A 229,961-nucleotide genomic window follows, 5' to 3' on the forward strand; every position below is an offset into this window, starting at 1 on the left:
AGCGCAGTGTCCAGGCGATCATGCCGCGATCACGTGGCAGGATCAGCAAGGGGTGCTCCCGTCTGTAAAGCACGATCCGGGACATCGCGGCGGTACCGGTTTTCGACATCGCTTCCCGAATAACCGAAAAAGCCTCCTGGCTGACCTTGTCGGCCGGGGCGAGGTAATGAGGGCTGTCAAACCAGATCCAGTCGATCGAGTCGATGTCAACGAATTTCGCGATATCGATCGTGCGGGTGCTCTCTAGCGCCACCTCCGCCAGTTCGTCGTCGGTGAAGAGCACGAACTTGCCGTCCTCATATTCATAACCGCGGCGCTGGTCATCGTCATCCACCGGCTTGCCGGTCGCCGCATCGACGTAGTCGCTCTGCACACGGTTGCCGGTGCGTCGATTGACGTTGTGGAAGCGGATCTTGCGGGATTCGGTAACGGCGGGTGTCATCGTCACCCTACACGTCACAAGCGAGAGCTTGAGGTAGCCTTTCCAGAAGACGCGCGGCGCCATGGGATTCTCCGAGAGACTGGATCTCGCACTCAACACGCCGGATGCCGAATGGGTTCCCTCAACGATTGTCGGCGAGGATCATCTCGGCCGCCTTCTCGGCGATCATGATCGTCGGAGAATTGGTGTTGCCGGAGGTGATCGTCGGCATGATCGAAGCATCGGCAATGCGCAGCCCGTGCAATCCTCTTAGCCGCAAACGCGGATCGACAACGCTGTCGGGATCTGCGCCCATGCGGCAGGTGCCGACGGGGTGGAAGATGGTGGTGCCGATGTTTCCTGCGGCTGTCCGTAACTCCTCATCCGACTGAAAGGCGAGGCCTGGTTTGAACTCTTCCGGGAAAAAGCGGGCGAAAGACGGCTGTTCTGCGATATTGCGAGCGATGCGGATCGACCGAACGGCGACCTCGCGATCGCCTTCCGTTGAAAGATAGCGCGGTGTGATCGCGGGCTGTGACGCAAAATCCGCCGATTTGATGTGGACGTGGCCGCGGCTCTCCGGCCGCAGATTGCAGACGCTTGCGGTGATCGCCGGGAAGGCGTGGACCGGTTCGCCGAACTTTTCCAGCGAGACGGGTTGGACATGGAATTCCAGATCGGGCGTCTCCTTGTCGGGACCGGAACGGGTGAAAATGCCTAGCTGGCTCGGAGCCATCGCCATAGGTCCCGAGCGACGCAGCGCATATTCCAGTCCAATGGCTGCTTTGCCGAGCAGCCGCGAAGCCTTTTCGTTCAGTGTAGGAACGCCGGTTACTTTAAAGGCGAGGCGCAGTTGCAGGTGGTCTTGAAGATTTTCGCCGACGGATGGTCGCTCCTTGATCACCTCCACACCCGCGTTTTGCAAGACGTCGCCGCGACCGATGCCGGACAGTTCGAGGATCTGAGGCGAGCCGATAGCTCCGGCAGACAGGACGACTTCCCGGCGCGAGAAAAAGCGTTTTGCCATCCCGTCGTGCTGAACCTCGACGCCTGTCACCACACCGTCCTCAACGATCAGGCGCATGACATGCGCCTTCGTGAGGACGTTCAGGTTTCCCCGCTTGACGGCCGGGCGAAGGAAGGCCTTTGCGGTATTCCAGCGTATGCCGGAGCGCTGGTTGACTTCGAAATAGCCTGAGCCCTCGTTGTCACCTCGATTGAAATCGCTTGTTCGCGGGATGCCAGCTTCTTCCGCCGCCTGCTGGAAGGCGTCGAGTACGGCCCAGCGAACGCGGGCTTTTTCCACGCGCCATTCGCCGCCCGCGCCATGCATCTCGTCGGCGCCCTTGTGGAAGTCCTCCGACTTGCGGAACAGCGGCAGTACGTCGTCCCAGCCCCAGCCTTCACATCCCATCTGGCGCCAGAGATCGTAATCGCGGGCCTGTCCCCGCATGTAGATCATGCCGTTAATCGAGGAACAGCCGCCGAGCACCTTGCCGCGCGGATAGTTGAGCGCGCGTCCGTTCAACCCCTCTTCCTTTTCCGTCTGGAAACACCAGTCGGTTCGGGGATTGTTGATGCAGTAGAGATAGCCGACCGGGATGTGGATCCAGTGATAGTTATCGCTGCCACCGGCCTCGAGGAGCAGGACGCGATGTCTTGGATCAGTGGACAGACGGTTAGCCAGCACGCAGCCCGCCGAGCCGGCCCCGATGACGATGTAATCATATTGCAGCATCCGTCTCCCTCCCGGCGGCCCGCGTCAACTGTTTCGGAGCCGCCCCTCAAGGAGGTCAAGTACGGAGCGTGCGGCATCCATGACATTGGTGCCCGGACCGAAGACGGCGGAGACGCCGTGCTCCAGCAGGAAATCATAGTCCTGGCGCGGGATGACGCCGCCGACGACCACGATGACGTCGTTCGCACCTTTAGCTTTCAGCGCTTTGACCAGTTGCGGAGCAAGCGTCTTATGGCCAGCGGCAAGCGAAGACATGCCGACGACCTGAACCTTGCTCTCGACGGCGAGATCGGCTGCCTCCTCCGGTGTCTGGAAGAGGGGTCCCGCCACGACATCAAAGCCGATGTCGCCGAAGGCGGAAGCAATGACCTTGGCGCCCCGGTCATGGCCGTCCTGGCCGAGCTTGGCGATCAGGATGCGCGGCTTGGAAGCGGCCTTGCCGTACTCCTTCAGACGATTGGTCAGCGTCTCCATTTCCGGATCGCCTTCATAGGCCTTGCCGTAGATATCATGCACGACCTCAGGTGTTGCGGCATGGTCGCCGAAGACGGCACGCATGGCATCCGAGATTTCGCCTACGGTGGCGCGGGCACGGGCGGCTTCGACCGAGGCTTCGAGCAGATTGCCCTTTCCGCTGCGGGCGATTTCGGTGAGGCGTGCGAGTGTCGCCTCCACCTGCTGTGGATCGCGCTGGCGGCGCGTCTGCTCGATGCGCTTGATCTGCGACAGCCGGACGGCGGTATTGTCGATTTCGAGGATGTCGATGGGTTCCTCGTTTTCCAGGCGGAACTTGTTGACACCGACGATCACTTCCTCGCCCCGATCTATGGCGGCCTGCTTGCGGGTGGCGGCTTCCTCGATCAGGCGCTTCGGCAGGCCGTCATCGACAGCCTTGGTCATGCCTCCCAGGCTTTCGACCTCCTCGATCAGCGCCCAGGCTTTTTCCGCGAGTTCGTTGGTCAGGCTCTCGACATAGTAGGAGCCGGCGAGCGGGTCGACGACCTTGGTCACGCCGGTCTCGTTCTGCAGGATCAGCTGGGTGTTGCGGGCGATGCGGGCGGAAAACTCCGTCGGCAGGGCGATCGCTTCATCGAAGGAATTGGTGTGTAGCGACTGGGTACCGCCAAGGGCTGCCGACATGGCCTCGAACGCGGTGCGGATGATGTTGTTGTAGGGGTCCTGTTCGGCAAGCGAGACGCCCGAAGTCTGGCAATGGGTGCGCAGCATCAGGGACGACGCCTTCTTCGGCTCGAATTCCTGCATGATGCGGGTCCAGAGCAGGCGGGCGGCGCGCAGCTTCGCCGCCTCCATGAAGAAGTTCATGCCGATCGCGAAGAAAAACGACAGGCGGCCCGCGAAGTCGTCGACATTGAGCCCCTTGGCTATGGCCGCCCGCACATATTCGCGACCGTCGGCCAGCGTGAAGGCGAGCTCCTGCACCAGCGTCGCGCCTGCCTCCTGCATGTGATAGCCGGAGATCGAGATCGAGTTGAACTTTGGCATCTCCTTCGCAGTGTATTCGATGATGTCGGCGATGATCCGCATCGAGGGTTCGGGCGGGTAGATGTAGGTGTTGCGGACCATGAATTCCTTGAGGATGTCGTTCTGGATGGTCCCGGACAGTTTTTCGCGCGAGACACCCTGTTCCTCGCCGGTGACGATGAAATTGGCGAGGATCGGAATGACGGCGCCATTCATGGTCATCGACACCGAGATGTCCTGCAATGGAATGCCGTCGAACAGGATTTTCATGTCCTCGACGCTATCGATCGCCACACCCGCCTTGCCGACATCGCCCTCGACGCGGGGATGATCCGAGTCATAGCCGCGATGGGTGGCAAGATCGAAGGCGACCGAGACGCCCTGCTGGCCGGCGGCAAGCGCCTTGCGGTAGAAGGCGTTGCTCTCCTCCGCTGTCGAGAAGCCGGCATACTGCCGGATTGTCCATGGCCGGCCGGCATACATGGTGGCTCGCGGTCCGCGCACAAAGGGGGCAAAGCCCGGCAGGCTGTCAAGATGGTTGATGCCAGCGATGTCGTCTGCCGTATAAAGCGGTTTCACCGGAATGCCCTCCGGCGTCTCCCAGACGAGACTCTCTGCCGGACGCTTCAATTCCTTCTCGGCAAGCGCCTGCCAGTCGGCGATGGTTTTCTTGGTCATCCGGTCTTCTCCCTGCTCCGCATGGACTGCGAACCGATCCATTCCTGCGCTTGGCGATTAGCCTTCGAACTCCATGATCAATTCATCCACCGCCAGGCTTTGGCCCGGCTTGACGACGATTTTCTTCACGGTGCCACGGCGTTCGGCCTTCAGGATGTTCTCCATCTTCATTGCCTCGACCGTGGCAAGCGCCTGGCCTGCCTCGACCATCTCGCCCTCCTTGACAGCAACCCCGGTGATGACGCCCGGCATCGGGCAGAGCAGCATCTTGGAGGTGTCCGGCGGCAGCTTTTCGGGCATCAGTTTGGCGAGTGCCGCGACACGCGGCGAGCGGACGCGAGCGGTCATATCCATGCCACGCCAGCGCAGCCTGATGGCGGGGCCCTTCAGGTCAACCTTAACGGAGAGTGTGTCGCCACCGATGTCGACATGGGCGAGTGTCTGACCCGGTTGCCAGTTGGTGGCGATCACAAGCTCGTTGCCGGCCGCGAATACGACGCGGGTATTGCCGGTGCCTTCGGTAATAGCCAGTGCATGGTCGCCACCGGCGAGATTGACAACCCAGTCGTGGCCGAGCTTGCGGGGATGGTTGCCGATCGTCCCTGAGATTTGGATCGCCCGTGCCTGGAGGCGGTGGTTGATCACGGCGGCGAGTGCAGCTAGCTTTTCGGCGGAAGCCGCATCCGGGGTCACGCCAAGAAAGCCGTCCTTGAACTCCTCGGCAATATAGGCGGTCGTGATCTTGCCGGAGCGGAACCGCTCCTGCTGCATCACCGCCGACAGGAAGGGCAGGTTGTGGCCGATGCCTTCGACCTCGAAGCTGTCAAGCGCTTTCGACATTGCGTCGATCGCTGTGAGACGATCGGGTGCCCAGGTGCAGAGCTTGGCGATCATCGGGTCGTAGTACATCGAGATCTCGCCGCCTTCGTAGACGCCGGTGTCGTTGCGAACAACGGTTCCGTCTGCCGTCTGGCCTTCCTGCGGCGGGCGGTAGCGGGTGAGGCGGCCGATCGACGGCAGGAAGTTGCGGTAGGGGTCTTCGGCATAGAGCCGGCTTTCGATCGCCCAGCCGTTGAGTTTCACGTCGTCCTGGCCGAAGCTGAGTTTCTCGCCGGCGGCGACGCGGATCATCTGCTCGACGAGATCAAGCCCGGTGATGAGCTCGGTCACGGGATGCTCGACCTGCAGGCGCGTGTTCATCTCGAGGAAGTAGAACTTGTTTTGCCTGCCATCGACGATGAATTCCACCGTGCCGGCCGAGTGATATCCGACAGCCTTGGCGAGCGCGACGGCCTGCTCGCCCATGGCCTTGCGGGTCGCGGCATCCAGGAACGGTGAAGGTGCCTCTTCGATGACCTTCTGGTTTCGCCGCTGGATCGAGCATTCGCGCTCGCCTAGATAAAGCGTGTTGCCGTGCTTGTCGCCCAGCACCTGGATTTCGATATGGCGCGGTTCGGTGACGAATTTTTCGATGAAGATGCGGTCGTCACCGAAGGAATTCTTCGCCTCGTTCTTCGACGACTGGAAACCTTCGCGCGCCTCATCGGCATTCCATGCAATGCGCATGCCCTTGCCGCCGCCGCCGGCGGAAGCCTTGATCATCACGGGATAGCCGATCTGGTCGGAAATCGTCACTGCCTCCTCGGCATCGGCAATCAGGCCCATATGGCCGGGCACGGTCGAGACGCCTGCTTCCGCAGCAAGCTTTTTTGATGTGATCTTGTCGCCCATGGCCTGGATCGCGTTCACCGGCGGGCCGATGAAGGTCACGCCCGCCTTTTCCAGCGCTTCGGCAAAGGCGGCATTCTCCGAGAGGAAGCCATAGCCGGGATGAACGGCATCCGCGCCTGTTTGCCTGATCGCTTCGAGGATCTTGTCGATGACGATATAGGACTGGTTGGACGGAGCCGGGCCGATGTGAACCGCCTCGTCAGCCATCTCGACATGCAGCGCATTGCGGTCGGCGTCTGAATAGACGGCGACCGTCTTGATGCCGAGCTTCTTCGCGGTCTTGATCACCCGGCAGGCGATTTCGCCGCGGTTGGCGATAAGGATTTTCTGGATCATGGCGTTTACTCGGCAGCTTGAGCAGGCGGGACGGCGCCGGGAGCGGCGCCTCCGATGATGAGCGCCTTGGCGCTGATGTATTCGTCGATGTCTTCCCAGCCGACGGCGTCACCAAAGGGGAGAATTTCACCCTTGGCACGCTGTTCGGGAGATGCTTTCGCAAGACGCGGATACCACCAGAGCGGCGCTACAATCCTGCGCCCGTCCACCATGTCAAAGATGATGCTGTCGTCCGTGACGTCCACGGAGCGGACCTGCAGCTGTCGCTCGTCAATGTCCAAAGTGGTCATTCCACCTCTCCTCGAAACCCTGCCGGTGTTCGGCGACAACCTTGAGGATAGCATTCACCTCATGGGCCGCGAAGCCTGCGTTGCGGGCAACACCGAGATCCCGCAACCACACTTTCAACTGCTTTCCGTCCTTCAGGACGTGAATATGTGGCGGCTCGCCGATCTCCTTCGAGTAGAAAAGAAAACGATGTCCTTTCCAGAAAAGGAGTGTCGGCATGCCCGCTAATCCCGCACCTTCTTCTTCAAGCCTTTCGCTACACTCTGCTCGTCCTTCACCTCGCCGAAGGCCTCCGGAAAGTTCTTCCCGGCAAGGGATTCGTTGAGCTTCAGCTTTGCGAAATATGACTGCGGATCGAAGCCGCGTTCGGCGGCGATCACCTCGCGACCGAACAGCCGGCAGAGGCGTTCGCCATCAAGATTTCCACGCTCGAAGGGTTCGGTGCCGAAAGCCTGCCAGAGCGCCTGGACGAAGCCGATGTCGGCAAGCGCCACCGTCTGGTCCATGGTGCGATGGCGCGGCCAGTTGCTGAGCGGGGTGACCTTCGGGTTTGCACGACGCAGGGTGTATTGCCATTGCGTGCCTGGCAGGCCGAGTGGAAAGCCCTGGTGTTTCGGCATGAGTGGTTCCTTCGCCATCCGTCAGACCTCGAACACGTCGTCGAAGGATTCGGGAAAGTTCTGCCGCGCCACCTTCTCGTCGATGACAAGCATCGCCTCGTATGACAGCGGGTCGAAATCCTTTTCCGCGGGGACCACTTCGCGGCCGAACAGCAGGCTCAGTCGAGCCGCATCCAGGTTGCCTCGCTCGAAGGGCTCCGATCCGAAGTGATGCCAGAGCGCATGAAGGAAGGCGGCGTCGATGCGGTGTTCCTTGGTGCCCGGCCGCGCCTTGCGCGGCAGGGCTTTCAGGGGCGTTACACCCCTGGGATTGGCGCGACGGATGGTGAACTGGACGCCGGTGCCCGGCATGCCTCCCGGAAATCCGCGATGTTTGGTCATGTCGGGCAGGTTCGCCATCCGCGTTCTCCTTACGCCTTGCCGATCTTGTCCTGCGTCTTCGTATCGAAGTCGGAGGCGTCGTGGCGTTCGTGCAGTTGTTCGGACGGGTCGCCCGAGGTCTTGTTGACCATGACGCCGCGCTTGACAGCGGGACGGGCGGCGATCTGCTTGGTCCAGCGCTGAACGTTCTTGTAGTCATCGACGGACAGGAACGTGCCGGCATCGTCATAGGCGCCATGCAAAGCGATGCGGCCGTACCAAGGCCAGATTGCCATGTCGGCGATCGTGTACTCGCTGCCGGCCATGAACTCGTTGTCGGCCAAATGACGGTCCAGCACGTCGAGCTGCCGCTTTACCTCCATCGCATAGCGGTCGATGGCGTACTGGATCTTCATCGGCGCGTATGAATAGAAGTGCCCGAAGCCGCCGCCGAGAAAGGGGGCGGAGCCCATCTGCCAGAACAGCCAGTTGAAGGTCTCGGCGCGGGCGCGCAGATCCGTCGGCAGGAAGGCGCCGAACTTTTCGGCCAGATACGTCATGATTGATGCAGACTCGAACAGGCGGATCGGCTTGCCGCCATCCTTGGGCGCGTGGTCCATCAGGGCCGGGATTTTTGAGTTCGGGTTGACTTCGACGAAGCCGGACCCGAACTGGTCGCCCTTGCCGATGTTGATCAGCCAGGCATCATATTCAGCGCCGGAATGGCCCGCGGCGAGCAATTCCTCGAGCAGGATCGTCACCTTCTGGCCATTCGGCGTCGCCAGCGAGTAGAGCTGCAGCGGATGCTTGCCAACTGGGCGCTCCTTCTCGGTCTGGGCACCGGCGGTGGGGCGGTTGATGCTGGCGAAGGCCCCGCCGTTGCCGGGCTCCCAGGTCCAGACTTTCGGCGGCACGTAGCCGGCAGGCAGGTTCTTCTCGGGCGGAAATTTCGGGTCGCTCATGGAAATCGGTCCTTTCTCGGTCAACGAAATTGCGTGACGTACCCCATATAGGTGGCTGTCGCTGCAATAGTTCGATCCGACCTCCCTTTTATCCGTCAATTCAAAATTATTCAGCCGTCGTTTCCGGTCCGCCTCTAGAGCGGTATGGTATCGTGTTTCTTCCAGTGCGTGCCGACCTGCTTGTTGCGCAGGCTGGCAAAGGCCCGCGCGATTCGCCGACGTGACGAGTGCGGCATGATCACCTCGTCGATGAAGCCGCGTTCTGCCGCCTTGAAGGGGTTGGCGAAGTTGACCTCGTACTCCTTCGTCCGCGCCGCGATTTTGTCGGCATCGCCGAGTTCCGAGCGGTAAAGGATTTCGGCTGCCCCCTTGGCGCCCATCACAGCGATTTCGGCGGTTGGCCAGGCATAGTTGATGTCGGCGCCGATATGTTTGGAGGCCATAACGTCATAGGCGCCGCCATAGGCTTTGCGGGTGATCAGCGTGACCATCGGCACGGTCGCCTGGCTGTAGGCGAAGAGGAGCTTGGCGCCGTGCTTGATGACCCCGCCATATTCCTGGGCGGTGCCAGGCAGGAAGCCCGGCACGTCGACCAGCGTGAGGATCGGAATGTTGAAGGCATCACAGAAGCGGACGAAGCGGGCCGCCTTGCGTGAGCTATCGATGTCCAGGCAGCCGGCGAGCACCATCGGCTGGTTGGCGACCACGCCGACGGTCTGGCCCTCGATGCGGATGTAGCCGGTAATGATGTTGCGGGCGAAAGCTTCCTGAATCTCGAAGAAATCACCCTCGTCGGCCAGCGCAAGGACAAGTTCCTTCATGTCGTACGGCTTGTTCGACGAGTCGGGGATTAGCGTATCGAGGCGGTTTTCGACCCGGGCGGGATCGTCGTGGAATGGGCGGACCGGCGGCTTTTCGCGGTTGTTCAGCGGCAGGAAGTCGAAGAGCAGGCGGACCTGTTCCAAGGCCTCGATATCGTTCTCGTAGGCGCCATCAGCGACGGAGGATTTTTTCGTATGGGTCGAGGCGCCACCGAGCTCTTCCGCCGTGACGATCTCATTGGTGACGGTCTTTACGACGTCCGGGCCAGTGACGAACATGTAGGAGCTGTCGCGGACCATGAAAATGAAGTCGGTCATGGCGGGCGAGTAAACGGCACCACCGGCGCAGGGGCCCATGATGACGGAGATCTGCGGGATGACGCCCGAGGCGTCGACATTGCGCTTGAAGACGTCGGCATAGCCGGCCAGCGAGGCCACACCCTCTTGAATACGAGCGCCACCTGAATCGTTGAGACCGATCACGGGCGCGCCCACCTTCATCGCCATGTCCATGATCTTGCAAATCTTCTGGGCATGGGTTTCCGACAGCGAGCCGCCGAGCACGGTGAAATCCTGGGAAAAGACATAGACCTGACGGCCGTTGATCGTGCCCCAGCCGGTGACGACACCGTCGCCCGGCACTTTCTGGTCTCCCATGCCGAAATCGACGCAGCGGTGAGTGACGTACATGTCGTATTCTTCGAAGCTGCCCTCGTCGAGCAGGACCGCGATGCGTTCGCGCGCCGTCAACTTGCCCTTGGCGTGCTGGGCGTCGATACGCCGCTGACCGCCGCCCAAATGGGCCTCGGCACGACGAGCGGCAAGCTGATCGAGTACGGCGTGCATGTTTCCTCCCGACATTCCCAAAAGCCTTTCCAAAGAGGTTTTACCCTCTCGATTTCTGCAGATAACCGGCCCTGTTGGCAAAGAAAATGATTGAACAGGTGCAACTGCGGAACTATAAATTTGCGAAGTGTAAATTGCGAAATTGCAAAATGGCTGTCGGCAAGCTCTTTATCGGTCGCAAGGTGCGGGAAATCCGCCAGACGAACGGCGCCACGCAGGGGCAGTTCGCCGACATGATCGGCATTTCGACCAGTTATCTCAACCAGATCGAGAACAACCAGCGGCCTGTCTCGGCGTCCGTGCTTCTGGCTCTGGCGGAGAAGTTCGGGATCGACATCACCGCGCTCTCCAGCGGCCAGGACGATCGGCTTCTTTCGGCGCTGAGCGAGGCGCTTTCCGATCCGCTTTACGAAACCTATTCGCCGAGCCTGCAGGAGTTGAAGCTCGTCACGCAGAACGCGCCGGGCTTCGCCCATGCGCTAATCGCCAGCCATCAGGCCTATCGCCGCGCCAGCGAGCAGATCGCAAGCTTCGACGACCGGCTGGGGGGCGTGGCGCCGGTCGAGCCGACGCCCTATGAGGAAGTGCGGGACTTCTTCCATTTCGTCGACAACTACATCCACGACATCGACACGGTGGCTGAAGCGCTCGCTGGTCGGCTTTCGATCGGCGGCGGCGATAACCAAGCAGTGCTGGTGTCCTATCTCGAAAGGGAGTATGGCGTCCGGGTCGCGCGCGGCGAGGCGGCGGACGAGACGCTGAGGCGGTTCGATCCGAAGACGAAGGTACTGACCCTGAACCGCTATGCGCCGGCCGCGACCCGCGACTTCCAGCTGGCGCTGGTGATTGCCCAGCTTGCGGCCGCCGACGGTATCGCTGCCGTTTTACGTCAGGCGGCCTTCCGCACAGAAGAGGCGCAGGAGATCTGTCGCATCGGCCTGCACAACTATTTCGCCGGCGCGTTGATCCTGCCCTATCGCCTGTTCCTGACCACTGCGCGCGAGTTGCGGCACGACGTGGAGCTGCTGGGCGCCCGCTTCGGCGCTTCGCTGGAGCAGGTCTGTCATCGCCTTTCGACCCTGCAACGCCCGGGGCTGAAGGGGGTGCCGATCTTCTTCGCCCGTGTGGATCGCGCTGGCAACATCACCAAACGGCACAGCGCCGCCAAGCTACAATTCGCGCGCTTTGGCGCCGCCTGTCCGCTCTGGAACGTGCACCAGGCCTTCGAGACACCGGGGCGGATCATCAGGCAGATGGCCGAGACGCCGGATGGGGTGCGGTACCTTTGTCTTGCGACGCAGGTGAACAAGGGCGCTGGCGGTTTCCGGACGACACATCCCAGTTACGCGCTCGCCTTTGGTTGCGAGATTTCCTACGCCGATGCCTTCGTCTACGCCGATGACCTCGATCTTGGCAACCGCGCCGGTTATGACCCGATCGGCATTTCCTGCCGGATCTGTGAGCGGACGAAATGCGCGAGCCGCGCGGTGCCGCCGATCAAGCGGAAGCTTGTGGTCGACCACACGGTGCGCCGGGCGATGCCCTACGACATCGTCTGATCAATCGACGAAAGTGGCGCTTGATCGAGGCGCCCCATACGCTTCAATCCGCATCAAGCATCATGGAGGAAGATCATGGACGAAGCGCCTGTTGTCGTCACGAAGGAAGGTTCTCTGGGCATCATCACGCTCAACCGACCGAGGGCGCTCAACAGCCTGAACCTGGAAATGGTGCATATCATGGACGCCGCCTTCGATGATTTCGAAGCTGATCCGGCTATCGCGGCGATCCTGATCACCGGGGCGGGGGAGAGGGGGCTGTGCGCCGGCGGCGACATCCGCATGGTGCACGAGAGCGGCAAGGCCGGGGACGGACAAGGTTTGCGGTTCTGGTGGGCAGAGTACCGCATGAATGCGCGCATTCCGCACCTTTCGAAGCCCTATGTCGCTTTCATGGACGGGATCGTGATGGGCGGCGGCGTGGGGGTCTCGGCCCACGGCAGCCACCGGATCGCGACCGAGCGTTTGAAGCTCGCAATGCCCGAAACGGGGATCGGTTTCTTTCCCGATGTTGGCGCAACCTGGCTTCTGACGCGGAAAGGCGGGGAATTGGGCACCTATCTCGGACTTACCGGCGAGATCATCGGCGCGGCGGATGCAATCCTTGCGGGGCTTGCTGATTTCTGCGTTGCCAGCGATCGGTTACCGGAGCTTCGCGGCGTTCTCGCAGCACTTTCTCCCGATTCAGGGAGGGTGGAGGTCGATGAGGTTATGCTGAGGTTCGCGACCGATCCTGGAACGCCTACGCTGACTGAGCACGTGGATCTTATCGACCGCGCCTTTGGCTTCGACACCATCGAGGACATCCTTGCCGCCCTGAATCGCGAACCGGGCGAGTTCGCCGCGAAGACCAGGGAGCGGCTGCTGACGCGGTCGCCAACCTCGCTGAAGATCACACTGAGGATGCTGCGGCTGGGGAGGGCGAGTGCCAGCCTGGAGGAGTGCATCAACCGGGAGTTCGCCGGTTCGGCGGCTATTCTCGATCTACCGGATTTCTATGAGGGCGTGCGCGCGGCGGTGATCGACAAGGACCGCAATCCGCGCTGGTCGCCGGACAGGATCGAGGCGGTCGCCGAAACGGACCTCAAGCCGTTTTTTGTGGCGCATCCGGACCCGCCATTTCCGCAAGTTTGAGGCAGCTTGCAAAGCTTCAATACGCCCCTATCTTCAAAAGCATGATCCGCCCTTCGGAACTGCTGATCCCGACTCCCGCGGGTCTCTATTGCCCGCCCGGTGATTTCCATATCGATCCGGTTCGTCCCGTCGGGCGCGCCGCGATCACGCATGGACATTCGGACCATGCGCGGTCCGGACACGCGAAGGTGCTTGCAACGACCGAAACGCTCGACATCATGGCGATCCGCTACGGCTCGGATTTTACCGGCGAGAGGCAGCCGGTCTGCTATGGGGAAACCGTCGACATAAACGGAGTCCGGGTCTCCTTCCATCCGGCCGGGCATGTGCTGGGCTCGGCGCAGATTGCCGTCGAGCACAAGGGGCTGAGGATCGTCGTATCAGGTGACTACAAGCGACGCTCCGATCCGACCTGCGCCACCTTCGAGGTGGTTCCTTGCGATGTTTTCGTTACCGAAGCGACATTCGGGCTGCCGGTCTTCACGCATCCGCCAGATGCCGAGGAGATAGGCCGGCTTCTGCATTCCGTCGAGCAGTTTCCCGAGCGCACTCATATCGTCGGCGCCTATGCGCTGGGCAAGGCGCAGCGGGTGATCGGGCTGCTGCGACGTCACGGGTACGAGAAGCCGATCTACATTCATGGCGCGCTTCAGAAGCTCTGCGATTACTACCAAGGCCTCGGTATCGATCTCGGTCTGCTCGAACCGGCGACTGTCGATCGGGGTGGGCGGGACGATTTCGCCGGCTCCATCGTCATAGGTCCACCATCGGCCTTTGCCGATCGCTGGGCGCGGCGGTTCGCTGATCCGATTTCATGTTTCGCCTCGGGCTGGATGCGAATCCGCCAGCGGGCAAAGCAGCGTGGCGTGGAATTGCCGCTCATTCTCTCCGACCATTCCGACTGGCCGGAACTGACGCAGACGATCCGGGAGACGGGCGCCTCTGAGGTTTGGGTCACCCATGGCCGCGAGGAAGCGCTGGTGCGCTGGTGCGAGCTCAACCAGATCCGGGCCAAGCCGCTGCACCTCGTCGGCTACGAAGACGAGAACGAGTGATGCGCGCCTTTTCCGAACTGCTCGATCGCCTGGTCCTCACGCCGTCACGCAACGGCAAGCTGACGCTTATGGCGGATTACTTCTCCGCCACATCCGACCCTGATCGCGGTTATGCGCTGGCGGCGCTGACGGGCGGGCTCGACATCGTCGGTATCAAACCGGCGGTGATCCGCGGACTGGCGATGGAGCGGATCGACGAGGTTCTGTTCGGCTACTCGTATGATTACGTCGGCGATCTGGCCGAGACGGTGTCACTGATATGGCCGGACGATGCGAGCGCGGACGATATGCAAGAGCCGACGCTTGGCGAGGTGGTCGAAACCCTACAGGCGACGTCGCGCAGCGCGGCGCCGGCCAAGTTTGTTGCTTTCATGGATGCGCTGGATACCTCGGGGCGCTACGCGCTGATCAAGCTGATGACCGGTGGCATGCGAATGGGCGTATCGGCACGGCTCGCGAAGCAGGCGCTTGCCAATATGGGCAGTGTCGATGTCACCGAAATCGAGGAGCTCTGGCATGGGCTGGAGCCGCCCTACCTTGAGCTTTTCGCCTGGCTTGAGGGTCGGGAGGCTAAGCCCGTCAGCGCGGCGGCGGCGCTCTACCGACCGGTCATGCTCGCCAATCCGCTGGAGACGGGCGACTATGACCGCGTAACTGCCGAGGATTACCGTGCGGAGTGGAAATGGGATGGCATCCGCGTCCAGGTCTCGTCGGAAGGTGGCGTCCAGCGTCTTTACACGCGTACTGGCGATGATATCTCCGGCACGTTTCCGGACCTGCTCGGCGCGATCGATTTCGAGGCGGTGCTGGACGGCGAATTGCTCGTCGGCGTACCGGGGCAGCATGTCGGCACGTTTTCGGACCTGCAACAACGCTTGAACCGCAAGACGGTGCCCGACAAGCTCATGAAACAGTATCCGGCCTTCGTGCGGCTCTATGACCTGCTGATGCTCGACGGCAAGGATACACGCTCTCTACCCTTCGACGAGCGGCGGAAGCTGCTCGAAGCCTTCGTCGATGGGCTGGACCAAACCCGGTTCGACCTCTCGCCGCAGGTCACCTATGCCGATGTGAGCGATCTCGACCGGCAGAGGCTGGCGCCCCCTCATCCGGTGATCGAGGGTGTGATGCTGAAACACAAGGACTCGGCCTATGTCGCGGGACGACCGAAGGGGCCGTGGTTCAAGTGGAAGCGCGATCCCTATACCGTTGATGCCGTGCTGATGTATGCGCAGCGCGGTCACGGCAAGCGGTCGAGCCTCTATTCGGACTTCACCTTCGGTGTCTGGGACGAGGGCGAAGACGGGCTACAACTGGTCCCTGTCGGCAAGGCCTATTTCGGCTTCACCGACGAGGAGTTGCGGCAGATCGACAAATATGTGCGCGACAACACAATCGACCGCTTCGGACCGGTGCGCTCGGTACGGGCGAACCGCGAGACGGGGCTGGTGCTGGAGATCGCCTTCGAGGGGCTCAACCGGTCGAGCCGGCACAAGTCCGGCGTCGCCATGCGCTTCCCGCGCATTTCGAGGCTGCGCTGGGACAAGCCATCCGCCGAGGCGGATACGCTTGACAGTCTGAAGGCACTGCTTTCAGACGCCTAGCCTGCTACACAAAAAACGCCGGGACGCCCGGCGTTTTCATATCGATCTCAGGCCTCGATCTCGACCTCGCCGAGAGGCCGCGAACAGCACGCGAGGATGTAGCCTTCGTCGATCTCGTCATCGAGAATGCCGCCATTGTGGTTCATCTCGACCTGCCCGGAAATCTTCATGACCTTGCAGGTGCCGCAGAGGCCAGATTCGCAGGCGGCACCGATCCGAACGCCGTTGGCGCGGGCGGCCTGGAGAAGCGTGTGACCCGGTTCGCAAAGGCCCGTCTTGCCGGACATCGAGAAGATGACCTTTGTCGGCTGGGCGCCGTCGGAGTGATCGGCGACAACGACCGGCAGTTCAGGCTTTACCGGCTGGAAGGCTTCCTCGTGATAGTTCTTCATGTCGAAGCCGGCACCGGCCAGCGCCTCGCGCACCGTCGCCATGAAGGGTTCGGGGCCGCAACAGAAGACGGTCCGGTCGAGGAAGTCAGGGGCCAAAAGCGCGATCTTCGCCTTGTCGATGCGCCCCTTGAGCCCCGACCAGAGCTGGCCGCGACCGAGCTGCTCGATGATCAGGCCAAGCGTGAAGTTCGGCATTTCCCGCGCCTTGGCCTCAAGCTCCCAGCGAAAGATGATGTCATCAGGAGAACGGGCGCAGTGCAGGAAGGTGATGTCGCTATCGGGAGCCCGGTCGCTCATGTCGCGGGTCATCGACATCATCGGCGTAATGCCGGAGCCGGCGGAGACGAACAGGTATTTCCGGCCGGGATGCTTTGCATAGGAGAAGTCGCCAAGCGCGCCGATCGCCTTCAACCGCATGCCGGGCTTCAGGTTGTCGAACATCCAACGGGTCCCGATCGACTCCTTCTGCGCCTTGACCGTCACTGCCACCGTGTAAGGCCGGGAGGGGCTGGAGGAGAGTGTGTAGGTGCGCATCACCGGTTCGGGAGAGACAGGAATTTCCAGCGTCACGAACTGGCCGGGAAGGTAGCGGAACCACAGGCCGGAGCGATCCGGCCTGAAGGTGAAGGTCATGACGTCAGGCGCTTCCGGCGTGACGGCGACGCATTCGAGCATGTGCTCCCGGTCCGACCAGGGGCGCATTTCGTCGACATGGCGATAGCTGGGAACGGCGATGTTCATGTCAGGCCACCGCGGACAGGCGGGACTTGTCGCCCTGCAAACGGTTGATCATGAAATTGACATACCATTCGACGAACTGCATGACGCCGCCCTCGTGTTCGACCGAGTAAGGGCCGGGTTCGTAGGCGGGGGAGCGAATGCCGAAGGCGTTTTCCTCGACGATGGCACGGTCCTGGTCGTTGGTCATGTTCCAGACGTGGGTCAGTTGATCGACGTCATAGTCGACGCCTTCGACCGCATCCTTGTGGACCAGCCAGGTGGTGGTGACGGCGGTTTCCTCGGCCGAGAGCGGCAGGACGCGGAAGGAGATCGCGTGATCACCCAGCATGTGGTTCCAGGTCGTCGGATAGTGAAACAGCAGCATCGTGCCGATGCGCGAGATTTTCACGTCGTCGGAAAGGGGTCTGCGAACGGCCGGCTTGCCGTCCATGGTGTAGCTGACCGCATCTTGAATGAGGGGCATGCGGGCGACGCGGAACTGGCCGGTCGGATCCATCCGGAATTCGCTCGGCAGGCCTCCGTCCTCGCAGTGTTTCCAGTGCTCGGCGATGAAGGGATCATCCTTCGCGCCCTGAACGCCTGTGGCGGTCGGTGCTTCCGGATAGGTGCGGCAGAGTTCCGGGTGGTTGCCGGCGCAATGGTAGCATTCGCGGTTGTTTTCCCAGACGAGCTTCCAGTTGCCCTTTTCGATGATCGTCGTCCGGGCGGCGACCTTCGCCTCCCAGAGGCGGTGCGGCGCCATGTAGGGCTCGATGGTGGCGCGGACGGGTGCGAAGTCAGTCGGCTCGTTGGCAAGGCAGATAAAGATGTAGCCGGCGACGCTCTCGCAGGCGACCGGCTTCAGGCCGAATTCAGACTTGTCGAAGGTCTCGCCCATCTGGCGTGCGAAGACGAGCGAGCCGTCAAGGTCGTAAGTCCACTGGTGGTAGGGACAGACGAGCTTGGCGGATGCACCCTTGTCCTGCGTGCAGACGCGGTGGCCACGATGGCGGCAGGTGTTGTGGAAGGCGCGGATGACGCCGTCCTTGCCGCGCACGACGACGACGGGATAATCGCCGATCTGGACGGTGAAATAGTTTCCGGCGCGCGGCACTTCGCAGTCATGGCCGATAAACAGCCAGTCGCGATACCAGATCGTTTCCATGTCGAGCTTGAAATAGTCGGGATCGATGTAAAAGGGCTGCTCGAGGGAGAAGCCTTCCCGGCGGTTCTTCAACTGCCGCAATACAGTATTCTGCAAGTCCATGTCTTCGTCCTCGTTTAAAAATGGACGGTGGACGAGCAGGACTGAACACGCGCGCAAAGGCACGTGGCCGACCTGTCCCCGACCGCCCACCGCGATCGTAATGAACTTATCTCCCGAGGCTGGTTTCCGGGCTCTGGAGCATCCTTGCGGATCAAACCGACGCCTTCCCAGGACTCCTCCCAGTGGCAATTTGCCGGTTCTTCACTCCACCACCGTTGCGGGGGCAGCGCCGGATTCTGACCGGCTTCCCAATTCTCCGCCCGTGTCCGGACGGCACCTCCTGTGATTGACAATAGAGCAGGTTTGCAGTGCACCCAATGCGGTGTTCGCGACGCGTCTCTGCTGGATTCGCGACACGGGCGCTGTCGTGTGATAAAGGGTGGCGTGACGACCGGCCTGGGGCCTTGCCCTTCACCGTGAGGATGGTATTCAGCGCATCTGGGCGGGTTCACAAGTTGTTGGTGAAAGAGCAGTCAACATGACGTTTTCAGGTGACGCCCGGCGCATCACTCTTGTTCGCGCCTTTCAGTTCGTCTTTGGCCTTTGCGCGGTGTTATCGCTAACCGCCTGTGCCGGCAGACCGGGGCCGGAGGCGCTGAGCCTGTCTCAATCGGCGCTGCCGGACACCAAGCAGGTCACCGTCTACGTCGCCACCACGCGCGAGAACAAGGAAGGCCTCGGATACACCGACGGCAAGGCACCCGAACTGAATTTTGCGGCTTATACCGTATCGGTTCCTCCGGGGCACAAGGCGGGCGAGATCGAGTGGCCGAAAGGCGGCCATCCCGATCCGGCCAAGACATTTGCAGTCACGGCGCAACGGACCTTGTCGGCGGACGAGTTTTACCGGGAAGTGGGCAATCAGGCTAAAATCGAAGCTTCGGATGGCACCGATGTCGGTGTATTCGTGCATGGCTTCAACTTCAACTTTCAGGAGTCTCTCTTCCGCGTGGTGCAGATGTCGGCCGATGCCAATGTCGAGGGCGTGCCGGTGCTTTTTGCCTGGCCTTCCCAGGCGGCGGTGACCGGTTATCTTGCCGACAAGGAATCCGTGACGTATTCGCGGGACTATCTCGCCGAGACGCTGACGCGTTTGACGGCCGGTCGCGGCAAAGGCCGGGTGCTTCTCTTCGGACATAGCATGGGTGGCTGGCTCGTGGTCGAGACGCTGCGGCAGTTGAAGCTGAGCGACCGGTCCGACGTGCTCGCAAAACTCAACGTCATGCTTGCGGCACCCGACATCGACGTCGATGTGTTCCGGCAGCAAATGGCAGTGATAGGTCCCATGTCGCCGCCGTTGACGATCCTGGTTTCCAAGGACGATCGTGCGCTGCAGGCGTCGCAGTTTCTGACCGGCAACGGCCGCATCGGCGCTCTCGACGTTGCCGATCCGGTGGTCGCGCAGGTGGCGGAACGAGAGAAAATCCTGCTCGTCGATGTGTCGGGTATCTCGCCGACCAATCCGCTGAACCACGATCGTTACGTCCAGCTTGCGGCTCTCTACCCGAAGCTCACCGCCGAACGGCAGGATCTGAGCAGCGTCGGCGGCTTCATCCTCGACGTCGCGGCCAACACCGTCTCCAGTCCGTTCCGGCTGGTGAAACTCGCGATCACGCCGCAATAACCATTTGTCAGATGACGGCGCACACCGTCTTGGTTTCCAGGTAGTTTTCGAGACCCTGGGCGCCGTTCTCGTATCCCCAGCCGGATTGCCTGTGGCCGCCCTTGGGCAGTTCCGGCGAAAAATAGGAATGGCAGTTGATCCAGATCGTGCCGGCTCTGACGCTGGCGGCAAGGCGGTGCGCCGAGGAAAGATCCTGCGTCCAGACGCTGCCAGCCAGACCATAGGGGCTGTCGTTGGCATAGGTGATGGCTTCCTCGACGTCGTCGAAGGGCGTGACAGCGACTACCGGGCCAAAGATTTCCTCGCGCATCAGGCGCATGTCGGGCCGGACCGATGTTACGACGGTGGGTTCGAAGAAGGTGCCGAATTCGCCGTCCTGCCGGCCTCCGGCTGCGATGTGAGCGCCATCGGCGGTTCCCTCCGCTATGAAGCTCGCGACCCGGTCCGACTGCTTGCGGTTGACGAGCGGTCCGAGATCGGTAGATTCATCCAGGCCGTGGCCTAGCTTCAGGGCGCTGGCAGCTTTCGATACTTTTTCGACGACTTCCTCGAAGACTGTCCGGTGCGCATAGACCCGCGAGCCTGCGACGCAAACCTGACCGGAATTTGAGAAGATGCCGCGTGCGATGCCCGGGATCGCCAGCGCCATGTCCGCATCGGGCATGACGATCGCCGGCGACTTGCCGCCGAGCTCGAGCGTCAGTTTCTTGAGGTTGCCCTGTGCCGCCCTGACGATCAGCTTGCCGACCTCCGTCGAACCTGTGAAGGCGACCTTGTCGACATCGGGATGGGCGGTGAGCGCCGCACCCACGGTTTCGCCGAAACCTGTGACGAGGTTGACGACGCCTTTCGGCAGGCCAGCCTCGATCATGAGTTCGACCAGCCGGATCGCCGTCAGCGACGTTTCCTCGGCGGGTTTCAGAACCACCGTGCAGCCGGCGGCCAGCGCCGGTGCCAGCTTCATGGCCGCCATCAGCATGGGCGAATTCCAGGGTGTGATTGCAGCCACGACTCCGATCGGCTCTCGGGTCGTATAGGCGAAGATCTGCTTGCCTTCGGGCTGGTAGGCGATGGACGTAGGGATGGTGGTCCCCAATATCTTCGTGCAAAAGCCCGCGTAGTAGCGAAACTGCTCGGCGGAGGCCGGAATCTCACCGAAGCGACCTGTCTTGTAGCTCTTGCCCTGGTCCAGCGTTTCGAGTTCCGCCAGTTCCTCGACATGGGCGTCGATCAGTTCGGCGATCTTCCAGAGTAGCTTGCCGCGGGCCGACGGGGTGAGGCCTTTCCATTCGTGGGAACCAAGTGCGGAGCGGGCGCTTGCGACGGCCGCGTCGACATCGGTGGCCGTTCCTCCGGCAAGCTCGGCAAGAAGCTTCCCTGATGCCGGATCGAAGGTCTCGAAGAAGTCGCCGTCGGACGCGTCCCGCCAGGTACCGTCGATGAACAACTGTTTCTTGCGCCTCGCGAGAAAGGTTCTCGCGCCTTCTGTGCGAGGCTCGGAGTTGGTGATGGCGATCGTCATGTCAGTCTCCGTTGGCGCGAGATTGCTCGCGAACGCGGCGGGCGGCATTCAGCGCTCCGCGAATAATGGAATGGTAGCCGGTGCAGCGGCAGATATTGCCTTCGATTCCGGCGCGGATGTCCGCTTCCGTCGCATCCGGCTTCTCGTCCAGAAGGGCGGTCAAGGCGATCGTGAAGCCCGGCGCGCAATAGCCGCACTGGAAGGCGTTTTCCTCTTCCAGTCCCGCCACGATGGCAGCACCGAGCGCGTGGCTTTCCAAACCTTCGATGGTGACGATCTGCGTACCGTCGATCTGGAAGGCCATCAGAAGGCAGCCGTTCGCCGCCTTGCCATCCATCAGCACCGTGCAGGCGCCGCAGCGGCCGACGGAACAGCCAACTTTCGTGCCGGTCGTGGAGAGGTGATCGCGCAGGATGTCGGCAAGGCGGGTGTCCGGCGCGCAGGCCACGACGACGGGCTTACCATTCAAATGAAAGCGTGTCGTCATGCCGTCACCGCCAAGGCTTCGAGAATCGCTTCGGGCGGGATGGGGGTCACGGCGGGCCAATAGCCGATCGCTGAGGCCACGGCATTGGCAATCGCCGGCGTGACCGCGCCGATGCCAAGCTCGCCGGATCCCCGGGGGCCGAGGTCATCGTCCGCATCCAGTCCCTCGAGCGCGAAGATTCTCATGGTTTCCGGGGTGTCCTGAATACCGGGCAGCATGTACGTGTCGAGGTTGGCGGTGAGATAGCCGCCATCGCGCATCGGCGCGTCCTCCGTCAGGGTGAAGCCCAGCCCCTGCACGGCGCCACCTTCGAGCTGGCCAAGATAGGCGGCGACGTCCATGACGGGACCTGCGGCGGAGTGCTGGTGGAGGTCAAGAACACGAACCTGTCCGGTGACGCGGCTGACGGCGACCCTGGCGATCGCGGCGCCGAATGCGAAGATGTAGCGGGCGTTCGCAGTTGGATAATCCGTCTTCGGAAATTCGTAGGCGACCGCCACGCACGGCAGGTCGGGTTCGGGTGTGGCCTTGGCGAGATCATGATAGGAGAGGAGGATGTCGCCGCTGTTGGAGCCGCGTTCGGCCAATCCGCCGGGGGCAAAGACGAGCGTTTCAGGGTCTCGATCGAGCAGCGCACCGGCGGCGGAACGGACTTTCCGCGAAAATTCCGGCGCCGCCCTTCTCGCGGATTCCCAGACGACATAGGTGCCGCGCGAGGCTGTGGTGGAACCGGATTCGGGCGCAATTCTGGTATCGCCAACCGTCGCTTTCACGTCTTCCCGGGCACAGCCGAGTTCGGCGGCGACCGTCGCCTGGATCAGTGGCAGCAGTCCTTGACCCATTTCATCCAGACCGTAGGCTCCTTCGATGAAGCCATCGGGGGTCAACGCCAGACGTCCGCCGGCGGGGTCGGGTACGACCGAACCCAAGCCGTTGCCCTGATAGTTCATCGCCATGCCGGTACCGATGATCCATTCGCCATCGGCGGAAGGCCTCTGCGGATTGCGCCACAACTCCGAGGCCGAGGCGGCATGAAGCATTTCGGCGATGCGCTCGGATTTCGAGACGACTTGTCCGAGATAACCGGGCGATCCGGCGGACCGGAGATTGCGGGCGCGAATTTCCACAGGCGACAATCCCGCGAGCCGCGCCAGACGATCCATCTGGCACTCGACGGCATAGGTCATCTGGTTGGCGCCGAAGCCGCGGAAGGCGCCGCAGGTGCCGTTGTTGGTATAGGCCAACCGTCCATGGGTGGACACGTTCGGCACCGCATAGGGACCGGTCGCGTGTTCGAGCGCTGTTTCCAGCACGCCGGGGCCAAGGGAGGCATAGGCCCCGGCATCCGCGAGCACCTCCACCTCCTGTGCGAGGAGCATTCCGTTCGCATCGCAGGCTGTCTTCATCCGGATGGTCATCGGATTGCGTTTCTGGCCGGCGAGCACGGACTCTGCGCGGGACAGTTGCAGCCGGACGGGCTTGCCCGATTTCAGCGCCAGCAAAGCCAGCGCCGGCTGGACCGACAGTTCGTCCTTGCCGCCGAAGGCGCCACCCGTGGGCGAGGTGACGACGCGGATCTTTTCCTCCGGCATTGCCAGTATCCGTGACAGCTGCAGCCGGTCGCGACCGCCGTGTTGGCCGCCGACGAAGACGTTCAGCGTGCCGCCTTCCTCCATGAAGGCGTAACCGCCTTCGGTCTCCATGAAACCGTGCATCTGGCGCGGGGTGACGTAAGTCTCCTCCACGACAAACGCGGCAGTTTCGAAGCCGACCGAAACGTCGCCACGGCGGAAGAACAGCTCCCGTTGCAGATTGCCACCATCGTGAACAAGCGCGGCATTATCGGCGAGCGCTGCCTCGGGGGTGTCGACGAGCGGCAGCGGCTCGTATTCCACTTTGATCAGCGCGAGTGCTCGTTCCGCCGTCTTTGCGTCGATGGCCGCCACCGCCGCCACCGGATCGCCCTTGTGGCGGACCTTGTCGTGACAGAGCGCCGGCTGGTCCTGGATGACAATTCCGAACGCGTTCGATCCTGCGATATCGCGATGGGTGACAACAGCGACGACCCCCGACAGGGCTTCCGCGGCAGTCGTGTCGATGGAGAGAATGCGGGCGTGTGGAATGCCTGCCCGCAGGATGCGACCGACGAGCATGCCATCCTCGCGCTTGTCCGTGAGGTAGCCGAGCCTGCCGCGTATCTTGTCAGCCATGTCCGGCCGTATGTGCCAGCGGTTGCACCGTCGCGCGCGGGAAAGCACGATTTCGCTGTCCAGCGGCTCTGGTTGCGGAAGCGGGGTGGTCGGATGTATCGAGCGTATCGGAGGCAAGGGGCCTCCCAATCCATGAACAAGTGCGTTTGCAGCGACGCGGCGACGGTAGCTCCCGGAGCGGAAATCGTCGTCCGGGGCGGTTATCTTATCGAGCAGACAAGCGTGCAGCGCGGCCCAATCGATGGAGCCGGCGTCGGATCCCGCCATCATCGCTTCCGCCTCGGCCAGGCGAGTGACAGGAACGACACCACCGCCGATCGTGAGGCGGGGTTCGGTGACGAGTCCTTCCTGAAGACGGAACCGTCCCGCGACGTTTATCACACTCGGCGTGAAGGCGGCGCGCAGCCCCGTCTTCCGGAATGTATAGCGTTCACTCGATAGCTGCGGACGGAGGTGTATCGCGACGAGAATCGTTGCGTGAACTGTTGGTTCCGAAAGCCACGCTGTGAGGAGGTATCTTTCGGCTCCGTTCGTGGTCGCGACTTCGAGCTCCGCATCGAGCGCCAGCAGAGCCGGCAGCAGGCAGCCGGTTCGCCCGCAGATATTGCCGCCGATGGTCGCGAGATTGCGGACCGCCGGTCCGGCGACGACCGTGAGAGCCGAATGGAGAAGCGGAAAATGGTCGGCTATGGCTTTTTCGCCGATAATGTCCGCAAGAGTGCACAGCGCCCCGATGCGGATCGAGTTCTCTTCCTGCGAAATCCCGCGCAATTCGGGCAGGTTCGCAAGAGTGATCATCGTCGACGGTTTCGGCAAGCCCCTGGCCCATTCAAGCTGCAGCGCCGTACCGCCGGCAATCAAACGGCTGTCGGGATCGGATGAGGTGATGCCGAGTGCCTCTTGAAGGGAGGTGGGCTTCAACACGCGCATGCGGCCCTTTTCCTTCTTAAGGTCATCAGTATCCTCCCGCGGTGGTGCCGAAGCGGATGCCTTTTTCCTTCAGCCAGCGGCGATACGCGATGGATGATGAATCCGCCCGCGTCGGGATCTCGGCGCGCGGCTCGAGCGGCAACAGCAGGGGACGCTGGTTTTCGACGATGATCCGGTCCTGCAGGAAAATGACCTGTTCGAAGTTCAGCAGTGACTTATGGGTCGAGGTCTGGTCAACGAGATACATCACCGGCTGAGCCCGGCAGAGGCCTTCCTCCATCGGCTGGATGAACAGGGCGATGGCGTCCAGCCGGTTCGGCGAGGTCGGACAGACGCGGTAGAGCATGACCACGAAAGGCGAGGGCACGCGGTAGGTCAGGTGGACGAAATCACCCTTGTCCTCGGTCGCTGCTATGCGCGGCTGGAAGAAGGTGCAGTTGGTCGCCCAGACCTCGTCGACATCGCGGCGGATCTCGCTCTGGTAGCCCGGAACCTCGGTGTGCGGCTCGGAGCCGAGAATGTCGGTATGGACGAAGGGGAAATGCGCCATGTCGAGGAAGTTTTCGACCACCCGCAGGCCCGAGGCGCGCATCGTAACCCAGCCGCAGGGCACGAAGCGGCGGTCTTCCTCCTCCGCCTCCTCGATATGGACGATATCCTTTCTCGGCGTACCGAGACTGGTGAACAGGCAGCCATATCGTTCCTTAACGGGAAGTGCGGGGCCATGCCGGCCGTCATCTAGGATTTCCCGAACCAGAGGCGAGCCGCCTTCGGACAGCATGTATTCGATGTCCTGACCGAGCAATCGTGTCCTGACGGTTCTGCTCGTCAGTTCGCTCGCGGTGGCGATCGCGTACCAGTCGTCCAGGGCTACCTGATCGGTGGTTTTCATGACGTGCCTCCTTTCTCGCTGATCCACTGCTTGGTGCCGCCGCCGTTCTCGGCGAGCCACTTGGCGCGACGGGCGAAATGATCCGGGGCCATGGCATGGATATCGGCAATGATTTCCTTGACGTCGCCGGTCTTCAGGAATCCGTCCTCGACGATGATCTCGCCGTCGACCATGGTCATGGCAACGTCTCCGCCGCGCACAGCATGGACGAGATTGTGCTGGAGATTGAAATAGGGGCCTTCGCCGAACAATGGTGTCATGCGCGGCGTGTCGGTTCTGATCGCGATGATGTCGGCCCGCTTGCCGCCCTCGAGGGAGCCGATCTCGTGGTCCAGGCCGATAGCCTTAGCGCCGAGGATCGTCGCCATGCGCAAGCATTGCCAGCTATCCATGGCGGCGGCGTCGCGGTGGCGCAGCTTGCCGAGGAGGGATGCGGCTTTCATCTCCTCGAACATGTCGAAATTGTTGTTCTCCTTCTCGCCGTCCGTGCCGAGGCCGACCGGAATTCCGCGGGCGAGCATGTCGGCAATCGGCGCGATGCCGGAGGCGAGCTTCATGTTGGAGACAGGATTGTGCGCTATGGAAACATTGTATTTCGAGATCAGTTCGATCTCCGCCTCGTCGAGCCAGACGGCATGGGCCAGCATGGTGCGCGGCGTTTCGAAAAAGCCGAGGTCCTCCAGCATATACATCGGCCGCTTGCCGTAGACGTCAATGAAGCCTTGGATCTCGACTTCCGCTTCTGAACAATGTGTGTGGAAGCCGGTATTGTGGCGCTTGGCCATCTCGATGGCACGGCGTTGGCCGGCCTCGTCCGCGTAAAACAAGTGCTCAAGCCCGACCCAGACATTGACGCGGCCATTGGCCTTGCGGTGCCAGGTTTCGATCATGGCCTCATTCATGTCGAGCGTGTCGAAATAATAGTAATCCGGATGCTCGCCGACATAGGGCACGGCGACCAGACGCGTGCCGATCGCTTGCGCGGCGCGAGCGCTGCCGTCCATGTAGCGCCACATGTCGACCACCGTCGTCGTTCCGGCGAGGGCGGACTCGGCATAGCAGAGCCGGGAAGCAACCTCCGCCTCGTGCGGCTGGAGCATTCGGTGCATCGGATTGATGTGGATGGTCAGCCAGTCCCACACAGGAAGATGTTCCGCCGTGCCGCGCAGGAAGCCGGAGTGGGCGTGGGCGTTGATCAAGCCAGGCATCAGGACGGCATTGTCGATCTTGCGGATAGTCAGATCCGGATGCTTAGCCTCAATCTCCTGAAGAGGGCCGACAGCGAGAATGCGCCCATCCTCTATGGCGGCTGCGCCTTTTGGAATGACGCTGTTTGCATCATCCATGGTCAGAAGATAGTCAGCTGTGAGGATCATGCCGGTCATCGTCATCCTTTTCCGCGACCTCTGGTCGACGGTTTCGTGCAAGCAAGTTTCAGGCCGCTCCCATGAGGAAGTCGGCCACGCGTTCGCCGATCATCGTCACCGGCGCGTGTGTGTTGCAGGTCGGGATTATCGGGATCACCGAGGCATCCGAAATCGTCAGGCCGTGCAGTCCATGGACCGAGAGGCGAGCGTCGACGACGGACATCTCGTCCTTGCCCATCTTCGCGGTCCCGCAGGGATGGAAGAAGGTGGAACAGCCGTTGCGGACGAACTCCACCGTTTCGGTTTTCGTCAGCCTTCGATCCGGGGCGACGAAGCCGTCAAAGATCTCGGCGAAGGCCGTTGTTTCGGCCAGATCCATCACCGTGCCGACGGCTGAGACGAGCGCGTCGAGATCGGATTGCTCGGCGAGGTAGTTTGGCTGGATTTCGAGCGGTCCGGAGGGATCGGCTGTCAGCATGCGGAGATAGCCGACACTCTTCGAGTGCATCAGACCGGCGCCCATGGAGAACACCTCACCGGACATGTCGTAGAGTTCGCGCAGGCGCGTCTCTGCGCTGTTGCCCTGGACGGGGAAGGAATGGACATCCGGCTGCTTGAGATTGGGCCGCGATTTCCAGTTCAGCATGGTGCCGCCGCCATTGTCTGTCTTCGGCCCCAGCGGCTTTTTCGAGCGGCAGACCACGGCCTGCACCAGCGGATGGTCCTGCAGATTTCTACCCACTCCCGGCAGGGCATGGATGAGAGGGATGCCGAGGCGGGCGAGTTCGGCCGGGTCGCCGATGCCGGAGAGCATCAACAGGCGTGGCGTGTCGATGGCGCCGGCCGCCAGCACGACCTGGGTCGTTGCCAGCGTTGTGACGGGTTTGCCGTCAACGAGGTGGCGCACGCCGGTGCAGCGACCGTTCTCGATGACAAGGCCGATCGCCTGCGAACCAGTCAGGATCGTCAGTCGTTCGTTTTCCAGGATCGGGTGGAGATAACCTTTCGCCGAACTCCAGCGCTTGCCGTCGAGCACGTTGAAGTTCGACGGGCAGGCGCCTTCATTGGTGGCAGCGTTCGGGTCGGCGATAACAGGGATGCCGACTTCGGGGGCGCCCTCCAGCATCGCGCGTGCGACTGGGTGCAACATCCTGCTCGTTGTGATCTTGAGAGGACCGCCAGCGCCGCGCCAGGTGGTTTCGCCGCCTTCCCAGTCTTCGGCGCGCTTGAAATACGGTAGGACATCGCGGAACGACCAGCCTTCGCATCCCGCGGTTTCCCAGGCGTCATAGTCGAGCGGGTTGCCGCGATACCACATCAGCGCGTTGGTCGCGGACGAGCCGCCGAGCACTTTTCCGCGGGGGATACCGATGGTGCGGCCGTTGACCAGCGGAGACGGGGCGTAGTCGTAGCCCCAGTCCCATCTGCCACGCCCAAGCGGTACCCATTCGCGCGGGTCCTCGATCTCGGCGACGCCGATGCCGGGTTCGCCGGCCTCGATCAGAAGCACCGTCGCGTCCGTGCCGTCTATCAGTCGGCGGATGACCGGCGAACCACCCGACCCGGATCCGACGACGATATAGTCGTAGGCCTTCTGCAGTGGGCGTATCGGGACGGAAGTCTCTGGCATGTCGGTCCTTGAACTGTCAGTTATGCTCGCTCGGACCCATGATGACGATGCCCTCGGTGGCCTCGACATGGCGGACGAAGATGTACTTGTCCTCGCGGCCGTCGGAGTGCTTGCGCTTAATGTCCGGCTGCACCGTTCCCGCCACCTTGGCGACGACGATGTAGGGCACGTCGGCCTTGAGGCCGGCCTCGCAATGGGCTTTGAATTCTTCCAGGGTTCGGGCGGTGTAGGCGTTGTCGACGCCGGCGCCACGGGCGATCGCGGCGATGTCGACGCGGCCGAAGGCGGTGTGGGTCGGCGGGCCGCCGATCGACTGATAGCACTCATTGTCCCAGACGACGGTGAACAGGTTCTTCGGCTGTTCATTGCCGAGGGTCGCTAGAATGCCGAGATTGAACATCATGCCGCCGTCGGTATCGAGCGAGATGATCCTGCGATGGGGAAGGCCGGCCGCAAGGCCGAAGGCCTGGGGCGTGACGCAGCCGAGTTGTTGCTGGAACAGGCTCGCCTCGCGCATGTGCGGTGCGGCGTTGTACCATTCGTCGACGGAGGCACCGAGCGAGAGGATGACGAGTTCGTCATTGAGGCGCGAGGCTAAAAGCTTCATGCAGTCGTAGCGTTTCATCGGACGATACTCCCGCCAAGCGCGATGGCCGAATGATAGTAGGCGTTGTAGGACCAGTTGTAGGCATCAACGATCGACTGCTCGATCTCGTCCTCCTCGCGAACGACCCGGTAGGGGATGCGCAAGGCGTTGAGCACCGGCTCCATGGTGATGCCATGGGGGATGGCCCACCAGTTGTTCTCACCCAGTTCGCCGCGATAGCTCATGAGCATGACGACCGGGATGCCGGCGCCGAGGCCCATGCGGGCGAGTGGCTCGACGGAGGCGCGCAGGCCGGAATTTTCCATCACCAGCGCAGCGCGCTTGCCGGAAAGGAACACGCCGCCGCAGATCGCAGCACCCTCGCCCTCGTTGGTGACGCGGATGGTGCGGATATCTGGATCGGCGTCGAGCGCCGGATAAAGCTCCTTGAAGAGCGAGTCGGGAAGGTAGCAGACGACGCTTACTCCCGCTTTCTTGAGGCCGCGGATGACGGCGTCTACGGATGACTGTTTCATGGCATTTCCTCGTTTCCGGGTGAGGAAAGCAAATCGAACTTGTTCCGAATAGAAGGTTGTTTTTGACGATATCGTTGCATCCTGCGCAACATCGTCAAATGCCGCTCTGCTCGTTCAAGCGAATGATCGACTGCTCCAGCAGATGGCCGAGCGCTGACGAGGCGTCCGAGGTTTCCTTTTCCGAACGCGAAAGCAGCATGAGCTTGCGGGGCGGGAGGCGCCCGTCGCGGAGCGGCACGAAGCGCAGCACGCCGTCGGCAAGTTCCTGCTCTATGCCGACCCGCGTCTGCAGCACCGTTCCTAGATCGCGCTTCGCGAGATCGACCATCAAGCCGATCGAGTTCGTGCGGGAGCGTTGCGTGAGGTCGACGAGCGAGCGGTTGAAGGCTTCTTCGACGGACGTCCCGAGCATTAGGCTCGAATCCGAGAGGATCACGCGCGCATTCGCCAGATCGAACAGCTTCAGTTCCCTGCGGTCGGCGAATTCGGAGCCGGGAAGGGCGAGCACGCCGAGGGGTAGCGATGCGGTTGCGATCCGCCGGAGCGTGCGGGGCACGCGAACATCGAAGACGACGGCGAGATCGCAGTCCCCGTCGCTGACGGCGGTCATCGCCTGCTGCGAGCCCATGACCTTGACGTCCACCGTAATGCCGGGGTGCTTGCTCCAGAAGGCCTCAAGCGCGGACGGCATCAGGCCGCGGGCGACGCTCTCGACGACCGCGATCGACACCGTGCCGCGGTGGAGTCCGTGCAGGTCGTTGATCTCGTTGCAGGCACGGTTGAGTTCCGACAGGCTGACCCGCGCGTGGTAAAGCAAAAGCTCACCGGCCGAGGTCAGCTTGAGACGCTGGCGAACTCGCTCGAACAGCAGCGTTCCCAACTCGTCCTCAAGCTGCCGTAGGATGCGGCTCACGGAAGAGGGGGCTACGTTCAGCGTCAGCGCGGCCTGCCGGATTGATCCCATCCGCGCCACCAGCTGAAAATAGTGGATGCGGGTGGCGACAAGTCCGAGGCGATACGGGTCCATGCTTTCACTCCGCCGCGTCGAAGAGCGGCACGATTTCCATCTGCGGAACGGTCACCAGACCCTTGTCGGTGATGCGGATTTCCGGGATGACCGACAGCGGGATGAGGTTGAAACCCATGTAGGGAATGGTGCATCCGGCCTTCTCCCACTCGACCTTCAGCGCCTGCACTTCCTTCGCCACCTCGTGAACGCGCTTATCCGAGAGGAGGCCTGCGATCGGAAGCGGCACCATGGCTGTCACCTTCCCGTCCTGCACGACGCAGGCGCCGCCCTGATGTTCCTCGATGGCTCGCAGCGCCACCTGCATGTCGGCTTCGTTGGTGCCGGCGATGATGATGTTGTGGCTGTCGTGTCCGACGGAGGAGGCGACCGCGCCGCTCTTCAGCGAGAAGTTTGAAAGCAGGCCAAAGGCGACGTTGCCCTCCGACTTGCCGTGACGCTCGATAACCGTGACAAAGCAGAGACCGTGGCGATCGAAATGGGTCTGCCAGTCGTTGGCAGGCTCCAGTTCCATCTTCACGTGGCCGAGAATGATGCCTGGAAGTTCGGTCTTGATGGTATTGACCGTGACCTTTTCCGTCGGGAGTTCGGGCGTGAGCTTCAGCGCCTTCGGCAGCTTGACCGTATGATAGGCGGCTTCCGGATAGCGCCAGAGGTTCGAAAGCGCTTCGTCGAGAACGGGCGTGATCTTCTTCTGGTCGACGACCAGTTCGCCGCCATACCAGGTGCTGACCGGATTAAGATCGTCGTCGAGCAGCACGAGGTCAGCGCGGCGGCTGCCGCCCATGCCGCCGATCTCGCCTTCCATGCCGTAGCGGGTCGCGCCGTGCAGGGAGCCCATCGCCCAGGCCTGCTCCGGCGTCATGCCGGCCCGCTTTGCTTCACGGACCACCCAGTCCAGACCGAAGGTCAGGAGGTCGTCGGCATCGCGGTCGTCGGTGCACACCGCGATGCGCTTGTGCGAGGCACCGAGTTCCGTGACGGTCCTGATGGCTTCCGGCAGCGAATGCCAGGGCGTGGTCGGCGGACCGCCGCGCAGGAATAGCCAGATACCGGCCTCCAGCATGTCGTCGGCGATGTCGCGGTCGATCGCTTCGTGGGTATCGGTTACGCCTGACGCCGCGTAAGCCGAGACGAATTCGCGGCCGTAGACATGGCCACAGACTGGGCGACCGCGCGACAGCGCTGCGGCAAGGAAGGCATGGCTGCGCTCGTCGCCCATGGCGACCTGCACGAAATCCATCTTCTCGCCGAGCGCCACGGCTTCCGGCCATTTGTCGAACAGGGCCGCGATCTTGTCGGGTGTCAGATCACCACCTGCGGTCTCCAGCTCCGGCGAGGTGGCCGGTACCGTCGAGGGCACGGTAAGGAAGATGGAGAGCGGTGCGTGGCGGGCATCCTCCAGCATCGCTTCGACGCCGGCGACATCCATCACGTTGCCGATCTCGTGGCTGTCGCAGAAGATGGTCGTGGTGCCGTTCAGCAGTGCTGCCTCCGCGTAGGCGCAGGCCGTTACCATCGAGCTCTCGATGTGGATGTGCGGATCGACGAGGCCGGGCGCGATGATGCCGCCTTTGGCGTCATAGAGCCTGGCTGTGCCGTTTCTGTACGTTCCGGCCGGTTTGACGGCGGCGATGCGGCCTCCCGAAATCCAGACTTCGCGATCTGGCAGGATGCGTTCGGAATAGGTCGAGAGGACCCTCGCGCCGGTGATAACCAGATCGGGCGAAATTCGCCCGGACGCGACACCCGCGAGCGTGCGGGTCATGCCGGAGAGCGGTGCGACGGAGAAACGGGTCAGCGCCATGTGGGGGTCCTTCTCTCTTTATGGAGGCAGGCCGGTACGGTCGGCCCACACGGATATCAGTGATAGTCCGGGATTCCGGGCATGGTGATGAAACCCGGAAGGGCGCGGAACCGGCGGATCCAGATGCGCAGCGCCGGGAATTCGTCATGGTCGATGCCGTAGTCGCGACTGAGCGCAAAGGCGGGAAAGAGCGTCAGATCGGCGAGCGTCGGGCCATCGCCGACGAACCAGTCCTTGGCGTCGATCTGCCGAAGCGTCATGTGATCGTCCATGATCCGGAACGCCTTGCGGCTCTGCGCTTTCAGCGTCTCGAAGTCACCGGGCAGCCCGAAGAGCGAAACCTGGCGTGCCGTCATGGCTGCCTTCAGCGGTCCGGCGGAAAAGGCGAGCCATTGCATGACTTGGCCCAGATGGGAGGGCTGCTTGGGCAACCAGGTGCCGGACGTATCGTAGGCGCCGGCGAGATAGGTCATGATGGCCTCCGCTCCATAAAGCGTCAGCTCGCCATCGGTCAGGATCGGAATCTCGCCGAGGGGATTGAGCGCCAGCATCGGCGGCGACTTGTGTTCATTGCCGGGAACCATGTCGACGGCGAATGTTGTGTATTCGAGGCCAAGCATCTTCAGCAGCAAGCGGACCCGGTAGCAGCTGTCCTCGAGTTCGTAATTGTAGAGAGTTATCGCGGCCATCAGGCGACCTCCGCCATGGCGGGCGTGGCCGAGTTCTCCAGCGCGTGGCGCAGCTGTTCCGCCCACCGGGCGAGAGGTGCGCGCAGCGCCGCCGTATGCGCGGTCGCGCCCAGCAGGACGATATGAAGACCGGTCCTGTTGTTGCCGATCGACTGACAGGCGATCAGAACCTCTGTGTTGCCGGCAGTCAGCCGCCAGCAATTGTGCAGCACGGCGTCGAGAGCGGCAGGAATTGCGGGTCCCGAGGGTTGCGGGAGCGAGGTCGTTTTCAGTGCCGCGAAGGCCGTCGCGGGCGTGCAGTCGACGTATAGGCTGCGAACCGGTGTTGCGTCAGCCGCCACATCGGGAACGCCGGCGATGTCGGCGCCCTCCGCGAGCGCGGTCCAGATGATCCCGTTCTTCTCGACGGTCGAGTAGGTCGGGATCTTGATGGTCTTCGGAACTTCCAGATCCGGATGGGCCGGAATGTATTGGCACTGGCCAGCCGTATCGTAGGCCCAGCCGTGGTAGAGACACGCGATGTGGTCGCCGCGCACGAAGCCGAAGCTCATGCGCATGCCGCGATGGGGACATCGGTCTTCCCACACATGTGCGGCGTTCTTGTTGTCACGCCAGACCACCACCTCGGCGCCGTCGATCACCGCTCCGGCAGAGGTTCCGGCCTCTATTGAGGCGGACAGTGCCACCGGTATCCAGCCGTGCTCGGTCATTTCCAACTCCTTCGCAACAGGTCCAATTCAGCTTGAGCGGTCGGTGCGCTCAATATCTGTAATCAGGCAATCATAGGGGCCCAGGCTGCACGCCATTTCGAACATGTCGACCAGAGCTTCGGCACCCGTCACGCTCATGCGCGCCGACGCGTCGTCGCAGCGGGCGATGTCCAGTTGCAAATCGAGCCGCGCCGCGCGGTGGCGGGCAAATCCCAGGAAGCTCTCGCAAACGAGGTTCCCCTTGAAGGTGAAGTCGGCGATCATATCCGTCACGCCCGCCGCTCCGCTTTAGAGAAGGGACAGGATGTCGACGACGTTTGGGGAGCAAAGGTTTGCACGCGCAAGGTCCGCTCTAATCGGGGCATTTGCCTAAAAAATAGACTTGATGTCATTTTGAGCATTCTAAGCGTTCGCGTTTGCGAAATTCAAGCGGATTTTTTTGTTAACTTGTTGCCTTTTGCGCACCGCTATCATCCACAATATCCGTCTATGCGGAACATATCCGGTTTGGAAGATTGCCTTATCGCCAGGGTTTTGCATCGCAACACGGTGTAGCGCGGCGCGTTTGCTCCGCGTGCGCAGCCTGTCCGGTAATACCCGGCGAGAATGCCTTGAAGGTTCCGTCGGCTGGCAGGCTTCGGCGGACCAGCATGCCAAAAACCCCTCAAAACGGGTTGGCACGCTAGTTGCCTGCTTAATCGATGGCCGACGCGACGGCGGGGAGCAACCTGCGTCGCAATTTCAGAACAGAAGGGGAAATCATGATCGACCTGCGTAACCTCTCCCGCCGCGGCTTCCTGAACATGGCTGCCGCCGGCTCCGCATCGCTGATGCTGCCGGGCGCACTGACGTCGCGCGCCTTCGCCGCCACGCCGCTGGCTGCCATCAAGGAAGAAGATGCCGTCATTGGCTTCGGCCATGTCGGTCCGATCACCGACGAAGGCTGGACCTGGTCGCATCACCAGGGGCTGCTCGCGGTAAAGGAGGCGTTCCCGAACCTGAAGAAGGTTCTTGAAGTAGAGAATATTCCCTACTCGGCTGACGCGACGCGCACCTATCGCCAGTTCGTCTCCGAAGGCGCCAACATGATCTTCGACACATCGTCGAACGGTGACTTCCTGCATGAAGTCGTCCGTCGCGCTCCTGAAGTCGCGTTCATGGAGTGCAACGGCCACGTCACGATGGATAATCTCGGCTGGTACTATCTGGCCCACTGGTATCCGACCTACGTACTCGGCGTCGCCGCCGGTCACCTGTCGAAGACGGGCAAGCTCGGCTATGTTGCTTCCTTCCCGGTCGCCTCGGTCTACGCCTCGACAAACGCCTTCCTGATGGGCGCGCGGACCGTCAATCCGGAAGCGACATTGCAGACCATCGTCATCAACTCCTGGTTCGATCCGCAGGCCGCTACCCAGGCCGGCACTGCGCTCATCGACAACGGTTGCGACTTCCTGTTCGGTATCATGGACGAAGCCGGCTACCTGCAGGTTGCGGAGAAGCGTGGCGTCTGGGCCGCGATGTGGAACACGGACATCCGTCGCTACGGCCCGAACTCGTATGTTTCCTCGATCATCATCGACTTCAAGGACTTCTACGTCGACCAGGTGCGGAAGCGTCTCGCCGGCGAATGGGTGCCGACTGAAAACCTGTTCGAGATGGGCAAGGGTGTCGATCGCGACGTCTGGGGCGAGAAGGTTCCTGCCGAGGTCGGCAAGGCCGCTGACGAGGTTCGCGCCAAGATCATGGGCGGTTGGTCGCCGTTTGAGGGCGAACTCAAGGACTCGAAGGGCAATGTGAAGGTCGCCGCAGGCCAGCGCATGACCGAACTCGAGCTCTACAATTGGGATTGGTCGGTCGAAGGCGTCACCGGCCTCTGATCCAACTTGCGCGAAACGGGGGAGGCCACGAAGGCCTTCCCCTCAAATGACAGCCCTCAACGGTATTGCGAATGATCGAAGGCCCGAACCGATACGTGGCGCCGTCAGGCACTCCCCCGCTCGTCCAGCTTAAAGGTATCGCGAAATACTTCCCCGGCGTGATCGCCAATGCCGATGTCGACGTCGACGTGCAGCCCGGTGAAATTCATGCGCTGCTGGGGGAAAACGGCGCCGGCAAGTCGACATTGATGAACATCCTGACCGGCATTTACCAGCCGGATGCCGGAGAGATCATCATCGACGGATACCGACAGGAATTCTCGTCTCCTCTGCAGGCGATCGCCGCCGGGATCGGGATGGTACACCAGCACTTCAAGCTGGTGCAGGCTTTTACCGTTGCTGAAAACATCCATCTCGGCTGGAGCGAGACGCCGCGTCGGGCGTCCGCCGCTTTGCTGGAGGCCCGTACAGCCGAGCTTGCCGCGAAATTCAATCTGCAGACCCGTCCGGCCGCAAGGGTGTCCGATCTTTCGACGGGCGAGCAACAGCGCGTCGAGATCCTGCGGGTGCTTGCCCGCAAGGCGAAGGTGCTGATCCTCGACGAGCCGACCGCCGTGCTGACGCCGGCCGAAGCGCGGGAACTTTTCAAGGCATTGCGCGATTTCGTATCGATCGGCAATTCGGTGATCTTCATCTCGCACAAGCTGGACGAAGTTCTGGAGATTTCTGACCGCATCACCATTCTGCGACAGGGGCGCAAGGTGGCGACAGAGCTTGCCGCCGACTGTACCCCCGCGAAACTCGCCCGGCTGATGGTCGGTCGCGATATCGTGCTCGCAGATATGCGCGAACGACCGGCCGGTGCGGCACCTGTGTCGGCCGAACCGATCCTCAAACTCGAAGCGGTGGACGTTCTCGACGATGCGGGCCATCTGGCCCTCTCGGACATTGATCTCGCCGTTCATGCAGGCGAAATCGTCGGTATTGCCGGGGTCGCCGGTAATGGCCAGCGCGAACTCTCCCATGTGCTGACCGGAACACGCGCGCCCTCATCCGGCCGCATCCTTCTTGAGGGAACGGCCATCACCAAAGCGGATGCCGCCGATTTTGTCGCTCGCGGCATCGGCCATATCCCGGAAGACAGACTTCACAGCGGCCTTGCGCCGGCGCTCAGCATCGCGGTCAATGCGGTGATGCGGGAATATGTGAAGCCACCCGTCAGCAGTGGCGGGCTCTACAAGCCTGCGGCTGCGACTGCACTTGCAAGGGAGATCGCGGCTGCGGCCGAGGTAGCAATCCCGGATTTCGGCATGCCGATCCGCAACCTCTCCGGCGGCAACCAGCAGCGTCTGGTTGCCCGGCGCGAGATGCGCGTGGCGTCAAAGGTGCTCGTCGCGGCCTATCCGAGCCGTGGCCTCGATGTCGGGGCGATCAACACCATGCTGCGCTACATCGTCGAGCTGCGCGACGCCGGTGCCGGGATTGTGTTGATCTCGGAGGAACTCGAGGAGTTGCTCAACCTCTCGGACAGGATAGCAGTTCTCTACGAAGGGAAGATCATGGGTGTCGTGAAGAACGACAATGTCGATATCGAGCAGATCGGCCTACTGATGGGTGGCCGGAGCCAGATCGCGCACGGGGTGTCCCATGGCCAATAACTTCCGCCTTCAGCGCCTTCCATCCTCGCATCCCGGCATGGCGGTCGGTGCCCGGATCGCCGCGATCGCGCTGGCGCTCGTCTTTGCCGGTATCATTCTCGCCTTTGCCGGCAAGAACCCGCTCGAACTCGGCTGGCAGGTCGTCAACTCGTCGTTTGGCTCTTCCTTCGGCATGGAAGATCTGGGCCTCTTGGTCATACCGCTGATTCTAACCGGATTGTCGGTGACCGTCGCGCAGCAGATCGGCGCATGGAACATTGGTGCGGAGGGACAATTTTATGCTGGCGCGTTTGCAGCCTCTGCGGTCGGGCTCTTCATTCCCTTGCCCGATGCATGGAGCCTGATCGCGATGTTCGTGGCCGGGGCTTTCGGCGGGCTCGTCTGGATCCTCGTGCCGACGCTGGCGCGAGCCTATGCCAACGTCAACGAGCTGATCACCACGCTGCTCCTCAACTTCGTCGCCATCCTTCTCGTCTTCTACGTCTCCACCGACGTCTGGCGCGAGCGTGGCGGTGTCGCCAACTCCGCAACGCCGCGCATTCCGGCCGAGATGCCCGAGTTCTGGGGCCTAGTTCACTGGGGTCTGCCGATCGCCGTGGCGCTTGCGGTCGTCATGGCTGTGGTACTCAGCTTTACGAAGTGGGGATACGAGGTTCGCCTCATCGGCTCAAATCCGTCGGCCGGCAAATACGCCGGCATCAAGGCGAAGAAGCATCTGATCACGGTGATGCTGCTTTCCGGCGCGATCGCGGGCGTTGCAGGCATGCTGGAAATCGCCGGCACGGTGCATCGTCTGCAGGGCGGCATTTCCAATAATTACGGCTATCTCGGCATTATGGTGGCCGTTCTGGCGCGGGGGTCGCCGATCGGCGTTATCTTCGCAGGTGCCTTGATGGCCTTCATCCTGAATTCCGGCATCATCCTGCAGACACAGGGGCTGACGACATCGACGGTTCTCGCCATCACCGGACTGATCCTGTTCCTCACCGCGATCGGCGATGAACTCTCCTACTACCGCATCGTCAAAGACAAGACCTGAGAGGGCTAGACGACCATGGATCTCTTGACCGGTCTTTTCACAACGGCCTTTCTCGCGGGCGGCGTGCTGGCGCTGGCTGCCATCGGAGAGGTGCTCGCCGAGCGCGTCGGCGTCGTCAATCTCGGTGCCGAAGGCCTGATGGCGATGGGTGCGGTGACCGCGGTTGCGACCGTGGTTGCGATCCCTTCGCCGCTGCTCGGTTTTATTGCCGCGTTGGTTGTCGGGGCGCTATTCGGCTCGTTATTCGCCTTCGCCACGGTCAGCCTGAGAGCCAATCAGGTTCTCTGCGGTCTCGCGCTGACGCTGATGGGAACCGGTCTGGCACAGACCATTGGCAAGGCTTACTCCGGCATGCCGGTGCCGGTTACTTTCCAGGGCGTCGAGATCCCGATCCTGTCGCAGATCCCGATCCTCGGGCCGGCCTTCTTCAGCCAGAACATTCTGGTCTACCTTATCTATATCATCCTGCCGTTCGGCCTTTCCTATCTGATGTTCCGCACGCGTCACGGGCTGAACCTCAGGGCCGTTGGCGAAAATCCGGCGGCGGCGGATGCGGCGGGTATTCCGGTCGGCCTGATCCGCTTCGGCTATGTCGCGGCCGGGTCGGCGCTTGCCGCCGGTGCCGGGGCCTACCTGGTGCTCGCTTTCGTGCCCTCCTGGTCCGATGGCGTGGTCGCCGGGCGCGGATGGATCGCGGTGGCTCTTGTGATCTTCGCCGGTTACCGGCCGATCCCGGCGGCACTGTCGGGCCTACTGTTCGGCTTCATCACGGCACTCGGCTTCGTCGGCCAGGCCCGTGGCTGGGCCATCGCGCCGGCCTTCCTGTCGATGCTTCCGTATCTCGGAACGATCGCCTTCATCATCGTCCCTGTTATCGCCTGGCAGCGCATGCGTCGCCTGATGGCAGCACCCGCCGCACTCGGTGAGCCGTATTACCGGAGCGTTCGCTGATGGGAACGCTGCTGGTCAGGAACATCGCCCATCTCGCGACCTTCGACGACGGAGCGCGCGAGCTTGAAAACGGGGCGATACTGATCCGCGACAACGTGATCGAGGCGGTCGGAACGACAGCGGAATTCGAACGCACAGAGGCAGACGAGGTTCTCGATCTGTCCGGCCATATCGTCATGCCCGGCATGGTGAACATCCATCACCACATGTACCAGAACCTCACTAGGGTAATGGTGCAGGACGACGAACTGCTTGTCTGGCTGAAGACGCTTTATCCGATTTGGTCGAACCTTGATGACGACGCAATCGGCGTTTCGGCTCGCATGGCGATGGCGGAACTCATCGCGTCGGGCTGCACCACAAGTTCGGACCATCTCTATATCCTCCCCAACAACTGCACGCTGGATGCGACCATCGACGCGGCGGCCGATCTGGGGCTTCGCTTCCACGCGGCGCGGGGCGCGATGTCCCGCGGCCAAAGTCAGGGTGGCTTGCCGCCGGACAATTGCGTGGAGAAGGAGGAGGATATCCTCAAGGATGCGGAGCGTCTGATTTCCGCCTACCACGACAATTCCCGGCATTCGATGAGCCGCATCATCCTCGCACCCTGCTCGCCGTTTTCGGTAACGCCTGGGCTGATGAAAGACGCTGCGGCACTGGCGCGCTCGCACGGCGGGGTGCATCTGCATTCTCATCTGGCGGAAGATCTGTTCGAAGAGGTCTATTGCCACGATATCTACAAGATGCGCCCGGTCGATTTTGCCGAAAGCGTCGGCTGGCTCGGTTCCGATGTCTGGTTCGCGCATTCGATCTTCATGACGTCCGAAGAGATCGACCTGTTTGCCTCCACCGGAACTGGCGCTGCCCATTGTCCCTCGGCCAACATGCGCTGCGGACAGGGGATCGCGAAGATCCGGGAGATGCTGGACAAGGGCGTGCCAGTGGGTCTCGGTGTGGATGGTTCGGCCTCGAACGATACCTCCAACATGTTCATGGAGGCGCGGCTTGCGATGATGCTGCAGCGGGTGGCGCCGAACAAATATCTGTCGGAGACCCCCGGCGGACGCGGCGGTTTCGGCGGCACGCCGTCTGCTCTGTCGGCCCGCGAGGCGCTGACCATGGCGACGCGTGGCGGGGCGAATATCCTCGGCCGCGACGATATCGGTTATCTCGCGCCAGGCATGAGCGCCGATTTCATCGCGGTAAAGCTGAAGCAGCTCGGCCTTTCCGGCACGCAGCGCGATCCGCTGGCGGCGCTCGTCATGTGCGGGCCGTTCAAGGTCGACTATTCTTTCATCAATGGCCGGAAGATCATCGACAAGGGCGAGTTTGTCTCGCTCGATGTCGAACGGCTGCTCGACAGGCATGAAGCGGTGATGCACCGTATCTACGAACAATAGAAGGACAGTCCCCATGAAAGCGACGGACAGAGCTTCTCTCGACCAATGGTATCCCATCGACACCGAAACGCTGATCCCGTTCGGTCGGTCGACAAATCGCCTGCTCGGATACGAGCTGACGGTGGTTCGCGCGCCGGATGGCAAGATAACGGTTACCGCCGAGGGTATCGATGGCCCGCTGCCGATCCGACGCCGCTTCGGTTTCCTCTGGACGACCGTCGGCCAACCGGCGGGCGAGATCTTTCAGCTTCCGGAGGCGGATGAAACCGATCGTCGTCACGTCAACTGCGGTGCAGTTACGGTCAAGGCATCCGGTCTGCGAATCGTCGAGAACTTCCTCGACATGGCTCATTTTCCCTTCGTGCACACGGATATTCTTGGCGCCGAGCCGAATACCGAGGTGATGCACTACAATGCCGAGATCCGTCGCGACGTCGATGAGGTCTGGGCCACCAACTGCCAGTTCTTCCAGCCGCAGGCCGCACTTTCGGCGAAGGACGGCATCATGACAGACTACATCTACCGGGTCATGACCCCGTTCACGACGCTGCTCTACAAGACCTGTCCGAACTCTGCCAATCGCTGGGACGTGATCTGCCTGTTCGTTCAGCCGCTCGATCCGGACTGTTGCCGCGCCCATCCGGTAATGTACCTGATCGACGACGAATCCACGACGACGGAACTTGTCCACTTCCAGCAACTGATCTTCCTGCAGGACCGTATCATCCTGGAAAACCAGCGGCCGGTCCTCCTACCGATGGAGCCGCGCAAGGAAATCCCGACGCGCGCCGACGCTTCCTCCATCGCCTATCGCCGGTGGCTGAAGGAAAAGGGCGTGACCTACGGCACGTCGATAATGGCAGCGTGAGAATGTCTTGATGCAGCAGATCGCCGCCGGGCCGGATATCGCCATCGTCAACGCGACAATCCTGCCGATGGGTGGGTCCGCCATGATCGAAAAGGGCAGCCTGACGATCCGGGGCGACAGCATCCTCGCCGTCGGTGCGGCAGCGGAGGTCGATCTCGCCGGCGCAGGAAAGGTCATCGACGCCGGTGGTCGGGTCGTGATGCCGGGCTTCGTCAATTGCCACACCCATATCGCCTCCAACATGCTGCTGCGCGGCCTGCTGGAGGATGTGCAGCTGTTCGAATGGCTGGGCACCATGTGGAAGCTCAAGCGCAATTTCGATCCGGAAACGCTTTACTGGGCGAGCCTCATGGGGCTGGTCGAGATGGTGAAATCAGGCATGACGACCTTCAACGAGCACTTCGACGCCTATTCCGTGACGCCGCAGACAGAGGCGTTAAAAAAGGTGCCGCTCCGCGCGACGCTCGGCTACGGTTTCGCCGACCGTGGCGTCTATGCCGATGTGAAGGACTGGGCCTGGAAGGCGCTCGACCGGTTTGACGACAAGGTTACGGCTCATCACCGCAGCGGTAACGATCGTATCCACGTGGCGCTCTCTCCGCACGCGCCCTATTCCTGCGGGCAGGAGATGTTCCGCAAGGTGCGCGAGGTGGCCGACGCCCTTGGGCTCGCCATTCACACGCACCTGTCGGAGGGGCAACAGGAGATTGCCTATGTGGCTGAAACCTACGGCACCCGTCCGGTGCAGTGGCTCAACGATCTCGGCTTTCTCAAACCCGATGTGACGGCAGCGCACTGCACGCAGCTCGATGATACCGACATCCGGATTCTCGCGGAAACGGGAACGAAGATCGCACACTGCCCCTGCTGCAACGCCAAGCTCGATTCCGGGACACTGCGGCTGCGTTGCGTGCGCGAGGCAGGCATCACGGTCGGGCTGGCGACCGACGGTCCGGCGAGCCACAACACGCTTGATATGTTCCAGGAAATGAAATTCGCGGGCATGATCCACAAGGACAAGACCCATGACGTCGAGTTCCTGAAAACGCGCGAACTTTTGGAGATGTCCACCTGCGAGGCGGCGAAGGCCATGAACCGGCCCGAGACCGGCGTGCTCGCGCCGGGCAAGAAGGCCGACGTAATTATCGTCGATGTCGACAAGCCGCATTGCCTACCGGTCTACGACGTCGCGGCGGCGCTCGTCTATTCCGCGCGCGCCGATGATGTGGTGACGACGATCTGCGACGGCCGGATCCTTATGGAGGACCGGCAGGTGGCCGGGGTGGACGAGCCGGAAATCCGGAGCCGTTTCCGCGAGGCGGCGCTGGCTCTGCGGAACCGCAGCCTTTAGAGCCGGTACGGCTTTGGATTTCGTATGGAGTGCGCATGACCGACATACGCGACACCGTTCTTCTGGCCTCCGGCTTTCATGCGCCGGTGGCGGGAGAGATCGACGTTCTCGAGGATGTGCTGATCGACGTGGATGCGGACGGTGTCATTCGCTCGGTGGTTCGGCCGGGTGATGCAGAATACGACACCTTGAAGACGCAAGCGGTCGACGAGGGGCGCCTGGAGCGGCTGCCGGAAGGCTCCTATCTTCTGCCGGGTTTCGTCGACTGCCACGTACACGCGCCCCAATATCCGCAACTGGGCACCGCGCTCGACGTTCCCCTGGAAGTCTGGCTGCAGAAGTACACCTTTCCGCTGGAAGCGCGGTACGCAGACATCGCCTTCGCGCGACGTGCCTATTCGCTGCTGGTGGAGGATCTGATTGCGAACGGCACGACGACGGCGCTCTATTTCGCCACCGTGCATCAGGACGCGACGCGTGTCCTCGTCGATACATGCCTGGAGAAGGGTCAGCGCGCCCTTATCGGCAAGGTCGCGATGGACAATCCCGACAGTTGCCCGGATTACTACCGTGATGCCTCGTCGGACGAAGCGATCGACGGCACGCGTGCGCTGATCGACTACGTTCGGGCGCATCCGGACAACAAGACGCGACGGGTCAATCCCGTCGTTACCCCACGGTTCATCCCTTCTTGCACCGATGCGACTCTGGAAGGACTCGGCGCGCTTGCCGGTGAGTGTGGCTGCCATGTGCAGACCCATTGCTCGGAAAGCGACTGGGAGCACGGTTATGTGCTGAAGCGCCACGGGATGACCGATACCGAAAGCCTCGATCGTTTCGGCCTGCTGGGCCGGCACACGATGCTGGCGCATTCCAATCTGCTAACTTCGTCCGATATGGAACAGATCAGGGTCCGCGAGGCGGCGGTCGCACATTGCCCATTATCAAATGCCTATTTCGCTGGCGCCGTCTTTCCATTGCGCGCGGCGCTGGAGAAGGGGCTCCATGTCGGCCTCGGCACGGATATTTCCGGCGGCCCCAGCGCATCGATGTTGGAAAACTGTCGCGCGGCGATCACCGTGTCGAGAATGCTGGAAAGCGGGGTCGATCCGGAGCGACCAGCCAATCTCAGGGCAAGCGGGACCTCGGCGCGCGTCGATTTCCGGATTGCCTTCCACATCGCGACAGTCGGCGGTGCGAGGGCACTCGACCTTCCGGTCGGCCAGTTTGCACCCGGCTACCGGTTTGATGCCGTCGTCGTGGATACCAGAGCACCACAAGGCTCGATGAGGCTGTGGGAGGAGTTTGATCAGGGAGATGGCATTCTGCAGAAGATCGTCTTCACCGCATCCAAGGCCAATATCGCCGATGTCTGGGTCGATGGCATGCAGGTGTCCACCAGACGACACTAGCCGCGACAAACGAAAACACCCGGCTGGAGACCGGGTGTTTCGTGTGGATCGGGGCAGGGAACTTGTGGGCGTTATGCCCGGCGGAAGAAACCGCCGACCAGCGACAGCAGGAACAGGACGATAAAGACGAAGAACAGGATCTTCGCGATACCGACGGACGCGCCTGCGATGCCGCCGAAGCCTAGAGCGCCTGCAATCAGCGCCACGACCAGGAATACCAGTGCATAATAGAGCATTGTCTTGCCTCCTTGATGAATTTCGACAGGAAAACGACGTCAACGCAGGTTTGTTCCATAAGGCCGTCGGGCGTGCTGAAACCGGGCTCGAAATTTCTTTGGTCGATGCTCGTCCTTGAATTTTCTATTTCGCTTGCCGCATTTTCGTTTTCCCGTAAGATCGAAGAAAAACGAAAAATGAGGGAGCGATGCACTTCAGCGGAAGGCAGATGGAAATTCTGGCGATCGCCAAGGCCGAGGGCAGGGTTCTGGTGGAGGAACTGGCCGCGCGGTTTCAAGTGACACCACAGACAATCCGCAAGGACTTGAACGATCTTTGCGACAGCCGGTCGCTTACCCGCATCCATGGCGGAGCGGTATTTCCGACCGGCAACGAAAACGTCAAATACGAGGCGCGGCGCTCGATGGCCGCCGCCGAAAAGCAGGCAATTGGCCGGGCTGCCGCCGCCATCATTCCCGACAATTCCTCTTTGTTCATCAATATCGGTACCACCACGGAGGCTGTCGGAGATGCGCTGAAAGACCATCACGAATTGATGGTTATCACAAATAACATCAATGTAGCCAACAGGTTGAGGACGTTTCCATCGATCGAAGTGGTCATCGCCGGCGGCGTTGTCAGAGGGTCTGACGGCGGCATCGTCGGCGAAGCGGCTGTCGACTTCATCCGCCAGTTCAAGGTCGATTTCGCCGTTATCGGCGTCTCCGCTATCGATGAGGACGGGGCTCTGCTCGATTTCGACTTTCGCGAGGTGAAGGTTGCCCAGGCCATCATTGCCAATGCACGACATGTGATCCTCGTAACCGACGCCTCCAAGTTCGAGCGAACCGCCCCTGTCAGGATCGGCCATGTTTCCCAGGTCCACACCTTCATCACGGATCACTGTCCGGTAGACGCGATCCGCCAGATCTGCGCCGACAGCGACGTGCGACTGGTTGAAACTTCTGCTGATATCCTCGACATAGGATGAGTCGGATATTCGTTTGACATTCGATTTTCTTTCGTTTTAGATAATATTGTCTTTCGCATTTGCGTGATATGTTGCAATGCGAAATGGGTGGAGCGACATGTCGGACGGTACGATTTTCGATCTTTTCGTTATTGGCGGCGGCATCAACGGATGCGGTATAGCGCGGGATGCTGCCGGTCGCGGCTACTCCGTCGCTCTTGCTGAAATGAACGATTTCGCTTCGGGTACGTCGTCAGGCGCAACCAAGCTCATTCACGGCGGTCTTCGCTATCTCGAGCATTATGAATTCCGTCTCGTGCGGGAAGCCTTGATGGAACGCGAAGTGCTGTGGGCCATGGCGCCGCACGTGATCTGGCCGCTTCGTTTTGTGCTCCCATACCAGAAGGGCGGCATCCGGCCAGCCTGGCTGATCCGCCTCGGTCTTTTCCTCTACGATCACCTGGGCGGTCGCAAGCTCTTGCCGCCGACCAGGACGCTGGACCTGAAGCGCGATGCCGCGGGCAAGCCTCTCAAGCCTGTGTTCGGCAAGGCATTCGAGTATTCGGACGGCTGGGTGGATGACGCCCGCATGGTTGTTCTGAACGCGCGCGATGCGGAAAATCGCGGCGCGGTCATCCATAGCCGCTCCATGGTGACCTCGGCGCGCCGCGATGGCGGTCTTTGGATCATCACCATGCGGCACGCTGACGGGGATATGTCTACCGTCAGGTCGCGCATGCTCGTCAATGCCGCCGGTCCATGGGTCGATAATGTTCTGACGGGCACGTTCGGCCGCAACAACGTCCACAATGTGCGCCTGGTGCAGGGGTCGCATATCGTTGTCCGCAAGAAGTTCGACGATCCGCGTGCCTATTTCTTCCAGAATCCGGACAACCGGATCATATTTGCGATCCCATACGAAAACGACTTCACGCTGATCGGCACGACGGACCGCGACTACAAGGGCGATCCCAAGGATGTGAAGATCAGCGACGAAGAGGTTCACTACCTCTGCAATGCCGCGAGCGAGTATTTCTCGGAGCCGATACGTCCTTCCGACATCGTGTGGAGTTATTCGGCGGTTCGTCCGCTTTACGATGATGGTGCCTCGAAGGCGCAGGAGGCGACGCGCGACTACGTGCTGAAACTGGAGCAGACGGACGATGCGCCGCTGCTCAATGTGTTCGGCGGCAAGCTCACAACGTACCGGCGGCTTGCGGAACATGCTCTGGAGAAAATCGCTGAGGCGATCGGCGCGAAGGGCGCGCCGTGGACCGCTGGAAGCAAGCTGCCGGGTGGCGATTTTTCAGTGCATGGCTACGCAGAGCAGGTGAAGTTCCTGCTCGGCAAATATCCTTTTATCGGAGACAGGCACGCCGAGCGCCTTGTGCGCTGTTACGGGACGGACGCGTCGACGATGCTTTCTGGGGTCACCGGAGCGGAGGGTCTTGGACGGCACTTCGGCGGGACGCTTTATGAGGCAGAGGTTCGCTGGCTTGTTGAGCGGGAGTGGGCAAGGACGGCGGAAGATGTCCTCTGGCGTCGCACGAAACAGGGATTGTTCCTGACGGCCGAGGAAGCCGCGGGTCTGGAAAATTACATGGCCGGTATTCGCCGCGCCGCCTGAGGCGGGTAGCGAACCGGGACGAACCGAGGGTTGGGAGGCCCGAGGAATGCTTGAACTGAAAAACGTGTCGAAGATTGCCGGTGGCGGATATCATATCCGCCCGACCGATCTGACGTTGCGGCGGGGAACGCTCAACGTCCTGCTCGGACCGACGCTCTCCGGCAAGACCTCCCTCATGCGTCTCATGGCCGGGCTGGACAGGCCAACTGACGGCACGGTGATGTTCGACGGCGTCGACGTGACCGGCTTCCCGGTGCAAAAGCGCAATGTTGCGATGGTCTACCAGCAGTTCATCAATTATCCGGCGCTCACCGTCTATGAGAACATAGCCTCCCCGATGCGGATCGCCGGCAAGGATAAGGCTACGATCGATCGCGAGGTGCGCAAGGCGGCCGAACTGCTACGGCTGACGCCCTATCTGGAGCGCACGCCGCTTAATCTTTCCGGTGGACAGCAGCAGCGTACCGCGCTGGCCCGCGCCATCGTCAAGAACGCCAACCTCGTGTTGCTCGACGAGCCGCTTGCAAACCTCGACTACAAGCTGCGCGAGGAATTGCGCGAGGAACTGCCGAAGATCTTCGCCGAATCCGGTGCGATCTTTGTCTATGCGACGACGGAGCCTTCCGAGGCGCTGCTGCTCGGCGGCAACACGGCCACCCTTAGCGAGGGTCGGGTCACCCAGTTCGACGAGACGATCAAGGTGTTCCGCAATCCCGTCGACCTGACCACCGCCCGGACCTTCGCCGATCCGCCGCTCAACACCATCGACCTCGTCCGTTCCGGTGACCAGTTCCTGCGAGATGGTCAGCCTGTCCTGCCCGTTCCAATCTATCTGACCGGGATACCGGAGGGACCGGTGACCCTCGCGTTCCAGCCTCATCACCTTTTCCTCGAAGCGCGGCCCTCCACACAGAAGCTCACCGCCTCGACCCAGGTCTCTGAGATCGCCGGGTCGGAGAGTTTCATCCATCTGGAATTCGCCGGATCGAAATGGGTGATGCTGGCACATGGCATTCACGACATCGATCCCGACCAGACGATCGATGTTCATCTCGACACCCGCCACCTGATGGCCTTCGACACCAAGACCGGTCGATCGCTCATCGGCGCCGGTCACGAGTCGGATTAAGGGGAGGCGGGGATGGCACGCATCAATCTCGAACATATCCGCCACGCCTACAGCGCCAAGGCCAAGGCTGCCGGCGATTACGCGCTCAAGGAAGTGCATCACGAATGGGATGATGGCGGCGCCTATGCACTGCTCGGTCCCTCGGGCTGCGGCAAGACCACGCTGCTCAACATCATCTCGGGACTTCTGCATCCGTCGGACGGCCGCATAATGTTCGACGGCGTCGACGTCACCAACCTGCCGACGCAGCAGCGCGATATCGCCCAGGTGTTCCAGTTCCCGGTCGTCTACGACACGATGACGGTGTTCGATAACCTGGCGTTTCCGCTGCGCAACCGGCATGTGCCGGAGGCCGAGGTCAAGCAGCGCGTGCAGCACATCCTGGAGATGACCGATCTCGCCGGCATGGCACAGAAGCGCGCAAACGGACTGACCGCCGACCAGAAGCAAAAGATCTCGCTCGGTCGCGGACTCGTGCGGTCCGACGTGAACGCCATCCTGTTCGACGAGCCGCTGACGGTGATCGACCCTCATATGAAGTGGGTGCTGCGCTCGCAGTTGAAGCGGCTGCATCGCCAGTCCGGCTTCACCATGGTCTACGTCACGCACGACCAGACCGAGGCGTTGACCTTCGCCGACAAGGTCGTGGTCATGCACGACGGCCAGATCGTGCAGATCGGCACGCCGGCGGAACTGTTCGAGCGTCCGAGCCACACCTTCGTCGGCTACTTCATCGGCTCGCCTGGCATGAATGTCATGCCGGCGCAAGTCGATGGGGCGATGGCGAAGGTCGGCGATCAAGCGATTGCGCTTGCGGGAACGCCAGAGGTCGGAAACGCCACGAAAGTCGAGCTGGGCATTCGCCCGGAATTCGTACGGCTCGGCCGCGAAGGCATGCCGATCAGCGTTGGCAAGGTCGAGGATATCGGGCGGCTCAAGATCGTCCGGGCGAGCTTCTGCGGACAGCCGCTCGCGATCGTGGTCCCGGAAGACGAGGCGATCCCGGCGGATGCGAAGGTGACCTTCGAGAAAGATGCAATCGGAATCTATGCCGATTCCTGGCGCGTGGGCATGGGGGGCTGACCGATGGAAAAGACCTGGAACAACAAGGCCTGGTTCATGGTGCTGCCGGTGCTGCTGCTGGTGGCCTTCTCGGCGGTCGTCCCACTGATGACGGTCGTGAACTACTCGGTGCAGGACACCTTCGGAAACAACCAGTTCTTCTGGGCCGGTACGGACTGGTTCATGGACATGCTTCAGTCCGACCGTTTCTGGGATGCGTTGGCGCGCAACTTGATCTTCTCCGCCATCATCCTGGCGATCCAGATCCCGCTCGGCATCTTCATCGCGCTCAACATGCCGAAGACCGGCCTCGGTGTGCCGGTGTGCCTGGTGCTGATGGCGCTGCCGCTGCTGATCCCCTGGAACGTCGTCGGCACCATCTGGCAGGTCTTCGGCCGCGTCGACATCGGCCTCCTCGGCCACTATCTCACCGCGATCGGCATCGACTATAACTATACGCAAGACCCGGTCGACGCCTGGATCACCGTCATCGTCATGGATGTCTGGCACTGGACAAGCCTCGTCGTGCTGCTGTGCTACGCCGGTCTCGTATCGATCCCGGACGCCTATTACCAGGCTGCCAAGATCGACGGCGCATCGCGCTGGTCGGTGTTCCGCTACATCCAATTGCCGAAGATGAAGCGGGTGCTGCTGATCGCCGTTCTCCTGCGCTTCATGGACAGTTTCATGATCTACACCGAGCCCTTCGTCGTCACCGGCGGCGGTCCCGGCAATTCGACCACCTTCCTGTCGATCGACCTGGTCAAGATGGCGGTGGGGCAGTTCGACCTCGGTCCGGCGGCGGCCATGTCGATCATCTACTTCCTGATCATCCTGCTGCTCTCATGGGTTTTCTACACCGTCATGACCAACAGCGACGCCGAGCAGAAGTGAGGAGGGAACCATGAGCCACGACAACCGCAGCCGCTACGCCTTTCTCGTTCCGACGATCTACATCATCTTCCTGATCCTGCCGATCTACTGGCTGGTCAACATGAGCTTCAAAACGAATTCCGAAATCCTCGGGACCTTCGCGCTCTGGCCGCAGAACCCGACGATCAGGAACTACATGGTGATCTTCACCGATCCGTCCTGGTATAACGGCTACATCAACTCGATCATCTACGTGGTGATGAACACGGTGATCTCGGTGACGGTGGCGCTGCCGGCGGCCTATGCCTTCTCGCGCTACCGCTTCCTTGGCGACAAGCACCTGTTCTTCTGGCTGCTGACCAACCGCATGGCGCCGCCTGCCGTCTTCGCGCTGCCGTTCTTCCAGCTCTATTCTGCCTTCGGACTGATCGACACGCATATCGCCGTTGCGCTGGCACACTGCCTGTTCAACGTGCCGCTGGCGGTCTGGATCCTCGAAGGCTTCATGTCGGGCGTGCCGAAGGAGATCGACGAGACGGCCTATATCGATGGCTATTCTTTCCCGAAGTTCTTCGTAAAGATCTTCATGCCGCTGATCGCATCGGGCATCGGTGTTGCCGCCTTCTTCTGCTTCATGTTCTCGTGGGTCGAACTTCTGATTGCCCGTACCCTGACGACCACGGATGCCAAGCCGATCGCTGCGACGATGACCAGAACGGTTTCGGCGTCCGGCATGGACTGGGGCGTGCTCGCCGCCGCCGGTGTGCTGACGATCATCCCCGGCGCGCTCGTCATCTATTTCGTCCGCAACTACATCGCCAAGGGCTTTGCCCTGGGCCGCGTCTGAGGAGGAAGCGACATGGATTTCTCATGGATGGCCTGGACGCTGCCCACGGCGCTGTTCTTCATCATCATCTTCGCCCTGATCGCCGGCATGGGCGTCTGGGAATACTTCGTGCCCGGCGGGAACCCGCGGGTCGGCATCCTGCGCTTCGAAACGACGCGCGGTGACCGGCTCTTCGTGTCTCTGCTCGGCTCCGCCTTCATTCATCTCGCATGGTTGGGTCTCGTCGGACCCAACCTGTGGTGGGCTCTCGCCTTGTCTGTGGTCTACGCGGTCGGCGTATTCCGCTTCGTCTGAGGCAAGCCAATGCGGTTGCCGGGTGGAGGCCCGGTGACCTTCTAAGCTGAACTGCAATCGCACAACCGGGAGGAACCTATGCGACGGCACCTTTTGACTTCAACGGCAGCCCTGCTGCTTGCACTGACCGGCACCGCCTTCGCCGGCATGGACGAGGCAAAGCAATTCCTTGACGCGGAAATCGGCGATCTTTCGTCGCTGTCGCGGGCGGATCAGGAAAAGGAAATGCAGTGGTTCGTCGATGCCGCACAACCCTTTGCCGGCATGGACATCAAGGTGGTCTCCGAAACCATCACCACGCATGAATACGAATCCAAGGTGCTGGCGCCAGCGTTTACCGCCATCACCGGCATCAAGATCACCCACGATCTGATCGGTGAAGGCGATGTCGTCGAGAAGCTGCAGACCCAGATGCAGTCGGGCGAAAACATCTACGACGCCTACATCAACGACTCCGACCTTATCGGAACCCACTGGCGCTACCAGCAGGTCCGCAACCTGACCGACTGGATGGCGAACGAAGGCAAGGACGTTACCAGCCCGACCCTCGACATCGATGACTTCATCGGCAAGTCGTTCACGACCGCCCCGGACGGCAAGCTCTATCAGCTGCCGACCCAGCAGTTCGCGAACCTCTACTTCTTCCGCTACGACTGGTTCAACGACGAAAAGAACAAGGCCGACTTCAAGGCGAAGTACGGCTACGACCTCGGCGTTCCGGTCAACTGGTCGGCTTACGAGGACATCGCCGAGTTCTTCACCGGTCGCGAAATCGACGGCAAGAAGGTCTTCGGCCACATGGACTACGGCAAGAAGGACCCGTCGCTCGGCTGGCGCTTCACCGATGCCTGGCTCTCCATGGCCGGCAACGGCGACAAGGGCATCCCGAACGGCCTTCCGGTCGACGAATGGGGCATCAAGGTCGACGAGAATTCGCGCCCGGTCGGCTCGTGCGTTGCACGCGGCGGTGACACCAATGGCCCTGCCTCGGTCTACGCCATCGAGAAGTATCTCGAATGGATGAGCAAGTATGCTCCTCCGGCCGCACAGGGCATGACCTTCTCCGAATCCGGTCCTGTCCCGTCGCAGGGTGAAATCGCCCAGCAGATGTTCACCTACACCGCCTTCACCGCCGACTTCGTCAAGGAAGGCCTGCCGGTTGTGAACGAGGACGGCACGCCGAAGTGGCGTTTCGCTCCGAGCCCGCATGGCGTCTACTGGAAGGACGGCATGAAGCTCGGTTACCAGGACGCCGGTTCGTGGACGCTGATGAAGTCCACCCCGGAAGATCGTGCAAAGGCCGCCTGGCTCTACGCACAGTTCGTCACCTCCAAGACCGTGGACGTGAAGAAGAGCCATGTTGGTCTCACCTTCATCCGCCAGTCGACCCTCGACCACCAGTCGTTCACCGAGCGTGCTCCGAAGCTCGGCGGTCTCGTCGAGTTCTACCGCTCGCCGGCTCGCCTGCAGTGGTCGCCGACGGGTACAAACGTTCCTGATTATCCGAAGCTGGCCCAGCTGTGGTGGCAGGCGATCGGCGACGCATCTTCGGGTGCGAAGTCGGCGCAGGAAGCCATGGACTCGCTCTGCGCCGAGCAGGAAAAGGTGCTTGAGCGTCTGGAACGCGCCGGCGTCCAGGGTGATATCGGCCCGAAACTTGCCGAAGAGCATGACCTGGCCTACTGGAACGCAGACGCGGTCGCCAAGGGCAACCTTGCGCCGCAGCTGAAGATCGAGAACGAAAAAGAACAGCCGATGACTGTCAACTACGACGAACTGGTCAAGAGCTGGCAGAAGTAACATACATTCTGTTTCTATAAAAAGACCGGGGCGCCCAGCGCCCCGGTCATCCGTTGTCCGGGCAAGGGAGAAAGCAATCATGGCAGGCTATATTCTCGCCATCGACCAGGGAACCACGTCCAGCCGCGCGGTCGTCTTCGACAAGGAGATGACCATTGTCGGCATCGGCCAGCAGGAATTCGCCCAGCACTTCCCGCAGTCCGGCTGGGTGGAGCATGACGCCGACGAAATCTGGCAGAGCGTGCTTTCGACGATCCGCACGGCGCTTTCCAAGGCCGGCGTTTCCGCCTCCGACATCGCCGCCATCGGCATCACGAACCAGCGCGAGACGACCGTGGTCTGGGATCGCGCGACGGGCGAACCCTTGCATCGCGCCATCGTCTGGCAGGACAGGCGTACAGCACGTTTCTGCGACGAGTTGAAGGACAAGGGGCTGGAGAAGCTTTTCACGAAGAAGACCGGCCTGCTTCTCGACCCCTACTTTTCCGGGACCAAGCTCTCCTGGATCCTCAAGAATACGGCGGGCTTGAAGGACCGGGCGGCGGCCGGCGAGGTGTGTTTCGGAACCGTCGACAGCTGGCTGATCTACAAGCTGACCGCCGGCAAGGCGCATGTGACGGATGCCACGAACGCCTCGCGGACGCTGATCTACAATATCGACGAGAACCGTTGGGACGACGAACTGCTTGACGTTCTGGAGATTCCGAAACCGATGCTGCCGGAGGTTAAGGATTGCGCCGCTGATTTCGGCAAGACCGATCCGTCGCTCTTCGGTGTGGAAATCCCGATCCTCGGCGTGGCTGGCGATCAGCAGGCAGCGGTGATCGGCAATGCCTGCTTCGAACCCGGCATGATGAAATCGACCTATGGCACCGGTTGCTTCGCGCTGCTGAATACCGGCACAGAGCGAGTCTCGTCCTCCAACCGGCTGCTGACAACCATCGCCTACCGCATTGATGGCGTAACGACCTATGCTCTTGAGGGCTCGATTTTCATCGCAGGTGCTGCCGTGCAATGGCTGCGCGACGAACTTGGCTTTATCCGTGTGTCCTCCGAGGTGGGATCGCTCGCGGCCAAGGCCGACCCGAACCAACGCATCTATCTGGTGCCAGCCTTCACCGGTCTCGGAGCTCCCTACTGGGATGCAGACGCACGTGGTGCAGTCTTCGGCATCACACGCAACACCGGCCCTGAGGAGTTCGCACGCGCGGCGCTGGAAAGCGTCGCCTACCAGACCTACGATCTCCTGGAGGCGATGAAGAAGGACTGGAGCGATGGGCGTGGTGACACGGTGCTGCGCGTCGATGGCGGCATGGTCGCTTCGGACTGGACCATGCAGAAGCTTGCCGACATCCTCGACGCGCCAGTGGATCGACCGGTCATCCTTGAGACGACCGTATTGGGAGCGGCATGGCTTGCGGGCTGGAAGGCGGGTGTCTGGCCGGACGCCAAGGGCTTTTCGGCCAACTGGAAGCGGGACCGGCGTTTTGCCCCCTCCATGGATGGCACTGAACGCCGCGAGGCGATCGACGGCTGGAAGGACAGTGTGTCGCGCGTTCTGACGCGAAAAACCTGAGTGTGAAGCACAATTTCTTACCGGGGCCGCATTCGATGATGTAGGTTCTGATAACGATGCCGCCCGAGGGGTTGGTGTCGCATCAACCTGAACGGATTCGGCTCTATGCGTTTTGTCCTCATAGGACTTGGGTGGCTGTCGGTGGCCATCGGCGTGATCGGCATCTTCCTGCCCGTTCTGCCGACGACGCCGTTCATCATTCTTGCGGCCGCACTCTTCGCACGCTCCTCTCCACGTTTCGAGCGCTGGCTGCTCGATCATCCACGGCTCGGCAAGCCCCTGATCGACTGGCGGCGCGAGGGCGCGATATCGCGTTCCGCCAAGTTCGCCTCCGTGAGCATGATGACCGCAAGCTACGGCGTCCTCTGGTTCGCGGGGTCGCAGTCGCCCTATGTCCGTATCGGCGTTGCGGGCGTGCTGGTGGCATGCGCGATCTTCATCATCACCCGTCCGGACCCGACCTGATCCGTCCCGCCCGTTTCCTCGTAGACTGGGGAGAGAAGCAGAAAGGATCAAACATGGCCGAGCAAAATGTCGTCTACGGTGATCGCGGTGTCGCCTGGGTCACTGGGGCGAGTTCGGGGATAGGCCGGGCGCTTTGTCTGGCACTTGTCGATGACGGCTGGACGGTCGTCGCCAGCGCTCGGGGCGAGGCTGCGCTGGCCAGCCTTGCAGCGGAGCGCACAGGCCGCATCGTACCGCTGCCGCTCGACATTTCGAACAAGGTGGCAGTCAGCGCGGCAGTTGCCCAGATCGAGGCCGCAAACGGCCCGGTCTCATTGGCCGTGCTTTGCGCCGGAACCTATGAGCGGGACGATCCCAAAGCCTTCGACAGCGCGAAGCTGCAAAGAATGATGGATCTGAATGTGGTCGGTACGGCGCATTGTCTCGAGGCGCTTCTGCCGCCGATGCTGTCCCGCCGCGCGGGCCGCATTTCCGTCGTCTCTTCGGTCTCCGGCTACACGGGCCTGCCGGGCGCTGCCTTCTATGGCGCCACGAAGGCGGCGCTTATCAACATGTGCGAGGCGCTCTACCCGGAACTCGAACGCAACGGCGTGAAGCTTAGCGTGGTGGCACCAGGCTTTGTCGAGACGCCGCTGACAGCCAAGAACGATTTCCCGATGCCGTTCATCGTCACCGCCGAGGAGGCTGCGAGATCGATCCTATCCGGCTTGAAAGACGATCGTTTCTTGATCTCGTTTCCCTGGAAAATGGCGCTGTCGATGCGTCTTTTGAGCTATCTCCCGTATCGCCTGAGGTTTGCGCTGACAAAGCGAATGCTCCGGAAAGATTGACCGGCCCCGTCAGGGCCGGTTCAGCTCGAACTGCACCACGTCCAGCCGCCCGGTGCGGAAACCGGCGGCGCAGTAGTGCAGATAGTACCGCCACATCCGGTAGAAGCGCTCGTCGAAACCCATCGGCTTGATCGTCGCCCAGTGGGCGACGAAGGCCTTGTCCCACTCAAGCAGCGTTCGTTCATAGTCGCGACCGAAGCGGAATGTTTCGGTGACGGCAAGCCCGTTTCCTTCGGCGCTTTGCCTGAAGGCCGTGATCGAGGGCAGCATGCCGCCGGGGAAGATGTACGTCTGGATGAAATCGGCGCCGCGACGGTAATGCTCGAACCTGCTTTCATCGATCGTGATCACCTGGATCATAGCCCTGCCACCTGGAGCCAGGAGGTCCCGGACCCGGCCGAAATAGGTTTTCCAGTTTTCCTCGCCGACAGCCTCGAACATCTCGATGGAGACAATCTTGGAAAACTGGCCACCGCAATCCCGATAGTCCTCGATGCGGATATCGGTATGATCGGCAAGTCCGGCTTTCTCCAGGCGGTCACGAGCAAAGGCCGCCTGTTCCTTGGAGAGCGTAAGGCCCGTCACGCGACATCCGGTGGTTCGCGCGGCGTGTTCGGCAAAGCCGCCCCAGCCGCATCCGATTTCCAGCACATGGTCGTCAGGGCCGATGCCAAGTTCCTGCACGATGCGCTCGTACTTCGCTGTCTGCGCATCAGAGAGGGGCTGGTCGGCCGAGGCGTAGAGAGCCGATGAGTAGGTCATCGTCTCGTCCAGCCATTTCGCATAGAAGCTGTTGCCTAGGTCGTAGTGAAAGGCGATGTTCTTGCGGCTGCCGGATCGGGAATTGCGTCGGGACAGATGCCGCAGGCGGGCGAGTGTCTTGAACACGCCGGCCGGCCTGGTGACGGTCTGCAAGCGTTCCTCGTTGGCGAGCGCGAACTCGAGGAAAGTGGCGACGTCCGGGCTATCCCAATCCCCGTCCATGTAGGACCGGGAAAAGCCGAGAGCACCACCCCAGAACAACTGCCAGACCGGGCGGGCGTTGTGCAGCCTCAAGACGGCGGAAGGCCCTTCCTCCTTGCCCTCGACGATCTGTTCGGAGCCATCGGGGTAGAGGATGCGAAGATGTCCGCGCGCTATACGACCCGCCCAGCGATGCAGCCGTCTCTGCCAGAATGGCGCCGCGGCCGCGATGAACGGTACGGTTTGTTGTTCGACGTGAGTCATGCTCTTTCGCTCCCCGCAGCCTGTGCCGGCAACACGATCGACGTTGCGATCGGGTCCCGTGCTTTCTTGTGTCGATGAACCGGAATTCGCTTCAGCCAAAGCCTCAGCGCTTCCCAGTGGATTGCGCCCATGATCTTCATGGTCATGAGCGGATATCTCAGCGCGGTCAGTATGAGACCGGTCTCCGTCAACGGCTTGCGACGGCCGGAGAAGCTCGCGAAAAGCAGCGACCCGTCCCGATCGTGTTCGTCGATGGCGATGAGGACCTTGTTGTCCGGCGGCACCACGCGGAAACGATAGTGGCAGTCCATCGGCATGAAGGGCGAGACATACATTTCCTTGTCGCAGCTATGGCGGATCGCAGTCCCCTTTGTCGACACCGGGATCACGTAGGTATGGCGCTCGCGGAAGGTGTTTGAGACTTCATAAAGTACGGCTGCGGTCGACCCGTCCGGGCGATTGCAGAAGTAGACGGTGAGCGGATTGAAACCGTAGCCGAAGACGCGCGGGTAACACAGAACCGTCACGTCGAGACTGTCGGTCGCAATGTCGGCTCTTGCCACCTGTTCCAGCACCCACCGCTTCAGATCGCCACGTTCACCCGTCCCGTGGTCGCGGTCATCGAAGGTGAAAGGTGCGAACCGGTTGTAGCCGAAGAAGCGGAACTTGCGGTCCAGGGACTCCAGTTCGTCGAGATGCAGGAGGAATGACACAACGCCGTAGCGCAGCTCGTGCGGACGAGGTCGGTGCCTTACATGCACGACCTCGCCGGGATAGAGCGCGGACTTCACCGTCATTCTGCCGCCACCAACTGTTGGTCAATGAATATGCGAGCGGATTCGTTTTCGACGCGCCACGGTCTTTTAAGCCCCCCCAACGCCTCGGCAACCGCAAGTCCCGACTGCAGTCCATCCTCGTGGAAACCGCTGCCGAAATGGGCACCGCAGAACCAGGTGTTGCGCCGGCCCTGAAGGTGCCACAGACGTTGCTGGGCGGAAAGAGCCTTCGCATCAAAGAGCGGATGGGCGTAATCGAACGTGGCGAGGATCTTGTCCTCTGAAATCGGGCGGCTTGGGTTCAGCGTTACGAAGACCGGAGGAACATCCTGGAGGTTTTGCAGCTTGTTCATCCAGTAGGTCACGCACAGCGCATTGCCGTCATCGTCTCCGGCCTCGCCGATATAGTTCCAGCTCGCCCAGACGCGCTTCCGACGCGGCATCAGTTTCTCATCGGTATGAAGGATGGTCGTGTTGCGCGTATAGTCGAAAGCGCCAAGTGTCTTCCGTTCGAGATCGTCGCCATCCTCAAGCATGGCGAGAGCCTGGTCCGCGTGGGTCGCGATGACCACCTGATCGAAACGATCGGCGTGACCGTCCATGCCGGTGACGGTGCAGCCATTCGCATCGCGGCGAACGCTTCGAACCGGCTGACCAAGGCGTACCTCTCCGCGAAAATCCGCAAGCAAGCGGCTGACGTATTCGCGGCTACCGCCACTGACAGTCCGCCAGGCAGGCCGGTCCTTCAGGACGACCAGCCCGTGGTTCACGAAGAACCTGATGAAGGCGATTAGAGGATAGGCGCGCATGTCCGCGGCGGTAGTCGACCAGATCGCGGCGCCCATCGGAAGCAGGTGATCCTCGACGAACCCGTGGTCATAGCCGTTCGCGTCGAGGTATTCCCCGAGTGTCACGCCATCAAGATCCCGGCGCTTCAGCAGTTCCGGCGCCTGACGGTAGAACTCGAGTATGCCTCTCACCATGCGCCAGAAACGGGGGCGGAATGCGTTGGTCCGCTGGCCGAGCAGGCCACCGAGCCCGGACCCCGAGTATTCGAACGTGCCGCCGCGCAACGAGGCGGAGAACGACATGTTGGACGGGTCTGTCTTCACTCCCAGATGCTCGAAGAGCGCCACGAGGTTGGGATAGTTCCGTTCATTGTAGACGATGAAGCCTGTGTCGACCGGGACCTTTCCGTTGGACCCTTCAATGTCCACCGTGTTGGAGTGTCCACCGGGGCGCTTATCCGCCTCGTACAGGACCACCTCGTTTCCCCGGGACAGCAGCCACGCGGCCGAGAGGCCGGATATGCCGGAACCGATCACCGCGATCCGGCGCCTGTGATGAAGGGGGACGATGTTGTGGAGGTGGTCCATTCGACGAATTCCTGGTTTCCAGATGCTTTACTTTACGTCGTGTCGGAGCGAGCGGATTGACGCCGAAAAATCTTTTTACTGCGGATGATCCGGCATATCTGGTGCCACGTAGAAGCCGGCATGACACTACTGTTTCCTTCAAATGGCCTTGCGTGCCACAATGACCGTCTAGGCCCTGTTCGGTTGAAAGCCGTGTCTGGGCCGAAACGCAGAGGTATTTCGAGGCCTATGAAGCAGGAAAACAGTGCAACAACGGAGCCGGATATGCCGGCCCTGCTTATGGCGGTGGCGCAATCGCGCGACGTGGAGGCATTCGAAACGCTGTTTCGTTACTTCGCTCCGCGCGTGAAGGCGTTCATGACCCGGCAGTGCCGCGATGGCCAGATGGCCGAGGAGTTAATGCAAGAGACCATGATGATGGTATGGAACAAGGCGGCGCTCTTCGATCCGTCGCGCGGGAACGTCGAGGCATGGGTCTTCACGATCGCCCGCAATCTTCGAATTTCAGCCTTCCGCAAGGCGCAGCGACCGGTCTTCGATCCGACCGATCCGGCATTCGTGCCTGATGACGAGCCTGCGCCCGATGCAGCCTACGACGCAAAAATCGACGCCAAACGCCTTCATGAGGCAATGGCAAAACTACCACCGGAACAACTGGAATTGTTGAGATATTCGTTTTTTGACGAGGTGTCGCACCGGACGCTTGCCGAACAGCTCGATATTCCGCTCGGGACGATCAAGTCGCGCATCCGCATGGCGTTCGGCAAGTTGAGATCGGCCCTGGAGGAACGCGAATGACCATCGTGCATCAGGTGAGCGACGAGCTTCTTCTCGAATATGCGACCGGTTCGCTCAGCGAGGGGTGGTGTATTGCTGTCGCGTCCCATCTCGCTTTGTCTCCCGAGGGCCGCAGGCGCCTGGCCGCCATCGAGGCCGCGGGAGGAGCGCTGTTGAAAGACATCCCAGTGGCCGAAGAGGATACCGACGACTCGTGGAGCCGGATGAAGGCTCGGCTTTCGGAAGCCGGCGGTGTTGCCATAAACGTTCCCATGCCCGCCCGGCGGGTGGAGGCGACGGAAGCGATCCTGCCTGAGCCGCTGCGGTCCTACTTCGGGGCTGATGTCGATGCCTTGAAATGGAAGGCGCTCGGCCGGGGTGCCTACCACATCAAGATCCCCACGGGGGACCCGACGACGAGCGTGCGTCTCTTGAAGATACCGGCGGGCAAGCCGGTTCCGGAGCATGGCCACGGGGGTCGGGAGTTGACGCTCGTGCTGAAGGGAAGCTTTAGCGACGGGCACGACAGTTTCGGTCGGGGCGATCTGGAGGAGGCCGATGAGGATCTTCAGCATCAGCCGGTGGCAGGCAAGGACGAGGACTGCATCTGTCTTGCCGTGACGGATGCACCACTGAAGTTCAAGAGCCCGCTGGTCCGGCTTGTTCAGCCGATACTCGGCATTTAAAGGGCGTAAAGGGGGAGTGAAACGATGACCTATATAGTGGCCTACGTGGCAGCGGCTGTTGTTTTCCTCGGTCTCGATTACCTCTGGCTATCAAGGGTAGCGATCGGGTTCTACCGGTCGCATATCGGCGATCTCCTCCTTGCCCAACCCAATTTCGTTGCGGCGGGCCTGTTCTACCTCTTCTTCATCGGGGGCATCGTCTATTTCGCGGTGGCTCCGGCGCTCAACAATGGAACCTGGATGACAGCGGCAGTCGCCGGTGCCATCCTTGGCTTCCTCGCCTATGGCACTTACGACATGACCAATCTTGCGACCCTCAAGGGCTGGTCTTTGACCATCAGCCTGGTTGACATGGCGTGGGGGACATTCCTGACGGCATCGGCTGCGACGGGAGCATATCTGGCGGCTTCGAAGCTGGCGGGCTAACGCTCGCAATCGGCGGAAACCCAAAGCGCTTGGAGTCCGGCATAGGGTTGCAGGGCGTACCGTATGCCGTGAATCGGCCCTTCAAAACCTCGCCCAACCGGCTAAAACACCTTTTCGGTCACAACCGTGGCTGTTACGACTGGAGAGGACGTGTCAGTCGGACAACCAGAGAGGTCAGGGGAGATGGGTTTGAAGATCGGGTCACCTAAGGAGATTTTTCCGGGAGAGGCACGCGTTGCCATGACCCCGGACAGCGCCATCCAGCTGCAGAAGCTCGGATATGAGTGCGTCATCGAAACGGGCGCCGGCAAGGCGGCCGGCTTTTCCGACGAGGCCTACAAGGCGGTCGGGGTCGACGTGGTCAAGACCGCCGCAGCACTCTACAAGGCAGCCGACGTGATTGCCAAGGTGCGCCCGCCGGAAAAGACGGAAACGGCCCGGCTGACGGCCGGCAAGACGCTGATCTCGTTCTTCTATCCGGCCCAGAACAAGGACCTGCTGGAGCAGGCCAAGGAGAAGGGCGCCAACGTCATCGCCATGGACATGGTGCCGCGCATCTCGCGCGCGCAGAAGATGGATGCCCTGTCGTCGATGGCCAATATCGCCGGTTACCGCGCCGTCATTGAGGCGGGCAACAATTTCGGCCGCTTTTTCACCGGCCAGGTGACGGCCGCGGGCAAGGTGCCGCCGGCCAAGGTGCTCGTCATCGGCGCCGGCGTCGCGGGTCTTGCGGCCATCGGCACGGCGACCTCTCTCGGCGCGATCACCTATGCCTTCGACGTCCGGCCGGAAGTGGCAGAACAGATCGAGTCGATGGGTGCCGAATTCGTCTTCCTCGATTTCACCGACCAGCAGCAGGACGGAGCGGCGACCGGCGGTTATGCCGCTCCGTCCTCGCCGGAGTTCCGCGAGAAGCAGCTGGCGAAGTTTCGCGAACTCGCGCCCGATATCGACATCGTCATCACGACGGCGCTGATTCCGGGTCGTGACGCGCCGAAGCTCTGGCTTGCCGACATGGTCGCGGCGATGAAGCCCGGTTCTGTTATCATCGACCTTGCGGCGGAGCGCGGCGGCAATTGCGACCTCACGGTGGCCGACCAGAAGATCGTCTCGGACAATGGCGTCACCGTCGTCGGCTATACCGATTTCCCGAGCCGCATGGCCTCGCAGGCTTCGACGCTCTATTCCACCAATATCCGCCACATGATGACGGACCTGACGCCGGCCAAGGACGGCGTGCTGGTTCACAACATGGAGGACGACGTCATTCGCGGCGCGACGGTGACCTATCAGGGCGAGATCACCTTCCCGCCGCCGCCGCCGAAGATCCAGGCGATCGCGGCCGCCAAGCCGAAGGAAAAACCGAAGGAATTGACGCCTGAGGAAAAGCGGCAACAGGAAGCTGCGGCCTTCAAGGCAGCGACGAAGCAGCAGTTCACGCTGCTTGGCGTCGGCGGAGCACTGATCCTGCTCGCGGGGCTTTTCGCGCCGGCGAGTTTCATGCAGCATTTCATCGTCTTCGTGCTCGCCTGTTTCGTCGGTTTCCAGGTGATCTGGAACGTCAGCCATTCGCTGCACACGCCGCTGATGGCGATCACCAATGCGATCTCCTCGATCATCATCCTCGGGGCGCTGATGCAGATAGGGTCCGGTTCCTGGCTCGTGCTTATCCTTGCCGCGCTCTCGGTGTTCATGGCTGGTATCAACATCTTCGGTGGCTTCATGGTCACCCGGCGCATGCTTGCCATGTTCCAGAAGTCGTAAGGGGGAGCGGACAATGGATTATGGTTTCACGACGGCCGCCTACGTCGTCGCGGCGGTTCTTTTCATTCTTTCCCTTGGCGGCCTTTCCGGCCAGGAAAGTGCCAAGCGCGCGGTCTGGTACGGCATTGTCGGCATGGGTCTCGCGATCTTTGCCACGCTGATCGGACCTGGCTACGGAAACTGGCTGCTCTCCGTCGTCCTGATCGCCGCCGGCGGGGCGATCGGCTGGGTGGTCGCGCAGCGCGTGCAGATGACGGAAATGCCGCAGCTCGTTGCGGCGATGCATTCGCTCGTCGGTCTTGCCGCCGTCTTCATCGGCTACAATGCCCATATCGAGGCGGTAAACGTTGCTGCTCTCGACGAGGCAAGCCGCGCGGCGCTTGACGGATTTGCCGCGATCCTCGCCCACAAGACGCCGGTCGAACTGACGATCCTGAAGGTGGAGGTTTTCCTCGGCGTCTTCATCGGTGCCGTCACCTTCACCGGTTCGGTCATCGCCTTCGGCAAGCTCGCCGGACGCGTGGACGGCAAGGCCAAGAAGCTTCCCGGCGGTCACATGCTGAACGCCGGCGCGGCGATCCTGTCGCTGATCCTGCTGTTCCTCTATGTCGGCGGCGCCGGCATTTGGACGCTGATCCTGATGACGCTGCTTGCCTTCTTCATCGGCTACCACCTGATCATGGGCATCGGCGGCGCCGACATGCCGGTCGTGGTGTCGATGTTGAACAGCTATTCCGGCTGGGCGGCAGCGGCGATCGGCTTCTCCCTCTCGAACGACCTCCTCATCGTCGTCGGCGCGCTTGTCGGTTCGTCGGGTGCGATCCTCTCCTACATCATGTGCAAGGCGATGAACCGCAGCTTCATCTCGGTCATCCTCGGCGGCTTCGGCAATACGACCGGACCGGCGATGACGGTCGAGGGCGAGCAGATCGCCATCGATGCCGAAGGCGTTGCCAATGCGCTCAACGACGCCGACTCGGTCATCATCGTGCCCGGCTACGGCATGGCGGTTGCCCAGGCACAGCAGTCCGTGTCGGAACTGACGCGCAAGCTTCGAGCTGCTGGCAAGGAAGTGCGCTTTGCTATCCATCCGGTCGCGGGTCGCCTGCCGGGACACATGAACGTTCTGCTGGCCGAGGCCAAGGTGCCCTACGACATCGTTCTGGAAATGGACGAGATCAACGAGGACTTCCCGGAAACCGACGTCGTCATCGTCATCGGTTCGAACGACATCGTCAATCCGGCCGCCCAGGAAGACCCGAACTCGCCGATCGCCGGCATGCCTGTGCTCGAGGTGTGGAAGGCCAAGCAGGTGTTCGTCTCGAAGCGCGGGCAGGGCACGGGTTATTCCGGCATCGAGAATCCGCTGTTCTACAAGGACAACACGCGCATGTTCTACGGTGACGCCAAGAAGTCGATCGACAGCCTGCTGCCGATGATCAAGTAGGTCAGACGACATTCCAAAATCGAAAGAACCGGCGGCAGGTGCTCCTGCCGCCGGTTCTTCTTTTTCGGCTATCATGGTCCGCCTGGTCCTGGGTCAGCCGAAGGAAACGCGCTCGTGGGACAACGCGCGGACGATGCCGCGCAGTTCGGCGAGGCCGCGCATGCGACCGATCAGCGGGTAGCCCGGATGGGTGCCGCGTCCGATATCGCTCAAGAGTTCGTGGCCGTGGTCGGGTCGGAAAGGAATGACATTGTCTTTCCTGCCTTCATCGCGCCGGCGCTTCTCCTCGTCGAGCAAGGCGCTGATCAGCGAAACCATATCGGTGTCGCCGTCAAGGTGGGCGGCTTCCTCGAACGATCCATCGGCATCCTTGCGGACATTTCGCAGGTGAGCGAAGTGGATGCGATCCGCGAAGCGCCGGGCAATCGCCGGTACATCGTTCTTCGGATTGGCGCCCAGCGAGCCTGAGCAGAGCGTAAGGCCGTTCGCCCTTTCGTCCTGTTGCCCCAAAATCCAGGCAATGTCGTCCTCGCAGGATACGATCCGTGGCAGGCCGAGAATATTGCGTGGCGGGTCGTCCGGATGGACGCAGAGGCGCATGCCGAGCTCCTCGGCGGTCGGGATGACCTCGGAAAGGAAACGCGCGTAGTTGGCGCGAAGCTCATCGCGGCCGATGCCGTCGTAGCGTTGCAGCGCTGTCTGGAGGCCCTTGACGTCATAACGGTCGTAGGCGCCCGGAAGGCCGGCCATGATGCTGTCGAGAAGGACCTGGCGGTCCTTCTCATCCGATGACTGAAACCAGACTGCTGCCTCGCGACGCACCTCTTCCGGATAGTCCGCTTCCGCTGCTTCGCGTTTCATCATGAAGAGCTCAAAGGCCGCCATTTGCGGCGCGGAGAACCGGAGGGACGTGCCGCCTCGGGCGACGGGCGTGTCGAGCCGGGTGCGGGTCCAGTCGAGCAGCGGCATGAAATTATAGCAGACGGTATAAATGCCGGCGGCTGCCAGATTGGCCAGCGACTGGCGATAGTTGGCAAACAGCGTCGAGAGGTCGCCCGTGCCTTTTTTTATGTCTTCATGGATCGGTAGGCTTTCCACGACCTCCCAATGTAATGCCAGCGATGTATCGCCGGCGATCTGTGCCTTGCGGGCCTTGATCGTCTCCACCGGCCAGATTTCGCCGTAGGGGATTTCGTGGAGGGCGGTTACGATGCCGCTTGCCCCGGTCTGGGCGATTTCAGCGAGGCTGATCTTGTCGTAGGGGCCATACCAGCGCCAGCTTTCAAGCATGTGTCATGTCTTTCACGGTCGCGCCCGCGCCGTTGGCGACAAGCCGCTCGTAGGAGCGGACCAGTTCGTCGCGCAGGCTTTTGTTCGATGCGAGTTGTTCAGGGAAAATCTTCCTGATGGAGAGCAGGCCATCGACCTTTTCGGCCGCAGAATGGCCCCGGTCGGAAATCTGCTTCAGTTCAGCGGCCAGGGGATCGCGGACGTCGATAGCCTGACCCTTTTCGTCGACGCCACCGACGTAGCGCATCCATGCCGCGATCGCGAGGCAGAGGCCTTTGGGCATCCGGCCCGCGGCGAGGTTTTCCGCGACCGTTCCGAGAATGCGTTGCGGCAGCTTCTGCGATCCGTCCATGGCGATCTGCCATGTGCGATGGCGGATGGCAGGATTTGCGTAGCGGTCGAACAGCGAGGCGGTGTAGCGGGAGAGATCGACGCCCGGTGGCGGATCGAGGACCGGCACGATCTCATCGGACCAGAGCCTTTTCACGAAGGCGGCGAATACCGGATCGGCGACAGTGTCGGCGATTGTTTCGTGGCCAGCGAGATAACCCAAGTAGGCGAGCGAGGAATGGGTGCCGTTGAGGCAACGCAGCTTCATGTGCTCGTATGGCGTGACGTCCTTTACCAGCTCGACGCCGACCGCCGCGAAATCAGGGCGTTCGCCATCGACGAAGTCGTCTTCCACGACCCATTGGCGGAAAGGCTCGTGCATCACCGGAGACAGGTCGAGAACACCGGTTTGCCCGGACAGGCGGTCGACGTCCTCGGGCTTGGTCGCCGGGACGATGCGATCCACCATCGTGGAGGGGAATCGGCCCTCGGCCGCGATCCAGTCCGCGAGGCCTTGATCGACCAGGGTTGCGAATTCCAGTACAATGCCGCGCACCACCCGGCCATTTTCCGGCAGGTTGTCGCAGCAGAGAACGGTGAAGGGCCGGATGCCGGCGGCGCGGCGTTTGGCGAGGGCCCTGACAAGAAAGCCGATCGTTGATTTCGGCGCTTCCGGATGGGCGAGATCGTGGACGATATCCGGGTGCTCGCGATTCAAGCGCCCGGTCGACGGCTCGTGGCAGTAGCCTTTTTCGGTGACCGTGGAGGTCACGATACGGGTGCCGGGCGCGGCCATGATCTCGAGCACGGCGGCCGGGTTTTCCGGCGCGACGAGGACGTCGTTCAGGACGCCGACGACTTGAGGCTTTTCCCCGTCCGGGCCAAGTTCGACCGCCGTATAGGCAAAGCCCTGCGGGGCAAGAAGATCGCGCTGGTCCGGTCGCACAAGGCTGACGCCGACGATGCCCCAGTCGCCGCCGGAGGCCTTCATCGCTTCCGCGATGTAGACGGCCCCGTGGGCGCGGTAGAAGGCGCCGAGGCCGAGATGGACGATGCCGGTCTTCGCCCGCGCGGTGTCGGGGCAGTGCAGGCGGGGCAGATCAGCGGGCAAGCCAGCCTCCGTCGACGTTGAGTACAGCGCCATGAATGTATTTCGCGGCGTTCGATGCGAGGAAGACGGCGGTGCCGCCGATATCCTCCGGCTCGCCCCAGCGGCCTGCCGGAATGCGGTCGAGGATCGCCTTGTTGCGAACAGGATCGGCGCGCAGTGCCTCGGTGTTGTTGGTCTCGATATAGCCGGGCGCGATGGCGTTCACATTGATGCCCTTGGCGGCCCACTCATTGGCGAGCAGCTTGGTGATGCCGGCGACGCCACCCTTGGAGGCAGTGTAGGACGCAACGCGGATGCCGCCCTGGAAGGAGAGAAGCGAGGCGATGTTGACGATCTTGCCCGTGCCGTTGCGGGCAAGGACGGCCTTGGCGAAGGCCTGGCTCATGAAGAAGACAGCCTTGAGGTTTACGTCCATCACCTCGTCCCAGTCGGCCTCGCTGAAGTCGACGGCGTCGGCGCGGCGGATGATGCCGGCGTTGTTGACGAGAATGTCGACCGGCCCGTTATCGACGAAGACGTCGCGTCCGGCCATCGGGTCGGCCAGATCGAGCTTCAGCCCGACGGACTTGCCGCCCTTGCTTCTGATGAGTTCAAGCGTTTCGTCGACCGAGGAGCGGCCGGCGCAGATGACCTCCGCGCCAGCGCCGGCGAGCGAGACGGCGATCGCCTGGCCGATGCCGGTGTTGGAGCCGGTCACCAGCGCCCGCTTGCCTTCAAGCGAGAAGATGCCGTTCATCGCAGGGTCTCCATGGAAACCATCTCGACGTCCTTGTAGTCGACATTGTCGCCGGCCATGGCCCAGATGAAGGTGTAGGCGCTGGTGCCGGCGCCGGAGTGGATCGACCACGGCGGCGAGATCGCGCCTTCCTCGTTCTTCAGCACCATATGACGGGTTTCGTTCGGCTCGCCCATCATGTGGAAGACGCGGCTGGTCTCGGGAAGATCGAAGTACAAGTAAGCCTCCATGCGCCGATCGTGCACGTGGGCGGGCATGGTGTTCCAGATCGAGCCGGATTTCAGCTTGGTCATGCCGACGACGATCTGGCAGGACTTCATGACGTCGGGGTGGACGAACTGATAGATCGTCCGCTCGTTTGAGGTCTCGGCCGAGCCGAGCGACATGTTCGCCGCCTCGTCGATCTTGATCAGCCGCGAGGGGTAGGTCTGGTGGGCGGGTGCGGAGAGGATGTAGAAGCGGCCGTCGCCGGAAAAGGTGATCGGTCCGGCGCCCATGCCGAGGTAGAGCATGTCGCCCTTGCCCATGACGTATTCGGCGTCGGCTTTCACGGTGCCGGTTCCGCCGATGTTGACGACGACCAGTTCGCGACGATCGAGGATCGAGGCGGTGCCGCACGGCTTGACTTCGTCGAGCCTTAGCGATCCGCCGGCCGGAACGGCGCCGCCGACAATCATGCGATCATAATGGGTGTAGATCAGCGTGATCTCGCCCGCGCGGAAGATGTCGCCGACGTGGAAGTTCCGCCGCAGTTCCTCGGTGCCGAAGGTCTTCGCCGTCTCGGGGCTGATGGCGTGGCGGATTTCTACGTTCAACATGGTTTGGTCCTTCTCAGAGAAAATCGTCGCGGCGGGGCGTGAAACAGTCGATCAGCGTTCCCGCCTCGATGGCGCGGCAGCCATGGGTCACCATGGTAGGGATGACGAAGCTGTCGCCGGGGCGGACGACGACGCGATCGTCGCCCACGGTGAATTCGAACACGCCAGACTGCACATAGGTCGACTGGATGTGCGGATGGTTATGGAGCGCGCCGACGCTGTCCTTCTCGAAGCGGAAGGCGACGACCATGAGTTCGGGGCTATCCGACAGGATCTGGCGCGTGACGCCTTCGCCGGTCGTGACGGTCGGAAACTCGCGTACGAGATGCGGCATCAGTATCTCCTAGTGGAACAGCGAGGGCAGCCAGAGCGACAGCGCCGGGACATAGGTCACCATCAGCAGGGCGAACACGGCAGCTCCGTAGAAGGGCCAGATCGTCTGCATGGCCTGCCAGATTGTGATCCGCCCGACAGCGCAGCCGACGAAGAGCACAGCTCCAACCGGCGGCGTGCACAGGCCGATGCCGAGGTTGAGGATCAGGATCACGCCGAAGTGCACCGGATCGACGCCGAACGCGGTGGCAACCGGCAGGAAAATCGGGGTCGTGATGACGATCAGCGGCGACATGTCCATGAAGGTGCCGAGGATGAGCAACACGACGTTGAGCAGCAGCAGGATGACGATCGGATTGTCCGAGATGCCCTGCAGCAGCGCCACCATCGCGGTCGGAACCTTGAGATAGGCGAGCAGCCAGCCGAAGGCCGCGGCGCAGCCGATGACCATGAGGACCATGGCGGTGGTGCGAACGGCGGCGAAGGTCGCTTCCTTGAAGTCTTCCCAGCTCAACGTGCGATAAACGAGCAAGGTAACAAGAAGAGCATAGACGACGGCAATGTTGGAGGATTCGGACGCCGTGAAGATGCCGGACCGGACGCCGCCGAAGATGATCGCGATCAGGATCAGGCCGGGCACGGCCGAGACGAACAGGCTGCCCATGGCGCGAAGGCCGGGGAATGATTCCGTCGGGTAGCCACGACGCTTGGCCACGAACCAGGCGGCGACCATCAGGCAGAGTGCCAGAAGGAAGCCAGGGATGATGCCGGCGGTGAAGAGATCGGCAATCGAGATCCTGCCGCCGGCGGAGATAGAATAGATGATCATGTTGTGCGAGGGCGGGATCATCAGGGCGATGATCGAGCCGACGACGGTGATGTTGACGGCATAGTCGACATCGTAGCCGCGTGCCTTCATCTGCGGCACCATCAGGCCGCCGACGGCCGACGCGTCAGCCGCTGCGGAGCCGGACACGCCGCCGAACATGACGGAAGCCAGGATGTTGACCTGGCCGAGGCCGCCGCGAAGATGGCCAACGAGGGAGCCGGCCAGGGCCACCAGCCGCCGGGCGATATCGCCGCGCACCATCAGGTCGCCGGCATAAATGAAGAACGGAATGGCCATCAGGGCGAAGACCGAGACGCCGGAATTCAGGCGCTGGAACACCACCACCGGCGGCAGCCCGAGATAGAGGATCGTCGCGAAGCTGGAGACGCCGAGGCAGAAGGCGACGGGCGTGCCGATCAGAAGGAGAAAAACAAACGAACCAAAAAGAACCCAGTATTCCATCGCTCAGTCCTCTACCTCGGCTTCGCCGAAGCGTGCAGTTGAAAGGCCCGCCGCGCGGCGCAGGACGCGCTCGATCGAAAAGAGCAGCACCAGAACACCGCCGGCCGCGATCGGGATAAAGTCGAAGGCGCCGGATATACCGAGGCTTGGAATGGCGTTCCCCGCCGTCTTGAGGGCAAGCTGGCTGCCGTAAAAGATCATGCCTCCGCCAAAAGCGGCGACGAAAAGGTCCGAGATGGTGTGCATCGCCTCCTTCCCGCGTTGTGGCAGAAGGTAGAGCAGAACGTCGAAGGACAGGTGATAGCCCTCGCGGATGCCGACCGCAGCGCCAAGAAAAATAAACCAGCCCATGATCATCACCGAGGCCGGTTCGCTCCAGGTGAGGCTGTCGTTCAGGATATAGCGCCAAAAGACCTGGGCGAAGATAAAGGCTGTCATGAGGACCAGGCCGATACCGGCTGTCCAGAGTGCAATCCGGCACACGACGTCCATCCATCGCGCCAGGCTTTTCATGGTGGTCTGCAAGGTCGTTCTCTCCAGGCAAGAAAACCTGCCGCCCAGTGGGCGGCAGGCGAAGGCATTGACTTACTGGGTTTCCTGGATGCGCTGGACGAGGTCCTTCAGCTTGTCCGAAGTGACATACTTGTCATAGACCGGCTTCATCGCCTCGATGAACGGCGTCTTGTCGATATCGGTGACGATTTCCGCACCGGCAGCGCGGATCTTTTCTTCCGACTTCTTCTCCTGCGCCTGCCAGAGGTCACGCATGTAGGGAACCGATTCCTTGGCGGCTTCCTTCACCGCAGCCTGGTCTTCGGCCGACAGGCTGTCCCAGGTCTTCTTGGACATGACGAGCACTTCCGGCACGATCAGGTGCTGGTCGAGCGTGTAGTACTTGGCAACCTCGAAATGGCCCGAGCTGTCGTAGGACGGCCAGTTGTTCTCGGCACCGTCGATGACGCCGGTCTGGATCGAGGAGTAAACCTCGCCATAGGGCATCGGCGTGGCGTTGGCACCGAGCGCGCCGACCATGTCGACGAACATGTCGGACTGCATCACGCGGAACTTCATGCCCTTCAGGTCATCGACCGACGTGATCGGCTTCTGCGAGTTGTAGAAGCTGCGCGAGCCACCATCATAGAAGGCGAGGCCGACGAGGTCATGAGCCTCGAACGCCTTCAGGATTTCCTCGCCGATGGGGCCGTCCATCACCTTGTGCATGTGATCGACCGAACGGAAGATATAGGGCAGCGAGGGAACCTGAGTTTCCTCGATGATGTTGTTGAACGGCCCGAGCGACACGCGGTTCAAGTCGATGACGCCGAACTGGGTCTGCTCGATCGTGTCCTTTTCCTGGCCCAGCTGAGCCGAATGGAACACCTCGACGCCGAGACGACCATTGGTCTTCTCCTCGAGCAGCTTGCCCATTTGCTTGACGGCCTCGACCGTCGGATAGCCGTCCGGATGCGTGTCGGACGACCGCAGAACGCGTTCTGCCGCCTGGGTAGAGACCGTTGCCATGACCATGGCAGCCGATGCCAGCATCGCCAGGCCGATTGTCTTCATCAATTTCATGTTTCACTCCTCCGTTTTAGACCGGCCGTTCCTCAGAGCCGGTATGCTTGCTTGGCAAGTCGATATGCGAGGTCGTGCGCGACCTCGCGGGCCTCATCCTCCGCGAGCCGCCCATCGGCCACGAGAGTTGCGAGATAGGCGCAATCCACCCGCCGCGCGACGTCATGACGCGCAGGTATCGAGCAGAAGGCACGGGTGTCGTCGTTGAAGCCGACGGTGTTGTAGAAGCCGGCTGTTTCAGTCGTCAGCTCACGGTAGCGGCGCATCCCCTCCGGGCTGTCGAAGAACCACCAGGCGGGCCCAAGCTTCAGCGCCGGATAGGCGCCGGCAAGCGGGGCGAGTTCGCGGGAATAGCTCGTCTCGTCGAGGGTGAAGACGATGACAGTCAGCTCCGGCTGCATGCCGACGGCGTCAAGCAGCGGCTTCAGAGCCTTCACATAGTCGGTGCGGGTAGGAATGTCGAAACCCTTGTCGCGGCCGTGGCGGGCCATGACTTCGGCGGAATGATTGCGCCAGGAACCGGGGTGGATCTGCAGGACAAGGCCATCCTCCAGGCTCATGCGCGCCATCTCGGTCAGCATATGCCCCCGGAAGACGTCGGCTTCCTCGGGCGAACATTTGCCTGCCAGCGCCTTCTGGAAAAGGGCGGCGGCTTCCTGCTGTGCCAGATTTTCCGTCCTTGCGGTCGCGTGGCCATGATCGGAGCTCGTGGCGCCGTAGGACTTGAAGAAGGCGCGGCGAATGCGGTGGGCCTCGAGATAGCCCGTCCACGTCGTCGCGTCGGTTCCCGCCAGTTCGCCGAAGCGCTCGATATTGGCGCGAAAGCCTTCAAATTCTGGATCGACGACGCTGTCGGGGCGGTAGGCGGTGACAACGCGGCCCTTCCAGCCGGACTTACGGATCATCTCGTGCCAGCGCAGATCGTCCAGCGCGCTTTCCGTCGTGGCGATCACCTCGATGTCGAACCGCTCGAACAGGGCACGCGGGCGGAACTCGGGCTTGGACAGGCAGTCGGCGATGTGATCGTAGTGATGATCGGCATTTTCGGCGGAAAGCCGTTGTGACAGGCCGAATACCGTCTCGAAAGCATGGTCCAGCCACATGCGGCTCGGGGTGCCTCGGAAGAGATGGTAGTTCTTCGCGAAGAGCCTCCAGATCTTCCGTCCGTCGGTTTCGGTCGGCCCGCCATCGATTCTCGGCACGCCAAGGTCGGTCAGCGCGATCCCCTGTGAGCACAGCATGCGGAAGACATAGTGGTCCGGCGTGACGAAGAGCTGCGCCGGATCCGGGAAGGGTTTGTTTTCGGCGAACCAGCGGGGGTCTGTATGTCCGTGCGGACTTACGATGGGCAGATCGCGAATGCCGGCATAGAGGTCGCGTGCAATTCCCCTTGTCCTTGATTCACTTGGGAAAAGCCGGTCCTCGTCGAGCATTCCGATGGCCTCCCAACCGATCGTAAAATACATATGAAGAAAGAGTTATTGCATTGGGCTGGTCATCTAATATGTTAGTATGCAGCATGAGTCAACGGAGGTTTGCATGGCTGACCAGGTACAGTTCCGTACGGTAGAGGTGAGCCGGCTTCCGTCCGTGACCGATCAGGTGTTCGAGAGCCTCTATCACCAGGTGGTCGAGCTCGAACTGCCGCCTGGAACGAAGCTGTCCGAGGTTGAGGTCGCGAAATACATGGGGGTGTCGCGACAGCCTGTCAGAGACGCCTTCTACCGCCTGTCGCAACTCGGCTTCCTGCTGATCCGTCCGCAACGGGCAACGGTGGTGACCTATATTTCCGTGCGGGAAGTCATGCAGGCGCGTTTCATCCGCACAGCGCTTGAAATGGAGACCGTCCGCGCGGCGGCCGAGCGTCTGACCGACGCCCAGATCGACCGCCTCGAGGCCTTGATCGTCGAACAGCAGAAGGCGGTCGATGCCGCCGACAAGGTGCTGTTCCACTCGCTCGACGACGATTTCCACAAGCAGATATGCGATCTATCGGAGCACGAGTTTGCCTGGGCGCTGATCCGCGACAGCAAGGCCCATATGGACCGCGTGCGTTATCTCAGCCTTTCCTTCGGCGCGCAGACAGCGCTCGACGACCACAAGATGATCCTGGAAGCCCTGCGCGCCAGGGATGGGGATCGCGCCGCCGCCGTGATGCGCGAGCATCTCTACCGAATCAAGTCGATCATCGGCCGCATCCGTGATAGTCACGGCAGCTATTTTGCAGAGGATGAACGATGACAGGCAGCATGGTTTCCATCGGCGAGTGCATGGTGGAAATGGCGCCCACCCAGGATGGGCTCTACAGCCGGGGTTTTGCCGGCGATACCTTCAATACGGCGTGGTATCTGGCGCGGCTGATGCCGGAAGGAACGACCGTCGATTATTACACGGCTGTCGGTACGGATGGCCTTTCGGACCGGATGATCGCGTTCATGGGCGATGGCGGCGTTGGCACCAGCCACATCCGCCGCCTTTCCGACCGTACCGTCGGCCTCTACATGATCGAACTCGCAAACGGCGAACGGAGCTTCATCTACTGGCGTGGCACGTCAGCCGCCAAGCGGCTAGCGTCAGACAGGGCGGCTCTCGCCGAAGCCCTTGCCGGACGCTCGCTCGTTCTCTTTTCCGGTATCACGATGGCGATCATTGACGCGGAGGATCGGGACGCCTTTCTTTCAGCGCTGCAAACGGCGCGGGGCAATGGCGCGACGATCGTCTTCGACCCGAACATGCGGGCGCGGTTGTGGCCAGATGCCCAGACCATGCGTGATACGATCACGGCTGCCGCCAGCGTCGCTGACATCGTGCTTCCGTCTTTCGACGAAGATCAGCGGGAGTTCGGTGATACCGATCCGCAAGCGACCATTGCTCGCTATCGGGCGCTTGGGGTGGGCTGCGTCGTGGTGAAAAACGGCGCCGGGACCGTTTATGCGCAGGACGGCGAGGAGGCCGCGACCTACGAACCGGTTGCCGTGAAGACCGTGGTCGACACGACCGCCGCTGGGGACAGCTTCAACGCGGGCTTCATAGCCGCGCGGCTTGGCGGTGCCGGACTTCGGACCTCGATCGAGAGGGGATCGCGTCTGGCCGCCCAAGTGGTCCAGAAGCGCGGCGCTCTCGTCGACATAGCGGACTGATCACTCCACCTGATTTGACCTGTAGAGGCGCCGCAGATAGGCCTGCGTCGCCTCGACCAGCACTTCGACGCTTTCCCGCGCGATGGCTTCGTCGTGCAACGCGAAATTCTGCAGAATCAGGCCGTCGATGCCGATCAACATGAAGCGGGCGACGGCGCGCGAAATCCGCAAGCGGTCCTCTTCCGACATGCGCGGATCATCCAGGATGAACTGGCTGTAGAAATCGATATAGGCGGCATACTGACGCTCGGCCAGCCATTCGGAGCCTTTGGTCCTCAAAGCGTAGAGCGTGAGTTCGATCTGCGCCAGCTGGCGATCTTTCGTCTCGCCGATGTAATACCAGATGAGCCGGAGCAGCGTGGCAATCCGCTCCTCCGGTGTCCCGACAAGCGGCGCTGTATGATAGCGGCTGCGCATATCCGCGATCATTTCGTCGAGAACGGCGAGCAGGATAGCTTCCTTGCTGTCGAAATAATAGTGCAGCGTCGCCAGGCGAACGTTTGCGCTGGCAGCGATCTTGCGCGTCGTCAGCGCCTCTATGCCGCCGCTCTCCAGCACCTCGCGGGCACCCCGGATGATCCTCGCGCGCGTTTCCACTCCCTTTCGGGTACCGCCGGCTCCCTTAAGGCCGGGCTTGCGGATTTGCGCGTCGGCTGGCTCATCCATCGTCGTCAGGCTGCCTCGTGGGTTATGCGACCGTCGCAGATCGTCATCCGTACCGGAATGTCGGCGATAGCTTCATGAGAGACTGAGTGGATATCGGCGGACAGGATCACGACATCCACGAGATAACCCGGCTTCAACATGCCCTTGCGATCCTCCATGAATTCGACCCAGGCGCCGGTCCGCGTGTAAGCCGTCAGGGTTTCCTCAAGCGTAAGACGATGATCCGGCATGTCGTCGGCCCAGGGCTTTCTGGTCATCGCGTCGCGGATGCAGCTCAGCGGCGGCAATGGCGAGACCGGCCAGTCGGTCGAAAAGACGACGGTCGCCCCTGCGTCCTTCAGCGCTTTCCAGGCGAAGGCATGCGGCCAGCGTTCTCGGCCGATATAGGTGAGATAGGGTTCCAGCGGCAGGCCGGCCGATCCCGGCGGATGGGTGGGCTGCATGGACGCGATGGTACCGGTGGCGGCAAAACGGGCAACATCGTCCGGGTGGACGACCTCGATGTGTTCAATGCGATTGCGGCGGTCGCTACGACCGTTTTCCTGCTGGGCCGCATCGTAGCCGTCGAGCACCATGCGGACTGCCCCATCGCCGATAGCATGGACCGCTATCGGGAGACCAAGGCGGTCGGCCTCCACGGCAACCCGGTTGAAATGCTCCGCCGAAAACAGCGGTTCGCCCTTCCAGCCGGGCTTGTGGCTGTAGTCATCGACAAAGACGGCCGTCTCGCCTTCCGTGACGCCGTCCATGAACATCTTGACGAAGTCGCAGCGCAGCTTGTCGCTGTCGAAGCGTTCGCGCCAGACTGCTGCCTTTTCTTGCAGATCGCTCAGCGGCATGAAGTTCTTCATGTGGTAGGGCATGCGGACCCGCACCGGAAGGCCTGTGGTGTCCTCGATCTCCTGCAGCATTTCCAGCTGGTAGAGGCTGCCGTCCATGTTCTGGAGCGAGGTGATGCCATGCGAGGCGCAATAGGCGAGGCCGCGCTTGATAACCTCGATGTCGCCGGCCCGTTCTTCCGGCGTGACGTGATTGGGGTCGCCGCCCGTGCCGACGCCGAGACCCTCGCGGCCACCCGTCGCGCTCATGCCGGAAACTGGCCTGATCGCGTTCGATTCCCGCAATTCTCCGGTTGCGAGGCCGTCATCGCCCATGACGATCTCGTTGCCGACGCCGACATCGCGGCCATGGAGGATCCCGGCCTTTTCCAAGGCTATCGTGTTCGCCCAGGCCGTGTGGTGGTCCGGGGAGAACATCAGAAACGGGCGGTCTGGGATGATGCGGTCGAGGTGATGGCGCGTGACGCGCTCCTCCTCCGACAGGATCGTATAGTCGGCCGATTGGGCGACCAGCAGTGGAAGTTCCGGGTTCTTGGCGGCGTAGTCCCGCACCTTCGCCTTGAGGGCATCGAACCCCTTCAGCTGAAAGAGCGACAGCTCGCCGAGACCGACGGAGCCGCCGAAGATGTGCATGTGGGCTTCGTTGAAACCCGGCATGACCGTCGCCCCGGCGGCGTCGACGATGCGTGTCGCCGATGTCCCGAGCGCCTGAATTTCCGCGTCGTCGCCGACCGCGAGAATGCGGTTGCCGGCGATGGCGATGGCCTGCGCCACGGGTGACGCCTCATCCATGGTCAGGATGCGGGCGTTGTGGATGATGATGTCGGCTGCTTGTCCCATGGTACTCTCTCAGGCCCGGTGCGTGATGCGTCCGTCGCAGATCGTGACGGCGGCGCGAACCGTATCCATGATCTGGTCCGCCGGCACCTTCTCGATGTCGTGCGTGAGGATGACAACGTCGGCGAGGAAGCCCGGCTTCAGCACCCCCTTGCGGTCTTCCATGAACTCCACCCAGGCGCCGATCGAGGTGTAGGCCTCGAGCGATTCTTCGAGCGTGAACCGCTGGTCCTTCAGGCCGTCCTTCCACGGCTTGCGGGTCAGGGCGTCCTGGATGCACTGGAACGGAGAGACGGGCGAGACCGGCCAGTCGGAGGCGAAGACGACGGTGGCACCGGCCTCCTTCATCGTCCGCCAGGCATAGGCATAGTCCCAGCGGTCTTCGCCGATTTTGTCGGTGGTCGGCTCCGCCGGGAAGCAGGTGCCGCCGGGATAGTGGACCGGCTGCATGGAGGCGACGATGCCGAGTTCGGCAAAGCGCGGGATGTCGTCCGGATGGATTACCTCGATATGCTCGATGCGGTGACGGTGGTCCTGCTTGCCATTGGCTTTCACGGCGGCCTCGTATCCATCGAGCGTCTGGCGGATGGCGGCACTGCCGATTGCATGCACGGCAACCTGCAGGCCCAGTGCGTCGGCCTTGGTCGCGATCGCGTTGAAGGCCTCGGCGGTGAAGAGGGGCTCGTAGGTATAGCCGGGGCGGTCGCCGTAACCGTCCAGCATGAACGCCGTCTGGCTGTCGAGCACGCCGTCCATGAAGACCTTGACGAAATCGCCGCGCAGCATGTCGGTCGCAAACTCTCGTTTCCACTCGGCCGCCTTGTCCAGTTCGGCGAGATCCATGAAGTTCTTCATGTGGAAGGGAATGCGGATGCGGCAGGGCAGCTCGCCCGCCTGTTCCAGGTCGCGCATGATGCGGAGCTGGTAGTGGTTGCCATCGAAGTTCTGGATCGAGGTGACGCCCCAGGAGGCGCAGTACTCCAGCCCGTTCTTCAGGATGGCGCGGTCGAGGGCGTATTGCTCTGGCGTCACGTTTTCCGGGTCCATGCCGGTGACCATGCCGAGTTCCTCGCGCCCGCCCGTGGAAGCGAGTGCAGCCACCGGGCCGAAGGCATTGCCCTCGCGCAGCTCACCGCTCGCCAACCCGTCCTCGCCCATGACCACCTCGTTGCCGATGCCGACGTCCTTCCCGTGAAGGAGGCCCGCCTTTTCGAGCGCCATCGTGTTGGCCCAGGCCGTGTGGTGGTCAGGCGCGAACATCATGAACGGACGGTCGGAGATGATGGCGTCGAGATGCTGGCGGGTGCAAGGCTCGTTGAGGCCGATGATCGAATAGTCGGCGGAAAAGCCCATCAGCAACGGCTCGTCGGGATTTTGGGCGGCATAGGCGAGCATCTTTTCCTTCAGGGCCTCGAACCCCTGCACGCCATGGAGGTTGAGCTGCCGCAGAGAGACGGAGCCCGGGAAGATGTGCATATGGGCCTCGTTGAAGCCCGGCATGACGGTCGCGCCGCCGGCGTCGAGGATCTTCGTGGCGGGCGACGCGAAGGCTTCGACCTCCGACAGACTGCCGACGGCTGTGATCCGGTTGCCGGAGAGCGCTAGGGCCTCGGCTTTCGGATTGTCCTTGTCCATCGTCAGCACGACGGCGTTCTTGATGATGATGTCGGCCTTGCTCATGTATCTCGTTCCGATAAAGCCTGGTCAGACGCGGCAGAGCGCGCGGAAGAAGGCGAAGTTGTCCTGTTTCAGTTCGTCGTCGAGCGGATTGGGCTGCGACGACAGCTTGACGACCACCGTCTCGGTGGACGGGTCGACATAGAGCCACTGGCCGTGGATGCCGATAGCGCAGAAGGCGCCGTCTTCGAGGCCCGACTGGTACCACTGGCTGCGATAGCGGCCTTCGGGCAGGAAGGTTTCGTCGCCGTCGACCCAGGCCTGATGGCTGCCGGCCGTCTGCATGTCCGCGACCCAGGCGGTCGGCACGACCTGATTGCCGTTCGCGACGCCATTAAGTCGGAGCATCTCGCCAACCCGAGCCAGATCGCGCGCCCGCATGCTCATGCCGCCGGCGGTGCGGGCGGTTCCGACGCCGTCGACGGTGATCGAGGCATGGCCCAGCGCACCCATCGGTTTCCAAAGCCGTTCCGACATCAGGTCGGCGATCCTGCGGCCGCTGGCGCGTTCAATGATGATGCCGAGCAGGTCCGAATTCGGTGACTGATAGTGGAACGGGCCGCCATGGGGTCCATCGCCCTTCTTCAGGCTCGTCAGCAGCCCCAGCATGGTATCGACCGGCTGCCCCGGGAGAGGCGGGTTCCACAGCATGGCCCGGCGGTAGCGACCGTAGTCGCCGTCGAGGTTCAGGTAGGATTCCTCGAAACGAAGACTGACCCGCATATCGAGCACGTCCCGGCAGGTGCAGTCGCCATAGGCGCTGCCGGCGGCCTCGGGCAGGTAGTGCACCACAGGCTTGTCGGCGTCCAGAACGCCGTCAGCCTCCAGAATGCCGAAGATCAGCGCGGTCATCGACTTGCTGATCGAAAAGATGATGTGGCTCTTCTCGATGCCGGAATGGGCAGCATAATATTCGGCGACGATCTTGCCTGCCTTCATCAGCACGAAGCCGTCCGTGTGGGCGTATTCGAGGAAAGCGCGCGGCGTGGTCGCCGAGGCGAGGCCGGTATCCATCGGCTGGTCGAGCAGGTCGGACACGACTTCCGTTTCAGGGGTCTCCACGCTGCAGGCGATCCGTGCCGTCGGCACGATCTCCTCGACATTGTGGAAGCTCCACCGGCTGTAGGGGGTGTTGCGCCAGTTGGCGAGCGTCACGTCGGCGCGGGCAAAACCGTAGCGCTTCTCGAATTCTGTTGTCATGGCAAAAGAAAATCCGTCGGGAGGGTGATGGCACCCTCCCGTGTCGTTCATATCGCTGGATCGGACGGCTTATTTCTGCAGTTCGGTCCAGATCTTCGTGTAGAGCTCCTGCACCGGCGGTTCGCAGCTCTGCAGGAATTCACCGGCTGACTCGAACTCGGCCGGGACGACGAGTTCCGGTGCCGTCTGCATTTCCGGCGGCATGAACTGTTCCGAACCCTTGATGCCGTTGGCATACTTGGCGAAGGCCGAGATCATCGCCGCGTTTTCCGGATCCATGATGAAGTTCATGAACAGCTTGGCGTTCTCGACGTTCTTGGCGTCCTTGAGGATCGCGACGCTATCCATGAAGAACGGGAAGCCTTCCTTCGGATAGCCGAACTTGACGTCGGCGTTCTTCTCGCGAGAGCGCATGATCGCGCCGTTCCAGTAGTAGACGGCGGCGTAGTCGCCGGTCGGCAGCTTCTCTGTCACGCTATAGTCCATGGCGAGCCACTTGGCCTTGGCCTCGACCAGCTTGTCCCGCACCTTGCGCAGCACGTCCTTGTCGGTTGTGCACCAGTCGCCGCCGAAATACTTGATGGTGGCGAACAGCACGTCGTTCATCTCGGGTGCGACGTTGATCTTGCCGACCAGCTCTTCCGGCGGATCGAGAAAGATCGCGGAGGTATTGATGTCGCCCTTGTAGACGGCCGTGTTGACGCCGATGCCGGTCAGGCCCCACTGCCACGGAACGGTGTAGTGACGGCCCGGATCCCAAGCGACATCGACCCAGCGGGGATCGACGTTCTTGAAGTTTTCCATCTGGTCTGGACGGGCTTCGAGAAGCAGGTCTTCCTTGACCCAGATCGGAACATAGTTGGCCGAAGGCACGACGATGTCGAAGCCGTGGCCGCCGGCGCGGACCTTGGCAAGCGCCGTGTCGTTGGAATCGTAGTCGGTGACCGTCACCTTCACGTCGAAGGTTTGCTCGAACTTCTTGATCATTTCCGGGCTGGTGTAGTCACCCCAGTTGTAGATGTTCAGTTCGCCGGCTGCCGAGGCGGTTCCGGCAAAGGCCAGCAGTGTGATCGCCGCTGTCGCGGTGGTCGTCATCCATTTCATTTTCATAGTCCGTTCCTCTCTTTTGCTCGGATGTCGGTTTGTTATTGTTTTCGTTTGTTGATGAAGAAGAAAATCATGACCAGCACCGCCGACAGGGCCAGGAAGACCGTGGCGATGGCGTTGATTTCGGGCGTGGTCTCCCGGCGCAGCTGGCCCAGCATGTAGGTCGGCAGCGTATCCTGTCCGCCCGATTTCACGAACTCGGTGATGACCACGTCGTCGAGCGAGGTGACGAAGGCCAGCATGAAGCCGGCGATGATGCCCGGCCGCAGCAATGGCAGCGTGACCCGCCGGAAGGTCATCCACGGCGTGGCGTAAAGATCCGCGGCGGCCCGTTCGAGCGTCAGATCCATGCTTTCCAGCCGTGCCCGGATTGGAAGATAGGCAAACGGGATACAGAAGGCGGTATGGGCGAGTACGAGGTAGCCGAGGCCCGAATAGCCGGTCCAGACCTTGATCCTGGAAAAGACGATCAGCAACGCCACGGCGGTCACGATTTCCGGCACCATGAGCGGCTGGTTGATGACCGCATATTTGAAGGTGAGACCGCGATAGGGTTCGGTCCGCGTCGTCGCCAGCGCCGCCATGGTCGCGGCGATCGTGGCGAGCGCTGCCGACCAGAGCGCGATCACCAGAGAGCGAATAGCCGCGCTCTGAACCGCATCGTTGTCCCAGGCCGAGACGAACCAGCGCGTCGAGAACCCGCCCCATTGCGAGAGAGACTCAGCGGAATTGAACGAGTAGACGACGAGGGCCGCGATCGGGAGGTACAGCGCGAAGAAAGTGAAGAGGGCGATGAAGCCGAAGCCGGGCTGTGTGCGGATGTTGAATTGGGTCTTACGCATGGCCGGCCCCCGATCGTGAGGCGTTGCGCACGTAGAAAAGCAGGGCGATCATCACCAGCGCCATCAGCGTGATGGAGATCGCAGCGCCGAGCGGCCAGTTGCGGCCCGCGCCGAACTGCAGTTCGATCAGGTTGCCGAGCATCATGTTCTTGCCGCCGCCGAGCACGCGGGGAATAACGTAGGCGCCGAGCGAGGGGATGAAGACGAGGATCGAACCCGCGATCAGGCCCGGCTTTACCAGGGGTATGATGATGCGCCAGAGCACCTGCAGCCGGTTTGCGTAGAGATCGTAACCGGCCTCGATCAGGCGGAAGTCGAGTTTCTCGATCGAGGCGTAGAGCGGCAGCACCATCAGCGGCAGGTAGACATAGGTCATGCCGAGCAGGTTGGCGGTGTCGGTATAGATGATCTGCAGCGGGCTATCGATGATGCCAAGCCAGATCAGCGCATTGTTCAGGAGGCCTTCGTTGCGGATCACCTGCTGCATGGCGAAGGTGCGGATGAGGAGATTGGTCCAGAAGGGGATCGTGACCAGGAACACCCATATTTCCCGGGTCCTTGCCGGCCGCGTCGCGATAAAATAGGCGGTCGGGAAGCCGAGGATGAGGGTGAGGATCGTTGTGTAGAAGGACAGCTTGATCGAGCGCCAGATGATGGCCAGATGCGCGTCGGCGATACCCAGCGTGTCGTCGAAGATATCGCGTGTGAAGAAGACGGATACCCAGCCTTCCGTAGAGAACTGCCAGAGTTTGACGTCGCCGTAGTCGCCCTTTTCCATGAACGAATAAAGCAGCATGACGAAGAGTGGTCCGATGGCGGCGACCAGGATGATGACGAGGGCCGGACCGCTCAGAAGCCAGCGATTGCGGATCGTTTTTGTTTTCGCCGCGGCGGCGGCTTTTTGTGCCCCGCTCATGGTCAGGCCCTTAGGATCTGTGCGGCGTCGCGCCCGAGCTGAACGGCAACGCGATCGCCCTTCTGGTGCTCTTCGCCTCCGGAACGGACATTCTGTTCGCGTACGATGAAGGCTTCGCCGCTGTCGAGGCGAACGTGAAAATGCGTGTCCGTGCCGAAATAGATTGCCTCTTCCAGCACACCGTCGAAGCGACCGGTGCCGGGTTTGCCGAGGCTCGCATGTTCCGGTCGGATGACGACGGTAACTTTACCGTCTGGCGCGCCGCCTTCCGGCAGTGTGGCCTCGATCTCGGCGCCGGCGGCGAGACCGACGGTCGCCGTCGTTGTATTCCGGGCCTTGATCGAGCCCTCGAGAAAGTTCGACTCGCCGATAAAGTCGGCGACAAAACGATCGGCTGGCCTGTCGTAGATTTCGCGTGCGGTTCCGACCTGCCGGACCTCGCCGTTCGACATGACGGCGATCCGGTCCGACATCGTCAGGGCTTCTTCCTGGTCGTGCGTAACGAAGATGAAGGTGATGCCGGTCTCTGCCTGAACGCGCTTCAGTTCGATCTGCATTTCCTTGCGCAGCTTGTAATCGAGTGCGGAGAGCGGTTCGTCGAGCAGCAGAACCTTCGGCTTGGGAGCCAGTGCGCGAGCCAGCGCCACGCGCTGCTGCTGGCCGCCGGAAATCTGGCTGACCTGCCGATCGCGCATCTGCGTCATGTGCACGAGTTCCAGCATCTCGTCGACGCGCGCCTTGGTCTCCTCCTTTGGTCGGCCAAGCATCTGGAGGCCGAAGGCGATGTTCTCCGCGACCGTCATGTGCGGGAAGAGCGCGTAGCTCTGGAAAACCGTGTTGACCGGCCGCTTGAAGGGCGGAAGCGGCGCGATGTCCTCGCCGTGCAGGAGGATTTCACCGTTTGTCGGGAAATCGAAGCCGGCGATCAGCCGGAGCAGCGTGGTCTTGCCACAGCCGGATGGTCCAAGAAGCGTGAAGAACTCGTTTTCGCGAATTTGAAGAAAGACACCGCCGAGCGCGGTCACCTGATATTCGCCATACCCGTAAATGCGGCTCACGTCCCGGATATCGATCGCCACGCTCTCTTTTGTGCTCAAGACTTTTCCCCGGTCTCGTTGTCGTTCCAGAATATTCCCGTTGGTTGCGCCAGATCTTTCGGTCCGTCGCTGCCTTGTCGTCCTTCGACGCAATTCACATGCCACTCATCGGGGTTTTCTGTTCACTCCCTCGAATGATCAGGGACGCTCGCGATTCCGGGCGGTGCGCCCTTTTGGAGCCGGTAGTTCCCCTGTCATTCCTGCGTCCGGCTCTTTCCTCCGGTCGTCGTTTGAAAGGGATGCTGCACTAAAATTGGTCGTTTGACCATTTTTATTTCTCAAGGTTCCGAAATTTTTTCCCGGGTGGTTTCCGGGCCGTCCGCGACCGCTTATTCCGGCCTTGACGAGCAAGACATCGGTCGGCGACATGTTGGTCAGCATGTCCTGATAGCGGCTTAAGGATTTTCCATGTCTGAGGTTACCTCGCTCGGCGGGTCGGAGCTGTCCGACGCCATTCACGGAAAGCGTCTGTCCTGTGAGGCGGTGATGGAAACGGTCCTGGAGAGGATCGCTGCGTTCAATCCCCGGATCAACGCGATCGTCAGTCTTCGTCCGGCCGAGGTTCTGCTGGCCGAAGCGAGGACCTGTGACCGGGAACTCCGGGACGGACATTCACGTGGCTGGATGCATGGCATGCCAATCGCCATCAAGGATTTGAGCGAGGCCAAGGGTATCCGCTGTACCTATGGCTCGCCGCTCTTCGCCGACTTCGTTCCAGACTACGACGACATCCAGGTGGAGCGGATCAAAAAAGCCGGCGCCATCGTCATTGGCAAGACCAATACGCCGGAATGGGGTTTCGGCTCGCACAGCTACAATCCCGTTTTCGGGGTGACGCGCAATCCGTACGATCTCGCCCGCAGCGCCGGAGGATCGAGCGGCGGTGCGGCTGCGGCTCTGGCCGCACGGCTCCTGCCCGTGGCGGATGGTTCGGACATGATGGGCTCCCTTCGCAACCCCGCGGGCTTCAACAATGTCGTCGGTTTTCGTCCGAGTTTCGGCCGCATCCCGTCGCTACCCGGTCGCGACGCTTATCTGAACCAGCTGGCGACACTTGGGCCGATGGGGCGTTCGGTGCGGGACGTGGCGCGGCTTTTCGAAACGCAGGCGGGCTTCGATCCCCGCGATCCGTCCTCGCTGCCGTCAGCGGCTGTCACGCTCACGGATCCCGACCCGAAGGACAAGCGGATCGCCTGGCTCGGCGATTTCGGCGGCTATTTGCCCTTTGAACAGGGAGTTTTGGATGTCTGTGGTTCGGCGTTGCCGGTGTTCGAGGCGCTTGGTTACCACGTCGATCCGGTGGTGCCGGAGTTCGACATGGGCAAGGTCTGGTGGGCCTGGACCACGCTCAGGAGCTGGCTCAGCGCCGGCAGTATGAAAGCATTGTACGAGGATCCGGCGAAGAGGTCATTGCTGAAGCCCGAAGTTCTCTGGGAGATCGAGTCAGGACTGCGCGTCCCCGCAGGCGACGTCTACGAGGCCTCGGCCATCCGCACCGCTTGGTACCAATATCTGCTTACCGTCTTCGAGCGTTACGAGGCGCTGGTCATGCCATCCGCCCAGGTCTTTCCGTTCGACGCGGAGCTGACCTGGCCACGCGAGGTCGGCGGTCGATCCATGGATACCTATCACCGCTGGATGGAAGTGGTGATAGGCCCCAGCATGGCGGGTCTTCCCGTCGTTGCGATGCCTACGGGCTTCGGCGGTCCCGGAATCAGCCTGCCGGCAGGGATCCAGATCGTCGGACGGCCGCGTGGCGACAACGGGGTTCTGTCGCTCGGCTTGCTTTATGAACGCAACACCGACTGGCTGTCACGTGCGCCTGCGCTTTGACAACGCCTGCCGGGCTTGAAATACCCTCTTCCTTCACCAGTCTATTGTTTTGACACAATTCTAACGGCAAAACCCGTTCCCAGTTCGGCCGGAATTGCTTTAGGCTGACATCATCGCTTTGCATTCACAGGTCTTTCCACATGAATCTGGTTTTTGACGGGCACAACGACGTGCTGTTGCGGCTATGGCGCGGACGCCATGCCGGGAGCGATCCGGTCGTGGAATTCTCCGAGGGCGCGCGGGAAGGCCATATCGATGGACCCCGGGCACGGGCCGGCGGCCTCACTGGCGGTCTCTGCGCGATCTATATCCCGTCGATGAAGGAATTTGCCCTGCAGGAAGCCGGTCCCGACGGGCACTACAACACGCCGATGGAAGCGCCGTTGCAGCGGGGTAGCTCGCTCGACATCGCGCTCGACATGGCGGCAATTGCCCTGCGACTTGATCGGGCAGGTGCCTGGCGCCTCTGCCGCTCGACCGGAGAGATCCGCAATGCGATGCGGGACGGCGTGTTCGCGGCGGTGCTGCACATGGAAGGCTGCGAGGCCATCGACGCGGAACTTGTCGCGTTGGAGGTCTTTCACGCTGCCGGCCTCCGTTCGCTGGGACCCGTCTGGAGCCGGCACAACATCTTCGGGCATGGCGTACCATTCGCTTATCCGATGTCGCCGGATACCGGACCAGGTCTGACGGACGTCGGGTTCGATCTGGTGCGCGCGTGCAACCGGCTCGGGATCGTCATCGATCTCGCGCACATCACCGAAAAGGGTTTCTGGGATGTCGCGAAGACCTCAGACCAGCCGCTCGTCGCGAGCCATTCCAACGCGCATGCACTGACGCCGGTCGCCCGCAACCTGACCGACCGGCAGCTCGATGCGATCCGTGAACGTAGGGGACTGGTCGGCCTCAACTATGCCGTGACCATGCTGCGGCCTGATGCGCGGGACAACCCGGATACGCCGCTCTCCGATATGGTGCGGCACATCGATTATCTCGTCGAACGCATGGGCATCGACTGCGTCGCGCTCGGCTCCGATTTCGACGGAGCGACCATTCCCGCCGCGATCGGCGATGCCTCAGGCAACCAGATGCTGGTCGATGCTCTTTCCAACGCTGGATATGACGACGATGCGCTCGCGAAGATCTGCCGCGAGAACTGGCTGAGGATATTCGCCTCGGCCTGGCACGAATAACAGACGGGGCGTCTCCCATCAGGAGACCCGGATACCCTCGCGCCAGATCTGCTTCGGATAGGGATGGCCGTCGTGCAGTCCGATCCGGACGAGGTCTGCCCGCTTGCCCACGGCGATCTCGCCGCGGTCGGTCAGGCCCGCGGCCTCAGCGGGCGTCTTCGTCACCATCCGCAGTGCCGCTGGCAGGTCGAAGTCGAGCTCCGGATCGTCCGCGATCATGAAAGCGGCATCTAGCATCGACCGCGGGACATAGTCCGAGGCCAGGATGTCGACGAGGTTTTGCAGAAGCAGGTCGCGAACGGCGATGTTGCCCGATTGCGAACCGCCGCGGACCACGTTCGGAGCCCCGCCCACGGTCAGCATGCCGCGTCGGCGGGCTTCGAGCGCCGCTTCCAGCGTGCAGGGGAATTCGGAAATCGTCACGCCTTCGTCGGCGGCCAGGTCGACATGCTCGATGTCGGTATCGTCGTGGCTAAGCAGTGGCATGCCATGCGCCTTGGCGAGTGCCACCACCTTCGGCCGCACCATGGCGCCGATATGGGTTTTTTCGGCCAGCAGGATCTCGATCTTGCGGCGGACGACCTCATGGCTCTCGCCGGTGGATTTGGATGCACGGTGTACGTAAGCGTCCATGTCGCGGCTCTGGCGGATGCCGGGCAGGTGCTCCATCACCGACATCATCTTCACGATCGGACGCTCGATATTGGCGGCAAGCAATGCCGGGGTTTCCTCGTCGGTGATCTCGCAGCGCAGATGCACCAGATGCTCGGCCCGCATCATCCCGGCTCCTTGCGCCTTCTCCAGCGCGTCGATCATCGGTTTCAGGATCTGGGCGCGTTCGGGATTGTCGGTCGTAGCGCCAACGCAGAGGCTGTCGAACACAGTGGTCACGCCGCCACCGATGATCTGGGCGTCGTGGGCCAGCGCGGCGCGCATGAAATCCCAGCGGACGTGCGAGCGCGGGTAGACGTGTTTTTCGAAATGGTCGGTGTGGATGTCGATGAGGCCGGGGATCAGGTAGTCGCCACCGAGATCGATGATATGGCCCTGATGATTTCCGGTTTCGACGGAGGCGATCCGCCCGTTTTCGATGACGACGTCCCCGTCGACGATCCTGTCGGCGAGAACAATCCGGGCATTGGTGAGCACCGTCCGCCCGTTGGAGCCGGCCGCATGATCCTGCGAGTTCATCTGCATCAGCATGGCCAGACCTTTCCGGTGAACGCATGGGAGAGGGCGGGGATCGACTCGACCCACCTGTTTCGGCCCCGTGCTTATCGCCGTCGCATGACGATTCTGTGTCGGTTTGCGCGCCGCCACTCACGTGAACAGGTCGCGCCAGGATTTCTGTGCATCGTCGTACGGGAGCGCCGTCGCCTCGAACACGCCACGGGCGATGGCGCGCGCGGTGACCACGGTTGCGAGGTGGCAAAGTTCTATGAATTCGGCGAGGTCCGCTAGCTCCCGTCGGCCGGTCGCGGCCGCGAACATGGTGTCGCCGTCGGCGGGCAAATGCGCGGGAAGAATGGCGCGGGCGAGGCCGTCATGGGCCATGATGGACAGGCGATGGACCTGTGCCTTCGTCAGCGTCGCATCCGTCACGACCGCGCCGATCGTGGTTGCCGTGATGTCTATGCCCTTGGCGCGCAACGCGGTGTCTGATGGGGTGAAGGTCTCCGGTAGTCCCTGTCCGCCGAACTCGCCGGCGCGCTCGAACGGTGCGGCCCAGAAATGCGGGCCGGTGCCGACGGTTGCCGAGCCCATGGCGTTGACGGCGACGATCGCCGCGATCCGGGTGCCGTTCCGCGTTTCCATGCTCGCCGATCCCAGCCCGCCCTTCATCGTGGCCGTGGTGGCACCGGTGCCGGCTCCGAGGGTGCCGAGAGGAAATGGCTCTTTCGATGCAGCCTTGAACGCGGCGTATCCCATGTCGCGGTAAGGAGAATGCAGACCCCAGTCCTTGTCTCCGCCGTTTAAGAGGTCCATCAGGATCGCCTGCGGCACGATCGGGACCTTGACCGGACCCACCGTAAAACCCCGACCGATCTCGCGAAGGCCGGCCTGCACGCCGCCGGCGGCATCAAGTCCGAAGGCTGATCCGCCGGACAGGACAAAGGCATCGACCTGCTGCACCACCATGGACGGGTCGAGAAGCGCCGTTTCGCGCCCGCCCGGCGCGCCGCCGAGTACCGTACCGGAGGCGGTTGCAGGCTCGTCGAAGACGATCGCCGTCACGCCGGAGCCGAGCGTCAGATCGGTCACATGTCCGACGGAGACACCGTCGATATCGGTCAGCAGGTTGTAAAGGGCCATGGTCGCCTCCTTTTTCGCACCTGTCTTAACGCGATTCTGCGGCGGACGCAGGAAAGCGTTCCGCCGCAGACAGAGGTCGGGTCGATATCAGCGCTTGGCCTTGGTGCCGCCGAAGTTGGCGGCGATGCGCATCTGCAGGTAGTCGTGCGCAGTCATCGGCTCGTACTTCTTCTCCGGTCCCTCGATCACCGCGTCGCAATTGGCCTGGCAGAAGAAGGCCATCGAATAGCGGGGGCCGTGGGATTCGTCAGGCTTCGGCATGCGCACCCGGTGCAGGGTCGACTGCAGCTTGTCATCGCTCCAGCGCATCAGCATATCGCCGATATTGCAGGTGACGACGCCCGGCAGCGGCGGGATCGAGGTCCAGGCCTGGCTTTCGTATTCCTGGCCGGGGCACACCTGTAGGCCGCCCTGGCCGGGGCGCTGGTGCAGGAGCGTCAGGCAATCGTAGTCGGTATGGGCGCCGGCGCGCCAGTAGGTGTAGTCCTCCGGCTTCGGATTGACGAGCGGCAAGTAGTGCAGGAGCCTAAGCGTGCTCTGGTATTCCTTCGACGACGGATCATGCAGCGTGGTGAAGAAGTCTTCCGTAAAGCCCAGCTTCATCGCGAAGCACGACAGCACCTTCATGCCAAGCTCCCAGTTCGCCCGCTCGAAGGCCATCATCTTGGCCTTGAAGTCGGGAAGTTCCTCCTCGCTTGGCCAGAGAACCGTCATGCGGGGAAGGGTGATCTGGTAGCTTTCCTTCTGGTCTGCCGTGCCGGTCGAGGGGCGCACCTGCGCTTTGTATTCCCAGCCCGAGTTCGTGCCCTTGAGCAGGGGATACTTGGCCTTGATCTCCGCCGGCAGGGCGAAGAAGCGCTCCTCGTATTCGAACGCCTCGTCGATCTGTTCCTGCGGAATGCCATGGTTGATGAGCTGGAAGAAGCCGACGGTTGTTGCCGCCTCCCAGAGCTGCTCGGCGATCTCCGCCTTGCGGTTTTCGAAATCGCTCATGTCGATCTGGAGGATCTGGCGGTCGGCCTCAAGTCCTTCTCCGCCGACGGTGGTTTCCTTGTTGAGTTCGGCCAGGCCGTAGTTTGCTGCACTCATTTCCTTGTCTCCTGTCAGTCGAACGACACCGGACGATCCGGCATCTTCCAAAAGGAGCAATGACCCGACGCCGGTATGGCGCCTGACTGCTTCTACTCCTGAACCGGCGGATATCGCCGCCGGGCAAGCGCGGCTTTCGCCGCCATCTCCCTTTTCGCTCACCGGCTCTGCGGCAGGCTCCAGGGGAAGAAGAGGCGCTGCACCAGCGATACCAGCTGGAACAGCAGGAGCGACATCAGCACCAGCACGGCCAGACCGGCCCAGGCCTGCGGCAGCTTGAAGAAAGATGTCGAGAACTGGATGAAATAGCCGAGACCCTTCTCCGCCGCCACGAACTCCGCCACCACGGCGCCGATCACAGACAGCGTCACCGATATCTTCAGCGCCGAGAAGATGTAGGGGATGGCATAGGGCAGCCGGATCTGGGTGATCTCGCGGTGCGTCGGCGCGCGCAGGCTTTTTGACAGCTCGATGAGTTCGGGCGGGGTGGCCAACAATCCCGTCGCGGTCGAGACGACGAGTGGAAAGAAGGTGATCAGGCAGGTGATGACGATACGGGGCGCGTCGCCGGTGCCGAGCACGACGATGATGATGGGTGCGACGGCGACGATCGGGGTCGACTGGACGACCACGAGAATCGGATAGAGCGCGTCGGAGAGCATCTTCGATCGTGTCAGCACGACGGCGATCGGCAATGCGATGACGATCGAAAGGAAATAGCCCATCAGCGCCACCCGCAGCGTCGCCCAGACATGGTCGAGCCAGCGTAGCGCGTCGATGTCGCCGAAACCGGTCATTAGGATGCGGCTTGGCGCCGGCAGGATGAATGTCGGGATCGCGAAGATATGGGTCGACGCCTCCCAGAGGATGACGATCAGGGCGAAGGTTGCCACGGGTAGCACGCCCGGCATGTCGATCCAGCGGCGCGTGGCGGAGGTTCCGGCCATGGTCAAACCTCTCTCTTCAACAACAGATGGCGCAGGTGCGCCGAGTAGGTCTGCATTGCCGGCGAGCTTGTGGTCTCGACCCCTCTCGGGCGGGGTATGTCGATCATGATGTCCTCCACCACGGTACCGGGTCGTCCGCTCATCACCAGCACCCGGTCAGCCAGAAGCACGGCCTCGCTGATCGAGTGGGTGATGAAGAGCACCGTCTTCGGCTGTGCCTCCCATATGCGGACGAGTTCGAAACCCATCTCCTCGCGCGTCAGCGCGTCGAGCGCGGAGAAGGGCTCGTCCATCAGCAGGATGTCCGGGTTCATGTGCAGCGCGCGGGCGATGCCGACGCGCTGCTGCATCCCGCCGGAGAGTTCCGACGGGAGACGTTTTTCGAAGCCGGCGAGGCCGACCTTCGCCAGCATGTCGCGCGCCCGGTCGCGATCCTCGGCCGAGACCCGGCCCGTCTTGTGGCGAACGGGAAAGACGACGTTGTCCTCGATATTCGCCCAGGGCAGCAGCGTCGGCTTCTGGAAGACGATGCCGATATCGTCGCGCGGTTCCGTGACCGGCAGGCCGAACACCTCGACCGATCCGGATGTCGGGCGGAGAAGCCCGGCGATGGATCGTAATAGCGTCGATTTCCCGCAACCCGAGGGCCCGAGGACCGCCACGAACTGATGGCGGGCGACCTCGAACTCGACATTCTTCAGGGCTTCAAGGGGGCCGGACGAGGTCTGGTAGACCTGGCCCATGGCCTTGAAGGACATCGCGGGAAAATTCGTGCCTGCCGTCATGAGGTCATTCTGCCAGGAAATCGCGGCTGACGACGCTTTCCGGGTCGAGCGCGCCCGCCTCGAACTTCTGGGCCGCGGCGACGCGCTTCCAGGTTTCCGCCAGTCGCGCGGTTTCGAAGACACCGAGACCATCCTTGTCGGTAACTTCGTTGAACTCCAGCACCATGGTGTCCATGATCGCGCCCTCGACCGTCTCCACGCCGAGTTCGGGCACCAGCTTGTTCACGGAAACCGCTGCCTCGTGCGGGTTTTCCTTCACGTATTCGAGTGACTTCTTGAACGCCTTCACGAAGCGCTTGGCGACATCGGGGCGTTCGGTGATGAACTTGTCGGAGGCGAGCAGCGAGGCGGAATAGAGGTCGAGGCCGGCGGCATACCAGGGCATGATCTCCAGTTCCTTGCCGGCTTCCTTGGCCTGGGCGTTGAAGATCGAGACATTGGTCATCCAGGCGATGATGACATCGGTCGCGCCGGTCATCAGCATCGGGCCAAGGGCGCCCGGATCGGATTTCGTCAGCGTGATGTCGCTCTCGCTCAAGCCCTTGTCGGCGAGCACCAGCGGCAGAAAGACGTTCGACGAGGTAAAGGGGGAGGTTGCAACCTGCTTGCCTTTGACGTCCTCGATCTTGGCGATGCCGCTGTCCTTCAGGGCGAAGAAGGCGTGCGGGCCCTTGTTGAAGATCGACATGACCGCCGTGATGCCGACCTTGTCGGTCACCTTGGCGGCCATCAGGGCGCCGATGTCGGCCGAGCCGATGTCGGAGGTGCCGGCGGCGAGGCGGGTGATCGCCTCGGTCGATCCGCGACCCGGCTCGACCTTTACGTCGATACCTTCTTCCGCACAGAAGCCCTTGTCCATGCAGACATAGATCGGGGCCTTGTCACCGCCCGGCAGCCAGTCGAGCTGGAAGACGACCTGATCGGCCGCATTTGCCGCACCTCCAAGGGAGGCGGCGATCACGGATGCTGCGGACAGACGTTTGCAAATGCTGGCGAATGACATGGCCATTCCTTCTCCTGTTTCGGTGCGTTTCTCGTTGAAAAGAGTGCAAGCGGCATCATCGGCTTCGAACTGGTGAGGCTTCAGGTGAGCAATGTCCCGGGATCACCCTGACCGCTTCTACTCGCCAACATCTTTGCAGAATTCGTGCCAGTTGATTTTGGTGGTGTGTGACGGCTTTTCGGGCCGGATCGGTTTGCCAAGCGATTAAAAAGAATCCGTCGGCGTTTGTTCTTAGATCAATTTTTAAGCAGAATTTATTTTGCTCAATATTTGGTCCGTGCAGCCTTGCTGCTTCCGGAAAATCGTCCTAGCTTCCCGGCGATTTTCCACGGACGTCCAGGGAGCAGCATAATGACGGAACCTTCCACAAGAGACATCGAGCTGCTTCGACTGTCGATCGAGGTCGCCAAACGCTCGCGGGCGCGGGGCGATCATCCGTTCGGGGCGATCCTCGCCGGTCCCGACGGGGAGGTGCTGCTCGAGGCGATGAACACATGCGGGACGCAAGGCGACCGGACCGGCCATGCCGAGCGCAACCTGATGACGGAAGCCTCGAAGAAGTACGACGTCGATTTCCTGCGCAAGTGCACGATGTATACCAGCGCCGAACCCTGTGCGATGTGCGCGGGATCCGTCTACTGGACCGGTGTCGGTCGTGTCGTCCATGGCATGAGCGAACGGGCGCTCAAGGATCTGATAGGCCCCGATCCGGAAAACCTGACCATGGATCTACCGTGCACGACCGTCTTAGCCAGCGGTCAGCGCTGCGTCGAGGTCGTGGGGCCGCTGCTGGAAGAGGAATCGGCCGTCGTGCATGAAGGTTTTTGGACCGGCTGACTCCGCACGGGAAATTTCCCCTGTAGTAACGCGCTAATACCCGCGCCAGTCGCGCCTTTGATAGCGTCCGACCGTCCAATGGAGGGAGGATGTCCATGTCGAAGAAGATACTGATGCTTGCCGGCGATTTCGCCGAAGACTACGAAACGATGGTGCCGTTCCAGACGCTGCTGGCGGTCGGGCATACGGTGCATGCCGTCTGCCCCGGCAAGAAAGCCGGGCAGACGATCGCAACCTCGATCCACGACTTCGAGGGCGACCAGACCTACAGCGAAAAGCGAGGCCACAATTTCGCGCTGAACGCCACTTTCGCCGATGTGAAGGCGGCGGATTACGATGCGCTTGTCATTCCCGGCGGCCGCGCACCGGAATATCTTCGCCTCAATCCGGAAGTCATCGCCACCGTGAAGCACTTCTTCGAGGCAGACAAGCCGGTCGCCGCCGTGTGCCACGGCGCGCAGATCCTCGCGGCCGCTGACGTGCTGAAGGGGCGGACGTGCTCTGCCTATCCGGCATGCCGTCCCGAGGTGGAAATGTCGGGCGGAATCTATGCCGACATCGCCATCGATGCGGCGGTCACTGACGGGAAGCTGGTAACGGCGCCCGCCTGGCCCGCCCATCCCGCGTGGCTGTCACAGTTCATCGCGGTGCTCGCTGCATGATGCAGCGGCGCCGGGCGGGGGCTGGCAAAGGCTGTCCGCCCGGCGTACTATCATGATGGGCATCTCGGGAGGACGCCATGTGCAAGCTTTTCATTCAGGCTGATCCGGCATTGTGGGACAGCGCTACGCGATCCCTCCGGATCGACGGCATGGTCACCAGCGTCCGGCTCGAAACGTTTTTCTGGACGGTTCTGGAGGAGATCGGCCGACGCGACGGGATGACGGTTATCCAGCTGATCACCAAGCTCTATCACGAATCGATCGATGCCGGGCACGATCTCGGCAACTTCACGTCGTTCCTCCGGGTCTGCTGCGGGCGCTATCTGGCGCTGCAGCTGTCCGGCGAGGTGCCGCAGGACACGCGGCTGCCAATCCGTTCGCTCGATGCCGACAGCATCCTGAGCGCCGAGCAATCGAAATACCACTGACGGTGCGCGGTGCACTACCACACCCGTCGTGACGGGTGTGGCGTGGCCTGCTATAGGCAAGTGACTTCCTTGAGGCGTGCGACGACCGTCGCGGCCGTCTTTCGAATCTGGAGCACTAGCCATGCCGGGTCCCCAAGTCGTTCCCGTTAGGGGTGATGAAACCCTGCCGTCGCGCGTCGATGTCGTCGTCATCGGCGGCGGCATCATCGGAACGTCTACGGCGCTCGAACTCGCCGAACGGGGTGTCTCGGTCGCCCTTTGTGAAAAGGGCGGGATCGGTGAGGAGCAATCGAGCCGAAACTGGGGCTGGGTGCGGATCTCGCAGCGCGATCCGCGCGAAGTGCCGCTGATGGCCGAGGCGATCCGCATCTGGCAGGGGCTCGATCAGAGAACGGGCCGCGATACGGGCTATCGGCAATGCGGTATCGTGTTCGTCTCCGCCGACGAGGCGGAGGAGGTGCAGAACGAGCGCTGGCCGGAAGAGCTTGGACGTTATCAGTTGAAGTCTCGGATGGTCGATCCGGCCGAGTTTCGCGGGCTTTATCCTGGACTGAAATTGTCGGTCCGAAGCGCCCTCTACACTCCATCCGACGGCCGTGCCGAACCGCAGAAGGCTGCACCCGCGATCGCCGAAGCGGCGCGCGACAAGGGTGCTCATATCCTCACGCAATGCGCCGTGCGCGGTGTGGAGACGGTCGGCGGCAGGATTTCAGGCGTCGTCACAGAGCGGGGACCGATCGCCTGCTCCTCCGTCGTGCTGGCCGGCGGCGCATGGTCGAGCCTCTTCTCGCGCAGTCTCGGGATCGACCTGCCGCAGCTCAAGGTGATGAACACCGTGATCCGCACGACACCGGTGGAGGGCGGGCCGGAGCAGACGCTCTACGCCAAGGATTTCGCCTTCCGCAAACGGCAGGACGGCGGCTATACGGTTGCCTCCGGTCATGACAATCTCGTTGATATAGTTCCGGACAGTTTCCGCTATGCGGGAAAGTTCTTTACGGCGCTGAAAAACGAGTGGAGTTCGCTCGGTTTCCGCATCGGACGCCGGTTCATGGACGAGGCATCCCAGCCGTCGCGCTGGGCGCTCGACCGTGAGAGCCCGTTCGAGAAGGTCCGCGTGCTTGATCCGGTCCCTGCGCCGAAGTGGACCGACCACGCGTTGAGGAAGCTCAAGGATGCTTATCCGGTGTTCAAAAATGCCGAAATCGCTCAACGGTGGGCCGGGCTCATCGATGTCACGCCGGATGCGGTTCCCGTGATTTCGGCAGTCGATGCCATGCCCGGCTTCTTCATCGCCACCGGCTTCTCCGGACATGGCTTCGGCATCGGTCCGGGTTCGGGGCGGCTGATGGCCGACATGGTCACGGGTGGCACACCCTGCGTCGATCCGCACGACTTCCGGCTCTCGCGTTTTTTCGACGGGTCGAAGATCGAAGTGGTCGGTTTGTGAACCGGAAGGGCGTCGGGGACGCCCTTCCGTCGTTCGAGATCAACGCCGGAGCGTTCTCGGGTCGAGCGCGTCGCGGATCGCGTCGCCGATATAGTTGACGCTCAAGACCGTGAGCGAGATCGCCAGGCCCGGCCAGATGACGCGCGATGGCGTGATCTGCAGGAAGTTTGCCCCGTCGAACAACAGGCGGCCCCAGGTCGGAAAGTCCGACGGGAAGCCGAGTCCGAGGAAGGATAGCGCCGATTCCGTGATGATCGCCGAGGCGATGCCGAGCGTGGCCGAGACCATGATCGAGCTCATCACGTTGGGCAGGATGTGCTTCAGGATGATGCGGTATTCCCACATGCCGCTGGAACGGGCCGCAAGCACGAATTCCTGGCTCTTCACCGCCAGCACGTCGCCGCGCACGATACGCGCGGTGTGCATCCAGCTGGTGATGCCGATGACCGTCACGATCAGGATGAAGATGCCGGTTTCCGGCCCGAAGGCGGAGCGAAGCGAATCCCTGAACAGCATGATGATGACGAGCAGCAGCGGCAACAGCGGCAAAGCGAGGAACAGGTCGGTGATACGCATCAGTAGGCCGTCGAGCCGGCGGAAGTAGCCGGCGAGAACGCCGACCAGCGTGCCGAGGAACAGCGCCAGAAGCATGGCGGTGATGCCGACGGCGAGCGAAATCTGGCCGCCGGCCATGACCTGCGCCAGCATGTCGTGGCCGAGATTGTCCGTGCCGAACGGATGGGTCCAGGACGGTCCCTGGTTCTTGGCGCGGATGTCGATCTTGTTCGGATCGATGGTGTGGATGAAAGGCCCGACATAGACCACGAGCAGGATCAGGATGAAGACGGCCAGCCCGGCAACGCCACCCGGATGAGCCCGGAACTGTTTCCACAGGTCGCCGAGGAAGGAGCCGGCTGGGCGTTCGTCGATTGTCGTTACGGTCGCGTCAGTCATAGCGGATCCTCGGGTCGAGAATGCCGTACAGAACGTCGGCGATCAGGTTGAATAGAACGATCAGGAAGGCGAAGATGAAGGTCAGCGTCTGAACCAGCGGCAGGTCTGCGCCCTGGATTGCTGTGATCAGCAGCTGTCCGAGGCCATTCACCCGGAAGATCTGCTCTGTGATGATCGCACCGGAGAAGATCGTGGGAACGCCGAGGGCGATGACGGTGACGACCGGTATCAGGCTGTTGCGCAGCACGTGCACGAGCAGAACGACCTTTTCCCTCACGCCCTTGGCGCGGGCGGTCCGCACATAGTCCATATGCAGGTTGTCGAGCATGGACGAGCGGACGAAGCGGCTGATCTGCGAGGTATTGTAGAGCGTCAGCACCAGCACCGGCAGGAACATCTGCTTCACCTGCGCCACGAAGGACGACCAGTCGTTGACCACGAGGTTGGTGTCGTAGACCGAAGGAAACCATTGCAGGTGCGAGCTGAAGATCACGATCAGCAGCACGCCGGTGAAGAAGGTCGGCACCGAATAGCCGACCATCGAGGCGAAGGTGCCGATCTGGTCGAAGATCGAATACTGCTTGTAGGCCGAGATCACTCCGATCGGGATCGCAAGCAGCACCCCGAAGAGGTAGGAAAGCCCGACGACCCAGAGCGTCTGTGGCAGGCGCTGGGCGATCAGGTCGACCACCGGACTGCGGGTTGCCCAGGAGAGCACCCGCAAGCGTTCGCCATCACCGACGACGATGCCGGTCATGCTTTCGAAAATGTTCAGCGGCTCGTTGATGAAGAATTGCTGCAGCCACAGGAGGTAGCGGATGAAGAAAGGCTGGTCGAGGCCCATCGCGGCGCGGATCTGTTCGCGGACCTCGGGAGGAATGGTCAGCGGCAGGTCGCTCAGCGGATCGCTGGGCGCGAGGTCGAGCAGGGCAAAGATGATGAAGCTGATAACCAGCAGCGTCGGGATTGCGAACAGCAATCGCCGAATGGTGTAGGTGAACATCGGATGGTCTCCAGACTGTCACGAAGACATGCGTTCGCCGGGCCTGTGGCAAGCACAGGCCCGGCGAGGCGGCATTACTTCTTGCGCGACCAGTCGGCGACGTTCCAGAGTTCGGAATCCCAGGCGTTCATCTTGACGCCGTCGAGGGTGACCGAGTGGGACGAGACGCTACCGCGGTGGATCAGCGGTATCTGGGCGAATTCGTCCGTCAGCATGTCGTTGAGCTTGATGGCGATCGCGGCGCGATCTTCCAGCTTTGCGGTTTTCCCGAGTTCAGCGACCAGTTTGTCGTATTCCGGATTGCAATAGCGAACGATGTTCTCGCCCTGCCAGCCATTGGCCGGAGACGGGATCTTGTCGCACATCCAGCCTGCCATGTACTTCTCGGGATCGGTGCCGTCGAAGTTGTTGGTGTACATCTGCACGTCGGCGTAGAACTTCTGGAAGGTGTCCGGAGACGCCGGGTCACCGCCGAAGAAGACGTTGGCGGCGATGTTGCGCAGCTCGACCTGTACGCCGATCTGGGCCCACATGTCCTTGACGAGCGCCTGCGTTGCCTGGCGAACCGAGTTGGTCGAGGTCTGGTAGAGGAAGGAGAGCTTGTAGCCGTCCTTCTCGCGCACGCCGTCGGACCCCATCACCCAGCCGGCATCGTCGAGCAGCTTGTTGGCGGCGTCGACATCGGTCTTCAGGCACCAGTCGACATTGGTCGACTTGTAGATATCCGGAGCAGGCAGGATGTTGCAGGTCGGCTGGCCGGCTTCGCCGTAGCCGACTTCGTCGATGACCTCACGGTCGATGGCGAGAGAAAGCGCCTTGGCGACGGCCGGATCCGTGAGCGCCGGATGCGGGCCGGCTTCCTTGGTCGAGCGCTTGTCGCCGAGCGAGGCGTCGACGGCGAAGTGGTTGAGGTCGATACGTTCGACCTGCGTGCCGAAGGCGGTCACGAGTTCGCCCTTGCCGGCGGCAACCATCGTCGCCAGGATTTCCGGCTCGACCTGCATGTTCCAGGCGTAGTCGAACTCGCCGGTTTCGAGAACGGCGCGGGCAGCCGAAGCAGCATCGCCGCCGCCCTTCAGCGTGGCGGTCGCAAAGGCAGGCTTGGCCGGATCACGATAGTTCGGATTGGCCTCGAAGGAGATCACGTCGTTCGGCTTGAATTCCTTGACGACGAAGGGGCCGGTGCCGATCGGGCCGAAGTTCGCCGATGTGCATTCCGGGGCCTTCGCACCCATGCAGTCCTTGAACTGGGCGGCCTGGATGATGGGCGACTGGGCACCAACGAAGGCGCTGTAGGGGTAGGGCTTCGGCTCGGCGAAGGAAACCTTGATGGTCGAGGGATCGACGGCCTCGACATTCGTCACGCCTTCGAAATAGGCGCCCTGGGCGCAGCCGCCGTCGGGGGCGGTGCAGTATTTCCAGGTGAAGATCGCGTCGTCGGCCGTGACCGGCGTGCCGTCCGACCACTTCAGGTCGGGCTTCAGTTTCCAGGTGATGCTCTTGAGGTCTTCGGCGACACCGCCGTTCTCAACCGTCGGAATATCGGCGGCGAGCATCGCAACAAGCGCGCCGGTTTCGTCGTAACGGGCGAGCGGCTCAATGACCATCGATGCGGCATACACCTCCTTGGTGCCGCCCGACAGATACGGATTCATGGTGGAGACCGCCTGCCAGAACAGGATTTTCAGGTCGCCGTCCGTGCCGCGCTCGGCAAGCGCCGGCGTGCCCGCAAGGGCGATCGCGGCGGCCGACGTGGCCAGCAGAATACGGAAGTTTTTCATGTTCAGTTCCCCTTTATTGATTTTTTGGTGGAGCTTCTTCTGCGTGTGCAGGCCGGCATGCTTCGAGGGATGCCGGTGTTCAAGGTCGCTTTGAATAAGGCGCTGACCTTAAAACGAAATTTTGATTTGCGTACCTCCGCTGATATTCGGTTTCCATCGTCTCCAGGTTGATCGCGATGGGGTAGCCGATCAAAATTTAGGCCATCTAAGCATACGGCTATTTTCCGTTCAAGCTGGAAAATTGGCGCTTGCAAAAGCGCTTTGGACAAGCGCAGTATCACGCGAAAAACAAGTGGGAACGATAAACAGAGGTCCTTTCATGCCGCTTCTGAACCGCGCCAGCGAACTTCAGCCGGAGGTCGCTTCCTGGCGTCGCCATCTTCATGAGAACCCCGAGATTCTGTACGAAGTGCACAACACCGCCGCCTTCGTGGCGCAGAAGCTGAAGGAATTCGGTTGCGACGTCGTGGAGACCGGGATTGGTCGGACGGGCGTTGTCGGGATCATCAGGGGAAGTCGTGGCGACGGTCCGGTGATTGGCTTCCGCGCCGACATGGACGCGCTGCCGATCCATGAGCAGAGCGGTGTGGAATGGGCCTCGAAGACGCCTGGCAAGATGCATGCCTGCGGGCACGACGGACATACCTCAATGCTGTTGGGTGCGGCCAAGTACCTGGCGGAGACCCGCAACTTCCGTGGTTCGATCGCTGTAATCTTCCAGCCGGCCGAAGAAGGCGGCGGCGGAGCGCTCGCGATGATCAAGGACGGCATGATGGAAAAGTTCGGCATCAGCGAAGTCTACGGCATGCACAATCATCCGGGCATGGCGGTCGGCACCTTCGCGACCCGCAAGGGTTCGGTGATGGCGGCGGCCGACCAGTTCGACATCGTCATAAGGGGCCGCAGCGGTCACGCGGCCCAACCGCACAAGAGCATCGACCCGGTGCTGGCTGCAGCCCAGGTGGTTGTCGCGCTGCAATCGATCGCGGCGCGGGAAACCGATCCGTTGAGTTCGGTTGTCGTGACGGTCACGAAAATCCATGGCGGCGACGCGTACAACGTCATTCCCGATACGGTAACCCTCTCGGGAACCGTCCGGACCCTGATGCCGGAGCTTCGCGACATGGCCGAAAGCCGCATTCATGCGGTGGCCACAGGCGTGGCGACGGCCCTTGGGGCGTCGGCAGAGGTGAAATACGGCCGCGGCTATCCCGTCACCTTCAACCACGAGAACGAAACGGCCTTCGCGCTTGACGTCATGCGAAAGGTCGCGGGCGACAAGGCCGTCAGCGACGAGTTTCCCCCGGCCATGGGTGCCGAGGATTTTTCCTACATGCTGGAAAGCAGACCGGGCTCGTTCGTGTTCATCGGCAACGGCAACACGGCGAACCTGCACAATTCGAAGTACGACTTCAACGACGAAGCCATTCCTTATGGCATCAGTTACTGGGTCACGCTGGCGGAGACGGCACTCGCGGCCTGATGTCCGCGACGCCGCACAGGCTTCTTTGCAGAGGGGAACGAGATGGAGAATTCCACCGTCAGCAATCATGTGTCAGCAGTCTCCCGCCAGCCGGTGCTGCGGGTCGAGAACCTGACGACATCCTTCAACGTGGGCGGCGAGTGGCGTTCGGTCGTCAACAATGTCAGCTTCGAGATCGCTCCGCGGGAAACGGTCGCGATCGTCGGCGAGTCCGGATCGGGCAAGAGCGTGACCTCGCTCTCGATCATGCGGTTGCTTCCCAAATATGCGAGCCGGATCGAGGGCAAGGTCTGGCTCGGTGACCGCAACCTGCTCACCCTCGGTGACGAGGAGATGCGCCGCGTTCGCGGCAACGACATCTCGATGATCTTCCAGGAGCCGATGACCTCGCTCAATCCGATCTTTCCGATCGGAAAGCAGATCGCCGAAGCGATCACCTGCCATCGGGATATTTCGAAAGCCGAAGCCAAGGCCGAGGTCATCCGGCTGCTCGAAAAGGTTCGCATTCCGAACGCGAAAAACCGGTTCGACGAATATCCGCACCAGTTTTCGGGCGGTATGCGCCAGCGGGTGATGATCGCGATGGCGCTCGCTTCTAAGCCCAAGCTCCTGATCGCCGACGAGCCGACGACGGCGCTCGATGTGACCATTCAGGGCCAGATTCTCGACCTCATCAAGGTGCTGCAGGAAGAGGAGGGCATGGCGGTTCTCTTCATCACGCACGATATGGGCGTGGTGGCCGAGGTGTCGGATCGCACGATCGTGATGTTCCGGGGCGATGCGGTCGAGGCGGGTCCGACTGACGATATCTTTAACCGGGGAAAACATCCCTATACGCGGGCTCTGTTGTCCGCGGTTCCGCGCCTGGGGTCGATGTCGGGCCTTGAGCGTCCCCGCCTCTTTCCCGTCATCGACATTGCCACTGGCGAGACGACGCGTCCCGAAGAAGACGGTACCTTGCCCGCCGCCGGCGAACGGCCGGTACTGGAGGTGAAGAACCTGACGACGCGCTTCAACATCCATTCCGGCCTGCTGGGTCGCCAGAGCGGCGCCGTGCACGCGGTGGAGGATGTGTCCTTCGACCTGAAGCCCGGCGAAACGCTCTCTCTGGTGGGCGAATCCGGCTGCGGCAAGTCGACCACAGGGCGCTCGATCACACGGCTTGTCGAGCCGACCGCGGGAGAAATCTCGCTCGACGGCTACAATGTGAGAAGCCTCGACAGGTCTTCGTTGCGCAAGATGCGGCGCAGCATCCAGATGGTCTTCCAGGATCCGTTCGCCAGTCTCGATCCGCGCATGTCCGTCGGTTCGGCCGTGATGGAGCCTTATATCGAGCACGGACTCGGCACCAAGGCGCAGGCCAGGGAGAAGGCGGCCGACCTCTTGGAGCGCGTCGGGCTCAAGGCGGACATGATGCGCCGTTTTCCGCACGAGTTTTCGGGTGGCCAACGGCAGCGTATCGCGATCGCTCGGTCGCTGATGCTCGACCCTAAGGTGATCGTTGCCGACGAGGCGGTGTCCGCGCTTGACGTGTCGATCAAGGCGCAGGTGTGCAACCTGTTGCTCGACCTGCAGCAGAGCTTCAATCTGGCCTATCTGTTCATCAGTCACGATATGGCCGTGGTGGAGCGCGTCTCGCACCGCGTCGCCGTCATGTATCTCGGTGAGATCGTCGAGATCGGACCGCGCCAGGCCGTGTTCGACAATCCGCAGCATCCTTACACGAAAAAGCTCATGGCGGCGGTTCCCGTGCCCGATCCGGCGCGGCGCAACATCAAGCGGATGGTGTCGACCGACGAGATCAAGAGCCCCGTTCGGCCCGTTGGCTACACGCCGCCAAAGCGAACCTACCGCGAGGTATCGGACGGTCATCTCGTTCAGGTTTGAGGCTGGCGCTGCGCCCTGTCTTTTCCTCTCCGGCATGCTAGAACGTCAGAGCCTCTGCGCGGGTTCTCGCGGGATGTATGTCGTCCCGGTCGCCCTTGTCGCAGGGTGAAATCTGCCCTTTTCACGGGCTTTGTTCTGCCGCCATCGGTCTCATGCGGATGACCCGGGGGCAAGCCAGGAGTCGTTTCATGCGTGTTTCCCTTCTCCAGATGCAGCCTGTTTCAGGTGATGTCGCCGCCAATCTCGAAAAGATCGGCCGAGCCGCGAAGGCAGCGTCGGCGATGGGGGCGACGCTTCTGATAGCGCCGGAACTTGCGACCAGCGGCTACGCTCTTGGAAGACGGTTCGAAGCCGTGGCCGAGGGACGTGACGGGAAAACAGTCGAGACCCTGTCGCGCCTCGCCTCTGACACCGGAATCGCGATTTGCGTCGGCTTTCCGGAAAGCGATGGAGAGGTGGTCTATAATTCCTCGGTTCTGGTTCGCCCTGACGGCACCAGTGAGTTCTACCGCAAGGGCCATCTCTATGGACCGGCGGAGCGCGCCGCCTTCCGGCCTGGATCGGAGCAGCCGGTGGTGTTCGATTTACTCGGAATGAAGACGGCGATGATCATCTGCTACGATGTCGAATTTCCCGAATATGTCCGCACCGCCGCGCTCGCCGGTGCGGAACTGCTTCTCGTTCCGACCGCGCTGCCGGTTGGCGAGATCAGCCGCCGCATCGCGGATCAGGTCGTGCCGACACGGGCGCTCGAGAACGGTATCTTCATTCTCTACGCCGACCTTTGCGGCGCGGAAGGCGAGACCGGGTATTGCGGGCGCTCCGTCATCGTCGGTCCAGATGGCGACGAGATCGCACGAGCCGGTCTAGGCGAGACGTTGCTGGTCGCGGATATCGATCCGGCCGGCTACGACGAGTGCCGCCGCCAGAACCCCTATCTTGAGGAGCGCCGGACGGAACTCTATCGGCTCGGCTGAGTTGCTGGCGGGATCGTCGTCTTGCGAGCCGTTGGCGGTCTTCCTACATGCGGCTGGCATAAACTTACGAGGCTGCGATGATTTTTGATGCCGCCGGATTGGCACTGCGCAATCTCTTTGCGCCGGAAACACGGTCCGTCTTTTGGAAGGTGCTGGGGTTGACGGCGCTTGTGCTTGCCGGTCTGTGGCTTGCCTTCCGCGAAGCCTTCATTGCCTTCGTGGTGCCGTGGATTCAGGCCTTCTTTCCCGAGCTTCCCGAGTGGGCCGGCTGGCTTGCCTTCGTCTTCGGCATCTTCGCGAGCATCGGTCTCGCCCTGGCCCTGGCACTGCTGCTGTCGTCCGTCAGTGCGATCATCGCCGGTCTCTTCCTCGACGACGTCGCCGAGGTGATCGAGAAACGGGACTATCCGTCCGATCCTCCGGGCAAGGCCATGCCGATGGGCGAGGCGATCCTCGCCTCGCTGAAATTTTTCGGCGTCGTCATTCTCGGTAACCTCGTCGCGCTCTTCCTGCTTTTCGTGCCTGGCATCAACATCATCGCCTTCTTTCTGGTGAACGGTTATCTGCTCGGTCGCGAGTTCTTCGAATTCGCCGCGATGCGGTTCCGCTCGACGGAAGAGGCAAGGCGTTTCCGGGCTGAGAATTCCGGTACGGTCTTCGTTGGCGGACTGGTCATCGCGGGTTTCCTCGCGATCCCGATCCTCAACCTGCTGACGCCGCTCTTCGCAGCGAGCTTCATGGTGCATCTGCACAAGATGCTGTCGGCCCGGAAGCCGGTGCCCTCTGTCTGATCAGATCGGCAAGGCGGCCGCGTCGTACATTACCGCGAACTCGGCACTCGGCGGAATCGGCTTGATGACGTCGATGAGCACACCGTTCGGGTCGGTGGTGATGAAATGCCGTTGGCCGAAGTCCTCGTCCGTCAGGTCCTTGAGGATCGGCAGGCCAGCGCGCTTGCAGGCAAGATAGACTCCGTCCGGGTCTTCCACCTCGAAGTTCAGGATGAGGCCGGCCACGGAATTCCGGGCTTGTGGAGGCACGGTCTCGTGCGACGGATCGAGGATCGCGAGCGTGACCTTCTCATCCTCCGTCGATTGCAGATGGACATACCAGTCGCTTTCGAACAGGGGCTCGAACCCGAAGTGCCGGCGATAGAACTCCGTCGTCTCCGTGATCCTGGCGGTCATGATGACAGGATAGTAGCTGGTCGTTTTCATCGCTTTCCCTCCATCGCGATTTAACATACATTCTGCATGTATCTATTCCGGCAGTTAACATACATGCAGAATGTATGTAAAGAGGGTCGTATGGCGAGAAACACACGCGAGCGCATGGAACAGACGCGGCAGGCGCTGGTCGCGGCGGCGAGGGCACTGTTCGCCGAGAAGGGGTATGCCGATACCGCGACGCCAGATATCGTGGCGGCGGCCGGGGTGACGCGCGGGGCCCTCTATCATCATTTCGAGGACAAGAAGGCGCTGTTCCAGGCTGTCATCGAAGCCGAGGCGGAAGCCGTTGCAGCGGCCATCGAGGCGAAGTCGGCGCAGACCGCCACCGCGCGCGAAGCCCTGCTGCTTGGCGCCCAGGCCTATTTCGATGCCATGGGAGAACCGGGCCGCACGCGCCTGATGCTGCTTGAGGCGCCTGCGGTTCTGGGGATTGGAGCCGTGGCGAAGATCGACTCCGAGAAATCGGAGGCGCGACTGAAGGAGGGGCTCAAGGCCTACCTCGAGGAGGCCGGCGGTTCGCTGAAGGGGCTGGACGCGCTCACCGCGCTGCTGTCGTCCGCCTTCGACAGGGCGGCGCTAGAAATCCATGCCGGCGGGCGGCGGATCGAGTACGAGATTGCCATCCGAACCCTGGTCGACGGCCTGCCGACGACCCGGCCGTGACCACCGACGGCTAGTCGGCGGCGCCGATCATCTGCGGCGGCAGTTCGACGAGCGGGGCTGGCACGTCGCAGGACTTTTCCGGCGACTTGCAGATATCGGCGATGACGCAGCGTTCGCATTCGGGACGCCGCGCCTTGCAACAGTAGCGCCCGTGCAGGATTAGCCAGTGATGGGCGTGGTAGAGGTAGTGCTTCGGGATGACCTTCTCGAGCTTCTCCTCCACCTCGTCCGGCGTCTTTCCCGGTGCGAGTCGGATGCGGTTTCCGATGCGGAAGATGTGAGTGTCAACGGCGATGGTCGGGATGCCGAAGGCCATGGACATGACGACGTTGGCGGTCTTGCGGCCGACGCCGGGGAGGCGCACGAGTTCCTCGCGGGTCTTCGGCACCTCACCGCCGAAGTCGTCGACCAGCATCTGGCTGAGGGCGATGACGTTCTTCGCCTTGTTGCGGTAGAGGCCGATAGTCTTGATGTAGTCGCGGACCTTCCCCTCACCGAGTTCAAGCATCTTTTGCGGCGTGTCTGCCACCTTGAACAGCGCCCGCGTCGCCTTATTTACGCCCGCGTCTGTGGCTTGCGCGGAGAGCGCTACCGCCACAACCAGGGTGAACGGGTTCACATGTTCCAGTTCGCCCTTCGGTTCCGGTCTCTGGATCGAGAAGCGGCGGAATATCTCTTCCAGCTCCGCCTTCGTATAGGCGGACCGGAACGCGGGCTTTCGGCGCGCCGGGGCCGGAATTGACTTTTTCAAGTTTTGGGTGCTGGATTTCGGCTTGGGACTCGTCATCCTCGATCTATAGATTGGAAAAATGAGCGAAGGCAATCTCGTCAGGGCGGATGAAAAGCCGATCTTCCTCGCGGAACTCGTGCCATACCGTTCCCTGGGCCGCAAAGGCTTCCGTATCCTGATCCTGCTGACAGGCGCGCTCTGCGCCGTGCAGGGCGGATTTTTCCTTGCGACAGGCGCCTGGCCGATCGGGCTGTTCTTCGGCCTCGATTTCATCCTGCTCTACGGTGCCTTCTGGCTGAACTACCGTGCCGCACGGGCGCGCGAAGAGGTGGAGGTGTCGCGCACCAATCTCTCCATTCGCAAATTCTCGCCCTCGGGTCGCATGACCGAGCATCGCTTCAATCCGTTCTGGGCGCGTTTCTTCGTCAAGCGACACAGCGAGATCGGCATCGTATCGATGGCGGTGTCGGGCGAGGGACGGCGGACAGATATCGGCTCGTTTCTCAATCCTGACGATCGCGAGAGCTTTGCCCGGGCGTTCAAGGGTGCGCTGGCGACGGTGAAGCGCCGGATCTAGTTCGGCAGGGCTTTTCTCTAGATATGCAAGAATCGGGTGGTTTCCGCCCGTCGGGCATGGTGAAATCCGCGTCATCAAAAGGACTTTGCCATGACGCTCGCACAGCATATCGATCTTTCGACGACCATCGACATCACGCCTGAAGGTTCGGACTACGACACCGTGCGGCAAGTCATCGAGATGCTGACGCTCGATTACCGGGAGCAGCCGTCGCTGGAGACGATCGCAGCCCGGCTCGGGCAGTCGCCGACGCAGTTGCAAAAGGTCTTTACCCGGTGGGCAGGTCTGTCGCCCAAGGCCTTTCTGCAGGCCGTGACGCTCGACCACGCAAAGCGATTGTTGGGAGCGGAGGGCATGCCCTTGCTTGAGGCGTCCCTGGAACTGGGTTTGTCCGGTCCCGGCCGATTGCACGACCTTTTCGTCACGCACGAGGCGATGAGCCCCGGTGAGTGGAAAGCCAAGGGAGAGGGGCTAACGATTCGCTACGGATTCCATCCGTCGCCCTTCGGTATCGCGCTTGTCATGGTGACCGATCGCGGGCTGGCCGGGCTCGCGTTCGCGGATTCGGGAAGGGAGCCCGAGGCTCTTGCCGACATGACCTCCCGTTGGCCCGCTGCCACCTATGTCGCCGACCAGGGGGGCACCGCGCCCTACGCCACGCGTATTTTCGATCCATCGCAATGGTCGTGCGACCAGCCCCTGCGGGTAGTCATGATCGGTACTGATTTTCAGCTTCGGGTTTGGGAGCAGTTGCTGCGCATCCCGCTCGGCAAGGCCGTCACCTATTCCGACATCGCCATGAGGATCGGTCAGCCGACGGCCAGCCGGGCCGTGGGAGCCGCCGTCGGCCGGAACCCCGTGTCCTTCGTCGTGCCATGCCACCGCGCCGTCGGCAAGAGCGGCGCGCTGACTGGCTATCACTGGGGGCTGACGCGCAAGCGGGCGATGTTGGGCTGGGAGGCCGGGCAGGGGTGAGGTGCGTGCATTGGCAGTTTATGCCATTGCTGTTACCATGCAGCTCTCAGGAGGCAGCTGCCATGCCAACGCGCAACGTCGTTCTCACCGATCATCATCAAGAGGTCATCGACCGGCTGGTAAAGTCTGGCCGATACCAAAACGCCAGCGAGGTGCTGCGCGAGGGTTTGCGGCTGATAGAGCAGCGGGACACACTGGAGGCCGCCAAAATGAACGCCTTGCGCGAAGCAGCGCAGGCGGGGTTCGCCGAACTTGAGCAGAGCCGCTATGTCGATGTGAAGAATGACGAGTTGGAGGATTTTGTCGCCAGTCTTGGCCGCGAAGCCGCAAAGAAGAGCGGTCCTTCAGAGGGTTAGTTGCAATGGGCGATATCCGGATTTCGCTCCTCGCCCGCGCCGATATCGTCGATATTCTCATCTACACGCATGAAACCTTCGGACCGCAGGCGCGTCTGCGCTACGAGCAATTGATCGCGGCAGTCTCGCCCGGCCGGAGCTAGGGGAGACGATCCGCAGTTACCATCTGCGCTTCAGTCGCGACCGTACTGGTGGTTCGAGCCTAGTCCGTCGCCCAAGGCATATCGTCCTTTACCGGATCATCAGACCCGGTCTGGTTGGCGTCGGCCGATTGTTGCACGATGCCATGGACTTTGAGCGTCATCTGCCGGCCGACTTCGGAACACCTTGATCACTCTGTCGACTCGACCAGCCTCAACAACTCCCTCGCCGCCGCCTCGTCGGTGATCAGGGTATTGCAGCCGATGCGTTTCATCGTGGCGTGGATCGGGATGGCGCGGTGGGCGCCGCCGGAGGCGATGACGATGTGGCGGGCTTTCCTCAGCGTATCGAGGTCCACTGACATCACCCGCTCGTTGATTTCATGATCGACCGCGCGGCCTTCGGCGTCGAGGAAATTGAACATCGTGTCGCAGACGCAGCCGGCGGCAATCAGTTCCTTCAGCGTCCTGTTGCTGATGAAGCCTTCCGACAGCGATGTGGAATGTGGGCCGATATCGCCGCAGGAAACGATCGCGAGATCGAGCTCTTCGGCCAGATCGTAGATGGTCTTCAGGCCGCACTGGTCGATGAGGGCGCGCTTGGTGGCGACGCTGTCGACCAGAAGCGGGGCGAGGAACATGTAGCATTCGGCGCCGAGCTGGCTTGCAAGCCGCCAGGTGTAGTCGATCGGGTTCGTCTGGTGCACGGCGACGATGCCGCCCAGCAGCGAGACAACCTTGCAGTTTTCCCGGCGCGGCGGGCGGAAGCCGGACAGCGAGGCTGTCATCGTGCGACCCCAGCCGACGCCGATCGTCATGTCGTCGCTGACGACTTCGGTGAGGAACTGGCCGAGCGCCAAACCGACAGCTTTGGCCAGCGCGGCCGCATCCTGCTTTTCAGGCGTGGGCACGACGACGGCCTCGTCGAGGCTGAAAGCCTTCTCCAGCTTCAGCGACAGCTCGACGCAGTCACCGATATCGTCGCTGATCCAGATCTGCACCTCGGCCCGCTTCAGCGCCTCGTCGAGCATGCGGATGACGGTGGAGCGGCTGATCCCCAGCCGGTCGGCGACGTCCTTCTGGGTCATGCCCTCGTTGTAATAGAGCCACGCCGCCCGCAGCCTCAGCGAGGACGCCTCGGTATAGGTGGTGTTGGTATCGCGCCGAAGTTTGGCCAAGGAGGTTCCGTACAGTGAATCCACATCAGCTGGAACTATCGACCGACTTGAAACTTATGTCAAATGATGCAGACAAATGTCTTGACTTCGTCCAAGGGTGATGGCGATAGTCGGGGCAATTCAGGCGTGGGGATGATCCCCGTGCCTGCTGGTCACAGACGTCACCCGAAGGATCCTCCCAATGACCTCCAAACTCGAACAGCTTCGCGCCATGACGACTGTTGTCGCCGACACGGGCGACATCGAAGCCGTCCGCCGCCTCAAGCCCGTCGACTGCACGACCAACCCCTCGATCGTTCTCAAGGCGCTCGGCACCGACGCTTTCGCCGATGCCTTCAAAGAAGCAATCGCCTGGGGCAAGGCCAAGGGTGGCGACCAAGAGGCCGTTATCGGCGCCATCGCCGACCGTCTGGCGATTTCTGTCGGTGCGGCACTTGCTGAATTGGTCCCCGGACGAGTCTCGACCGAAGTGGACGCCGACCTGTCCTTCGACACCAAGGCGTCGATCGCGAAGGCTCACGGGATCATCGCCGGCTACAAGGAGCGCGGCATCGAACGCGAGCGCATCCTGATCAAGCTCGCCTCCACATGGGAAGGCATTCGCGCGGCAGAAGTGCTGCAGAGCGAAGGCATCGACTGCAACCTGACGCTTCTCTTCTCCAAGGCCCAGGCGATCGCCTGCGCCGAAGCCAAGGTGTTCCTGATCTCGCCCTTCGTCGGGCGTATTCTCGACTGGTACAAGAAGTCGACCGGTGAGAATTATACGTCGGAGACCGATCCGGGCGTGCTTTCGGTCCGCTCGATCTACAATTACTACAAGGCCAATGGCATCGAGACGATCGTCATGGGCGCTTCCTTTCGCAATGCCGGAGAGATCGAGGCACTGGCCGGCTGCGACCGCCTGACGATTGCGCCGAACCTGCTCGACGAACTGAATGCCGCCGAAGGCAACCTGCCGCGAGTCTTGTCGCCGGAAAAGGCATCCGCCGAGCCGCTGGTTTCTCTTGACGAAAAGACGTTCCGCTGGGCGATGAACCAGGACGCCATGGCGACTGAAAAGCTCGCAGAGGGTATCCGGGGCTTTGCCAAGGACATGGATACGCTGCGTGGCCAGATCGCCAAGGCGTTGGCCGCCTGATCTTTCCGAACCTTTAGTCGATGCGGCGTCTCACCCCGGTGAGGCGTCGTTTCCTTCTGAGCCGGTTACCAGTCCAGCACGACGTCATCCGGTACGAAGTACGTCTCGTAGCCGCCGACCGTGACGACGGCGTCGCCGCCCTGTTTGCGCGAGCGGACTTCCGTGCCGTCGGTGCTCTGGAAGCGGCCGGCGCGGTATTGCAGCTGACGGGTGAAGCCCTGCGGCGTCCGGATGTCGATGAGCGCTGTCGTGCCCTGTCGCTGCAGGCCGAAGCGGCAGCGGAAGAGGCGCGGGTCGGGGTCGAAACGGCAGTTGACGTTGCCGACCTGATCATATCGTCCCGGCATCACCGGCGGCTGATAGGGTTCCGGATAGCGGCCATCGTCCGGTATCGGATAGGCGCCGCCCGGACCCGGATCGACGTACTCGTCCGAGACATAGCGGCCATTGACCCATCCGCTGATGCGCGGGCGGTCATAGGTGGAGACGCGGCACCAGTAGCCGCCGTCGCGTTCGCGGCAGCCGAGATTGCGGACCGGCGCGCCTTCTTCCAGCACGCCGATGACACGGAACGTGTTTCCGGGTCCGGACCAGATATTGAGCGTCTGTCCGGGCGGAAGGCCGAGGATATGCCAGATCGCGGCGTCGTCGGTCGAGTTGCCGTAGATATCGGGTGCCGGCACCACATAAGGCTCTTGCGCGTGTGTCATTGGCGCGGCGAGGGCGGTCGTCACTAGCATCAGCGTGGCGAGAAGGCGCATGGAAAACTCCGTTGATCGGACGGAGCATAAACGATCCGTCCGAGGGGCTCACGGATTATCGACCGCAAAGGTAAATGCGATGCTGAGGCGCGCCGGGCAAAACGAAGAAAGGCCCCGGAGGGCCTTTCATGAACTATGCTGATGATCTCAGTGCGCGATCATCACGTGGCGGACGGCTGTGTAGTCTTCCAGCGCGTAGACTGACATATCCTTGCCGTAGCCGGATTGCTTCATGCCGCCGTGGGGCATCTCGTTGCAGAGCATGAAGTGGGTGTTGATCCAGGTGCAGCCGTAGCGGAGCTTCGCGGCCGTCTGCATGGCGCGGGAGATGTCCTTGGTCCAGACGGAGGAAGCCAGCCCGTAGTCGCTGTCGTTGGCCCAGGTGACGGCCTGGTCGACATCGGAGAACCGGGTGACGGAGACGACCGGGCCGAAGACCTCGCGCCGGACGATCTCGTCGTCCTGCGTTGCGCCGGCGATTACGGTCGGGGCGTAGAAGAAGCCCTTGTCCGATCCCAGCTTGCCGCCGGCGACGACCTGCATGTGCTTGTGCTCGGCAGCGCGGGTGACGAAGCTTTCGACCCGGTCGCGCTGGCGCTTGGAAATCAGCGGACCGATCTCGTTTTCGGTATCGTCCGCCTGGTTGTACTTCAGCGTTGAGACGGCGGAGGCGAGGTCTGCGACGAACCGCTCGTAGACCTTGTCGGCGGCGTAGATGCGGCAGGCGGCGGTGCAGTCCTGGCCGGCATTGTAGTAGCCGAAGGTGCGGATGGCCGAGACGACGGCGTCGATATCGGCATCGTCATAAATGATCACTGGCGCCTTGCCGCCAAGCTCCAGATGGGTGCGCTTGACCGTCTTCGAGGCGGCGGCGAGCACCTTCTTGCCGGTGGCAATGTCGCCGGTGATCGAGACCATCGAGATCTTCGGATGGTTGATGATGGCATTACCGACGCTTTCGCCGCGGCCCAGCACGACGTTGACGACACCTTCCGGCAGGATGTCGGCCATCAGCTTCGCCATCTTCAGGGCGGTAAGCGGCGTCTGCTCGGAGGGCTTGAAGACAACGGTGTTGCCGGCGGCGATGGCGGGGGCGAGCTTCCAGGCCATCATCATCAGCGGATAGTTCCAGGGAGCGATCGAACCGATGACACCCACGGGATCGCGACGGACCATCGACGTGAAGCCCGGCAGATATTCGGCGGCGACCGGTGCATGCAGCGTGCGGATGGCGCCGGCGAAGAAGCGGTAGCAATCGACGATCGCCGGAATTTCATCATTGCGGACGGCGTTGATCGGCTTGCCGCAGTTGAGCGCTTCCAGTGCGGCAAAGGCATCGGCATCCTTTTCGATCGCATCGGCGATCTGCAGGAGGTAGCCCGAGCGCTGGCCGGGCGTGGTGGCCGACCAGCTGTCGAAGGCCTTTTCGGCGGCATCGGCGGCGGCGTCGATCTGCGACAGCGAGGCCTCCGGCAGATCGAGAATGGTCTCGCCGGTCTTCGGGTTCAGGATTTTCTCTTCCGTTTCGGTGCCGGCGACGAATTGCGAGCCGATCAGCATCTGGGTGTCCATAGTCGTTCTCCCTCGGTTTGCGTCTTGTTCGGCCGGGGGCAGAGGCCACCCCCGGTATTGTCTCACTTGCCGCTGCCCGCGATCTGGTCGGTATCGCGGGTCAGGTAATATGCCCCCAGGATCGGCAGGAACGTCACGATGACGACAACCATCGCCACCACATTGGTGACTGGTCGCTGGCGGGGGCGGATCAGTTCTTCCAGCATCCAGATCGGCAGGGTCGATTGCTGGCCGGCTGTAAACGTGGTGACGATGACCTCGTCGAAGGAGAGCGCGAAGGCGAGCATGCCGCCGGCCAGCAGCGCTGTCGCAATGTTCGGCAGGATCACATGGCGGAAGGTCTGGAAACCGTCTGCGCCGAGATCCATGGAGGCCTCGATCAACGAGCCTGAGGTGCGGCGGAAGCGGGCCACCGCGTTGTTGTAGACGACGACAACGCAGAAGGTGGCGTGGCCGAGAATGATCGTCCAGAAAGAGAAAGGAATATCCGCCAGCGAAAAGGCCGAGCGCAGCGCGATGCCGGTGATGATGCCGGGCAGCGCGATCGGCAGGATGACCAGCAGCGAAATCACTTCCCGGCCGAAAAATTTCGTCCGGGCGACGGCCGCCGCTGCGAGGGTGCCGAGCACCAGCGCAATCACGGTGGCGATGCTGGCGACCTTCACCGACAACGTCAGCGCTTCCCAGATGTCCGGTCGGTTCCAGGCCACGGCAAACCATTTGGTGGTGAAGCCCGGTGGCGGCCACTGGAAGCTCTTTTCCTCCGTCGTGAAGGCATAGACGAAGATCAGGAGGATCGGCAGATGCAGGAAGGCGAGGCCGGCGCCTGCGGCAATCTTCAGGGACAGGCCTGCGGATTGGGAGCGGTCAGAGCGCATCGAAGGCCCCCATGCGTTTGGCGATGGTGAGATAGATGCCCATGATGACGATCGGCACGACCGAGAAGGCGGCAGCGAGCGGGATATTGCCGGCGGTGCCCTGCTGGGCATAGACGGCCTGGCCGATGAAGAGGCGCGACGTGCCGACGATCTGCGGGATGATGTAATCGCCCATGGTCAGCGAGAAGGTGAAGATCGAGCCGGCGACGATGCCGGGGAGCGCCAAGGGAAAGAGCACGTGGCGGAAGGTCTGGCGGCTATCCGCGCCAAGATCGCCCGAAGCTTCGATCAGGTTGCCGGGCACGCGCTCGAGTGCTGCCTGGATCGGCAGGATCATAAAGGGCAGCCAGACATAGACGAAGACGATGAAGGTGCCGATGTAGCTGATCGACAGCGAATTGCCGCCGATGACCGGAATGGCGAGAATGCCGTCGAGCAGCCAGGTCAGATGCAGCTTGGCGAAGAGCCAGGTGAGGATGCCTTCCTTGGCGAGGATCAGCTTCCAGGCATAGACCTTGACGAGGTAGCTCGACCAGAGCGGCAGCATGATGCCGAGATAGAAGACGGCTTTCCAACGGCCCTTGGCGTAGCGCGCGGCATAGTAGGCGATCGGAAAGGCGATGATGGCAGAGGCGAGCGTGACGGCGGCGGACATCAGCAGCGTGCGCAGGATGATGTCGAAATTGGCCGGGCGCAGCAGTTCGGCGTAGGTGGCGAGGGTGAACTCGTAGTTGATCAGGCCGGAGAATTCATCGATCGAGAAAAAGCTCTGCAGGAGAAGTGCCACCAGCGAGCCGACATAGATGATGCCGAGCCAGAGCAGAGGCGGCACCAGCATCAGGACCAGCAACACGTTGGGGCGCCGCCAGAACAGATCCGAGAGCCGCCCCATCGGACCCTGCCGGCCAGACGTGATGGCGCGTGCGGAGATCGCCGTCATGCGGCCTCCTCCATGTAATGCGGGTCGGCGGGCGACCAGCCGATACGGATGCTCTCTCCGGCTTGCGGTGCCGGCTGGCCGGCGGGCAGAGAGATGGTAAGGGCGGTCGCAGCAGTCCTTACAAAGAGCTTGGTCGAGGCGCCGAGAAAGCTGGTGGAAATCACGGAAGCTTCAATGCCGCCTTCCGGGACGACGCGGATCGCCTCGGGACGCAGGCTCGTCCAGCGGGCTTCGCCACCGAGCGCCTTCATCGCGTCTGGAGCGATCACGTTGGAGGAACCCACGAAATCGGCGACGAAGCGGGTGCGGGGGCGGTTGTAGATCTCGTGCGGTGTGCCCGCCTGGACGATCCTGCCCTCGTTGAAAACGGCGACACGGTCGGCCATGGAGAGCGCCTCTCCCTGGTCATGGGTGACGAAGACGAAGGTGATGCCGAGCGAGCGCTGGAGGCTCTTCAGTTCCTCCTGCATCTGTTCGCGCAGTTTGAGGTCGAGTGCGCCGAGCGGCTCGTCCAGCAGAAGAACCTTGGGCTTGTTGACCAGGGCGCGGGCGAGGGCCACGCGCTGTCGCTGCCCACCGGAAAGCTGGCCGGGCTTGCGGGCTCCGTAGCCGGGGAGCTTGACCATCTCCAGCACCTGTTCGGCCTCGCGGTGGCGCTCGGCCCTGGCGACGCCCTTGACCATCAGTCCATAGGCGACGTTGTCGAGGATGTTGAGATGGGGGAAGAGGGCGTAGTCCTGGAAGACCGTGTTGACGTTGCGGCGATAGGGCGGCACGCCCTCGGCGGTTTCGCCGAAGATCTCGATATGGCCAGACGTCGGCTGCTCGAACCCGGCGATCAGGCGCAGGCAGGTCGTCTTGCCGGAGCCGGACGGGCCGAGCATGGCGAAGAATTCGCCGGGCTCTACGGTCAGGTCGACGCTGTCGACGGCTTTCACGCTGCCGAAATGGCGCGAGACCTTCGAGAAGGAGACGGCTGCGGTCATGGGGACTCCGGTTTCATCTCTCCCCTTGCGGGAGAGAATGCGATTTCAGCAGCTTAGCGTTAGCTAAGTGCTAGAAATCGCAAGAGAGGGGGCGTGGGTTTCTGCCCCTCTCTTGCAAAATCTAACGCTTAGCCTCGCTCCGCTTGGCTAATTCGTTGATTTTGCTTTCTCCCCCGCAAGGGGGGAGATATGGCGGTTACCGGCCGCCAATCACGCCGATGTAGTCGGAAACCCAGCGGTGATAAGGGACGCATTCGCCCTGGCTTTCGCACTTCGAAACCGGTGTCTTCCAGAACTTGATCTGTTCGAAGTGTTCGTAACCATTGGTGGCGCAGCCCTCGTCGCCGAGAAGCTCATTGCCCTTGCAGGCAGCGGGAACCGAGGGAACCGTGCCGAACCAGGCGGAAACGTCGCCCTGGACCTTGGGCGAGAGCGAATGCTCCATCCACATGTAAGCGCAGTTCGGATGCTCGCTGTCGGCATGCAGCATGGTCGTGTCGGCCCAGCCTGTGACGCCTTCCTTCGGGAAGACGGAGGCGACGGGCTGATCGGCCTTCAGGAGGTTGACCTGGAAGGGCCAGGAGCCGGAAGCGACGACGCCTTCGTTCTTGAAGTCGTCGATCTGAATGAATGCATCGTGCCAGTAACGGCTGACCAGTGTGCGCTGGACACGGAGCAGGTCGAGGGCAGCCTTGTACTGGTCTTCGTTCAGTTCGTAGGGGTCCTTGATACCGAGTTCCGGCTTGTGGAACATCAGGTAGTTGGCGGCGTCGGCCACATGGATCGGGCCATCATAGGCCTGGACGCGGCCCTTGTTCGACTGGCCGTCGGCGAGCGTCATTTCTTCAAAGACGACGTTCCAGCTGTCCGGCGCTTTGTCGCCAAAGGCCTTGGTGTTGTACATCAGCACGTTCGGGCCCCAGACGTAGGGCGTGCCGTAGTGGACGCCGTCCTTGGTGTGCCAGGGGGCGTTCTGCAGGCGCTCGTCGATCGTGCTCCAGGAGGGGATTAGGGCCGTGTTGATCGGCTGGACGCGCTTGCCGGCGACTAGACGCAGCGACGCATCGCCCGAGGCGGTGACGAGGTCGAAGCCGCCTTCGTTCATCAGGGCAACCATTTCATCCGAAGTGGCGGCGGTCTTCACCGAGACCATGCAGCCAGTCTTCTTCTCGAATTCTGTGACCCAGTCATAGGCAGGATCGGTTTCGCCACGCTCGATATAGCCCGCCCAGGCGACGATGGAGAGGGCGCCTTCACCAGCGCCAAGTTCCTTCAGCGGCTCTTGGGCGACGGCCGCGGAGGTGAAGCTCAGTACGGTGGCAAGGACAGTGCAAGACTTCAGAAGAGATTTCATCGCGAGGTCTCCCGGTTGTGAGGGCCGCTTTGCGAGCCCCTTATTGTTCCCGGGAGAAAAGTTGCCGCGAATTTACCGCATTCGCAAATTCATTCGTCAGAATGGCGGTATCGGTTTTTCCGATGGCAGCGGATTCTCTCTTGGTTCGTGGGGATGCCCTTCATCCCCCTGCCGGGACCTTCTCCCCGCAGGCGGGGAGAAGGGAGCACGACACGGCCACACCGGCCTACTCCCCGTTCACGGGGAGAAGGTGGCGGCAGCCGGATGAGGGGCAATCACTACAGTTTACCTCACCCGCCCACTGCGGCTCGCCTCGGCGATCCCCACGAAATCCCGCGCGGATTGCGGCAGACTCGATCCCTTGCGCCAGACCATGCCGACCTGCACGACGGGCAGCGCGCCCGACACGTCACGGCTTTCGATCCGGTCGCCTTCCAGAGACCACGGGCGGTAGACGAGGTCAGGGAGAAGGGCGACGCCGGCGCCGGTCGCGACCAGGCTGCGGACTGCTTCCACCGAACGGGTGCGGAAGGCGACGTGCGGGCGGGCGCCGAGTGCGGAGAGCAGCTTGCCAGTGTTTTCCTCGATTTCGTCGACCGTCAGCATGATCAGCGGCTCCTTGGTGATGTCGGCGATCGAAATGATGTCGGCGGAGACGAGTGGATGGCCGATCGGTAGCCAGAGACGGTAGGGCGAGGTTTCCAGGATCTCGGCCTGCAGCGCCATCCGGTCGCGCAGGTTGGAGATGACCATGACGGCGACATCGAGCTCACCGCCGATCAGCAGGTGTTCGAGATAAGAGCCGTTGTCCTCAATGGCCGAGACCTCAACGCCTGGGCAGGCGCGACGGTAGCGGGCGAGAAGGTCCGAGAGGACGTAGCCGGCGACGAGCGAGGTGACCCCGATGTTCAATGTGCCGCCCGTACTGTTCTGCGTCTCCGTGAAGACGTTGCGGGCATCCGAGACGTCCGCGAGGATCTTCGTCGCGTGGCGCAGGAACTGGTGACCGTTATAGGTGATGGTCAGGCCGCGGGGGTGGCGCTCGAAGAGCTCGACGCCGAGATCGCCCTCCAGTTCCTTGATCGCCTCGGTGACGGAGGACTGAGAAATGGACAGGTTCTGGGCGGCGCGCGTCACCGATCCCTGTTCGGCGACGGCCACGAAATACTGCAACTGTCGGAAGGTGAAGGCCATGGCTTTTATAGAGCATGCGGAATGAATTCCGGCAACTACAGACAGATGCGCAGCACTCTTATCGATTTGGCAAGGGAGCCTTGCGATTATGCGGCTTGGCAATCGTCAGGCCGCCTTTAGAGTAGGCTTTGCTTTCCCGAATCGGACACCCGATGAAATCCACGCCGCTCGGCTATCTGTTTGCATTCACCGCGTTTACGGTCTTTGCCTTCCAGGATGCCATATCCAAGCATCTGGGCGCGACCTATTCTCCGGTGGTGGTCGCACTGGTCCGTTACTGGGCCTTCGCCGCCTTCGCGTTGTTCCTGGCACGCCGTTCGCCGGGTGGCATCCGCACGGCCGCCCGCACGACGAGGCCGGTGTTGCAAATCTTGCGCGGTATTTTGCTGGCGAGCCAGATCCTCATCTCTGTCGCGGCGTTTCATTATGTCGGACTTGCTCAGTCGCAGGCGATCTTCGCTTCGGGACCTATCCTCGTCGCCATGCTGTCGGTGCCGCTTCTCGGAGAGAAGGTCGGCTGGCGTCGCTGGACTGCGATCATCGTCGGCCTTTGCGGGGTGCTGCTGATCCTCTCGCCGGATGCGGACGGTTTCAATATCTTGATGCTGCTGCCGCTCGCGGTGGCAACGTGCGGCGCATTCTACGGAATCCTGACGCGCCTGGTCAGCAGGGACGATCCGCCGGTGACTAGCTTCTTCTATATGTGCATGGTCGGCTTCATCGGTATCAACATGCTGGCACCGGCCTTCGTAACGCCGATTGCGGTCGGGGACTGGATCTGGATGGGCGCGCTCTGCTGCACGGGGATCATCGGACATCTATCGCTGATCCGCGCCTACGAGAACCTAGACGCCGTGATGGTCCAGCCGATCTCCTACTGGCAACTGGTTCTGGCATCGTCGATCGCCGTCGCACTGTTCGGAGAGAGCCTCAGATTGACCATGGTGCTCGGCGCGTTGATCGTCGTCGGCGCCGGCCTCTTTACGGTATGGCGGGAGCATGTCGTTGCACGGCGGTCGGGTGTAACACGCACCAAGTAAAAGCCGCTTAGGATATGCGTTCAGCCTGCGAGAAGATCGGTGATCGCCGCAACGATGCGGCGGTGCTGGGAGGCGTGGCGGGTGCGGATCGAGGTCGCGGCGTAGACGGGCTGTTCGATCGGCGCGACATCGACGACGATATGGGCCTCGCCCTCGTCCGCCAGCCGGTATGCGGTGGACCTCGAAACGAAGGCGCCGCCGCCAAGGCTTTTCAGCAGGCTGAGGATCGCCATGTTCTGACCGGAGGAGACTGCCGCCGTCAGCAGATGTGGCAGGGCGACACGGTGGGCGCGCTCGAAGGCGGGCGAATAGTTCGCGCGAATATAGCGCTCGACCGGCAGGTCCTTCAGATGCGGCGAGAGCGTGCTGACCAGCAGATAGGTCATGTCGCCGATGCGCTCGTAATGCAGGTCCGGAAGGTAGTTCGGCGTGTAGAGGATGGCGAGATCGAGGTCGCCGCTCGCAAGGTCGCGGTTCATCTGGCCGGAGTAGTCGACCTCCATGTAGAAGGAGGTTGAGGGCATTTCCTGTCGGATCGCGCGCAGCAGGCCGCCGGCATGCTCGGCGGCGACGTCCTGCTGGATGCCGAGCCGCATCGCATGTTCATAGGCGCCGGCACTTTCGACAGCGCGGGAGGCCTCGTGCCATTGCCGCTGCAGCGCCATCGCATGGTCGTGAAACCTGAGACCGGCGGCCGTCGGGACCGTGCCTCCCTTGCTTCGCGTGAAGAGTTTCCGGTCGAATTCCGCCTCCAGCGCCTTCACCCGGTGGGAGACAGTCGACTGGGTGATCCCCATACGCTCGGCGGTGCGGTTGAAACTTCGGGTCTCCATCAGATCAATGAAGGTCTCAATCAGATCAATCTGCATTTTTGCGCCACGTATCACGACAATTCCGGCTAATCTAATCGAATTCATCGATCAATAAAGCCCTGTCGTTCTTCTTGAAGCGAGCCCTCGTTTCTTGCCAAGCTCGGCGAAAATCGCGAGGGAAAAAGCATGGCGGAACTGCCGACGACGGCGCGCGTGGTGATCATCGGGGGCGGGGCGGTCGGAGCCTCTTCGCTCTACCATCTGGCCAAGGCTGGCTGGACGGATTGTGTGCTTCTGGAGAAGAACGAGCTGACGGCCGGATCGACCTGGCATGCGGCCGGCAATGTGCCGACCTTCTCGTCGTCGTGGTCGATCATGAACATGCAGCGCTATTCGGCGACGCTTTACCGGGACCTCGGCAAGCTCGTCGACTATCCGATGAACTACCACGTCACCGGTTCTGTCCGGCTTGGCCATTCGAAGGAGCGGCTGCGGGAGTTCAAGCGCGTCGTCGGCATGGGCCGATACCAGGGTATGGACCTCGATATCCTGGCGCCGGACGAGATGCGGTCGAAATATCCCTTTCTCGAGACGCACGATCTCACTGGTGCTCTCTACGATCCCTATGACGGGGACATCGATCCGGCGCAGCTGACGCAGGCGCTCGCCAAGGGTGCGCGCGACATGGGCGCCAAGGTCATCCGATTCTGCCCGGTGACGGCAGCCCGTCGGGAGAACGACGAGTGGGTGCTGACGACGCCGCAGGGCGAGATCCGCTGCGAATACGTGGTCAACGCCGCCGGCTATTATGCCCGCGAGGTCGGCAAGCTGTTCGGGCGCGACGTGCCCATGATGGTGATGAGCCATCAATACATGCTGTTCGACACCATTCCCGAACTGGAGGCGTGGTCGAAAGAAGCCGGGCACAAGCTGCCACTGCTGCGCGACGTCGATAGCTCCTATTATCTCCGGCAGGAAAAGTACGGCATGAATCTCGGGCCGTACGAGAAACACTGCAAGGCGCATTGGGTGACGAACGACGACCCGATGCCGGAGGATTTTTCCTTCCAGCTTTTCCCCGACGATCTGGAGCGGCTGGAATGGTATCTCAACGATGCCGTCGAGCGGGTGCCGATCCTCGGCACCGCGGGCCTGTCGAAAATGATCAACGGCCCGATCCCCTATGCGCCTGATGGCAATCCGCTGATCGGTCCGATGCCGGGCGTTCCGAATGCGTTCGAGGCCTGCGTCTTCACCTTCGGCATCTGCCAGGCGGGTGGCGCCGGCAAGGTTCTGGCCGAATGGGTCACCGAAGGGCAGACGGAATGGGACATGTGGTCGTGCGATCCGCGCCGCTATACCTCGTTCGCCTCGGACCAGGACTATTGCGTCGCCAAGGGCATGGAAATCTACGGCCATGAATATGCGATGCATTTTCCTAAGCACTACTGGCCGGCGGGACGCGACCGGAAACTGTCGCCGATCCACGACCGGATCAAGGCGCTGGGCGCGCAGTTCAAGCCCTACAACGGCTGGGAGCGCGCCATGTGGTACGCCAAGCCTGGAGATGACATTTCCGAGGAGGCGACACAGACCTGGGACCGCAAGGGGCCTTGGAGCCCGCGCATCGAGGCGGAATGCCTCGCGGTGCGGGATGCGGCTGGCATTCTCGACCTTCCCGGCTTCTCGCGTTTCCGGGTGAAGGGTCCTGGGGCGACAGCCTGGCTCTCCTCGATCATCACGGGCAAGGTGCCGAAGCCGGGGCGCATCGGACTCGCCTATTTCGCCGACGACAAGGGCCGGATCGTTACCGAAATGTCGGTCATGATGCTGGACGAGGATTTCTTCTTCCTGATCACGGCCGCGACGGCACAGTGGCATGATCTGGAATGGCTGCGAAAGCTAAAGCCGACCGATGCCAGCTTCACCATCGACGATGTGACCGAGGCTTTCTCCTGCCAGATCCTCTCCGGTCCCGCCTCGCGCGCGATCCTTGCCGAAGTGACCGACGCCGATCTGACGAAGCCGTGGTTGACGCACCAGTCGTGCCAGATCGCCGGCAAATGGCTGCAACTGGTGCGAGTCTCGTTTGCAGGCGAACTTGGCTGGGAACTGCATACCAAGATCGAGGACACGGCCGACATCTTCGATGCCGTCTGGGCGGCCGGCCAGAAACACGGGCTCCAGCCGTTCGGCATGGAGGCGCTCGACTGCCTGCGCATCGAGAAGGGCTATCGCGCCTGGAAGGGCGACCTTTCGACTGACTACACCGTGCTGCAGGGCGGGCTGGACCGCTTCATCGACTGGTCGAAAGATGACTTCAACGGGAAGGCGGCGCTGCTGAAGGAAAAGCAGCTCGGCGTGTCCAAGCGGTTCGTGACGCTCGTGGTCGACGCCGGTGATTGCGATGCGCCGTACATGTCGACGCTGTGGCATGACGGTGCGGTGGTCGGTGAGACGACCTCCGGCAACTGGGGTTATCGCACCGGCAAGTCGATCGCGCTCGGAATGCTGCGGGCTGACCTTGCCGGGCCCGGCACACAGGTCGAGGTCGAAATCTTCGGCGACCGCTTCAAGGCGACGGTGCAGCCCGACCAGCCGCTCTGGGATCCCTCGAACGAAAGACTGAAGGCATGAGCAAGCCGATTCCTTCCAAGGCGCGGGCGGTCATCATCGGCGGTGGTGTGTCCGGCTGCTCGGTCGCCTACCATCTGGCCAAGCTCGGCTGGACCGACGTGGTGCTGCTCGAGCGCAAGCAATTGACTTGCGGCACGACCTGGCACGCGGCCGGGCTGATCGGCCAGCTGCGTGGCAGCCAGAACATGACGCGGCTCGCGAAGTATTCACGCGATCTCTATGTCCGGCTCGAGGAAGAGACGGGCATCGGCACCGGCATGAAGCAGAACGGCTCGATCACGGTCGCGCTCACCGAGGAGCGGAAGGAGGAGATCTACCGCCAGGCCTCGCTGGCGCGGGCCTTCAATGTCGACGTGCGCGAGATTTCGCCGGACGAAGTCAAGGCCATGTATCCGCATCTGAATGTTTCCGACGTCGTTGGCGCCGTGCACCTGCCGCTCGATGGGCAATGCGATCCGGCCAATATCGCCATGGCGCTCGCCAAGGGTGCAAGGCAGTTCGGCGCGACGATCATCGAGGGCGTGAAGGTCATCGAGGTGCTGACGAAGGAGGGGCGAGTTTCCGGTGTCGTCTGTGAGCAGAATGGCGAACGGTACACGATCGAGACGGAGAATGTCGTCAACGCCGCCGGCCTCTGGGGTCGCGATCTCGCGGCGAAGTCCGGCGTCACCGTGCCGCTGCATGCCTGCGAGCACTTCTACATCGTCACCGAGCCCGTTGCGGGGCTGAAGCAGCTGCCGGTGCTGCGCGTTCCCGACGAGCAGACCTATTACAAGGAGGATGCAGGCAAGATGCTGGTCGGGGCTTTCGAGCTCAAGGCCAAGCCCTGGCCGCCGGCCGGCGAGAAAGTTCGCGAGGATTTCTGCTTCGACCAGTTGCCGGAGGATTTCGACCACTTCCAGCCGATCCTGGAAATGGCGGTCAACCGCCTGCCGATGCTGGAGACGGCCGGCATCCATACCTTTTTCAACGGGCCCGAGAGTTTTACTCCTGATGACCGCTACTATCTCGGCGAAGCGCCAGAGCTGAAGGGCTATTGGGTGGCGGCCGGTTACAATTCGATCGGCATCGTCTCCTCCGGCGGGGCCGGCATGGCGCTGGCGCAATGGATGAACGACGGCGAGCCGCCGTTCGACCTCTGGGAGGTCGATATCCGCCGCGCCCAGCCGTTCCAGAAGAACCGCGCCTATCTCAAGGAACGCGTCACCGAAACGCTCGGCCTGCTCTATGCCGATCATTTTCCCTATCGTCAGATGGCGACGGCGCGCGGTGTCAGGCGTTCGCCGATCCACGAACACCTGAAGGCACGCGGCGCCGTATTCGGCGAGGTCGCGGGCTGGGAGCGGACCAACTGGTTCGCGAAACCGGGCCAGGAGCGCGAATACCGCTACAGCTGGAAACGGCAGAACTGGTTCGAGAACCAGCGCGACGAACACATGGCGGTGAGAACCGGCGTCGGCCTGTTCGACATGACCTCGTTCGGCAAGATCAGGGTCGAGGGGCGCGATGCGCTTGCCTTCCTGCAGCGGCTCTGTGCCAACCAGATGGACGTGCCGTCGGGACGGATCGTTTACACCCAGATGCTGAATAGCAAGGGATGCATCGAAAGCGATCTGACGGTCACGCGGCTGTCCGAAACCGCGTTTTTCCTCGTCGTGCCGGGGGCCACCCTGCAGCGCGATCTCGCCTGGCTGCGGAAGAATTTGCAGCCTGACGAGTTCGTGGTGGTGACCGACGTGACGGCGGCGGAAAGCGTGCTATGCGTCATGGGGCCGAAGTCGCGTGAGCTGCTGTCTAAGGTCAGTCCCGCCGACCTCTCCAACGGTGGACATCCCTTCGGCACGGCGCGCGAGATCGAGGTCGGCATGGGCATCGCCCGCGCCCATCGCGTTACCTATGTCGGCGAACTCGGCTGGGAGCTTTATGTCTCCACCGACCAGACGGCGCACGTTTTCGAGGCATTGGAGGAGGCTGGTGCCGATGTGGGGCTGAAGCTCTGCGGCATCCATACGCTCGACTCGTGCCGCATCGAGAAGGCTTTCCGGCATTTCGGCCACGACATCACCGACGAGGATCACGTGCTGGAGGCGGGGCTCGGTTTCGCGGTCCGGACGGGCAAGGGCGAATTCATAGGACGCGATGCGGTTTTGCGGAAACAGGATGCAGGACTGAAACGACGGATGGTGCAACTCCGGCTGACCGATCCCGAACCGCTCGTCTTCCACAACGAGGCACTGGTGCGCGACGGCAAGATCGTCGGCACGGTGACGTCAGGCAATTACGGCCATTTCCTCGGCGCCGCGATCGGCATGGGCTACGTGCCCTGCGAGGGCGAGAGCGAAGCAGATGTGCTTGCCTCGACCTACGAGATCGAGGTGGCCGGCGAGCGGTTCAAGGCTGAGGCTTCGCTGAAGCCGATGTACGACCCCAAGGCGGAACGGGTGCGGATGTGACGGCGAGAGGCGCCGTTGCACAATCCGCCAACATTTGGAGAAACCCATGAGCGGTCTTCTGGAAACCAACGAAATACCCGGTGAAGCCTGCGCCGTCGCGCCATCGCGGCGCTCGGGCGGTCGCGCCGCACGGGTGGCGATGCGAGCGGCGCCGCTCGCCGAAAATGTCCGGCCGATCCGGCCCGGTCTTCCGGGCGGTCAGTACAAACCGCTGACCGAGGCCGGGGTGAAGCGCATCCACGAGGCCGCGCTAACGGCGCTCGAGGTGATCGGGCTTAGCCAGGCGCCGCCGTCGGGCGTCGAGATCATGACGAAGGCCGGCGCCATTCTCGGCGACGACGGACGGTTGCGGTTTCCGCGCGCGCTGGTAGAGGACATGCTGGCGAAGGCGGCAAGAGACATCACGCTCTTTGGCCGCGATCCCAAGTTCGACATGCTGCTGTCGGGCACGAACACCTACTACGGAACGGCCGGCGCCGCTGTGAACGTGGTCGATGTCGAGAAGCGGGAATATCGCGAGTCGACGTCGAAGGACCTGCTCGACGCCGCTCGGCTGGTTCAGCACCTCGACAACATCCATTTCTTCCAGCGCGCGATGGTCTGCCGGGATGTGCCCGACAATTTCGACATGGACATGAACACGCTCTACGCCTGCTGCGCGGGAACGTCGAAACATGTCGGCACCAGCTTTTCCGATCCGGCCCATGTCGCCGGCGGGTTCGACATGCTGCACATGATCGCCGGCGGCGAGGACAAATGGCGGGCGCGGCCCTTCGTGTCGAACTCCAACTGCTTCGTCGTGCCGCCGATGAAATTCGCGACCGAGAGCTGCCTGACGATGGAGCATTGCATCCGCGAAGGCATGCCCATTCTCCTGCTGTCGGCCGGTCAGGCGGGCGCTACCGCGCCGGCGCCGCTTGCGACGGCGATCGTGCAGGCGGTGGCGGAATGCCTGGCGGGCGTCGTCTATGTCAACGCAATGTCGCCCGGCTTCCCGGCGATCTTCGGGACTTGGCCGTTCGTTTCCGACCTGCGGACGGGCGCGATGTCGGGCGGTTCCGGCGAGCAGGGGCTGCTGACGGCTGGTTGTGCGCAGATGCACCAGTTCTACGGTCTGCCAGGTGGAGCAGCCGGAGGCATGTCGGACTCGAAGCTGCCCGACATGCAGGCCGGCTGGGAGCAGGGCATCCTCAACGTCATGGCGGGACTTTCGGGTCTCAACATGATCTATGAGTCGGTCGGCATGCATGCCTCGCTCCTGGGCTTCTGCCTGGAGTCGCTGGTGCTCGGCGACGACCTGCTCGGGCAGGTACAGCGCTGCATACGTGGCATCGATGTGACCGAGGATTCGGTGTCGATCGAGACCATGAAGTCGGTGTGCCTGGAAGGACCGGGCCACTATCTCGGCGACCCGCAGACCTTGAGCCTGATGCAGACGGAATATGTCTATCCGGCCGTTGCCGATCGTTCGAGCCCGAAGGAGTGGGTGGAAAACGGACGACCGGACCTGATAGAGAAGGCGATCGCGCGCAAGCGGCGAATTCTCGAGAATACACCGAGATCGACCTTCGATCCCGCTGTCGATCAGGCTATCCGGGAGAAGTTCCGGATTTACTGCTGAGATGCGGCCTTATGATCTGCCATCGCCTTCGTTCGGATAACCGTCCGGATGAAGGCGATGATGAACATGCCGGTCATCAGAAGTACGATCGTCGGTGCCGGGGCGCTGTCGATCAGAAAACTGAAATAGATGCCGAAGAAAGTGGCCGACGTCCCCACCAATACGGCAGCCATCAGCATGGTCTGGAAGCGACGCGTGATCAGGAAGGCGATGGCGCCGGGCGCAACCAGCATGGCGACCGAGAGGATGATGCCGACCGCCTTCAGCGCACCCACCACCGTCAGCGACAGAATAGCCAGCAATCCATAATGCAGCAGCCGCACTGGCAACCCTATGGCGCGGGCGTGCTGGCTGTCGAAGGCGTGCGCCAGAAGATCCTTGCGCAGAACGAGCAGGAACAGGGTTGCGGCGAGCGTGATCAGTCCCGTCTCCACCAGGTCGGAGGGCAGGATGCCGAGCATGTCGCCGAACAGGATATGGTCGAGATGGACATCGCTCTCGACCTTGACGAACATGACGAGACCGAGGGCGAACATGCCGGAAAAGACGATGCCGAGCACGGTGTCTTCCTTGATGCGGCTGTTCTCCTTGATGTAGCCCGTCATCAGGGCGCAGGTGAGACCGGCGACGAAGGCTCCGATGGCGAGCGGCATGCCGATGACATAGGCAACGACGACGCCGGGCAAGACCGCGTGGGAGACGGCGTCACCCATCAGCGACCATCCCTTCAGGACCAGATAGCAGGAGAGCAGCGCCATCGGCACCGCGATCATCAGCGTCACCGCGAAGGCTGACAGCATGAAGGGGAGCTGGAACGGGAGAAGGAGCAGTTCGAGTGTCTCGTTCATGCCGCCTGCTCCGTCTGTCGACCGCGCCGGCGGGCAGCGAGGCGTCCGTGTTTCGGGGCGAAGAAGAAGGCTGCGAGGAAGATCAAAGTCTGCAACACGACGATGATGCCGCCGGTCGCGCCGTCCAGGAAGTAGCTGGCATAGGCGCCGAGGAAGCTGGTGACGGCGCCGATCGAGAGCGCCAGCAGGATCAGCCGTCCGAAGCGGTCGGTCAGCAGGTAGGCGGTAGCGCCGGGGGTGACCACCATGGCGACCACGAGAAAGGCGCCGACGGTCTGCAGCGCGGCGACGGTGGAGGCGGCGAGCAGCGTGAAGAAGACGACCTTCAGCACTTCCGGTTTGAGACCGATGGAGCGCGCATGGTTTTCGTCGAAGAAGGTCACCATGAAATCCTTCCACTTCAAACCGAGCACCAGAAGGCTGACGCCACCGATGATGGCGAGCTGCAGCGTGTCGGACGGCGAGATGGCGAGGATGTTGCCGAGCACGATCGTCTGGATGTTCACCGAGACGGGCGACAGCGACACCATGAACAGGCCGAGGCCGAAGAAGGAGGTGAAGATCAGGCCGATGATCGCGTCCTCCTTCAACCGCGTACGCTGGTTCAGGAAAAGCATGGCTGCGGCGGCGAGGCCGCCGGAGAAAAACGCACCCAATGCGAAGGGAAGACCCAGCATGTAGGCGCCGGCAACGCCGGGAACGATAGCGTGGGAGAGCGCATCACCGATCAGCGACCAGCCCTTGAGCATGAGGTAGGCGGAGAGGAAGCCGCAGACCGCGCCGACCAGCGTGCTGACCCAGATGGCGTTCAGCATGTAGTCGTAGCCGAAGGGTTCAAGCAGAAGGCTTGTCATCGGATTTTTCCGCCTCCGGCCGTGCATAGACGACGAAGGGGCGTTCGTCGTCGGTGAAGACCTTGACCTCGCGACGGTCGTCCTCGTCGTCATGCAGGTCGCTGCCGCCGAGCACGAAATGGCGAAGCGCCCCACCAAAGGCGGCTTTCAGGTTTTCCTCGGTGAAGGTTTCCGCCGTCGGGCCGGCGGCGAGTACCGTTCCCTTGACGAAAATCGTGCGGTCGCAAAAGTCGGGAACGCTGCCGAGATTGTGGGTGGAGACCAGCATGACCCGGCCCTCGTCGCGAAGATCCTTCATCAGCGCGACGATCTGCTCCTCGGTCGTTACGTCCACTCCGGTGAAGGGTTCGTCGAGGAGAATAACCTGACCTTCCTGGGCAAGAGCGCGTGCAAGGAACACTCGCTTGCGCTGGCCGCCGGAGAGTTCACCGATCTGTCGCTTGCGGTAGTCCGACATGCCGACGCGGGAAAGGGCCCGATCGACCATCTCGCGGTCCTGCTTTCCGGGGATACGGAGAAAGTTCATGTGGCCATAACGGCCCATCATCACCACGTCCTCGACAAGCACCGGAAAATTCCAATCGACTTCCTCGGCTTGCGGCACATAGGCGACCAGATTTTTCGCCAGCGCCTCCTTCACGGTCATTCCGAGGATCGAGATCGAGCCGTGGGATACGGGGACGAAGCCCATGATTGCCTTGAACAGGGTCGACTTGCCGGCCCCGTTAACGCCGACAAGCGCGGTGATTGTGCCTGTTGGTATCGAGAAGGACGCATGGCGAAGCGCCGTCAGGCCGTTGCGATACGTCACGCTGACATCGCTTGCGGAAAGACCGTCCGGTGGCTGTTTAGAAGTTCCGTGCATGATCAGCCTTTCAGGCCGCTTACGATGGTCGAGACGGTAACCTTGAGAAGATCGAGGTAGGTCGGGACAGGACCGTCGGCCTCGCTGAGAGAATCCACATAGAGCACGCCGCCGTAGCGAACGCCAGTCTCGGCGGCGACCTGCTTTGCCGGTTCGGCCGATACCGTGCTTTCGCTGAAGACGGCCTTGATATCGTGTTCGCGGACGGCGTCGATCACCGCGCGAACCTGCTGCGGCGTGCCCTGGGCGTCGGCATTGATGGGCCAGAGATAAAGTTCCTTCAGCCCAAGGTCACGCGCGAGATAGGAGAACGCGCCCTCGCTGGTCACGAGCCAGCGATCGTCTTCGGGCAGTTCGGCCAGCGCGGCCTTCATCGGCGCGATCTCGGCCTTGATCCGTTCGGCATACGCTGTCGCATTGGCGTCATAGGTCGCCGCATTGTCCGGATCGATTGCCACCAGAGCCTTTCGGATGTTCTCCACGTAGATCAGCGCATTGTCCGGGGACATCCAGGCATGCGGGTTCGGCTTGCCGTCGTAGGCGCCGCTCGAGATGCTCATTGGTTCGATGCCGTCGCTCACCACGACGTTCGGAATGTCGCCGAGGTTGGAGAGGAATTTCTGGAACCAGCTTTCGAGGTTCAGGCCGTTCCAGAGCACCAGGTCAGCGTCGCGGGCCTTCAGGATATCGCGCGGGGTCGGCTGGTAGTTGTGGATCTCGGCGCCGGGCTTGGTGATGCTTTCCACCTCGGCGGCATCGCCCGCGACGTTGCGCGCCATATCGGCGATGACGGTGAAGGTCGTGACGACCTTGGGTTTATCCGCTGCTTGGGCGGAGAGGGGCATCGTCACGGCGGCCAGGACAATCAGGCCGGCAATTCGTCTCCACATCGTCCATCTCCACAATTGCGAATTATTCGCAATCAAATCTAGTCAGGCTTTCGCGTTTGTCAACGAATTTGCGAATGCTTCTCAATTTCATCCTTCATGCCGAAAAAGGGCGTGAACCGGCGGCATTCAACCGAGCAAGTTAAGTGTTCCTCAAGGACAGTCTGCCAAAAGTTGGCGGAGTATTGCGTAAGATGTGGAGTAGTGCGTGTCGGAGTATCTGGCGTGAAAGGTCTGTCGGGCAAATTCCGCTTGTCCCGTAAACTGCTTGTCATCTTCGGCGGCGTTGCGGTCTTGTGCGGAGGTACCGGCGCGGCTGCGGTCTATATCGGAGCTGACCAGTTGCTGGGGCCATCCTATGCCGAGTTGAACGGCCTGGAGTGCACCGAGGTCAAGACCGTGACGATCCAGAAGAAAGATCGTTTCTGGGTCCGCAAATTCATCACCACCGAGCCAACCGACGGGCCGACACGCGTCAAAACCGCGCTCAGGGTCGCTGCGGCCGTTTACGATGCCAAGAAGCCGGACCTGGTCCAGGTCGTCGTGCTCGACAAGAACGGTCCGACCGACCGCGCCGACATGCGCGGCCGCGCTGTGGGGGCCGATATCCTTTATATTCCCGATCCCGCCAAGGTTCCGGAAGAGACGGCCGGCGTTTCGTTTTCGGCCCGCTATATCGACAAACCCGCCAACGAGAGCGGCCAGTTCTACGGAGAACGCATCATCCTGCCGCTCGGCGATGTCGAGGCGCTGTTCGCGCGCCTTGACGACAAGACGGATTGCATCACGCCGGTGATCGAAGGGGCGGACGGCCATGGGGCGCCGGCACCGCATGGTGAAACTGACGCCCACGGGGCGCCAGCCGCACACGGCGAAGCCTCGGGCCACGAGGATGCCGGACACGGTGCCGATGCCGGACATGGCGAGGCTGCAGGCCACGGCGAGGCCGACGGCCACGGCGAGGAAACACCGGTCGCGGATGGCCATGGAGCGGACCCGGCGCATGGCGAAGAGGCCCAATCCGGCGGATGGTTCGCATCGATAACGGGCATGGTGTTCGGCAGCGACGATGCCGCTCCGGCCGAGGAGGCGCACGGCGACACCGCTGAGGCGCCGGCAGAAGACGAGCATGGCGGGCATGTCGAGAAGGCCAAAGCCAAGCACGGCGCCGATGCATCGGCCGTCGCCCATGAGACCGAACACGCGACGAGCGAGGCGGCGGCAGAGGGGCATGTGACCTCGGAAGAGATGCATGCCGCGCCGACCGGGGAAGGACATGCCGCTGCGGCAGAACATTCGAGTCCCGCAGGTCACACTGTTGAAGTGAGCGAACAAGCCTCTACCGATCACGCAGAAGCACTGCCCCCCGAAGAGACAAAACATGCGGCGGATGCGGCCAAGTCCGAGGAGGACGGCAAGGGCTGGTTAGGCTCGCTTCAGGATCTCGTGTGGGGCGACGGAGAAGCCGATGCCACGGCCGCAAAGGAGGCGGAAGCCAGCACGCCCGATATCGCCGAGCATGCCAAGGATGCGGCCGATGCCGATGCGGCCGGTGCGGCATGGCTCGCGAAGCTGAAGTCCAAGCCGGCAGGTTCGGCTGACAGCGCGGCGGATGGCTCGCATGCTTCGGATGTTCCGGCCGAAGACTCCCACGCTCTGCCTCCGACGACGGACGAGAAAACCAAGGCTGACGAGCACGCCAGCGCAGGTCACTGAGCCGGCTGTGGATTTTTACGCCAATCCATAAACAAACGGCGGCCCGAAAGGCCGCCGTCATCGTGACAGTCTGCAGTCTTTTCCGCCTCAATCGCGGTTGCGTCGGGCCGGGAAGAGGATGACGTCGCGGATCGACGGGGCGTTGGTCAAGAGCATGATCAGGCGGTCGACGCCGATGCCGAGGCCACCCGCGGGCGGCATGCCCTGGTCGATCGCATCGAGGAACTCGTCGTCGAGCTGCTTGTCCTTCTCGCCGCGCGAATGGGCCTGTTCGAGCTGCTCAACCATGCGCCTGCGCTGTTCTTCCGGGTCGTTCAGTTCGGAGAAGGCGTTGCCGACTTCCCAGGCGTTGCAATAGGTTTCGAAGCGCTCGACGAGGCGCGGTTCGCCCGGCACTTCCTTGGCAAAGGGCGAGATGTCCTTCGGGAAATGCGTGACGTGGCTCGGCTGGATCAGCGTGCCCTCGACCTTTTCCTCGAAGATGAAAGCGAGGCATTCGCCCCAGGTCCAATCCTTCTCGACGGCAAAGCCGGCAGCCTTGGCGGCGGCGCGGGCTTCCTCATCGGTCTTGATCGCAAGGAAGTCGATGCCAGTCGCTTCCTTGACGGCGTCTGGCATCGGCACGCGCTTGAAGGGACCCTTGAAAGAGAGCGTCTTGTCGCCATAGGTGACGTCGCTCGAACCGTGGATCGTGACGGCAAGCGTCTCGAACATGCGCTCGACAAGGCCCATGATGTCCTCGTAGTCGGCATAGGCCCAGTAGCATTCCATCATGGTGAATTCGGGATTGTGACGGGTCGACACGCCTTCGTTGCGGAAGTTGCGGTTGACCTCGAACACCTTGTCCGACAGGCCGGACACGAGCGTGCGCTTCAAAAACAGTTCCGGCGCGATGCGCAGGTACATGTCCATCTTCAGCGTGTTGTGGTGCGTCTTGAACGGCTCAGCCGTGGCGCCGCCGTAGACGGTCTGCAGCATCGGCGTCTCGACCTCGAGGAAGCCTTCGCCTTCCATGAAGCGTCGAATGCCGGAGACGATCTTAGAGCGCTGCTGGAAGCGCAGCTTGGATTCCTCGTTGCTTAGGATATCAAGGTGACGTTTGCGATAGCGCAGCTCGATGTCGGCGAGGCCATGATACTTCTCCGGCATGGGGAGCAGCGTCTTGGTCAGCATGGTGATTTCATGCGCGTTGATGGTCAGCTCGCCACGCTTGGTGCGACGCACCTGGCCCTTGACGCCGATGATGTCACCGAGGTCGATCATCGGTAGAAGCGCGCGCGCTTCCTCCGGGGTGGTGTCCTTGTGGGAGAAGATCTGGATCTTGCCCGAGGCGTCATGGATATCCATGAACATGCCTGAGTTGCGCGATGAATAGACGCGGCCGGCGACCGTGACGATGTCGTCCGACTCCTGATCCGGCTCAAGACCGGCGTATTTCTCGGCGAACTCCGCATTCGTCAGCGTACGGTGGAAATGCGCCGGATAGACGTCGCCGACGGTCTTGCGCAGCTGGTCGAGCTTCTGGCGGCGGACTTCCGTCGGGTCGGAGGAGAGGGCGGTTTCGGTCTTCTGTTCGGTCATCGTGTGTTGCCTTTGAGGGCTCAATTCGTTTCGGTTCGCCGGCTGGCGGCGCATTTGGCTCCTCCCGGGCGGGGGAGGGCCTTGCTCAGTTCTGGGCGCCTGCCATCGACGTCAGCACCTGGATCGCCACCTTCAACCGCTGTCGCACGACCGAGCGGCCGAGCAGCGCCATTGAGTCAAACAGCGGCAGCGAACGCTGGCTGCCTGACACGGCGACGAAGAGCGGCGGGGTGACGACGCGGAGCTTCTTGCCCATGCGCTCGGAAATCGCGCGCAGCTCTTCCTCGATGGTCGTGACATTCCATTCGAGGATCTTTTCGAGATCCGCCTGAACGGTCGTGACGATATCGAGCGTCTCGGCTGGGCTGGTCTTCAAGCCGCCGAAGGAGGCGGGGGTGAGGCCCACATCGTTGGCGAGCAGGAAGCCTGCGAGCGGCGGCAGTTCGCCGAGCTTGGTGACGCGGCTCTGGGCGAGCTTCAGGCCTTCGACCAGTCGGTCGTTCTCTTGTGCCCAGTCGAGCGTGCGGGCGACGAAGTCTTCCGGTGTCAGCTTCTCGCGCAGCCAGCGGCCGTTTAGCCAATCGAGCTTCTGGATGTCGAAGATCGCGCCGGCCTTGTTAAGATGGTCGGGGTCGAACTTCTCGATCAGCTCTTCCATCGACAGCAGTTCCTCGCCTTCGGCGATCTGGATGAAGAACAGGCCGAGGAAGTTCATCAGCGCTTCCGGCAGGTAGCCGAGGGCCGAGTAGTAGGAGATCGAGGTCGGGTTCTTGCGCTTCGATAGCTTCGACTTGTCGTGATTGCGCATCAGCGACAGGTGCATGAACTTTGGCGGCTCGAGGCCGAGATGTCGATAGATCAGGATGTGCTTCGGCACCGAAGCCAGCCACTCCTCGCCGCGCGCGACGTGGGTGATCTTCATCAGGTGGTCGTCGACGACATTCGCCATGTGGTAGGTCGGCATGCCGTCGGCCTTTAGGAGGACCTGCATGTCGACGCTTTCCCACGGGATCGACACGTCGCCATAGACGCCGTCGTGGAAATCGCAGGAGCCTTCCGTCGGCACCTTCAGGCGCACGACGGAGGGTTCGCCGGCTTCCATGCGGGCTGTCACTTCTTCGGCCTTCAGGTTTAGGCAATGCCCGTCATAACCCGGGGGCTTGCCGGCTGCACGCTGGGCCTCGCGCATAGCTTCCAGCCGCTCCGGCGTGCAGAAACAGCGGAAGGCACCGCCGTCGCGCACCATCTGCTCTACGAAGGGGCGGTAGATATCCTTGCGCTCGGACTGGCGATAGGGACCGTAGGGGCCCCCGACATCAGGGCCTTCAGACCAGGTGAGACCCGTCCACTTCAGCGCGTCAAGCACCTTCTGCTCGAACTCTGCGGTCGAGCGGGTCGCGTCGGTGTCCTCGATGCGCAGGATGAACTCGCCGCCGAATTTCCTGGCGAAGAGATAGTTGAACAGCGCGATGTAGGCGGTCCCGACATGGGGTTCGCCGGTCGGGGAGGGTGCGATGCGGACGCGGACGCCTGATGTGCTCATAGGAAAATGCCCGTACTGATTAACGTGGCCGTGATCGCAGGCTTGTCGCGAGGATCAGCGAGATGTGACTGAAAGCGGGAAAAACATACGTCGGCTATCGCCGATGGCGGGTTTTCCCATCCGGTTGGCCTTAGGCCATATTCATGGGAACACGTCAAGGGAAAGTGCCGGATTGTCAGGGCAAGTGCCGCTGGCCTCGGCATTGCGCAAGACGCGGAACCAAAGCTGACCGTGCTCGTTTTCCAAACGGAATGTCGGTCGTGTCAACCGGACGCGACGGAGATGGAGAACATGGCGGTTTTTCCGGTTTCTCGCCATGGCCAACGAAGTGGCAGTCGAGCTCCCCACCCGTCCGACCGACGTTTCATCCCATTCAGTTCAACGGCCAGACGATCAGCAGTGCCGGCACCGCGACCAGGACAATAAGGACGGATAGCGGGAAGCCGAGCCGGGCGTAATCGGAAAACCTGTATCCACCCGGTCCCATCACCAGCGTATTGCACTGGTGCCCGATGGGCGTGAGGAAATCGCAGCCTGCACCAATGGCGACGGCCATCAGAAATGCTTCAGGATTGTATCCGAGTCCGCTCGCGAAGCTCGCCGCGATCGGCGCCATGACGAGAACAGTGGCGGCGTTGTTGAGGAAAGGCGTCACGGCCATCGCCGTTATGAGGATGAGGCCGACGGCGCCCCACGCGGGCAGGTCGCCTGCGATCATGTTGAGCCAACCGGCAATCAGGTCGCTGCCGCCGGTTGTCCGGAGCGTGTCGGCGACGGGTATCAGTGCGGCCAGCATGACAAGGATGGGGCCATCCACGGCCCGGTAGACTTCACTGACGGGGACTACACCAAAGGCGACCATGGCGAGGGCGGCGGCGAAGAATGCGATGGCCACTGGCGCGAGGCCAACTGCTGTCGCTCCCATAGCAATTGCAAGGATAACCAGCGGAATGAGAATGTTCCGGTCCGTTCCGAGAAGGATCTCGCGCTCGGCCAGCGGCAGGCAGCCGAGTTCGGTCAGGATCGAGGGCATCTGCTGACGCAGGCCCTGCAAGAGAACGACATCGCCCGATCTCAGCGTCAGTTCGCCCAGCCGCTCGTTGATGCGCTTGCCCTGGCGACTGACCGCGAGGAGGTTGACGCCGAAGGTGTGGACGAGGGAAAGCTCTTTCGCGGTCTGCCCGATCAGGGGGGAGCCCCGGCCTATCACGGCTTCCACCGAGGAGATGTCGCCCCTTTTCTTCCGCCCCACCGTCGTGTCACCGCTGAAGGCCAGATTGCCTTGCGACACGATCCTGTCCAACGCTTCCGAAGGTCCATTGAGCAGAATGACGTCGTCCTCGCGCAGGAGGATGTCTGCAAATGGCGAGAGCCGCGTATCGCCGCGAAGCACGGCAGTTGCGGTCACGTCTCCACCGCCCAATTGGAGCAGGTCGTGAAGGGTCTTGTCCGCAGACGACGACTGCCTTGTCACCACGACTTCCGTTGCGAATGCCGATGCCTCCAGCGCCTCCTGCAATGAAGGGTTCTGGTTTTCGCGGCGCGGCACGAGCCAATAGAAGAAGATCAGGAACACGATGCCAGCCACCGCCAGTGTCGCGCCGACGGGTGTAAAGTCGAACATCGTGAACGGCTGTCCCGTTATTTCCTGTCGGAGTTTCGAAACGGCGATGTTCGGCGAGGTGCCGATCTGCGTCATCAGCCCACCGAGAAGCGCGCCGAACGACATGGGCATCAGGAATACGGAGGCTGTCACCCCCGAGCGGCGAGCGAACTGGAAGGCGACCGGCATCATGATCGCCAGGGCGCCGATATTCTTGATGAATGCCGACAAGACGGTCACACTCACGAGAAGAAGAAGCATCTGGCCACGCAAAGACGACAGAGCCGGGAAAAATCGCTTGATCGCCAGATCGACAACGCCTGATCTCGCAACCCCCGCGCTGACGATCAGTGCGCTTCCGACGATGATCACCAGATCGTCCGAGAAGCCGGAGAAAGCCTTGTTAACCGGCACGAGGCCAAGCGTGACCGCGGCAACCAGTGCCACACAGGCGACCACGTCGTAGCGAAACTTTTCCCAGAGGAATGCCGCCATCATCAGGGACAGCAGGATGAAGGCCAGACTCTGCTCGTAGGTCATCTTGCTCCCGAAAACTGGGTTGTGGACCGGATATGCAAATCGCTCTCCACCGATTTCATAGTGACTGCGAGCAAACAGGCAACCCAATAAAAGAAGGCCTTCGCTGGGGAAGGCCTTCCATTGTCCGGATCAGTGGCTCGCAACGCCCGTGCTCGCGTCTTTCTTTCGCTTTCGTCTGGCAAACATATTCAGCACTTCCACGAGGGCGGAGAACGCCATGGCGGCATAAATGTAGCCCTTTGGAACGTGGAACCCCATGCCTTCGGCGATCAGGGTCGTCCCGATCATCAGCAGGAAGGCAAGCGCCAGCATGACGATCGTCGGATTCTTCTCGATGAAGTTCGCGAGCGGTGTGGCTGCCACCAGCATCACGGTCACGGCCACTATGACGGCGACGATCATGATCGGCAGGTGCGGTGTCATGCCGACGGCGGTGATGATGCTGTCGATCGAGAACACAAGGTCGAGCAACAGGATCTGGCCAATGGCGGACGCGAAGTTGTTGATCGCAGCGCCGCCGCCGACCATGTCTTCCTTGTGGTCGACGGGATCGACGTTGTGGTGGATTTCCTTCGTCGCCTTCCACACGAGGAACAGGCCGCCGGCGATCAGAATCATGTCCTTCCAGGAGAAGCCATGGTCGAAGATCGTGAAGACCGGTGTTGTCAGCTGCACGATCCAGGCGACCGTTCCGAGCAGGCCGAGCCGCATGACGAGGGCGAGTCCGATGCCGATGCGGCGAGCGCGTTCACGCTGGTTTTCCGGCAGCTTGTTCGTGAGGATCGAAATGAAAATGAGATTGTCGATGCCGAGAACGACTTCCATGACGATGAGCGTCACGAGTGCGATCCAGGCCTCGGGGCTCTGAAGGAGGAGGATTATGTCCTGCATGTAGGGCGATCCGGGGTTTGCGGTGGCAAGGCGATATCATGGAACGTGCCAGGCGCAAAGATGATCGACGTCCGGTTCAGGAACCCGCTCGATAGGTCTTCAAGAACATCGAGACGGCGCTCATTACGACCCTGTCGACTTCCTCTGCAGCAGGCGGCCCCTTGATGTCGTCAAAAAGCCGCAGCTTGAAAAAGGTTCCGGTCGACAGGTCGATGAACTGGCGGGCTGCAAGTTCGATATCGGGGATAACCAGGGCGCCGATCGCCACCTGGCGTGCCAGGAATTGTTCCAGGACCGCCTTGGCGTTGTTGGGCGTGGTGGCAAAAAACCGGCGACACAGGCCGGGCATGCGATCGACCACTCCGAGAACGGTGCGCATAGCCGGCACCATGTCGCTCCCGGTCACCTGTTGGACGAACGCGCGGGCGAACCGTTCGAGACCGTCGGCGGCGTCGTTCGTGCCGGCCATGACATCGCGAAGCGATTCCGCAAAGCGCGTCTTTTCCCGGTCGACCAAGGCGGCAAACAGTTCTTCCTTGCTGGAGAAATAGACATAGATCGTGCCCTTGGAGACGCCGGCTTCGCGCGTCACATCGTTCATGCTCGCGGCATCGAAGCCGAGTTTCATGAATACGCGGCGCGCGCCGTCGATGATCTGTTCACGCTTCGCAGGATCGGCGCCGGCCGCAAACCGCGTGGCTGGTGTGCCGAGACCATTGTCGGCGCTTTGCTGAGCTATGTCGTTTGTCTTCACCATCGATCTGGCCGTTAGCCTCAAAATGTTAACTTTATCGAACCGCGCGGTTCGATTGCCCTTGATATGGGGGATAAAACGCTCTATGTCAAATCGAACCGAACGGTTCAGTTCGATTATCTTCAGTTCACCAAGACGGTCCAATTCCATGTCAGGCTCACAGAGAACAGGTGCAGTTCGTTCGCTTTCCAATGATGAGGAAGCGGAGGTCATCGACGTCCGGAGCGAGGCGCCTGCTCCGGCAGCTGCCGCATCCGTGGACACGGCCCCTCCGAAAAAGCGTCGTTCTCCGGTCTTGCCGGTCATCGTCGCGGCGCTGCTCGCGGCGGGAGGCTGGTACGGCTATCAGTGGTGGACCGATGGCCGCTTCATGGTGTCGACCGAGGATGCTTACATAGAAGGCGATATCGCGATCATTTCACCGAAGGTCTCTGGTTATGTTGCTTCGGTGAGGGTGAGCGACAACCAGGTCGTCAAGGCCGGCGAACCGCTCGTCGTTCTCGATGACGGGGATTACCGCATCGCCGTCGATCAAGCCGAGGCGCAGTTGAAGAGCCAGCATCTTGCGCTCGATCGCATTGACGCACAGATCAAGGGTGCGGAAGCCAGCCTGCTGCAGGCAAAGGCACAGCAGCAGTCATCCTCCGCGAGCCTCGACCTCGCTCGCCTCTCGCTCAAGCGCGTGACCGGTCTTCAGGCGCAAAACGTCGTCTCCACTGCCGATCTCGACAGCGCCCGCACGCAGTTCGAACAGGCTGAGGCCAATATGGCTGCGGCGGATGCGAACATCGCTGCCGCGGATGCGCAGATTTCGGTGCTCAAGGCGCAGCGCGCTGAGGCCGATGCGAGCATCCGCTCTGCCGAACTCGCGCTCCAGAAGGCGCAACGCGATCTCGACTTCACCGTCCTGAAGGCTCCCTACGATGGTGTTGTCGGCAATCTGGCCGTTCAGACCGGCGATCTCGTCTCGACGGGAAAGCGTCTTGCGGCGCTGGTTCCTGTTCGGGATCTCTATATCGAGGCGAATTTCAAGGAGACGCAGATCGCTCACCTGGAGCCGGGCTCCAAGGTCAATATCCATGTGGATGCCTTTGGCGATGATCCGCTGGTGGGTACGGTGACGTCGATCGCTCCGGCGTCCGGCTCGGTCTTCTCCATGCTTCCTGCCGAAAATGCCACGGGCAATTTCACCAAGGTCGTGCAGCGCGTGCCCGTGCGGATCGCGATCCCGCAGGATGCGCTGGATGGAGGACATCTGAGGGCGGGCCTGTCGGTCGTCGTCGATGTCGATACCCGCACCGCTCCCGCCGGCGCCGCGCTCGCGGCCAAGTAAACCGTCGGAGAAAGGCGGGTTCGATCATGGCTGGATCAGTGACAGCGGCGCCGGTTGCCGGCGCTCACAACGCCGAACGCATGGATCCGAAGAGGGTCATCGCGTTTTTCGCGATGGTGTTCGGGATGTTCATGTCGATCCTCGACATCCAGATCGTTTCGGCCTCTCTGGCCGAGATCCAGGCCGGACTTGGGGCCGGCTCGGAAGAGGTCTCCTGGGTGCAGACTTCCTACCTCATTGCCGAGGTCATCATGATCCCGCTGTCGGGCGCCCTTGCGCGTATTGTCTCGACGCGCGTGATGTTCTCGGTGTCGGCTGCCGGCTTCACGCTCGCCAGCGCACTTGCCGCGACGGCGACCAGCATCGATCAGATGATCGTCTACCGCGCGCTGCAGGGTTTCATTGGCGGCGGCATGATCCCGTCGGTGTTCGCGGCCGCCTTCACCATTTTCCCGCCGTCGAAGCGAAACGTCGTTTCGCCGATCATCGGTCTCGTCGCCACGCTGGCGCCGACGGTCGGTCCCACCATCGGCGGCTACATCAGCCATGCGATGTCCTGGCACTGGCTGTTCCTGATCAATGTCATCCCCGGCATTATCGTGACGGCCGTGACCTGGCGCCTTATCGACTTCGACAAGCCTGACTGGTCGCTGTTCAAGAAGTTCGACTGGTGGGGACTTGCGTCCATGGCGCTTTTCCTCGGCACGCTGGAATACGTGCTGGAGGAGGGCAACAACAAAGACTGGTTCAGCGACGAGCACATCGTGATCGGAACCGTCATCATGCTGGTCGGCGGACTGATCTTCTTCTACCGGGTCTTCAAGGTGGACTTTCCGGTCGTTGACCTTAGGGCATTCGCGAACCGAAACTTCGCCTTTGGCTCGCTGTTCTCCTTCATCATGGGTGTCGGGCTCTACGGGCTGACCTACCTCTATCCGCTCTATCTCGGGCGCATCCGCGGTTACGATTCCCTGATGATCGGCGAGACCATGTTCGTTTCAGGCGCGGCGATGTTCATGACCGCGCCCGTCGCCGGCATGCTGTCGAGCAAGCTCGACCCTCGCGTCATGATGATGATGGGTTTCGCGGGGTTTGCCCTCGGTACCTACATGATGACCGGCATCACCGCCGACTGGGATTTCTACGAACTGCTGGTGCCGCAGATCCTGCGTGGCTGCTCGCTGATGATCTGCATGGTTCCGATTAACAATATCGCACTCGGCACCTTGCCTCCCGATCGCATCAAGAACGCCTCGGGCCTCTTCAATCTGACGCGCAACCTTGGCGGCGCCGTCGGTCTTGCGATCATCAACACCGTGCTCACCCAGAGGACCGACGAACATTACGCGCGGCTCTCCGAGCATGTGAGCTGGAGCAACCGTTCCGCGCTCGACTGGCTGAACAGCGTTGGCGCCAACTATGACAGTTACGGCCTGGACGGCAGCGTCACCGCCATCAAGAAGCTTTCGGGCATTGTCACGCAGCAGTCCTGGCTTTTGTCCTTTATGGATGTGTTCATGGGGCTGACGTTCCTGTTCGCGGGACTCATCGTTCTCGTTCTCATGATCAAGAAGCCCGCTGCTGCGGCCCCCGCAGGTTCCGGACACTGACCTGATCCACCGCCCGTGTCCGCCTCGCGCCGCTCCGTTTCAACGGGGCGGCGTTTTCTTTTCCGGCTTTCGAACTCTGCGTGACGATTTCTGATTTACGTACCTCAGAAATTCGGATAGGGGTGCTGCCGGAGGAACAATGAAGCCCACCGTCCACGACATTGCCGCCCATGCCGGCGTGAGCCTCGCCACGGTGGACCGCGTCCTCAACCGGCGTCCCGGCGTACGTGGCGTCACCCGTGACAGGGTGGAAAACGCGATCGTCGAACTTGGATATGTACGGGACGTGGCCGCGGCCAATCTCGCCAAGAGCAGGCTCTATCCCTTCGTTTTCATCGTTCCGACCAGCGATAACTCCTTCATGGTGGCGCTTCGCCGAGAGGTCGAGGAGGTCGCCAAGCGGGGCGCCATCGACCGGCTCGACCTGCGCGTGGTCGACGTTCCTGCTTTCGATGCAGCGGCGCTCGCCAGGGCAATCGAGAACGTGAGGGCAGACGGACCTTCGGGAGTAGCATTGGTCGCCGTCGACGCACCTGAAGTCGCAGATGCCATCAACCGCCTCGTCGAGGACGGGATTCCGGTGGTGACGCTCGTGTCGGACCTTCCGACATCACAAAGGCAGCATTACGCCGGTATCGACAACATCTCCGCAGGCCGAACCGCGGCAAGCCTGCTTGGACGCTTTGCCGGCGGACGCCAGGGATCGCTCTTAGTGCTTGCGGGTTCGATGCTGGTGCGGGACCATCGCGAGCGGCTTGAGGGCTTTCAGAGCGTCGTCGCCTCGGACTTTCCATCGCTTTCGGTGCTGCCGGTTCTCGAGGGACGGGACGATCCGAAGATCGCTGAAGACCTCGTCACCAACGCGCTTAGACATCATCCGGACGTTCTGGGCATCTACAGTCTTGGCGCCGGCAATCGTGGCCTGGTTCGGGCGCTAGAGCGGCGATCGGCGGAAACGCACATTTTCACGATCGCCCATGAATTGACCGGCACGACGCGTAAAGCGCTGCAACTCGGGCTGATCGACGCAGTGCTGAACCAGGATCCTGGGCACGAAGTCAGAAGCGCCATTCGTGTGCTCAAGGCCAAGGCCGACAAACAACCGATCGTCGAGGCACAGGAGCGCATCCGTCTCGACATATTCCTGAAAGACAACCTGCCCTGAGAGGCGGAAGGGAGCGAAACATGTATCTGGGATTGGATCTCGGCACTTCCGGTGTGAAGGCCATGCTGATCGACGGCGACCAGAAGGTCATCGGCGTCGGGCATGCGGCCCTCGACGTCAGCCGTCCGCATTCCGGCTGGTCCGAACAGGACCCTGCCCATTGGGTTCGGGCGACAAAGGAAGCGGTCGCGAACCTCAAGGTGAAGTTCGGCAAGGAACTGGCTGCCGTCAGGGGTATCGGTCTTTCAGGGCATATGCACGGGGCGACGCTCGTCGGCGAAAACGGTGACGTGCTGCGGCCATGCATCCTCTGGAACGACACCCGCAGCCATGTCGAAGCGGCGGAACTCGATGCCGATCCGGCTTTCAGAGCGATCACCGGCAACATTGTCTTCCCGGGCTTCACCGCGCCGAAGCTGGTCTGGGTCGCCCGCTACGAGCCTGATGTGTTCGCCAAGATCGCGAAGGTGCTGCTGCCGAAGGATTATCTGCGGTTCTGGCTCACGGGCGAATACCTGTCGGAGATGTCGGATTCGGCAGGCACCTCGTGGCTCGATACCGGCAAACGGCAGTGGTCCAGCGAGCTTCTGGAAAAGACCAACCTCACGGACAAGCAGATGCCCGCTCTGGTCGAGGGGACGGAGGCTGCCGGCGGCCTGAGGGCCGATCTCGCGGCCGAATGGGGCATGGCGCCCGGCGTCGTCGTTGCTGGCGGGGCAGGGGATAATGCGGCGTCGGCCTGCGGCATGGGCACGGTCGCCGAGGGGCAGGCTTTCGTGTCGCTCGGCACGTCAGGTGTGCTGTTCGCAGCCAACGGTTCCTACCTGCCGAAGCCCGAGAGCGCTGTGCATGCCTTCTGCCACGCGCTCCCCAAAACCTGGCACCAGATGGGTGTTATCCTGTCCGCCACGGATGCGCTCAACTGGCATTCGCACGTCACCGGCAAGTCGGCGGCGGAACTGACCGCTGAGCTCGGCGATACGTTGAAGGGACCAAGCGGCGTAACCTTCCTTCCCTATCTCTCCGGCGAGCGTACGCCGCACAACGATGCGAAGATCCGTGGCGCGTTTATCGGTCTCGGCCATGATTCTGATCGCGCCGTGTTGACGCAGGCGGTGGTCGAAGGCGTAACGTTTGCGATCCGCGACAGCCTTGAGGCCCTGAAATCGGCTGGAACCCAAATCGACCGCGTCACCGCCATCGGCGGTGGGTCGCGCTCGCGCTACTGGCTGGCCTCGATCGCAACGGCGCTCGGCATGCCGGTCGACATTCCGGCAGACGGCGATTTCGGCGCCGCCTTCGGCGCGGCGCGGCTTGGTCTCATCGCCGCGACCGGTGCCGATCCGCTTTCCGTCTGCACCGCGCCTGAAACCGCCGAGACGATCGAGCCGGTCTCGGCCCTTTCAGGCGCTTACGAGCAGGCCTATGGCCGCTATCGGGCGCTCTACCCGGCGATCAAAAACATCTGAAGCTTCGCCTCCCTGTCAACGGGAGGCCTGACGTCTATTCCAAAAGGAGGGAATACCCATGAGCACAGGTTTCTTCGGCAAGACGCAGAAGATCAAATACGAAGGCCCGGACAGCACCAATCCGCTGGCCTACCGGTTCTACAATCCGGATGAAGTCGTTCTCGGCAAGCGGATGGAAGATCATTTGCGTTTCGCGATCGCCTACTGGCATTCGTTCGCCTGGGAGGGCGGCGATCCGTTTGGCGGCCGCACCTTCGACCGCCCGTGGTATGGCGACGAGATGAGCAAGGCGAAGCTCAAGGCAGATGTGGCCTTCGAGATGTTCAGCCTGCTCGGCGCACCCTACTACTGCTTCCACGACGCTGACGTGCGTCCGGAAGGCAAGACCTTCGCGGAGAACACGAAGAACCTCAACGAGATCGTCGACTACTTCGCCAAGAAGCAGGAAGAGACAGGCGTCAAGCTGCTCTGGGGCACGGCGAACCTCTTCTCGAACCGCCGCTTCATGTCGGGCGCCTCGACCAATCCCGACCCCGACGTCTTTGCCTACTCGGCCGCGACCATCAAGACCTGCATGGATGCCACGATGAAGCTTGGCGGCGAGAACTACGTGCTATGGGGCGGTCGCGAAGGTTACGAGACGCTGCTGAACACCGACCTGAAGCGCGAACTCGACCAGATGGCGCGCATGCTGCACATGGTCGTCGAGTACAAGCACAAGATCGGCTTCAAGGGCACGATCCTGGTCGAGCCGAAGCCGCAGGAGCCGACCAAGCACCAGTACGACTATGACGTGGCGACGGTTTACGGCTTCCTCAAGAAGTACGGCCTCGAAAACGAGGTGAAGATGAACATCGAGCAGGGCCACGCGATCCTCGCCGGCCACACGTTCGAGCACGAGCTGGCGCTCGCATCGGCGCTCGGCATCTTTGGTTCGATCGACATGAACCGCAACGACTACCAGTCGGGCTGGGATACCGACCAGTTCCCGAACAATGTTCCGGAAATGGCGCTCGCCTACTATCAGGTGCTGCAGGCCGGCGGCTTCACCACGGGTGGCACGAACTTCGACGCCAAGCTGCGCCGTCAGTCGATCGATGCAGAAGATCTCCTGATCGGCCATATCGGCGGCATGGATTGCTGCGCGCGCGGCCTGAAGGCAGCAGCGAAGATGATCGAGGACAAGGCGCTGTCGAAGCCGCTTGCCGAGCGTTATGCCGGCTGGGATGCTCCCGAAGCCCAGAAGATGCTGAAGGGCGACTACACGCTCGAGCAGATCGCGGCGCGGGTCGAGAAGGAGAACATCAATCCGGCGCCGAAGTCCGGTCGCCAGGAATATCTGGAGAACGTGGTCAACCGCTACGTTTGACAGGTCGTCACGATGCAAAAAGCGAGGCGGGGTGTGCGAGCACCCCGCCTTTTCTTTATGTCTTGCCTGGCATCGTCACCGATCCGCGCACCACGAGATCGGGCATGATCAGGATTTCCTTCGGAGATACCAGAGGTTCCGTCAGCGTTTCGAGCAACAGTGCCATGGCTTGCCGGCCGATCGCCGATCGGGGCTGGCGGATCGTCGTCAGTGCGGGGGTCATGTAGGTCGCCTGCGGCACGTCGTCGAAGCCGATGACGGAGAAATCCCGTGGGAGATCGTAGCCTCGGGCGGCCAAACCGTTCATGACGCCGATCGCGGTGGCGTCGTTGACGCACATGAAGGCGGTCGGAAGCGTGTCGCGCATGAAGAGCTGTTCAACGGCCAGCCGGCCGCTTTCGATCGTACCCTCGCCGTCGATCACCATGCGTTGGCCGACGGGGATGCGGGCCGCCTCCAATGCTATGTCGTAGCCCTTACGGCGTCTGACATGCCCCAGCCGCGTCTTGGAATCGCCGATGAAGGCGATGGAGCGATGGCCTGAGGCCAACAGGTATTCGGCCGCCTTGCGCGCGCCTGCCGTATCGTCGACACCCACGTAAGGAAGCGCACTTCCGAACACCGGTTCGAAGACCGCCACTGTCGGCGGCAGGCGCTGTCCCATCTCGCGTGCGCCAAACGGCTCGTGACCGGTGAAAAGCAGCAGTCCGGCTGCCTGTCCGGAGTTCAGGAATTTCAGGTATTCCAGGCCCCGCTCCGGGTCGTTCTGAGTGTGGCCTATCAGCACGCCATACCCATGTGCACGGGCCTCGTTTTCCAGGCCGATCAGGATCGACGAAAAGTTGGGATCGCCGATGTCGGGCGCAAGCACCAGGATCATGTTGGAACGGCCCATGCGCAGCGACCGGGCCATCGCATTCGTGGTGTAGCCGGTGATCGCAATCGCCTGGTTCACGCGCTGGCGTGTTGATTTGGCAACCTTTTCAGGGGTGTGGATAGCCCGGCTGACGGTCGCGATCGATACTTCCGCAAGGCGGGCGACGTCCTCGATCGTGGCAGTCGGCTGGATGGACACGGCGTGTGGTTATCCTGTGCTGGGAATCGTCCGCGACCCTAGTGCCTCTCGTGCACGGGCGGAAGCTGTCCGATGCGTGAAAATCCACAATGATTGAAAATGTAAACCTTTACATTGGGCATGTAAAGGTTTACACAATCCTCAAGCGGTCGAGGAGCCGCAGGGAGGAAATCATGGACACTGGTGGAAGCGCGCCACGCGTTCCCGTGCTGGCGGCCGAGCGGGTTTCAAAGAGCTTCGGAGAGGTTCAGGTCCTCTTCAGCGTAGACTTTGATGTGCTGCCCGGCGAGGTGCATGCGCTGGTCGGAGAGAATGGCGCCGGAAAGTCCACCCTCGTGAAGATATTGTCGGGTTTTGAGAGCCCGACCTCGGGCCGTCTCCTTTTTGATGGCAATCCGATATCGCTTCCGGCCAACAGCGCCGCCGAAGCGCTTGGCATCATTCTGATCCATCAGGAATTCAATCTCGCGGAACACCTGACCGTTACCGAAAGTCTTTTTCTCGGGCGGGAGGTCAGCCGCTTCGGCGTTCTTGACCGAAAGACAATGCGGGCGGAGACGCGTCGCGTGCTCGATATGCTGGGAACGAATATCGATGAGGACGCGCTCATCAGCTCGCTGGCCGTCGCCGACAAGCAGATGGTGGAGATCGCAAAGGCGATCAGCCGTGATGCGCGTGTGATCTTCATGGACGAGCCGACCGCGGTTCTTTCGCGGGAAGAGACGGACGTGCTGTTCGAACAGGTCCGGAAGTTGAAGGCTGGCGGAACCAGCTTCGTCTTCGTGTCCCACAAGCTCGACGAGGTCATGGAGCTCAGCGACCGGGTCACGGTGCTGCGGGATGGCCAGTGGGTCAAGACCGCGCCGACATCGCTGCTCGATGGCGAGGCGATTGCGCAGTTGATGGTCGGGCGCGAGCTCTCCACACTCTATCCGGGAAAGCATGAGCCGGATGTGGACGAGACGGTCGTCCTGTCGGTGCGTGATCTGACGACAGGCTATGTTCGTGATGTGAATTTCGATCTGAGAAAAGGCGAGGTCCTCGGATTTTCCGGTCTCATCGGGTCGGGCCGGACAGAGGTGATGGAGGCGGTGATCGGCTTGCGGCCGCGCGCGAAGGGCGAGGTGCTGGTCAACGGCGTCTCCCTTCCGTCCTCCCAGTTGAAGGCGGCCACGGATCTGGGTCTCGCCTACATGACCAAGGATCGCAAGGGACGTGGTTTGCTGCTCGGGGAGGGCATGACGCCCAATCTGACGCTTCAGTCGCTCGGGCAGCATGTGCGTCGCGGTTATCTCGATCCCGCGAGCGAAGCCAAGGCGATGGCGCGCGCCAAGCGCCGCTTCGACATACGGGTGCGGGACGACAATGTCCGGGTCGGGCGTATGTCGGGCGGCAACCAGCAGAAGCTGATGCTGGCGAAAATCATGGAGACGGAGCCGCAGATCATCATCATCGACGAGCCGACGCGCGGCATCGATGTCGGAACCAAACAGCAGATCTACCACTTCATCGCCGCGCTCGCGCGCGAAGGGCGATCGATCATCGTGATCTCGTCGGAAATGCCGGAGATCATCGGGCTTTGCACCCGTGTCGCGGTGATGCGCGAGGGTCGACTGGTGGGAATGCTGGAGGGAGAGGAAATCTCCGAGCAGACGATCATGCGCTATGCGGCGGGGCTCAGGAAACAGGCGATCGGCTGAAACGCCGGCGAGCTGAACAACAATATCCGGCCGGGCGGCCGACGGGAGGATGAACGTGAATACCAGTGCAGGCAACGACGCAGAAGTCGCAACAAAACGCAGCCGGTCCTGGCGCGATGTCGATATGCGCGCCGTTGCGCCGTTCGCGGCGCTGATCCTTCTGCTGATCGTCGGAGCGCTGGTCAATCCGAACTTCATCGGTCTCACCAATCTTGCCAACGTCGCGACCCGCAGCGCCTTCATCGCGATCATCGCCGTCGGCGCGACGTTCGTGATCTCATCGGGCGATCTCGATCTGTCGGTCGGCTCGATGGTGGCCTTTGTTGCCAGCCTCATGATCCTTTTCATGAATTCGGGCGTGATCACCGATCCCTCCTTGATGTTGACGGCATCGATCGTGGTCGCCGTCGTCATCGGCGCTGGCTGCGGTCTCTTCAACGGCCTCATCACCACGGTCGGAAAGATCGAGCCGTTCATCGCGACTCTTGGAACGATGGGGATCTATCGCGGGCTGACCACGTGGCTGTCACAGGGCGGTGCAATCACGCTGAGTTCGCAGGAACTGCAGAGCCTGTACCGCCCAGCCTATTTCGGCTCGATCCTCGGGATTCCCGTGCCGATCGTCGTCATCCTCGGCGTCACCGCCGTTGCCGCCTTCGTGCTCTACCGGACCCGCTACGGCCGTCATGTCGTCGCCGTCGGCTCCAGTCGCGAGGTGGCACGCTATTCCGGCATAAACGTCGACCGCGTCCGCACCATAGCCTTCGTCATCCAAGGGCTCTGCGTGGCGATCGCGGTCCTGCTCTACGTCCCGCGCCTCGGCTCCACATCGGCCACGACCGGCATCCTGTGGGAGCTGCAGGCGATCACGGCCGTGGTCGTCGGCGGCACGGCGCTTAAGGGCGGCGCGGGCCGGGTTTGGGGCACGATCTGCGGCGCGTTCATTCTCGAACTCGTCGGCAACATCATGCTGCTTTCGAATTTCATCAGCGAATACCTGATCGGTGCCATCCAGGGGTCGATCATCATCATCGCAATGCTCGTCCAGCGCTCGCTGACGCGCAAAGCGTGAGGCGGCCGGGCTCATGGGGTCGCCCGGTCTCACGCCGAAGGACCCCGGTCACATTGGGAGGAACCAACATGTACAAGAGATTGATGGGCGTTGCGCTCGCCATGACGGCGATGATCGGAATTGCCCAGGCACAGGAGACGAAGACCCTCGGCGTATCCATTCCGGCCGCCGACCACGGCTGGACGGCTGGCGTGGTCTACCACGCCAATCGCGTTGCCGAGCTGCTGATGAAGGAGCATCCGGGTCTCAACGTCGTCGTGAAGACATCGCCCGATCCGGCAAGCCAGGCGAACGCCCTTCAGGATCTTGAGGTCCAGGGTATCGACGCTCTGGTCATCCTGCCGACCGATCCGGATCCGCTCGTCAACGCGATCAAGGAAGTCAAGGGCAAGGGCACCTTCGTCTCGATCGTCGACCGTGCGCCTTCGGTCAACGACAACTCGGTCCGTGACCTCTACGTTGCCGGCAACAACCCGGCTCTCGGCCGCGTCGCCGGCGAATACATCAAGGAAAACACGCCCGACGCTGAAGTCGTGATCATCCGCGGCCTGCCGATCCCGATCGACCAGGAGCGCCAGGACGGCTTCGACAAGGGTATCGAAGGCTCCAACGTCAAGGTTCTCGACCGTCAGTTTGGCAACTGGAACCGCGACGACGCCTTCAAGGTCATGCAGGACTTTCTGACCAAGTACCCGAAGATCGATGTGGTCTGGTGCCAGGACGACGATATGGCCGTCGGCGTTCTGCAGGCGATCGAGCAGGCCGGCCGTTCCGATATCCAGTACATCATCGGCGGTGCGGGCTCGAAGGACATGATCAAGAAGGTCATGGACGGCGACAAGATGGTTCCGGTCAATGTTCTCTATCCGCCGTCGATGGTCGGCACGGCGATGGAACTGACTGCTGCGGCGATCTACGACGCGGTTCCGGTCCACGGCACCTATACTCTGGATGCGACCTTGATCACGCCAGAGAACGCGGAAGGCTACTACTTCCCCGACTCGCCGTTCTGATCCTCTCCAGATCATCAAGGCACGACTTCGCCCGGTTCATCCGGGCGAAGTTTCGAGCGGAATATTGTGTGCCACAGCCAAGTCCTTTACTTCTAGCGGCAACGTTGCAGTCATTCTCAGGGAGGAGAAATCATGAAGACGATCAAAGGCCCCGCGATCTTCCTCGGACAGTTCGCGGGCGACGCGGCCCCGTTCAATACCTGGGACGGCATCACCAAATGGGCGGCCGAAAAAGGCTATGTCGGCGTTCAGGTGCCGACCTGGGCGCCTCAGCTGATCGATCTGAAGAAGGCTGCGGAGTCGAAGGACTATTGTGACGAATTCGCGGGCAAGGCGAAGGAGAACGGCGTCGAAGTGACGGAGCTCTCGACCCATCTCCAGGGCCAGCTCGTCGCCGTGCATCCGGCCTATGACGAGGCCTTCGATGGCTTTGCCGCACCCGAAGTGCGGGGCAATCCGAAGGCGCGGCAGGAATGGGCCGTCGAGCAGGTGAAGATGGCGCTGAAGGCGTCGCGCAATCTCGGCATCAAGGCGCATGCGACTTTCTCTGGCGCGCTCGCCTGGCCGTTCATCTATCCCTGGCCACAGCGGCCGGCGGGTCTCGTCGAGGCGGCTTTCGATGAGCTCGCACGACGCTGGACGCCGATTCTCAACTATGCCGACGAGCAGGGCGTCGACGTGTGCTACGAGATCCATCCCGGTGAAGACCTGCACGACGGCGTGACCTTCGAGATGTTCCTGGAACGCGTGAAGAACCACAGCAGAGCCAACATGCTCTACGATCCTTCGCACTACGTGTTGCAGTGCCTCGACTATCTCGACAACATCGACATCTACAAGGACCGGATCAAGATGTTCCACGTCAAGGACGCGGAATTCAATCCGACCGGCCGGCAGGGTGTCTACGGCGGCTACCAGGGCTGGGTGCAACGCGCCGGCCGTTTCCGGTCCCTCGGCGATGGCCAGGTCGACTTCGGTGCGATTTTCTCGAAGATGGCGGCGAACGATTTCGACGGCTGGGCCGTTGTCGAATGGGAATGCGCGTTGAAGCATCCGGAGGACGGCGCGCGCGAAGGCGCCGAGTTCGTCCGGGCGCATATCATCCGCGTCACCGAAAAGGCGTTCGACGACTTTGCCTCCAGCGGCACCGACGACGCCGCCAACCGGCGGATGCTCGGTCTGTGATCGGCTCAGGCGGCCGTTCGAAGGGCCGCGATATCGCAACCTTCCAAGGCTGGAAGGTTGCGCTCGATCCTGTCGACTGTCCAATCCCACCAGGCGATCTGCTGCAAGGCTTCGATCGTCTCGTCATCGAACCGCATCCGGATAACGCGGGCGGGGTTGCCGCCGACGATGGCGTATGGCGGAACGTCGCGGGTCACCACGGACTCGGCCGCGACGATCGCGCCATTGCCGATCGTGACACCCGGCATGATGGTCGCGTTGTGGCCGATCCAGACGTCGTGGCCGACGATGGTGTCCCGGACAGGCAGGTCGTCGTAGCCGTTGATCGTGTCCTGCCGGAAGATGCGAAACGGGTAGGTGGTGAAACCGGCCATGGGGTGATTGGCGGACGAGGTGATGAAATAGGCGCCGCGCGCGATCTGGACGTATTTGCCGATCACGAGCCGCTCCCTGCTGACGGGATAGAGATAGGGTGCCAGCAGAGACGCCGTCTCAGCCTTGGTCCCGGCGTGGGAAAAGTAGCTGAAGTCGCCAATCTCCATTCTTGGATGATCGATGACGTTCTTCAAGTACATCGTCTCCCGGTACGGCGTGCCGTCGGCGAGCGTGATCGGATAAGCAAGGTTCGGGTCGAGAAGGGGCATTGCAGGAAGACCTCGTTGGAGGCTGGCGGGCGAGCCGGTTCGTTTCAACAGCAAGACGGGCCAAATGGCGCGCTGTCTCGCTTTTACGGGTCTTCAGAAGGTCACGGCACGAGGCTCCTCTTCACGTCGTGGCATCATTTTATGCCGTGATCGCGTGATATTCCAGTGAAACAATCCAATGGAGGAAACTGATGGCAATCGAAGGCAAGGACGAACGGGCTGGCGCGCGGCGTATCAGGCTTGGCATGGTCGGCGGCGGGCAGGGCGCATTCATCGGTGGCGTGCACCGGATGGCCGCGCGGCTCGACGACCATTTTGAACTCGTCGCCGGCGCGCTGTCGTCGACAGCGGAGAAGTCCAAGGCATCCGGCAAGGATCTCGGCCTCGATCCGGATCGCTGCTACGGTTCCTTCGAGGAAATGGCTGAGAAGGAAGCTGCGCGCGCCGACGGCATCGAGGCTGTTTCGATCGTAACGCCGAACCATGTTCACTATCCGGCGGCGAAGGCCTTCCTCGAACGTGGCATACACGTGATATGCGACAAGCCGCTAACCTCGAACCTCGAAGATGCGAGGAAGCTCAAAGCGGTGGCCGACAAGGCGAAGGCCGTCTTCGTCCTGACGCACAATTACACCGGCTATCCAATGATCCGGCAGGCGCGCGAGATGGTGGCGTCGGGCAAGCTCGGGCAGCTACGGGTGATCCAGGCGGAATATGCACAGGACTGGCTGACGGAGGCCGTCGAGCAGACCGGTGCCAAGCAGGCCGTCTGGCGGACCGATCCCAACCAGTCGGGTGCTGGCGGCGCGACAGGCGACATCGGCACGCACGCCTACAACCTCGCTTCCTTCGTGACGGGGCTTACCCTCAAGAGCCTTGCGGCCGATCTCGACAGTTTCGTCGAAGGTCGCCGCGTCGACGACAACGGCCATGTGCTGTTGCGTTTCGAAGGCGGGGCGAAGGGCATGCTGTGGTGCAGCCAGGTGGCACCCGGCAATGAAAACGGGCTGAAGCTTCGCGTCTACGGCACCAAGGGTGGCCTGGAGTGGGAACAGGAGAATCCGAATTATCTCTGGTTCACGCCTTTCGGCGAGCAGAAGCGCCTCATCACACGCAACGGCGCCGGCGCGGGGGCGTCCGCAGGCCGTGTGAGCCGTATTCCCGGCGGACATCCGGAGGGTTACCTGGAAGCCTTTGCAACGATCTACACCGAAGCCGCGCATGCGATCCGTGCCTATCAGAACGGGAGCAAGGCCGATCCGGCGGTGGTTTATCCGACCGTTGATGACGGTGTGAAAGGTGTCGCCTTCGTCGAAGCGTGCGTGGCTTCCTCAAAACAGAACGGCGCCTGGGTCAATCTCTGACCCGGCACCGGTCTGTGACAGCAGGGGTGGCGGCCCCTGCTGTCAACGGTTTTCGATCTGTCAGACGATGGCTGCGCCGGCAAACAGTGCCAGCAGGAGCAGAACCACGAAGATTGCCACGGCAATAAAGAACAGGATCTTTGCGATTCCCGCTGAAGCGGCGGAGATGCCGGTAAAGCCCAGAAGACCGGTGACGATCGAGATTACGAGAAAAATCAAAGCCCATTTCAGCATGAAGAAACCCCTTGCGTTGGTTTTCTGATAAACTGCGGAACCGCAAATTTGTTCCCGTCCTCCTGTTCTGGCCCGCTACACGGTAACACTTGTGAGGAATGCCGGCATTTTTGGCTGGACTGTTCTGAAACGTTGCAGAAATTGGCCGCGTCGGCTTCACTGCGGTGCAAGTTTGGTTTAAACCGCGCCTCGGATCCCAATGAAGCTCAGGCGCAGCTGCGCCGCGAGCGCAGGAGAGCAGATCATGATCGATCCGAAGCAATTCGCCGACCGTTTTCCCGGAGATTTCGTCTTCGGCGTCGCCACCGCCTCATTCCAGATCGAGGGGGCCTCCAAAGAGGATGGTCGCAAGCCGTCCATCTGGGACGCGTTCTGCGCCATGCCGGGACGCGTTTATGGCCGGCATAACGGTGAGGTCGCCTGCGATCACTATCATCGGTGGGAGCAGGATCTGGACATGATGAAGGAGATGGGCGCCTCGGCCTATCGCTTCTCGATCGCTTGGCCGCGGATCATTCCGGAGGGGACGGGACGCATCAACGAGGCCGGCCTCGACTTCTACGACAAACTGGTGGACGGTTTGCAGGCGCGTGGCATCAAGGCTTACGCGACGCTCTACCACTGGGACCTGCCGCTCGCGCTGATGGGCGAAGGTGGGTGGACCGGGAGGTCCACGGCCTATGCATTCCAGCGCTATGCCAAGGTCGTCATGGCTCGTCTGGGTGACCGCCTCGATGCCGTCGCCACGTTCAACGAGCCCTGGTGTTCGGTGTGGCTGTCGCACCTCTACGGCATCCATGCGCCCGGTGAGAAGAACATGGACGCGGCGCTGCATGCCCTCCACTACACCAATCTCGCCCATGGGCTTGGCCTGGACGCGATCCGCCAGGTGGCGCCGCAGGTGCCGGCGGGTATTGTTCTCAATGCGCACGAGGTTATCGCCGGTTCCGACAGCGAGGCCGACAAGGCCGCCGCCGAACGGGCGTTCCAGTTCCACAACGGGGTGTTCTTCGACCCGATCATCAATGGCCACTATCCCGACGACTTCATGTCGGCGCTGGGTGATCGCATGCCTGTCATCGAGGACGGCGATCTCGAGGTGATCAGCCAGAAGATCGACTGGTGGGGGCTGAATTACTATACGCCGATGCGCGTGGCGGACGATCCCACACCCGGCGCCGAGTTCCCTGCGACCGCAGGGGCACCTCCCGTTTCCAAGGTCAAGACCGACATCGGCTGGGAAGTCTATGCGCCGGCGCTGAAGTCGCTCGTCAAAGGTCTCTACGACCGCTACGACCTGCCCGAATGCTACATCACCGAAAACGGTGCCTGCTACAACATGGGGCCGGAAGGCGGTGAGGTGAATGACCAACCGCGCCTTGACTACTATGTCGAACACCTTGGCATGGTCGCCGACCTCATCCAGGAGGGCATCCCAATGCGCGGGTATTTTGCCTGGAGCCTCATGGACAATTTCGAATGGGCCGAAGGCTACCGGATGCGCTTCGGCCTCGTCTATGTCGACTACGAGACCCAGGAACGCATCATCAAGAAGAGCGGCAAGTGGTATAGCGCGCTCGCGTCAGAGTTTCCGAAAGGAAACCACAGGTCCTCGGAGCCGGCTTAGGCAAGACTTAACCGGTTCTTCCGTAATCTGTTTTGCCTATCCGCAAAAGAGGTTGCAATGGCTGTCGCATGCGAAGGATGCAGGAATGGATCCGGTCTGGATCTTTCCTTTTCGATGGCTTTCCAGCCGATCGTCAATATCACAGATGGGACGATTTTCGCTCAGGAGGCGTTGGTCCGCGGGCTTGCCGGGGAAAGCGCCGACAGTATCCTGTCGGGCGTGACGGAGATGAACCGTTATGCCTTCGATCAGCAATGCCGGGTGAAGGCGATTGAACTTGCCGCAGCATTGTCTTCGCCCGGGCGGCAGGAGAAGCTGTCGATCAACTTCATGCCGAATGCCGTCTACGAGCCGCGCGCCTGCATCCGCCTGACGCTTGAAACGGCCGAGCGGGTTGGTTTCGCGCCCGAGCGCATCATTTTCGAATTCACGGAAAGTGAGCGGATCAACACCGAGCATGTCCTCAACATCCTGTTCACCTATCGATCCATCGGCTTCAAGACCGCGATCGACGATTTCGGCGCCGGTCATGCCGGGCTCAATCTGCTCGCACGATTCCAGCCTGATATCGTCAAGCTGGACATGGACCTGATACGGGGTATCGACACTGACCCGGCGCGCCGCGTCGTGGTCAAGCATACGCTGGCCATGCTCGGTGAATTCGGCATCACGCCCGTCTGTGAGGGTATAGAAACCGAGGGAGAGCTACGCGCGCTTCAGGACCTTGGTGTCGAGCTGTTTCAGGGGTATCTGCTCGCGAAACCGGGTTTTGAGGTTTTTCCCGAACCGGTTTTCATGGCCGCCTGATCGATCCTCAGGTCATCGGCGAGATATCGGAAGATTTTTCCGATATTTCCCAATTTCGAGAATGTCATTTCTGGGATTCGTTTCGCGGCAGTGCAATAAGCGGTACAGTCATTACGTGGCGCTGGTCCGGCCAGGCTCGGCGAAAGGAATATCAGGGATGTCAGCACGGCGTTTCATGCGTCGAATGTGTCGCTCGATCTGAACCGAGCCACGCCCTGATCTTGCCGCTCCTCGCGGCACCGAAAACGAGTTTCGCATGCCTCTCACAGAACATATCACGCAACCGGCGCCCGATGGTGCCGACGTTTTCTCGTCTGCCGTGACGGCGCCTGCCATGGTGTCGTTTCGCGGTGTCACCAAGCGCTTTGCCGATCGTGGCGGACAGGGGGAGTTCACGGCGCTGGCCGGTATCGACTATACGGTCCCCAAAGGTTCGATCACCGGCATCATCGGTCGTTCGGGAGCGGGCAAGTCGACGCTGATCCGGCTCGTCAACGGGTTGGAGGTCGCGACATCAGGCACCATTCTTGTCGATGGCGTCGATGGCGTCGATGTCGGCGGACTGACGGAGCAGGGACTTCGCCAGCTGCGCCGCCAGGTCGGAATGATCTTCCAGCACTTCAACCTGCTGTCCTCGCGAACCGTGTTCGACAATGTCGCGCTGCCGCTCGAAATCGCCGGCATGGATCGCGATGCCATTCGTGCGCGGGTGGACCCGTTGTTGGAGCTCGTTGGGCTTTCCGACAAAACCGGGCGCTACCCGGCGGAACTCTCCGGCGGCCAGAAACAGCGCGTCGGTATTGCCCGGGCACTGGCGACCGAGCCTAAGCTGCTTCTCTCTGATGAGGCGACATCGGCCCTCGATCCGGAGACGACGCAGTCGATCCTCGACCTCATCAAGCGGATCAACCGGGAGCTCGATCTTACCGTGTTGCTGATCACGCACGAGATGGAAGTGGTGAAAACCATCGCCTCCGAAGTCGCAGTGATCGACAAGGGCCTCATCGTGGAACGCGGGCGGACCTTCGACGTCTTTACCCGCCCCCGGCATGAGACAACGAAGTCACTGCTGTCCGCTTCGCTCGGCATCAAACTGCCGGAATGGGTGGCGTCGGCGATCAAGCCGGAGCCAGGCAGGGGCGATCGGGTGTTCGTGCGACTGGTCTTCTTCGGCAATACGGCCTTCCAGCCGCTCACCGCAAAGCTGGTCGAGCGCATCGGTCCGGACGTCAACATCATGGCAGGCACGATTGACGAAATCGCGGGTGAGCCGTTCGGCTCGCTGGTAGTGTCGTATTCCGCCGCAATCGATGTCGTGCAGCGCGCCGAGCAATTCTATGCCGAAACCGGCCTGACGAGGGAGGTGCTCGGCTATGGCGCTTGAGATGCTCATTTCGTTACTGACCAAGGCCTTGCTGCAGACGCTGCAGATGGTCGCCATAGCCGGACTGCTGGGGTCGCTTATCGGATTGCCGATTGGCGTGTTCCTGGCGACCAGCGGCAAGGGGGAGCTGTTCCCCGCGCCCACCACCAACCGGATTATCGGCCTGATCGTCAATGCGGCGCGCTCGACGCCCTTCATCATCCTTGTCGTCGCCATCATTCCGTTCACGCGTTTCGTCACCGGAACGTCGATCGGCACGTCCGCCGCGATCGTGCCGCTGACGATCGCCACCATTCCGTTCTTCGCCCGGCTCGTGGAGGCGGCGATCCGCGAGATCGAAAAAGGCCTGATCGAAGCGGCTAGGGCGATGGGCGCCACGCCGACGCAGATCGTGTTCAAGGTGCTGCTTGCCGAAGCCCGGCCCGGAATCACGCTGGCACTGACAATGACGATTGTCAGCCTGATCGGTTATTCGGCGATGGTCGGCGCCGTCGGTGGCGGAGGGCTCGGCGATCTCGGCATCCGGTACGGCTATCAGCGCTTCATGCCCGAGGTCATGCTGGCGGTCGTCGTGGTGCTGATCCTGCTGGTCCAGGCGGTGCAGAGCGCCGGAGACGCGCTGGCACGACGCTTCGACAAGCGAAATCGCAAGAACTGAATTCCCGCCCAAGGAAAAACAGGAAACCAAGGAGACCAACATGAAGACTCTCGTTCTGGCAGCCGCGCTCGCTGCCATCTTTTCGGCTGGAACCGCTTCCGCGGACACCATCAAGATCGGCGTGACGCCTGGCCCCCATGCGCAGATCATGGAGAAGGTGAAGGAAGTCGCGGCCGAGAAAGGTCTCGATCTCGAAATCCTCGAGTTTTCGGATTATGTCGTGCCTAACCAGGCGCTGGCCGACGGCGACCTGCAGGCGAACTCCTTCCAGCACCAGCCCTATCTCGACAACCAGGTCGCGGATCGTGGCTTTGAACTCGTCAGCGTCGCCCAGACCGTCAACTTCCCGATGGGTATCTACTCCAAGAAGCTGAAGAGCCTTGAGGAACTCGCCGACGGTGCGACGATCTCCATTCCGAACGATCCGACCAATGGCGGCCGGGCACTGCTGATCCTTGCAGACAAGGGCCTGATCAAGCTGAACGCGGAAGCCGGTTTGAAGGTCGGTCCGGCTGACGTCACCGAAAATCCCATGAACCTTGAGTTCGCCGAACTCGACGCCGCTCAGCTGCCGCGCAGCCTGGATGACGTCGATGCATCGGTCATCAATACGAACTACGCGCTTGAGGCCGGCCTCGACCCGGGCAAGGACTCGATCGCCCGCGAGAGCGAAAAGGCCCCCTACATCAACGTGATCGCCGTTCGCGCAGTGGACAAGGATGCCGAGTGGGTCAAGACACTGGTCGAGGCCTATCACAGCCAGCCGGTTAAGGACTTCATCGCGGCTGAGTTCAAGGGTGCGGTTGTTCCCGCCTGGTAAGTCGACAACACGTCATTGATGAGAAGAGGCATCCGTGCAAGCGGATGCCTCTTGTGTTTTGCGGGATAACGGCGGATCATACGCCCTTCGGTTGTGGAGGGAGACATGGCACGTTTTCAATTGCCGCTATCGGGTGATGTCACGCAGACGATCAATCCCTGGACCTGGGTGTTTTCTCCGGCAGCCTCGCAGTTCGGCCTGCTTAACCTGAAGATCGATCTCGGTCCCTCGGCCGATCCGGACATCGAGGCGGAAGTGGTGCGCGATGTTGCAAGTTACGGCCGGCAGATCGGTCAGATCAGTGATGCCATGGCGGTGCTGATCGAGCAATTGGACCGGCAGTCGCTGACGCCGGAGCAGCACAAGGCGATCGTTGCATTTGAATTGCTGCGCGACGAGGTCGAAAACGTGAAGGCCCGGCACAAGGTCACTCCTGCGCCTGAGGCAGCGCGTGACATGCGGGCCGTCACAGCCTGATTTCAGCTTCCGAGATGCTTCTCGCCGCGCTTCTTCGCAAGTTCGATCTGCGCCTGCCGCTGGCGGTAGCGCTGCCGATCCTCGTCCGTCCGCTCATTGTAGCAATGCGGGCATGTGACGCCTTCCTCGAATAGAGGAGAGGCTACCTCTTCCGCCGTCAGCGGATAGCGGCACGCATGGCAGAGTTTGTGTTCGCCCTCTGCGAGCCCATGCGTGACGGAGACGCGATCATCGAACACGAAGCAGGCGCCTTCCCAGAGGCTTTCCTCGGGCGGCACTTCCTCCAGATATTTCAGGATGCCGCCCTTCAGATGGTAGACCTCGTCAAAGCCCAGTTCCTTGGCAAACGCCGTCGATTTCTCGCAGCGGATTCCGCCGGTGCAGTACATCGCGATCTTCGGCTTGTTGTGCAGGCCGGGGTTGTTGCGGACCCAGTCGGGGAAGTCGCGGAAGGTCTTGATGTTGGGATCGATCGCGCCCTTGAAGATGCCGATCGCGGTTTCGTAGTCGTTGCGGGTGTCGATCACGATGGTTTCGGGATCGGAGATCAATGCGTTCCAGTCCTTCGGCTCGACATAGGTGCCGACCACCTTGTTGGGGTCGATGCCCTCGACGCCCATTGTCACAATCTCCCGCTTCAGACGCACCTTCATGCGCAGGAAGGGCATTTTGGAGGCCCTGCTTTCCTTGTGCACCAGAGCGGCAAATTCCGGCCGGGCGCGGATGAACGCGAGAACCCGTCCGATACCCTCGTCGGTACCGGCAATCGTGCCGTTTATGCCTTCCGCCGCCAGCAACAGAGTACCCTTCACACCGGTCTCGCGACAAAGTGCCAGAAGCGGCTCGCGGAAGCTTTCGAATTCCGGAAAACGGACAAAGTGATAGAGCGCGGCGACGAGAAACGCGCCGCCTTCTTCATGGCGGATGGATTGAAGGCTGTCGGTCATGCGCCGGAAATACAGTCTGGCCGGGCTTTTCGCAATCGCCGAAGGCTTAAAATCCGCCGTTCCGCTTCGCTTTGCGCTTTGTCAAATTTACATACATTCAGTATGTATGTCCATGATTGCTCTCCAGCGCGCTGCGCCACTCCTTGAGCAATTGTGTCCGGCGGCGGGGATAACGGTCTGCGATCGCATCAAGCCGAACCACGCGATCTGTGCGGAAATGGCGGAAGGCCTGGCGAAGTTCGCACCAGCCAACGATGATACGTTGCTTCTCGAAGTAGCCCAGAGCGATCGGCCAGATCGTCCGTTCGCTCTGCCGGTCGTTGACGTCCTTGTAGCCGATGTCGAGCTTGCGTTCCTCGCGGATCGCCCGGCGCACCAGCGCAACGTCGATGATGCCGTCGCCGACACCGTCGCCGGGGTAAACCAGAAGGCCGGAATTGTGCAGGTGGTTGCGAAGGTCGGAGGGCAGCACCGCCTCGATCTTGGCAAGCGCATTGCGGGCGGCCTCGTTCAACTCGTTATCGGCACGGCTGGAGACCCAGCGCGATCCCAGCACCAGCGCTTCGATCTCCTCGACGGAAAACATCAGCGGCGGCAGCATGTAGCCGGGGCGGAGCATGTAGCCTACCCCCGGTTCGCCTTCAATATCGGCGCCCTGGGCCTGCAGCGCTGAGATGTCCCGGTAGAGGGTGCGCAGCGAAATCCCGAGTTCGTCGGCCAAAACCTGCCCGCTCACCGCCTGGCGATGGCGGCGCAGGATCTGCAGCAGGTCGAGAAGGCGGACGGAACGGCTCATGTGCATCGATATAGCAGATGAATGCTGACATTACGTGTCAGCATTCAGCTTTCATTTTTGGACGCCAGAACCCAGAGTTTTGCGATGACCCTGGCTTCGACCTTCGGCTCATCGGCAAAAACGCGGTCAGCCATGTCCAGGGCGGACTGGCGGATTTCCTGCTGCCACCGGATGATGAGGCTGAGGAGATGTGAAAGCTCCTCATCGCCCAGCAAACCTGGCTCCTCATCCAGCACGGTTGCCAAGATCGAGATATCGTGCGCGTGACCAAGGGCATCGACCAATGCCTTTGCCTCCGTCCGCTTGGCGCGTATCGCGGAAGGCCATATGTCGCGCAGCAGTGAAAGGCACATCCAGTAGGTCTGCGCGGACTTGCGGAGTTCGTGAAACTTTTCGGGGTCGGCCAGATGATGGCACCCGTCGAGCGCCTCGTGTGCGCCAGCAAGCGTCTTCGTCCAGGCTTTTTTCAGATATCGGGCGGCGTCGCGCGGTGCGTCCTCCAGCTCAAGGCTGTTTATCGCATCGATAGCCTGTCGGCTTTCCTCTATTGCGGTCGCGACCTTGGATGACAGGCCGGTTTCTGCTGCGGCAATCCTGTCACGACGGTCCCTCAGGGCCTGCAGCGTCGCTGCGACGGCCTGGCTCTCTCCCTCGGTCTTGCAACGGGCTTCGAGCTGGCTCACCGTTTCGACGAGCGCGCCTGCATCCCGGACCGCAGAGAGGGCTCGTGCCGTGTCGCGCAGACGCGCGTTTTCAATGCGTCGGAAATCACCGCGTTCTCGCGCCACGAGCCTGTACAAGCCACGGACCCGCTTGAACTTCTTGCGGGCCTCGTGGACGGCCTCATGGATTCCGCTTGGCTGCTGCTCGAGTATCTCGACGGCTTTTTCCAGCTGGCTTGTCGCTATGCGCCGGATTTCCTTCGCAAAGGCGTGCCGCGGCCTAATTCGGTAGGGCATGGACCAATTCCGGCTTCAGGCGCTCGGTAGCCAGTCCCTGATTGGAATATCGGCGGTCACCGGTGACCTCGCGACCAACCCATTTCGGTATCGTCGGGCGATCGGCTTCGGACGCGAGCTCCACTTCGGCGATCACGAGGCCGCGATAGGGCCCTTCAAAGACATCGATTTCCCAGACAAAGCCTGCGACGTCGACAGTATATCGCACCTTTTCGATGACGTTTCCAAGCGCGAGCTGCATCATCTCGCGTGCATCGGCCATTGGGATGTCATACTCGAATTCGTCCCGCACCAGAGCCGACTTGCCGATCTTGATCGTCAATCTCGCGGACGTATCGTCGCGGGTACGAATGCGAACAGAGCGGTCGTCGCTGCTTGCGATATAGGCCTGACGTAGGGCGGTCGCCGTTTTTACCGCCGCCCTCCAACTGTCATCGACGACGAGGAATTTGCGTTCGATTTCCTTGGCCATTACACTTACCCGTCCTGTCCCGGTCCGGCACTAGAAGAAGCTTAGCCGAAAACGCGGCACAGGCAAATCGGTTGCGCCGCGCAGCGCGCATTTGTCTCGACAACGAGACTGGCGCGGGCTAATCCTTGACCAATTTCAATCGTTTTAAGAAGGGCGTCGCCATGACTTCCAAGACCGAAAAGCTCCTTTCCGTGCTGAAACTGCAGCCGGTCGTGCCTGTTCTGATCGTGGAAGACGCTGCGACAGCCGTGCCGCTTGCAAAGGCGCTGGTCGCCGGTGGCTTGAAGGCGATCGAGATCACCATGCGAACACCGGCGGCGCTCGAAGCCGTGCGGTTGGTTGCACAGGAAGTGGAGGGGGCCGTCTCCGGTGCCGGCACGATCCTCAATCCCGCGCATTTCGAGGCCGCGGTAAAGGCGGGTGCGGAATTCATCGTCAGCCCCGGTACGACGAAGGAACTGCTGGATACCGCTGCCGCATCGCCAGTGCCGCTGCTGCCGGGTGCCGCGACCGCAAGCGAGGTGATGGCGCTTCGCGCGGCAGGTTACGACGTGCTCAAGTTCTTCCCGGCCGAGCAGGCCGGCGGTGCGGCTTATCTCAAGTCGCTGTCGTCTCCGCTCGCCGGCACCATGTTCTGCCCCACCGGTGGCATTTCGCTGAAAAACGCCAAGGACTATCTGTCGCTGCCAAATGTGGTCTGCGTCGGCGGCTCCTGGGTCGCGCCCAAGGAACTCGTCGCGGCAGGAGACTGGGCGGGCATTACCAAGCTTGCGGCTGAAGCTGCGGCTCTCTCCGGCTGATCACCTTTTTGTTGAGAGCGGTTTCTTTGTAATTCGGAGGTCGCGTTCTTATCTTGCTCGTGAAAACGCACGCAGGGAGAACGCGATGTTCGATGCCAAGAAGCTACTGGATCAATTTTTGGGATCGCAGATTCCGGGAACGCAGGGAACCGTAAAAGGTACGGCCGGCAGTGCGCTCGATCTCGCGAAGAAAAATCCGCTGGCGAGCGGTGCGCTGGCCGCGGTCCTTCTCGGCACGAAGGCCGGTCGCAACCTGACTGGCAGTGCGGTCAAGCTCGGTGGTCTTGCCGCAATTGCAGGGCTCGGCTACCTGGCCTATCGCAACTACAAGACCGGCAACTCACCGGACACCGGCCCGACCGACAGCCTTCCCGAACTGTTGCCGCCTCCAGCCGATTCCCCATTTAGTCCACAGTCGGCGCAGGTGACCGAGGATTTTGCTCTGGCGCTGGTGAGGGCGATGATCGCCGCAGCCAAGGCGGATGGCCACATCGACGCGACTGAGCGCGGGCGGATCATGGACAAAATCCAATTGTCGGGGCTGGGCGCCGAAGCCGAAGCCTTCATTGAAAAGGAACTGGCCAGTCCGTCTGACCTCGATGCCCTCATCGCGTCCGCCAAGACGGAAGAGCAGAAGGTCGAACTCTATACCGCTTCCCGCCTGGCGATCGAGCCGGATGGCCGGGCCGAGCGCGGCTACCTCGACCTGCTCGCCGGACGGCTTGGCCTGCCTGACGCGCTTGTCGATCATATCGAAGCGACTGTCGCCGCCGCTGCGAAGGTGTGACGTCGATGCCGCGCCTCGGGCCAGTTGCCTTTAGGGGGCGGCTGGCCTAATCCGTTTCTGGTGAAGAGGAGACGGCCATGCGCGATCTATCCAGCTACAAGGCCCCGGCACCGGCACCGGTAACGCTTGAAGGGCGTTTCGTGGTGGTCGAGCCCTATGAGCGCGCGCGCCACCTGCAGGCTCTCTGGGAGGGGCTTGGCGGTTTTGGGATCAATCCGCTTCTGAAGTATTTCACGCAGCCGGACTTCAGGGATCTCGACGACTTCGGCGACTGGCTCGATGCGATGAAGAAGGCCGGTTGGCTCACCCATGTCTTTCGCAACAAGGCGGATGGCAAAGTGGTCGGCATGGCGAACTACATGCGGGCGGATCCTGCAAACGGCGTGGTCGAGGTGGGTGGCGTCGCGCACGGTCCGGCCATGAGCAGGACGCCGCTTGCCACGGAAGCGCATTATCTCATGGCGCGCCATGTGTTCGACGATCTTGGTTATCGCCGCTACGAGTGGAAGTGCCACAACGAGAATCAGGCCTCGAAGACGACGGCTCGGCGCTATGGGTTCACGTTCGAGGGCGTCTTCCGTAACCATGTGATCTCCAAGGGCGCCAATCGCGACACCGCGTGGTTCTCGATGATCGATAGCGAGTGGCCTGCGCTCAAAGCTGCCTTCGAGGAATGGCTTTCCCCTGACAACTTCACCTCGGGCGGCGTTCAGAAGCGTCGTCTCGACGATATCCGTAACCAGCTTTCCGGAGCTTCCACGTGAACGAGACGTCAAACAACAACCGGTCGTCTGCAATTGCCGCGGCGATCATCATCCTCGTCGTCGGCGTCGTTTTCTATTTTCTGCCGAGCCTGGTGCTCTGGATTGGCGATTATTCGCCGGCGCTTGCGGTCGCCGTGGGCGCTCTCGGGGTCATGGCCTTCTTCATGATTTTCTGGGTCCGCTCGCGTTTTCAGAAGCGCTGAGAATGGTCAACCCTGAAGGGCGGCCATCAGCAGCGTGCCGCCCAGAAGGATGACAAGGAGTGCTGCGCCGATTTCGATCGCGTTGCCCACCTTTCGCGACAGGCCGGAGCCGGCACCCGTCAACCGGATTGCAAGACCTTTGGCGGAGACGGCCGTGATCGCAAGCGCCGACACGGTGATCGCAGTGCCGAGGGCCATGGCGAAGACGGACAGGACGCCGCCGAGATAGAGGCCATTCAGCACGGAAAAGGCGAGGACCAGAAGGGCGCCGGAGCAGGGTCTAAGACCGACCGCTACGATCGCCGACCAAGCTTCCTTGCTGGTGAAACGCTCGCCCCGCAGCATTGATGGGTCGGGAAGGTGAGAAACGCCACAATCGGGGCAGACGGAACCGGGGGCGAGGGCGTTGTGGTCATGGTCGACAGCGACAGCGGAGAAACGCAGTCCACTGCCGCCGGACGGAAGCGTGGCCGCCTCGGAATTGGCGAACAGAGCATCGCCAACGAGCGCCTTGCGACGCGGCAGCAAGGGTTGGAGCTTTTTCAGGAGAAGCCAGGTTCCGAAGGCCAACACCATGGCATAGCTTGCGATTTCCAACGCATTGGTCGCGTCCGTCATCTTTATGGAAGAACCGCGCAGCAGGATGTAGGCCGTCACCACAACGGCAATGGCGACGAACGCCTGCATCATGGCGGAGACGAAGGAGATGGCTATGCCGCGCCTCAGTTGGGTTTCGTTTGCCAGCAGGTAGGAGGAGACGACAGCCTTGCCGTGTCCCGGTCCAGCGGCGTGGAAGATGCCATAGGCGAAGGAGAGTCCGATGAGGCTCCAGAGTGCAGCCGGATCGTCGCGCATCTCTTTCAACGCGCCCGTCAGCGAGCGGTAGAAGGCCTGCTGGTGTTCGTTCACCCAGGCAAGAAAGCCGCCGAAGATGCCGGTGGTCTGGAACGAAGGCTCGGCGGTGCCGATGCCTAGCGGGGATGCCGCGAGCGCATGGGCGGCGGGCACGGCGAGGCAAATCAGAGCGGCGATCAAGACTGCTCGCCGACCGCTCAGCATGTCACCTCCAAGCGCGTCGCGAACAGCTTGCCCATGTCGTTGTTGACGGGATCGGCGAAGAAGGCTTCCGTCAGCATCGCCTGGTTCTGGGCGATGACCTCGTCCGCATCCGGCCGAATGACCTGATGCTTGCACTTGGCGAAACCTTGTCCTTCCAGGACGAGATGAGTGTCATCGGTGAAGTCGATCGCCGTATAGAGGGTTGGGTCGTAGACGCCGAACGACAGCGTACCGCTAGCCGGCAGCGGGGCCATCGGCTTCACCGAAAAGATCACCAGCAGCTGATTGTCCTGAAAATCCGCATGCAGCACGTCCGGCGCGGCGATCTCGACAGGCTTGCCGTCGTGGTTGATGAAGGTGAAGTAGTCGTAGTCCGCGAGCGACTGGCGGATCGTATCGCTGATCTCCTCGAGTTCGCTCTCCTCAAGCTTCAAGTTCGTATTGGCGTCGAAATCCATCAGGACGCTAGAGGAGAACATGTCATCGAAGCGCCAGACGTTGCGAAGCTCCTGTACCGTGCCGTCATCTGCCGCGACGATCTCCAGCCTCGCCTCGGCGAAGACATGCGGGTGGGCTGCCGCAGGCAATGGCGCCGTGGCAAGGATGAGTGCGAGCAGCAATCGGGTTTTGTTCATCTCTCGAACCGCCGGTGATTCCGTCTTTCGCTCTCGGTAGTGCGGAGTGTTGGCAATTATGTGTTCTTGCGAAACCAAGCGTGCAGATAATCGACGAAGGAACGTACCTTTGCCGGCAGGTAGCGCCGATGCGGATAGACGGCGTAGATACCCCGGTCGTTCGGCAGGAAATCCTCCAGCAGCGGTACCAGTTCTCCCGACTCAACATAGGGACGGCCGATGAAATCCGGGATCATCGCGACACCCAATCCGGCGCGCGCGCCCCGCAGTGTCGCCTGCGGGCTGTTGACCTCGATCGGTCCGTTGACCGCGACGGACACGCCGCCACCGTCGGGAAGATTAAAGCGGGCGGTGTTGTGTCCGCGCGAATTGGTGTCGATGAGCACCGGCACGCGCGACAGATCCTGCGGGTGATCGAGCGGCCCGTGTTTCTTCACGAAATCCGGCGTTGCAAGAGCGTAAATCCGGAAGTCGGCGAGTTTTCGGGCTATGAGGCCAGAGTCCTCGAGCCGGGTGATTCGGATGGCGAGGTCGAAGCCTTCCTCGATGAGGTCCACGAATCGGTCTTCGGCGACGATATCGAGCGACAGGTCGGGGTTCTCGACGGCGAAATCGATCAGCGACTGTCCGATGTCGGCATCAATGAAGGTCCGCGGCACCGAGACCTTCAGCCGCCCCTTGAGATCGGCGTTGTTTTCGCGGACCAGGTCCGCCAGGCTCTCGATTTCCTTGAGAATGTCGGCGGCGCTGCGATAGTAGATGTGGCCCGCCTCGGTCATCGAAAACTGGCGTGTCGTACGGTTGAGGAGCAGCGCGCCCAGTTCGTCCTCGAGTTCCCGGACATATTTTGACAGCAGCGCCTTGGATCGCCCGGTTTTGCGTGCGGCGGCGGAAAAGCCCTCGGCCTCGACCACGTCGATGAAGGCCCTAATTCTTGTCAGTGTATCCATTTTGCCCCCTGGCTCGTCCCGCATTTGTGAACGTGCGCCGTGAATTGTTCAAGGAATAGCATAGTTCGCGACGAAATTAACCAGGGGCAAAAAATCCTCTTGATTATGACGTTCACTTTTCTTATCTGCGTCCTTGCCCAAAGTCGCACGTGCCTGTGGGTGTCCGCCGACCCTCGAACTGGGATTTTTCCCTAAGGTGAGGTCATCGGTAAGGTACCTGGAACTAACCCCTCCAGTCGCTATTCCGGCCAACCGGGAAATGCGAGGACATCTTGAAGCAACGACGGTGCGGGCCTTTCTGGTTCTCTGCCGGCTTTCCATCAGCCGGGGTACTGAAGAGGCACACCATCATTGCCGGAAGTGCGGTAGGGTCTCCCTCCAATCCATGGCAGACAAAGCGGATTTATGCGCTCAGGCAAGAGTGCGTTCATCCATCGTTTCGCGCGTCGAGCGTTCGTACGGTACCAGTGTCTCCACCGACTGGTTTCGAGCGATGTCTCGCCGTCCTTTGTCCATCCGAAGCCTGGCCGCTTCGGGAAGCTTGGAATTTGGAAGGAAGACCGATGACCTCTGCTCGTATCCTCGACTTCATCAACACCCGACGTCCGGAAGGTCCCTGCCTCGTGGTCGACCTCGACGTGGTGCGCGACAATTTCGGTGCCTTCCGTCATGCCCTGCCGGACAGCGCCATCTACTACGCAGTCAAGGCGAACCCGGCGCCGGAGATCCTCCAGCTCCTGGCCTCGCTCGGCTCGAACTTCGACTGCGCTTCCGTTGCCGAAATCCAGATGGCTCTCGATGCCGGCGCCACCGCCGATCGCATCTCCTTCGGCAACACCATCAAGAAGGAACGCGACATCGCCCGTGCCTATGCACTCGGCGTCAACCTCTATGCCGTCGACAGCCACGAGGAAGTCGAGAAGATTGCGCGTGCCGCTCCCGGCGCCCGCGTGTTCTGCCGCGTCCTGACCGATGGCGAAGGTGCCGAATGGCCGCTGTCGCGCAAGTTCGGCTGCGTGCCGCAGATGGCCGTCGACGTTCTCGTCTACGCCCACCAGCTCGGCCTCGAATCCTTTGGCGTCTCGTTCCACGTCGGTTCGCAGATGACCAAGGTCGATGCCTGGGACGGCGCCCTTGCGGATGCCAAGCGCGTGTTCAACTCGCTGGCCAAGCAGGGCATCGTCCTGAAGATGGTCAACATGGGTGGTGGTTTCCCGACCAAGTACCTGCGCGACATCCCGTCGGCAGAAGCTTATGGTCAGGCGATCAATGCGTCGCTGAAGAAGCACTTCGGCAACAACATCCCGCAGACCATCATCGAGCCGGGCCGCGGCATGGTCGGCAATGCCGGCGTGATCAAGGCGGAAGTCGTGCTGATCTCGAAGAAGTCGGACAATGACGCGCATCGCTGGGTGTTCCTCGACATCGGCAAGTTCGGCGGTCTCGCCGAAACCATGGACGAAGCGATCCGTTACCCGATCCGCACCGCCCATGACGCCGACGAGATGGCGCCTTGCGTGCTGGCCGGCCCGACCTGCGATTCGGCTGACGTGCTCTACGAGAAGAACATGTATCCGCTGCCGCTCTCGCTTTCGATCGGCGACGAGGTTCTGATCGAGGGCACCGGCGCGTACACCACCACCTATTCGGCGGTGGCGTTCAACGGCTTCGAGCCGCTGAAGTCCTACGTCATCTGACGTCTCCCGCGCCGGCCAACCGGCGCGGACCTTCACAATCATCGGAACACTCTTGATACGGGAGGCCAGCATGGCCACTGTTCTCGACAACGTGCGCGCCCTTTTCGCGCCTGCACCCGCCTATGTCATCGACCGCGAGACGCCTGCCGACGTCGTGGCGCGCGAGACGCTGCTCGACAAGGTGATGGGCGCCGATCGCAAGACAAAGTCTTCCGAGAAGATCCGGCGCGGGCGCGTCCCGGCCGAGGGCCTCGCACTGGTGGCGCGCGATCGCGCCGGTCATGTCATCGGCACCGTTCGCCTGTGGAAAATCGAGGCCGGCGTGGACCGGGACGGGAACCCGATCGAGGCGCTCCTGCTCGGGCCGCTGGCCGTAGATTGCGCCCATGAAGGCAAGGGCATCGGTTCCGCGCTGATGCGTGCAGCGCTTCTGGAAGCGAAGAAGCGCGACCACGGTGCCGTGCTCCTGGTGGGTGACGCGGCCTATTACGAGCGCTTCGGCTTCTTTGCGTATCGTGCCCGCCATCTCGTCATGCCGGGACCCTTCGATCGTGCGCGCTTTCTGGGGCTGGAACTCAAGGACGGATGGCTGGGCGGCGCGGCGGGCATGATCGTTGCCACCGGCCGCAAGTTGAGCGGTACCTCTCTCGAACAGGCGGCGTAAAGGCCGCCGCTCGCTCGGCCCGCGCTCCCGGACCGGTTCGACGCAACCCGCGTCTGGAGCCGCCGGTCGAGCGCGGGTCGTGACTGTCCGATTTCCGGTTTCGCGAGGCTTAGAAACGACGCTCGTTCTCTTCAGCGAGCATTTGCAGGGCATCGGAGTCAGGTTGATAGGACTTTGTTTTCTCAGACCACGTGTAGGTAACGCCGATGGTGCGGTCGGCGATGACGGCAATGGGCTCGGCACATTCGTCGCCCTCCTTCGGATCGTCGTGGAGGCTGACTTCGACGTAAATCGCGGGTTTGCCGCTTGGAACTGCGTCTTTGACCGAAACACCCGTTTGTTGCTGGCGCCAGAGGCCGCAAAGCGATTCCGAAAACGTGAAGACATCGTCGACATGAAGGAGTTCCTCCGGTGTCGCGAGATAGAGGCTCGTGATTCGGTAGTGCTGGGATGAGTTGGAGTGGGTATTGTCGATGACAATCAACGCCGTCCTGTCATCGACGAGCCGCGTATCGCCTGATATCCCTGTCTGCCGATCAAGACCGACATTCACTATATCGCCTAGCACGGGCGTTTCTCCGGCGAGCGTGTAGAGGGCGAGTGACGCTGGCGCATCGGGTTGTCCATCCGGCTCGCCGAAATCCAGGAAAATGATCACCGCCTTCTCGCCTGCGAGGTGCATGACTTCGGCTTTGCTGACTTGCAGCCCCTCCGGCCACGCCTCGTCCACATCCAGTTCCTCCGCCATGGTGGGGGCGATCGTGTTTCCCCGCCAGCCTCCAGACGTCGCTTCCAAATCCGGTACCACCGCGCGAGCGAGATCCAGGAAAGTGGTGGGGGTCTGTGGTGATACAGGGTCGCTCAGAGCGGACATCCGCCAGATGTCGCCCGCAGCGGCTGTTGCGGCGACAAGGGCAAGAGCGCCCGCCAGAAGCGATCGCGGCAGAATGTGCATTTGGAGCCTCCAGAGTTCAGTCTAGCCGAAATCGCCGAATGGCGTCGAGCGGTTGTGACAAATGCGTCACGGCAAGCCCGAAGAAATTCGAGCGGCCGTGGAACCTTCGGAACCTTACCCCTGCGTTCATGAGTTATGGCGGTGGTGATAGACACCTGCCCCGCGATCGGGGTTCGCACACAGTCTCAGGGGAGATACCGAATGTTCAAGAAATTGCTCACGACGTCCACCGCGATAGTGCTTCTGTCCACCGGCGCCGCTTTTGCTGCGGACGCGATCTATGAGGTGCCTGAAGCTCCGGCGGCAACGATAGAAACGCCCGTCGTGTTCTCATGGGCTGGCGGCTATGTCGGTGTCGAAGGCGGTTACGGCTGGGGTGACGCCGATGTCGATGGCTTTGGCTCTGACGGATTCGACGGCGGCCGCTTTGGCGGCTTTGTCGGTTACAACTGGGAATTCGGCAACAGCGTTATCGTCGGTCTCGAAGGAAACGTAGATTACGATTGGAACGACGGTTCCGTCGCGGGCGCCGATTTCGAAACGGGCTTCAACGGCGGCATTCGCGGTCGCGTCGGTTACGCAATGGACCGGGCGCTGATCTATGCGGCTGGCGGCTGGACGGCAACCGATGCAAACCTCGACACCGGTGCCGGCGAAGACAGTGAGACGATGCATGGCTGGACGATTGGCGCAGGCGTAGACTACGCGTTCACCGACCGCATGTTCGGCCGGCTTGAGTACCGCTACAACGACTATGGCGACAAGGATATCGGCGGAACCAACGTCGATTTCAGCCAGCACGTGGTCAATGTCGGTCTCGGCGTGAAGTTCTAAGAATCGCTGACAGACCCGTCGTGACACGTCCGGCCCCTTTGTGGGCCGGACTTTTTTGTCTTTATCCCGGTCAAAACCGGCGCTTCAAATGACCGGATTTGGCATCTGTCATTTTGTTATGTTGTAAAACTGTAACTATACGTTTCTCCTTGTGCGCATAGCAGCTCCAATTCCCTTTCTTTGATTTGAATCAAACGTTTGAAGGCTCGCTCCCCGATAGTCGACGCGGCTCTGCCAAATCTGACATCTAGGAGAGAACAATGAGCAAGACATGGAGCACGCGCCTTGGAGCGCTGGCCGCAACCACCATACTGACGCTTACTGCGCAGGTCGCGCCGGCGGCGGACCTCGCGCCGCTCACCCCGGCGGAAGAGGCGGCCGTGGCGTCGTTGAGCCCCTGGCAGATCCGTGTCCGCGGGCTCGGCGTCATCACCAATGACAGTGGCAGTCTGGACGGCGTGCCAGGTTCCGACCTTTCCTATAGCGATACGGTGATCCCTGAACTGGACATCACCTACTACTTCACTGACAACATCGCTGCCGAACTGATCCTTGGCACCACCTATGCCAACATCAGTGGCGAAGGATCAATCGCTGGCCTCGGCAAGATCGGTAAGACCTGGGTTCTGCCGCCGACGCTGACGCTTCAGTACCACTTCACCGACTTCGGTGCTTTCAAACCCTATGTGGGTGCCGGCATCAACTACACGATGTTCTACAACCAGTCCGGTTCGGCCGTGGATGACATCGACGTCAAGGACACATTCGGTGCGGCCTTGCAGGTCGGTTTCGACTACATGCTCGATGAGCACTGGGGTGTGAACTTCGACGTGAAGAAGATCTTCCTCGAGGCCGACTACGAGGCCACCAGCGGCGGCGCTCCCTTGAGCGGCAAGGCCAAGCTCGATCCCTGGCTGATCGGCGGCGGTGTCACATACCGGTTCTAGAAAGCGATATGGGGAGCCTCGGGCTCCCCATATTTTTTCGGCAGTCGTTCAGGCCGAAATGTCGATGACGCCGCAATCGCCGGCGTCTGACGCATATGCCAGCAACTTGCCCGTCGAACTCCATCCCATCGACGTGATCGCACCTTTGCCTGGACGACGCAAAAGCACCTCCTTGCCGTCGGCGATGCGAACCGCGAGGATCATTCCGTCGATAAAACCAATGGCGAGGATTTCCTCCGCCGGATGGAAAGACACGTCCGTGACCATGATGTTGGCGCGCGTTCCCAGTTCGAGCGGCGCCTTGCCCATCGGGCCGTCCTTGCCGGAAAAAGGCCAGACGATCGCGGCCGGCGCACCTGAGGAGGCGAGCCACTTGCCCTTGGGCGACCAGGAAACGGATTTCACCTTCGCCGGATAGCCGGTCATACGCATGTGGCGGGCGTCCGCGCCGGATTTGCCGTCCAGCTTCCAGCCATGCAGCGCATTTTCCTGCATCGTCGTGACGATGAAGCGCCCGTCGGGTGAGAATGTGACGCCGGTATGCGCTCCCTTCCACTCAAGATCGATCGGTGCGCCGGAGGTGCCGACCCAGTGAAGGGTGACGCCGTTGTAGCGCGCCAGCGCAATGCGCAGACCCTTGGGCGCGAAATCAATCGCTTCGACGGTCCGCTGCTCGGTGAACTCCTTCGTTGTGCCGTCTGCAAGACGAACGAAGGCTGTCTTGCCTTGCGCATACGCGACCGCACCCTGCGGACCGGTGGCGACGACGGAGATCCATTTTCGAGGCAGATGCGCGAGCTCGGTGATGCTCCCGTCGTGCGCGATCCGCAAAACCTTGCCGTCCTCGCCGCCCGTGACGAGAGTCTGGTTGGCAGGATCCTTCACGCAGGCGAGGATGCCTTCGTGTGCTTCGGTCACCTTTTCTCCGCCGTCCAGACGGTGAATGGTTCCGCTGGCGGCCGCGAAAACCGGCATGTCACCAAGGAAGGTCGCCGCGACGACGTGACCTTCTATATCGAGAGGCGCAACCGATGGCATCAGGCGGTGGCCTCGCAGGCCTTGAAACTTGCTTCCAGCTTTTCGCGATCAAGTTCGCGCCCGATGAAGACCAGGCGGCTCTCACGCTTCTCGTTTTCCTTCCAAGGGCGCTGATGGTCGCCTTCGACGATCATATGAACGCCCTGGACGACATAGCGCTCTTCGTCTCCCTTGAAGGCGATGATGCCTTTAAGACGAAGGATATTCGGTCCCTGCGTCTGGGTAACCTTCTGGATCCAGGGGAAGAAGCGGTCCGGATTCATCTCGCCACCACGCAGCGATACGGAGGTCACCGTGACGTCGTGAATGGCGGACGGTCCATGGTCGTGATGGTGGTGATGATCATGGTCGTGGTGGTGATGATGATCGTGATCATGGTGATGGTCATGACCGTGATGATGGTGATCGTGATCGCAATCGGGTCCGCAGACGTGATCCGGGTCGTCGTGATCCAGGAAATGCGGATCGTTTTCGAGAGCGCGCTCGAGGTTGAAGGCACCCTGATCCAGAACCTTGGCCAGATCGACGCCCGAACGGGTCGTGGAGTAGATGCGGGCCGAGGGGTTGATGGCGCGGACGATGTCCTCGATCTGGTGGAGCTGGTCGTGGCTGACGAGGTCGGTCTTGTTGATGACGACCACGTCGGCGAAGGCGATCTGGTCTTCGGCTTCGCGGCTGTCCTTCAGGCGGAGCGGCAGGTGCTTGGCGTCGACGAGTGCCACGACGGCATCGAGTTCCGTCTTGGAGCGGACGTCATCATCCATGAAGAAAGTCTGCGCGACCGGAACCGGGTCGGCGAGGCCCGTGGTTTCAACGATAATGCCGTCGAAGCGGCCGGGGCGGCGCATCAGGCCTTCGACCACGCGGATCAGGTCGCCGCGGACTGTGCAGCAGACACAGCCGTTGTTCATTTCGTAGATTTCCTCGTCCGACTCCACGATCAGATCGTTGTCGATTCCGATCTCGCCGAACTCGTTGACGATGACGGCATATTTCTTCCCGTGATTTTCGGAAAGAATCCGGTTCAGGAGCGTGGTCTTGCCTGCTCCGAGATAGCCGGTCAGAACGGTCACGGGAGTGGGTTTTGCAGCAGCAGCTTCGGTCATCGGAAACCTCGACGAAAGGGGAGTTACGGCAGTGCGCCTGTAATGGTGTTACCGTCATATAGGCGCTGGCTTGCGTCAGTTCAAAGGCTTTCTGCCGGTCTTCGGCGTTCCCGTGTTTGACACTCCGGGTTCCTTACCCTATCGACGCTCAAGATGCCGTTTGGTCGTTGCGTGCGACATTTTCTTTCAGCGGATTTGCGAGCGACATGTCGAAAAGCTCCGTTCTTTCCCGTCTCGCGAATCTCCCTGAACGGCTAGGCGAGATGATCACGGGTCGCCGGGACGGCATGAAGGCGCTGCTGGCCTTCACGCGCTTCAGCGGCGTGATCCGGCATGACCCCCGCCAATATGATCGCCAGCAGCGCGAACTGATCCTGCTCGGACGTCTTCTTCTGACATTTCTGCGGTCGCCGATGATCTCCCTGGCGCGCGATGTGGCGATGTTGGCGGAAGGCCTCGGCGACGAACGCACGTTCGCTGCGATGATGCGCCGTGCGATTGCCGATGCGGGACGTTTGGAAACACGTCTCCGGCAAAAGCCTGGAAGCGCCACGCTGCTCGTGGATTTCCATATCTCGCTCATGGACTTTGATGCCGCAAAGCGCGTCATTGGGACTATCCGTGATACGCGTCCTGAGCTTGCGAACCAGTTGTCGCAGCGTGTCGCCGACCTCGAGGTCGAATGCAAGCCTTGGCGGGATGTCGTAGACGCTGCGTGTGCATCGCTGAGGCGACGTTTACAGGGAGGCGCAACACCCCTTCAGGAGAGGCTGACCGTTCATGTGCCCGTGGCAGCCTTCCGCATGAATCACCGCGATTATCCGGGGTTCAGGGAGGACATCCGCCGGTCGTTCCGGCAGATCATCTCGGTTCTGCGTGAAAACGGCACGTCCTACTCGGTCGAGATGAGGGTCGCCAAGCACGGCGCTTTGGCTGATGAGGGAGCGTTTATCGCCTACCATACCGTCGGTGGCGAGGGACGAGGTCTCCACGTCAAGGAAACCGATCGCCGGAGCCACTTCAGCGGCGACACCGGTGGCTATTCGGGCTGGAGCGCCTTCAGCGATACGCCACTGCCGCCGGCTGACGCTTTCGGCCCCGCGGCGGTGGCAGCCTTCATCTCCTCCGAACGGGAGCAACTGATCGCCGGAAACCAGTCCAAATATGTCCAGCCTGAGACCGGGCCGGAGCGACCGGCGGGGCAATATGTCTTCGTCGCCCTGCAGGTCATCGACGATGCGGTCCAGCGGCAGGCGGCACTGCATATGTTCGACATGCTGGAGGAGGTCAGTCGGGCCTGTGCGGCCAGAGGGATAGCGGTCGTCGTCAAGCGCCATCCGCTCTGCCGGTCGGCGGCTGTCCGTTTCGTCTTGTCCAAGGGCGTCAAGCAGGGACTGTTTTCGCTGAGCGACGGCTCTATTCACGGTCTTATCCAGGGCTCTTGCGCGGTCTGCGTGATCAATTCCGGCGTCGGTGCCGAGGCGCTTCTGCATGGCAAGCCCGTCTACACATTCGGGCGGGCGGAGTACCAGGCGGCGACGTTCCGGATCAGGGAACGCGGCGAGTTCGCGCGTCTGTTTGTTCCGGACCGGCTGCCGGCGCCGGCGGAGCGGATCGAGGCGCTGCTTTATGCACTGCGCCACAGCTACGCGACGGACGTGCGGACCGAAGACGAAGCCTTGGCTTTCTGGCGGGACAGACTGAGCGGAGTGCTCGGCAAAGGCTAGCCTTCACCGGTCGAAGAGCGTGATGTCGAAGCGGTGCACGTCGTCAAGGAGCGCCAGGAGACCGGCTACCGCGTGGGCGATGAGCGCCTCGCCCTTTTCTGCCGTTGCGGCGGATGCGTCGCCTGCCGCGCCTTCAGGATTGAGATCCGACATCTTCCATCCGAAGGCGTGGGGACCGTAGGCGCGGAGATGGACAAAGTCCTCGATGAAGCGGCTTTGCCGGGAGGTGAAGTTGCCGGCCTTCGACATGACGACCTTCTCAGGGTGGAGAGCGAGCATGACCGAGGTTTCGATATCGCCGGCGTGGATGTCGATGGCCTTGCGTTCCGCGACAATCACGTCGTCAGGCACGCCGAACCGGGTCCAGCTGGTCGCTACCACCAGCATGTCGAAGCGAACCCGCGCTTCCGTGGCGACAATCGTCAGCAGGGGGGAGTTGCCGCCATGTGCGTTCAGCAGGACCACCTTGCGAATGCCTTGGCGCGCCAGATCGGCAAGGATCCCAAGCCATCGATGACAGGCCTCGTCGAAGGGCAGGGTTCGGGTCCCATCCACATCCATGTGTTCGATCGAATAGCCGACGGGTTCAACCGGGAGAAACGTGGCGGGTATGGATTCGGGAAGAGCTTCAATCAGGCGATCAACGATTCCGGCCGCGATGAGCGTGTCCGTCTCGAACGGCAGGTGGGGTCCGTGCTGTTCGTGGGCTCCCAGCGGCAGCACTGCGATCCACTCGCTCCGTTCTGATCTCGGGAGTGCCGGGTCGTTCTCGGAAAATGCGCGTTCGGGACGTACCATGGAATTGTTGCTCCGGCTTTGACTGGTATGCATGGCCTGTCTTAGATGGTGCGGACTGCGGCGAATGCCGGCGAGCGGCGGGGTGAACAATGTCGAAAAAGGACAAGGGCGACAAGAAGGGCAAGGCCAAGAAAAAGGCGGCGCTCGACGAAAGGATCGGCGACCTCGGGCCCGTGATGATCCACGCGGCGCGGGCGATGCGGACGCGGTTGTCGCGCAATCTGGCCGAAAGCGGCCTCTATGCCGGCCAGGACGGGGTGATCCAGGCTCTGGCGGAGGAGGAGGGGCTGACGACCGGCGCTCTTGCCCAACGGCTTGGCGTCAAGGCGCCGACCATGACCCGCACGATCGGGCGTCTGGAGGCGCAGGGCTTCGTGGAGCGGCGCGCCGATCCCAAGGACGCCCGCCTGACGAAGGTGCATCTGACGCCGGCAGGCACCGATACCCTTTCCAAGATTGAGCGCGCGACGCAAGAATGCAGTCTGCAGGCTGTGCAGGGCCTGTCGGGCAAGGACGTGAAACTTCTGGTTCGGCTCTTGCAGAGCGTCGAGGACAATCTCCAGCAACAGTCCGAATGAGAAACGAAAACAGTTGCATCGGAGAATTAAACTATTTAATTAAACGGTTTAATCGCGGTAGACGCGGGAGAGGGGACAAGCCCGACGGAGGAATCGTGGCGCAAAAGGTCAAGTTGTCGACGATTGCCGAGTCTCTCGGTCTTTCCACTGCAACCATATCGCTCGCGCTGCGCGACAGTCCTCTGGTGGCCGTGGACACCAGAGAAAAGATCAAGGAGCAGGCCCGGGCCCTCGGCTATATCTACAATCGCCGGGCCGCCAGCCTAAGAACCTCCAGATCAGGTATTATCGGTGTCGTGGTTCATGACATCATGAACCCTTTCTATGGCGAGATCCTGAAGGCCATCGAAAGCGAACTCGATCGCAGCCGGCACACGTTCATCCTCTCCAACCATTATGACTCGGTCGAAAAGCAACGAACGTTCATCGAGACCTTGCTGCAACTCGGTGGCGATGGCGTGATCATGTCACCGGCGATCGGGACGCCGGCGGAGGATGTGATGCTGTCCGAGCAGAACGGCATGCCTGCCATCCTCGTGGCCCGATCGATGGAGGGCGTGGACCTGCCGATCTATCGTGGTGACGACAGCTACGGGATATCACTTGCTACCAATCACCTGATCGGACTGGGCCACCGGGTGATCGCCTTCATTGGCGGCACGGACCTGACCTCGACCGGCAGGGATCGATACCAGGGCTACGTAAACGCGCTGCGCAAGGCCGGTATCGAGGTCGATCCCAACCTGCGAATTCCCGGCCCGCGCACCAAGCAGGGCGGTTTCGAGGCCGCGGTCCATTTCCTGTCGCTGCCGCAAAAGCCGACCGCCGCCGTGTGCTGGAACGATCTCGTTGCGATCGGGTTGATGAACGGTATCGCCCGCGCCGGGCTGGTGCCCGGACAGGATATTTCCGTGACCGGCTACGACGATCTGGAAGAGGCATCCATCGCCACACCGGCGCTGACGACGGTCTGGAACGGTCAGGCGGAGGTCGGGCGGCTTGCTGCCCGTGCTTTGCTCGACAAACTCGCCGGCAGCCACGAGCCGGACGGTATCCATCTGATCAAGCCGGAGATGCGCATTCGCCAGTCGACCGGCCCCATGCGACGTTGAAAAGAAGACTACGAGGAAGACTGATGACGGAAACGCCGACCATTCTCGTGCCCGGACGGGTGCACCCGCGTGTCCTTGAGCGATTGCAGGAGCGCTTCGAGATCGTCACGGCACCGGCGGGTACCGATTTCATGCTCGGGGACGACGAGGCAAGGCGCATCAAGGGCATGGCATCCTTCAACTTCGCTCCTGCCTCCTGGATCGAGAAGCTGCCAAGTCTCGAAATCATCGCGAATTTCGGGGTGGGTTATGATGGCGTTGATGCCAAGGCCGCCGCGTCCCAAGGCGTGGTCGTCACCAACACACCCGACGTCTTGAACGATGAAGTTGCCGATACCACGATCGCGCTGTTGCTCAATACGGTTCGCAGGTTCCATGCTGCGGAAAGCTGGCTGCGCGACGGTCGCTGGGAGAGCGAGGGCGCCTTTCCGCTGTCGCCGCTGTCGCTGAAGGGACGTCATGTCGGTCTGTACGGCCTCGGCCGAATCGGCATTGAGATCGCGCGCCGGCTCGAGCCATTCAAGGTCGCAATCAGCTATCATACTCGCAGCCCGCGGACGGATGTCAGCTATTCCTACCAGCCAACTCTTATCGATCTGGCCAAGGTGGTGGACACGCTGATCTGCATCGTGCCGAAGACGCCAGAAACCCACAAGGCCATCGATGCGGAGGTTTTGGCGGCGCTTGGTGAGAACGGGGTTCTCATCAACGTCGGTCGTGGGTGGTCCGTTGACGAGGATGCGCTGGAAGCGGCCTTGAGGGAGGGAACGATCGCCGCTGCCGGGCTCGATGTGTTCCAGGACGAACCAAAGGTGCCGAAGGGGTTGATCGAGCTGTCGAATGCGTCGCTCTTCCCGCATGTGGCATCGGCGTCGGTGCCGACGCGCAACGCCATGGCGGATCTGGTGGTCGACAACCTCATCGCCTGGTTCGACACTGGAAAACCTATCACGCCCGTACCAGAGACGCCTGTCTCGAAGGTCTGACCATCCTCCAGTTTTCGGCAAGTTCCGGAGCGCACACTCTGCTTCATGGACGATGGGCAGGGGGCATTCATGGGACTTCGTGGTGTCGTTGCTTTGAGCTCGATTTCGGGAGCGGGGCTAGCAGCCGTCGTTACGCTTCCGTTTCTCTCTCAGCGCCAGGATTGGCCGGATGATTTCGTCTCGGCGTCGATTCCACCGCAACTGGCCGCCGGGCTGGCATCACCGCCAGCGCGGTTTTCGGTCACCAACCTGAGCGATATGACGGTGTGTCTGGTCGATCGGGGCGGCGCATTGACCAGCCGCAGCCGCAGCTTCGAGGCCGGACAGGATTGCGGCGCCGTCTGGCCCGGCCTCGTTCAGGCCGCGAACTGGATCGAGAACGGCGACGGAACGGTGACGTTGTCAAACGGCAACGGCGAAGTGGTGCTGACGCTCGGTCGTGGGCACGGCTTCAGCTACGAGTCGCTGGATACCGACGGAGCCAGTCTGGCCTGGCTCCTGTTGCCCTGACTTTCAGGCGGCTGCCCGCATTCCGGCATAGTCGCGCACGGCATCCCCAAATGCCTGGAACAGGGAGCGGGACGGACGGTCGGTTTCCGCCCAGTATTCCGGATGCCATTGCACGCCAATCGCGAAGCCCTTGGCATTGATAACCGACACGGCCTCGATCGTGCCGTCGTCTGCGATCGCTTCGACCTGCAGGCCTGGGGCCGTTTTCGAAATCGCCTGGCGGTGGAGCGAATTGACTGCGACTCTTCCCGTGCCGAGATAACGCGCGATGCAGGAGCCCTCGGCGATGATAACGTCCTGACGAATGGAGAAGGCCGTGTCGCGATCGACATCCGCAGGTTTGCGATGGTCCCAGACGCCCGGCTGCTCCTGGATTTCGGTCGCGAGCGTACCCCCGAGCGCGACATTCAGCTCCTGGATGCCACGGCATATCGCCAGCAGCGGAATGCCTCTCTCGATCGCGCGCCGGATCAGGGGGAACGTGGTCGCATCGCGGGCGGGATCAAAGGGCCCATCTTTTTCAGATGCTTCGGCACCATAGAGAGTCGGGTGGACATTTGTCGCTGAACCGGACACCAGAAGCCCATCGACGCGATCGAGAATCGCGTCCGCGTCATTGCCCTCGACGAAAGCCGGAATGATGAAGCTCATCACGTCCGCGACCTTAAGCGCCGCCTTCACATACTGGTTCTGTGCCGCGTGCCATGTCGTGCCATCGAATTCGCGAATGTCGGCTGGTACTGCGATAATCGGTTTGGACATAGATGGCTCCGATTGGGGACGATGTCTTTTCTCATTCCATCCGCGAGCCCAAGTCAACGAAATTCGTTTGGCCTTGCCCGCTGGTGCCCCAACTTGGCGGATGTTAACGCCAGTTGTTCGAGGACACCCTTCTTTAGTCGAAAGTCGTCTGGTTCAAAGCTTGAAACGCTTTGAACGGCATGGTTATCTCGCCTTACTCCCCTGGTATTTCGCAGAGAGGCAGGGGTAACCATGATGGGAGGTTTAATTCATGGATCGTCGTTCATTCATTAAGAAGGCCGGAGTCGCTGGCGCCGGCGCTGCCGCGTCCACCGTGCTTGCAGCACCTGCGATCGCGCAGGAAAACCCCAAGATTACCTGGCGCCTGACGTCGTCGTTCCCGAAGTCGCTGGACACGATTTTCGGTGGTGCTACCGATATCTCTGAACGCGTCGCTGCCGCGACCGACGGCAACTTCAATATCCAGGTGTTTGCCGCCGGCGAAATCGTTCCCGGCCTGCAGGCCGTGGATGCCGTGGCCGCTGGCACCGTCGAGGCGGCGCATACCACGTCCTACTATTTCTGGGGCAAGGAGCCGACGTTCGCAATCGGCACTGCACTGCCGTTCGGTCTCAACGCGCGCATGTCGAACGCCTGGTTCAACCAGGGCAACGGCAACACGCTCATGAACGAGTTCTATGCCACGCAGGGTCTTTACGGTCTTCCGGCTGGCAATACGGGCGTTCAGATGGGCGGCTGGTTCCGCAAGGAAATCAACACGGTCGACGACCTCAAGGGCCTGAAGATGCGTATCGCCGGCCTCGCTGGTAAGGTGCTTGAGAAGGTTGGCGTCGTGCCGCAGCAGCTTGCGGGTGGCGATATCTATCCGGCCCTTGAAAAGGGCACGATCGATGCGGCCGAATTCGTCGGCCCTTATGACGATTCGAAGCTCGGCTTCCACAAGGTCGCCAAGTACTACTACTACCCGGGTTTCTGGGAAGGCGGACCGGTCGTTCATGGCTTCTTCAACCTGGAGAAGTTCAATGAACTGCCAAAGCATTACCAAGCGATCCTCACGGACGCTTGTGCCTACGCCAATACCAACATGATGGCGAAATACGACGCCAAGAACCCGGCGTCGCTGAAGCAGCTGGTGTCCGAGGGCACCGTGCTGCGTCCGTTCAGCCAGGAAATCATGGAAGCCTGCTATCAGGCTGCAATTGGCATCTACGCCGAGCTCTCCGCGCAGAGCGAGTTCTTCAAGAAGACCTACGAAGACCAGCTCGCGTTCAAGAAGGACGCGTACCTCTGGGCTCAGCTCGGCGAGTACACCTTCGACACGTTCATGATGATCCAGCAGCGGGCGGGCAAACTCTAACGGTTCCTCTGTTTGAAGACTTCGGGGCCCGCGCATCGCGCGGGCCTTTTTTGTCCCGCGACGGCAGTCAAGAAAAACGGCGCTCGATGGCGCCGTCCTTCAGGTCGGACATCATCTGTGCCAGCTACTGGATAACGGGCGGCTGGCTGAGGTCGAGAGCCGGCGCCGCCGGAGTTGCTGGTGCAGGGGCAGTACCTCCGAGATCGAGGGGCGGCAGGCCTATGGCGGGCGCCTGTTGGCCGTTGCCACCCTCAGAGCCAAGGGGGGGCAAGCCGAAGGCCGGCGCTCCTCCGGCGCCATCTGAGCCGAGAGGCGGCAACGACATTCCGTTGCCTTGTCCGAAGCCCGGGATTTCGATCTGCACATCGTTCGGATCGACGGTCGGCGCGTCGCCCTTGTACCGCAAGACGAGGTCCGGGAAGGCGATCACAACCAGAATCATGATGAACTGGATTATGATGAAAGGGAAAACGCCCTTGTAGATATCGATCGTTCTAACGCCGTCCATCATGCGGCCGGTCACCTTGTCCTTCCAGGCGGAGGGTGGGGCGACGGAGCGCAGGTAGAACAGAGAAAAACCAAACGGTGGTGTGAGGAACGAGGTCTGCAGGTTGATGCCGAGGATCACTCCGAACCAGACCAGATCGATCCCGAGCTTGTCGGCCACCGGCGCGAGAAGCGGAACCATGACGAAAGCGATCTCGAAGAAATCCAGGAAGCAACCGAGGATAAAGACGATGATCGTGACAACGATGAGGAAGCCGTACTCACCGCCCGGCAGCGCCGTCAGCAGTTCCTCGATCCACACATTGCCGTTGATGCCATAGAACGTCAGGCCGAAAACGCGGGCGCCGATCAGGATCATCATCACGAAGGCGGAGAGCTTGGTGGTCGCGTCGAGCGCGTTCTTCATCACGGCCATCGACAGCCGCCCCTTGGCGGCCGCCAGCACGATGGCACCAGCCGCGCCCATGGCGCCGCCTTCCGTGGGTGTCGCGATGCCGAGGAAGATTGTGCCGAGCACCAGAAAAATCAGAGCCAAAGGCGGAATGAGAACGATGATCACCTGCTGTGTCAGGCGGGAGATGAGATTGAGATTGAGTGTGCGGTTGGCGATGGCGACCACATAGACAGTGAGAACTGCAAAGGCCAACGCAGCGACGAGCTGCCACTCGGGGCTTTCTATACCGGTGAAAAGCACGTTGTGGCCGAGGAAATAGAGGCCGATCGCAATGAGCAGCATGACGATAAGCGATGTCACGCCGCCGCCGAGTGTTCGAGCCTCCAGCGGGAGGGCCGGTGCCCAATGCGGCTTCACCATCGTGACGGCAAAGATATAGGCGCAGTAGGCGAAGACGATCATGATCGCCGGATAAAGCGCGCCGACATACATGTCGCCGACCGAACGTCCCAGCTGGTCGGCCATCACGATCAGGACGAGCGACGGCGGAACGATCTGTGCCAGTGTGCCAGACGCGGCGATCGTTCCCGATACGAGCGGCTTGTTGTAGTGGTACCGCAGCATGATGGGCAGGGAAATGAGGCCCATCGCCATCACCGATGCCGCGACCACGCCGGTCGTGGCACCGAGCAGCGCACCCACCAGGATGACCGCATAGGCAAGGCCGCCGCGGATCGGGCCGAAAAGCTGGCCGACCGTGTCGAGCAGATCCTCCGCCATACGGGAGCGCTCCAGGATCAGTCCCATAAGCGTGAAGAAGGGGATCGCCAACAGGGTATCATTGTACATGATGCCGTAGATGCGATCCGGATGCGACTGCAACAGCGGCCAGAAGAGCCGGATCTCCGGGGAGATCGTCGACAGTTCCACGCCGAGAGCGAAGTAGATGAGACCGCCCGCCGCGAGCGTGAAAGCCACCGGATAGCCAAGCAGAAGCATCAGCATCACGGTGGTGAACATGATGGGTGCGAGATTGTGGGCAATGAAATCAATCATGTCACTGCCCCGCCGTTTCGGCTGCGCTTTTGTCCGCAGCGTCTTCGTCCAGCACGCCAGCAAGCACCGCTGCGCGCTTGATGATCTCCGAAACCGCCTGGGCGCTCAGGAGCAGGAATCCGACCAAGACCGCTGCCTTGGCGGGCCAGACGATCAAGCCACCAGCGCTCGAGGAAATCTCACCGATATTGTAGGAATTCCAGAACCACGGCCATGCAAGCCATGCCATGAGAAAGGAGAAGGGGACCAGAAAGATGATATGGAGCACCAGGTCGATCCAGTTTCGCGTCCTCCTGGACCAGTTGTTCGAGAGGATATCGATCCGGATGTGCTCGTTCTTCAGCAGCGTATAGGCGGAAGCAAGCATGAAGACAGTGCCGAACAGGTACCACTGCAGCTCCAGAAACGCGTTTGACGACATGTCGAACATTTTTCTGATGATCGCATTTCCGGCACTGATGAGAACGGCAGCCAAAAGCAGCCAAGATACCCACCTGCCTATTGCGCCGTTGATTGCATCAATCACCCGGCTCAGCAGCAATAAAGCCCGCATTGTTTTCTCCCTGACGCACCCCTTTGTCCATAGAGCAAGGCCAAACGCCTTGCAACCAAACGGGTCTCCGTCTTTCGGGCTACATTTGTCTTTCGTCAAATATGTCTCGCCCTGAACCAGCAGCGCGTCTGGATGCCATCGTGTGCCAACGACGTTGGTCTGTCCTCCGTTGCTGTGGGGGCTGCTCCAGAACACGACATGATTTGGCCTCGTGGGCGGTGGATCAGCAGGATCGTTAAAAATCTCACGACGCTGGAAAGCCGACCTTAAAGCGTTTGGTCTAATCGACAGGGTGATCGGGAGACCACGCTATGAAGGTTCGCAACACGATCGCGACGCCGAAAGAGGTTCAGCTCTCTCTCGTCAGTTCGTTGTTCGACAACAGCAGTACGTTGTTGAAGGGCATGGTCGTCCATATCCTGGCCTATGCGGTCGTCTTCCACAAAACGGGCGACCCGATCTATCTCCTTGTTTCTCTCGCGTTCATGATCGTTTTCGCCAGCCGGATTTTGTTGTTCCGGCGGTTCGCGAGAGCGGACAAATCGACGCTGACGGTCGCGGATATACGCCGCTGGGAGATCCGTTACGTGATCGGAGCTGCGTCGACCGCAGCGGTCCTGGGCATCGGATGCGGCTATTCCATCTTCGTCTACGAAGATACCTTCGTCGAGCTCGCGTCTGTTGCCGTTGCCATGGCCTCTATGGTTTCGGTTGTCGGGCGGAACTATGGGTCACGACTTGCCGTCAACCTGCAGACTTTCGCCTGCTGTGCACCGATCATCGTGGGCGCGTTCCTCGCGAACGATCCATACAAAGCGGTGCTCTCGGCAATGCTCATACCTTTCATGCTGACGACGGAGGCTATGGCCAAGAGCTTGCGCGAGTTCCTGCACGAGAATGTCGTGGCATCCCGGGACATGAAGACGATTGCCGACCGTTTCGATACGGCGCTCAACAACATGACCCATGGTCTTATCATGCTCGATACCGAAAACCGCATTCAGGTGATCAATCGCAAGGCTTGCGAGCTGCTGCATCTTGGCGAGCGGAACCGGCTGAAAGGATATGACCTGGATGTGGCTTTGCGATACGGCGTCCGACATACCGTTGTTGGCGGATCGCTGCCCGGCATGATCCAGAGACAGCTGACGCAACTGATGGACGGCTCGCTCTCGAGAGCCGTCATGACCTTCTCCGATGATCTCGTGCTGGAGTTTTCCGCCAGCCGTCGTCCCGAAGGTGGCGTGGTTCTGATCTTCGAGGATGTCACCGCGCGAGCGTCGGCGGAGCGCAAGATACTGCACATGGTCAGGTATGACAGCCTGACCGGCCTGCCGCAGCGCAATCATTTCGCGGAACTGGTCGCAGAGCGCGTGTCCGAACAGGAGGACATCGCCGCCGCAGCGCTGCTGCTGCTGGACGTCGACGGTTTCCGACATGTCAACGATACCAAAGGCTATACGGCCGGTGACCGCCTGCTGGTCGCAATCGGACAACGGCTGCAACAGCTCGCCCACGGCGAGGTTGTCGGTCACCTGGTTGGGGACCAGTTCATCGTCTTTGGAACGAACCGCGACGGGCTCGATAGCCTAATCGAGCGGCTCAGACGCATCCACGCCGACCTCTGCGGTGCCTACGAGCTCGACGGCATGAGTTTCCGCGTATCGTTCAGCGCGGGGTGCATGGCCGTCGATCCCGCCGTTGCCTCCATGGAGGAGTGGCAGATCAAGCTTGATCTTGCTCTCTTCGAATCGAAGTCTCGGGGAGGGGGCCGGCTGACCTTTTTCGCGGAGGAAATGGATGCCCGCTATGTCGAGCGCCAGAGACTTCAGGACGATCTTCGCGACGCAATCGAGAACGGGGCACTGTCTGTCGCCTATCAGCCGATGTTCCTCCCAGACGGTAGCCGCATCGCCTGCTGCGAGGCCTTGGCGCGCTGGATTCATCCAACGAAGGGTTCCATTCCGCCGAACATCTTCATCCCTTTGGCGGAAGATATGGGTATTGCGGCCCACGTGACCCACCTGATCGTCGATACCGCCTGTCATGCCGCCGCGGCATGGCCGGAGAATGTGGCGGTCTCGGTCAATCTTTCGGTCCAGGATCTTCGAACCGACACTATCCTCCAAGTCGTGCGAGACGCGCTTTCAAGGTCGGGCCTTTCGGCAAGCCGCCTCCATCTCGAGATCACCGAGACCAGCCTGATCGAGGAGCTCGCAACCGCGAGGTCTATTCTGGAGGCGTTGCGGGCGATGGGCATCACTATCGCCATCGATGATTTCGGGACCGGCTTCTCCAGTTTGAGCTACCTCGATTCGCTGCCTGCTGACGTCGTCAAGATCGACCGGTCTTTCGTCAGGAACATCACGGGTGACTCGCGGCGTCTCAAACTCCTCGAAGGTATCGTCAATCTGTCGCGCCAGCTCGATCTGAAAATCGTGATCGAGGGCGTCGAATCGAAGGAGCAACTGGCCCTCATCAATCAGCATCGCTGCGCCGACCTCATCCAGGGCTATGTTTATTCTACCCCGCAATCCGCCGAGGACATCTCGAACCTGCTCGAACGAACCAGGAAGAAGGGACGCGGCGGACGCGCGTATGTGGCTTAACGCAATGTGGATGCTGTCGTCGGCGTTGCTGTTGGCTCAGGAGCCGATTGCGCTCTGCGCCGGCTTTGTGTAATTCAGAAACACTGCGGGGCGACCGATGTCGTCACGACCGGAAAACTCCAGATAGCCCGGGCCGGGTCATCTGATGGCGAGGGAGAATGATGATGAGCGAACACCACACGGGCCCCGTCGAAACCGGCGCGCCGATGAACTATGCCGAGCACGAGAAGACGTATGACTTCTTCATCGCCGGCACCAAGTATGGAACGGCGATCCTGATCGCACTTCTCGTCGCGATGGCAGCGGGCTTCTACACGGCAGCCGGCTTCTTCGGCGGCATCATCGTCTTCATCGTGCTGTCGATCATCGGCGTTTTCTTCATGCGGTGATCACCGCATCGTCAAGGCCAAGAAAAAGCCGGCGGTGACGCCGGCTTTTTTGTGTCGCGAGATGGACGGACTAAGCGCTTCGCAGGCGCGCCAACCCTTGTTGTGCCGGGACATACTTGGGGTCGAGGCCCAGCGCATGGGAATAGGACTTCATCGCACGCGCTTTGTCGCCCCGGCGTTCATAGATCAGGGCCTGATTCGCCCACGATTCAGCGAGGCGCTGATTGAGCTCGATGGCGTGGTTGAAATCGGCGAAGGCGTTTTCGTCGTCGTTCAATGCGACATAGGACACGCCGCGACCGTTGTAGGGTTCCGGCGAGCTCGGAGAGAGCGAAATCGCCTTGGAGAAATCCTCGATCGCCTTGGCGTGCTGGCCGCGCAGCTGGAAGATCAGGCCCCGATTATGATAGGCGCGACCGTCGGTCGTATCGAGCTGGATTGCCCGGTTGAAATCGGTGAACGCCTCGTCGATACGTCCAGCCTGGCGATAAATGTTGCCACGGCCGATATAGGCAACGTCGTAGTTCGCATTGAGCTTCAGCGCCGAATTGTAGTCGTTTGCCGCTTCGACCGGCTGGCCCATGTTGCGATAGACGAGGGCGCGGTTCGCGTATGCCTGATAAAAGCGCGGATTGAGTTGAAGCGCCCGGTTGAAGTCCTCAAGCGCCTTGCGGAACTCTCCGGCGCGGCCATAAGCCGATCCGCGCACGTTATATCCCTCGGGGTCCTGCGGATTGGCGTTGATGACGGCTGTCAGCGACGCAATGTTTTCCTCGGATCCCTGGGCGCGGTCGATGCGGATGACGTCCGTCGTTGACGGCGTGGACTGGCAGCCTGCCAGACCGATCGCGATTACTGCAGTGCAAAGCACGGTGCGAAATCCGGTGACCGATGCGGCCCTATGGGAAGTCACGAGGGGAAGGTACGTCATCAGAGCCATTGCCAGGCGCGCTTTCCGTCTAGTCTTTTCCGCCACGAGGGCCGACATGAACATTATACTTGAAGGGCGGCAGCGACACAGTCGCAACCGCCCTTACAACATCGGAAAACGTCGAAAAAACGACGAATTAACGGCCGGTACGACCTGCGCTGACGAGACCTTCGCGCTGTGCGCGCTTACGGGCCAGCTTGCGAACGCGACGAACAGCTTCGGCCTTTTCACGGGCACGCTTCTGAGACGGCTTTTCGTAGTAGTCCCGCATCTTCATTTCACGGAAGATGCCTTCGCGCTGCATCTTCTTCTTGAGGGCGCGGAGCGCCTGATCAACGTTGTTGTCGCGGACAAGTACCTGCACGTCTAATCCCGTTCCTTTGGTTGGTTGCAATTCCGTGTCACAATGGCGACAGACGGATGTATCAATAAATTCCGCTCGCGAGACATTCCTGCCCACGATTTGGCAGGCGGGATAGCAGATCAGCAGGGTCAAGTCCAGATGCCGGCGGCGGCCAAACGAAAAAAATAGGGTGCAGCGCCGGTTTTTCCCTCGGTGTCGAAAGCGGGTGGCAATGCGTCGCAAAACGGACTTCGCGACACTGCTTGATTTGCGACTGCTATCGACATACCCAAGTGCCGAAACCACAGGAGTTTTAAGGCGAATGCGCAAATATTCGGTTTTTGCCGTGGCCCGCGAGGCACTGCGCGCCCACAAGGGGTGGGGAGCTCAATGGGCCTCGCCCGAGCCGCGGTCGTCCTATGATGTGATCATCATCGGCGGTGGTGGGCATGGTCTCGGCGCGGCTTACTATCTGGCCAAGGAACACGGCATCACCAATGTGGCCGTTCTCGAAAAGGGTTGGATTGGCGGCGGCAATACCGGCCGAAACACGACGATCATCCGGTCCAACTATCTCTACGAAGAGAGTATGGACATCTACGAGCATTCGCTGAAGCTCTGGGAAAACCTGTCGCAGGAATTGAACTACAACGTCATGTACTCCCCGCGCGGTGTCATGATGCTGTCGCACAATATCCACGACAAGCAGTCATTCATGCGCCACGTCCATGCCAACAATCTCTATGGCATCGACAATGAATGGCTGACGCCGGAGCAGGCCAAGGCCTTCGTGCCCGTACTCGATATCTCGAAATCGGCACGTTATCCGATCAACGGTGCCGCTCTGCAGCGTCGCGGTGGAACGGCCCGTCACGATGCCGTTGCCTGGGGATATGCCCGCGCGGCATCCGACCGTGGCGTGCACATCATCCAGAACTGCGAGGTCAAGGCGATCCGCCGCGGCCCGAACGGCGAGGTGACCGGTGTCGAAACCAGCAAGGGGTTCATCGGCGCCAAGAAGATCGGCGTATCCGCCTCGGGCCACAACTCGATGATCATGGAGATGGCAGACGTCAAGCTGCCCCTGCATTCCAACCCGTTGCAGGCTCTGGTGTCCGAGCCGATGAAGCCGATCTTCCCATGCGTCGTGATGTCCAACTCGGTTCATGCCTACATCTCGCAGTCTGACAAGGGCGAATTCGTCATTGGCGCCGGTACAGACCAATACAATTCCTATTCGCAGACGGGCGGCCTGCAGATCATCACGCACACGCTTGACGCCATCTGCGAGTTGTTCCCGATGTTCCGTCGCGTCAAGATGATGCGCCAGTGGGGCGGTATCACCGACAACACGCCGGATCGATCCGCGATCCAGAGCGTCACACCGGTTCCGAACCTGTTCGTCAACGCAGGCTGGGGCACCGGCGGCTTCAAGGCGACGCCCGGTTCCGCGCATCTCTTTGCGCATCTTATCGCCCGTGGAGAGCCGCATCGCCTTGCCGAAGGGTTGACGCTGAAGCGCTTCGAGACCGGCAGACTGATCGACGAAGCCGCCGCGGCGGCCGTTGCGCACTGATTGAAGGAAGATACACAAGATGTTCCTGATTAGATGTCCGTATTGCGAGGAAGAGCGCTCCGAGCTCGAATTCCGCGGAGCCGGAGAGGCGCACATCGCGCGCCCAACGAATATTGCCGAAATCTCGGATACCGAATTCGCAGACTATTTCTTCCTCCGCGACAACCCGAAGGGCCTGATCTTCGAACGCTGGCGCCATATTCATGGCTGCGGCCGGTTCTTCAATGCGGCCCGCGATACCGTCAGCGACAAGATCCACTTCACTTACAAGGCCGGAGAGCCGATGCCTGACGCTGAACGGCTCGCTGCTGCGGGTGTCGTAACGGGAGCGACGAAATGAGCGGAGCCAATCGTATTCCCGGCAAAGGTCGCCTGACGCCGGCCAGAACCGCGCGCTTTACCTTCGACGGCACCAGTTACACGGCGATCGAGGGCGATACCGTTGCCTCGGCGCTGATCGCCAACGGCGTTCATCTGACCGGTCGCTCTTTCAAGTATCATCGGCCGCGCGGCATCCTGACAGCGGGTCCGGAAGAGCCGAACGCGCTGCTTGACGTGTCGCGCGATGCCGCGCGTCGGCAGCCGAACGTGCGTGCGCCGGTGCAGGAAGTCTTCGACGGCATGATCACGACGTCGCAGAATCGCTGGCCGTCGCTGTCGCTTGACATTGGCGCGATCAACGACGCCTTCTCGATGTTCTTCGCCGCCGGCTTCTACTACAAGACCTTCATGTGGCCGAAGGCTGCGTGGCACAAACTTTATGAGCCCTTCATCCGCCGCGCCGCCGGCCTTGGTGTGGCGCCGAAGGAGCCGGATCCGGATCATTATGCCAACCGCTACGCCCATTGCGACGTATTGATCGTCGGCGGCGGTGCGGCCGGTCTCGCGGCCGCTCTTGCTGCCGCCGAGGCCGGATCCAAGGTGTTCATCTGCGACGAGCAGCCGGAAATGGGTGGAGCCTTCCACCACGATATCGGCGCGATGGTCGATGGTCAGAACGGCTACGACTGGGCACAGGCCACCGCTGCAAAGCTGGCCGCGATGCCCAATGTCACCGTGCTGAACCGCACGACCGCGTTCGGCTACTATAACCACAATTTCGTGGCTCTGGCCGAGCGTGTCACCGATCACCTGGCGAAGCCGGAGAAGAACCAGCCGCGCGAGCGCCTCTGGCAGGTTCGCGCGAAGAAGGTCATTCTGGCGACAGGCGCGATCGAACGCCACATGGTGTTCGCGAACAACGACCGTCCAGGCATCCTGCTGGCGGCCGCCGGCCGGACCTATCTAAACCATTTCGGAGTCTCCGTCGGTGCCAAGGTCGGCGTCTACACGGCGCACGATTCGGCTTACGAAGCGGCCATCGATCTCAAAAAGGCCGGTGTCTCCGTCCCCGTGATCGTCGATTGCCGTGAAGCGCCGGGCGCGGATGTTCTGGCACAGGCTCGCTCGCTCGGTATCGAGGTTCTGACGGGGCACTCCGTCGTAGATACCTCGGGCCGCCTTCGGGTCAAGTCGATCAAGGTGCAGCGCAATGGCGGCGGTTCGGCGCGTACGATCGAGGTCGATGCGCTGCTGATCTCCGCCGGCTGGACGCCTTCGGTCCATCTCTTCTCGCAATCGCGTGGCAAGCTGAAATTCGATGCCGCGACCCAGCGCTTCCTGCCTGACATCTACGCTCAGGACAGCATCTGCGTCGGTGCCTGCAACGGTACGGACGACCTGCAGGCCGTTCTGGACGAGGCGTCTGCGGCGGGCTCCGCCATGGCCGCCTCTGCTGGTGCCACGGGTGCATCCGTTACCAAGCTCTCCGGCGCCAATGCATATGCCTGGACAGGCGGTATGATCGGCGCGGCCGAAGGTGCCGGTCCGGACGATGCCGTGAAGGCTTTCATCGACTTCCAGCACGACGTCTGCGCCAAGGACATCCGTCTGGCGGTGCGCGAAGGCATGCACTCGATCGAGCACATCAAGCGTTTCACCACGAACGGCATGGCGTCCGACCAGGGCAAGCTGTCGAACATGCACGGTCTCGCGATCGCGGCGGAGATGCTCGGCAAGGAAATCCCGCAGGTGGGTCTCACGACCTTCCGCGCGCCCTATACGCCGGTGACCTTCGGCACGCTCATCAACCACTCGCGTGGCGATCTCTTCGATCCGACCCGCAAAACGCCGCTCCACGCCCTTGAAGTGGCAGCCGGGGCGGACTTCGAGGATGTCGGAAACTGGAAGCGTGCCTGGTACTATCCGAAGCCGGGCGAGGACATGCACGCTGCCGTCAATCGCGAATGCAAGACGGTTCGCGAGATCGCCGGCGTCTTCGATGCGTCCACCCTCGGCAAGATCGAGGTGGTCGGTCCGGACGCGGCGAAGTTCCTGAACCTGATGTATACCAATGCATGGGACACGCTGAAGCCCGGCAAATGCCGCTACGGCATCATGACCCGCGAAGATGGCTTCGTCTATGACGACGGCGTTGTCGGGCGTCTGGCCGAGGACCGCTTCCACGTGACGACCACGACCGGCGGCGCGCCGCGCGTGCTGCATCACATGGAGGACTATCTCCAGACCGAGTTCCCGGAACTCAAGGTCTGGCTCACGTCCACGACCGAGCAATGGGCAGTCATTGCCGTGCAGGGGCCGAAGGCGCGCGACATCATCGCGCCGTTCGTCGAAGGCATCGATATCTCCAACGAAGCCTTCCCGCACATGAGCGTGGCCGAGGGCAAGTTCTGCGGCGTTCCGACACGGCTCTTCCGCGTCTCGTTCACCGGCGAGCTCGGCTACGAAATCAACGTGCCGGCCGATTTCGGGGCTTCGGTCTACGAACAGGTGTGGACGCGGGCCGAAAGCCTGGGCGCTTGCCAGTACGGCACGGAAACCATGCACGTACTGCGTGCCGAGAAAGGCTATATCATCGTCGGCCAGGATACAGACGGTACGCTGACGCCTGACGATGCCGGCTACGGCTGGGCGGTCTCCAAGAAGAAGGCCGATTTCGTCGGTATTCGCGGACTGAAGCGTCCGGACCTCGTTCGCGAGGGTCGCAAGCAACTGGTTGGCCTCAGGAGCAAGGACGGCAAATCCGTGCTCATCGAGGGTGCCCAGATCGTTGCCGATCCGAACCAGCCGAAGCCTATGACCATGCTCGGCCACGTGACCTCGTCTTACTGGTCGGAAGTACTTGGCCAGCCGATCGCGATCGCGATGATCGCGGGTGGTCGCGCTCGGATGGGCGAATTACTGTTCGTGCCGATGAAGGACAAGACGGTCGCCGTCGAGGTGACCGATACCGTCTTCTATGACAAGGAAGGAGGCCGCATCCATGGCTGACCAGATGGTAATCCGCAAGCCCGTTCTGCAGGGCCGTCGCGGGGGCTCGGCTTCGGTGCGGATCACGCCGGCGGAACCCGCTTCCCGCGTGTCGTTGCGCGCCCGCGAAGGCGAAGTGGCGGCTCTTTCCAAGTCGATTGGCGTCAAGCTGCCAGTGAAGCCGAAGACGTCCGCGGCAGCCAAGGGCCGGCTGGCGTTCTGGCTGGGTCCCGACGAATGGCTTCTGATCGACGAGACGGGTGGCGACCTGATGGGCGCCTGTGCGGCGTCGGGCGTCGTTCATGCGGCGACCGATGTCTCCCACCGCAACACCGGGATCCTGGTGTCTGGCCCGTCAGCCGAAGCCGTTCTCAACGCTGGCTGCCCGCAGGACCTGTCCCTCGCGGTCTTTCCGGTGGGTGCCGTGTCGCGCACGATTTTCGGCAAGATCGAAATCGTGCTCTACCGTGTCGATGAGGAGACGTTCCGCGTCGAGTGCTGGCGGTCCTTTGCCGATTATGCATTCGGCCTTCTGAACGAGGCTGCCGAAGAGGCACATTGAAAATAAGGCTAGCCGATCAGGTCGGCCAGCCTTTCCATTTGATCCATCGGCCGTGGAAATCGGCACGGCCGATTTCGTGGTTCTCGCCGGTTGGCCAGAGTTGAAGGCTGATCGATGCGCCATCCGGCTCTCCGTCAGCCTCGACCTGCAGGCGGGCCAACGGCGCGCGTGTCGTTGCCCTTGCGCCGGCTGCGGCGATCAATGCCTCACCCTTTTGCTTGAGTTCCGTCGGCAGATACTGCCAAGCGATCGTGTGGTAGACGACATGGCATTGGCCAGCGTGATCTCTTCGCAGCCTGGATTCCAGCCAGTCGACTGCGTCGGCGCGTTCCACCTTTAGCCCATCCTGTCGGGCGATCGCCAATGCCGCGCGGGTGCGTTCCAGCCGGTCCTGCTGGTCCGCCCAGATGTACGAGGTAAGGCGAAGGCAATCGTCGGGCGAGGCCGGGTCGAGTGGGTTGAGATCGCAGCCGGCTCTCCCCGCAACAGATACCTGCGCTCGAGGTGGCGGTTCCCCCTCCCAGTCCGGGGCGAGAACGACGCTGCTGTCATCGCCCCAGGCAAAATCCCCGAGCCGGTAGGCATAGCGATCCCAGCGGAGATTGAGGCCTGCACTTGCGCCGACCTCGGACAGGACGAGCGGTTTGTCGCAGCGGTCCGCGATCGTGAGAAACGCTGGCAACAGGGCCGATGACCTGCGAACCTCGTTTGTCTGGGGGGCGGATTTCAACCGGTCCAGGATAAAGCTTTCATGCAGAACGAAGGCGTTTCGACAGGCGTGCCACAATGCTTCGTCGGAAGAATTTTCCGGCGGATAGACGGCCGCAAGACCTTCATCAGATTCTGATATCACCAGCGCATGCAGCGCTCCCGCGAGGCGAAGGGCAAGAGCGTCGCCGGTGCCGGTCGGATTGCCCTTCCACTCAAGAATGACCCGTTCGACGGCGCTGTCCCGGCTCAGGCGTTGCGCGGCCAGCCGACACAGACGGCCGGTAAAGGCCGAACCGAGTGTTTCGCAGGCTTCGGCCTGGCGGACAAAAGACACCCGGATATCAGCTTCGTTCGTCATACTGTCCTCTACAGAGGCCGATCCTTGGGATCGAACTGCACGATGGTGATCCATGTTGCCGTCAAAGCCGGCTTTCGCTCGTCCTCGATCTCGACGGAAACCTCGTAGGTGGTCATCAGCATTCCGGCTCCGCGAAAGCGGGCGTCGGCCAGCACGAAGTGGCCCCGGATGCGTTTGCCGCTCTTGACCGGTGACATGAAGCGGACGCGATCGAAGCCGTAGTTTATCCCCATTGTCTGTTCGCGGATTTTTGGCAGCGCGTCGTAGTTCATAGCGGACAAGAGCGACAGCGATAGGAAGCCGTGCGCGATGGTTCCACCAAATGGAGATTCGGCCAGTGCCCTTTCCGGGTCGACGTGAATGAACTGGTGATCGTCCGTCGCGGCCGCGAAAGCATCGATCATGGTCTGGTCGACGGTGATCCATTTCGACAGGCCGATCTCCTGTCCGACGAGGGATTCGACCTCGACCAAGGAAATTTCGCGCGCCATCTCACCTCACTTGCGAACCAAACACACTGAAAGCTTATAGGAGACGTCAACGCGTAGGAATATCCCGCGCTGGCGGCAAGGTCATGAAATCGTTACTGCTCGACGAAGAATTCGACGCTTCGAGGTTTGATGCGGAATGCGGCGGATGCCCGTTCGGATGGGAGCTTTCGCCACTTTTTCGTCGTCGCCGACGATGGCAGCTGGACGTCGAGGGTATCGTGGCTGCGATTGAAAACGACCGCCAGGCGTGCCGGCTTCGACCTCTCCGTGTCACCGGTGGCGAGTATCATGGTCAGGAGCGAACCCTCCGCCGCTTCCCAATCCGCAACACTCATCGCGGTACCCTCTGCTGTCAGCCATTCGACATCCGAGTCGCCGGAAAAAAAGTCCGTCCCCGCGAAGACGTCAAAGCGTTTGCGGAGTGCGGTAAGGAAAGCCGTGTGGTCAATCAGGCTCTGATCGGCATGTTGCCAATCCAGCCAAGTCATCTCGTTATCCTGGCAATAGGCATTGTTGTTGCCGTGCTGAGTGCGGCCAAATTCGTCGCCGGCGGTCAGCATGATCGTGCCTCGGCTGGCGAACAGCGTCGACAGTAGAGCGGCTACGTCCCTGATCCTGTTGTTGCGTACCGCCCTGTCCTGTGTTTCCCCTTCGACGCCGTTGTTCCATGAGAAGTTTTCGTCATGGCCGTCCCGGTTGTCCTCGCCGTTCTTGCCGTTGCGCTTGTGGCTGTGGGAGACAAGATCCAGAAGCGTGAAGCCATCGTGGGCGGCCACGAAGTTGACGGTCCTGCTGGCGGCGTGATCCTCCTTGCCGAAGATGTCGGATGAACCCGCCAGCGCGGTGGCGATCTGGCCCGTCATGTGAGCGTCTCCCCGCCAGTAGCGTCGCACCGTGTCGCGGGCGCGGTCGTTCCACTCCAGGAAGGGTGTCGGGAAATTGCCGAGCTGGTAGCCTCCGGGACCCACATCCCATGGCTCCGCGATCAGGATACGGTCGCTCAGAACTTCGTCGCTGCTGATGGCATGAAGTGTACGGGAGGACGTGTGGAAGCCGGTCGCAGTCCTTCCAAGAATCGGCCCGAGGTCGAAGCGGAAGCCGTCGACGCCGGTGTTCATCACAAAATGGCGCAACGAGTCGACGATGAGGCGGCGAACATAGAGGTGGTCGCAGGCCAGCGTATTGCCGCATCCCGTGTCATTGACCAGCACGCCGGGATTGTCGGGCAAGTGCCGATAACAGGACAGGTTGTCGAGGCCGCGCAGCGACAGCGTTGCGCCATGACGATCGCTTTCACCAGTGTGGTTGAAAACCAGATCCAGGATCACGCCGATGCCCTCGGCGTGAAGGGCGGCGACGGTGTCTCGAAGTTCTTTCACTCCACCCGGTGCAAGGCGGGGATCGATCGCCATCAGGGCGATCGGATTATAACCCCAGCCATTTGTCAGGCCAAGCGGCGGCAGATGGCGTTCGTCGATCCAGGCCACGATCGGCATAAGTTCGACCGCGTCGACACCAATCCGTTTCAAGTGGGCAAGTACGGCAGGATGGGCCAAGGCGGCGACCGTACCGCGCTGCGCTTCGGGAACGTCGGGATGAAGGCGGGTGAAGGATTTCACCCCAAGCTCGTAGATAAACGAACCCGGCCCGAAGAAGGGCATGACTACCTTCGCCGGCCGATCCTGCGTCACGATCGCCTTCGGCACAATACTGGCGGTATCCTCACCGAAGACGCTCAGCCGCCGGTCATGCGCGAATGGCCGGTCGAGTTCCTTCGCGTAGGGATCGACCAGCAGTTTCGACGGGTCGAACCAGAAGCCGTGATCGGGCTGATACCGCCCATGGGCGCGATAGCCGTAACGCGCGCCTTCACGCACGCCTTCGACATGCAGTTGGTAAAGATCTCCGCCTGTCCTTTGCATCGGCAGACGGGCGATCTCGTCTTCGCCGGTGTGGTCGAAAAGGCAGAGGTCGATATTTTCCGCATGGTGCGACCAGACGAGGAAATCCGCTCCCGTCTTCGTCAGCGAGACGCCACCCTGTCTCGGCTCCGCCTGTGTCACGATGTTCGCCTCAGGTTATGACGGTGGGAGTATCCATGACCGTATGGCTGCGGATCTTGGCTATCGATTCAGCCGCGGCGATAAGGTCGGCAAGTGCCGACTGCGTCTCGATATCGTGGCGGGACGGATCAGGCTCATAACGCTCGACATAGACGCGAAGTGTCGCTCCCGACGTTCCCGTTCCCGACAGTCGGAAGACGACACGGCTGCCCCCCTCAAAGAGCACCCGAATGCCCTGGTTCTTCGACACCGATTGATCGACCGGATCATGATAGGCAAAGTCATCGGCCGCCTCGACGGTCAGGTCGCCGATCCGTGAGCCGGGAAGGGTGTCGAGCTTTGCCCGCAGTTCGCTCATCAAGGTATTCGCGCGCTCGGTGTCGATACCTTCGTAGTCGTGACGCGAATAGTAGTTCCGGCCAAATTCCGCCCAGTGCTTGACAACAATGTCCCTGGCGCTTTCGCGTCGGGCGGCGATGATGTTCAGCCAGAACAGAACGGCCCAAAGACCATCCTTTTCGCGCACGTGGTTCGATCCGGTGCCGAAGCTCTCCTCGCCACAGACGGTGACCTTGCCGGCGTCGAGCAGGTTGCCGAAATACTTCCAGCCGGTGGGGGTTTCGTAGATGCCGAGCCCCAGCTTCTCCGCAACCCTGTCGGCTGCGGCGCTTGTGGGCATGGAGCGGGCGATGCCGGCGATGCCGTCAGCGTAGCCGGGGGCTAGTTTCGCGTTCGCGGCGATGATTGCCAGGCTGTCGGAGGGTGTGACGAACATGCCCTTGCCGACGACCATGTTGCGGTCGCCATCCCCGTCCGAGGCCGCGCCGAAATCCGGACCTGAAGGGCTCATGACGTCGTCGTAGAGTTCCTTGGCGTGAACCAGGTTCGGGTCCGGATGGTGGTGGCCGAAATCGGGCAGCGGGATTGCATTTCTGACCGAGCCCGCAGGGGCGCCCAACCGTTTCTCAAGGATTTCTGTCGCGTAGGGTCCGGTGACGGCACTCATGGAATCGATCACGACGCGGAAACCCGACTTGATCAGGGAGCGTATCGCATCGAAGTCGAACAAGCTCTCCATCAACTCGACATAGTCGGCGACAGAATCGATGACCTCGACGGTCATGCCGGCCACATCGGCCGTGCCGATCCGGTCGAGATCGATGTCTGCAGCCTCCACGATCTTGTAGGTTTCGATAGACTTGGAGCGCTCGAAGATCGCGTCGGTGATGCGTTCGGGAGCCGGGCCACCATTGCCGATATTGTACTTGATCCCGAAATCTTCCGTCGGGCCGCCGGGATTATGGCTGGCGGAAAGCACGATGCCGCCAAAGGCCTGGTACTTACGGATGACATGAGAGGCAGTCGGTGTGGACAAGATACCAGCCTGGCCGACGAGAACCTTGCCGAAGCCATTGGCGGCGGCCATCCGGATCGCCTTCTGGATGACTTCCCGGTTAAAGTACCGGCCATCACCACCGATGACGAGCGTCTTGCCGGCGAAGCCCTCGAGACTGTCGAAGATCGACTGGATAAAGTTTTCCGCGTAATTCTCCTGCTGGAAAACGGGTACCTTCTTCCTCAGTCCGGACGTTCCCGGCTTCTGATCCGAATAAGGTTTGGTGGTGATCGTCAGGATCATCTGTCATTGGCCTTTCGAGGTGAGGCTTTTATAAAGGTCTGCATATCGGGCGGCGCTGCGGCCCCAGGAAACATCGGATTTCATCCCGGCCTTCTGCATCTGCCCCCACGTCTTGTCATCTCGGTAGAGCCTGAACGTGCGACGCAGGGCCTGGCGAAGACCTTCGACTGTCACCGGCCAGAACTGGATGCCTGTTGCCGCTTGTGAGGCAAGGGCCGCCTCATTGGCGTCGATGACGGTATCGTTCAGGCCGCCGGTCCTTGCGACCACGGGCACGCAGCCGTAGCGCAGCCCGTAGAGTTGAGTCAGACCACAGGGTTCGAAGCGGGACGGGATCAGGATCGCGTCGCTGCCGGCCTGCATCAGATGAGACAGCGGTTCGTCATAACCGATCTTCACGCCGACGCGTGACGCATGGCGCGACGCCGCATGGACCAGAGCGCCCTCGATGCCAAATTCGCCGGAACCGAGCACCACCAGTCTCCCGCCAGCGGCAATAATCTGATCGACCACGTCCGGCAGCAGGTCCATTCCCTTCTGCCATGTCAGCCGGGAGATGACGCAAAACAGCGGTCCGTCGTCATCGTCGATCGAAAAGGCCTGCGCTAATGCGGTCCGGTTCGCTTTTCGTTTTTTCAGCGAGGCGGACGTATAGCCGCTGTCAATCGACGGGTCTCTCGCCGGATTCCAGATCGTGGCGTCGATGCCGTTGACGATACCATGAAGATCCGGCGCGCGGCTTCCGATAACCCCTTCAAGACCCATCCCGAATTCCGGCGTAAGAATCTCTTCGGCATAGGATGGGCTGACGGTGCTGATCGCATGCGCGGTCAGCAGGCCGGCCTTCATGAAGCTCATCGTGCCATAGTATTCCAGCACTTCCATGAACGCATGCGGCGGAAGCTGCAGCCCCCCGAAATGCTCGGCGGGAAACTGGCCCTGGAACGCGATGTTATGGATCGTCAGAAGGCTCGGTATCTCGGGCGCCTCGGCATAGCGCATGTAAACTGGCGTGAGTGCAGCTTGCCAGTCGTGGGCATGCACGAGGTCGGGGCGCCAGTCGGGCAGGAGGCCGGCTGCGATCTCCGCTCCGGTCTGGGCGAGTGCTGCAAAACGCTTCCAGTTGTCCGGATAGTCCTTTCCGGCCTGATCGAGATAGGGGCCACCCTTGCGATTGAAGAAGCCCGGGGCGTCCAGCAGGAGAAGGTCCAGCCCCATGAACGAAACGGACAGAAGGGTCGCCCGTTCGCCTAGCACCTCGCCCAAATCCACAAGCTTTCGGGTCGTTCCGACCGCTGACAATACCGAGGGATAGGCCGGAAGCAGGGTGCGGACTTCGACGCCATGGTCCTTGAGTGCCAGTGGCAGCGCACCGGTGACATCGGCGAGCCCACCGGTCTTCACCAGCGGGAACAGTTCCGAGGCGACGGAAAGGATTTTCATCAGCCCACGTTACTCCAGCTTGTCGATCATCGCCTGGGTGATCAGGCATATGCCGTTCTCGCTTCGGCGGAAGCGCTTGGCGTCCATTTCCGGATCTTCGCCCACGACGAGACCCTCCGGGATCACCACGCCGTGGTCGATCACGACGTTGGTCAGTCGCGCATACCGGCCGATCTGCACCTTCGGGAGGATGACCGCACCTTCGAGACGGGAATAGGAATTCGCCCTAACGCCGGTAAAGAGCAGGCTTTTGTAGAGCGCCGAGCCGGAAATGATGCAATCACCGGAGACCAGCGAAGAAATCGCCGAACCACGGCGGCCGTCGTCGTCATGGACGAACTTCGCCGGCGGGTTGATTTCCGCATAGGTCCAGATCGGCCAGGACTTGTCGTAGATGTCGAGTTCGGGAACGATGTCCGTCAGGTCGATGTTTGCCTGCCAGTATGCGTCGATCGTTCCGACGTCACGCCAATACGGCGTGCGTTCGAAATCCGAGCGCACGCACGACTGGGCAAAACGGTGTGCCACAGCCCTGCCGTTCTGGACGATATAAGGGATGATGTCCTTGCCGAAGTCGCGGCTGGAGTTCGGGTCCGCCGCGTCCCGCCTCAAGATGTCCATCAGGAAACGGGTGTGGAAGACGTAGATACCCATCGAGGCGAGCGCGAAATCCTCGTTGCCGGGGATGCCCGGCGGGTCGGCGGGCTTTTCCACGAAGGCGATGATGTCGTCCTTCTCGTTGACATGCATCACGCCGAAGCCGGTGGCTTCCATGCGGGGCACCTCCATGCAGCCGATCGTCACGTCCGCACCGGAGTCGACATGCTGCTGGAGCATGAGCTCATAGTCCATCTTGTAGATGTGATCGCCCGCCAGGATGACCATGTATTCCGGACCGTAGGGCTCGATGATGTCGATGTTCTGGTACACGGCATCTGCAGTGCCTTCATACCATTGTGTCTCCGATACGCGCTGGGAGGCCGGCAGGACGTCGAAGCTTTCGTTTCGCTCCGGGCGGAAGAAGTTCCAGCCGTGCTGCAGATGACGGATCAGCGAATGGGCCTTGTACTGGGTCGCGACGCCGATGCGGCGAATGCCGGAATTCAGCGCGTTGGATAGCGCGAAATCGATGATGCGAGCCTTGCCGCCGAAATAAACGGCTGGTTTTGCCCGGCGGTCGGTCAGTTCCTTAAGCCGGCTCCCTCGTCCGCCAGCCAGAACATAGGCCATCGCGTCACGTGCCAGTGGCTGGATCCTCTTTTCCGACATGGTACCCTCCCGTACTAAAGCTATTCTTGTTCCAGCATGACAACCGCCAAAGGAGGCAGCGTCAAGTGCGCGCGTATGGCGCCGTCTCCGTCCCGCTTCGCGTCCACCCGTCCGCCATTGCCCTTACCGCTGCCGCCATAAATTTCGGCATCCGTGTTCAGGATTTCACGCCATCTCCCCTCCGCCGGAAGAGGGATGCCGTGACGTTCGCGATAGGTCGGGGTGAGATTGCAGATCACGACGACGGGCTTTTCTCCGGGCGCCTTGCGCTGCCATGCAAAGATCGAATTGTCCTCATCATCCGCGACCAGCCACTCGAACCCTTCGCCCTCGCAATCGCGCGCGTGCAGCGCGGGTTTGGAGCGGTAGGTGAAGTTCAGGTCTCTGACCAGACGCCGCATTCCCTCGTGGAGATGATATTGCAGGAGCGTCCAGTCCAGTGACTGGCTTTCGCTCCATTCGCTCCACTGCGCGAACTCCTGACCCATGAACAGCAGCTTCTTGCCGGGATAGCCCCACATGAAGGCATAGTAGGCCCGCAGATTGGCGAACTTCTGCCAGTCGTCGCCCGGCATCTTGGCGATCATCGATCCCTTGCCGTGAACGACTTCGTCGTGCGAGATCGGAAGTACGAAGTTTTCGCTGAAGGCGTAGATCAGGCCGAAGGTGATCTCCTGGTGGTGGTACTTGCGATGAATGGGATCGCGCTGGAAATAGCTCAGCGTGTCGTGCATGAAGCCCATGTTCCACTTGAAGCCGAAGCCCAAACCGCCTTCATGAACCGGTTGAGAGACCTTCGGCCACGACGTGGACTCCTCCGCGATCGTCATCACGCCGGGATGCGTTCCATAGACATGGCGGTTCATCTGCTGGAGGAAACGCACGGCCTCGAGATTTTCGCGGCCGCCATACTCGTTGGGAACCCACTCGCCTTCCTTCCTCGAATAGTCGAGGTAGAGCATCGACGCCACCGCATCGACACGCAGGCCGTCCAGGTGGAATTTCTCGGTCCAGTAGAGAGCATTGTTGACGAGGTAGGACACGACCTCGGTGCGGCCGAAATTGTAGATCGCCGTGTTCCAGTCGGGATGAAAGCCCTGTCTCGGATCTTCATGCTCGTAGAGCGCCGTGCCGTCGAACCAGCGCAGGCCATGAGCATCGGTGGGGAAGTGCGCCGGCACCCAGTCAAGGATGACGCTCAGGCCGACCTTGTGGCAGCCATTGACGAATCGGGCAAAGCCTTCGGGCTCACCAAAACGTGCCGTCGGGGCATAAAGCCCGGTGGTCTGATAGCCCCAGGATGGATCATAGGGGTGTTCGGTAACCGGGAGGAACTCGATATGGGTGAAGCCCATATCGACGCAATAGGGAATGAGGCGATCCGCCATCTCGTCCCACGACAGCATCGAACCGTCGTTGCGCCGTTGCCACGAGCCCGCGTGAACCTCGTAAATCGATATCGGCTGGCGTCTCTGGTCCACGGAGGACCAGTGCTGACGGTGGGATTGATCTTCCCATTTGACCGACAGTTCGTCCGCCGTCACCGACGCATTCTTGGGGCGCAGTTCGGCGCGCCGCGCGTAAGGGTCCGCCTTGAGCGGCAGCAATTCGCCGTTCTTGCCGATCACTTCGAACTTGTAGGCCGCGCCGGCGTGAACATCCGGGGCGAATATCTCCCAGATGCCGGTATCGCGCCGCAAGCGCATGACATGCCGACGGCCATCCCAGTCGTTGAAGTCTCCGACCACCGATACCCGCCGGGCATTTGGAGCCCAAACGGCGAAGTGGAAACCGTCGACACCCTGATGACGCATCGGATGAGCGCCCATCTTGTCGAACAGGCGCAGGTGGGAGCCTTCCCTGACGAAATAGTCGTCCATCGGTCCGAGAACGGGCCAGAAGCTGTAAGGGTCGGTGACCGTCCATTCTGCATCGACGCGCACCGCCCGATAGCGAACCGGAAAGACGCCGTCGACATTGACCGGTCCCGCAAAGAAACCAGCCGGATGGCGACACGAGAGTTCGCCAACGACGGTTCCGTCAAGAAGAAGAGCCGTCACCTTCTCGGCGCCGGGGATAAAGCAGCGGGCTTCGTATCCGCTTGACGTCTCATGGACTCCCAGCACCGCGAAGGGGTCGCCGTGCGTGCCGTTGATGATCGCTTCGATCTCCTCCGGCGAGGGCCGTGCTTGCTGGTCTGGCTGTACGGCTCTCTTCGGCGATTTGGCCATCAGGCGCCCCAGATTTCTGATGCGTACTGACGGATCGTACGATCGGATGAGAACCAGCTCATTCTTGCCGTGTTGCGGATGGTCTTCGAATACCAGCTGACCGGGTCGCTCCAAATCGCATCCACCTGCCGTTGGGCACGCGCGTATGCGTCGAAGTCCGCCGCCACCATGAACCAGTCGTGCTCGTAGATGCCCTCGATCAGTTCAGAGAAACGACTACGGTCGTCGGGAGAAAACACACCCGACGCGATTGCGGAGAGCGCCTGCGACAATTCCCGCGATTCCTCTATCACTGCGCGCGGATTGTGTCCGTCGGACCGAACCTTGGCGACTTCGTCCGCTGTCAATCCGAATATCACAATATTGTCCTCGCCCACATGATCACGCATTTCGACGTTCGCGCCATCAAGCGTTCCGATCGTCAATGCTCCATTCAACGCAAGTTTCATGTTCCCGGTTCCCGACGCTTCCATGCCGGCGGTGGAAATCTGCTCGGAAAGGTCGGCGGCTGGCACCATCGTTTCGGCCAACGATACGTTGTAGTTGGGGATGAAGACCACTTTCAGCAGGCCGCGGACGGACGGATCGTTGTTGATGACGCGGGCGACATCATTGGCGAGTTTGATGATCAGCTTGGCATTGTGATAGCTCGGCGCTGCCTTGCCGGCGAAAAGCTTCACCCGCGGCACCCAGTCACGCTCAGGATGCGAGCGCATCTCGTCATACAGCGCAACGGTCTCGATTATGTTGAGGAGTTGTCGCTTGTACTCGTGAATGCGCTTGATCTGGATGTCGAACAGGGCGGAGGGATCGAGGCGGATCCCCATGCGGCTTGTCACAAGGTTGGAGAGCCGCTCTTTGTTCGCGCGCTTGACGGCTGCAAACTTCTCCTGGAACGATGGGTCGTCCGCAAGCGCATCAAGCGACCGCAACTGTTCGGTGTCGTCGAGGAAGGCGTCCCCGATGGCCTCTCGGATCAAGCCGGTAAGCTGCGGGTTACATTGCATCAGCCACCTACGCGGAGTGATGCCATTCGTCTTGTTGTTAATGCGATCCGGATAGAGCTTGTGAAGGTCGGCAAAAACCGTCTCCTTCATCAGCTCTGTATGAAGAGCGGAGACGCCATTGATGGAATGCGAGCCGACGAAGGCGAGGTTCCCCATTCGCACGCGCCGGCCGCCATTTTCGTCGATGAGCGAGATGTGCCTGATGGCAGCGTCCTGAAGCTGACGGTCCTTGCGGGCGTAGAGAAGTATCTTTGCGTTGATCGCGTAAGCCAATTGCATGTGGCGTGGCAGCAGGCGCTCGAACAGCGGTACCGGCCAGCTTTCCAAGGCCTCCGGCAGCAGCGTGTGATTGGTGTAGGAGAAGGTCTTGCGGGTGATCTCCCACGCTTCGTCGAAGTCCACGCCGTGCACGTCGCACAACAAGCGCATCAGCTCGACCACGGAAACGGCCGGGTGAGTATCGTTCAACTGGATGGCGACCTTGTCGGGAAGCATCGCAAGTGTGTTGCCCTGCTGGATATGGCGTCTCAGAATATCCTGGAGCGAGGCCGAACAGAAGAAATACTCTTGTCTCAGCCGCAGTTCCTGGCCTGCCGATGTGGCATCTGCCGGGTAGAGAACCCTGGTCAGGCTTTCGGCCTTGTTGCTTTCGCGCAGAGCGCCGATATGGTCGCCGGCGTTGAAAGCATCGAGCAGGATCGGGTCGATCGGCTGGGCAGACCAAAGGCGCAGCGTATTGACGCGCTCGCCGCGCCAGCCGACGATTGGCGTGTCGTAGGCGGTCGCAATGACGCGCTCGCTCGGCTTCCAGAGATAGCGGGCGTCCTCTGAGCCGTTGACCACGGTTTCAACCGTGCCGCCAAAGCCGACCTCGTATGACGATTCCCGTCTTTCGAACTCCCACGGATTGCCGTGGGCCAGCCACGTCTCCGGCAGTTCCACCTGCCATCCGTCGGCCATCTGCTGGCGGAAGAGGCCGTGGACGTAACGAATGCCATAGCCATAGGCCGGAATGTTGACGGTCGCCATGGATTCCATGAAGCAGGCCGCCAGCCGGCCGAGGCCGCCGTTACCGAGGGCGGCATCCGGCTCGAGGCCGGCAATGACGTCGATATCGACACCAAGCGTCACGAGTGCGGCGCGAATATCCTCGACCAGCCCCAGGTTCGACATCGCGTCGCGCATCAACCGGCCGATGAGGAATTCGAGCGACAGATAATAGACGCGCTTGGAATTCGACTTGTAGGTTCCTCGGGTGGATTCCATCCAGCGGTCGATGATGCGATCGCGTACCACCAGGATGGTCGCCGTGAGCCAATCGTGCGGCGTGGCGACCTTTGCATCCTTGCCGATGCCATATGTCAGACGCTCGATGATTTCGGCGGCGATTATCTCCGGATTGGTCTCTCGCGGTTTGGGAAGCGGCAGATCGGTCTTGTGTTCCGTCTTCATCGCCATCTCGACACCCCGCTTGTGTTTTCGCCCTGCATGAACGTGGCCGATTCAATTGACCGGGCGAACGTCCTCGAAGCAGTTTATGCACCGTTGCGGGACACATGCAACATGGGATTTGGCGGGCCGGGTAAATCCGGATCGGGGTCGTCGAAGCCGACAAATTACTGTTTTCAAACGCGAAGCGCCGCAGGTGCTGCCCACCTGCGGCTGCGAGATTCCAAACTTGGCGCGGGATCAGTTCGTAAGACGGGTACCTGCCTGGGAGGCTTCCTCGCCGATGCGCCTGAACGAGGCAACCAGTTCTTCCGCGTCGTTGGCATCGAAGTAGTGGGAACTTGTGCTCGCGCAGTAGCTGAGCAGTGCCTGTCCTCGCGACGGAGCCATGAAGGCCACGCTGTATATTTCAATTCCGTCCGCCTTGGCCTTGTCGCACCAGGACTTGGTCGCGGTGTCATCACTGGTGTTGTTGTTGTCCCCGTCCGTCAGGAAGACAATGTACTTGCTGGGCACCTGACCGTTCTTGTTTTTGTGGGCGGTGTTTTCGCTTGTTTTGATCAGCGATTGATAGGCCAACTTTACTGCGCCCGTCGACGCGGTGCCGCCAGTGGCCGACAACGCGTTTACATAGGACAGCGATTTGGCGGTACCCCAGGCGAGCTTCGTCTCGGTCTGGGTCGACGAATTGTACGATACGGTACCGGTCCGGACATATTGGGTGTCGGGATCCGCCTCATCGAGTTGTGCCGCCAAGTCCGCAACCGCAGCCTTCAGCGCATCGATCTTGATGATGTAGTTGGTCACAGTTCGATAGCACGTGCTCCATCCGCAACCATACGCTTCCTGTTTTGTCGGTTGAGCCGGGTTAACGGTATTCGTATTTTCTCCCATGGAGCCGGAACGGTCCACGACCAGGAACATCGACAACGCATTCTTGCTCTCTGTGGCGCTCTGGGATGTGCTGGTTGCCGCCAGCGTCACCTGCTTGAAGCCCAGCAATGCGGTCAGGCCGTTCAGTCCCAGGGTGTAATTGGCGTTTACGGTCACGTCGAACGAGTTCGCGGACTTCGAGGTGGAGGTGGAAACGGCGTTGATCACCGCTTCCTGCTTCAGACGTTCAAGCTCCTCGTTGACGCCGTCCCCTTCCGGGCCTGAGGATGAGCCGACCAGATTGGCCATCTGTGCGCCGAGGAACTCTCTTGCCAGTTCGACGGCTTCCTCCTCGCTGATGCCCTTGCTTGCCATGGCCGTGGCGGCTGCAAGCGATGCGGCATCGGCGGCGTTCTGCAGTTCCGACCGGACCTGGACCATGCGCGTCAGGTCTATCGCTATGCCGCCTGTGGCCAGTACCACCGGCAGAAGGAATGCGGTCATGATACCAAAGTTGCCGCTGCGGTCGGCGACAAGCTTCTTAAACGGGTTTTTGCTGTTGCGAGCGTCGAGCATCATGTTCTTCCACGAACAGAAATCACTGACGCGCTTTTACAGTGCAAACCTCTCAGTCTGTTTAAGCGGTAGCGTAAAAATTTAAGAAAGATGCCTCGTCCAGCTCATGGAACAGGTACGACATCCACGGCCTGTACGGTCTTGTGGTGGCCATAACTCTTGACGACGCCGATGACCGGCGCGACATCAGCGTAGTCCCGACCGTAAGCGACAACGACGTGGTCCGTCCCCGCGACGATATTGTTCGTCGGGTCGAGTTCGATCCATCCCATCGTCCTGCCGCACCATATCCTGACCCAGGCGTGCATGGCATCAGCGCCTTCCAGGCGCTCCTTCCCTGGCGGTGGAAGCGTGCGGAGAAATCCACTGACGTAGCCGGCCGGAATGCCCAGAGCGCGAAGTGCGAGGATCATGATGTGGGAAAAGTCCTGACACACTCCGCGCTTCAGCGCAAAAGCCTCCTTGGCCGTTGTGTCGACTGTCGTAGCCTTTGCATCGTATCGAAAATCCCTGTGTATCCGAGCGCACAGGGCTTCAGCGATCTGCCTGACGGTCTGCCCTGAGGTCACGCTCTCCCTGGCGTAGTCTGTTATTTCGCCGACCTCCTCCAGTTTCGGGCTTGGGCCGACGAAATGATGAGGCGAGTCGGGATCGAGCGCCCAATGATCCGCAAGCTCGTCCGGAAGTCTTGCGAGAAGGGGAGAGAGGTCTGCGGTCGGCAAAGGAGCCTGAACGGAAACACGGGCCTGCATCCTGATGTCCAGGCGCTCGTGTGGAGCACGCAGTTGCATGTAGGTTGCCGGGTGCTGGAAGAAGTCGATGAATGTCGCCGATTCATCGGGTTTGGGATCGATATGGACACTGCCGGCTACAAGCCGCTGGCGATCGGAAAGGGTCAGTGGCAAAAGGCGCAGAACGTGATGCGAGCCGGAGGCCGCGACATCGTAAACATAACTCATCCGTAGCGAGATATCGTAGAGCATGGCGCCTTATCTCAGATAGGTTTGAGCGAGTATGTCCGACAGTTTTTCCATTTCCATTTCCAGCCTGCCATAGACCTCCGCCGTCATGTTCTCAGGGACCATGACGGCGAGGCCGGAGTGCAGGCGCATGGCTTCCCGGAAGAAGGGAGACATTTGGCCGTTCACGGTGGCATTCGGCAATTGCTCGACCTCGGTCCGGATTTCATTCAGCTGAAACAGGATCGATCGCGGATTGAGCGGATCAAGCGCCAGAAGGTCTGTCACCGTGAGATGCGCGGTGCTGACATTGTAGCGTCTTCTGTGGGTCATGACGTTGTCGCCGATTTCCAGCAGCATATCGAGCGCACCGTCGGGCACGTCGTCTCGGGTGAGATGCCCGAGCAGCCGGGTCATATGGAGGCCCCGCTCCAGATAACGGCCGATCGTCAGGAACCGCCATCCGGTAAACCGGTACATGTTTTCGTGCACGAGACCGGCGAAGCCCGCCAGTTTGCGCAATAGCACCGTCATCGCGTGGGCGGCATCGTCGCCGGGCTTGACGCGCTCGTGGAAGCGCCTTGCCGTCTTGGCGAGATCCTTCAGGGCAAGCCAGCCGTCCGGAGAAAAACGGTCGCGGATATTGCTGGCAGAATAGACCGCGCTGTCGATGTCGCGAAGAAGGCTTTGAGGGACGCCCTTTTCCTCGGAAAGATCGACATCGAGGGCTTCCAGATAACGTGTCACGTCCGCGAGCAGAGGCTGGGACGGGTCGGCGGCCTCGGCAAAACGGCTGTGCCAGGCGCGAAGGATGCGCAGGGTCCCTTCCGCCCGCTCGATGTAGCGTCCGAGCCAGAACAGGTTGTCGGCCGCGCGACTGGGAAGACTTCCCGGCATGTTGCGGGTGAACGTATCGCTCTTTGGGAGGAGGGAGGCGTGCTCGACCGGTTTGTCCGAGACGATCCAAACGTCGGCTGCGCTTCCGCCCTGCTGCATGGCGATTGCCGTCGCATCGACATCGTTGCCGATGCGGGCGAACCCTCCGGGCATGATCTGCCAGCCATCTTTCGTGCGGGCCGCGTAGACACGCAGGCTCATCGGCCGGGGCTTCAGTTTTCCATCGACCAGCGCCGGGGTCGTCGACAGTGTCACGACCTCCTGGCCAACCAGCTTGCTGCCATCCGTCTCCAGCCAGCGGGCAATGGAATCCTGCGCGGAGCTGCGCAAGGACGATCCGAGTACGGACCGGCCGTTGTCGTCGAAGAAGGGCATGCAGGAATAGGCCGGTCCGATCACCATGCGGTCGATATTGCGCGAGACATGCTCGCGTTCCGACTTTTGGCCGCACCACCATGTCGCGACCGAGGGCAGCATCAGATCCTCGCCAAGCAGATGCCGACAGATCGTCGGCATGAAGGCGAGCAGCGCCCGCGTCTCAAGGATACCGGATCCCAGCGCATTCACGAAGGTCACCTTCCCGGTGCGCATGGCCTGGGTGATGCCCGGTGTGCCGATATGGGAATTGTGGTTCAGCTCCAACGGGTCGGCATAGGCGGCGTCGAGGCGTCTCCACAGAACGCTGATTGGCTTCAGTCCCGCCACGGTCCGCACCATCACCCGGCCGTCGACGACGGCGAGATCCTCACCTTCGAGCAGCATTATCCCGAGGTAGCGGGCGATGTAGGCGTGTTCGTAATAGGTCTCGTTCGCCGTGCCCGGTGTCAGGACAGCAATCCGGTCGTCGGCATTCTGCTTGTGGCCCTGCAAGGCGTTTCGGAAGGCTCCAAAGAACGAGGCGAGCCGGTGAACGTGGGTGTCGGCGTAGATATCCGAGAAGGCGCGCGTCGTGGCGACCCGGTTTTCAAGCGCGAAGCCGGCGCCTGATGGCGCCTGGGTGCGATCGGCGAGTACCCACCAATTTCCGTCCGGACCGCGACCGATCTCGAAGGAACAGAAGTGCAGGTAATGCCCTCCAGACGGCGTTATGCCGGCCAGAGGACGCAAATATTCCGGGTTGGACGCGATAAGAGCGGGAGGAAGAAAGCCTTCCTCCACAAGTCGGTTACCGTTGTAGATGTCCGCTACCACGGCTTCGAGAAGATTGGCGCGCTGAACGAGCCCCGCCGACAGCGCTTCCCATTCCTTTTCGGCGATCAGGACCGGAATATGGGAAAAGGGCCAGGCCCGTTCGCTGTTCTGGCTGGAATCGTAGGCTCGGTAGAACACACCGGCGTCGCGAAGATAGCGATCGGCGCGGGCGAAGCGCTCGTGCAGTTCCTGCTCCGACATCGCTTCCACGGCCGACACGAATTTCTGCCAGACCGGCCGGATGCGGCCCTCGGCGTCCACCATTTCGTCGGCAATGCCCGTCAACGGGCGGTAGTCCCGTGCCCGCACGCCGTTGCCTTTCTGTCGTTGCGATCCGTGTTCCGCCGCAGCCTCTATCGCCATTTACAATCCTTGATGCCGCCGGAGATCCAGGGTGTGCGGAAATTCCGGCGAGACCGGTTCCGGCGACAGCACGTAATTTCCGGCGGTATGTCCCCAGGCTTCGAAGCGGGCAAGGCGTCTCGCCTGGGCCTCATTGCCATTCACAGGGAATGTCTCATAGTTGCGTCCGCCGGGATGGGCAACATGATAGACACAGCCGCCAATCGACCGTGCCGACCACGTATCATAGATGTCGAATGTCAACGGCGAGTTGACAGGCAGCACCGGGTGAAGTCCCGATGCAGGCTGCCAGGCCTTGTAGCGCACGCCTCCCACGGCGACGCCGTTCATGTCCGTTTGCATCAACGGAACCATGCGACCGTTGCAGGCGACCCGGTAGCGATCCGGATTTGCGGTTTCCAACCGCACCTGCAGCCGCTCCACGGACGAGTCGACAAACCTGACGGTGCCACCGATCGCACCCTGTTCGCCCATGACATGCCATGGTTCAAGCGCCTGCCGTAGTTCCAGCTTAGAGCCCTCGTACTCGACCTCTCCGTAGAAGGGAAAACGAAACTCGAGCTGCGCCGTAAACCACTCGGGTCGCACATCGAACCCGTTATCCTTGAGATCGGCCAGCACCTCGAGAAAGTCCTGCCAGATATAGTGGGGCAGCATGAATCGGTCGTGGAGCGAGGTGCCCCAGCGGACGAAACGACCGCTGGTCGGGTTTTTCCAGAATCGCGCGATCAGGGCGCGGATCATCAGTTGCTGCGCTAGACTCATGCGGGCGTTCGGCGGCATCTCGAAACCGCGAAACTCGACCAAACCCAGTCGCCCGGTGGGGCCATCGGGAGAGAACAGCTTGTCGATGCATATCTCTGAGCGGTGGGTGTTTCCGGTCACGTCGACCAGCAGATTGCGGAAGAGACGATCCACCAGCCAGGGCAGGGGCGGCTGGCCCAGTCCAGGGGCAGGCACCTGAGCAAGCGCGATCTCCAGCTCATAAAGGCTGTCATGGCGCGCCTCATCGATGCGCGGGGCCTGGCTTGTCGGGCCGATGAAGAGGCCGGAAAAAAGATAGGACAGCGACGGGTGGCGTTGCCAATGGAGCACGAGGCTCTTCAACAGGTCCGGTCGGCGCAGGAAGGGACTATCATTCGGATTGGCGCCTCCCACCACAACATGATTGCCGCCGCCCGTGCCGGTGTGGCGGCCGTCGATCATGAACTTGTCCGCTCCAAGACGGGACTGGCGCGCCTCTTCGTAGATCGCCTCGGTCGTCGCAACGCATTCCGACCAATTGGATGCAGGATGTATGTTAACTTCGATCACCCCGGGATCCGGCGCGACACGGATCACGTTCAGCCGTTCATCGTGCGGTGGAGCGTAGCCTTCGATGTGAACCGGGAGACCCAGGCTTTTAGCCGCGCGCTCCGTCGAGGCGATGAGATCGAGATAATCCTCGACCTTCTCCGTTGGCGGCATGAAGACGCAGAGGCGGCCGTCGCGGACCTCCACAGAGATGGCGGTTCGAACGTGGCCGTCGATCTCTTCCGGTGCGCGCTGCTGGGGTTGTCCCTTGTCCGAAAAGGCTTCGAAGTGGGCGGCCTGAAGCGGCTTTCCTTCATCGGCCCTGGGGTCCGGAAGAGGGCCGCGAGGAACAGTCGGATCGACCGGATGGATATAGGGAAAGGCCGAGGGCGGGATCCATGGCAGGGAGCCCAGCGGGAGGCGATACCCCACCGGACTGTCTCCCGGAACGAGGAAAATGCGCCCTCTGCGGGTTCGCCACTTCTCGCTTACCCATCGGTGCCCGCCTGCCTTAGCGTTCCAGGCCTGAACCGGCAGCACATAACCTGCAGGCTTCGTCAGGCCGCGCTCGAAAACGCGGGCGATGCGGTTCCGCTCTTCCGGATCCTCAAGCTTTGAATTGGACGGGTCGACGTTGTCCGGAAGGTTCCCTTCCTTCAGCAACCATTCGCCAGGGTCCTCGAAGGCGGGTACGACCATCTCGGGCGCGATATCGAGTTCGCTAGCGATTGCGTCCAGCAATCGTCCGGCATCATCCTGGACGACGGAGTAGGACTTTCCTTCGACCGCGACCAGGTTTTCGTCCGACCAGATCGGCTTTCCGTCGCGTCGCCAGTAGAGCGAGAAGGTCCAGCGGGGCAGGCTTTCGCCGGGGTACCACTTTCCCTGACCATAATGGAGGAAACCGCCCGGCGCGAACCTGTCGCGTAGTCGACGGATCAGTGTGTCCGCAAGGGCTCGCTTTGTCGGTCCAACCGCGCCGGTATTCCACTCATCCGACTGGAAGTCGTCGATGGAAACGAATGTCGGTTCGCCTCCCATGGTCAGGCGGACGTCCCGCGCCTGAAGCTCTGCGTCGACCTTGCGTCCGAGGTCGTTCAGTTCATCCCACGCCTCGTCGGAGAAGGGTTTGGTGATGCGCGGATGTTCGGCGACGCGACGCACCTGCATGTCGAAGACGAAGTCGGTATTGGCCTCGCCGAAATAGCCTCCCGAAATGGGCGCGGCATTCCGATAATGGGGCGCTGCGGCCAAGGGGATATGGCTCTCGCCGGTGAGCAGGCCGGATGTCGGATCAAGGCCGATCCAGCCGGCGCCGGGGATGTAGACTTCCGCCCAAGCATGCAGGTCGGTGAAATCGACCTTCGTTCCGGACGGACCGTCCAGCGCCTCCAAATCGGGTTTCAGCTGGATCAGATAGCCGGAGACGAAGCGGGCGGCCAAGCCCAGGCGCCTGAGGACCTGCACAAGAAGCCAGCTGGTATCGCGACATGATCCGCGGCCGGACGTCAGGGTTTCGTGCGGAGACTGAACACCGGGCTCCATGCGGATGACGTACTGAATTTCGCTCTGGAGGCGGGCGTTGAGGCCAACGACCATGTCCACGGTGCCCTGGCCCGGGCTCTTGTCCAGCGTGTCCATGAAGGCCAGGATTGCCGGCGTGTCGGCTTCCGGCTTTTGGTAGATATGGAGGTCGTCGCGCAGGTCCTGCGGATAATCGAAGGGCCATTTCACCGCCTCTTCCTCGGTGAAGAAGTCGAAGGGGTTGTACACCGACATGTCGGCGACCAGGTCGACCTCGATCTTCAGTTCAGTAACCGGGTCCGGAAAAACGTAGCGGGCAAGATAATTGCCGTACGGATCCTGCTGCAGATTCACGAAGTGGTTTGGCGGGGAGACCTTTAAAGAGTGGCTGATGACCTTGGTCCGGGAATGGGCGGCTGGTTTCAACCTGATGATTTGCGGCCCGAGCCGGACGGGTTTGTCATATTTGTAATGCGTGAGGTGATAGATGCTCGCCTTGATCGCCATATTGCCGTTCGCCCTCCGCGCCCGATCTTGAAGCCGCCGGGCTGGGAGTGATCTTGTGCAATGCAGCGACATAAAGCAAGGCGCACGACGCTCCTTGCAGTCCTCACCGACGTTAATCCAGCGTGCGGCGGAAACGGCGAACTGCAATCGTCATGGCGATCAACGTCAGAAGCGCCAGTGCTCCGGTATCATGGGCAAGGACGTCGATGGAGGCGCCTTTGAGCATGATGGCGCGTACTATCCGGATGTAATGCGTCAGCGGCAGTGCCTCGCCAATCCATTGGCCCCATTGGGGCATGCCTGCGAACGGGAACATGAAACCGGAAAGAAGAATATTCGGCAAAAAGAACATCATGGCCATCTGCACGGCCTGCAACTGGTTGGTGGCGATCGTGGAGAAGGTGTAGCCGATCGACAGGTTCGATATCACGAAAAGGCCGGTGACGCAGGCGAGCGTAAGCGGGTTGCCGAGAATGGGAACGGCGAAAACGAAATAGCCGGCGCCGATGATGATGAGTGCCTGGATGAGGCCGATGATCACGTAAGGCGCGATCTTTCCCAGCATGATCTCGATCGGCTTGATTGGCATCGACAGGAGGTTTTCCATAGTGCCACGCTCGACTTCCCTCGTGACGGAGAGGGCCGTGAAGATCAGCAGTGTCATTGTCAGGATCGTGCCGAGCAGACCGGGGACGATGTTGAGCGTCGAGGAACCCGCCGGATTGTAGCGGCGGTGCTGGATGATCGTGAAAGGCGGCTTACTCGGTTCGGCGAGGGCGATGTGGCGATTGCCCTCAAGCGCGCTGGCGACAACGCCGGAAAGCGCGCCCAGCGCCGAACTCGACGCGACGGGATCGGTGGCATCGGCAGCGACCAGCAGCGCGGGATTGTCTCCCCGGCGAACCGAGCGTTCGAAGCCGTCCGGAATTTCGACCACGAAGAGCACCGCGCCGGAGGCGAGAAGTCGGTCCATGTCTTCGGCCCGGGTCAATACGCCGCGTATATCGAAGAAGTCTGTGTTTTCGAGTGCGGCGACGATGGAGCGGCCTATGTCTGTGTTCTCCCGCATCAGAATTGCGGTCGGAAGATGATGCGGCGTGGTGTTGATGGCGAAGCCGAAGAGGAAGAGTTGCAGCACGGGGATCATGATCATCGTCGCAAGCGTGACGCGATCGCGGGTCATCTGAATGAATTCCTTGACCGTCATGGCCCAGAAACGGCGCACGAAACCGTTGTTTGAACGCTCGGAACTCATTGGAAGTTATCCTTGGAGCGGTTCATCAGTTCGATGAAGGTGTCCTCGAGCGTCGGCTTGCCGGGCTCCCAATGAAGACCATCCTGCCGGCGATAGGGTGCGATTGCGGCATTGAGCGCGCTTTCGTCGCGTCCGCAAACGTGGAGACTGGTTCCGAACGGTGCGACCATATCGATGCCGGCTTGTGCTTCAAGCTGTTGTTGAAGCCGGTGAAGGTCGGGGCCGGAGACGCTCCAGGTATGAAGGCCCGTCGATGCGATTACCTCCTCGACGGTGCCGTGAACAAGGAGCTTGCCATAGGCCATGTAGGCGATCTCATGGCAACGTTCGGCTTCATCCATGTAATGCGTCGACACGAGAACCGAGAGCCCCTCGGCTGCGAGCGCATGAATTTCGCTCCAAAACTCACGCCGCGCCTTCGGGTCCACGCCGGCGGTGGGCTCGTCGAGAAGCAGCAGGTCGGGCCCTGGCAGGATACAGGCTCCAAGCGCAAGACGTTGTTTCCAACCGCCGGAGAGATTGCCGGCCAATTGGTTTTCGCGACCCGACAGGCCAAGACGCTGGATGGCATCGCGTGCCTTTTGCTTCGGAGCGTCGAGATTGTAGACGCGGGCGACGAACTCCAGATTTTCCCGGATTGACAGATCCTGGTAGAGCGAGAATTTCTGCGTCATGTAGCCGACCCGGCGCCGGATCTGGTCGGCTTCGGTGCGGATGTCGTGGCCGAGGCATGTGCCGCTGCCGCCGTCCGGCGTTAGCAGGCCGCACAGCATTCTGATGGTGGTTGTCTTGCCGGAGCCGTTCGGCCCGAGAAACCCGTGAATGCTTCCCTTGCGGACTGTGAGCGAGAGGTCGTCCACCACGGTGCGATCACCGAAGCGCTTGGTGAGGTTCGACACCTCGATAACCGGGCGCTCCTGTGTCTCCGGGGTCATCGCGGTTGATCCATTTGGCCGAGCGAGACATCGACCGGGATTCCGGCGCGCAACTGCCTCGGCTCGTTCGGGATTGCGTCGACCCGATAAACGAGTTTCGCGCGTTCCTCGCTGCTATAGATTTCGGGCGGCGTGTATTCGGCCTGTTCCGATACGAAGCTTATGCGGGCATCCATCGGCTGACAGCCATCGCAGGTCACGTGGACCGTCTGTCCAATCGCGATGCCGGCAATCTCGGTTTCGCTGACGAAAAATCGCACACGCATGTCTTCCGGCACGAGCAGGGAGACGATGGGCCGACCGGCCGGCACGACCTCGCCGACGTGATAGTAGAGTGTCTGAACGATGCCCGCGGCCGGGGCGTCGACGGAAAGCCGCTCCAGAGCAACTTGAGCTGCGGCGAGCTCGGCCGCTGCAGCATCCATCGCTCCCTTCGCCTGACGGACCGCCTCGGTCCTGGCCGACAGTCCTGCCAGCGTTATCTGTCCCCGGACGTTGTCGAGTGCTGCCTGGTTGGCTGCCTCGGCGGCGATTGCGGCGTCCAGACTGGCGCGTGTCGCGGTGCCGGTCGAGGCCAACGCCTTTACTCGGGTCAGTTCCTGCCGCGATAGCGACAATTGAGCCTCTGCCTGTCGTCGCGACGCCTTCAGGATTTCGATTTCCTCGGGGCGCTTCTGGGCCGAGAGAGCCAGTTCATATTGCGCCGTCAGCGCTTCCAGACTGGCCCGCCTGGCGGCAACCAGCGCTTGGGCAGATTCCTCATCGAGGCTGAAGAGGCGGGTGCCCGGTTCGACGGGCTCTCCCTCGGCGACCGCGACCTGCGTCAGCCTGCCGGCCCCTTCGGCGCCGATGAAACGCAGATCGGCTTCGATCCAGCCCTGATAGGCTTTGGGGCCTTTGCTCGGCAGAACCATCGGCATCAGGGCAAAAGCGGCGACAACGACGCCGGCCAGAATGACTGCACGTCTCATTATGCCTCTCCTGTGTCGGGAAGAAACAGCGTGTCGAGGAAGGTTTTGAACAGCGCCTCGGCGTCTAGTTTTTCATAAGGTTCGAAGAGCGAGCTCCAGATGACTGTCATCAGGATAGGCGCGAACACGATCTGGGGCATGGAGGCTACGCCAGGATTGCGCAGTTCTCCGCGACTGGCGGCCCGTTCAAGGACCCGGCGGAGGAACCCCAGGCCGACGCTCAGTACATTTCGATGGTAGAATTCGGCAACGCTTGGAAAGAGCGGTCCCTCGGAAATCAGCAGCCGCAGCATGTGTCTTCTGTCCGTTCCAAGTATTTCCTTCCGAGCTAGATCATAAAGGCGCGCCACGATGATCTTGGACGGGGCGTCTTCACTGCCGGCCAGATCCGCCATGCTTGCGAGGATCGGAGAAGCCATTCCGGCAGTCAGCGAGGTGAAGAGTGCTTCCTTGTCTGGGAAGTGCAGGTAAACCGTGCCTTTTGCGATACCGGCGCGGGCGGCCACATCCTCGATACGTGTCGCAGCAAATCCCTTTTCGGAGAAAAGCGCGAAGGCGGCTGCGATAATCTCAGCTTTTCGTTCGTCGGGATCCCGGCGTCTACGGGAGGTTTTGGTCATCGTGTATTCCTATGACTGACCGGACAGTCATTATCAGAAAAACACCTCTCGCTCAAGAAGGCGCTTGCGCGAATAGGACAAAAGGGCGGCGTCCCTGGTGGATGCCGCCCCGCAAGAAAACCGAACTCGTCCTATCAGGCGCGGCCAAACTCGTCATCGATGCGGACGATGTCGTCCTCGCCCAGATAAGAGCCGGTCTGGATTTCGATCATCTCCAGCAAAATCTTGCCGGGATTTCCGAGTCTGTGAACGGCGCCCTGAGGAATGTAGGTTGACTGGTTTTCGTGAAGAACGGTGGTCTTGCCGTCAATGGTGACCTCGGCCGTACCCTTGACGCAGATCCAGTGTTCGGCGCGGTGGTGATGCTTCTGGAGCGACAGTTTCTTCCCCGGCTGGACGAAAATCCGCTTCACCTGGAAACGATCGCCCTGCAGGAATGACGTGTAGCCACCCCAGGGCCGCAACGATGTCGGATGGGTTTCGGTTAGGTATTCGGTTTTCTTCTCCGATGCCAGCTTCTTGACGAGATTGCCGACCTCCTGGCTCTCGTCGAGCCGACCGACATAGACGGCGTCTTCGCTGGCGATAACGGCGATACCTTCCATGCCTTGCACCGCCAGATGTGTGTTACGCGACATGACCAGGGTGTCGCGGCTGTTGACCACCGTCGCGTTGCCGACCACCACATTGCCGCTTTCATCCTGATCGCCCAGTTTCCATATGGCGTCCCAGCTGCCGAGATCGGACCAGGTGATCGCAGCGGGGACAACCGCCGCATTCCGGGTCTTTTCCATAACCGCATAGTCAACAGAGATGCTGGGGCTCTGTGCAAATGCATCGGGATCGAGGCGGATGAAATCGAGGTCCTCCTTGGCCAGCTCGACCGACTGTCGGGCGGCTTCCAGCACGTCCGGCGCATGCGCCTGCAATTCGTCGATGATGTTGCCGGCGGTGAACAGGAACATCCCGGAGTTCCAATAGAATTTGCCGGCCTCCAGCATCTTTTCAGCCTTGTCGAGCGGCGGTTTCTCAACGAAACGCGCCACCTTGTAAGCACCTGACGGCAATGCCTCCCCGCGCTCGATATAGCCGTAGCCGGTTGCCGGCTCCGTCGGGCTTATGCCGAACGTCACCAGATTGCCCGCTTCCGCCGCTTCAAGGGCGGTCGCCACGCATTCCTTGTAGGTGTCGTCGACCTTAATCTCATGGTCGGAGGGCAGTATCTGGATCAGGGCGTCATCGCCGAATTTCTGGGCGACGACCAGTCCCGCCACCGCTACAGCGGCGGCTGTGTTGCGCGCCACCGGCTCCAGAACGATCGCGGAAAGGTCGTAACCGGCCTCGCGTGCCTGCTCCGCGACGAGAAAGCGAAATTCGTCGTTCGTAATCACGACGGCGGGCTCGTAGCGGGACGGGTCCGCGACCCGGGCAAGAGTCTTCTGGAACAAAGTTTCCTCACCCAGAAAACGGATGAACTGCTTGGCTGCGGCAACGCGCGAGAGCGGCCACAACCGTGTTCCCTTGCCGCCGGCCATGATCACGGGAACGATCTTTCTGGTCATTGGGCTAGTACCTTTCCTGTTTTTGATTGCTGGTGCGACACCAGCGTTTCGTACCGCTTCCGGAGATCCATCGTCCTTGGGAGGGGCTGGAGTGGACGTCTCCTTGTGAAGCGGCGAGGTGACAATCGACAAACATCAAATGCCGGCGAGAGTTCCGTGGAAGAGAGGGGCGGGATGAAAATAGATTCTGTCGGCAAAGGCGAGATCCCGTGGTCTTCGTGAAAGCGAAAGCATTGGTCAGTTAACATCCCGAACAGAAAGCGATAGAGAAACCGCCGGGATCGTAGCCACGGATGTTGTCAAAGAAAAGTATTGCTCTGCGCTTTTTGGCGTCGGCGCTTTCTGCGTCGCCGGTTTGGGCTGCTCCCTTGCTTCCGTATTCAGGCGACGACGCAACAATATGGACGGACAAACCTGTTCGGATCGACCGAGCGACCCAGGATTACGAACGTATACCCGGTCCAGCCGACCACTATCTCTCCGGGTTTCGGGTGAAGCCGCGCACGAGCTTTTTCGACGGCATGTCCTTCACGATGGATGGCAGCGTCTATCTCCTCCGGGATGTCATTGCTCCCGATCCCAAACGGCTTTGCAAGGCCGACGACGGACGGCGCTTCGTGTGTGGAGCCCAGGCAAGGGCTCTGCTGAGAAGCACGATATTCGGGCGCTATCTCGAATGTGACACCGAGGTTCTCAGCAAATACGTGAAACTGGTGAGTTGTCGGGTCGGCACGAACAGTGTCGCTGAACAACTGGTCGGCTCGGGGTTTGCGCGTGCCATATCCAGCGCCGAACTAAAAACGCTGCAGCAAAAGGCAATTCTTCAACGGGCGGGCGTCTGGGCCGATCCCTTGTGCCGCGCCTCCCTCAACTGCTGATCGAGGTGCGCCGCAATACAAAGAACTACGGGGTAGGGATGAGCTCAGCTCATCTTCAGAGGTGCACGGCTACGGTCGTTCACAGCATCCGCAGCCTTGCGCAACAGCGTGACGAACCGCTCTTTCTCGTCGGCATCGAGGCCTTCAAGCAGCGTCTCCTGCATCTGACGGACGAGCGGTCTTATCTCTTCCAGGGTCTTCAAGCCCTTGTCGGTCATGTAGAGTTCGCGTGCCCGCCTGTCTGTGCTGCTGATCTCGCGACGGACGAGATCCTTCTGAACCAGGCGATCCACGACCCCGCCGATTGTTACACGATCGTAGGCTATGTGGCTCGCCAGCGTCGCCTGATCAAGGCCGGGTCGCGTCTGGATCGCGGCGAGTGCCGCATATTGCACAGGCGTCAGGTCAAAGCCGCGTTTCCCCGTCTCATCCATGAACAGCGACACCGCGGCTTGATGCAGTCGTCGCACCAAGTGTCCCGGCATCTCATAGATCTCAAGCATCTGCGCCTAGCCTCCCCACTGCTCCCCAGCAGCCATTTCTACCCGCAATTGACGCCAATAAAAAGGAGCCCCCTACGAAAGCCGAAGGTCTCCTTTACCAGAACAGATGGCTTGGCCTGCGGGAGAGCTCGGTTTATGGACGTACGGTCAGGGATGAAGAGAAGTCCCTGTCGGACAATTTACAGACTGTTTGGCTGGAGGGCCGTCTATGAAGCCGATGTTTTCCGTTCCCGTTGCTCCGCTCGTGCCGGTCAAAGGCAGGGAAGACGGCTTTCCGGTGCACCGGATCTTCTGCGTCGGCCGAAACTACGCCGCTCATGCGGCGGAGATGGGCAATGAGGTTGACCGTGAGGAGCCGTTCTATTTCACCAAGCCAGCCACGGCACTGACCCTTTCAGGCGCTTCGATCGCTTACTCGCCGGGGACCCGTGACCTCCATCACGAGGTGGAACTGGTCGTCGCGATCGGGCGACCGGCGTTTAGGGTGAAGGTCGAAGAGGCGGACGACGCGGTGTTCGGTTTCGCAGTCGGGCTCGACATGACACGGCGCGACCTGCAGAACAAGGCGAAGGAAAAGCGCCAGCCGTGGGATCTTTCGAAGGCGTTCGAGCAGTCGGCGATCATCTCGGAAATTGCCGCTGCCGAGGATGTGGGTAACATCGAGAAACTGAGGATCTGGCTGACCGTGAACGATGCACTCAGGCAGGAGGGGCTGATTTCCGACATGGTCTGGTCGGTGCCGGAGATCATCAGCCACCTGTCGCATTTCTATCATCTCGCGCCCGGTGACCTCATCTATACCGGCACGCCTTCGGGTGTCGGTACCGTGGTAGCCGGAGATCTGCTTCACGGGGGTATTGATGGTGTCGGAACCATCGATCTTGTCATAGCGGAAGCAGAATAATCATGCCGCATCATCCGGTTCCGAACGACAATCAGAACGACCGCAATATTGCAGATGCGGGACGCGGACATGCTATCGCTCCCCAGTCCAGCATCCTGTGCAACCATCGCTAGAGGCGGGTCGCTTCATTCTTTTCTGTGAACACAGCGCTTTGTCTGCAACTTCCCTTTGACGGCGGCGAGGAGCGCGTTCATCCTACGTTAACCTAGGTCCTTGGACGGACTTAAAGGCGGGACATGCGGAATTTGATTATTGTTAGTTGAAATTTAACACTGGGCCGGGAGTGGGGCGCAATGGTCATGGGTTTTTTTCGTCGCGTTGAAGAGCAAGGAAAAATTGCGTCGGCCGCTGCCGGGCAGCAGGCGGAGCGGGGCGAACTCCAGGATCTGATGAGCTTTGGCGCCGTTGTCGCCGAGAGCGAATTGTCTTCCGAAGATCTGCTATCCGGGCTTGGAAGTCTGCAGAATCGGGTGTCCTCTTTGCTGAAGGCGCACGGCGAGGCGCTGGCGGAACTCTCCGAATTGCGGACCGAACGTGCCCGGATCGCTTCTCTTCTCGATTACGAAACGACGGCGCGTCGCCGTCTTGATATCGAAAACCAGCAAATTTCCGCCGAAAACAAGGAACTGCGCAGCGAAAACAGCCAGATGCGGCTGGAGCTGGACCAGAACCGGGAAAAGCTGATCAAGCTACAGGCGCAATTCGACGCCAATTCCAACGATCTGGAGGTCGTGCATGCCCGCCTGCGGGATGTTTCCCGCGAACTGGACGAGCGGATCGCGCAGTACGACGAAACCGCATCGCTCCTTCGACGTGCGCATCACGATCTCGATCAGCGTAACCGGGAGTTCGCACAGCTCCGCGAGAAATACGAAAACGAGAAGACGGCGCATCAGGTGCTTGTCGAGACGTCCCGACGGGAGGCCGATGCCCAGGCACGGGAAATAGACCGGCTGAACGAAGAGCGCTCCCAGTTGAAGCGCAGCCTCTCGCACCAGGACACGCAGGCCCGGAACCTGTCGACAGAGGCCGCCGGCTTGCGGCAGGAACTGGTGTTCGCCGAGGAAAAGGCAAAGCGCCTGCAGGCGGAACTCGAAAACCATCAGAGTTCGACGACCGTCGAGATGGCGCAATTGTCCACCAAATATGAGGCCGTCAACTCCAAGGCCGAATTGGTGGAGAAACTGCTGATTACCGCGCGGGGCCGCGCCAAACTTGCCGAGGACGAACTGTCTGCCGTCCGGGGCGAACTCAAGGAAATGAAGTCCGATCTCGCGACGACCACGCTTCGCGCCGATCGTCTGGCGCAGGAATTGTCGGCTGCGCGCGCCGGCAACACGGAGAACGAGTCCGTCCGCCGCGACCTCAGCCTTCAGGTCAGCGAGTTGACGATGCGTCTTCGCGAGACCGAGAACCAGCGCAACAAGCGCGAGCGCGACATGGAGACCATGCGTCGCGATCTCGATCACCGCGCGCAGTCCGACCAGGAGGAAATCCGTCAGCTGCGGGCAAGCGCCGAAGTCTCGAAAGCCGAAATTCGCCAGTTGAAGGCAGAGATCGCGATCCTGACCGGCCAGCTTGAGGTCGTTCGGAACGAACGGAGCGGACAGGTGCAGATTGCGCCGCCAGCGCCGCCGATGCCGAAGGCCACGTTCGAGGAGTGGGTGCCTGAAGACGAGGCTCCGAAGCCCATCATCGAGTTGTCGGATAAGGCGCTCCGCGCAACACCGCCGCGGCCTGCCGCGGAAGTGTAAGCGTCAGATTTTTGGCTTGGATGCGGTCGCTTCCATGCGCCGCTATCCGAATGATTTTCGGAGGAATGTGGAGGAGGGTGGTTTCGGAACCCTCCTTTTTTGTCAGTTGCTAGCCACTTGCTGTGAATCAGCTCGGCCCAACAGCGTGTCGATGCGGCTCCGCTCTTCCTCGAACTGCGCCAGCATCTGGCCCGAAAGGCTTTTGCCGCCGGGCAGGCGCACTTTCATGGCGTCCACCTTAGTACCGTTCACGATCAACTCGTAGTGCAGGTGTGAGCCGGTCGAAGATCCCGTCGATCCGACATAGCCGATCACCTGACCCTGATTGACCTTGGCTCCGGGTCGGATGCCCTTGGCGATGGCGCTCTGGTGATTGTAGGAGGTTTCGTAGCCATTCGCATGGCGGATTATGGTCTGGTTGCCGTAGCCCGAAGCCCAGCCCGCCTTTTCAACGACCCCGTTGCCCGATGCGATGATCGGCGTGCCGCGCGGGGCGGCCCAGTCTGTCCCGGTGTGCATGCGGGAGTAACCGAGGATCGGATGGCGCCGCATGCCGAAGCCCGACGTCAGACGTCCGTTCGGGACTGGGTTACGCAACAGGAACTGTCGGATGCTCTTGCCGTCCTCATCGTAGTAATCGATCGAGTCATCCTCAGGATTGCGGAACCTGTAGAAGGTCGTGATGTTGTCGCCGAACCGGGCGCGCACATAGAGCAGTTCGGATTCCTCGGTTGCCTTGCCGGACGAGTCCGCGACCGAAAAGAAGGCTTCTATGGTGTCGGTCGGTTTCAATTGTGCCTGGAAATCGACGTTCGAGGCGAGCAGCTTGATCACCAGCGCCGTCATGTCCTGGCTCATTCCGTAGGAAAGGGCAGCCCGGTAGATGCCGTCATAAATCCGCGGAAGGTCGCGCGATGCTGTAATCGGGGCAGCGCCTTCTTCGAAAACGGTGTGAATGGCATCGAGCATGGGCGGCTCGGCACCGATGACGAGCTTGTTCTTGTCGTTTACCGCAAGTGTCAGGGCGTGGTTGCCGCCTCGATAAACGCTGATCCGCACGATACGCGCGAGATCGCCAGCCTGCAGAATTCCGACTCTCAGGACATCGCCTTCGTTGAGCTCACCAGAACCTACTCGGTCGGCAACGGCCCGCTCGACGTTCGCTGCTCCATCTTCGGGATAGCCAGATGCCATGAGCGCGGCGGTTATGGTTTGCGCCCGGCGCGCCGGAATGATGTCGTCCGCGAATTCCGGCTCTTTGGGATCAGGCATCTCCGCCGTCGATACCGACATGTTCTGTTCGAGAACCCGCGCCGTAAGCCCGGCCGTAATATCGAGGCCGTCTTCTTCATCCGAGGAAAAACGGCGCGGATCGATGTAATAGAGAGCCGCTACCTGAGTGCTACCGTCGGTAAGAACGGAGCCGTTCGACCGCACATTCTCCTCCACCTCGTCGAAACTCATGGCGCTCGCGAAGGGAACGGTATTGCCTTGCGTGGGGAAGGGAACAGTCTTGAGGCTGACCTCTGACTCTACGTCGGAATCATAGAGAGCCCCGGCGCGAAGCGCGGATACGGCATTTTCGGATGCGGCAAAAATGGCCAGGGGATCGAATGGCGGATAAGTCTCCTGCGGCGCGTAGTTTGCGGCCAGCGTCATCTTGACATGAGAAAAGGGCTGCTTGCGCACCACTTCCCGTTCCCCATCCTTGATGACCGTCGGCACTTCCAGGATGGCCTTGTCAGTCGGGCGGGCTGCGATCTTCGGTCCCGTTATCCGCGCCCCCCGTTTCACATCCTCGTAGACTTCCGGACTTGCGTCACTGAGGGCATAGGCTTCGGCCGGAATGGCCAGTTGCTGCCGACCGTCCAGTGCTGCAAACAGCGCAACGCCCATCAAGACGCATGATGTGATGCCCGTGAGAAATGTGCCCGAGAGCCAGCGAAGCGATATTTCACGACGATCAGGCGCTCGGTGGCCCTCGGCCAGGATCGGCGCCTCGCTGCCCAGCGACATCAACATGGTCCGGTCGATCGTCACTTATTCCGTCATCCCCGCTGAAGCGCAATGTGTTCTGGTTGTTGGCGACCCGGCTCGAAGTTCTGCATGACAGGACATCGCGAGTCAAATCGTGCGCGCCTCGCACAAGGTCGCTTATGCGCAGAGGAATGTGAAAAAACTAAGGGAGCCGACAAAGTCTCTTATGGACCTGCCGATAGCAGCAGGCGTTCGCTCTCCGGAAAGGAGCGCAAAAGCGCCTCGCGAATCGAGAAGTGCGTAATATACTCGTTAAAACAATGGCTTCAAAGAAATTTTCACAAAACTGCAAAACGATTGTTGACTGGTCCGGAAAGCGAATCTATAACCCCGATCACTGACGAGGGCGGCGGCGCTGCTGGCGACGCTGGTTCTTGTCTCTGAGAAAACCTCTTGAAATTGGCTGAAACGCTAATTAAATGCCGGGCTCTTGAAGTTTGGCCTGAGGCTTTCGTGACGGTTACGATCGTCTGTTATTTGACAATTGAAGATTGAAGAAAGAGAAACGTGGACGGCGGC

Annotated in this window: 204 protein-coding genes and 1 riboswitch (1 of these 205 running past the window's edge); of the genes, 91 read left to right on the top strand and 113 right to left on the bottom strand. The window is 61.5% G+C overall.

The features are described from left to right. From J5J10_RS19850 to J5J10_RS19895, 10 genes are all read right to left on the bottom strand, one after another. Positions 1-505 carry the 5' portion of a Ku protein gene (locus J5J10_RS19850; protein WP_211931422.1) on the bottom strand. Its footprint begins 314 nt before the window's first position, so the window shows 505 of its 819 coding nt (coding positions 1-505); its start codon is at positions 503-505; its stop codon lies beyond the left edge, outside the window. Positions 506-563: 58 nt separating this feature from the next. Beyond that, positions 564-2,159 carry a GMC family oxidoreductase N-terminal domain-containing protein gene (locus J5J10_RS19855; protein WP_211931423.1) on the bottom strand — a complete coding sequence of 532 codons (1,596 nt, stop codon included), beginning with the start codon at positions 2,157-2,159 and terminating at the stop codon, positions 564-566. 24 nt (positions 2,160-2,183) lie between these two features. Further along, the gene (gene scpA / locus J5J10_RS19860) at positions 2,184-4,319 is read right to left on the bottom strand and encodes a methylmalonyl-CoA mutase (protein ID WP_211931424.1); all 2,136 of its coding nucleotides are present in this window, start codon (positions 4,317-4,319) and stop codon (positions 2,184-2,186) included. A gap of 57 nt (positions 4,320-4,376) precedes the next feature. Beyond that, entirely contained in the window at positions 4,377-6,386 is a 2,010-nt protein-coding gene (locus tag J5J10_RS19865; RefSeq protein ID WP_211931425.1) for an acetyl/propionyl/methylcrotonyl-CoA carboxylase subunit alpha, read from the bottom strand. A 5-nt stretch (positions 6,387-6,391) separates the two neighbouring features. Then, entirely contained in the window at positions 6,392-6,676 is a 285-nt protein-coding gene (locus tag J5J10_RS19870) for a DUF2442 domain-containing protein (protein WP_211931426.1), read from the bottom strand. Further along, on the bottom strand, positions 6,657-6,893 hold the full coding sequence (locus J5J10_RS19875; RefSeq protein WP_211931427.1) for a DUF4160 domain-containing protein: 237 nt from the start codon (positions 6,891-6,893) through the stop codon (positions 6,657-6,659). The genes J5J10_RS19870 and J5J10_RS19875 overlap by 20 nt, the downstream gene beginning before the upstream one ends. A gap of 5 nt (positions 6,894-6,898) precedes the next feature. Next, the gene (locus tag J5J10_RS19880) at positions 6,899-7,312 is read right to left on the bottom strand and encodes a hypothetical protein (RefSeq protein WP_211931428.1); all 414 of its coding nucleotides are present in this window, start codon (positions 7,310-7,312) and stop codon (positions 6,899-6,901) included. Positions 7,313-7,315: 3 nt separating this feature from the next. Then, complete coding sequence (locus tag J5J10_RS19885) at positions 7,316-7,693, bottom strand: hypothetical protein (protein ID WP_211931429.1); 378 nt, start codon at positions 7,691-7,693, stop codon at positions 7,316-7,318. An 11-nt stretch (positions 7,694-7,704) separates the two neighbouring features. Next, a complete protein-coding gene (yghU, locus tag J5J10_RS19890) occupies positions 7,705-8,616 on the bottom strand; it encodes a glutathione-dependent disulfide-bond oxidoreductase (protein WP_211931430.1) in 912 nt (303 codons plus the stop codon). A gap of 134 nt (positions 8,617-8,750) precedes the next feature. Further along, on the bottom strand, positions 8,751-10,283 hold the full coding sequence (locus J5J10_RS19895; protein ID WP_211931431.1) for an acyl-CoA carboxylase subunit beta: 1,533 nt from the start codon (positions 10,281-10,283) through the stop codon (positions 8,751-8,753). Positions 10,284-10,432: 149 nt separating this feature from the next. Between J5J10_RS19895 and J5J10_RS19900 the strand changes: the two genes are divergently transcribed. The 4 genes from J5J10_RS19900 (at position 10,433) to J5J10_RS19915 (ending at position 15,635) form a co-directional block, all read left to right on the top strand. Further along, the gene (locus J5J10_RS19900; RefSeq protein WP_211931432.1) at positions 10,433-11,842 is read left to right on the top strand and encodes an XRE family transcriptional regulator; all 1,410 of its coding nucleotides are present in this window, start codon (positions 10,433-10,435) and stop codon (positions 11,840-11,842) included. 75 nt (positions 11,843-11,917) lie between these two features. Further along, positions 11,918-12,976, top strand: a complete 1,059-nt coding sequence (locus J5J10_RS19905; protein ID WP_211931433.1) for an enoyl-CoA hydratase/isomerase family protein — start codon at positions 11,918-11,920, stop codon at positions 12,974-12,976. Between the two features lie 44 nt (positions 12,977-13,020). Continuing rightward, positions 13,021-14,031: a ligase-associated DNA damage response exonuclease gene (locus tag J5J10_RS19910; RefSeq protein ID WP_211931801.1), complete on the top strand. Its 1,011-nt coding sequence runs from the start codon at positions 13,021-13,023 to the stop codon at positions 14,029-14,031. After that, positions 14,031-15,635, top strand: a complete 1,605-nt coding sequence (locus J5J10_RS19915; protein WP_211931434.1) for a cisplatin damage response ATP-dependent DNA ligase — start codon at positions 14,031-14,033, stop codon at positions 15,633-15,635. Before J5J10_RS19910 ends, J5J10_RS19915 begins: the two co-directional genes overlap by 1 nt. A 47-nt stretch (positions 15,636-15,682) precedes the next feature. Here J5J10_RS19915 and J5J10_RS19920 read toward each other — a convergent pair whose 3' ends face one another. Continuing rightward, complete coding sequence (locus J5J10_RS19920; RefSeq protein ID WP_211931435.1) at positions 15,683-16,768, bottom strand: hybrid-cluster NAD(P)-dependent oxidoreductase; 1,086 nt, start codon at positions 16,766-16,768, stop codon at positions 15,683-15,685. Between the two features lies 1 nt (position 16,769). Next, positions 16,770-18,014, bottom strand: coding sequence for an aromatic ring-hydroxylating dioxygenase subunit alpha (locus tag J5J10_RS19925; protein ID WP_211931436.1), 1,245 nt, complete (start codon positions 18,012-18,014; stop codon positions 16,770-16,772). Positions 18,015-18,113: 99 nt separating this feature from the next. After that, positions 18,114-18,310, bottom strand: a riboswitch (cobalamin riboswitch). 182 nt (positions 18,311-18,492) lie between these two features. Between J5J10_RS19925 and J5J10_RS19930 the strand changes: the two genes are divergently transcribed. Beyond that, on the top strand, positions 18,493-19,638 hold the full coding sequence (locus J5J10_RS19930; protein ID WP_211931437.1) for an alpha/beta fold hydrolase: 1,146 nt from the start codon (positions 18,493-18,495) through the stop codon (positions 19,636-19,638). 7 nt (positions 19,639-19,645) lie between these two features. On the opposite strand, the gene J5J10_RS19935 is transcribed toward J5J10_RS19930, so the two are convergent. From J5J10_RS19935 to J5J10_RS19995, 13 genes are all read right to left on the bottom strand, one after another. Beyond that, on the bottom strand, positions 19,646-21,160 hold the full coding sequence (locus J5J10_RS19935; RefSeq protein WP_211931438.1) for an aldehyde dehydrogenase family protein: 1,515 nt from the start codon (positions 21,158-21,160) through the stop codon (positions 19,646-19,648). 1 nt (position 21,161) lies between these two features. Then, on the bottom strand, positions 21,162-21,647 hold the full coding sequence (locus tag J5J10_RS19940; protein ID WP_211931439.1) for a (2Fe-2S)-binding protein: 486 nt from the start codon (positions 21,645-21,647) through the stop codon (positions 21,162-21,164). Continuing rightward, positions 21,644-24,787, bottom strand: coding sequence for a molybdopterin cofactor-binding domain-containing protein (locus J5J10_RS19945; protein WP_211931440.1), 3,144 nt, complete (start codon positions 24,785-24,787; stop codon positions 21,644-21,646). The genes J5J10_RS19940 and J5J10_RS19945 overlap by 4 nt, the downstream gene beginning before the upstream one ends. 25 nt (positions 24,788-24,812) lie before the next feature. After that, positions 24,813-25,679 (bottom strand): aromatic ring-hydroxylating dioxygenase subunit alpha, encoded by an 867-nt coding sequence (locus tag J5J10_RS19950; protein WP_211931441.1) that lies wholly within the window; start codon positions 25,677-25,679, stop codon positions 24,813-24,815. After that, a complete protein-coding gene (locus J5J10_RS19955) occupies positions 25,676-27,064 on the bottom strand; it encodes an amidohydrolase (RefSeq protein ID WP_249116970.1) in 1,389 nt (462 codons plus the stop codon). The genes J5J10_RS19950 and J5J10_RS19955 overlap by 4 nt, the downstream gene beginning before the upstream one ends. A gap of 49 nt (positions 27,065-27,113) precedes the next feature. Beyond that, positions 27,114-28,676, bottom strand: a complete 1,563-nt coding sequence (locus J5J10_RS19960; protein WP_211931443.1) for a GMC family oxidoreductase N-terminal domain-containing protein — start codon at positions 28,674-28,676, stop codon at positions 27,114-27,116. A gap of 16 nt (positions 28,677-28,692) precedes the next feature. Continuing rightward, positions 28,693-29,301 (bottom strand): thiamine pyrophosphate-dependent enzyme, encoded by a 609-nt coding sequence (locus tag J5J10_RS19965; protein WP_211931444.1) that lies wholly within the window; start codon positions 29,299-29,301, stop codon positions 28,693-28,695. Further along, entirely contained in the window at positions 29,298-29,798 is a 501-nt protein-coding gene (locus tag J5J10_RS19970) for a thiamine pyrophosphate-binding protein (RefSeq protein WP_208554110.1), read from the bottom strand. The genes J5J10_RS19965 and J5J10_RS19970 overlap by 4 nt, the downstream gene beginning before the upstream one ends. A 94-nt stretch (positions 29,799-29,892) precedes the next feature. Further along, the gene (locus J5J10_RS19975; RefSeq protein WP_211931445.1) at positions 29,893-30,825 is read right to left on the bottom strand and encodes a LysR family transcriptional regulator; all 933 of its coding nucleotides are present in this window, start codon (positions 30,823-30,825) and stop codon (positions 29,893-29,895) included. Positions 30,826-30,829: 4 nt separating this feature from the next. Then, the gene (locus tag J5J10_RS19980; RefSeq protein ID WP_211931446.1) at positions 30,830-32,632 is read right to left on the bottom strand and encodes an adenine deaminase C-terminal domain-containing protein; all 1,803 of its coding nucleotides are present in this window, start codon (positions 32,630-32,632) and stop codon (positions 30,830-30,832) included. Between the two features lie 56 nt (positions 32,633-32,688). Then, complete coding sequence (locus J5J10_RS19985) at positions 32,689-33,321, bottom strand: glutathione S-transferase family protein (RefSeq protein WP_211931447.1); 633 nt, start codon at positions 33,319-33,321, stop codon at positions 32,689-32,691. After that, a complete protein-coding gene (locus J5J10_RS19990) occupies positions 33,321-34,031 on the bottom strand; it encodes a Rieske (2Fe-2S) protein (RefSeq protein WP_211931448.1) in 711 nt (236 codons plus the stop codon). The genes J5J10_RS19985 and J5J10_RS19990 overlap by 1 nt, the downstream gene beginning before the upstream one ends. Positions 34,032-34,058: 27 nt before the next feature. Then, positions 34,059-34,295: a hypothetical protein gene (locus J5J10_RS19995; RefSeq protein ID WP_211931802.1), complete on the bottom strand. Its 237-nt coding sequence runs from the start codon at positions 34,293-34,295 to the stop codon at positions 34,059-34,061. Between the two features lie 497 nt (positions 34,296-34,792). On the opposite strand from J5J10_RS19995, the gene J5J10_RS20000 reads away from it, so the two are divergent. The 8 genes from J5J10_RS20000 (at position 34,793) to guaD (ending at position 44,587) form a co-directional block, all read left to right on the top strand. Further along, complete coding sequence (locus J5J10_RS20000) at positions 34,793-35,908, top strand: BMP family ABC transporter substrate-binding protein (protein ID WP_208554105.1); 1,116 nt, start codon at positions 34,793-34,795, stop codon at positions 35,906-35,908. A gap of 71 nt (positions 35,909-35,979) precedes the next feature. Beyond that, the gene (locus J5J10_RS20005) at positions 35,980-37,566 is read left to right on the top strand and encodes an ABC transporter ATP-binding protein (RefSeq protein WP_211931449.1); all 1,587 of its coding nucleotides are present in this window, start codon (positions 35,980-35,982) and stop codon (positions 37,564-37,566) included. Then, a complete protein-coding gene (locus J5J10_RS20010) occupies positions 37,556-38,605 on the top strand; it encodes an ABC transporter permease (RefSeq protein WP_211931450.1) in 1,050 nt (349 codons plus the stop codon). The genes J5J10_RS20005 and J5J10_RS20010 overlap by 11 nt, the downstream gene beginning before the upstream one ends. Before the next feature lie 15 nt (positions 38,606-38,620). After that, positions 38,621-39,556, top strand: a complete 936-nt coding sequence (locus J5J10_RS20015; RefSeq protein ID WP_211931451.1) for an ABC transporter permease — start codon at positions 38,621-38,623, stop codon at positions 39,554-39,556. Continuing rightward, the gene (locus tag J5J10_RS20020) at positions 39,556-40,956 is read left to right on the top strand and encodes an 8-oxoguanine deaminase (protein ID WP_211931452.1); all 1,401 of its coding nucleotides are present in this window, start codon (positions 39,556-39,558) and stop codon (positions 40,954-40,956) included. Before J5J10_RS20015 ends, J5J10_RS20020 begins: the two co-directional genes overlap by 1 nt. Before the next feature lie 13 nt (positions 40,957-40,969). Further along, on the top strand, positions 40,970-41,824 hold the full coding sequence (locus tag J5J10_RS20025) for an aromatic ring-hydroxylating dioxygenase subunit alpha (RefSeq protein ID WP_211931453.1): 855 nt from the start codon (positions 40,970-40,972) through the stop codon (positions 41,822-41,824). A 10-nt stretch (positions 41,825-41,834) separates the two neighbouring features. Next, positions 41,835-43,175: an amidohydrolase gene (locus J5J10_RS20030; protein ID WP_249116971.1), complete on the top strand. Its 1,341-nt coding sequence runs from the start codon at positions 41,835-41,837 to the stop codon at positions 43,173-43,175. A gap of 35 nt (positions 43,176-43,210) precedes the next feature. Then, positions 43,211-44,587: a guanine deaminase gene (guaD, locus tag J5J10_RS20035; protein ID WP_211931454.1), complete on the top strand. Its 1,377-nt coding sequence runs from the start codon at positions 43,211-43,213 to the stop codon at positions 44,585-44,587. Positions 44,588-44,658: 71 nt separating this feature from the next. Here guaD and J5J10_RS20040 read toward each other — a convergent pair whose 3' ends face one another. After that, on the bottom strand, positions 44,659-44,823 hold the full coding sequence (locus J5J10_RS20040) for a DUF1328 domain-containing protein (RefSeq protein ID WP_208554098.1): 165 nt from the start codon (positions 44,821-44,823) through the stop codon (positions 44,659-44,661). A 188-nt stretch (positions 44,824-45,011) separates the two neighbouring features. Between J5J10_RS20040 and J5J10_RS20045 the strand changes: the two genes are divergently transcribed. The 11 genes from J5J10_RS20045 (at position 45,012) to J5J10_RS20095 (ending at position 56,276) form a co-directional block, all read left to right on the top strand. Next, positions 45,012-45,794: a DeoR/GlpR family DNA-binding transcription regulator gene (locus tag J5J10_RS20045; RefSeq protein WP_211931455.1), complete on the top strand. Its 783-nt coding sequence runs from the start codon at positions 45,012-45,014 to the stop codon at positions 45,792-45,794. A 97-nt stretch (positions 45,795-45,891) separates the two neighbouring features. Next, complete coding sequence (locus tag J5J10_RS20050) at positions 45,892-47,400, top strand: glycerol-3-phosphate dehydrogenase (protein WP_208554096.1); 1,509 nt, start codon at positions 45,892-45,894, stop codon at positions 47,398-47,400. A gap of 46 nt (positions 47,401-47,446) precedes the next feature. Continuing rightward, complete coding sequence (locus tag J5J10_RS20055) at positions 47,447-48,529, top strand: ABC transporter ATP-binding protein (protein ID WP_211931456.1); 1,083 nt, start codon at positions 47,447-47,449, stop codon at positions 48,527-48,529. Positions 48,530-48,541: 12 nt separating this feature from the next. After that, a complete protein-coding gene (locus J5J10_RS20060; RefSeq protein WP_211931457.1) occupies positions 48,542-49,612 on the top strand; it encodes an ABC transporter ATP-binding protein in 1,071 nt (356 codons plus the stop codon). Positions 49,613-49,615: 3 nt separating this feature from the next. Beyond that, a complete protein-coding gene (locus J5J10_RS20065; protein WP_211931458.1) occupies positions 49,616-50,485 on the top strand; it encodes a sugar ABC transporter permease in 870 nt (289 codons plus the stop codon). A gap of 10 nt (positions 50,486-50,495) precedes the next feature. Then, positions 50,496-51,311, top strand: a complete 816-nt coding sequence (locus J5J10_RS20070) for a carbohydrate ABC transporter permease (RefSeq protein ID WP_211931459.1) — start codon at positions 50,496-50,498, stop codon at positions 51,309-51,311. Between the two features lie 12 nt (positions 51,312-51,323). Beyond that, positions 51,324-51,605, top strand: a complete 282-nt coding sequence (locus J5J10_RS20075; RefSeq protein WP_211931460.1) for a DUF2160 domain-containing protein — start codon at positions 51,324-51,326, stop codon at positions 51,603-51,605. Positions 51,606-51,683: 78 nt separating this feature from the next. Continuing rightward, complete coding sequence (locus J5J10_RS20080) at positions 51,684-53,405, top strand: ABC transporter substrate-binding protein (protein ID WP_211931461.1); 1,722 nt, start codon at positions 51,684-51,686, stop codon at positions 53,403-53,405. A gap of 79 nt (positions 53,406-53,484) precedes the next feature. Continuing rightward, the gene (glpK, locus tag J5J10_RS20085; RefSeq protein WP_211931462.1) at positions 53,485-54,981 is read left to right on the top strand and encodes a glycerol kinase GlpK; all 1,497 of its coding nucleotides are present in this window, start codon (positions 53,485-53,487) and stop codon (positions 54,979-54,981) included. Between the two features lie 105 nt (positions 54,982-55,086). After that, positions 55,087-55,446, top strand: coding sequence for a YbaN family protein (locus tag J5J10_RS20090; protein ID WP_211931463.1), 360 nt, complete (start codon positions 55,087-55,089; stop codon positions 55,444-55,446). 53 nt (positions 55,447-55,499) lie between these two features. Continuing rightward, a complete protein-coding gene (locus J5J10_RS20095; RefSeq protein WP_211931464.1) occupies positions 55,500-56,276 on the top strand; it encodes an SDR family NAD(P)-dependent oxidoreductase in 777 nt (258 codons plus the stop codon). Between the two features lie 9 nt (positions 56,277-56,285). Here the strand turns inward: J5J10_RS20095 and J5J10_RS20100 are convergent, their stop codons facing one another. From J5J10_RS20100 to J5J10_RS20110, 3 genes are read right to left on the bottom strand one after another with little or no spacing between them, the layout of a single operon-like run. After that, a complete protein-coding gene (locus J5J10_RS20100) occupies positions 56,286-57,503 on the bottom strand; it encodes a cyclopropane-fatty-acyl-phospholipid synthase family protein (RefSeq protein ID WP_211931465.1) in 1,218 nt (405 codons plus the stop codon). Continuing rightward, positions 57,500-58,300 carry a DUF1365 domain-containing protein gene (locus J5J10_RS20105; RefSeq protein WP_211931466.1) on the bottom strand — a complete coding sequence of 267 codons (801 nt, stop codon included), beginning with the start codon at positions 58,298-58,300 and terminating at the stop codon, positions 57,500-57,502. The genes J5J10_RS20100 and J5J10_RS20105 overlap by 4 nt, the downstream gene beginning before the upstream one ends. Continuing rightward, complete coding sequence (locus J5J10_RS20110; RefSeq protein WP_211931467.1) at positions 58,297-59,655, bottom strand: FAD-dependent oxidoreductase; 1,359 nt, start codon at positions 59,653-59,655, stop codon at positions 58,297-58,299. Before J5J10_RS20110 ends, J5J10_RS20105 begins: the two co-directional genes overlap by 4 nt. Before the next feature lie 264 nt (positions 59,656-59,919). Here J5J10_RS20110 and J5J10_RS20115 point away from each other — a divergent pair, with 264 nt between their 5' ends. The 5 genes from J5J10_RS20115 (at position 59,920) to J5J10_RS20135 (ending at position 64,755) form a co-directional block, all read left to right on the top strand. Beyond that, positions 59,920-60,453, top strand: coding sequence for a sigma-70 family RNA polymerase sigma factor (locus J5J10_RS20115; protein ID WP_349252099.1), 534 nt, complete (start codon positions 59,920-59,922; stop codon positions 60,451-60,453). Then, a complete protein-coding gene (locus J5J10_RS20120; protein WP_211931469.1) occupies positions 60,450-61,118 on the top strand; it encodes a ChrR family anti-sigma-E factor in 669 nt (222 codons plus the stop codon). The genes J5J10_RS20115 and J5J10_RS20120 overlap by 4 nt, the downstream gene beginning before the upstream one ends. Before the next feature lie 24 nt (positions 61,119-61,142). Beyond that, a complete protein-coding gene (locus tag J5J10_RS20125; RefSeq protein WP_208554081.1) occupies positions 61,143-61,544 on the top strand; it encodes a DUF2177 family protein in 402 nt (133 codons plus the stop codon). A 189-nt stretch (positions 61,545-61,733) separates the two neighbouring features. Beyond that, on the top strand, positions 61,734-63,308 hold the full coding sequence (locus tag J5J10_RS20130; RefSeq protein WP_211931470.1) for a Re/Si-specific NAD(P)(+) transhydrogenase subunit alpha: 1,575 nt from the start codon (positions 61,734-61,736) through the stop codon (positions 63,306-63,308). A 13-nt stretch (positions 63,309-63,321) separates the two neighbouring features. Further along, positions 63,322-64,755: an NAD(P)(+) transhydrogenase (Re/Si-specific) subunit beta gene (locus J5J10_RS20135; RefSeq protein ID WP_211931471.1), complete on the top strand. Its 1,434-nt coding sequence runs from the start codon at positions 63,322-63,324 to the stop codon at positions 64,753-64,755. A 93-nt stretch (positions 64,756-64,848) separates the two neighbouring features. Here the strand turns inward: J5J10_RS20135 and uxuA are convergent, their stop codons facing one another. From uxuA to uxaC, 9 genes are all read right to left on the bottom strand, one after another. Beyond that, positions 64,849-66,045: a mannonate dehydratase gene (gene uxuA / locus J5J10_RS20140; protein WP_211931472.1), complete on the bottom strand. Its 1,197-nt coding sequence runs from the start codon at positions 66,043-66,045 to the stop codon at positions 64,849-64,851. Further along, a complete protein-coding gene (locus tag J5J10_RS20145) occupies positions 66,038-67,486 on the bottom strand; it encodes a mannitol dehydrogenase family protein (protein WP_249116972.1) in 1,449 nt (482 codons plus the stop codon). Before J5J10_RS20145 ends, uxuA begins: the two co-directional genes overlap by 8 nt. Then, a complete protein-coding gene (gene kduD, locus J5J10_RS20150; protein ID WP_211931474.1) occupies positions 67,476-68,222 on the bottom strand; it encodes a 2-dehydro-3-deoxy-D-gluconate 5-dehydrogenase KduD in 747 nt (248 codons plus the stop codon). The genes J5J10_RS20145 and kduD overlap by 11 nt, the downstream gene beginning before the upstream one ends. Then, positions 68,219-69,040, bottom strand: a complete 822-nt coding sequence (gene kduI / locus J5J10_RS20155) for a 5-dehydro-4-deoxy-D-glucuronate isomerase (protein WP_208554075.1) — start codon at positions 69,038-69,040, stop codon at positions 68,219-68,221. Before kduI ends, kduD begins: the two co-directional genes overlap by 4 nt. A 13-nt stretch (positions 69,041-69,053) precedes the next feature. Further along, positions 69,054-69,374 (bottom strand): cupin domain-containing protein, encoded by a 321-nt coding sequence (locus J5J10_RS20160; protein ID WP_211931475.1) that lies wholly within the window; start codon positions 69,372-69,374, stop codon positions 69,054-69,056. Positions 69,375-69,383: 9 nt separating this feature from the next. Continuing rightward, positions 69,384-70,664: a TRAP transporter large permease gene (locus J5J10_RS20165; protein WP_211931476.1), complete on the bottom strand. Its 1,281-nt coding sequence runs from the start codon at positions 70,662-70,664 to the stop codon at positions 69,384-69,386. 3 nt (positions 70,665-70,667) lie between these two features. Further along, complete coding sequence (locus J5J10_RS20170; RefSeq protein ID WP_208554460.1) at positions 70,668-71,177, bottom strand: TRAP transporter small permease; 510 nt, start codon at positions 71,175-71,177, stop codon at positions 70,668-70,670. Positions 71,178-71,249: 72 nt separating this feature from the next. Continuing rightward, entirely contained in the window at positions 71,250-72,239 is a 990-nt protein-coding gene (locus tag J5J10_RS20175; RefSeq protein WP_211931477.1) for a TRAP transporter substrate-binding protein, read from the bottom strand. A 32-nt stretch (positions 72,240-72,271) separates the two neighbouring features. Next, entirely contained in the window at positions 72,272-73,672 is a 1,401-nt protein-coding gene (gene uxaC / locus J5J10_RS20180; protein ID WP_211931478.1) for a glucuronate isomerase, read from the bottom strand. A gap of 106 nt (positions 73,673-73,778) precedes the next feature. On the opposite strand from uxaC, the gene J5J10_RS20185 reads away from it, so the two are divergent. Both J5J10_RS20185 and J5J10_RS20190 read left to right on the top strand, forming a co-directional pair. After that, on the top strand, positions 73,779-74,480 hold the full coding sequence (locus tag J5J10_RS20185; RefSeq protein ID WP_208554070.1) for a GntR family transcriptional regulator: 702 nt from the start codon (positions 73,779-73,781) through the stop codon (positions 74,478-74,480). Next, entirely contained in the window at positions 74,477-75,379 is a 903-nt protein-coding gene (locus J5J10_RS20190; protein ID WP_211931479.1) for a sugar kinase, read from the top strand. The genes J5J10_RS20185 and J5J10_RS20190 overlap by 4 nt, the downstream gene beginning before the upstream one ends. Here the strand turns inward: J5J10_RS20190 and J5J10_RS20195 are convergent, their stop codons facing one another. From J5J10_RS20195 to J5J10_RS20230, 8 genes are all read right to left on the bottom strand, one after another. Continuing rightward, complete coding sequence (locus J5J10_RS20195) at positions 75,380-76,045, bottom strand: TetR/AcrR family transcriptional regulator (protein ID WP_211931480.1); 666 nt, start codon at positions 76,043-76,045, stop codon at positions 75,380-75,382. It abuts the gene before it with no gap. Positions 76,046-76,050: 5 nt separating this feature from the next. Then, complete coding sequence (locus tag J5J10_RS20200) at positions 76,051-77,724, bottom strand: amidohydrolase (RefSeq protein ID WP_211931481.1); 1,674 nt, start codon at positions 77,722-77,724, stop codon at positions 76,051-76,053. Between the two features lie 9 nt (positions 77,725-77,733). Next, positions 77,734-79,401: an amidohydrolase gene (locus tag J5J10_RS20205; protein WP_211931482.1), complete on the bottom strand. Its 1,668-nt coding sequence runs from the start codon at positions 79,399-79,401 to the stop codon at positions 77,734-77,736. Between the two features lie 24 nt (positions 79,402-79,425). After that, positions 79,426-80,598 (bottom strand): serine hydrolase, encoded by a 1,173-nt coding sequence (locus J5J10_RS20210; protein WP_211931483.1) that lies wholly within the window; start codon positions 80,596-80,598, stop codon positions 79,426-79,428. Positions 80,599-80,667: 69 nt separating this feature from the next. Next, the gene (locus tag J5J10_RS20215) at positions 80,668-81,702 is read right to left on the bottom strand and encodes an extracellular solute-binding protein (protein ID WP_211931804.1); all 1,035 of its coding nucleotides are present in this window, start codon (positions 81,700-81,702) and stop codon (positions 80,668-80,670) included. Between the two features lie 41 nt (positions 81,703-81,743). After that, positions 81,744-82,547 (bottom strand): ABC transporter permease, encoded by an 804-nt coding sequence (locus J5J10_RS20220; protein WP_211931484.1) that lies wholly within the window; start codon positions 82,545-82,547, stop codon positions 81,744-81,746. Beyond that, positions 82,540-83,463, bottom strand: coding sequence for an ABC transporter permease (locus tag J5J10_RS20225; RefSeq protein ID WP_211931485.1), 924 nt, complete (start codon positions 83,461-83,463; stop codon positions 82,540-82,542). Before J5J10_RS20225 ends, J5J10_RS20220 begins: the two co-directional genes overlap by 8 nt. 2 nt (positions 83,464-83,465) lie before the next feature. Beyond that, positions 83,466-84,560, bottom strand: a complete 1,095-nt coding sequence (locus J5J10_RS20230) for an ABC transporter ATP-binding protein (RefSeq protein ID WP_249116973.1) — start codon at positions 84,558-84,560, stop codon at positions 83,466-83,468. A gap of 408 nt (positions 84,561-84,968) precedes the next feature. Here J5J10_RS20230 and J5J10_RS20235 point away from each other — a divergent pair, with 408 nt between their 5' ends. Beyond that, positions 84,969-86,393, top strand: coding sequence for an amidase (locus J5J10_RS20235; RefSeq protein ID WP_211931486.1), 1,425 nt, complete (start codon positions 84,969-84,971; stop codon positions 86,391-86,393). 140 nt (positions 86,394-86,533) lie between these two features. Then, positions 86,534-87,586 carry a dipeptidase gene (locus J5J10_RS20240; RefSeq protein ID WP_211931487.1) on the top strand — a complete coding sequence of 351 codons (1,053 nt, stop codon included), beginning with the start codon at positions 86,534-86,536 and terminating at the stop codon, positions 87,584-87,586. 18 nt (positions 87,587-87,604) lie between these two features. On the opposite strand, the gene J5J10_RS20245 is transcribed toward J5J10_RS20240, so the two are convergent. The 6 genes from J5J10_RS20245 to J5J10_RS20270 all read right to left on the bottom strand — a co-directional run bounded on the left by J5J10_RS20245 (position 87,605) and on the right by J5J10_RS20270 (position 93,729). Further along, on the bottom strand, positions 87,605-88,789 hold the full coding sequence (locus J5J10_RS20245; protein ID WP_211931488.1) for an alpha-D-ribose 1-methylphosphonate 5-triphosphate diphosphatase: 1,185 nt from the start codon (positions 88,787-88,789) through the stop codon (positions 87,605-87,607). Positions 88,790-88,906: 117 nt separating this feature from the next. Next, positions 88,907-89,899 carry a P1 family peptidase gene (locus J5J10_RS20250; RefSeq protein ID WP_211931489.1) on the bottom strand — a complete coding sequence of 331 codons (993 nt, stop codon included), beginning with the start codon at positions 89,897-89,899 and terminating at the stop codon, positions 88,907-88,909. 87 nt (positions 89,900-89,986) lie between these two features. Continuing rightward, positions 89,987-90,988, bottom strand: a complete 1,002-nt coding sequence (locus J5J10_RS20255; RefSeq protein ID WP_211931490.1) for an isopenicillin N synthase family oxygenase — start codon at positions 90,986-90,988, stop codon at positions 89,987-89,989. Between the two features lie 158 nt (positions 90,989-91,146). After that, positions 91,147-91,899 (bottom strand): ABC transporter permease, encoded by a 753-nt coding sequence (locus J5J10_RS20260; RefSeq protein WP_349252105.1) that lies wholly within the window; start codon positions 91,897-91,899, stop codon positions 91,147-91,149. 38 nt (positions 91,900-91,937) lie between these two features. Then, the gene (locus tag J5J10_RS20265) at positions 91,938-92,720 is read right to left on the bottom strand and encodes an ABC transporter ATP-binding protein (protein WP_211931492.1); all 783 of its coding nucleotides are present in this window, start codon (positions 92,718-92,720) and stop codon (positions 91,938-91,940) included. Between the two features lie 4 nt (positions 92,721-92,724). Then, the gene (locus tag J5J10_RS20270; RefSeq protein ID WP_249116974.1) at positions 92,725-93,729 is read right to left on the bottom strand and encodes an ABC transporter substrate-binding protein; all 1,005 of its coding nucleotides are present in this window, start codon (positions 93,727-93,729) and stop codon (positions 92,725-92,727) included. Positions 93,730-94,074: 345 nt separating this feature from the next. Between J5J10_RS20270 and J5J10_RS20275 the strand changes: the two genes are divergently transcribed. From J5J10_RS20275 to J5J10_RS20290, 4 genes are all read left to right on the top strand, one after another. Beyond that, positions 94,075-94,560: a nucleoside deaminase gene (locus J5J10_RS20275; protein ID WP_211931493.1), complete on the top strand. Its 486-nt coding sequence runs from the start codon at positions 94,075-94,077 to the stop codon at positions 94,558-94,560. Between the two features lie 95 nt (positions 94,561-94,655). Continuing rightward, positions 94,656-95,222: a DJ-1/PfpI family protein gene (locus tag J5J10_RS20280; protein ID WP_211931494.1), complete on the top strand. Its 567-nt coding sequence runs from the start codon at positions 94,656-94,658 to the stop codon at positions 95,220-95,222. Positions 95,223-95,299: 77 nt separating this feature from the next. After that, positions 95,300-95,650 carry a ribbon-helix-helix domain-containing protein gene (locus tag J5J10_RS20285; RefSeq protein WP_208554052.1) on the top strand — a complete coding sequence of 117 codons (351 nt, stop codon included), beginning with the start codon at positions 95,300-95,302 and terminating at the stop codon, positions 95,648-95,650. Positions 95,651-95,771: 121 nt separating this feature from the next. Beyond that, on the top strand, positions 95,772-97,100 hold the full coding sequence (locus tag J5J10_RS20290; RefSeq protein ID WP_211931495.1) for an FAD-binding oxidoreductase: 1,329 nt from the start codon (positions 95,772-95,774) through the stop codon (positions 97,098-97,100). A 39-nt stretch (positions 97,101-97,139) separates the two neighbouring features. On the opposite strand, the gene J5J10_RS20295 is transcribed toward J5J10_RS20290, so the two are convergent. The 3 genes from J5J10_RS20295 to J5J10_RS20305 all read right to left on the bottom strand — a co-directional run bounded on the left by J5J10_RS20295 (position 97,140) and on the right by J5J10_RS20305 (position 100,838). After that, a complete protein-coding gene (locus tag J5J10_RS20295; RefSeq protein WP_208554050.1) occupies positions 97,140-98,054 on the bottom strand; it encodes an ABC transporter permease in 915 nt (304 codons plus the stop codon). Further along, a complete protein-coding gene (locus tag J5J10_RS20300; RefSeq protein WP_211931496.1) occupies positions 98,047-99,057 on the bottom strand; it encodes an ABC transporter permease in 1,011 nt (336 codons plus the stop codon). The genes J5J10_RS20295 and J5J10_RS20300 overlap by 8 nt, the downstream gene beginning before the upstream one ends. A gap of 74 nt (positions 99,058-99,131) precedes the next feature. After that, a complete protein-coding gene (locus J5J10_RS20305) occupies positions 99,132-100,838 on the bottom strand; it encodes a peptide ABC transporter substrate-binding protein (RefSeq protein WP_208554048.1) in 1,707 nt (568 codons plus the stop codon). 319 nt (positions 100,839-101,157) lie between these two features. Here J5J10_RS20305 and J5J10_RS20310 point away from each other — a divergent pair, with 319 nt between their 5' ends. From J5J10_RS20310 to J5J10_RS20325, 4 genes are all read left to right on the top strand, one after another. Continuing rightward, the gene (locus tag J5J10_RS20310) at positions 101,158-102,321 is read left to right on the top strand and encodes a M20 aminoacylase family protein (protein WP_211931497.1); all 1,164 of its coding nucleotides are present in this window, start codon (positions 101,158-101,160) and stop codon (positions 102,319-102,321) included. Positions 102,322-102,363: 42 nt separating this feature from the next. Continuing rightward, positions 102,364-104,208: an ABC transporter ATP-binding protein gene (locus J5J10_RS20315; RefSeq protein ID WP_211931498.1), complete on the top strand. Its 1,845-nt coding sequence runs from the start codon at positions 102,364-102,366 to the stop codon at positions 104,206-104,208. 188 nt (positions 104,209-104,396) lie between these two features. Further along, positions 104,397-105,185 (top strand): carbon-nitrogen hydrolase family protein, encoded by a 789-nt coding sequence (locus tag J5J10_RS20320; protein ID WP_211931499.1) that lies wholly within the window; start codon positions 104,397-104,399, stop codon positions 105,183-105,185. Positions 105,186-105,262: 77 nt separating this feature from the next. Then, the gene (locus tag J5J10_RS20325; protein WP_211931500.1) at positions 105,263-105,976 is read left to right on the top strand and encodes a sulfate transporter family protein; all 714 of its coding nucleotides are present in this window, start codon (positions 105,263-105,265) and stop codon (positions 105,974-105,976) included. Here J5J10_RS20325 and J5J10_RS20330 read toward each other — a convergent pair whose 3' ends face one another. Continuing rightward, positions 105,977-106,402: a VOC family protein gene (locus J5J10_RS20330; RefSeq protein ID WP_211931501.1), complete on the bottom strand. Its 426-nt coding sequence runs from the start codon at positions 106,400-106,402 to the stop codon at positions 105,977-105,979. A 90-nt stretch (positions 106,403-106,492) separates the two neighbouring features. On the opposite strand from J5J10_RS20330, the gene J5J10_RS20335 reads away from it, so the two are divergent. Continuing rightward, a complete protein-coding gene (locus J5J10_RS20335) occupies positions 106,493-107,077 on the top strand; it encodes a TetR/AcrR family transcriptional regulator (RefSeq protein ID WP_211931502.1) in 585 nt (194 codons plus the stop codon). Between the two features lie 10 nt (positions 107,078-107,087). On the opposite strand, the gene nth is transcribed toward J5J10_RS20335, so the two are convergent. Continuing rightward, positions 107,088-107,864: an endonuclease III gene (gene nth / locus J5J10_RS20340; RefSeq protein ID WP_211931503.1), complete on the bottom strand. Its 777-nt coding sequence runs from the start codon at positions 107,862-107,864 to the stop codon at positions 107,088-107,090. A 22-nt stretch (positions 107,865-107,886) separates the two neighbouring features. Here nth and J5J10_RS20345 point away from each other — a divergent pair, with 22 nt between their 5' ends. The 4 genes from J5J10_RS20345 (at position 107,887) to J5J10_RS22570 (ending at position 109,858) form a co-directional block, all read left to right on the top strand. Then, entirely contained in the window at positions 107,887-108,384 is a 498-nt protein-coding gene (locus J5J10_RS20345; RefSeq protein WP_211931504.1) for a DUF2244 domain-containing protein, read from the top strand. A 90-nt stretch (positions 108,385-108,474) separates the two neighbouring features. Continuing rightward, entirely contained in the window at positions 108,475-109,359 is an 885-nt protein-coding gene (locus tag J5J10_RS20350; RefSeq protein WP_211931505.1) for a bifunctional helix-turn-helix domain-containing protein/methylated-DNA--[protein]-cysteine S-methyltransferase, read from the top strand. Positions 109,360-109,421: 62 nt separating this feature from the next. Further along, the gene (locus J5J10_RS20355) at positions 109,422-109,715 is read left to right on the top strand and encodes a type II toxin-antitoxin system ParD family antitoxin (RefSeq protein ID WP_211931506.1); all 294 of its coding nucleotides are present in this window, start codon (positions 109,422-109,424) and stop codon (positions 109,713-109,715) included. A gap of 5 nt (positions 109,716-109,720) precedes the next feature. After that, positions 109,721-109,858 carry a hypothetical protein gene (locus J5J10_RS22570; protein WP_249116975.1) on the top strand — a complete coding sequence of 46 codons (138 nt, stop codon included), beginning with the start codon at positions 109,721-109,723 and terminating at the stop codon, positions 109,856-109,858. 188 nt (positions 109,859-110,046) lie between these two features. Here the strand turns inward: J5J10_RS22570 and J5J10_RS20365 are convergent, their stop codons facing one another. Continuing rightward, positions 110,047-111,033 (bottom strand): sugar-binding transcriptional regulator, encoded by a 987-nt coding sequence (locus J5J10_RS20365; RefSeq protein WP_211931507.1) that lies wholly within the window; start codon positions 111,031-111,033, stop codon positions 110,047-110,049. A 181-nt stretch (positions 111,034-111,214) separates the two neighbouring features. Here J5J10_RS20365 and tal point away from each other — a divergent pair, with 181 nt between their 5' ends. After that, positions 111,215-112,171, top strand: a complete 957-nt coding sequence (gene tal / locus J5J10_RS20370; RefSeq protein WP_211931508.1) for a transaldolase — start codon at positions 111,215-111,217, stop codon at positions 112,169-112,171. A gap of 65 nt (positions 112,172-112,236) precedes the next feature. Here tal and J5J10_RS20375 read toward each other — a convergent pair whose 3' ends face one another. The 7 genes from J5J10_RS20375 to J5J10_RS20405 form a co-directional block, all read right to left on the bottom strand. Next, on the bottom strand, positions 112,237-112,932 hold the full coding sequence (locus tag J5J10_RS20375; protein ID WP_211931509.1) for an SH3 domain-containing protein: 696 nt from the start codon (positions 112,930-112,932) through the stop codon (positions 112,237-112,239). A 147-nt stretch (positions 112,933-113,079) separates the two neighbouring features. After that, positions 113,080-114,504, bottom strand: a complete 1,425-nt coding sequence (locus J5J10_RS20380; RefSeq protein WP_211931510.1) for a gamma-aminobutyraldehyde dehydrogenase — start codon at positions 114,502-114,504, stop codon at positions 113,080-113,082. A gap of 62 nt (positions 114,505-114,566) precedes the next feature. After that, a complete protein-coding gene (locus tag J5J10_RS20385) occupies positions 114,567-115,382 on the bottom strand; it encodes an ABC transporter permease (RefSeq protein ID WP_211931511.1) in 816 nt (271 codons plus the stop codon). Continuing rightward, entirely contained in the window at positions 115,372-116,322 is a 951-nt protein-coding gene (locus tag J5J10_RS20390) for an ABC transporter permease (RefSeq protein ID WP_211931512.1), read from the bottom strand. The genes J5J10_RS20385 and J5J10_RS20390 overlap by 11 nt, the downstream gene beginning before the upstream one ends. Next, positions 116,319-117,308, bottom strand: coding sequence for an ABC transporter ATP-binding protein (locus J5J10_RS20395; protein WP_211931513.1), 990 nt, complete (start codon positions 117,306-117,308; stop codon positions 116,319-116,321). Before J5J10_RS20395 ends, J5J10_RS20390 begins: the two co-directional genes overlap by 4 nt. Before the next feature lie 196 nt (positions 117,309-117,504). Continuing rightward, positions 117,505-118,662, bottom strand: coding sequence for an ABC transporter substrate-binding protein (locus J5J10_RS20400; protein ID WP_208554029.1), 1,158 nt, complete (start codon positions 118,660-118,662; stop codon positions 117,505-117,507). A gap of 285 nt (positions 118,663-118,947) precedes the next feature. Then, positions 118,948-119,856 (bottom strand): LysR family transcriptional regulator, encoded by a 909-nt coding sequence (locus tag J5J10_RS20405; RefSeq protein WP_211931514.1) that lies wholly within the window; start codon positions 119,854-119,856, stop codon positions 118,948-118,950. A gap of 152 nt (positions 119,857-120,008) precedes the next feature. Between J5J10_RS20405 and J5J10_RS20410 the strand changes: the two genes are divergently transcribed. Continuing rightward, entirely contained in the window at positions 120,009-120,896 is an 888-nt protein-coding gene (locus J5J10_RS20410) for a DMT family transporter (protein ID WP_211931515.1), read from the top strand. Between the two features lie 20 nt (positions 120,897-120,916). Here J5J10_RS20410 and J5J10_RS20415 read toward each other — a convergent pair whose 3' ends face one another. Next, positions 120,917-121,765: a LysR family transcriptional regulator gene (locus J5J10_RS20415; RefSeq protein ID WP_211931516.1), complete on the bottom strand. Its 849-nt coding sequence runs from the start codon at positions 121,763-121,765 to the stop codon at positions 120,917-120,919. Between the two features lie 129 nt (positions 121,766-121,894). On the opposite strand from J5J10_RS20415, the gene J5J10_RS20420 reads away from it, so the two are divergent. The 3 genes from J5J10_RS20420 to J5J10_RS20430 are packed head-to-tail and all read left to right on the top strand — an operon-like array spanning position 121,895 to position 128,419. Then, positions 121,895-124,345, top strand: coding sequence for an FAD-dependent oxidoreductase (locus tag J5J10_RS20420; RefSeq protein WP_211931517.1), 2,451 nt, complete (start codon positions 121,895-121,897; stop codon positions 124,343-124,345). Then, positions 124,342-126,798, top strand: coding sequence for an FAD-dependent oxidoreductase (locus tag J5J10_RS20425; protein WP_211931518.1), 2,457 nt, complete (start codon positions 124,342-124,344; stop codon positions 126,796-126,798). The genes J5J10_RS20420 and J5J10_RS20425 overlap by 4 nt, the downstream gene beginning before the upstream one ends. A 46-nt stretch (positions 126,799-126,844) precedes the next feature. Further along, positions 126,845-128,419 (top strand): trimethylamine methyltransferase family protein, encoded by a 1,575-nt coding sequence (locus J5J10_RS20430; protein WP_211931519.1) that lies wholly within the window; start codon positions 126,845-126,847, stop codon positions 128,417-128,419. Here the strand turns inward: J5J10_RS20430 and J5J10_RS20435 are convergent. Genes J5J10_RS20435 through J5J10_RS20450 form a run of 4 tightly spaced genes read right to left on the bottom strand, consistent with a single transcriptional unit; the run spans position 128,410 to position 131,831 of the window. After that, positions 128,410-129,267 (bottom strand): metal ABC transporter permease, encoded by an 858-nt coding sequence (locus tag J5J10_RS20435; RefSeq protein WP_211931520.1) that lies wholly within the window; start codon positions 129,265-129,267, stop codon positions 128,410-128,412. The two genes, J5J10_RS20430 and J5J10_RS20435, sit on opposite strands and share 10 nt — an antisense overlap. Continuing rightward, positions 129,264-130,121, bottom strand: a complete 858-nt coding sequence (locus J5J10_RS20440) for a metal ABC transporter permease (protein WP_211931521.1) — start codon at positions 130,119-130,121, stop codon at positions 129,264-129,266. Before J5J10_RS20440 ends, J5J10_RS20435 begins: the two co-directional genes overlap by 4 nt. Next, the gene (locus tag J5J10_RS20445; RefSeq protein ID WP_211931522.1) at positions 130,102-130,986 is read right to left on the bottom strand and encodes a manganese/iron ABC transporter ATP-binding protein; all 885 of its coding nucleotides are present in this window, start codon (positions 130,984-130,986) and stop codon (positions 130,102-130,104) included. Before J5J10_RS20445 ends, J5J10_RS20440 begins: the two co-directional genes overlap by 20 nt. Positions 130,987-130,988: 2 nt before the next feature. Beyond that, on the bottom strand, positions 130,989-131,831 hold the full coding sequence (locus J5J10_RS20450) for a metal ABC transporter substrate-binding protein (protein WP_249116999.1): 843 nt from the start codon (positions 131,829-131,831) through the stop codon (positions 130,989-130,991). Positions 131,832-132,098: 267 nt separating this feature from the next. On the opposite strand from J5J10_RS20450, the gene J5J10_RS20455 reads away from it, so the two are divergent. Beyond that, positions 132,099-133,589, top strand: a complete 1,491-nt coding sequence (locus J5J10_RS20455) for a hypothetical protein (protein WP_211931524.1) — start codon at positions 132,099-132,101, stop codon at positions 133,587-133,589. Positions 133,590-133,676: 87 nt separating this feature from the next. Here J5J10_RS20455 and lysS read toward each other — a convergent pair whose 3' ends face one another. The 5 genes from lysS to J5J10_RS20480 all read right to left on the bottom strand — a co-directional run bounded on the left by lysS (position 133,677) and on the right by J5J10_RS20480 (position 140,504). Continuing rightward, a complete protein-coding gene (lysS, locus tag J5J10_RS20460; RefSeq protein ID WP_211931525.1) occupies positions 133,677-135,170 on the bottom strand; it encodes a lysine--tRNA ligase in 1,494 nt (497 codons plus the stop codon). 85 nt (positions 135,171-135,255) lie between these two features. After that, on the bottom strand, positions 135,256-136,713 hold the full coding sequence (gene gltX, locus J5J10_RS20465) for a glutamate--tRNA ligase (protein WP_211931526.1): 1,458 nt from the start codon (positions 136,711-136,713) through the stop codon (positions 135,256-135,258). A 373-nt stretch (positions 136,714-137,086) separates the two neighbouring features. Then, a complete protein-coding gene (locus tag J5J10_RS20470; RefSeq protein WP_208554015.1) occupies positions 137,087-138,856 on the bottom strand; it encodes an SLC13 family permease in 1,770 nt (589 codons plus the stop codon). A gap of 129 nt (positions 138,857-138,985) precedes the next feature. Continuing rightward, positions 138,986-139,747, bottom strand: coding sequence for a TerC family protein (locus J5J10_RS20475; RefSeq protein ID WP_211931527.1), 762 nt, complete (start codon positions 139,745-139,747; stop codon positions 138,986-138,988). A 76-nt stretch (positions 139,748-139,823) separates the two neighbouring features. After that, positions 139,824-140,504, bottom strand: coding sequence for a TetR/AcrR family transcriptional regulator (locus tag J5J10_RS20480; protein WP_211931528.1), 681 nt, complete (start codon positions 140,502-140,504; stop codon positions 139,824-139,826). A 145-nt stretch (positions 140,505-140,649) separates the two neighbouring features. Here J5J10_RS20480 and J5J10_RS20485 point away from each other — a divergent pair, with 145 nt between their 5' ends. From J5J10_RS20485 to xylA, 5 genes are all read left to right on the top strand, one after another. Continuing rightward, positions 140,650-141,834 (top strand): HlyD family secretion protein, encoded by a 1,185-nt coding sequence (locus J5J10_RS20485; RefSeq protein ID WP_208554012.1) that lies wholly within the window; start codon positions 140,650-140,652, stop codon positions 141,832-141,834. Positions 141,835-141,860: 26 nt separating this feature from the next. Next, a complete protein-coding gene (locus J5J10_RS20490) occupies positions 141,861-143,444 on the top strand; it encodes a DHA2 family efflux MFS transporter permease subunit (protein WP_211931529.1) in 1,584 nt (527 codons plus the stop codon). Positions 143,445-143,583: 139 nt separating this feature from the next. Further along, positions 143,584-144,609 (top strand): LacI family DNA-binding transcriptional regulator, encoded by a 1,026-nt coding sequence (locus tag J5J10_RS20495; protein WP_211931530.1) that lies wholly within the window; start codon positions 143,584-143,586, stop codon positions 144,607-144,609. 20 nt (positions 144,610-144,629) lie between these two features. Beyond that, complete coding sequence (gene xylB, locus J5J10_RS20500; protein WP_211931531.1) at positions 144,630-146,078, top strand: xylulokinase; 1,449 nt, start codon at positions 144,630-144,632, stop codon at positions 146,076-146,078. A 58-nt stretch (positions 146,079-146,136) separates the two neighbouring features. Then, positions 146,137-147,447: a xylose isomerase gene (gene xylA / locus J5J10_RS20505; protein WP_211931532.1), complete on the top strand. Its 1,311-nt coding sequence runs from the start codon at positions 146,137-146,139 to the stop codon at positions 147,445-147,447. Positions 147,448-147,502: 55 nt separating this feature from the next. On the opposite strand, the gene J5J10_RS20510 is transcribed toward xylA, so the two are convergent. Then, positions 147,503-148,522: a LacI family DNA-binding transcriptional regulator gene (locus J5J10_RS20510; RefSeq protein WP_211931533.1), complete on the bottom strand. Its 1,020-nt coding sequence runs from the start codon at positions 148,520-148,522 to the stop codon at positions 147,503-147,505. 173 nt (positions 148,523-148,695) lie between these two features. Here J5J10_RS20510 and J5J10_RS20515 point away from each other — a divergent pair, with 173 nt between their 5' ends. The 4 genes from J5J10_RS20515 to J5J10_RS20530 all read left to right on the top strand — a co-directional run bounded on the left by J5J10_RS20515 (position 148,696) and on the right by J5J10_RS20530 (position 153,492). Next, positions 148,696-150,222: a sugar ABC transporter ATP-binding protein gene (locus J5J10_RS20515; RefSeq protein WP_211931534.1), complete on the top strand. Its 1,527-nt coding sequence runs from the start codon at positions 148,696-148,698 to the stop codon at positions 150,220-150,222. Positions 150,223-150,346: 124 nt separating this feature from the next. Next, complete coding sequence (locus tag J5J10_RS20520; RefSeq protein WP_249117000.1) at positions 150,347-151,294, top strand: ABC transporter permease; 948 nt, start codon at positions 150,347-150,349, stop codon at positions 151,292-151,294. 68 nt (positions 151,295-151,362) lie between these two features. Then, positions 151,363-152,307 carry a substrate-binding domain-containing protein gene (locus J5J10_RS20525; protein ID WP_208554004.1) on the top strand — a complete coding sequence of 315 codons (945 nt, stop codon included), beginning with the start codon at positions 151,363-151,365 and terminating at the stop codon, positions 152,305-152,307. Between the two features lie 132 nt (positions 152,308-152,439). Beyond that, positions 152,440-153,492, top strand: a complete 1,053-nt coding sequence (locus tag J5J10_RS20530; protein WP_211931536.1) for a sugar phosphate isomerase/epimerase — start codon at positions 152,440-152,442, stop codon at positions 153,490-153,492. Positions 153,493-153,497: 5 nt separating this feature from the next. Here the strand turns inward: J5J10_RS20530 and J5J10_RS20535 are convergent, their stop codons facing one another. Continuing rightward, complete coding sequence (locus tag J5J10_RS20535) at positions 153,498-154,136, bottom strand: CatB-related O-acetyltransferase (RefSeq protein ID WP_211931537.1); 639 nt, start codon at positions 154,134-154,136, stop codon at positions 153,498-153,500. Between the two features lie 191 nt (positions 154,137-154,327). On the opposite strand from J5J10_RS20535, the gene J5J10_RS20540 reads away from it, so the two are divergent. Then, on the top strand, positions 154,328-155,500 hold the full coding sequence (locus J5J10_RS20540) for a Gfo/Idh/MocA family oxidoreductase (RefSeq protein WP_211931538.1): 1,173 nt from the start codon (positions 154,328-154,330) through the stop codon (positions 155,498-155,500). Between the two features lie 60 nt (positions 155,501-155,560). Here the strand turns inward: J5J10_RS20540 and J5J10_RS20545 are convergent, their stop codons facing one another. After that, positions 155,561-155,734 carry a DUF1328 domain-containing protein gene (locus J5J10_RS20545; RefSeq protein ID WP_208554000.1) on the bottom strand — a complete coding sequence of 58 codons (174 nt, stop codon included), beginning with the start codon at positions 155,732-155,734 and terminating at the stop codon, positions 155,561-155,563. A gap of 244 nt (positions 155,735-155,978) precedes the next feature. Between J5J10_RS20545 and J5J10_RS20550 the strand changes: the two genes are divergently transcribed. The 6 genes from J5J10_RS20550 (at position 155,979) to J5J10_RS20575 (ending at position 161,507) form a co-directional block, all read left to right on the top strand. After that, positions 155,979-157,361, top strand: coding sequence for a GH1 family beta-glucosidase (locus J5J10_RS20550; protein WP_211931539.1), 1,383 nt, complete (start codon positions 155,979-155,981; stop codon positions 157,359-157,361). Between the two features lie 57 nt (positions 157,362-157,418). After that, positions 157,419-158,168: an EAL domain-containing protein gene (locus tag J5J10_RS20555; RefSeq protein ID WP_211931540.1), complete on the top strand. Its 750-nt coding sequence runs from the start codon at positions 157,419-157,421 to the stop codon at positions 158,166-158,168. Between the two features lie 334 nt (positions 158,169-158,502). Next, entirely contained in the window at positions 158,503-159,552 is a 1,050-nt protein-coding gene (locus J5J10_RS20560; RefSeq protein WP_211931807.1) for an ATP-binding cassette domain-containing protein, read from the top strand. Further along, positions 159,542-160,210 carry a methionine ABC transporter permease gene (locus tag J5J10_RS20565; protein WP_211931541.1) on the top strand — a complete coding sequence of 223 codons (669 nt, stop codon included), beginning with the start codon at positions 159,542-159,544 and terminating at the stop codon, positions 160,208-160,210. Before J5J10_RS20560 ends, J5J10_RS20565 begins: the two co-directional genes overlap by 11 nt. Positions 160,211-160,250: 40 nt before the next feature. Beyond that, positions 160,251-161,030, top strand: coding sequence for a MetQ/NlpA family ABC transporter substrate-binding protein (locus J5J10_RS20570; RefSeq protein ID WP_211931542.1), 780 nt, complete (start codon positions 160,251-160,253; stop codon positions 161,028-161,030). 105 nt (positions 161,031-161,135) lie between these two features. Further along, positions 161,136-161,507 (top strand): hypothetical protein, encoded by a 372-nt coding sequence (locus tag J5J10_RS20575; RefSeq protein WP_211931543.1) that lies wholly within the window; start codon positions 161,136-161,138, stop codon positions 161,505-161,507. 2 nt (positions 161,508-161,509) lie between these two features. Here the strand turns inward: J5J10_RS20575 and J5J10_RS20580 are convergent, their stop codons facing one another. The 4 genes from J5J10_RS20580 to J5J10_RS20595 form a co-directional block, all read right to left on the bottom strand. Continuing rightward, positions 161,510-162,454, bottom strand: a complete 945-nt coding sequence (locus J5J10_RS20580) for a rhodanese-related sulfurtransferase (protein WP_211931544.1) — start codon at positions 162,452-162,454, stop codon at positions 161,510-161,512. Between the two features lie 97 nt (positions 162,455-162,551). Further along, positions 162,552-163,250: a YafY family protein gene (locus J5J10_RS20585; protein WP_211931545.1), complete on the bottom strand. Its 699-nt coding sequence runs from the start codon at positions 163,248-163,250 to the stop codon at positions 162,552-162,554. A 44-nt stretch (positions 163,251-163,294) separates the two neighbouring features. Then, positions 163,295-164,209, bottom strand: a complete 915-nt coding sequence (locus J5J10_RS20590) for a CHAD domain-containing protein (RefSeq protein ID WP_211931546.1) — start codon at positions 164,207-164,209, stop codon at positions 163,295-163,297. Next, positions 164,193-164,681, bottom strand: a complete 489-nt coding sequence (locus J5J10_RS20595; RefSeq protein ID WP_211931547.1) for a CYTH domain-containing protein — start codon at positions 164,679-164,681, stop codon at positions 164,193-164,195. Before J5J10_RS20595 ends, J5J10_RS20590 begins: the two co-directional genes overlap by 17 nt. A 161-nt stretch (positions 164,682-164,842) precedes the next feature. Between J5J10_RS20595 and J5J10_RS20600 the strand changes: the two genes are divergently transcribed. The 4 genes from J5J10_RS20600 to J5J10_RS20615 all read left to right on the top strand — a co-directional run bounded on the left by J5J10_RS20600 (position 164,843) and on the right by J5J10_RS20615 (position 167,235). Next, positions 164,843-165,481: a 2-dehydro-3-deoxy-phosphogluconate aldolase gene (locus J5J10_RS20600; protein WP_208553990.1), complete on the top strand. Its 639-nt coding sequence runs from the start codon at positions 164,843-164,845 to the stop codon at positions 165,479-165,481. A gap of 85 nt (positions 165,482-165,566) precedes the next feature. After that, complete coding sequence (locus J5J10_RS20605; protein WP_211931808.1) at positions 165,567-166,268, top strand: tellurite resistance TerB family protein; 702 nt, start codon at positions 165,567-165,569, stop codon at positions 166,266-166,268. Positions 166,269-166,345: 77 nt separating this feature from the next. Further along, on the top strand, positions 166,346-167,032 hold the full coding sequence (locus tag J5J10_RS20610; RefSeq protein ID WP_211931548.1) for a GNAT family protein: 687 nt from the start codon (positions 166,346-166,348) through the stop codon (positions 167,030-167,032). Beyond that, on the top strand, positions 167,029-167,235 hold the full coding sequence (locus J5J10_RS20615; protein WP_208553988.1) for a hypothetical protein: 207 nt from the start codon (positions 167,029-167,031) through the stop codon (positions 167,233-167,235). Before J5J10_RS20610 ends, J5J10_RS20615 begins: the two co-directional genes overlap by 4 nt. 6 nt (positions 167,236-167,241) lie before the next feature. Here J5J10_RS20615 and J5J10_RS20620 read toward each other — a convergent pair whose 3' ends face one another. From J5J10_RS20620 to J5J10_RS20630, 3 genes are read right to left on the bottom strand one after another with little or no spacing between them, the layout of a single operon-like run. Then, entirely contained in the window at positions 167,242-168,294 is a 1,053-nt protein-coding gene (locus J5J10_RS20620; RefSeq protein ID WP_211931549.1) for a nickel/cobalt transporter, read from the bottom strand. Beyond that, complete coding sequence (locus J5J10_RS20625; RefSeq protein WP_211931550.1) at positions 168,288-168,929, bottom strand: DUF1007 family protein; 642 nt, start codon at positions 168,927-168,929, stop codon at positions 168,288-168,290. The genes J5J10_RS20620 and J5J10_RS20625 overlap by 7 nt, the downstream gene beginning before the upstream one ends. A gap of 56 nt (positions 168,930-168,985) precedes the next feature. Next, entirely contained in the window at positions 168,986-169,879 is an 894-nt protein-coding gene (locus J5J10_RS20630) for a LysR family transcriptional regulator (protein ID WP_211931551.1), read from the bottom strand. A gap of 563 nt (positions 169,880-170,442) precedes the next feature. Here J5J10_RS20630 and odc2 point away from each other — a divergent pair. Both odc2 and J5J10_RS20640 read left to right on the top strand, forming a co-directional pair. Next, on the top strand, positions 170,443-171,576 hold the full coding sequence (gene odc2 / locus J5J10_RS20635) for an ornithine/lysine decarboxylase (protein ID WP_211931552.1): 1,134 nt from the start codon (positions 170,443-170,445) through the stop codon (positions 171,574-171,576). A gap of 70 nt (positions 171,577-171,646) precedes the next feature. Continuing rightward, a complete protein-coding gene (locus J5J10_RS20640) occupies positions 171,647-172,240 on the top strand; it encodes an N-acetyltransferase (RefSeq protein ID WP_211931553.1) in 594 nt (197 codons plus the stop codon). A 109-nt stretch (positions 172,241-172,349) separates the two neighbouring features. On the opposite strand, the gene J5J10_RS20645 is transcribed toward J5J10_RS20640, so the two are convergent. Further along, positions 172,350-173,195 (bottom strand): hypothetical protein, encoded by an 846-nt coding sequence (locus J5J10_RS20645; protein WP_211931554.1) that lies wholly within the window; start codon positions 173,193-173,195, stop codon positions 172,350-172,352. A 201-nt stretch (positions 173,196-173,396) separates the two neighbouring features. Here J5J10_RS20645 and J5J10_RS20650 point away from each other — a divergent pair, with 201 nt between their 5' ends. Together J5J10_RS20650 and J5J10_RS20655 are read left to right on the top strand one after the other, a co-directional pair. Further along, positions 173,397-174,029, top strand: coding sequence for an outer membrane protein (locus J5J10_RS20650; RefSeq protein ID WP_208553981.1), 633 nt, complete (start codon positions 173,397-173,399; stop codon positions 174,027-174,029). Positions 174,030-174,289: 260 nt separating this feature from the next. Beyond that, on the top strand, positions 174,290-174,976 hold the full coding sequence (locus J5J10_RS20655) for an OmpW family protein (RefSeq protein ID WP_211931555.1): 687 nt from the start codon (positions 174,290-174,292) through the stop codon (positions 174,974-174,976). 48 nt (positions 174,977-175,024) lie between these two features. On the opposite strand, the gene J5J10_RS20660 is transcribed toward J5J10_RS20655, so the two are convergent. Beyond that, the gene (locus J5J10_RS20660) at positions 175,025-176,014 is read right to left on the bottom strand and encodes a WD40 repeat domain-containing protein (protein ID WP_211931556.1); all 990 of its coding nucleotides are present in this window, start codon (positions 176,012-176,014) and stop codon (positions 175,025-175,027) included. After that, positions 176,014-177,120, bottom strand: a complete 1,107-nt coding sequence (locus J5J10_RS20665) for a GTP-binding protein (protein ID WP_208553978.1) — start codon at positions 177,118-177,120, stop codon at positions 176,014-176,016. The genes J5J10_RS20660 and J5J10_RS20665 overlap by 1 nt, the downstream gene beginning before the upstream one ends. Positions 177,121-177,326: 206 nt before the next feature. On the opposite strand from J5J10_RS20665, the gene J5J10_RS20670 reads away from it, so the two are divergent. After that, complete coding sequence (locus J5J10_RS20670) at positions 177,327-178,847, top strand: hypothetical protein (RefSeq protein ID WP_211931557.1); 1,521 nt, start codon at positions 177,327-177,329, stop codon at positions 178,845-178,847. Positions 178,848-178,850: 3 nt separating this feature from the next. Here the strand turns inward: J5J10_RS20670 and J5J10_RS20675 are convergent, their stop codons facing one another. After that, on the bottom strand, positions 178,851-179,645 hold the full coding sequence (locus J5J10_RS20675) for a creatininase family protein (protein ID WP_211931558.1): 795 nt from the start codon (positions 179,643-179,645) through the stop codon (positions 178,851-178,853). 89 nt (positions 179,646-179,734) lie between these two features. On the opposite strand from J5J10_RS20675, the gene J5J10_RS20680 reads away from it, so the two are divergent. The 4 genes from J5J10_RS20680 (at position 179,735) to J5J10_RS20695 (ending at position 182,831) form a co-directional block, all read left to right on the top strand. Further along, a complete protein-coding gene (locus J5J10_RS20680) occupies positions 179,735-180,223 on the top strand; it encodes a MarR family transcriptional regulator (RefSeq protein ID WP_208553975.1) in 489 nt (162 codons plus the stop codon). A 95-nt stretch (positions 180,224-180,318) separates the two neighbouring features. After that, complete coding sequence (locus J5J10_RS20685) at positions 180,319-181,335, top strand: LacI family DNA-binding transcriptional regulator (RefSeq protein ID WP_208553974.1); 1,017 nt, start codon at positions 180,319-180,321, stop codon at positions 181,333-181,335. Positions 181,336-181,358: 23 nt separating this feature from the next. Continuing rightward, positions 181,359-182,321: a 2-hydroxyacid dehydrogenase gene (locus tag J5J10_RS20690; protein ID WP_211931559.1), complete on the top strand. Its 963-nt coding sequence runs from the start codon at positions 181,359-181,361 to the stop codon at positions 182,319-182,321. Between the two features lie 69 nt (positions 182,322-182,390). Then, complete coding sequence (locus J5J10_RS20695) at positions 182,391-182,831, top strand: hypothetical protein (protein ID WP_211931560.1); 441 nt, start codon at positions 182,391-182,393, stop codon at positions 182,829-182,831. Positions 182,832-182,834: 3 nt separating this feature from the next. Here J5J10_RS20695 and J5J10_RS20700 read toward each other — a convergent pair whose 3' ends face one another. Then, a complete protein-coding gene (locus J5J10_RS20700) occupies positions 182,835-183,593 on the bottom strand; it encodes a gamma-glutamyl-gamma-aminobutyrate hydrolase family protein (RefSeq protein ID WP_211931561.1) in 759 nt (252 codons plus the stop codon). Positions 183,594-183,843: 250 nt separating this feature from the next. Here J5J10_RS20700 and J5J10_RS20705 point away from each other — a divergent pair, with 250 nt between their 5' ends. Further along, a complete protein-coding gene (locus tag J5J10_RS20705; protein ID WP_211931562.1) occupies positions 183,844-184,950 on the top strand; it encodes a TRAP transporter substrate-binding protein in 1,107 nt (368 codons plus the stop codon). Between the two features lie 124 nt (positions 184,951-185,074). Here the strand turns inward: J5J10_RS20705 and J5J10_RS20710 are convergent, their stop codons facing one another. Then, positions 185,075-186,907 carry a TRAP transporter large permease subunit gene (locus tag J5J10_RS20710; protein ID WP_211931563.1) on the bottom strand — a complete coding sequence of 611 codons (1,833 nt, stop codon included), beginning with the start codon at positions 186,905-186,907 and terminating at the stop codon, positions 185,075-185,077. 1 nt (position 186,908) lies between these two features. Then, the gene (locus J5J10_RS20715; RefSeq protein ID WP_208554454.1) at positions 186,909-187,460 is read right to left on the bottom strand and encodes a TRAP transporter small permease subunit; all 552 of its coding nucleotides are present in this window, start codon (positions 187,458-187,460) and stop codon (positions 186,909-186,911) included. A 311-nt stretch (positions 187,461-187,771) separates the two neighbouring features. Between J5J10_RS20715 and J5J10_RS20720 the strand changes: the two genes are divergently transcribed. Next, positions 187,772-190,069 (top strand): EAL domain-containing protein, encoded by a 2,298-nt coding sequence (locus J5J10_RS20720; RefSeq protein ID WP_211931564.1) that lies wholly within the window; start codon positions 187,772-187,774, stop codon positions 190,067-190,069. A 164-nt stretch (positions 190,070-190,233) separates the two neighbouring features. Beyond that, a complete protein-coding gene (locus tag J5J10_RS20725) occupies positions 190,234-190,458 on the top strand; it encodes an aa3-type cytochrome c oxidase subunit IV (protein WP_208553967.1) in 225 nt (74 codons plus the stop codon). A 70-nt stretch (positions 190,459-190,528) separates the two neighbouring features. On the opposite strand, the gene J5J10_RS20730 is transcribed toward J5J10_RS20725, so the two are convergent. Then, positions 190,529-191,398: a tetratricopeptide repeat protein gene (locus J5J10_RS20730; protein WP_208553966.1), complete on the bottom strand. Its 870-nt coding sequence runs from the start codon at positions 191,396-191,398 to the stop codon at positions 190,529-190,531. Between the two features lie 127 nt (positions 191,399-191,525). Next, the gene (gene rpsU / locus J5J10_RS20735) at positions 191,526-191,753 is read right to left on the bottom strand and encodes a 30S ribosomal protein S21 (RefSeq protein WP_208554453.1); all 228 of its coding nucleotides are present in this window, start codon (positions 191,751-191,753) and stop codon (positions 191,526-191,528) included. A 301-nt stretch (positions 191,754-192,054) separates the two neighbouring features. Here rpsU and J5J10_RS20740 point away from each other — a divergent pair, with 301 nt between their 5' ends. The 4 genes from J5J10_RS20740 to J5J10_RS20755 are packed head-to-tail and all read left to right on the top strand — an operon-like array spanning position 192,055 to position 197,179. After that, positions 192,055-193,308, top strand: coding sequence for a sarcosine oxidase subunit beta family protein (locus J5J10_RS20740; protein WP_211931565.1), 1,254 nt, complete (start codon positions 192,055-192,057; stop codon positions 193,306-193,308). A gap of 19 nt (positions 193,309-193,327) precedes the next feature. After that, positions 193,328-193,648, top strand: coding sequence for a sarcosine oxidase subunit delta (locus J5J10_RS20745; protein ID WP_208553964.1), 321 nt, complete (start codon positions 193,328-193,330; stop codon positions 193,646-193,648). Next, on the top strand, positions 193,645-196,638 hold the full coding sequence (locus tag J5J10_RS20750; protein ID WP_211931566.1) for a sarcosine oxidase subunit alpha: 2,994 nt from the start codon (positions 193,645-193,647) through the stop codon (positions 196,636-196,638). Before J5J10_RS20745 ends, J5J10_RS20750 begins: the two co-directional genes overlap by 4 nt. Next, positions 196,631-197,179 carry a sarcosine oxidase subunit gamma gene (locus tag J5J10_RS20755; RefSeq protein ID WP_211931567.1) on the top strand — a complete coding sequence of 183 codons (549 nt, stop codon included), beginning with the start codon at positions 196,631-196,633 and terminating at the stop codon, positions 197,177-197,179. The genes J5J10_RS20750 and J5J10_RS20755 overlap by 8 nt, the downstream gene beginning before the upstream one ends. Before the next feature lie 16 nt (positions 197,180-197,195). Here J5J10_RS20755 and J5J10_RS20760 read toward each other — a convergent pair whose 3' ends face one another. From J5J10_RS20760 to J5J10_RS20840, 17 genes are all read right to left on the bottom strand, one after another. Further along, on the bottom strand, positions 197,196-198,248 hold the full coding sequence (locus tag J5J10_RS20760; protein ID WP_211931568.1) for a DUF2332 family protein: 1,053 nt from the start codon (positions 198,246-198,248) through the stop codon (positions 197,196-197,198). An 8-nt stretch (positions 198,249-198,256) separates the two neighbouring features. Further along, complete coding sequence (locus J5J10_RS20765; RefSeq protein WP_211931569.1) at positions 198,257-198,739, bottom strand: MaoC family dehydratase; 483 nt, start codon at positions 198,737-198,739, stop codon at positions 198,257-198,259. 92 nt (positions 198,740-198,831) lie between these two features. Then, positions 198,832-200,802, bottom strand: coding sequence for a glycogen debranching protein GlgX (gene glgX, locus J5J10_RS20770; protein WP_211931570.1), 1,971 nt, complete (start codon positions 200,800-200,802; stop codon positions 198,832-198,834). Between the two features lie 10 nt (positions 200,803-200,812). Further along, the gene (locus J5J10_RS20775) at positions 200,813-202,441 is read right to left on the bottom strand and encodes an alpha-D-glucose phosphate-specific phosphoglucomutase (protein WP_211931571.1); all 1,629 of its coding nucleotides are present in this window, start codon (positions 202,439-202,441) and stop codon (positions 200,813-200,815) included. Positions 202,442-202,444: 3 nt separating this feature from the next. After that, positions 202,445-203,884 (bottom strand): glycogen synthase GlgA, encoded by a 1,440-nt coding sequence (glgA, locus tag J5J10_RS20780; protein WP_211931572.1) that lies wholly within the window; start codon positions 203,882-203,884, stop codon positions 202,445-202,447. Between the two features lie 9 nt (positions 203,885-203,893). Beyond that, positions 203,894-205,153, bottom strand: a complete 1,260-nt coding sequence (gene glgC, locus J5J10_RS20785) for a glucose-1-phosphate adenylyltransferase (protein ID WP_211931573.1) — start codon at positions 205,151-205,153, stop codon at positions 203,894-203,896. Between the two features lie 20 nt (positions 205,154-205,173). After that, the gene (gene glgB / locus J5J10_RS20790) at positions 205,174-207,384 is read right to left on the bottom strand and encodes a 1,4-alpha-glucan branching protein GlgB (RefSeq protein WP_211931574.1); all 2,211 of its coding nucleotides are present in this window, start codon (positions 207,382-207,384) and stop codon (positions 205,174-205,176) included. Next, entirely contained in the window at positions 207,384-209,843 is a 2,460-nt protein-coding gene (locus tag J5J10_RS20795) for a glycogen/starch/alpha-glucan phosphorylase (RefSeq protein ID WP_211931809.1), read from the bottom strand. Before J5J10_RS20795 ends, glgB begins: the two co-directional genes overlap by 1 nt. 237 nt (positions 209,844-210,080) lie before the next feature. Next, positions 210,081-211,289, bottom strand: a complete 1,209-nt coding sequence (locus J5J10_RS20800; RefSeq protein ID WP_208553954.1) for a TadE/TadG family type IV pilus assembly protein — start codon at positions 211,287-211,289, stop codon at positions 210,081-210,083. A gap of 104 nt (positions 211,290-211,393) precedes the next feature. Further along, a complete protein-coding gene (locus J5J10_RS20805) occupies positions 211,394-212,272 on the bottom strand; it encodes a transglutaminase family protein (protein ID WP_211931575.1) in 879 nt (292 codons plus the stop codon). Positions 212,273-212,278: 6 nt separating this feature from the next. Further along, entirely contained in the window at positions 212,279-214,699 is a 2,421-nt protein-coding gene (locus J5J10_RS20810; protein WP_211931576.1) for a circularly permuted type 2 ATP-grasp protein, read from the bottom strand. Beyond that, positions 214,700-218,023, bottom strand: coding sequence for a transglutaminase family protein (locus J5J10_RS20815; protein WP_211931577.1), 3,324 nt, complete (start codon positions 218,021-218,023; stop codon positions 214,700-214,702). It lies immediately after the preceding gene. Positions 218,024-218,135: 112 nt separating this feature from the next. Next, positions 218,136-219,278, bottom strand: a complete 1,143-nt coding sequence (locus tag J5J10_RS20820) for an ABC transporter permease (RefSeq protein ID WP_211931578.1) — start codon at positions 219,276-219,278, stop codon at positions 218,136-218,138. Then, positions 219,275-220,213: an ABC transporter ATP-binding protein gene (locus J5J10_RS20825; protein ID WP_211931579.1), complete on the bottom strand. Its 939-nt coding sequence runs from the start codon at positions 220,211-220,213 to the stop codon at positions 219,275-219,277. Before J5J10_RS20825 ends, J5J10_RS20820 begins: the two co-directional genes overlap by 4 nt. Beyond that, on the bottom strand, positions 220,210-221,184 hold the full coding sequence (locus J5J10_RS20830; protein ID WP_211931580.1) for an HlyD family efflux transporter periplasmic adaptor subunit: 975 nt from the start codon (positions 221,182-221,184) through the stop codon (positions 220,210-220,212). Before J5J10_RS20830 ends, J5J10_RS20825 begins: the two co-directional genes overlap by 4 nt. After that, positions 221,184-221,804, bottom strand: a complete 621-nt coding sequence (locus J5J10_RS20835; RefSeq protein WP_211931581.1) for a TetR/AcrR family transcriptional regulator — start codon at positions 221,802-221,804, stop codon at positions 221,184-221,186. The genes J5J10_RS20830 and J5J10_RS20835 overlap by 1 nt, the downstream gene beginning before the upstream one ends. A gap of 134 nt (positions 221,805-221,938) precedes the next feature. Next, the gene (locus tag J5J10_RS20840; RefSeq protein WP_211931582.1) at positions 221,939-223,366 is read right to left on the bottom strand and encodes a mannose-1-phosphate guanylyltransferase/mannose-6-phosphate isomerase; all 1,428 of its coding nucleotides are present in this window, start codon (positions 223,364-223,366) and stop codon (positions 221,939-221,941) included. 368 nt (positions 223,367-223,734) lie between these two features. On the opposite strand from J5J10_RS20840, the gene J5J10_RS20845 reads away from it, so the two are divergent. Beyond that, positions 223,735-224,244: a hypothetical protein gene (locus J5J10_RS20845; protein ID WP_211931583.1), complete on the top strand. Its 510-nt coding sequence runs from the start codon at positions 223,735-223,737 to the stop codon at positions 224,242-224,244. Positions 224,245-224,288: 44 nt separating this feature from the next. Here the strand turns inward: J5J10_RS20845 and J5J10_RS20850 are convergent, their stop codons facing one another. Further along, complete coding sequence (locus J5J10_RS20850) at positions 224,289-224,747, bottom strand: MarR family transcriptional regulator (protein WP_211931584.1); 459 nt, start codon at positions 224,745-224,747, stop codon at positions 224,289-224,291. A 208-nt stretch (positions 224,748-224,955) separates the two neighbouring features. Here J5J10_RS20850 and J5J10_RS20855 point away from each other — a divergent pair, with 208 nt between their 5' ends. Both J5J10_RS20855 and J5J10_RS20860 read left to right on the top strand, forming a co-directional pair. Beyond that, a complete protein-coding gene (locus J5J10_RS20855) occupies positions 224,956-225,651 on the top strand; it encodes a fumarylacetoacetate hydrolase family protein (RefSeq protein ID WP_211931585.1) in 696 nt (231 codons plus the stop codon). A gap of 293 nt (positions 225,652-225,944) precedes the next feature. Beyond that, positions 225,945-227,405: a hypothetical protein gene (locus J5J10_RS20860; protein WP_211931586.1), complete on the top strand. Its 1,461-nt coding sequence runs from the start codon at positions 225,945-225,947 to the stop codon at positions 227,403-227,405. Between the two features lie 102 nt (positions 227,406-227,507). On the opposite strand, the gene J5J10_RS20865 is transcribed toward J5J10_RS20860, so the two are convergent. Beyond that, entirely contained in the window at positions 227,508-229,445 is a 1,938-nt protein-coding gene (locus tag J5J10_RS20865) for a M23 family metallopeptidase (RefSeq protein WP_211931587.1), read from the bottom strand. Positions 229,446-229,961: the final 516 nt, after the last annotated feature.

The sequence above is a fragment of the Ciceribacter sp. L1K23 genome (assembly GCF_018122705.1).
Taxonomy (GTDB): domain Bacteria; phylum Pseudomonadota; class Alphaproteobacteria; order Rhizobiales; family Rhizobiaceae; genus Allorhizobium.

Excerpts from the sequence above, each read along its gene's own strand:
- J5J10_RS19855 (WP_211931423.1), bottom strand. The coding sequence starts at position 2,159 with ATGCTGCAATATGATTACATCGTCATCGGGGCCGGCTCGGCGGGCTGC.
- scpA (WP_211931424.1), bottom strand. The coding sequence starts at position 4,319 with ATGACCAAGAAAACCATCGCCGACTGGCAGGCGCTTGCCGAGAAGGAA.
- J5J10_RS19865 (WP_211931425.1), bottom strand. The coding sequence starts at position 6,386 with ATGATCCAGAAAATCCTTATCGCCAACCGCGGCGAAATCGCCTGCCGG.
- J5J10_RS19870 (WP_211931426.1), bottom strand. The coding sequence starts at position 6,676 with ATGACCACTTTGGACATTGACGAGCGACAGCTGCAGGTCCGCTCCGTG.
- J5J10_RS19875 (WP_211931427.1), bottom strand. The coding sequence starts at position 6,893 with ATGCCGACACTCCTTTTCTGGAAAGGACATCGTTTTCTTTTCTACTCG.
- J5J10_RS19880 (WP_211931428.1), bottom strand. The coding sequence starts at position 7,312 with ATGGCGAAGGAACCACTCATGCCGAAACACCAGGGCTTTCCACTCGGC.
- J5J10_RS19885 (WP_211931429.1), bottom strand. The coding sequence starts at position 7,693 with ATGGCGAACCTGCCCGACATGACCAAACATCGCGGATTTCCGGGAGGC.
- yghU (WP_211931430.1), bottom strand. The coding sequence starts at position 8,616 with ATGAGCGACCCGAAATTTCCGCCCGAGAAGAACCTGCCTGCCGGCTAC.
- J5J10_RS19895 (WP_211931431.1), bottom strand. The coding sequence starts at position 10,283 with ATGCACGCCGTACTCGATCAGCTTGCCGCTCGTCGTGCCGAGGCCCAT.
- J5J10_RS19900 (WP_211931432.1), top strand. The coding sequence starts at position 10,433 with ATGGCTGTCGGCAAGCTCTTTATCGGTCGCAAGGTGCGGGAAATCCGC.
- J5J10_RS19905 (WP_211931433.1), top strand. The coding sequence starts at position 11,918 with ATGGACGAAGCGCCTGTTGTCGTCACGAAGGAAGGTTCTCTGGGCATC.
- J5J10_RS19915 (WP_211931434.1), top strand. The coding sequence starts at position 14,031 with ATGCGCGCCTTTTCCGAACTGCTCGATCGCCTGGTCCTCACGCCGTCA.
- J5J10_RS19920 (WP_211931435.1), bottom strand. The coding sequence starts at position 16,768 with ATGAACATCGCCGTTCCCAGCTATCGCCATGTCGACGAAATGCGCCCC.
- J5J10_RS19925 (WP_211931436.1), bottom strand. The coding sequence starts at position 18,014 with ATGGACTTGCAGAATACTGTATTGCGGCAGTTGAAGAACCGCCGGGAA.
- J5J10_RS19930 (WP_211931437.1), top strand. The coding sequence starts at position 18,493 with ATGACGTTTTCAGGTGACGCCCGGCGCATCACTCTTGTTCGCGCCTTT.
- J5J10_RS19935 (WP_211931438.1), bottom strand. The coding sequence starts at position 21,160 with ATGACGATCGCCATCACCAACTCCGAGCCTCGCACAGAAGGCGCGAGA.
- J5J10_RS19940 (WP_211931439.1), bottom strand. The coding sequence starts at position 21,647 with ATGACGACACGCTTTCATTTGAATGGTAAGCCCGTCGTCGTGGCCTGC.
- J5J10_RS19945 (WP_211931440.1), bottom strand. The coding sequence starts at position 24,787 with ATGCGCGTGTTGAAGCCCACCTCCCTTCAAGAGGCACTCGGCATCACC.
- J5J10_RS19950 (WP_211931441.1), bottom strand. The coding sequence starts at position 25,679 with ATGAAAACCACCGATCAGGTAGCCCTGGACGACTGGTACGCGATCGCC.
- J5J10_RS19955 (WP_249116970.1), bottom strand. The coding sequence starts at position 27,064 with ATGACCGGCATGATCCTCACAGCTGACTATCTTCTGACCATGGATGAT.
- J5J10_RS19960 (WP_211931443.1), bottom strand. The coding sequence starts at position 28,676 with ATGCCAGAGACTTCCGTCCCGATACGCCCACTGCAGAAGGCCTACGAC.
- J5J10_RS19965 (WP_211931444.1), bottom strand. The coding sequence starts at position 29,301 with ATGAAACGCTACGACTGCATGAAGCTTTTAGCCTCGCGCCTCAATGAC.
- J5J10_RS19970 (WP_208554110.1), bottom strand. The coding sequence starts at position 29,798 with ATGAAACAGTCATCCGTAGACGCCGTCATCCGCGGCCTCAAGAAAGCG.
- J5J10_RS19975 (WP_211931445.1), bottom strand. The coding sequence starts at position 30,825 with ATGGACCCGTATCGCCTCGGACTTGTCGCCACCCGCATCCACTATTTT.
- J5J10_RS19980 (WP_211931446.1), bottom strand. The coding sequence starts at position 32,632 with ATGGCGCTGACCCGTTTCTCCGTCGCACCGCTCTCCGGCATGACCCGC.
- J5J10_RS19985 (WP_211931447.1), bottom strand. The coding sequence starts at position 33,321 with ATGGCCGCGATAACTCTCTACAATTACGAACTCGAGGACAGCTGCTAC.
- J5J10_RS19990 (WP_211931448.1), bottom strand. The coding sequence starts at position 34,031 with ATGACCGAGCACGGCTGGATACCGGTGGCACTGTCCGCCTCAATAGAG.
- J5J10_RS19995 (WP_211931802.1), bottom strand. The coding sequence starts at position 34,295 with ATGATCGCCGACTTCACCTTCAAGGGGAACCTCGTTTGCGAGAGCTTC.
- J5J10_RS20000 (WP_208554105.1), top strand. The coding sequence starts at position 34,793 with ATGATCGACCTGCGTAACCTCTCCCGCCGCGGCTTCCTGAACATGGCT.
- J5J10_RS20005 (WP_211931449.1), top strand. The coding sequence starts at position 35,980 with ATGATCGAAGGCCCGAACCGATACGTGGCGCCGTCAGGCACTCCCCCG.
- J5J10_RS20010 (WP_211931450.1), top strand. The coding sequence starts at position 37,556 with ATGGCCAATAACTTCCGCCTTCAGCGCCTTCCATCCTCGCATCCCGGC.
- J5J10_RS20015 (WP_211931451.1), top strand. The coding sequence starts at position 38,621 with ATGGATCTCTTGACCGGTCTTTTCACAACGGCCTTTCTCGCGGGCGGC.
- J5J10_RS20020 (WP_211931452.1), top strand. The coding sequence starts at position 39,556 with ATGGGAACGCTGCTGGTCAGGAACATCGCCCATCTCGCGACCTTCGAC.
- J5J10_RS20025 (WP_211931453.1), top strand. The coding sequence starts at position 40,970 with ATGAAAGCGACGGACAGAGCTTCTCTCGACCAATGGTATCCCATCGAC.
- J5J10_RS20030 (WP_249116971.1), top strand. The coding sequence starts at position 41,835 with ATGCAGCAGATCGCCGCCGGGCCGGATATCGCCATCGTCAACGCGACA.
- guaD (WP_211931454.1), top strand. The coding sequence starts at position 43,211 with ATGACCGACATACGCGACACCGTTCTTCTGGCCTCCGGCTTTCATGCG.
- J5J10_RS20040 (WP_208554098.1), bottom strand. The coding sequence starts at position 44,823 with ATGCTCTATTATGCACTGGTATTCCTGGTCGTGGCGCTGATTGCAGGC.
- J5J10_RS20045 (WP_211931455.1), top strand. The coding sequence starts at position 45,012 with ATGCACTTCAGCGGAAGGCAGATGGAAATTCTGGCGATCGCCAAGGCC.
- J5J10_RS20050 (WP_208554096.1), top strand. The coding sequence starts at position 45,892 with ATGTCGGACGGTACGATTTTCGATCTTTTCGTTATTGGCGGCGGCATC.
- J5J10_RS20055 (WP_211931456.1), top strand. The coding sequence starts at position 47,447 with ATGCTTGAACTGAAAAACGTGTCGAAGATTGCCGGTGGCGGATATCAT.
- J5J10_RS20060 (WP_211931457.1), top strand. The coding sequence starts at position 48,542 with ATGGCACGCATCAATCTCGAACATATCCGCCACGCCTACAGCGCCAAG.
- J5J10_RS20065 (WP_211931458.1), top strand. The coding sequence starts at position 49,616 with ATGGAAAAGACCTGGAACAACAAGGCCTGGTTCATGGTGCTGCCGGTG.
- J5J10_RS20070 (WP_211931459.1), top strand. The coding sequence starts at position 50,496 with ATGAGCCACGACAACCGCAGCCGCTACGCCTTTCTCGTTCCGACGATC.
- J5J10_RS20075 (WP_211931460.1), top strand. The coding sequence starts at position 51,324 with ATGGATTTCTCATGGATGGCCTGGACGCTGCCCACGGCGCTGTTCTTC.
- J5J10_RS20080 (WP_211931461.1), top strand. The coding sequence starts at position 51,684 with ATGCGACGGCACCTTTTGACTTCAACGGCAGCCCTGCTGCTTGCACTG.
- glpK (WP_211931462.1), top strand. The coding sequence starts at position 53,485 with ATGGCAGGCTATATTCTCGCCATCGACCAGGGAACCACGTCCAGCCGC.
- J5J10_RS20090 (WP_211931463.1), top strand. The coding sequence starts at position 55,087 with ATGCGTTTTGTCCTCATAGGACTTGGGTGGCTGTCGGTGGCCATCGGC.
- J5J10_RS20095 (WP_211931464.1), top strand. The coding sequence starts at position 55,500 with ATGGCCGAGCAAAATGTCGTCTACGGTGATCGCGGTGTCGCCTGGGTC.
- J5J10_RS20100 (WP_211931465.1), bottom strand. The coding sequence starts at position 57,503 with ATGACTCACGTCGAACAACAAACCGTACCGTTCATCGCGGCCGCGGCG.
- J5J10_RS20105 (WP_211931466.1), bottom strand. The coding sequence starts at position 58,300 with ATGACGGTGAAGTCCGCGCTCTATCCCGGCGAGGTCGTGCATGTAAGG.
- J5J10_RS20110 (WP_211931467.1), bottom strand. The coding sequence starts at position 59,655 with ATGGACCACCTCCACAACATCGTCCCCCTTCATCACAGGCGCCGGATC.
- J5J10_RS20115 (WP_349252099.1), top strand. The coding sequence starts at position 59,920 with ATGCCGGCCCTGCTTATGGCGGTGGCGCAATCGCGCGACGTGGAGGCA.
- J5J10_RS20120 (WP_211931469.1), top strand. The coding sequence starts at position 60,450 with ATGACCATCGTGCATCAGGTGAGCGACGAGCTTCTTCTCGAATATGCG.
- J5J10_RS20125 (WP_208554081.1), top strand. The coding sequence starts at position 61,143 with ATGACCTATATAGTGGCCTACGTGGCAGCGGCTGTTGTTTTCCTCGGT.
- J5J10_RS20135 (WP_211931471.1), top strand. The coding sequence starts at position 63,322 with ATGGATTATGGTTTCACGACGGCCGCCTACGTCGTCGCGGCGGTTCTT.
- uxuA (WP_211931472.1), bottom strand. The coding sequence starts at position 66,045 with ATGCTTGAAAGCTGGCGCTGGTATGGCCCCTACGACAAGATCAGCCTC.
- kduD (WP_211931474.1), bottom strand. The coding sequence starts at position 68,222 with ATGAACGGCATCTTCTCGCTTGAAGGCAAGCGGGCGCTGGTGACCGGC.
- kduI (WP_208554075.1), bottom strand. The coding sequence starts at position 69,040 with ATGTTGAACGTAGAAATCCGCCACGCCATCAGCCCCGAGACGGCGAAG.
- J5J10_RS20160 (WP_211931475.1), bottom strand. The coding sequence starts at position 69,374 with ATGCCGCATCTCGTACGCGAGTTTCCGACCGTCACGACCGGCGAAGGC.
- J5J10_RS20165 (WP_211931476.1), bottom strand. The coding sequence starts at position 70,664 with ATGGAATACTGGGTTCTTTTTGGTTCGTTTGTTTTTCTCCTTCTGATC.
- J5J10_RS20170 (WP_208554460.1), bottom strand. The coding sequence starts at position 71,177 with ATGAAAAGCCTGGCGCGATGGATGGACGTCGTGTGCCGGATTGCACTC.
- J5J10_RS20175 (WP_211931477.1), bottom strand. The coding sequence starts at position 72,239 with ATGAAATTGATGAAGACAATCGGCCTGGCGATGCTGGCATCGGCTGCC.
- uxaC (WP_211931478.1), bottom strand. The coding sequence starts at position 73,672 with ATGCTCGACGAGGACCGGCTTTTCCCAAGTGAATCAAGGACAAGGGGA.
- J5J10_RS20185 (WP_208554070.1), top strand. The coding sequence starts at position 73,779 with ATGGCTGACCAGGTACAGTTCCGTACGGTAGAGGTGAGCCGGCTTCCG.
- J5J10_RS20190 (WP_211931479.1), top strand. The coding sequence starts at position 74,477 with ATGACAGGCAGCATGGTTTCCATCGGCGAGTGCATGGTGGAAATGGCG.
- J5J10_RS20195 (WP_211931480.1), bottom strand. The coding sequence starts at position 76,045 with ATGGATGAGCCAGCCGACGCGCAAATCCGCAAGCCCGGCCTTAAGGGA.
- J5J10_RS20200 (WP_211931481.1), bottom strand. The coding sequence starts at position 77,724 with ATGGGACAAGCAGCCGACATCATCATCCACAACGCCCGCATCCTGACC.
- J5J10_RS20205 (WP_211931482.1), bottom strand. The coding sequence starts at position 79,401 with ATGAGCAAGGCCGACATCATCATCAAGAACGCCGTCGTGCTGACGATG.
- J5J10_RS20210 (WP_211931483.1), bottom strand. The coding sequence starts at position 80,598 with ATGACAACAGAATTCGAGAAGCGCTACGGTTTTGCCCGCGCCGACGTG.
- J5J10_RS20215 (WP_211931804.1), bottom strand. The coding sequence starts at position 81,702 with ATGAAATGGATGACGACCACCGCGACAGCGGCGATCACACTGCTGGCC.
- J5J10_RS20220 (WP_211931484.1), bottom strand. The coding sequence starts at position 82,547 with ATGCGTAAGACCCAATTCAACATCCGCACACAGCCCGGCTTCGGCTTC.
- J5J10_RS20225 (WP_211931485.1), bottom strand. The coding sequence starts at position 83,463 with ATGAGCGGGGCACAAAAAGCCGCCGCCGCGGCGAAAACAAAAACGATC.
- J5J10_RS20235 (WP_211931486.1), top strand. The coding sequence starts at position 84,969 with ATGTCTGAGGTTACCTCGCTCGGCGGGTCGGAGCTGTCCGACGCCATT.
- J5J10_RS20240 (WP_211931487.1), top strand. The coding sequence starts at position 86,534 with ATGAATCTGGTTTTTGACGGGCACAACGACGTGCTGTTGCGGCTATGG.
- J5J10_RS20245 (WP_211931488.1), bottom strand. The coding sequence starts at position 88,789 with ATGCTGATGCAGATGAACTCGCAGGATCATGCGGCCGGCTCCAACGGG.
- J5J10_RS20250 (WP_211931489.1), bottom strand. The coding sequence starts at position 89,899 with ATGGCCCTTTACAACCTGCTGACCGATATCGACGGTGTCTCCGTCGGA.
- J5J10_RS20255 (WP_211931490.1), bottom strand. The coding sequence starts at position 90,988 with ATGAGTGCAGCAAACTACGGCCTGGCCGAACTCAACAAGGAAACCACC.
- J5J10_RS20260 (WP_349252105.1), bottom strand. The coding sequence starts at position 91,899 with ATGCCGGGCGTGCTACCCGTGGCAACCTTCGCCCTGATCGTCATCCTC.
- J5J10_RS20265 (WP_211931492.1), bottom strand. The coding sequence starts at position 92,720 with ATGACGGCAGGCACGAATTTTCCCGCGATGTCCTTCAAGGCCATGGGC.
- J5J10_RS20270 (WP_249116974.1), bottom strand. The coding sequence starts at position 93,729 with ATGGCCATGTCATTCGCCAGCATTTGCAAACGTCTGTCCGCAGCATCC.
- J5J10_RS20275 (WP_211931493.1), top strand. The coding sequence starts at position 94,075 with ATGACGGAACCTTCCACAAGAGACATCGAGCTGCTTCGACTGTCGATC.
- J5J10_RS20280 (WP_211931494.1), top strand. The coding sequence starts at position 94,656 with ATGTCGAAGAAGATACTGATGCTTGCCGGCGATTTCGCCGAAGACTAC.
- J5J10_RS20285 (WP_208554052.1), top strand. The coding sequence starts at position 95,300 with ATGTGCAAGCTTTTCATTCAGGCTGATCCGGCATTGTGGGACAGCGCT.
- J5J10_RS20290 (WP_211931495.1), top strand. The coding sequence starts at position 95,772 with ATGCCGGGTCCCCAAGTCGTTCCCGTTAGGGGTGATGAAACCCTGCCG.
- J5J10_RS20295 (WP_208554050.1), bottom strand. The coding sequence starts at position 98,054 with ATGACTGACGCGACCGTAACGACAATCGACGAACGCCCAGCCGGCTCC.
- J5J10_RS20300 (WP_211931496.1), bottom strand. The coding sequence starts at position 99,057 with ATGTTCACCTACACCATTCGGCGATTGCTGTTCGCAATCCCGACGCTG.
- J5J10_RS20305 (WP_208554048.1), bottom strand. The coding sequence starts at position 100,838 with ATGAAAAACTTCCGTATTCTGCTGGCCACGTCGGCCGCCGCGATCGCC.
- J5J10_RS20310 (WP_211931497.1), top strand. The coding sequence starts at position 101,158 with ATGCCGCTTCTGAACCGCGCCAGCGAACTTCAGCCGGAGGTCGCTTCC.
- J5J10_RS20315 (WP_211931498.1), top strand. The coding sequence starts at position 102,364 with ATGGAGAATTCCACCGTCAGCAATCATGTGTCAGCAGTCTCCCGCCAG.
- J5J10_RS20320 (WP_211931499.1), top strand. The coding sequence starts at position 104,397 with ATGCGTGTTTCCCTTCTCCAGATGCAGCCTGTTTCAGGTGATGTCGCC.
- J5J10_RS20325 (WP_211931500.1), top strand. The coding sequence starts at position 105,263 with ATGATTTTTGATGCCGCCGGATTGGCACTGCGCAATCTCTTTGCGCCG.
- J5J10_RS20330 (WP_211931501.1), bottom strand. The coding sequence starts at position 106,402 with ATGAAAACGACCAGCTACTATCCTGTCATCATGACCGCCAGGATCACG.
- J5J10_RS20335 (WP_211931502.1), top strand. The coding sequence starts at position 106,493 with ATGGCGAGAAACACACGCGAGCGCATGGAACAGACGCGGCAGGCGCTG.
- nth (WP_211931503.1), bottom strand. The coding sequence starts at position 107,864 with ATGACGAGTCCCAAGCCGAAATCCAGCACCCAAAACTTGAAAAAGTCA.
- J5J10_RS20345 (WP_211931504.1), top strand. The coding sequence starts at position 107,887 with ATGAGCGAAGGCAATCTCGTCAGGGCGGATGAAAAGCCGATCTTCCTC.
- J5J10_RS20350 (WP_211931505.1), top strand. The coding sequence starts at position 108,475 with ATGACGCTCGCACAGCATATCGATCTTTCGACGACCATCGACATCACG.
- J5J10_RS20355 (WP_211931506.1), top strand. The coding sequence starts at position 109,422 with ATGCCAACGCGCAACGTCGTTCTCACCGATCATCATCAAGAGGTCATC.
- J5J10_RS22570 (WP_249116975.1), top strand. The coding sequence starts at position 109,721 with ATGGGCGATATCCGGATTTCGCTCCTCGCCCGCGCCGATATCGTCGAT.
- tal (WP_211931508.1), top strand. The coding sequence starts at position 111,215 with ATGACCTCCAAACTCGAACAGCTTCGCGCCATGACGACTGTTGTCGCC.
- J5J10_RS20375 (WP_211931509.1), bottom strand. The coding sequence starts at position 112,932 with ATGCGCCTTCTCGCCACGCTGATGCTAGTGACGACCGCCCTCGCCGCG.
- J5J10_RS20380 (WP_211931510.1), bottom strand. The coding sequence starts at position 114,504 with ATGGACACCCAGATGCTGATCGGCTCGCAATTCGTCGCCGGCACCGAA.
- J5J10_RS20385 (WP_211931511.1), bottom strand. The coding sequence starts at position 115,382 with ATGCGCTCTGACCGCTCCCAATCCGCAGGCCTGTCCCTGAAGATTGCC.
- J5J10_RS20390 (WP_211931512.1), bottom strand. The coding sequence starts at position 116,322 with ATGACGGCGATCTCCGCACGCGCCATCACGTCTGGCCGGCAGGGTCCG.
- J5J10_RS20395 (WP_211931513.1), bottom strand. The coding sequence starts at position 117,308 with ATGACCGCAGCCGTCTCCTTCTCGAAGGTCTCGCGCCATTTCGGCAGC.
- J5J10_RS20400 (WP_208554029.1), bottom strand. The coding sequence starts at position 118,662 with ATGAAATCTCTTCTGAAGTCTTGCACTGTCCTTGCCACCGTACTGAGC.
- J5J10_RS20405 (WP_211931514.1), bottom strand. The coding sequence starts at position 119,856 with ATGGCCTTCACCTTCCGACAGTTGCAGTATTTCGTGGCCGTCGCCGAA.
- J5J10_RS20410 (WP_211931515.1), top strand. The coding sequence starts at position 120,009 with ATGAAATCCACGCCGCTCGGCTATCTGTTTGCATTCACCGCGTTTACG.
- J5J10_RS20415 (WP_211931516.1), bottom strand. The coding sequence starts at position 121,765 with ATGCAGATTGATCTGATTGAGACCTTCATTGATCTGATGGAGACCCGA.
- J5J10_RS20420 (WP_211931517.1), top strand. The coding sequence starts at position 121,895 with ATGGCGGAACTGCCGACGACGGCGCGCGTGGTGATCATCGGGGGCGGG.
- J5J10_RS20425 (WP_211931518.1), top strand. The coding sequence starts at position 124,342 with ATGAGCAAGCCGATTCCTTCCAAGGCGCGGGCGGTCATCATCGGCGGT.
- J5J10_RS20430 (WP_211931519.1), top strand. The coding sequence starts at position 126,845 with ATGAGCGGTCTTCTGGAAACCAACGAAATACCCGGTGAAGCCTGCGCC.
- J5J10_RS20435 (WP_211931520.1), bottom strand. The coding sequence starts at position 129,267 with ATGAACGAGACACTCGAACTGCTCCTTCTCCCGTTCCAGCTCCCCTTC.
- J5J10_RS20440 (WP_211931521.1), bottom strand. The coding sequence starts at position 130,121 with ATGACAAGCCTTCTGCTTGAACCCTTCGGCTACGACTACATGCTGAAC.
- J5J10_RS20445 (WP_211931522.1), bottom strand. The coding sequence starts at position 130,986 with ATGCACGGAACTTCTAAACAGCCACCGGACGGTCTTTCCGCAAGCGAT.
- J5J10_RS20450 (WP_249116999.1), bottom strand. The coding sequence starts at position 131,831 with ATGCCCCTCTCCGCCCAAGCAGCGGATAAACCCAAGGTCGTCACGACC.
- lysS (WP_211931525.1), bottom strand. The coding sequence starts at position 135,170 with ATGACCGAACAGAAGACCGAAACCGCCCTCTCCTCCGACCCGACGGAA.
- gltX (WP_211931526.1), bottom strand. The coding sequence starts at position 136,713 with ATGAGCACATCAGGCGTCCGCGTCCGCATCGCACCCTCCCCGACCGGC.
- J5J10_RS20470 (WP_208554015.1), bottom strand. The coding sequence starts at position 138,856 with ATGACCTACGAGCAGAGTCTGGCCTTCATCCTGCTGTCCCTGATGATG.
- J5J10_RS20475 (WP_211931527.1), bottom strand. The coding sequence starts at position 139,747 with ATGCAGGACATAATCCTCCTCCTTCAGAGCCCCGAGGCCTGGATCGCA.
- J5J10_RS20480 (WP_211931528.1), bottom strand. The coding sequence starts at position 140,504 with ATGGTGAAGACAAACGACATAGCTCAGCAAAGCGCCGACAATGGTCTC.
- J5J10_RS20485 (WP_208554012.1), top strand. The coding sequence starts at position 140,650 with ATGTCAGGCTCACAGAGAACAGGTGCAGTTCGTTCGCTTTCCAATGAT.
- J5J10_RS20490 (WP_211931529.1), top strand. The coding sequence starts at position 141,861 with ATGGCTGGATCAGTGACAGCGGCGCCGGTTGCCGGCGCTCACAACGCC.
- J5J10_RS20495 (WP_211931530.1), top strand. The coding sequence starts at position 143,584 with ATGAAGCCCACCGTCCACGACATTGCCGCCCATGCCGGCGTGAGCCTC.
- xylB (WP_211931531.1), top strand. The coding sequence starts at position 144,630 with ATGTATCTGGGATTGGATCTCGGCACTTCCGGTGTGAAGGCCATGCTG.
- xylA (WP_211931532.1), top strand. The coding sequence starts at position 146,137 with ATGAGCACAGGTTTCTTCGGCAAGACGCAGAAGATCAAATACGAAGGC.
- J5J10_RS20515 (WP_211931534.1), top strand. The coding sequence starts at position 148,696 with ATGGACACTGGTGGAAGCGCGCCACGCGTTCCCGTGCTGGCGGCCGAG.
- J5J10_RS20520 (WP_249117000.1), top strand. The coding sequence starts at position 150,347 with ATGCGCGCCGTTGCGCCGTTCGCGGCGCTGATCCTTCTGCTGATCGTC.
- J5J10_RS20525 (WP_208554004.1), top strand. The coding sequence starts at position 151,363 with ATGTACAAGAGATTGATGGGCGTTGCGCTCGCCATGACGGCGATGATC.
- J5J10_RS20530 (WP_211931536.1), top strand. The coding sequence starts at position 152,440 with ATGAAGACGATCAAAGGCCCCGCGATCTTCCTCGGACAGTTCGCGGGC.
- J5J10_RS20535 (WP_211931537.1), bottom strand. The coding sequence starts at position 154,136 with ATGCCCCTTCTCGACCCGAACCTTGCTTATCCGATCACGCTCGCCGAC.
- J5J10_RS20540 (WP_211931538.1), top strand. The coding sequence starts at position 154,328 with ATGGCAATCGAAGGCAAGGACGAACGGGCTGGCGCGCGGCGTATCAGG.
- J5J10_RS20545 (WP_208554000.1), bottom strand. The coding sequence starts at position 155,734 with ATGCTGAAATGGGCTTTGATTTTTCTCGTAATCTCGATCGTCACCGGT.
- J5J10_RS20550 (WP_211931539.1), top strand. The coding sequence starts at position 155,979 with ATGATCGATCCGAAGCAATTCGCCGACCGTTTTCCCGGAGATTTCGTC.
- J5J10_RS20555 (WP_211931540.1), top strand. The coding sequence starts at position 157,419 with ATGGCTGTCGCATGCGAAGGATGCAGGAATGGATCCGGTCTGGATCTT.
- J5J10_RS20560 (WP_211931807.1), top strand. The coding sequence starts at position 158,503 with ATGGTGTCGTTTCGCGGTGTCACCAAGCGCTTTGCCGATCGTGGCGGA.
- J5J10_RS20565 (WP_211931541.1), top strand. The coding sequence starts at position 159,542 with ATGGCGCTTGAGATGCTCATTTCGTTACTGACCAAGGCCTTGCTGCAG.
- J5J10_RS20570 (WP_211931542.1), top strand. The coding sequence starts at position 160,251 with ATGAAGACTCTCGTTCTGGCAGCCGCGCTCGCTGCCATCTTTTCGGCT.
- J5J10_RS20575 (WP_211931543.1), top strand. The coding sequence starts at position 161,136 with ATGGCACGTTTTCAATTGCCGCTATCGGGTGATGTCACGCAGACGATC.
- J5J10_RS20580 (WP_211931544.1), bottom strand. The coding sequence starts at position 162,454 with ATGACCGACAGCCTTCAATCCATCCGCCATGAAGAAGGCGGCGCGTTT.
- J5J10_RS20585 (WP_211931545.1), bottom strand. The coding sequence starts at position 163,250 with ATGAGCCGTTCCGTCCGCCTTCTCGACCTGCTGCAGATCCTGCGCCGC.
- J5J10_RS20590 (WP_211931546.1), bottom strand. The coding sequence starts at position 164,209 with ATGCCCTACCGAATTAGGCCGCGGCACGCCTTTGCGAAGGAAATCCGG.
- J5J10_RS20595 (WP_211931547.1), bottom strand. The coding sequence starts at position 164,681 with ATGGCCAAGGAAATCGAACGCAAATTCCTCGTCGTCGATGACAGTTGG.
- J5J10_RS20600 (WP_208553990.1), top strand. The coding sequence starts at position 164,843 with ATGACTTCCAAGACCGAAAAGCTCCTTTCCGTGCTGAAACTGCAGCCG.
- J5J10_RS20605 (WP_211931808.1), top strand. The coding sequence starts at position 165,567 with ATGTTCGATGCCAAGAAGCTACTGGATCAATTTTTGGGATCGCAGATT.
- J5J10_RS20610 (WP_211931548.1), top strand. The coding sequence starts at position 166,346 with ATGCGCGATCTATCCAGCTACAAGGCCCCGGCACCGGCACCGGTAACG.
- J5J10_RS20620 (WP_211931549.1), bottom strand. The coding sequence starts at position 168,294 with ATGCTGAGCGGTCGGCGAGCAGTCTTGATCGCCGCTCTGATTTGCCTC.
- J5J10_RS20625 (WP_211931550.1), bottom strand. The coding sequence starts at position 168,929 with ATGAACAAAACCCGATTGCTGCTCGCACTCATCCTTGCCACGGCGCCA.
- J5J10_RS20630 (WP_211931551.1), bottom strand. The coding sequence starts at position 169,879 with ATGGATACACTGACAAGAATTAGGGCCTTCATCGACGTGGTCGAGGCC.
- odc2 (WP_211931552.1), top strand. The coding sequence starts at position 170,443 with ATGACCTCTGCTCGTATCCTCGACTTCATCAACACCCGACGTCCGGAA.
- J5J10_RS20640 (WP_211931553.1), top strand. The coding sequence starts at position 171,647 with ATGGCCACTGTTCTCGACAACGTGCGCGCCCTTTTCGCGCCTGCACCC.
- J5J10_RS20645 (WP_211931554.1), bottom strand. The coding sequence starts at position 173,195 with ATGCACATTCTGCCGCGATCGCTTCTGGCGGGCGCTCTTGCCCTTGTC.
- J5J10_RS20650 (WP_208553981.1), top strand. The coding sequence starts at position 173,397 with ATGTTCAAGAAATTGCTCACGACGTCCACCGCGATAGTGCTTCTGTCC.
- J5J10_RS20655 (WP_211931555.1), top strand. The coding sequence starts at position 174,290 with ATGAGCAAGACATGGAGCACGCGCCTTGGAGCGCTGGCCGCAACCACC.
- J5J10_RS20660 (WP_211931556.1), bottom strand. The coding sequence starts at position 176,014 with ATGCCATCGGTTGCGCCTCTCGATATAGAAGGTCACGTCGTCGCGGCG.
- J5J10_RS20665 (WP_208553978.1), bottom strand. The coding sequence starts at position 177,120 with ATGACCGAAGCTGCTGCTGCAAAACCCACTCCCGTGACCGTTCTGACC.
- J5J10_RS20670 (WP_211931557.1), top strand. The coding sequence starts at position 177,327 with ATGTCGAAAAGCTCCGTTCTTTCCCGTCTCGCGAATCTCCCTGAACGG.
- J5J10_RS20675 (WP_211931558.1), bottom strand. The coding sequence starts at position 179,645 with ATGGTACGTCCCGAACGCGCATTTTCCGAGAACGACCCGGCACTCCCG.
- J5J10_RS20680 (WP_208553975.1), top strand. The coding sequence starts at position 179,735 with ATGTCGAAAAAGGACAAGGGCGACAAGAAGGGCAAGGCCAAGAAAAAG.
- J5J10_RS20690 (WP_211931559.1), top strand. The coding sequence starts at position 181,359 with ATGACGGAAACGCCGACCATTCTCGTGCCCGGACGGGTGCACCCGCGT.
- J5J10_RS20695 (WP_211931560.1), top strand. The coding sequence starts at position 182,391 with ATGGGACTTCGTGGTGTCGTTGCTTTGAGCTCGATTTCGGGAGCGGGG.
- J5J10_RS20700 (WP_211931561.1), bottom strand. The coding sequence starts at position 183,593 with ATGTCCAAACCGATTATCGCAGTACCAGCCGACATTCGCGAATTCGAT.
- J5J10_RS20705 (WP_211931562.1), top strand. The coding sequence starts at position 183,844 with ATGGATCGTCGTTCATTCATTAAGAAGGCCGGAGTCGCTGGCGCCGGC.
- J5J10_RS20710 (WP_211931563.1), bottom strand. The coding sequence starts at position 186,907 with ATGATTGATTTCATTGCCCACAATCTCGCACCCATCATGTTCACCACC.
- J5J10_RS20715 (WP_208554454.1), bottom strand. The coding sequence starts at position 187,460 with ATGCGGGCTTTATTGCTGCTGAGCCGGGTGATTGATGCAATCAACGGC.
- J5J10_RS20720 (WP_211931564.1), top strand. The coding sequence starts at position 187,772 with ATGAAGGTTCGCAACACGATCGCGACGCCGAAAGAGGTTCAGCTCTCT.
- J5J10_RS20725 (WP_208553967.1), top strand. The coding sequence starts at position 190,234 with ATGAGCGAACACCACACGGGCCCCGTCGAAACCGGCGCGCCGATGAAC.
- J5J10_RS20730 (WP_208553966.1), bottom strand. The coding sequence starts at position 191,398 with ATGGCTCTGATGACGTACCTTCCCCTCGTGACTTCCCATAGGGCCGCA.
- J5J10_RS20740 (WP_211931565.1), top strand. The coding sequence starts at position 192,055 with ATGCGCAAATATTCGGTTTTTGCCGTGGCCCGCGAGGCACTGCGCGCC.
- J5J10_RS20745 (WP_208553964.1), top strand. The coding sequence starts at position 193,328 with ATGTTCCTGATTAGATGTCCGTATTGCGAGGAAGAGCGCTCCGAGCTC.
- J5J10_RS20750 (WP_211931566.1), top strand. The coding sequence starts at position 193,645 with ATGAGCGGAGCCAATCGTATTCCCGGCAAAGGTCGCCTGACGCCGGCC.
- J5J10_RS20755 (WP_211931567.1), top strand. The coding sequence starts at position 196,631 with ATGGCTGACCAGATGGTAATCCGCAAGCCCGTTCTGCAGGGCCGTCGC.
- J5J10_RS20760 (WP_211931568.1), bottom strand. The coding sequence starts at position 198,248 with ATGACGAACGAAGCTGATATCCGGGTGTCTTTTGTCCGCCAGGCCGAA.
- J5J10_RS20765 (WP_211931569.1), bottom strand. The coding sequence starts at position 198,739 with ATGGCGCGCGAAATTTCCTTGGTCGAGGTCGAATCCCTCGTCGGACAG.
- J5J10_RS20775 (WP_211931571.1), bottom strand. The coding sequence starts at position 202,441 with ATGATCCTGACGATCACCACCAAACCTTATTCGGATCAGAAGCCGGGA.
- glgA (WP_211931572.1), bottom strand. The coding sequence starts at position 203,884 with ATGAAAATCCTTTCCGTCGCCTCGGAACTGTTCCCGCTGGTGAAGACC.
- glgC (WP_211931573.1), bottom strand. The coding sequence starts at position 205,153 with ATGTCGGAAAAGAGGATCCAGCCACTGGCACGTGACGCGATGGCCTAT.
- glgB (WP_211931574.1), bottom strand. The coding sequence starts at position 207,384 with ATGGCCAAATCGCCGAAGAGAGCCGTACAGCCAGACCAGCAAGCACGG.
- J5J10_RS20795 (WP_211931809.1), bottom strand. The coding sequence starts at position 209,843 with ATGAAGACGGAACACAAGACCGATCTGCCGCTTCCCAAACCGCGAGAG.
- J5J10_RS20800 (WP_208553954.1), bottom strand. The coding sequence starts at position 211,289 with ATGCTCGACGCTCGCAACAGCAAAAACCCGTTTAAGAAGCTTGTCGCC.
- J5J10_RS20805 (WP_211931575.1), bottom strand. The coding sequence starts at position 212,272 with ATGCTCTACGATATCTCGCTACGGATGAGTTATGTTTACGATGTCGCG.
- J5J10_RS20810 (WP_211931576.1), bottom strand. The coding sequence starts at position 214,699 with ATGGCGATAGAGGCTGCGGCGGAACACGGATCGCAACGACAGAAAGGC.
- J5J10_RS20815 (WP_211931577.1), bottom strand. The coding sequence starts at position 218,023 with ATGGCGATCAAGGCGAGCATCTATCACCTCACGCATTACAAATATGAC.
- J5J10_RS20820 (WP_211931578.1), bottom strand. The coding sequence starts at position 219,278 with ATGAGTTCCGAGCGTTCAAACAACGGTTTCGTGCGCCGTTTCTGGGCC.
- J5J10_RS20825 (WP_211931579.1), bottom strand. The coding sequence starts at position 220,213 with ATGACCCCGGAGACACAGGAGCGCCCGGTTATCGAGGTGTCGAACCTC.
- J5J10_RS20830 (WP_211931580.1), bottom strand. The coding sequence starts at position 221,184 with ATGAGACGTGCAGTCATTCTGGCCGGCGTCGTTGTCGCCGCTTTTGCC.
- J5J10_RS20835 (WP_211931581.1), bottom strand. The coding sequence starts at position 221,804 with ATGACCAAAACCTCCCGTAGACGCCGGGATCCCGACGAACGAAAAGCT.
- J5J10_RS20840 (WP_211931582.1), bottom strand. The coding sequence starts at position 223,366 with ATGACCAGAAAGATCGTTCCCGTGATCATGGCCGGCGGCAAGGGAACA.
- J5J10_RS20850 (WP_211931584.1), bottom strand. The coding sequence starts at position 224,747 with ATGCTTGAGATCTATGAGATGCCGGGACACTTGGTGCGACGACTGCAT.
- J5J10_RS20855 (WP_211931585.1), top strand. The coding sequence starts at position 224,956 with ATGAAGCCGATGTTTTCCGTTCCCGTTGCTCCGCTCGTGCCGGTCAAA.
- J5J10_RS20860 (WP_211931586.1), top strand. The coding sequence starts at position 225,945 with ATGGTCATGGGTTTTTTTCGTCGCGTTGAAGAGCAAGGAAAAATTGCG.